Here is a 230,686-nt window from a genome sequence, read left to right as displayed (position 1 = left end):
GCCGGTCGCGCCGGCCAGGGCGAACCTCGACGACGAAGACGAGGATGAGGAGGTGGACGCGCTGTCGGTGACGTTCATCCGCGACTGGCGCGAGGTGCAGGACTACCCGTCGACGCTGGTCGAGTCCCTGGCGGCCGCGCTCGAGGTCAGCGCGAAGTCGGAAGCGACCTGCGAGCGCCTGGAGGCGCTCGCGGAGGCGATGGACGAGGCGGAGCTCGAGACGCTCGACGGCATCAAGCTCGGCGGCTGGCCGCAATGGGTCTCGGAGCCCGAGACGGTCAAGTGCAAGTGCAAGACGGTGATGCAGCCGGTGATTCAGCTCGGCGAGAGCGCGGTGGTGGTCGGTGACGGCGGGTCGACGTGGATCGTCGCCTGCCCGGCGTGCGGCAAGAAGGCGTACTTCTGCCAGCAATGAGGCGGGCGGGAGTCGAACGTGAACATGTCCCGTGGGACATGCAGCGAGGGGCGGCCTCGCGGGCGAGGATGCGACCAGGTCTCGGCGCGCGGGCGGAAGTTTTCTTGAACATGTCCCGTGGGACATGTCACGGCCAGGCTTGCGTGGCGCGAGAATCGGGCGTCGGCGCCTGGCCGCCGCTGGCGCGCTGGACGGCCTCGTGGGCGGTGAAGCTGAAGCGGTCGGCGCCGAGCTCGGCGGTGAAGCCGCTGCGGGCGAGGACGTCGCGCACGGGGCCCTTGAGGTCGGCGACGTAGAGGTCGATGCCGTGGCGGCGCAGCTCGCCGAGGAAGTCGCGCAGGTTGGCCAGCGCCGACACGTCGATGTCGTGGACGCCGCCCGCGTCGATGACGACCGCGCGCGCCTTCTCGGCGGCGATCCGGCGCCGGATCTCGTCGATCAGGTAGGTCGCGTTGGCGAAGTACAGCGGCGCGTCGAGGCGGATGATGACGACCCCGGGGACGGTCTCGGCGTCGGGGAAGCGGAGGACGTTGCGGTAGACCTGGGTGCCGGGCAGGCGGCCGAGCACGGCGGTGTGCGGGCGCGTGGTCCGCAGCACGAACAGCAGCAGCGAGGCGCCGACGCCGAACGCGAGGCCGAGGCCGACGCCGAGCGCGAGGGTGGTGGCGAAGGTGATCGCCAGCGGCACGAGCTCGCGCGGGCGCGTGCGCCGGAGCTCGCGCACGAACGCGACGTCGACCAGGCGCGCGACCGCGACGACGATGATCGCCGACAGCACCGCGCGCGGCAGGGTGGCGAGCAGCGGGGCGAACAGGACGAGGGTGAGGGCGACGAGCGCGGCCGAGACGACGCCGGCGAGCGGGCTGCGAGCGCCGGCCTGGGCGTTGACCGCGGTACGCGACAGGCCGCCGGCGATCGGGTAGCCGCGCACGAGGCCGGCGGCCATGTTGGCGAAGCCGAGCGCGAGCAGCTCCTGGTCGGGCTCGACGACCTCGCCGCGGCGGGCGACGGCGAGGCCGGACGAGAACGCCTCCATGAACGAGATCAGGGCGATGAGCCCGGCCGCCGGGGCGAGGCCGAGCAGCAGCTCGCGGTCGACTGCGGGCCAGGTCGGCGCGGGCAGGCCCGAGGGCACCGGGCCGAGCAGGGCGAGGCCGCGGGCGTCGAGGGCGAACGCGTAGCCGGCGACCGTGGCGAGGACGACCACGAGCAGCGCCTTGCCGCGGAATTTTCCGAGAGCGACCAGGGCGAGCACGGCGCCGACGCCGAGCGCGACGGTGGGCCCGTGGACGGCGCGCAGCTGCTCGGCGAGCGCGACGAAGAGCGGCCACAGGGCGGCGCTGCTCGGCAGCTTGAGGCCGAGCAAGGGGCCGAGCTGACTGGCGATGATGAGGATCGCCGCGGCCGAGGTGAAGCCGCGCAGGACCGGCAGCGAGAGGAAGTTGACGACGAAGCCGAGGCGCAGGGCGCCGGTGACGGCCTGGAACGCGCCGGCGAGGATGGCCAGGGCGGACGCCGCGGCGACGTAGGTGGCGATGTCGCCGTTCGCCAGCGGGGCGAGAGCGGCCGCGGTGAGCAGCGAGTCGAGGGCGACGGGGCCGACTGCGAGCCGCCGCGAGGTGCCGAGCACCGCGTAGATCAGCGGCGGGGCGAGCGCGGCGTAGAGGCCCGCGATCGGCGGCAGGCCGGCGAGCATGGCGTAGGCCATCGCCTGCGGCACCAGCAACACCGCCGTGGTCGCGCCCGCGAGCAGGTCGGCGGCGAAGTCGGCGCGGCCGTAACCGACGATCCAGCGCAGGAGTGCGCGCGGCTTGGGCTCGAGGGACGACATGCCGACGCGAGCGAGTGTGGCACGTTGTCGCCCCGGCTTCAGCGGCCGCCGACCGCAGCGCCGCAGCGGACGCGGCGATGAACGCGGTCCCGGCGACCGTGGCTGGCGCGGGCGGGACGGACGAGCGTCTCGTCACGCCCGGGCGTGAGGCGGCGCGGGCCGGGAGACACGGGCGAGAGGGGCTGGCGCGAGGGACATGCCGGATGTCCCGAGGGACAGGTCGTCAGGGGCCGCGCCTGCGGGCGCGATGTAGATTTTTATATGTCTCGAAGGACATGCACATCCTGGAGCGCGCCCAAAGGCCTGGCGCGAGGGACAGTTCGCCTGGCGCGAGGGACATGTCGCCTGGCGCGAGGGACAGGTCCTATTGTGCAGCCGCCTGGAGGGCGGCGGCGATGGCGGGCTCCTGGGCGTCCATGGTGGTGAGGAGCGAGTTGCAGGGGACCATGTCGTCGACGGTGATCTGCGACTCGGGCCATTCGCGGAAGCCGACGGTGTCGGAGCGCAGCTGGACCTTGCCGACCCAGGGGACGATCTTGGTCGGTGACGCGCCGGGGCGGGAGATCAGGGCGATGACCAGGCAGCCCTGGCCCTGGCGCGACAGCAAGAGGCCGACCGAGACGCCGGCGCAGCCCTCCTTGGGGCACACGCGCTCGGGCTCGGGACGGAAGTCGATCGGGCGGCCGGGCAGGTGCTTTTCGACGATGCGCCGCATCTGCTGTTGCAGGGCCGAGGCGAGGCTGCGGTTGTCGTCGACGATCTCCCGCGGGATGATGCGCGGCCACAGCACTGTCACGCCGCCTGCGTTGCCGGCCGACTTGGAGACGTTGCGCTCCTCGAGCGTCTCGGGGGCGGGCTGAGGGGCCGGTGTCGGCGTGGGCGAAGGGGCCGGGGCTGCGGTGGCCGGCAGGCCGGGCGCTGCAGAGGGCGGTGGTTGGCTGGGCGGCGCGTCGGTCGTTACGGGCGTGCAAGCGAGCAGGGCTGCGAGCAGGGGGGCGAGGCGCGTGCGCATGCGGCGAGTGTATCAAACGCGGCACGCGCTCGCGCTCGCGCGCGTGAGGCTTCGGCGGGTGCAGGCGGCCCGCGCGGACGGGGTTCCAGCTAGAGTGCGGAGCGATGAGAAGGGTGGCCGGTTTGGTGCTCGCGCTCGCGGGCTGCACGTTCGACGCCACGGGGCTGGGCGAGACGCCGCAGACCGGCGCCGGCGCGGGGCCGACGACCACGGGCTCGACGTCGGAGATGGTGCCGTCGACCGACCCCGGGCCGACGGGCTCGTCGACGAGCGAGGACACGCTCGGCGTGTCGGGCTCGGAGTCGATGACCGACGGCACCGGCGGACCAGGCGGCGATCCGACGTCGATGCCGCCGCTCACGACCACCACCGAGCCCGAAACGACGACCACCGACACCACGCAGCCGATGACCAGCACGACGGCGCCGGAGACGACGGGCTGCCCGCTGGTGATGCTCTACAAGGACAACGACAACGACAACTACGGCGACCCGAACACGCCCATGCTGGTCTGCGAGGGCGAGCAGGGGTGGGTGCCGGACAACAGCGATTGCAATGACATGTCGGCCAACTCACACCCCGGCATCACCGAGATGTGCGACGGGATCGACAACGACTGCGACGGGGTGTTCGACGAGTTCGACGCCGAGAGCAACAGCGACACCTGCGCCGGCTGCAAATTCAGGGTGCGCGAGGGGAGCCTGTATTACTTCTGCAACGAGGAGCTCGACTGGGAGCCGGCCGAGCAGTTCTGCGTGACCCGTGGGCTGCACCTGGTCAAGGACGACGGCGGCGACGAGCGCACCTTCCTGCTGCAGGAGATGGGCAACACCGGACTGTGGTGGACCGGCGGCAACGACCGCATGACCGAGGGCACCTTCAAGTGGGTGTCCGACGACACCAACGTGGCAGGCGACTCGTGGGGCAACAACGAGCCCAACAATCAGGAGTGGTTCCTGTGGGAGAACGCCGACTGCATGCTGCTCGTCGATAGCAACGGCGTGGGCGGCTACCCCGGCGGCGGCACGGGCGGCAAATGGGCCGATCACATGTGCGACGAGGGCTTCAAGTTCATCTGCGAGGGTCCGCTGCCGTGAGCAGCGGCGCGGGGCCGCGACAGACGCAGGCCCTCGCGCTGGCGGCAGCGCTGGCGGCGGCGTGCAGCTTCGACGGCGGCGGGTTCGGGCCCCGCGGGATGATATGACCCAAGAGACAGCCGCGTCGACGACCGGGACGGGCTGATTCTTCGTACGAGCGGCCTGAGCGGTGGACCGCCGGCGTCGTGAGCCGGATGATCTTCGGGACAGGTCGGATCGCCGCGCGAGCGGCAGTTGCCGGGCGTGGACCCCGAATGCTGCGCGGCGGGCGACGGCGAGACGGCGCCCCGGCGCGACGGACGACGCACGAGGTCCGCGCCGGTTCGGCGGCGGCCTTTTCAAGAGTGTCCTTTGAGACATGTCGATCGCGCCGCGCGCAGCGGCCAGCGCACGAGGCCCGCGCAAATTCGGCGGCGAGCATTCTGAAGAGTGTTCTTTGAGACATGTCGATCGCGCCGCGCGCAGCGGCGCGTCCGTGGCCGACTGGCGATAATGAACATGTCTCGAGAGACATGTGATGCGCAGTGCCGCGCGGGGCGAATGTGCGCTGCGCGGAACGGCGCGTGCTTCGGCGATGGCGAGGCGGCCGGGGCTCGGGCATAGAGGGGTCGTGAAGGCTGCGAGTGCGGGGACGGGGCCGAGCCGCTGGGCTCGGCAGGCGGCGACGTTGCTGGCGCAGGTCCGCGACGACGCGCTGCGCGACGACCTGCGGCTGCGCTTCGACGAGCGCGCCGCGATCTGCGAGATCGACGGCGAGCTGTCGCGCACGGAGGCGGAGCGGATCGCGTTCGAGTCGCTGGTCCAGGCGCTCGAGCGCCTGCGCGGCCGCAGCTAGCGGGGCCGCGCTCGGGTGAGCGGGGGATGGTCTTGGGGACAGGTCGAGCGAGTGCGCGGTGACAGTCTCGGGTGAGGGCGCCCGGAAGAGCTGTCCTGCGGGGCACGGCAGCGGCTCGGTGAGCGGACAGCGTCGGCAGCGCGGATGACTGGCGGCTGGCCCGGGATGGAGCGCGTCGCGATGGGGGAGCGCCCGTCGCCGGCGGTAGCGAGGGAGACGAACGAGGGAGCCAGGATCTCGGCTGTCTCAAGAGACATGTGAGTCTGCCCGGGCGGCCGCGGCGGTGGTCAGCCGCGGGAGCACGGGCGAGATTTTTAAAAAGTATGTCCTCGGGGACAGGCGGGGCAACGCACGGGCCCGAGCACGCGTGGCGAGCGACCGCGTCATGGGTCTCACCTTTTTTTTGAAGAATTTCGTCGACCGGCGCGACCTGGTCGCGCGCGCTGCCTCGTCCGGGCGGGAGGCGCGGCGCGTGACGCCGGCTCCTGTTCCACCGAGGTCACCCACATGGCGAATTTCATCCTCCGAATCCTTCCTGCTGTCCTGTTCGTCGCCGCCGCTCCGGCCGGCTGCGACGAGGAGCCCGTCGCGGTCGATCGCAGCGAGACCGCGCCCGTCGTCGAGGCCGCGACCGCGACCGCCGTGCTGGCTCGCGGCGTCACTGATTACACGGTCACACGCGAGGCCGCCGGCGCGCACGTGGTGCTTCGCGGCGCGTCGGAGCTCGGCGACCTGACGACGCAGACGGTGGCGCCCGGGGTGGTCCGCCTGCAGCTGGACTGGCAGGGGCGCGCGCTCGAGTTCGAGGTCGACACCACGCAGGTGCCGGCGCCGCTGACGATCCGGGCCGGCGGGCGCACTGCGGTGGTCCACGCCGAGGGCGCCGACGATCCGGCCGCGCGGGCGCTGTTCGCCGAAGTCCAGGGCGAGTGGGAGCTGGCGCGCGCGGCCTTCGTCGAGCTCGATCTGGCGCCGGGTCTGCTCGCGGAGGTCGAGCAGCAGCTCACCGGCAGCGACGGATTCTTCACCGACGACCTCACGCTCAGCCCGCGGCCCGCCGCGGACAACGGCTGCCCGAACATCTGCCATCAGAACGGGTGCGCGTGGTTCTGGGACCAGTACTGTCACACGACGCCGATCGGCCCCGGGCAGTGTCAGGTGGGGTTCTGCGGTTGCGGTGATTGCTGACGCGAGGGGTCCGCGGGCTTGACCGCGCCGCGGGCCCGCGAGGACCATCGGCGAGCTCGTCCGCGGCGATCGGCATGGAGGACTTCACCCGCACCGACCCGACGCCGGACCCGAGCTGTCTCAGCGAGGACGAGGTCCTGGCGTACTGCAGCGGCGAGGTGTCCGCGGTGGAGCGGCGGCGGGTCGAGGTCCACATCGATCGCTGCGGCGAGTGTCGCGAGCTGGTCGCCGAATTCGTGCGCGGATGGCAGACGCACGGGGCGACGGGGCTCGCGGAGACGGAGCCGCCGGGGCCCGCGGACGAGCCGATCGGGACGGGGCGGATCGGCCGCTACGTGGTGCTGGAGCGCCTCGGCGCGGGCGGCATGGGCGTGGTCTATGCCGCGTACGATCCGCAGCTCGGACGTCGCGTCGCGCTCAAGTCGATCGCGCCGCACATCGCCGCCGATCCGCTGGCGCGCGCGCGGATGCTGCGAGAGGCGCAGGCGATGGCGCTGCTGGCCCACCCCAACGTGGCGGCGATCCACGACGCCGGGGTGCACGACGAGCACGTGTGGTTGGCGATGGAGCTCGTCGACGGCGCGTCGCTGGTGGCTTGGCTGGCGGCGCGGCCTCGCGGGTGGCGCGAGATCGTGGCGATGTTCGCGGCGGCGGGCGAAGGGCTGGCGGCGGCGCACGCGGTGGGGCTGGTCCATCGCGACTTCAAGCCCGACAACGTGCTCGTCGGACGCGACGGACGACCGCGGGTGGTCGACTTCGGGCTGGCGCGCGGAGAGACGGAGGATGGCGCGGTCGCGGCCCACGGGAGCGTGGGCGAGACGACGCTGGCCCGGACGTTGACGCGAGCGGGAGCGACGCCGGGGACGCCGCGCTACATGGCGCCCGAGCAGTGGCTGGGCGAGACCGTCGATGCCCGCAGCGACGCGTTCGCGTTCTGCGTGGCGCTGTGGGAGGCCCTGTACGCCGAGCATCCGTTCCCGACGTCGAGCCTGGCAGTGTTGGCGGAGGCGGTGCTCCACGAGCAAGTCCGGCCGCCACGTGCAGGGACTCGCGTGCCGGCGTTCGTCCACCGGGCGCTGCGTCGCGGGCTGGCGCGCGAGCCGGCGCGGCGCTTCGCTACGATGGCGGAGCTGCTGGCGGCGCTGCGCGACGATCCGTGGCGACGCCAGCTGCGGCGGGGATTGGTGCTGGCGGCGACGGTGGTGCTGGCGTTCGCGTTCGGCTGGCGCGCGGTGGCGCGGGAGCAGGCGACCGAGGCCTGCGCCGCGGCGGCGGGCGAGATCGCGGCGGTGTGGAGCCCGGCTCGCCGCGAGGCGCTGACGCGGGAGATCGCGGTGAATGGGGATGCGCTGACGCAGGCCAGCGCGGCGGCGACTGTGCGGAGAATCGACGCGTACGCAGCGGGATGGTCGAGGTTGCGGCGCGAGGCCTGCACTCTGGCGAGGGTCGACGAGACGATGGACGCCGAGGTCCACGCGCGAGTGCGCGGTTGTCTGGACGAGCAACTGGCGGGCCTGGCGGCGATGCTCGAGGTGCTCGGCACGCGCGTGACGCTGGGCCGCCTCGGCGGCGCGGTGGTGGCGATGCGACCGGCGGCGGCGTGTCGCGAGCCGGGGCAGCTGCGCGAGACGTCGACGGGGCAGGCGGAGGTGGCGGAGATCCGGCGCGCGGTGCTGGGGGTGCGCCTGCTGCTGGTGGCCGGTCGGCTCGATGCGGCGGCGGCGGCGGTGAGCGCCGCAGAGGTAGCGGCGCAAGAGCGGCCGCAGCTGCGCGCGCTGGTGGCGATCGCGGCGGCCGACGTGGCGCTGCACCGCAGTGATTTCGCCACGGCGGAGGCTCGACTGCTCGACGCGCTGCACTTCGCCGGGGCCGCCGGGGCGGACGAGCTGGCGGCCGAGGCGGCGCGCGGGCTGGTCGACGTGGCGGCGGTGAAGCGCGGCGACGTCGCCGGGGGTCGGTTGTGGGCGCGGCAGCTGGAGATGTGGTGGGCGCGTCTCGAGGCGGGGCCTGGCGACGTGCGGCGCGCTGCGATCGACGGGGCTCACGCGCAGCTCGAGCTGGCGGCGGGCGATGAGGCGGCCGCGATCGCGCGGATCCACCAGGCCCTGTCGATCTACGGCCGCGGCTTCGGCGAGCACGACGGGGAGGTGGCGGCGCTGCTGATCGACCTGGCGAATGTGCACGCGCGCCGCGGCTCGCACGCGACGGCGCACGCGGCGTACGTGCGGGCGCTGGCGATCCACGAGCGGCTGCACGGAGCCGGCAGCACGTACGCGGCAGACGTGATTTTTAACTTGGGTTCGCTGGACGAGACGCTCGACGACCACGCGGCCGCGGGGCAGCTATTCCGGCGGGCGCTGGCGACTTACGAGTCGGCGTACGGTCGCGATCACGTCGAGGTCGGCGAGACGTGGGCGCGCGTCGGCCGGACCGAGCTGACGCGCGGAGAATCTTCTGCGGCAGAGCAGAGCTTCGCGCGGGCGCTGGCGATCGCCGAGGTCGACGCGGCCGGACGCAGGGCGCTGCGAGGAGCGGCGCTGGCAGGCCTGGGCGAGGCGCAGCTGGGTCGCGGGGCGCTGACGCAGGCGTTGACGACGCTCGAGGCAGCCGAGGTGGCGCAGGGGCAGGCGGCCCCGGGCGACCTCGATCGCGCGCACCTGCACTTCGCCCTGGCGCGCGCGCTGTGGGCCGCGCAGCGCGAGCTGCCGCGGGCGCTCGAGCTGGGGCGCGCGGCGGTGCAGACGTTCGAGACGAGCGCCGAGGCGGCGCCGAGCTGGCGGGCAGCGGCGTCGCACTGGCTCGCGGGGCGGGTTTTTTAGAGTTTAGAAACGTGGGTTGGTTCGGGTGAGCGCGGCGGAATTGGCGGACGCGCGGGATGATATGTCCGAAAGGACATATCATCCGTGAAGGACGCGGAGGTGTGACATGTCTCGAAGGACATGTCACATCACGAGCGAATGGCGAGGAGCGGCGCGCGGGCTCGCGCGGTCCGCTTATAAAAATTCGTAGGGGCCGGCGCGCACGCCGGTGCGGATGACGAGGGGGCGGTCGGTCCGCGGCGGCTGGGATTTCGGGGGCGGGGTGTTCGTGGGCTTCATGACGGATCCTCCGGCGCCGCGGTGAGAGGGCGGCGTCACCGGGGAGAGGCGGCGGGCGTCGGCGAGTCGCGGCTGCCGGTGTCTTGATTTCCGTGACAAACTGCACGCGCTTGTCCGACGTCCTCACGGCCTCGTTCCTCTCGCGTCTCTCGAGCCCGGCCGAGGTCGTCGATCGTGTCGCAGTGTCCTCCGCGCTGGCGGCCATCGTAGCGGCGGCGCGGCGGCGCTTCTCCGGGGTCGCGCTGGCCGACGAGCAGGTCGGACGGTTCTTGGGCGAGAAGGTCGCGGCGGAGGCCGATCCGCTGGCCGCGCTGGCGCGGCTGAAGGCCGACGAGCTGTGCCTGGTCGCGGCCTGCCTGGCCGGCGACGCGCGGGCGCTGCAGCACTTCGACGCGGCGTATCTGTCGCCGGTGGCCGAGCGGCTGGCACGCGCGGGCCTGGCGGCCGAGGTGGTGGCCGACGCGCGGCAGCGGATCGCCGGCAGCTTGCTGGTGGCCGACGCGAGCGGGACGCTGCGACTCGCCACGTACTCAGGGCGCGGCGACCTGGCCGGGTGGCTGTACGTCGCGGTCGCTCGCGAAGCGCGGCGCCTGGCCGGGCGCGACGCGCGTCACACTCCGGCCGACGACCTCGAGCTGGTCGACGATGGGGTCGGCGGCGACGTCGAGCTGGCTCACCTCAAGGCGACCTACGGCGAGGCGTTCCGCCGCTCGTTCCACGCGGCGCTGGCCGAGCTCGACGAGCAGGCGCGGAACCTCCTGCGCCAGCACCTGCTCGACGGCCTCAGCATCGACCAGATCGCCGGGCTGCAGCGGGTCCACCGGGCCACTGCCGCGCGCCGGCTGGTGCGCGTGCGCGAGGATCTGGCCCAGCGGACGCGCGCGCTGCTGGTGCAGTCGCTGAGGCTGTCGGAGTCGGAGTCGGACAGCGTGCTGCGGCTGGTCCGCAGCCAGATCGATCTCAGCCTCACGCGCGTGCTCGGTCAGGGCGGCGCGGCCGATTAATGGGCGTCAATCACTGAGACGAGACCGCCTGGAGCGCGAGCCGTCGAGGTGTTCTGAGAGACATGCGGCCGCGCGGTGGTCGGCCGCGAGCGGCGACGACAGAGGGTGAGGGCCGGCGAGGTGTCCCGAAGGACATGTGAGCCGTGCAGGTGGCAGCGAGCGCCGACCGCATGAGATCGGAGCGTGCCCGAACAGATGCGATTTCTAAAGAGATTTTCAGGCGGAAGAGACATGCTCTCCGGGCCATGTCCCTTCGAGCAGGTGGATGACCAGGCCGACGTGCGAGAGGGGGCGGCTGAGGTCGTCGGGGTCGGGGTTGGTCTCGTAGTCGAGGAGGACGACCTGGCCCGCGGCGCCGAGGCGGCGCAGCTCGGCGAGCTCGGCCCCGAGGTGGTGGTCCAGGACGTGGCGGTACGTGGGCAGGTAGATCTGCCGGCGGGCCTCGGCGTAGGTCAGCAGGCGCGCCCCTTCGAGGCCGTCGCGGTGGCCGAGGCAGGCGCCCAGGCGCTGCACAGTGCGCTTCAGGCCCTTCATCGTCGTGACGTCGAGCTTGCTCGGGTCGATGTCCTGGGTGGCGAACACCTTGAGCGCCTGCCACACGCCCTCGACCGAGGCGGCGGTGCGCCCGGGGGTGAAGGGCACCGGGATGCCGCCGTGCGGATAGAAGGGGCTAAACCTGACCCAAGGGTCAGGCCCGCGCGAGGTCAGGTCGAGCACGGTGGCGCCGGGGAAGCGCTTGCCGACATGGGCCTGGGCGTGACGGTTGTAGAGGTGGAAGCTCATGGCGCGTGGACGGCGGCCAGGGCGTCGAGGTCGAAGCCGCCGCTGCGACCGCTGCACCATTGGCCGGACGGATCGTACTCGTCGCCGACGTCGATGAGGCGGACGTAGCGGGCCCGCGCGAGACCGACCTCGGCCAGGTCGAAGGCGTCGCCGCCGGCCTCGGCGGGGTCGGTGGGGTCGAGGCCGTTGCCGGTGTTGGCGCGGACCAGCGCGACGCCGGCGCAGCCGCGCAGGAGATCGTCGCCGGCCGGGTCGCAGGCGAAAGCGCGCCAGTCGACGCCGTCGTCGCTGACGAGCACGCGCGCCGGCTCGGCGAAGGTGCCGTCGCCGACGGTGAACGGGTTCTCGAACACGAGCAGGTCGGGGCCGGGCCCGTCGACGACGCCGTCGCCGGCGAAGTGGAGGGTGATCTGGCCGCCGCAGCCGAGCGACAGCACGTCGAGGCCGGCGTTGCCGTTCTCGCCGGCCTCGGGCGGGCCGAGGACGATGTCAGGGAACGACTCCTCGCCCCAGCCGCCGCCCATCGCCACGAACTCGTCGACGCAGTCGGCGAACGGGTCGGATGGCGCTTCGGACATGTCCTCGAGGCAAGCTCCGAGCGCGGGGTGGCGATCGAGGCCGTCGTCCTCGCCGGCGGCCGGGGCGCAGGCGAACGCGAGCAGCAAGGGGACGAGACGGGCGCGGGCGGAGGTGGTCATGGATCGGGGCTGGTGGCCGCAGTGATCGCTGCGCGCAAGGTGCTGTCCAGGGCCCGACCCTGGTGGACCCAGCGGATCCGCCCGTGGGCGTCGACCAGCACCAGGTGCGGATACACGGACAGGCGGAAGGCGCGGGAGATCGCGCCGCGGTCGAGGACGATGCGGAAGGGCAGCTGCTTGTCGTCGCGGTAGCGGGCGGCGATCGCCCGCTGGTCGCCCTCGCGGTCGCAATTGACGCCGACGACCGCGAAGCCGCGCTCGGCGAGCTCGTGGTGGACCGCGACGTACTTGCTCATCTCGTCGCTGCACACGCCGCACCAGCTGGTGAAGAAGACCAGCAGCCGGGCCCCGCCGCGCAGGTCGGCGGTGGTGAAGTCGCCGCCGTCGAGGTCCTCGGCGTGGAACTCGGGCACGGCCTCGCCGACGGCCACGGGCGCGAGGGTCTGCCAGTGCGCGGCCAGATCGGCGGCGTCGCGGCCGGCGCTGGCCAGCGGCAACAGCACGACGAGGGCGCCGACCACGAGCGCGGCGCGGCCGGCCGGCGGCGCGGGCTTGGCTGTCTCTCGGGACAGGCAGACTGTTGGGCGGATCCACAGCGCCAGGCCGGCGGCGAGCACAGCCCCGGCGATCTCGATGCTGTACTTGGGGACAGGTAGCGGGTGGCCGAGGCCGGCGGCGAGGCGCGCCGCGACGACCACGAGCAGCATCGGCAACATGCACAGGGCAGCCCGGTGGGCCCGCAGCGGGCCGAGGATCGCCTCGACGGCGAGGGTGGTGACGAGCCACGGGATCAGGACGGTGAAGCCCGCCAGCAGGGTGGGAAGGGCCGCAAGCCCGGCCATGGCGGCGAAGTCGGCCGCGGCGTCGCCGAGCGCCAGCAGGTGCGCGCCGGCGGCGAACAGGAGGATGAAGAGGAGGCCGTCGCGCGGGCCGTCCTCGGGGGCCAACGAAGCGACGGTGGCGCGCGGGCGGAGCAGCGCGCCGCCCCAGCGCGCGAGCGCGGTGCGGAGACGGGTCATGAGCGGGCGAACCTCGGGGCGGGACGAGTGCGGTGATTCATGAGCGGGCGAGCGAGGGACGATTCGCGGCGGGCGCGGAGCGGAGGTCGGCGACGAGGGCAGGGGACGAGCGCGAGTGATGATTCGCGGCGGGCGCGGAGCGAAGGTCGGCGACGGGGGCAGGGGCCGAGCGCGAGTTGTTCGCGGCGGGTGGAGCGAAGGTCGGCGAGGGCGGGAGCGGAGCGCGAGTGATGATTCGCGGTGGGCGCGGAGCGAAGGCCGGCGACGAGCGCAGGGGCCGGCGCGGTGTGATGATTCGTCGCGGGCGCGAAGGAGAAGTTCATGGCTGGCCGAGCCTCCGGCGGGCGGCGGCCACGAGCGGTCGCGGGAGGCGGCGGGCGTCGGCGACGCGGCGCAGGTCGGCGCGACGCAGGCGCCACAGCAGGCTCATCGCCAGCGGCAGCGGGGTGGCCGGGTCGAGGACGCGAGCGACGCCGGCGGCGTAGGGCGGGACGATGCGCGCGGGCGCGGCCAGGACTGGCGCGGGCGCTTGCTCGCGCGGGGCCGGCAGGTCGTCGTCGTCGGGCGGGTCGGGCGGCAGCGAAGGCGCGGACGCGAGGTCTTCGCCGGCGCGCGAGCGCAGGGCGGCGAGCTGGCGCGCGGCGTGGTCGTCGGACCTGTCGTGAGGGACATGTCCCGAGAGCAATGATCGCAGCAGGCCGCGCAGGCCGGGCACGCGCTCGCGGGCGCCGAGCTCGACGGCCGCGTGGAGGGCGGCGCTCGGGCAGCGCGGGTTGCGGGCGAGCGCCGCGAGGATCGCCGGCGCGGCGAGCAGGCGCGGGTGGGCCAGAGCGATCGCCTCGCAGGCGCGCGGCGGGCCGCAGCGGGCGACGAGCGCGAGGGTGTCGGCGTGGACCTGCGGGTGGCGCACGAGCACCGCGAGCTCGTCGGCGTGTCCGAGCCGCCGCCGGGCCATGAAGTCGAGCGCGGGCGCGGGCAGCAGCGGGTCGGCGAGGGCGGCGAAGATCGTGGGGCCCGGGAGCTCGGCGGCGGTGCGCCCGGCGAGGTCGGCGTGCGGCGGGTGACCGAGCGCCCACAGTTGATAGAGCGTCAGCCAGGTGTCGCTGCCGGGCGCGGGGATCAGGGCGCGGGCCGCCAGCTCGCGCTGCGCCGGGCCGGCGTCGGGGCCGACGAGCTTGTGCAGGCGGGCGCCGAGCCGGGCGTCGCTGAGCGGCGGGTGCAACATGGCGGAAAGGTCAGGTGGGCGGCCGCGGGAAGAACAGTTTCCCGATCGGTAGCTCGACCCCCTCGAACGGCGGGACGCGGGCGACCTCGGTGTCGTCCCAGGTGCCGGCGATCAGCCACTGGCTGTCCTTGAGGACATACGCCTCGAGGGTCCGCTCGGCCGGGTCGATCAGCCAGTAGAAGGGAACACCGTGCTGCGCGTAGAGGCGGGCCTTGACCACCCGGTCGTGGCGGGCGTTGGAGGGAGAGAGGATTTCGCAGATCCAGTCGGGCACGACGTCGATCGGGCGCACGTCTTCGGGGGAGGGCAGCCGCGCGCGTCGCCACCCGGCGACGTCGGGGCGGGTGACGTCGTGGCGCGAGAAGCGGACGTCGACCTCGGGCAAGATCCACCAGCCGTCGGGACCGTCGGTGTCGTCGTCGTAAGGTCCACCGATGAATCGCCCCACGCTGCGCTGCACGCGGCCGTGCTTGGGCAGGCTTCCCGGTTGCGCGACGATCTCGCCGGCGTGGAGCTCCGCGTGCACGTCCTCGGGGAGCTCGAGCAGATCCTCGTAGGTCTTGAGCTTGCGCGCGGCCTCCACGGCTCGAACCGTACCACATGCGGGCAGGGCGGGCCTGCGGGGCGGGCGCCGGGCGTGGCGCACCGCCTGCGCGGGTGTTTGCGTCAGTCGGCGGCCGGGCGGTGGAGGGCGTGGATCAGGCGCAGGCCCTCGAGCACGAGGGCGTCGTCGACGACGTCGATGATGTCGGTCTCGCGGGCGACGTCGGGGGCGAAGCCGCCGGTGGCGACGACCGTGACGGGGTGATCGAGCTCGTCGCGGATCCGTCGGATCACGCCCTCGACCAGGCCGACGTAGCCGTACAAAAGTCCGGACTGCACGGCCATGATCGTGTTGGTGCCGACGACGCGGGCGGGGCGGGCGATGTCGACGCGCGGGAGCTTGGCGGCGCGGGCGAACAGGGCGTCGGCGCTGATGCCGATCCCGGGGGCGATGACCCCGCCGAGGTACTCGGGCGTGGGCGTGACGACGTCGAAGGTCGTGGCGGTGCCGAAGTCGACGACGAGGACGCCGCGCGCCGGCTCGGAAGCGCCCGCGGTGCTACGCGCGCCGTAGCGGCTGTGGGCGGCCACGGCGGCGACGATCCGGTCGGCGCCGACCTCGTGCGGCGGGTCGTAGAGGATCGGCATGCCGGTCGGCAGGCCCGGCTCGACGACCAGCGCGGCGAGCCCCGCGTAGTGCGAGAGGGCTCGCAGGAGCGGCCCGACGACCGGAGGGACCACGCTGGCGACCACGGCGTCGCGGAGGTCGGCGAAGCGCACGCCGACGAGCGCAAGCACGCGCTCGACGGCGACCGCCAGCTCGTCGCGGGTCCAGTTGCGCTGGGTGGCGAGGCGCAGCTCGCATCGCAGCTCGCCCCCCGCGAACACCCCGATGGATGTGTTGGAATTGCCCACGTCGATGGCGAGCAGCATGGCCGGGGCACTCTAACCCCGCAGGCTCGACCTCTGCTACCGTGGCGCCCGTGGACGACGAGCCGAAGGCAGCGCAGGGGCCGCAGCCGCCGCAGCGGCACGAGCCGGGCGTGTCGCCGAACGCGGTCACGCGCGAGGAGAAGCTCGACGACACGATGCACGCCAGCCGGTCGATGATCCTCCGCCGGCTGCCGCTCGACGGCCAGTCGCGCGAGGCGGAGCTGCGGCGCCGGCAGCAGGCCCGCGGCCAGTACCGCCTGGCCCTCAAGACATGGTCGGTGCCGCTGCTGATGATCGGCGCGGTGGTCGTGGTCTTCTACCTGCTGTCGTTCTGGCTCAACGTGCTGTCGTACACCGGCACCGACGAGCTGAGCCTGGTCGACCGCCTGATCCACCAGGACCTCGAGAAGGCGCAGAACACCGTCGGCGGCCTCGGCGAGGTGATGGCCGCGGTCCTCGGCCTGGCGCTGACCGTCTCGAGCATCATCGTGCAGCTGGCGGCGACCCGGTTCACGCCGCACATCACGGTGCTGTTCTTCCGCGCCCGCACCAACATGCTGGTGCTCGGGTTCTTCGTGGTGTCGACGTTGTTCGTGGTGTGGGTGAACTTCTCGCTCGACGGGGCCGACTACGCCGGCCCGCGCTGGGACGTGATGTTCTCCATGCTGCTGATGACGACCAGCCTGCTGCTGCTGTTCCCGTACTTCGCGTACGTGTTCGACTTCCTCGACCCGAACAAGATCATCGGCCGCATCAAGACCAACGGCCTCGACGCCTGCACCACCAAGCTCGGCCGCCAGTCGATCAGCATCGAGCAGCGCCAGCGCTCCGCGGTCGAGGCGGTCGAGCACCTGACCAACATCGGCCTCAACGCGCTGCAGCAGAAGGACAAGAACATCGTCTCGGCGACGATCGACGCGCTGCGCGAGTTCTGCGTCGAGTACGGCGAGATGAAGAACGGCATGGTGCTCGAGTGGTTCAAGATCCCGGACCGCCAGAGCCCCGACTTCGTGTCGCTGTCGCCGGAGGCGATCACCGACCTGCGCCACCGCCGGACCTGGCTCGAGTGGAAGGTGCTGCGCCAGTACCAGATGCTGTTCACCGAGGGGCAGAGCCAGATCAAGGACATCTGCTACCTGCTCGCCATCAACACCCGCCGCCTCGGCGAGGCCGCGTCGGTCTACAACGACCTGCGCGCGCTCGACCTGACGATCAAGTTCTTCAACACGTACCTGCGCGCGACCCTCAACGCGTCGGACATCCGCACCGCGTACAACATCCTCCACCAGTACCGCCAGCTCGGCGAGACGGTGCTCGAGATCGGCAAGCGCTCGAAGCCGACGGTGATCGACCGCGACAAGACGCTGGCCGACCGCGCCATCGAGATCGCGCACCGCATGCGCTACTACTCGGGGGTCGCGTTCCAGCGCAACATGGCGTTCGTGGCCGAGGTGATCGCCCACGACATCGGCACGCTGTGCGAGCGGGCGTTCCAGCTCAGCAGCGAGTGCCACGACGACCTGCTGCGGATCTTCCTCGCCGTCGACGACGCGACCGAGTCGTCCGACAAGGCCAAGGCGCTGCGCGGGGTGCGGAAGGCCCAGATCAAGCTGGCCACCCACTACCTGGTGTACGGCGCGACCTCGCTGGCGCGCCGGATCGCCGACGACATGCGCATGGAAGACCCCCGCCGCCTGCGCTCGATGTGGGTCGAGCTGGCCAACCTCGACACGCCCGAGTTCTGGGAGGTCAACGACCGCGGCTCGAACTTCGACTACCTGACGCCCGACCAGAAGGCGACGCTGCCGAAGTTCTTCCAGTGGTTCGAGGGGCTGCAGACCGACAGCCCGGCGCTCTACGACTCGCACGTGCTGCGCAAGTGAGCAGAGATGACTCTGGGGACATGCCCGAAGGGATATGTCCCGGCGCGCTCATCGGTCTTCCAGCGCGAGCAGGCGCAACGGCACGGCCTCGTCGGCGGTGAGCTCGAAGGTGGCTGAGAAAGAGGTGCCGGCGGCGACGCGGTCCAGGACGTCGGCGCAGGCCTCGGGAGCGCAGGCCACCTCGGTGTCGAGCATGCGCAGGCCCTCGTCGGAGGCGACGAACCAGGCGCTGCCCGCCGCGATGTCGGAGAAGACGAGGGTGTACTGGGTCCCGACGGGGTCTTGCGCCTCGCTGACGATCTCGTCGGCGATCCAGCGCTGATCCGAGCCGTCGGCGTCGGGCTCCTCGACGGGCTCGACGTGATAGCGCAGGCGCGTCTCGACGCCCCAGCGGTGGGTGAAGCCCTCGAAGCCGTGGTAGTTCGTCTCGAACTCGCCGCCGTCCTCGGCATGGCGCTGGCAGAGCATCTCGGCCAGGCCGACACACGGGGAGCGCGTCGAGGCGACTACCACCTCGAGGGACTCCTCGGGGCCACAGGCAGGGGCGAGGGCGGCCAGGGTGAGGGCCAACAGGGAGGTGGAGCGGAGCGCGGTCAGGTGCTTCATGGGCTGCGCCGCGAAGTTGCAACAATCGCACCGCCGCGGACTGCGATGATTTTGGGCCCGGGGCACGAGGACCGCGACATCGATGCCAGACACCCCGGGCGCGCGGCTCGAGGCCAGCGCCCACGGCGCAGGTGCGGCCGGTGCGGCGCGAGACGGGACCCATGGGCCGCGTCGCCGGACGGAGTCTGTCGCGGCGGGTTCGGGCGTGGCAGGCTCGCGCGCGATGCAGCAAGCCCCCCGATCTCTCGCGCTGTTGTTCGGGTCGTTCGCGCTCGCCTGCGGCGAGACGACGAGCCCGCCGATCGTGGCCCGGTCGGAGGCGCAGGAGGCCACGCCCACGCCGCCGCCGCCGCCCGCGAGCCCGCCTGCCAGGGTCGAGGCGAAGGGCGAGGCGAAGGCGGACGCGAAGCAGGACGTCGCGGGCGCGACCGAGGTCGCGGCGCCGGCCGAGCCGGTCCCGCCGCAGCCGGCGGCGCCGCAGGTGCCCGGGCCCGCGTTCTTCGCCGTCGACAAGAAGGGGATCGTGCGGCTCGATCAGGGCAAGTTCACGCCGCTCGCGGACGGGCCCGACAAGCTGATCAAAAACCTCCACGTCGCCGCCGACGGGGCGCTGTGGGTGCTCGGGTTCGAGACGATCTACAAGCTGCCGAGGCTCGACGCCGCCGGCTTCAAGGAGGTCGTGCGCGGTGACTTCCGGGAGACCGGCACGATCGACGACTTCTTCGTGATCGCCGACGACGACCTGTGGGTGGCCGGCTTCGGCGGCGTGTCGCACTGGGACGGCAAGGAGTGGACGCGCGAGGAGAAGGCGGCGATCGGGGCCGGCGACGACACCATCGACGGCCTCGCGGTCGACCGCGACGGCAAGCTGTGGGTCGCGTCGTCGAACCGGATCCACGTCAAGGACGAGGGCGCGTGGAGCACCCTCGACCTGAGCAAGATCAAGGACCCGCTGTTCATGGAGGGCGTCGAGCGGGCGGCCGACGGCACGGTCTACGCGTTGGCCTCGGCGACGCTGATCAGGCTCGGGCCGGGGCCGGCCGACGCGGCGGCGGTCAAGCTCGGCGGTGGCAGCATTCCGTCGTACAGCGACCTGGCTCTCGGGGCAGGTGGCACGATCGCCGCGCGCAACCTGTTCGACCTCGTGCTGTCGACGCCGACGCGCACGAAGGTGTGGCGGAAGAAGGACTACATGTCCGAGGGCGTGCGGGCGCTGGCGGTCGACGCCGGCGGTCGCGTGTGGGTGGGTGGCGAGATCGGGGTGGCCATCCTCGGGCCGGGCGACGCGAAGGTCGAGTGGCGGTCGGGGGCGGTGCAGGAGCTGTCGGGCGAGGTGGTCGGCGTGGCCGTCGCCGGCGCGGGTCCGGCCGAGCTGCCCGCGACCGGACCGGTGCAGACGGGCGGGCTCAAGGGCAAGCTGCTGCGCGGCGGTCAGCCGGTGCCCGGGGTCGAGGTCGAGCTGTGCCCGAGCCCGAGCATGCTGTTCACGAAGTCGCCGTGCGCCGACAGCTCGGTCAAGTTCACCGGCAAGACCGACGACAAGGGCGAGTGGACGTTCGCCGCGGTGCCGCTCGGCGCCTACGGCATCGCCCTCAAGTCCGAGGGCAAGTGGCGGGTCACGATGGGCTCGGACCTCGGGGTCGACATGAGGCCGGGCGAGGTGTTCGACGTCGGCTCCGTCTCGCTCGACAAATAGCGCGAGCGGCGAGACGAAGCGCTGCGGTGCGCGGGCGGCGGCGACGACTCGCCTCGCCTCGCGCTACGCGGCAACGATTCTGCGGAGTTAGCCGCGGCGGTTCGGCCGCCGATTGTATAGACTCGCGGGATTACCGGCATCGACGCCCATGTAGGCGATTGGCGGCACCGCGAGCGGCGGGGGCTCGATTGTGGAGACCCGCACCGGCGGCCGAGCCGCCGTCCGGAGCGCGCCGCGCCGCCTGATAACGCTGTTCTTCGACGAATTTTGGGGGCTTCGCGGGCTTCTGTGGCGCGCGCGCTTCGCCTCTCGCTTGCGCCTCTCCACACCGTTTCGTGGCGGCCGCGGAGGGTCGACGAAATATTCGGACCGTGCGTCCCGGCGGATGGCCGGCGACCGGAGGACCTGCGAGAGATGCTTCGTTTTACCCTGATGCTAGCCACTAGTTTTGCGTTCGCGTTGCCGTTCGCGCTGCCGTTCGCGACGGCGGCGCGGCCGCTGACGAGCGCGGCCCCCGAGGTCGGTTTCTGTTGGGGCGATGATTGCGACGACGGCGACGAGCCGATCGAGATCGACCTCCATCTGTGCGTGGCGGTGCAGATCGGCGAGGAGGAGCACCGCGATTGCGAGGTGCGGAAGGGGCCGGCGTGCCTGGCCGCGTGTACGTTCGACGCGGTCGGCCCGGCGTGCCTGGCGGAGGTGGGCGATCGGGCCACCCCGCGCGAGCTGGCGGCCTGCCAGACCGACAGCGTGGCCGTGTGCCGCAGCCAGTGCGAGGTCGGGGGCGCCGCGTTCTGCGAGCGCGGGCACCCGGGCCTGGGGCTCGGCCATTGCAAGAACGCCGGCAACCCCGGACATCCGGAGTACGAGGAGGACTGCAAGGACGACGACGATCACGACGATCACGACGATCACGACGATCACGATGATTACGATGATGACGACGACTACGACGACACCGACGACCACGATGATGACGACGACGGCGGTGGCGGCGGCGAGGTGGTGTTCGTGGATGTTCTCGCGTGCATCGGCGTCGGCATCGAGGCCGGTTAATCGTCCCGGAGCCGCCGCGCGCACGTGACGGGTCCGCGTCCTGCACGCGGACGAGGGCCCGTCGCGGGCGGCCTCGAGGCCGGTGCGACCTGACGTTCTGGGGAGTACGGACAGGTCGGGGGTCTCGGGGTCCTCCCGGGCGTGTGGCGGAGCGGGGGTCAAACCCCGCGTTTCGGGGCGGATCGTCGCGGCCGCAGGGGCGCTGCGGACGGAGCCAGCCGGGGGCGTCGGAATGACGCCCCCGGCGGCGCCGTCTTCGGCGTCCGACGCCGCGAATGTCGATATTCTGTGACTGCTATGATAAATCGTGAGGCTCTCCACATAACGCGGTTGCGCCTCGGGGTCATCGACGTACGATTCGAGGCGGCGACGGAATGGACACCGTCGCCGCTTCGAAAGGACTTTGAACATGATGCGTAAGATCTTGATGGCCGCCCCGCTCCTCGCGTTCGCCCTCCCGTTCGCGATGCCCTCGGCGAGCGCGGCCCGGCCGCTGGCCACGCCGGCGCCCACGGCCGAGTTCTGCTGGGGCGACAGCTGCGACGACCACGACGACCACGACGACCACGACGAGACGATCGAGCTGATGGTCTGCGTCGCGGTCCAGCTCGCGGTCGACCGCGACTACGAGTGCGAGATCCAGCAGGGCCCGCAGTGCCTGGCGAACTGCACCGCGGAGGCGATGACGCCGCTGTGCCTCAACGAGCTCGGCGACCGCGTGCGCTCGGCGGCCGCGCTGCAGGCCTGTCAGGCCGAGCGCGCGGCGACCTGTCGCAGCCAGTGCGACGGCGACGGCGCGGCGTTCTGCAGCGAGGGGGCGCGCTGGGACGACGGCCACGACGACGACGACGATGACGACGACGGGGGCGGCAGCACGCCGATCTTCATCGACATCGACGTGTGCGTCTGGCTCGACTTCAAGGGTTGAGCGCCGGTGCCCACCGCTCGGGCCGCCGCCGCGCTCGCGCCAGGGAGCGGGCTCCGCGGCGCCCGGACGGCCTTCCAGGACCCCGGGGCGCTCCGCGCTCCGGGTCGTTCGCGCGTCGAGAGAGGGGAGTCGCGGATGTCGAAACGGACATGGCGTAAAAGACAGGTAATAGCGCGACGGGCCGAGGTCCGCCGCGCGGAGCTGCGGGGCGCGGGCGGGCGTCCGCGGCGGGCGCGGGGTCGCACCGGGGGCGACGCGCCCGGCGGGGCGAAGGCGACTGCCCGCGAGCCGAAGACCCGGCGCGGGGCCTGGCGGGGCAGACACGTCCCGATCGACATGTTCGATCCGCGCCGACCGGCGCGCGGCGTCTTGTGGGATGTCCCGAAGGACAGGCAGCGCGACGAGCGGGCCGAGGGCGCATGTCTCGAGGGACAGGTCCCCTCCGCGGACGAGCGCCCCCGGGAGCTGCGCGGGCGGACGCGTCCGGACGCGTGTGAGCGCGCCCGACGGCGGGCGGGCGGGGTTTGTCGGGGGCAGGCATGCTTCGCGGGTGCGGGACCTCGGGTCCTTCGGGAGCACGATCGATCCGGACTCGGAGGCGTCGGACCGGCTCTCGACCGACGCGCCGGACGGCGAAGGCCAGGCCGTCGCGGGCGACGCGGCGAGCCAGAAGTTCGGCCGCTTCCGTCTGCTGCACCTGCTCGGCCAGCTCGATCGGGTGGTCGCGCTGAAGATGGTGCGCGGCGATCGCAACACGGCGGTGATCGGCCGCTTGATCCGCGAGGCGAAGGCGCTGGGGAAGCTGTCGCACCCCGACGTGGTCCAGATCTTCGACGTGAGCACGCTGCGGGGGGCGGTGTTCCTGACGACGGAGTACGTGCGCGGCCGGACGCTGCGCGAGGAGATGGCGGGGCGCCGGCGCGAGGGCGGGTTCGAGGCGAGCGTCGACCTGTTCCTTCAGGCAGGTCGGGGGCCGGCGGCGGTGCACGCGGCGGGGCTGGTGCACCGCGACTTCAAGCCCGACAACGGGATGGTCGGCGACGACGGCCGCGTGCGGGTGATGGACTTCGGGTGGGCGCGGGCGACCGGCGCGCCGGTGCCCGTCCCCGTCGCAGCCGACGAGCCGCGCGGCGAGGTTGAGCGGACCGCGCTGGCGTGGACCCGGTTGGTTCCGGCTTGACGGCGCGGGCGGCCCGCGAGACAGCTACGGCATGACGGACGCACCCCTGCTCGACCTCATGCTCGCCCGCCGCAGCGCCCCCGTGTTGAAGGAGCCGGGCCCGACTCGCGCCGAGCTCGCGCGGATCCTCGGGGCCGCGGGTACGGTGCCCGACCACGGCTCGCTGCGGCCGTTCCGTTTCGTGGTGGTCGAGGGGGAAGGGCGGGCGGCCTTCGGCGACGCGCTGGCCGAGACTGCGGCGGAGCGCCGGCCGGGGATGCCGGCGGCGGGGCTCGAGAAGATCCGCGCCAAGGCGTTCCGCTCGCCGACGCTCATCGCCGTGATCGCCTCGCCGCGCAACGACAAGATCGAGCGCTGGGAGCAGCACGCGACCGCCGCCTGCGCCGGCTATGCGGTGGTCCTCGCCGCCCACGCGCTCGGCGTCGGCGCCAACTGGAAGAGCGTGCCGTTCACCCGGGGCGCGGCGCTGACCCGCGTCCTCGGCCTGAGCGCGGACGAGGAGATGTTCGGGTGGATCCACCTCGGCCGCGCCAGCGACGAGGCCGCCCCGGCCCCGCGCGCTCCGCTGGTCCTGGCCGACTTCGCCAGCGTGCTCGACGGCAGCGGCGCGCGCCGGGCCTTCGACGAGGGGTGACGCCCGACGAGCGACCGCGGGGCCGCCGCGGCGGAGGGCAGAGAGGCTGTCCGAAAGGTCAGGTCGACGACCGCGGCCGAGGACCCCGGGCGCGTCAATCGAGGGGCCAGGGGAGGGCGGCGGCGTCCTGTGCGTCGGCTTCGGTCGCCTCGGCGGGGGTGTCGCCGCGCTCGCCGGCGGCGGTCGCCCGCCACCACGGGTCGACGCGCTCGACCCGAGCGGGCTCGAAGGGTTCGCCGAGGCGAGGCATCGCCAGGTGGACGCCGCGCTGCGGGGCGCGGGCGACGAGCTGCTCCGCGGGGTCGTCCCACGCGTGGGTGGCGAGGCTGAAGGTGCCCCAGTGGACCGGCAAGAACAGGCCGCCGCCGAGCAGCTCGTGGGCCGCGAGGGCGCGCTCGGGGCCGAGGTGGATGTCGCCCCAGCCGGGGTGGAAAGCGCCGACCTCGAGCATGACGAGGTCGAATGGACCGAGGCGGTAGCGAATGTCTTTGTATTCGGTGGTCAGGCCGGTGTCGCCGCTGAAGAACAGCGCGTGCCGGTCGCTGCGCACGGCGAAGCCGGACCACAAGGTGGTATTGCGCGCTCCGAGGCTGCGGCCGGAGAAGTGTTGCGAGGGCGCGGCGGTGACGACGACGTCGCTGCCGGGGATCCGCGCGCTCTCCCACCAATCGAGCTCGGTGATCCGCGACGCCGGGACTCCCCACGCCTCGAGGTGAGCGCCGACACCGAGGCTGGTGACGAACGGCACCGGGGTGCGCACGAGCGCCTGGATCGTGGGGTAGTCGAGGTGATCGTAGTGGTCGTGGGAGATCAGCACGACGTCGACGTCGGCGAGCGCGGCGATCGGCACGGGGACCGGCTGAAAACGCTTCGGTCCGGCGAAGCCGAGCGGCGAGGCCCGCTCGCCCCACACGGGGTCGGTCAAGATCCGCACGCCGCCGATCTCGAGCAGGATCGTCGAGTGACCGAGCCACGTGGCGCGCAGGCCGGTCTCCGGCCGCCGCGACCACGCCGGGCGCGGATCGACGGACGGGAGCGGGGCCTCGGGGACGCGCCGCGGGCCGCACAGCAGCTCGCCCATCCCCGGCATCCCGCCCGTCCGCAGATCGGGCAGCGCGGGGTGCAAATTTTTAAAAGCGTTGCCGTCCCACCGCGGCGAGGCCTTCATCCGCTCGAGCCGGGCCCCCGACGCCTGTTTGCCGAATGTCTTCATGCGGTGCTGCCTTTCACTGTTTGCCGAGGATCGCGTCGAGGGCCCAGCAGCCGCGCACGTGGCCGCGGTTCTGCTGCAGGTGCTCGAGCAATTCCGAATCGCGGCAGCCGGCCGCGCGCAGTTGATCGGCGAGCCGCGGGACGAGCACGAAGTCGTGCTTTTGATAGATCGCGCGGGCGAGTTCGACGATCGCCCCGTTGCGCCACGTCAGCCACGAGGGCGCGATGCGGGCCGGCTTGAACGGGTTGCCGAGGATCTCGCGGATCAGCTCGGCCTGGCCGGCGTCGTCGTGGTCGCGCGCCGAAGCATACCTCGCGCTGTCGAGGCTTCGCGGGTCCGGATCGGTCAGTGAAGCGACGACGATGCCCGCCTGCCGGGCGTTCTTCAGCTCGTCCCCACCGGCGTCCTCCGCCGTCATGCTGTCGAGGGTCGCGGCGAGGCTGTCGCGGAGTCGCTGCGCCGACTCGTGCGCGCGCTGGAGGGCGTCGAGGTCGACGAGATCGTCGGCGAATTCCTCGGCGGTCTCGACGGCCTGCTCGAGGCCGAATCGGGCCAGGTCGCGCCAGCGCAGGCGACAGCAGGCGACGGCCAGCAAACGGAGCTTTCGCGGGCTGAGCGGCTCGCGCAAGTAGCCCCACCAGTGCAGCATGACGAACGGCCGAGATGCCGTGTACCACTGCGTCTCGGTGAACACTGGCGCGCCCTGGCCCTTGCCGAGCACCGCGTCGAGGGCCCAGCAGCCGCGAAAGTGCGGACCCGGCCCGCGCAGGTGGGCCAGCGCGGCGGCGTGGGTGCAGCCGGCGGCGACCAGCAGGTCGGCCAATTCCGGCAGGCGCGCGAAGTCCCGCGCCTCGTAGATCTGGCGCGCGACGGCGAGGACGGCCTCGTCGCGGGTGAGCGCGGCGAGCCGCATCGACGGGTCGGCGAAGATCTCGCGGACCATCGCGGCGGCGTCGCCGGAGTATGCACCGAGCGCGCTAGCGACGGCTTCGACGACGAGGTGGTGGGCGCAGCGGTCGGCGATGAAGTTGGCTCTGGAATCGCCGGCGTCGACGCCGAACAGCTCGGCGAAGACCTCTTCGCGCGCCGCCTCCAACTCGGCGTCGGTGGCCTGGCCGTCGGCGTACCGCTCGGCGATCTCGACGCTGGCGCGACAGGCGTCGAGCACGAGCCCCGACCAGCGCGCGCGGGCACAGGCGCAGGCGAACAGGCGCAGCTTGCGAACGCCGGCGACGCCGCGCAGGCGGTGCAACATGGCGGCGGCGTCCTGGTCCTCGTCCCACGCGGCGTCGGGCATCCCTGCGATATTGGCCGAATCTCCGCGCGAGATCGAGGCGTGTTGCCGTCGACGTGGGGCGGCGGCCGGGTGTCACGGCGCGAGCAGGCCGCGCGCCTCGTCGAGCGCCTGCGGTGGCCGTGAACGCCTGGGGCGCCACCACGAGGTGCTCCCCGAGCCACCGCACGTCGGCGAGCCGACCGGGATCTACCTGTTCGATCGGACAGGCGAGGCGCTGGTTCGGCGGGCCCGCAGCGTGTCGCAGGCGGCGACGCTGCGGTTCGGCACGCGGCTGCTGACGGCCGACCTCGACGCACCGGGGGGGCGCTGCTCGAGCTGCTCGCGCACGACGACCTCGGCGATCGGCGCGGGGTCGAGGCGCTGGCGAGGCGGGCGCCGAGCGGGCTGTCCGAGGCCGAGCGTGATGCTGGCGTCCGTCGATCCGGCCCGCGCGCTGCACCACGCGGACCAGGCGATCGCCCGCGACGGCGCGCCCGAGCTGGTGCGCGAGCGCTTGAGCCGGCACCGCGCCATGGCGGAGCTGACGGCGCGAGACCCCGCGTGGCGGCAGTCGCTGGCGCCGCGATGAGGCCGGGCGCCGGCGGCGGGCCGTGGATCGGGCTGCAGCGGGCCGATGGCGCGGAGCAGAGGTCGGCGAGCAAGTGTCCGGCGGGGAAACGGCCGGGACCGCGGCGAACGGGCCTCCAGACCCTGGTGCGCGATCGCGCATTCCGCGGAAGGACGCTTCCCGCTGGCATCGCGCGGGCGAACTGCATAACTTCGGCCGACGCATGCAGGGTCGACGAGAACCGCACGAGTCGACGCTGTCGGAGACGGCGGAGACCAACTACGACCGCGACTTCACGGCGCCGCAGCGGTTCGCGCCGGCGCTGGTGGTGTTGTGGTCGCACGACGAGCCGGAGCGGGTCGGCGAGGTGGTGGTGTTGCCGCCGACGGCGCGCGGGATGAGCTTCACGCTGGGGCGGGCGGTCGAGAGCTACGAGGATGGTTCGCTGCCGCTGACGCTGCGGCGGCTGCGGCCGTTCTCGAGCGAGGACCGCGGGCCGTTCCAGTCGGCCCGGGTGTCGCGCTGGCAGATCCGGATCACCGTCGAGCAGGGCGACGAGTTGGCGATCGAGGGCATCGGCAAGGGCGAGCTGCGGATCAACGACCAGGCGACCCGCGGGGCCACGGTCGGGCCCGGCGACACGATCGAGGCGGTCGGGCGCTTCGTGCTGCAGGCGACACGGCGGCCGCTCGACTGGCCGCGGACGGGGGGCTGGCCCGATCCGTTCCCGTTCGGCGCGGCCGATCGGTTCGGGCTGGTCGGCGAGTCGCCGGCGGCGTGGCTGCTGCGGCAGCAGATCCTGTTCCTGGCCCAGCGCGACGGGCACGTGCTGGTCGAGGGGCCGAGCGGGGCCGGCAAGGAGCTGGTGGTGCGGGCGATCCACGGCGCCTCGAGCCGCGGGGCGCGGCCGCTGATCGCCCGCAACGCGGCGACGATCCCCGAGCCGCTGATCGACGCCGAGCTGTTCGGCAACCTCAAGGACTATCCGGGCGCCGGGACGCCCGATCGCAGCGGGCTGTTCGGCGACGCCGACCGCTCGTCGCTGTTCCTCGACGAGATCGGCGAGCTGTCGGAGACGCTGCAGGCGAGCCTGCTGCGGGTGATGGACAGCGGCGAGTACCAGCGCCTCGGCGACTCGTCGATGCGCGCGACGGACGTGCGGATCCTGGCCGCCACCAACCGCCAACCCGGCGAGCTCAAGCACGACTTTTTGGCCCGCTTCCTCCACCGCGTGCACGTGCCCGGCTTCGGCGAGCGGCCGGAGGACGTGGTGCTGGTGGCGCGCCACCTGTTGCGCAGCTTCGCGGCGAGCGACCCGACGCTGGCGGAGCGCTTCTTCGTCAAGGGCGAGCCGGCGCTGAGCGCCCGCCTGGTGGTGGCGCTGGCGCACCACCGCTTCACCGCCCACACCCGCGAGCTCACCGAGCTGCTGTGGCGAGCGGTGGCCACCAGCTCGGGCCCGCTGATCGACCTGCCCGCCGACTTCGTGGCCCGCCCTGCGCCGGCGCCGGCGCCGGTCAGCAGCGATTCGACGGACCCGCGCGAGCTGTCGCGCGAGCAGATCGTCGCGGCCCTGGCCCGCGTCGGCGGGGTGCGCGACCGGGCCTGGCGCGAGCTCGGGCTGCGCAGCCGCGACCAGCTCAAGCGGCTGCTGAAGAAGCACGACATCACCTGAAGGGGCGAGCTGTCCGGAGGGGCAGATCAGCCTGCGCGAAGGGACATGTCGCAGCGGGCTCGGCGCGTTGGAGCGATGTGTCCGAAGGGGCAGGTCACCGGGCGGGTGATGTGCCCGGACGGACAGACCGGAGACAGCGCCGATCGAGGCGTTGAGTCAGATGGATGTGTCCGGAGGCGCATGTCGTGGACGGCGCCGCTCGGCCGGCGGGGCAGAGCGGGGTTCCGAAGAGACATGAGAGCGGCGGGGCTCGGCGCCGGGAGAGGTGCGCGGCGGGAGCCGGTGAGGATGTGTCCGAAAAGACATGTCGTCACCGCGGCCGGCGGCGGGGTCGCTGAGGGCGGGCTGCGCTGCGGGGTCGTGCCCGTAGCGGCTGAACTCGTCGGCATGCGCTGTTCGTGAGGACATGTCTTTCAGAACATGCCGCTCGCTCGCCCGCTGGGGCGGTGCGCCACGAGCAAATCGTACCGGCGGCGGGGCCGGCTCGCGCAAGCGCTGCGGTGGTCGGGCGCGGGCTCGGGCGTACGCTTGGGCGCCAGGAGGTTTTTATGTCGAACGTCGTCGGCGGGCTCATGGGATGGACTGCAGTGGCGCTTTTGCTCGCGGGCGGGTGCGCCCCGCCGGAGTCGCAGTCGGGCGAGCCGGGCGGGGTGGACAACGTCGTCGTCGCGGGTCGGCCGATCGAGACCGACGACGGGCTGTACGTGCTCGAGTTCTCGCCGTTCCCGAACAGCAACTTCGCCTGGCCCTCGGCCCCGGGGCACACGCGGATCTCCCTCGACGTCCGCACCGGGCCCGGCTTCGTCGCCGACGACGACGACGCCGCCGTCGACGAGACCGCCAAGGCGGGGATGCCGAGGCTCCCGCTGATGTTGACGTTCGACGCCGCAATCCCGCCGGCCACCGCGAGCGGCAAGGCGTTCTATCCCGAGGCCTGGCCGACCACCTCCGACGGGACGCAGTGGACGCTCAACGTCGCCTTTTCCGGGCCGGGCAAGTGGGTCCTGCCGATCACCGTGGCCGACGGCGCCGGGCACGTCGACCGCGTGCGCGTCACGTTCCTGGTGACCTTGCCCGACGTGGGCCGTCCGCCCAAGGCGCCGCCGGGTGGCTGAGCGGGCGCTCTTCGCCGGCAGAAGGGGACGTGCCCGGCGGCGCAGCGGCTGCTCCGCAGGACATGTCCTTTCGCGCAGGTCGTCGTTCAGAAGTTGGCGTTGTCCGCGCTGACGAGGGCGTTGATCTTGTCGCGGGCGGTGTCGCCGGCGGTCTTGCCGAGCGACACCGTCTCCTCGTAGTTGTCGTTCTTGCCGGTCTGCCACTCGTCGCTGGGGATGAAGTAACCGAGGGCGTCGCCGGTGTTGCCGAGGATCATCTTGTGCGGGGTCTTCATGACCTCCTTGATCGCCAGGCCGTTGCGGGTCAGCGACTCGCCGGGGAAGGCCACGCCCTGGACCTGGGTGCCGAGGCGGAAGTAGGTGCTCTGGGTGGTGACGACCTGCGACAGGCCCATCGATTCGAAGTCGAACTGGAGGATCCCGAGCTGGGCGGCGATCTGGAACAGGAGGTTGTCGACGCCCTGCTCCCACTCGGTGTGCGACCACACCAGCGAGCCCTCGACCGGCTCGGCGGTCTCGACGGCGGCGATGGCGAGGTCGGCGAGCAGCTCGCCGTAGGCCTGGGCGCGGGCGAAGTCGTCGGGGTACTGGCCGTCGGGGACCTTGGGCGTGGCGTCGCCGAGGGCGCCGTTGAACAGGCTGGCGGGCGCGCCGAGGGCCGCCTCGATCTTCTGGACCGAGTAGCCGACGTAGTCGCACGAGATCTCCTTGTTGTCCTCGCCGAGGATGACCGGGTGCGCGGCGAAGTTGACGAGGGTGCCGATCCGGTTGCCCTCGAGGTCCTTGGCGTCGAGGATCGTCATGTCGTCGTCGGTGAAGCCCCAGCCGCGGCGGTTGTTGTTCGGCGCCTTGATCGTGGCGACCGCCAGCGTCGCGGGCACGCGGGCGTCCCACGCGGCCGCCATGCTGTGGGCGATCTCGTCGTTGATGAAGTCGCGGTAGTCGCCGGGCACGCCGCCCCACAGGCCCATGAGGTCGGGGGCCGAGTGGCTGTGGGTGGTGCCGACCAGGACCTGAGCCTCGTCGAGGCCGGTGAGCTCGGCGACCTTCTGCCGCACCGCGCGGGTGTTCTGGTTGCCCATGCCCGGGAGGTCGACGATCGCCATGATGACGCCGCCGCCGTCGCCCTCGATGGCGAAGCTGCGGGCGAAGACCGCGTCATGCACGCCCTGGGCCGGGCCGCGCGTGAACGGGGCCCCGTAGGCGCCCATGTAGACGTTCTGGTCGAGGTGAGCGTCGGTCGGCGAGACGTCGGCCGTGTGGACGCCGATGAGGAAGCCGTCGACCGGGCCCTCGGTGGTGGTGTCGGTGTCGCCGGTGGTGGTGGTGGTGGTGGTGTCGGGCCCGTCGGTGGTGCTGGTGGTCGTCGAGGTGACGGGGCTCGAGGTCGAGGTGGTGTCGGTGTCGCCGGTGGTGGTGGTGGTGGCGGTGGCCGAGGTGGTCGAGGTGGGGGTGGTGGGGTCGACGCTGGTGCTGGTCGGGCCCGGGGTGTCGGTGGTGCCGATCGAGGTCCCGGGGCCGGTCGTGGTCGAATCGTCGGTGCCGCCGGTGCTGCCGACCGGGTCGCTGCCGCCGCAGGCGAGGGAGAAGAAGAGCGGGACGAACAGCAGACGAGGTGTCGACATAGGAGTGGACGGTGACCATAGCGGAAGGCCGCGGGCGCTCGCCAGGGGGCGAGGCGCACGGGCGGCGCGGCAGCGGATGTGCGGACACGCGGGGCCGATCGATCACGCACCGCGAAGGCGGTGGCGAGGCGCGGGGCGGACCGTGCAGCGGCTCACATGCGCGGGCAGGACGGGGGGCCGGAGATGCGATCGGCGCGGGTCGGCGGAGCTTTCGGAGGCGACATTCTTCCAGGGCGCGAGAGATTGGGACGGCCGGCGCGAAGCCGACCGGGTGGCTTGAGGTTGGGACGAGCGGGTGGAAGTGGAGGTCGTCCGAGGTGAGTGGGGTCGAGGGATGAATCGCTCGCCGCGAGCGGCCTGGGTTGGGCGTGGCGATTTCGCCGGGACTTGCGAACGGTTCTTCGCTCGCGTGGGGTCGAGCGCGCGTGTGGAGCCGGGGTCGCCGGGGCGGCGAGCTGTGCCGGCGAACAGAGGCGTCGTCGGCGCGGAGGCGGGCAGCTGCGACGGAATGGCGCGGACCTGCAATCGGATTGCAAAAGCTTCCCGGTTGCATTACGCCTGAAGCATGCGCATCGACGATCGCCGGCCCGACGCCCGCCCCGTGTTCGTGCGGCACCATCACGTCGGCCGGTGCGCGGGGCCGCAGACGCCGGTGGTGCACGGGTTTTCGACCGTGGTGTTTTACGTCGACGGTCGCGCCGAGGTCGAGCAGCGCGGGCGGGTGCGGGTCGCTGCAGGGGACGTGCAGATCGTGCCGGCCGGCGAGGCGCACCGGACGATCTGCGGGGGCGGGGCCGAGGCGTGGGGGGTCGGCTTCGATCCGGTCTACCTGGCCGCCTCGGAGCACGCGGGGTTGCTCGATCCGTTCGAGCGCGTGCGGGCCGGCGCGGCCGCGGTGCTGCCGATCCCCGCGGCGCGGCAGGAGCACCTGCGGCGGGTGATCGCCGAGCTGCGCGAGGAGTCGGCCCAGGCGCCGAACGCCCTGCAGGCGCAGGTGCAGCGCAGCCTGTTGACGCTGGTGCTGGCGGAGGTGGTGCGCGCGGCCCCGGTCGGCGGCGAGCCGTCGCAGGCGCCGCTGGTGGCGCAGGCGCTGCGGTACATCGAGCGCCGCTGTCTGGCGCCGATCTCCCTGCGCGACGTGGCGGCGGCGCTGGACCGTTCACCGGCCTACGTGACGACGGCGCTGCGCGTGGCCACCGGGCGCACCGCGCAGCAGTGGATCGCGGTCGGTCGGCTGGCGGAGGCCCGGCGTCGCCTGCTGACTAGCGACGAGACGGTCGAGACGATCGCGGGGCGGGTCGGCGGGCTCGATCCGACGCACTTCATTCGCATGTTTCGGCGCGAGCACGGCTGCACGCCGGCGGCCTGGCGCGCGGAGCATCGCCGTCCGCGGGCGTGATGGTGCGGCGCGGGCGAACGTCGCGCGAGCGTCGCTGATGCGGCGTCAGTCGCGGCGGCGCGAGCAGCATCCGCGGCGTCACTCGAATCATTGCTGATGCGGCATCAGTCGCGGCGGCGCGAGCCGTATTCGCGGCGGTGGCGGCCGCGTCGCTCGAGCATCGCTGATGCGGCATCACTCGCGGCGGCGCGAGCATCATCGATGCGCTCATGCGTCGAGCTGGCCGGCCAGCGCCAGCTCGATCGTGAGGGCGTGGTTGATCGACGCGCCGGCCTGGTAGCCGGCGGCCGCGGAGAACACGGCGCCTTGCAGGCCGGTGGTGAGGTCGCCTGCAGCGTACACGCCCGGGTGCGAGGTCTGTTTGTGCATGTCGACCTGGACGAAGCCGTGCTCGTCGAGCGCGAGGCCCAGGGCGGTGACGAGCGCGACCTGGTGCTGCTTCGGGCGCACGAAGAGGCCCTCGATGGCGACCCGGGCGCCGTCCGCGAGCTCGACCGCGGTCAACGCGTCGTCGCCGACGAGCCGCTCGAGCTTGCGCGTCTCGATCGCCACGCCGGCGCGGGCCAGGTGGGCGCGGGCCTCGCCGGGGACTGCGAAGGCCGCGTCGGTGAACACCACCAGCTCGCGGGTCCAGCCGCGCAGGAGCAGCGACCACTCGAGCATCGCCGGGCTCGGGCTCAGGTAGCCGAGAGGCCGCTCGCGCAGCTCCCAGCCGTGGCAGTAGGGGCAGAGGTGGACGCTCTTGCCCCACAGGGCGGCGATGCCCGGCAGCGGCGGCAGCTCGTCGACGAGGCCGGTGCACAGCAGGACGCGACGCGCGGTCACGCGGCTGCCGTCGCCGAGGGTGAGGGCGAACGAGTCGGGTCCGCGCGCGGCGATGTCCTGGACCCGGGTGTCGCGCACGACGACGCTCGGGTAGGCGGTCAGCTCGGCGCGGGCGATGCGGCGGAACTCGGCGGGCGAGGTGCCGTCGCGGGTGACGAAGCCCTGGATGTGCGCGGCAGCGGCGTTGCGCGGCTCGCCCGCGTCGCACAAAAGGGTGCGCTTGCGGGCGCGCCCGAGCGCGAGCGCGGCGCTGAGGCCGGCCGGTCCGCCGCCGACGATGACGATGTCGAGATCCATGGACGTGCCTTCCTGCGGGGCGACGGGCGAGGGCCGGGGTGTGCACGCGGCCAGGCCGGTCAGGCCGGCCCATCCGAGCACCGCGCGCCGGGTGAGGCCCGGGCGAGGATTCCGCCGCGTCCGCATGCCAGCAATGTCGGCGCACTCGCGGGACTGCGCCAGGGCGCGGGTTTCTCTGCGATCGTTCGATCTTTCGCCCGACGGCGAGGGCACGTGGTGCAGTGGTGAGCGCTGCTCGTCGTCGCGAGACCAGACCTTCGCGATGCGACGGAGTTGTCGCGTCGGCGCGCTAGATCTTCGCGATACGAGTGTGTCGTTGCGGCGTGCTGCTCGTCGCTGCGTCAGCGGTCGGCGCGGCGCCAGATCTCCACCTTGCCGAACCGGAGGCCGTGGTCGCGGACGTAGCGTTCGGCGAGGAAGCGGCGCAGGGCCGGGAACTCGTGCTTGGGGGCCGTCCCGCCGATGGCGACGAAGGCCGGGGGCGCGGCGGCCAGGTCGCTCAGGAGCTGCTGCGCGGCGGGGCCGTCGGTCAGCACCTTGGCCGGTCCGGCGGGGCTGCGCCAGGTGTCGTCGGGCGTGGTCGTCAGCAGGCCGAGGGTTTTGTAGATGCGACTGGCCGAGAGGCGGCCGCTGTAGGCGTGGACGCCCCACAGGTGCCAGCCCCACACCCAGATAGTGTCGTCGGGGCCGGTGCGCTCGCCGAGCCAGCGGCCGATCGCGCGGGCGCCCTCGTCGTGCGGGCGGGCGCGATCGTCTCGCGTCAGGCGCAGGGCCCAGGCTGCGCGCATCGTCAGCGCCAGGACAAGGGGGGCGACGATCAGGCGCGGCCAGCCGCGGCGCCACAGCGCAGGGGCGCCTGCACCCCACGGGGCCGCGGCGAGCAGGCACAGCGGCGGCAGTACGCCGAGCCAGTAGCCCTTGTAAAAGCGCAGGCCGGTGGCGGCCGCGAGCATGGCGGCCGCCGTCCAGGCGAGCAGGAAGCGCATGGCTCCGGGGACATGTGAGATGTCCTTCGGGGCATGTCCTCGGGGCGCTGAGGCGGAGGATTTCGACATGTCCTTCGGGGCATGTCCTTGGGGAGATAGGGCGGGGGACGCGTCGGCGGGGGCCGATGAGCTGTCCTTCGGGGCATGTCCTCGGGGAGCTGGGGCGGCGGGCGCATCGGCGGGAGCCGATAAGCTGTCTTTAGGGACATGTCCTCGGGGGCGGGATGCCACCGCGAAGGCGGCCAGCGCCAGCGGCAGGGCCAGGAAGTGGACGGCCGCCGCGGCGAACTCCCAGGCCGCGCGCGCCGGGCCGGTGCCGGCGGCGTTGTGGGCGATGTACTCGAAGCCCCACGGGTTCCACACGTAGCCGCCGAGCAGCGCGCCGAGCTGGCCGCGGGCGAGGTAGTGCAGGGCGACAGGGGCGTGCGCGAGGAGGAAGCCGGCGATCACGGCGAGGCCGGCGCGGACGTCGCGGCGCCCGGGCGGGCACGCTGCCCAGAACAGGACCGGCAGCAGGACCACGCCCGAGGGCTGCTTGCACAGCGCGGCCAGGCCGCACATCACCCCGCCGAAGAGCCATGTCCGAAGAGACCTGCTCCGAAGGCCAGGGTCCTCGCGCCAGGTCGCCGCCCGCGCCGCGCACAGCCCGGCGGCCACCGCCGGCAGCTGGGCCCAGGTGACGTAGTTGGCGTCCATGCTGTCGAGGTGGGCGTCGTGAAGGGCGTACAGCGCGGCGGCGACGACGGCCGCGCGCGCGCCCCACAGCCGCCAGGCGAGCGCGGCGAGCACCAGCAGCGAGGCGACTGCGACCAGGTTGGCGGCGATCTGGAACGCGGCGATGTCCCGCCCCTCGGGGCCGGCGAGGAAGGTGGCGAGATAGAAGGTGCCCGGGGCCTTGAGCTCGATCGCGTCGACGTAGGGCAGGCCGCCGGCGCGCAGCAGCATGGCCTCGTAGAGGATCCCGCCGACGTCGTGCGAGGCGAATCCGCCCTCGGTGAAGCCGGGCAGGCGGATCAGGCACGAGACCCCGGCGATCGCGGCGATCGCCAGCGCGGCCCCGACGTGGCGGCGGGCGAGCACGGGCGCCGATGATGCCCGAGTCGCCGGCCCGGCGGTCCTCCGCAGGCTGGCGAGCGATCGCGCGGAAACGCTCGGGTGCGTCTGTTGCCACACGGGGCCGCTGCGCCGCGCCCGCGAGCAGGCACAGGATCGGGCGAGACCGCCGCGAGCGCGAGCAGGAACGACGGCCGCGACACGGCCGAGGTCGGCCGCGCTCGTCGCGGACCGCGAGTTCAAGGTCGGGAGGCGAGGTCGGAGCGGCGAGCTCCTCGGAGGTCGCGCGTCCGCGAGAGGGTTGTACGCCTGCGCCGATCTGCTGCAATGGGGCGCATGTCCTCTCCTCTGAGTCTATTTTTAAATTTTAAAAATGGAGTCGCGCTCGGCCTCGTGGTCGTCCTCGCAGGTTGTCCGCCGCCGGTCGCCAACACGCCGAGCACCGCGAGCGACACCAGCAGCGGCACCACCGACGAGACGCCGAGCAGCACCGGTGAGACGCCGACCAGCACCAGCGAGACGCCGACGCCGACGACCGGCGTCGAGGAGGAATTCGACGGGGTGATCGCCCCGGCGACGCGGACGTATCGCCCGCTCGGCGGGCCGGAGATCGCGGCGGCCAGCGACCCTCTGCTCGACTACGCGGAGCTGGCGATCGTCTCGGTGGGCCAGACCTACGCGGCGGTCTACGCCGAGGCCGCGGCGCGGCTCGAGTTCGCGGGGGTGCCGGAGGCGGTGTATCAGCTGCGCACGCGGCTGCCGGCGCAGGCCGAGCTGCCGGGGCTGCCGGGGCCGCAGCAGGTGACTGTCGCCCAGGCGCGCGTGCTCGACATCTATGCGCAGACCTTCGCCGGCCGGCCCGACGTCGCGTCCACCGACGACGGTGCCACGGCGGTGATCGTGTCGGCCAGCGACATGCTGCCGCTCGGACCGGAGGACCAGTTCGAGCTGTACTCGTACAACACCGACACGCAGCTGCTGGAGTTCCCCAACTTCAACCCGGAGGACATGTCGGGCTCGCCGCAGCCCGACGCGACGGAGATCGGCGAGTGGACGATCGCGTGGCGGCCGGACACCGGGCGCACCGGCTGGCCGCTGGTCGACCCCGGCAAGGGCGACGACCTGTGGCTCGGTCACCTGGTCGCGGGACCGCTGGTGCCGGAGCCGATGGGCGCGGAGCTGCAAGACCCGTGGTCGTTCGCGCAGCGCTACGTGCTGGGCGAGGCGGCCGAGCTGTCGCTGGCGCCGATGAAGGCCGGCGCGGCGACTGCGGTGAGCGGCACGTTCGCGCCGATCGCCAGCGAGGTCGTCAGCCTCGACGTGCGCGCCGGTGAGTTCATGGCGGAGCTGCAGATCTACGACGCCGACCTCAAGTCGGTCGGCTGCTTCATCGCGGCGGTGCTCGAGCCCGGCACCGACCACCCGATCGTCGGCATGACGCCCAACCTCGGCGGGATCAACGTGTACGGCCTCGACGCGCCGGTCGACCCGGAATGCATGGGCGATGAATGCGACACGATGTTCGTCACCCCGGGCGACCGCGTGGTCGACCTCGAGATCGGCAACCCGTACCCGGGTGACGGGACGCCGACGCTGATCGTGCAGTGCTCGCGCTACGTGTTCGTCGCAGATCCGGGCGGCGGCGGGGTGCCCGACTATTTGGCGGCCGACTTGATCGTGCAGGGGCGACTGGCAGACCTGGCCTCGAAGCCGATCGTGCCGAAGCTGGGGCTGGTGCGCGACCTCGCGGTCAACGGGGTCGAGGTCCCGCCCGATGCGTCGCTGGAGAGGGTCGGCGTCAACCCGACGATCAGCTTCACCACGCCGAAGTTCGGCGCGCCCGATGTCTACACGATCACGATCCGCACGCTCGACGACACGGACGGGATCGACGGCCCGGTCCTGCGCCGCTCGCTCGGCAGCATCCGCACCGAATTCACGGAGGTGACGATCCCCGACGGCTTCCTCGAGCCCGGCGGTCACTATTATGTTCAGGTCACCGCGGAGCGCGGCCGCGGCCTCACCGAGGCGCACGCCGATTCGCACGACATCTGGGTGTCGCGGGCGATGACGGGCGTGCTGACGCCGTGACGCGGCTGCGTCGCAGCGATGGCTCGACGCGCCCGCGATCGACGCGCGTCGCGGGGGCTTACCGGGCTGAGCCGTCGCGCGTGCGCGGCGGCGGGCGGGCGCGTACACTCGCGGGCCCGTGAGCCCGAAGGACCCGCTCTCGCTGTTTCATCCGCCGACGCGGCGGTGGTTCGCGGACGCGTTCGGGGCGCCGACTTCGGCGCAGGCGGCGGCGTGGCCGGAGATCGCGGCGGGGCGGTCGACGCTGCTGCTCGCGCCGACCGGCTCGGGCAAGACTCTGGCGGCGTTCCTGGCGGCGATCGACCGCCTGATGTTCGCGCCCGAGCCCGCGCCGGAGCGGCGCTGTCGCGTGATCTACGTGTCGCCGCTCAAGGCGCTGGCGGCCGACGTCGAGCGCAACCTGCAGCGGCCGCTCGCGGGCATCGCCGAGGTCGCGGCGGCGATGGACGCGGCGATCCACCGGCCGACGATCGGGGTGCGCTCGGGCGACACGACCCAGGCCGAGCGCGGGCAGCTGCGCCGGGCCCCGCCCGACATCTACATCACCACGCCGGAGTCGCTGTACCTGCTGCTGACGTCGAGCGCGCGCGACGGGCTGCACGCGGTCGAGTCGGTGATCGTCGACGAGATCCACGCGGTCGCGGCGACCAAGCGCGGGGCCCACCTGTTCCTCACGCTCGAGCGGCTCGAGGCGCTGCGCCGCCGCCACGACCCGGCCGCGCCGCCCCTGCAGCGGATCGGGCTGTCGGCAACGCAGCGGCCGCTCGAGGAGGTGGCGCGCCTGCTCGGCGGCGGGACCACGGACGCCGCCGGCGAGTGGCGGCCGCGGCCGGTGACGATCGCGGCGCCGCCGGGCAAGAAGGCGTGGGAGCTGACGATCGAGGTGCCGGCCGAGGATCCTCCTGAAGGACAGGCCCGAACGGGCATGTCGGAAGGAACAGGGTTGAAGGGACATGCTCCTGAGGGCATGTCCGAGAAGCCAGCCGCGCGGAAGGCGGGGCGGGGCCGCAAGGCGGGGGCGCGCGGCGGCGGGCTGCAGGGCGCGGGCAGGTCGAACTGGTCGTCGATCGTGCCGCGCCTGGTCGAGCGGATCCGGGCCCACCGCTCGACGATGATCTTTTGTAACAACCGCCGCCTGGCCGAGCGGCTGGCGGCGGCCATCAACGACCACGCGCAGGCCGAGATCGCGCTGGCGCACCACGGGGCGGTGGCCCGCGACCGGCGGCAGATCATCGAGGCGCGGCTCAAGGCGGGCGAGCTGCCGGCGATCGTGGCGACGTCGTCGCTCGAGCTGGGGATCGACGTGGGGGCGGTGGAGCTGGTGATCCAGATCGAGTCGCCGCCGTCGGTGTCGGCGGGGATCCAGCGGATCGGCCGCGCGGGCCACCAGGTCGGGGCGGTGTCCCGCGGGGTGTTGGTGCCGAAGTTCCGCGGCGACCTGCTGGCATGCGCGGCCGCGGCCCCGCGGATCGCCGCCGGCGAGGTCGAGCCGATCGCCTACCCGCGCAGCCCGCTCGACGTGCTGGCGCAGCAGGTGGTCGCCAGCGTGGCGATGGACGCGACCACCGTGGAGGCGCTGCACGCCGAGCTCCGCGGGGCGGCGCCGTTCGCCGAGCTGTCCCGAGAGACATTGGAGGGAGTGCTCGACATGCTGTCGGGCCGCTACCCGTCCGACGAGTTCGCGGAGCTGAAGCCGCGCATCACCTGGGACCGCGACTCGGGCAACCTGACGGCGCGCGCCGGCTCGCGCACTCTGGCGGTCGTCAGCGGCGGGACGATCCCCGACCGCGGGCTCTACGGCGTGTTCCTGCAGGGCGAGCCGGGCGCGACGATGCGGCGCGTCGGCGAGCTCGACGAGGAGATGGTGTTCGAGTCGCGGATCGGCGAGGTGTTCCTGCTCGGGGCGTCGTCGTGGCGCATCGAGGACATCACGCCCGACCGGGTGATCGTCAGCCCGGCGCCGGGGCAGCCGGGCAAGATGCCGTTCTGGCGCGGCGACGCGGCCGGCAGACCGGCGGAGTTCGGGCGCGCGATCGGCCAGCTGACGCGCGAGCTGGCGGCCGCGACCCCGGTGGCGGGCCGGCGCAAGCTGACGCGCGAGCACTTCCTCGACGACAAGGCGGCGGACGACCTGCTCGACTACGTGCAGGCGCAACGAGCGGCGACCGGCGAGGTGCCGAGCGACGAGGCGATCGTGGTCGAGCGCTGGCGCGACGACGTCGGCGACTGGCGGGTGTGCGTGCTGTCGCCGTTCGGGGCCCGGGTGCACGCGCCGTGGGCCACCGCCGCGCTGGCCCGCCTGCGCGAGCAGCGGGGCGAGCAGGTCGAGGGGCTGTGGTCCGACGACGGCCTGGTGTTCCGCTTCCCCGACGCCGAGGCGGCGCCGGACATGTCGGGGCTGCTGCTGGGGCCGGAGGTGATCGAGGACCTGGTGGTGCAGCAGCTCGGGCAGACGGCTGTCTTTGCGGCCAGGTTCCGCGAGAACGCCGCGCGGGCGCTGCTGCTGCCGCGGCGCTTCCCCGGGCGGCGGGCGCCGCTGTGGGCCCAGCGCAAGCGCGCGGCCGACCTGCTGAGCGTGGCCGGGCGGTTCGGCTCGTTCCCGATCGTGCTCGAGACGTTCCGCGAGTGCCTGCGCGAGGTGTTCGACCTGCCGGCGCTGCGCGAGCTGCTGCGCCGGGTGCAGACCCGCGAGCTGCGGGTGGTGACGGTCGACAGCGAGCGGCCGTCGCCGTTCGCGGGGTCGCTGCTGTTCGGCTACGTCGGCAACTTCATGTACGAGGGCGACGCGCCGCTGGCCGAGCGCCGGGCCCAGGCGCTGGCGATCGACACCGGCCAGCTGCGCGCGCTGCTCGGCGAGTCGTCGCTGCGCGAGCTGCTCGACGCGGAGGCGATCGCCGAGGTCGAGCAAGGGCTGCAGCGACTGACGCGGCCGGCGACGTCGGCCGACGCGCTGCACGACCTGCTGATCGCGCTCGGCGACCTGTCGCGCCAGGAGATCGCGGAGCGCTGCGCGCCGCCGGAGGCGGCCGGGGAGTGGCTCGGCGAGCTGATCGCGGCGCGGCGGGTCTTCGCGGCGGAGAAGCTGGCCGACGGGACAGGTCGCTTCGCGGCGGTCGAAGACGCGGGGCGGCTGGCCGGGGCGCTCGGGGTGGCGCTGCCGCCGACGATCCCGCCGGCGCTGCGAGCGGCGGTGGCCGACCCGCTGGGCGACCTGGTCCGCCGCTACGCGCGCACGCACGGGCCGTTCACGACCGCGGCAGTGGCGGCGCGGCTGGGCATCGGGACAGGTCCGATCGAGCATGTCCTAAAAAACATGTCGGCGGAGGGGCGGGCGATCGCCGGCGAGTTCACGCCGGGCGGCACGGGGGCGGAGTGGTGCGACCCGGAGGTGCTGCGGCAGATCAAGCGGCGCAGCCTGGCGCGCCTGCGCAAGGCGGTCGAGCCGGCGCCGCAGGCGGCCTACGCCCGGTTCCTGAGCCGCTGGCAGCACCTGCAGCCGCGCTTGCGCGGGCGCGATGCGCTGCTGCAGGTGATAGGCCAGCTGCAAGGGACGCCGCTGCTGGCGTCGGCGCTCGAGACGGAGGTCCTGCCGGCGCGGCTGATCGATTACCGGGTGGGTGACCTCGATGGTTTGTGCGCGGCGGGTGAGATCGGCTGGCTCGGGGTCGAGGCGGTCGGGGCCGGCGACGGCCGGATCGCGCTGTACCTGGCGGACCAGATGGACATGCTCCGAAGGCCAGGTGCCGAGGTGCCCGGGGAGCTGCCGGCGAAGGTCCGCGCGGCCCTGCGCGAGCGCGGGGCGCTGTTCTTCAGCGATCTGGCGCCGCTGGTCGGCGGCTTCGAACCCGACCTGCTGCAGGCGCTGTGGGACATGGTGTGGGCCGGCGAGGTCAGCAACGACACTCTGGTGGCCCTGCGCAAGCTGGTGTTCGGCTCGGCCAGCGACCGCCGCCGCGGGCCGCCGCCGTCGAGCCCGTTCCGCGCCCGCCGCCTGGGGCCGCCGGGGTCGGAGGGCCGCTGGTCGCTGGTCTGGCCGTCGCGACATGTTTTGAAGAGCATGTCCGAAGGGGCAGATGGTGTGAGCGCGTGGGAGACGCGCCGGCGCCACGCGCTCGCGCAGGCGCTGCTCGAGCGGCACGGGATCGTGACGCGCGAGGCGGTGCAGGCGGAGGAGATCGCCGGCGGGTTCTCGGCCGTGTACGAGGTGCTGAAGGCGATGGAGGAGGCGGGCAAGGTCCGCCGCGGCTACTTCGTCGACGGGCTGGGGGCGGCGCAATTCGCAGTACCTGGCGCGGAGGACAGGTTGCGAGCGCTGCGCGACCCGCCGGCCGAGCCCGAGGCGGTGGTGCTGGCCAGCACCGACCCGGCCAACCCGTACGGGGCGGCCCTGCCGTGGCCGGAGCACCCGGGGGTGCGGGTCGGTCGCGCGGCCGGGACGTCGGTGGTGCTGGTCGACGGGACGCTGGCCGCCCACGTCGGCAGGGACGCCCGCAGCCTGGTGCTGTTCGCGCCCGCGGACGAGCCCGAGCGCTCGCGCGTGGCCGAGGCGGCCGCGCGCGCGCTGACGGGGCTGCTGTCGCCTTTGCGACGCACCTTGCTCATCGGCCAGGTCGACGGGACGCCGGCGCAGGAGTCACCGTGGGTGCCGCTGTTCGAACGGGCAGGGTTCGCGGCGACGAGCCAGGGGCTGTTCGCCCGCTGGGCCGGCGGCGATGTCTGATCCGCTGGCCTTTCGGGCATGTCCTCAGGGAGCCAGCCTCCGGATCGTAGGTCCACAGCTCCCAGTCGTCGTCGGGGCCGGGCGGGAGCAGGAGGATGCACTCGTTGCCGTCGCTCTCGCCGATGAGCAGCGTCCGCTCGAGGTCTTCGACGTCGATGTCCCACTCCTCGGGGAGCTCGTCAGGATCGGCGTCGGCGAAGTCGTCCCGATACGCCTCGATGCGTCCGGCGCTGTCGAGGTCGCGGAACCAGCCGACGCGCTGGACGGGGAGGAGCGAACACATGCCGTGGGGAAAGCCGGCCATGCCCAAGAAGCCGTTGCTGGCGCGAAGAAACGCCCTGTAGTCCTCGGGGAACCGGACACCGAGCTCACGCTCGCGCGCTGCGATGTCTTCCTCGCTGGCACCCGCGAAACCCAGCCAGCGCGACGCAGTCCGCGTCTGCGCTTCGGTCGCCTCGCGCTCCGGGTCGCCTCCGGCGGCGGCGAGCCACGTCGCCTCGCGCGCTGCTTCGTCGGTGACGAGGAACAGGCGCTTGCTGAGCGCGCTCAGGAGGATCGGCCAATTGGGGTCGGGCTTCCGCCGTGGTTTTGAAGGAGGTTTGGGGGGCAAGCGGCGGACAAGATCGGCGCCGCGGAAATCGCTGTCAACCGCGGTCGGCCACGGTGTCGCCGAGGCCGTCAGCTGCATGGCAGGGGCGCTCCTCGTGATTGGCACCGATGACGCGTCGCACTTGCCCGGCAGCACGAAGCGCAGGTCGGCGAGGCGCCGCGGAGAGGACGTCAACCGGGCTCTTCCGTGGTCGGTGCTTCGCTCGGGAACAGGTAGCCGACCGGCAGCTCGACGGCCTCGAACGGGGCGATGCGGGCGCGGGCGGTCTCGTCGTAGACGCCGATGCTCTTCCAATGGCCGCCGTCGAGCGCGTAGGCCTCGAGCAGACGCGCGGCGGGGTCGACGAGCCAGTAGTGCGGGACGCCGTGGCGGGCGTAGAGCTGGGATTTGTGCAACCGATCGCGTTTGGTCGACGACGGCGAGAGGACCTCGCAGATCCAGTCGGGGACGACATCGATGGGGAGCGGATCGTACCGACCGTCGAGGCGAGGCCGGAGCCAGCCGATGCCGTCGGCCCGGACGATGTCGTGGGCGGTGAAGCGGACGTCGAGGTCGGCGGTGACGATGTACCAGCCGCCCGGACCGTCGTCGTCGAAGTCGAACGGGCCGCCCAGGAGTCGACCGAGCAGGGTCCGCACATAACAGTGACCAAAGGTCGCGCTCGGCTGGGTGACGAGCTCGCCGCCGAGGACCTCCGTCTTGACGTCGTCGGGAAAGGCGACGAGGTCGGCGTAGGTGGCGGCCGTCACGAAGTGAGGATACCACGGGTGCCCTGGGCGTGTGCCGGCGGGCCGCGGCGATACACTCGCGTGGCGGTATGAGCGAGCAGGACAGGGTGATCGTGATCGGCTCGGGGCTCGGTGGGCTGGCGGCGGCGATCCGGCTGCGCGCGCGCGGGCACGAGGTCCTGGTGCTCGAGGCGATGGACCAGCCGGGCGGACGCGCGGCGGTGTTCGAGCAGGACGGGTTCTCGTTCGACGCCGGGCCGACTGTGGTCACCGCGAGCCATTTGTTCGACGAGCTGTTCGCGCTGGTCGGGCGCGAGCGGCGGGACTACGTGCAGTTCGTGCCGGTCGATCCGTTCTATCGCGTGCTGTTCCCCGACGGCTCGCGCTTCGACTACGTCGGCGACCAGCCGCGGATCCTGGCGCAGATCGAGCAATTTTCGCCCCGCGACGTCGACGGCTACCGCCGGCTGGCGGCCCAGGCGCGGCAGATCTTCGACATCGGCTACACGGAGCTGGTCGACAGGCCCTTCGATCGCTTCACCGACATGCTGAAGATCGTGCCCGACCTGGCGCGGCTCGGCTGCTGGCGCTCGATGTACGAGTGGGTCAGCGCGTCGATCCACGACGAGCGGCTGCGGCAGGTGTTCACGTTCCAGCCGCTGCTCATCGGCGGCAACCCGTTCCGCGCGCCGGCGATCTACGCGCTCATCCACTGGCTCGAGCGCAAGTGGGGCGTCGAGTTCGCGGTCGGCGGGACGACCGCGATCGTCAAGGCGATGGTGCGCCTGCTCGGCGAGCTCGGGGTCGAGGTGCGGGTGAGCGCGCCGGTGGCGGAGATCGAGGTCGAGGGCGGGCGAGCGACTGCGGTGCGCACTGCGGCGGGTGAGCGGATCGCCTGCGCGGCGGTGGTCAGCAACGCCGACCCGGCGACGGTCTACACCAAGCTGGTGGCGCGGCGGCATCGCCGGTGGAACAGCGACTTTTTGATCAGTCGTAAAAAACTGTCGATGGGGCTGTTCGTCGGCTACTTCGGGGCCGACCGCACCTGGCCCGAGCTGGCGCACCACACGATCATCCTCGGGACGCGGTACCGCGAGCTGCTCGAGGACATCTTCGAGCGCAAGGTGCTGGCCGACGACTTCTCGCTGTACCTGCACGCGCCGACGCGGACCGACCCGAACCTCGCGCCGCCCGGCTGCGAGGCGTTCTACGTGCTGTCGCCGGTGCCCAACACGCAGGCCGAGGGGCTCGACTGGGACCAGCTCGGCGAGGCTTATTTCAGCAAGATCGTCGACTTCCTCAGCGAGCAGCACGTGCCGGGTCTGCGCGAGCACATCGTCACCCGCAAGCACGTGACGCCGCGCTACTTCGAGACCGAGCTGCGCTCGTACGGCGGGGCGGCGTTCGGGCCCGAGCCGCGGCTGACTCAGTCGGCCTACTTCCGCTACCACAACGCCTCCGAGGACGTGCGCGGGCTGTACTTCGTCGGCGCAGGCACCCACCCGGGCGCGGGCATGCCGGGGGTGCTGTGCTCGGCCAAGGTGCTCGAGCGGGTGATGCCGGGGCCAGGTCGCAAGGGACATGTCCCTCAGAACATGCGGGGAGCGAGACGTTGAGCTACGACCGAGTTCGGGTGGTGGCCGAGAGCCGGGCGACGCTGGCCCGGCACGCGCGCACGTTCGACCTGGCGGGCTGGTTCCTGCCGGCGGAGCGGCTCGACGAGGCGGCGGTGGTGTACGCGTTCTGCCGCCTGGTCGACGACGTGGTCGACCTGGCGCAGGCGCCGGGTGAGGGGCTGGCGGCGGTCGAGGCGATCGAGGCCGAGCTGGCGGGCACGGCGGAGGCCCGGCCGCTGGTCGCCTGCTACCGCGATCTGCTGGCCGGCTGGGGCGTGCCGCTGCAGGTCGCCCACGAGCTGATCGCCGGCGTGCGCGCCGACGCCGGGCCGGTGGCGCTGCCCGACGACGCGGCGCTGCTGCGCTACTGCTACCAGGTCGCGGGGACCGTCGGTCTGATGATGTGCGGGGTGATCGGCGCCCGCGACCCGCTGGCCAGCCCGTTCGCCCTGGACCTGGGGATCGCCATGCAGCTGACCAACATCGCCCGCGACGTCGCCGAGGACGCCGCGCGCGGCCGGGTCTACCTGCCGGCCAACCGACTCGACTTCGCGGGCACGAGCCCCGAGGCGCTGCTGGCCGGGACGGCCGGACGCGAGGCCGTCGCCGGGGTGGTGCTCGACGTGCTGGCGCTGGCCGAGCGCTACTACGCCAGCGCCGACGCGGGCATGCGGTTCATCCCGTGGCGCACGCGGCTGGCGATCGTGGTGGCGAGTCGGGTCTACCGGGCGATCGGCCTGCGCCTGCGGCGGCGCGGCGGCGACGCGCTGGCGGGGCGCACGATCGTGCCCGCGCTCGAGAAGGCGCTGTGGACCGGGGCGGCGCTGCTGGGATTCCTCCGCGGGGCGATCCGCCCGCGCCAGGAGCCGCACGACCCGCAGCTGCACCGCTTCATCGCCGACCTGCCGGGCGCCGACGGCGGGATCCGCCGGCCTTCCCGGGTGACCCGCGGCGGCCGCGTGCTCGCGCTGGTCCGCGAGGTCTTTTGAGGGTCTGGCATGCATGGCCGAAGGAGCATGTCGCCCGAGACATGTCGTTCACGACATGCGCCGACGGACATGTTAAAAAAGTCATGAGCGAAGGGGAGCGCGCGATGGCGAGTGACGGGGCGATCGAGGGGGTCGTGTTCGACCTCGACGGCACGCTGTACGACAAGCGGCCGGTCGAGCGGTGGGTGCTGACGCGCATGCTGCCGGCGCTGCCGCGGCTGTGGCGCTACACGAAGGTGCGGACCGGGCTGGCGGGGGTCGACTTCGACGACGCCGGGGCGCTGGCGCGCGAGACGCTGCAGCGGCTGGCGAGCGACGACCGCGGGCAGGAGAGCTGGCGCCGGTGGATCTCCGACAGCTACGAGCCGCAGGTGCTGCGGGCGGTCGAGCGGGCCGGGCGGGCCTACCCCGGGGTCGCGGAGGTGCTGCTGCGGCTGCGCGCCGGCGGGCTGCGGCTCGGGCTCGTCAGCGACTACCGCGGCGCCCACGACCGCTTGCGCGCGCTCGGCATCGACCCGGCGCTGTTCCACTTCTCGCTGGTGACCGAGGAGCACGGGGCGATGAAGCCGGCGGCGCGGATGGCGGCGCGGACGCTGGCCGGCATGGGGCTGCCCGGGGAGCGCATGGTCATGGTCGGCGACCGGGCGTTCGCCGATCAACGGTTCGCCGAGACCTGCGGCATGCGCTTCTTCGGCGTGCTGGCCGGCGGCGACCCGCCGGACCCCGCGTGGACGTCGTGGCCGGGGGTGCGCGCGCGGCTTTCCGCGCTGCTGCGCTGAGGGTATGGTCCGGGCATGCGAAGAGCCGTGATCGTCGCGATCGCCGGGGCCCTAGTCGGGTGCAATCGACAGCCCGGCCCGCCCGCAGGACATGACCCGAAGGACATGCCCAAACACGCAGGTGCGGAAGGACATGACCACGAGGCCAAGAAGGAGCGGGCGTTCCACGCGCAGGAGCACGAGGAGCAGGCCCAGGCCTACGAGGACCACCGCGGGCGCGGGCACCACAAGCACCACCGCTTCACCGACGCGGCCGAGTGGACGGCCCAGTTCGACAGCCCCGACCGCGCGGCCTGGCAGAAGCCGGACGAGGTGGTGGCGGCGCTGAAGCTGACGCCGGCGATGACCGTGGCCGACCTCGGCGCGGGCACCGGCTACTTCACGGTGCGCCTGGCCAAGGCGGTGCCCGAGGGGCGGGTGATCGCCAACGACCTCGAGCCCGACATGGTGAAGTGGATCGGCGAGCGCGCGGCCAAGGAGGGGCTCGCCAACGTGACCACCGTCGAGGGCGCCAGCGCCGATCCGAAGCTGCCCGAGGGGCTCGACGTGGCGCTCATGGTCGACACGTACCACCACATCGACGAGCCCTCGCGCTTCTTCGGCAAGGTCCGCGACGCGCTGAAGCCGGGCGGGCTGTTGGTGGTCGTCGATTTCAAGAAAGACGCGCCGGAGGACGCTCCGGGGCCGCCGGCGGCGATGCGCGTCGACGACGCGATCGTGGCGGCGCACCTGCAGAAGCTCGGCTTCTCCCACGAGCGCACCGACCGCGAGCTCTTGCCGTACCAATACCTGGTGTTCATGCGAAAAGCCGGCTGAGGTCTGCTAGCCTGCCGTCATGATGCGGGCGTGGCTGGTCGGTCTGTCTCTGCTGTCTGCTTGTAGCTCGGGGTTCGAGCCGCGCGAGGGGCGGTGGGAGTTCCTCCTCGGCGAGGTGCTCGACGAGGGCTGCGGCGAGATCACCGAGCGGCTGGCGGTCGACTTCATGCTCGAGACCAAGCGGGGCGGTCGGTTCACGGTCGAGCCGGTCGACGGCTCCGGGGCGATCGCGTGCGAGCTCGAGGGCATGGAGTTCGAGTGCCCGGAGCACCTGGTGCAGGTGAGGATCTCCGGGACCGACGCGATCCTCGACGTCAACATGACCGAGGTCGGCAGCTTCACCTCGGAGACCGAGGGCAGCGGGCGGCGCGAGGCCCGGGTGGTGTGCAGGGGCGGGCAGTGCCCGTTGGTCGCCGCGGTGTCGCAGACGACGTTCCCGTGCACTGCGGCGCTCGAGTTCATGGCGGCGCACGCGGAGTGAGAGCGACTGTCCTTTCAGGCATGTCGGAATGGACATGTCTGAAAGGATATGAGCGTTCAGGCGGTCACGCTGGCGGGGCGGCCTCGTCGACGCGGCCGAGGACGTGGACCGCGGCGACGACGGCGGCCGGGCGGAACACCAGGGCGGCGAACGGCACGACGATGATGGCGGCGACGCCGAGGCCGAAGCCGAGGGCGAGCTCGGGGTGGCGCGCGACGAGCTGCAGCTCGCGCCGCCACGGCCGGCTGAGCCGGCGCAGCAGGCCGGAGAACTTGCGCAGCAGCGGGACCTGCCACAGGCGAACGAACCACGGGTCGACCGCGGACGCGGCGGGGTCGGCCGGGGCGGCGGGGTCGACCGTGTGGCCGTTGTCGAGGGCCTCGACGACGATCCAGTGCAGGGCCCAGAAGCCGGCGACTGCCCAGGCGATCCACACGAAGCCGGGGGCGGCGGCGGGCCAGAACGCCTGCACGAGCTCGAACGCGAGCCACACCGGGACGAGGCCGACGCCGAGGAGGATGGCCTGGCGGACGGCGTCGGCGATGGCGGTGCGCAGCTTGGGCGTTTCGGCTGTCCTCGGGGACAGGCCGAGCGGGACGCGGGCGGCGGCGGCCAGGCGCCGGTAGGTCTTGCCGAACAGGAGCACCGGCGCCGGCGCGAGGGTGACGAGGGTGGCGAGGAAGACATCGAGGCGAGCGCCGGCGTCGTCCTCGGCGCCCAGGGCCACGAGGACGCAGAAGCCGGCGAACAGCAGGACCGGCCAGGCAGCGGCGCGCAGCAGGGCCGGCTCGCGCACGACGACGCGCAGGCCGAGCAGCGGCTGAGCGAGGCCCCAGCCGAACAGGGCGAGGCCGCGGCGCGCCGGGAGCGGGCCGGGGGCGAACCAGGTGCGCGGGGCGAGGACCGGCGGGGCAGAGGTGGGGGCGGTCACAGGCGCGAGCGAGACTAGCACGCGCGTGCATGGCGGCGGAGGGCGCAATTGCGGGGGGCGCGGGGGACAGGGAGCGGGAGCGAGCGGGGGACGGCTGGCCTACGGGACAGGTAGTGAAGGGCGGAGCCGTGGAGGCCGAAGGTGGCGGTAGCGACCTCTGTCGCTATGAGTTCCGAGAGACATGTTCGGAGAGACAGATCGTGAGGCCGCGCAGTGATTGCTGGCTCGCGGTGCATGGGCGGGCGTGCGTGGGCGCGCGGGATCTGTCACAGCCTCGCTTCGAGGTCGCGAACTGCGGCGGCGCGCGTGACCTGCAGGTCGCGAGCTCGCGAACAGTGACGCGGGCGCTTGAACCGGCCGCGCTGCTCGCCACACTGGGGGCAATTTCGAGGTCGGGGCCGCTTGTCACACGCATCATCGTCGTTGCTGTCGCGCCTGTTACCGTCGACTTCCGCATCGTCCGCGCGGGGGTACGACCGCGTGGCGTGGGCGTGGCTCGCGGCGGCGCTGGTGACGGTGCTGCTCACCTTCCGCCAGTACGGGGTCACGTGGGACGAGGCGTGGCACCTGGCGTACGGCTCGCGCATCTCGCAGTGGTACAGCTCGGGCTTCACCGACACGGGGGCGCTGACCTACCGGATCAACTACCTCTACGGCGGCGGCTATGACCTGCTCGGAGCGATCTTCCGCGGCATCGCGCGGCCGATGGAGGGTTTTCCGGCGATCCACCTGCTCGGCGGGCTGGTCGGCGTGCTCGGCCTCGTGGGCACGTGGAAGCTCGGGCGAGCGCTCGCGGGCCCGCGCGCGGGGCTGCTGGCGCTGGTGATGTTGACGCTCCACCCGGTGTGGTGGGGCCACATGTTCAATAATCCGAAGGACAGCCCGTTCGCGGTCGCTTACGCGTGGAGCCTTTATTACATGGTGGTGGCGATCGGCGAGCTGCCGCGGCCGTCCCGGGGCACCCTGGCCAAGCTGGCGGTGGCGATCGGCCTGGCGCTGAGCGTGCGGATCGCCGGGCTGATCTTGCTGTGCTTCCTCGCGCTGGTGCTGGGGCTCTTCGTCGCCCACGCGGGCTGGCTGCGGCGCAGCTGGGCGGCGCTGGCGGCCCACGTGCGGCGGGCGCTGGCGATCGGGACCTCGGTGACCGCGGGCGCGTGGGCGGTGATGCTGATCGGCTGGCCCTGGGCGCAGCTGGATCCGCTGACGCGGCCGTTCATCGCCCTGCGGCGCATGAGCAGCTTCGACGCGCACCAGCGCAAGATGCCGTTCGGCGACGCGTACGTGTGGAACTACGACATCGGCTGGGAGTACCTGCCGCACTACTTCGGGTTCCAGACGCCGGAGCTGGTGCTGGTGATGCTGACGATCGGCACGCTGTGGGGCGTGGCCGCGCTGCTGCGCCGCGGCGGCCGGCCCGAGCACGTGCGGCCGGCGCTGGCGCTGCTGCTGCTGGGGATGGCGATCTTCGTGCCGCCGATCTACGCGGTCTACAAGGGCTCGCCGCTGTACGACGGCTATCGCCACTTCCTGTTCGTGGTCCCGCCGATGGTCGCGCTGGCGGCGGTGACGACCGAGGCGCTGATCGTGCGCCTGCGCCGGCGGTGGGCGCGAGCGGCCGCGTGGGCGCTGACGGGGGCGCTGCTGGTCGACCTGCTGGTGCAGTCGGTCCGGCTGCACCCGCACCAGGTGGTCTACTTCAACCGCCTCGTCGGCGGGGTGGCCGGGGCGATCGGCCGTTACGACACCGACTACTACGGCAACACCAACCCCGAGGCGATGCTGGGGCTGCAGCGCTGGCTGTGGGACAACGAGCGCGCGACGTACCTCGACTCGGTGTACTACTTCACCGGCTGTCTCTCGGGCAAGGCGATGCACCTGCACGTGCCGGGCAACTTCCGCTCGTTCAAGTCGCGGCCCGGCGAGCAGTACTCCGACTTCAGCGTCGGCTACCTGCGCGACCACTGTGACACGCGCTTCCCCGACGCGCCGCAGATCTTCGCGGTCGAGCGCGACGGCGGAGTGCTCAACGTGGTGAAGGATCTGCGCGGCCGGCCGGTGTCCCACCGCACCGAGAAGGGCGCGCGACGGCGGCTGCCCGCGCCCAAGGCCGCGCCGAGAGTGAGCGAGAAGGACCAGGAGGTGAGCGGATGATGACCGAGACCGAACGTGCCCTGTCCGTGGCGGAGGCGGCCCACCGGGCCGCGCGCGCGGTGACCGTCGACCCCTCGTGCGAGCCGCGCAGCGCGGCCCACCACCTCGTCGGCGCGTGGGAGGCGCTGGCGCGCGCAGTCTGTCCCGATGGACATGTTCCAGAGGACATCGAAGATGTGGGCGGGTGGCTGCCGGCGCGGTTGCAGGCGGCCGTCGGACCGCGCGCGGTGGCCGAGTTGGGGCGGGCGTTGCCGGCGCTGCAGGCCGAGCGGCGCCGGCCGGCGTGGCAGCCGGAGAGCTTTTTGCTCGGGCGCGGCGAGGTCGAGGCGCACACGTGGCGGCTCGGGCAGCTGATCGCGCTGGCGCGCGGCGAGGCGACGCCGCGGCCGAAGTGGCACCGGCGGGCAGCGATCGCCGCGGCGGCCGCGGTGGTGGTGCTGCTCGCGGTGCGGCCGTGGTGGACGCTGACGCTGCAGCCGTGGCGCGGGACCTACTACGCCCGCTCCGATCACAGCGGGAAGTGGCAGATCCGCTACGACCGCCAGATCGACTTCGACTGGGGCCGCGACGCGCCGATGGAGGACGTGCCGGCCGACCAGTTCTCGGTCCGCTGGGACAGCTGCCTGCACCTCGACGCGCCGACGAAGGCGATCTTCCAGTCGATCTCCGACGACGGCTCGCGGGTGTACGTCGACGGCGACCTGATCGTGCTCAACCGGACCCGCGGCAAGACGCAGTCGCGCGGCGGCGAGGCCCAGCTCGAGGCGGGGGTGCATCACGTCCGCGTCGACTACAGCGAGTTCTCCGGCGACGCGCACGTGCAGGTGCTGGCGAGCTTCGACGCGGACGCCCCGCCGGCGCCGATCCCGGTGTCGATGCTGCACGCGCCGCGCGGACCGGCGAGCGAAGAAGACCCGTGCGAGTGATTTCTCCCATGTAGCCGCAGGGCCGGTGCGGCGAGGATTCGGCGCTCCTGTGCGGCGCGATCGGAGGCTGCCCGCACCGGCAGGCCGTGCGAGTGACCTCGAGGATTCGCGCCGCGGTGCGCCTCTCTCGAAGAGGACGACGGTTCCACGGGGCCGTCGCGGCCTCGGGCGTCGCTCGCTGGTAGCGCCGAGCAAGGCCGTGCGTTCGCGGCTCCGCCTGCGGCGGCGCGCTCGCGGGGAATCCTTCAGAGCATGTCCTCTAGAACATGTTAAAAGGGGAATGTCTTTTTGAGCATGTCCGCGGGGACATGTCTCACAGCGCGGCGGTCAGGGCCTCGTGCAGCTCGGCGTCGGTGAGGTCGAGCGGGTTGCCCTTCATGCTGCTGGCGCGGCGCGAGCGGTCGACGAGGTCGGGCAGGTCGGCGGGGCGCAGGCCGAAAGCGGCGAGCGGGCGGATCTGCAGCGACGCGACCAGGGCGCGCAGGTGCTCGACCGCGTGGTCGAGCGTGGCGGCCGGGTCGCCGGTGACGAGGCGGGCGACCTCGTCGAGGCGGGCCAGGACGGGGCTCGCGGGCTCGCGGGCCCTGAGGGCGCGGCCGTTGATCCGCAGCACCTCGGGCAGCAGGCGGGCGCACACGGCCCCGTGTGGGGCGTCGGGAAAGGCGCCGCCGATCGGGCCGGCGAAGCCGTGCACGGCGCCGAGGGCGGCGTTGGCGAGGGCGAGGCCGCCGAGCAGGCTGGCGAGGGCCATGTCGCTGCGGGCCTCGAGGTCGCGGCCGTCGGCGAAGGCGCGCGGCAGGGCCCGGGCGGCGCGAGCGATGCCGTCGCGGCACAGGGCGTCGGTGATCGGGTTGGCCTTGCGCGACACGAACGGCTCGATCAGCTGGGTCAGCGCGTCGAGGCCGCAGTCGGCGGTGACGGCCGGCGGCAGCGAGAGGGTCAGCGCGGGGTCGACGATCGCGGCGCGCGGCAGCATCTTCGGGCTGCGCAGGCTGACCTTGACCCGCTGCGCCTCGGCCGCGAGCACGGCGTTGCGCGTGACCTCCGAGCCGGTGCCCGCGGTGGTCGGGACGGCGACGAAGGGGACGGGGTCGTGGACCAGCGGGCGGCCGCGGCCGACGACCTCGAGGTAGTCGAGCGGCGGGCCGGGGTTGCGCACGAGGGCGGCGATCGCCTTGCCGGCGTCGAGCGGGCTGCCGCCGCCGATCGCCACCACCACGTCGCAGTCGCACGCGCGCGCGGCCGCGACGCCGCGCTCGGCGTCGGCGACCGTGGGCTCGCCGGCGACGGTGAACACGGTCGCCGCGAGGCCGGCGGCGCGCATGTTCTCGAGGACAGGTTCGACGCGGGCCGGGTCGCGGCCGGTGACGACGAGGGCGCGGCGGCCGTGCTCGGCGACGATCGGGCCGACCTGGGCGGCGGCGCCGACCCCGAAGACGATCCGCGCGGCGGTCGCCAGCTCGAACGGGATCACCACGCGTCGTCCGCCGGGAACACGTTGGCGAAGCGGACGCTGGTGCGCGGGCTGGCCATCATCGGCGCGACCGCGTCGCGCCACTGCTGGTAGTGCGCGGTCTCCTTGTGGCGCGCCGGGGCGGCCTCGTCGCGGTAGACCTCGACGAGGATGAAGCGGGCCAGGTCGCCCTCCTGCTGCAGGACGTCGAATCGGGCGATGCCGGGCTCGCGCACGCTCGCGGACGCATTGGCGACGGTGGCGGCCCGAAACGCCTCGACCTGGTCGGGCACGACGTGGACGTGGACATGGACGACGAGCACGCCCCACCATAGCAGAGGGGTGGGGGGCGGCCTCTGTCCGCGAGGACAGGCGCGCCCGTCAGCGAACCTTCGGGCGGCGGACGATCTCGGCCGAGTTGAGCAGCTCGGGGTCGCGCGGCTTGTCGTTGGCGTCGCGCGGGACCAGGGCGATGTCGTCGGCCAGGCGCATGGCGGCGTCGTTGCAGTGGCCGAACACGGTGTGCTTGCCGTCGAGGTGCGGGGTCGGGTTGAGGGTGATGAAGAACTGGGCGCTGCCGGTGTTGGGGCCGCGGTTGGCCATGCTCAGCACGCCGGGCGCCTCGTGGACCAGCTCCGGATCGATCTCGTCCTCGATCAGGTAGCCGGGGTTGCCGAGGCCGGTGCCGGTCGGGTCGCCGGCCTGGACCATGAAGCCGGGGATCACGCGGTGGAAGGTGGTGTTGTCGTAGTACGGGCGCTTGACCCACGCGTCCGAGGCCTTGTCGTACCAGGGCCGCAGACCGCGGGCGAGGCCGACGAAGTTGGCGATCGTCTTCGGCGTACGCTCGACCTCGAGTTCGCACTCGAGGACGCCGCGCGGGGTCTTGAAGAGGACCCACAGCGCGTCGTCGGGGCGGCCCGGCAGGCCGGCGAGGGCCTCCTCGAGGGTGAACTCGCCGGATTCCGGGTCGCCCTGGGCGATGTTGTAGGCCTTGAGCTGGGCCGGCGAGAGGCCCTCGGGGGCCGGGTCACCCTTCTTGAAGGCGATCTCCGCACCGCCGCCGCCGCCTTCCTCGGCGCCCGCCTCGCCCGGGGCCGACGGGCGGCCTGACTTGCGGGCGGCCTTGGCGGCCTCCATCGCGGCGATCTCCTCCGGCAGCGGGGGCGGCGGGACGAACACGCAGCCGACCAGGAGGGCGGCGAGCAGGCTCCACGGGCGCGGCGAAGGGGCTCTCGGCATGGTTGTGAGGGTCTACACGCGTCGGCACGTCCGCGCACGGTCAAAACTCGGGTGTAATGACCCGTGGGGCCCATGGCCGCGGCGCGCGGGGCGTACAGTGGCAGCCGGTCCTCGCCTTGACAAGGGCCGGGGCTCGGGTCCATAAGCTCCCTCCCCTCCAGGAAACGAAGAGCAAGAGCCGTGGCGAATCATAAGTCGGCAGAGAAGCGCAACCGTCAACGTCTCAAGCGGCGCGAGCGTAACGTGTTCCACCTGTCCACCATGCGCACGTACATGAAGCGGCTGCGCAAGGCCCTCGAAGGTAATGACCTCGAGGGTGCCAAGGAGAACCTGCCGCTCGCGCTGCAGGCGATCGGAAAGGCGGCGAGCAAGGGCGTGATCCACCGCAACACCGCGTCGCGTTACGCGTCGCGCGTGCGCCTCGCGTTCAACAAGAAGAACGCCCCGGCGGCGGCTGCCTGAGCCTTGGCCTCCGCGCCGAGGTGAACCAACACCGCGCGAGTCGAGCGCGCCAGGCCTCATGGCCCGGCGCGCTCCTCGTGTTGGGTCGCGGCGCGGCGATCGGGCCTTGCCCCAGCCGCGGGCATCGGCGACCCTTGCGGCCATGCAGCAAGACGCCCCGCCCGTGGTCCGTACGGTCATCTCCACCCCCGACGCGCCGGCCGCGATCGGCCCGTACAGCCAGGGGATCGTCGTCAGCGGCGGTCGCACGCTCTACACCGCCGGCCAGATCCCGCTCGACCCGCAGACGATGCAGATCGTCGAGGGCGACATCACGGCCCAGACCGAGCGGGTGATGCACAACCTCGCCGCGATCCTCCGCGCCGCCGGCATGGACTTCACCAACGTCGTGCGCTGCGGGATCTTCCTCAAGGACATGAAGGACTTCGCGGCGGTCAACGCAGTCTACGGGCGCCACTTCGGCGACCACCGCCCGGCCCGCTCGACCGTCGCGGTGGCGACGCTGCCGAAGGACGTGCTGGTCGAGATCGACGCCATCGCCGTCGGCTGATGCAGCGACGAACCCAGGCGGCGCTCGCGGGCCTGGTCGTCGCCCTCGCGGCCACCGGCGGGCTGCTCCTGCGCGGCGGCTGCGGGCGCGAAGCGGGCGACCCCGGCGAGGCCGCGGGCGGCCCCGACGAGGCGCCCGGCGAGGCGACCGCGGCCCCGGCCGAGGCCGCCCCGCCCGCGCGCGTCCGCGGCAAGGTGATGGTCGAGGTCGGCGGAGCCCTCGCCGCGCCGCCGGAGGCACCTGACGCGAAGGACCTGGCCGATGGGACCGGTCCTGACGGCTATGACCCTTCGGCCCTGGACAAAGAGCCAGGTGCCGACGGGCCGCCGGTGCCGCTGGCGCCGCCGCGCGAGTGCAAGGCGCGAGCGTGGCGCGGCGGGTTCCTCCTGGCCGAGGCGAGCTGCGACGCCGAGGGAGTGTTCGTGCTCGACCTGGCGCTGCCGGCCGGACCGGCGGCGGCGGTGACGGTCGAGGCGCTGGTGCCCGGCCACCTGCGCGGGGTGCTGACCGCGCCGGCGCAGGCGGGCACCGAGGCGGTGCTGCCGACGCTGGCGCTCGGGCCGGCTTCCTGGCTCAAGGGACAGGTGATCGATCGCCGCGGCCAGCCGGTGACGGGGGTGCGGATCGAGGCGGCGCCGCTGCCGGGCCTCGGCGAGCCGGAGCCGTGGCGCGTCGACAGCGACGCGGCCGGGGCCTTCGTGCTCGACACCGTGCCGACCGGGCCGCTGCGCCTGCGGGCGACCGGGCAAGGCCTGGCGCTGTCGGTGGTCGAGGCGTTCGCGCCGGAGGCCGGGGTGGTGATCGTGGTCGACTCGCTGCAGGACCTGAGCGGCGCGGTGGTCGGCGATCCGGCGCTGGTGAGCCGCGCGCAGGTGCGGCTCGAGGGCTCGTCGCTGTGGCCGCCGCTCGTGCAGCCGGCCGGCAAGGCGGGCGAATTTTTGTTCTCCGACCTGGTCGACGGCGTCTACGGCCTGGTCGCGCAGGTGCGGGCCGAGAAGCCGGGCGAGCAGGAGTACGCCTCGATCCCGCTCGAGAACCTGAGCCCGGGCGGGCACGTCAGCCTGGCGCTGATCGCCGCCCAGCGCGTGCCGGTGCAGGTCGTCAGCCCCGACGGCTCGCCGGTGCCGCGCGCCCGCGTGACCCTCGGCTACGCCAGCGTCGGCCTGCTGCAGCAGATCGCCGAGGCCGACGACGCCGGGATGGCCGACCTCGGCCCGGTGGTGCCCGGGCCGTATGTGGTGCGCGCCGACGCCGACGGCTACCTGCCCTCGGAGTCGGTGGCGGTCGACGTCGGCAAGGAGACGCCGGCGCGGCAGACGTTGACGCTGGTGCGCCCGGGGCGGATCGCCGGCACGGTGATCGACGACGACGGCCGACCTGTCCCCGAGGCCAGCATCGTCGTCGACGCCGACACGCTCTACAGCCCCGGCGAGGCGATGATCCGCGCGCGCACGTTCAGCGCGCTGCAGCGCGGCGGCAGCCTCGGGGTCACGCGCGGCGCGGTCCCGCCGATCCCGCTGGTCGGCGACGACGAGGCCGTCGGCACCTGGGCCGAGACCGACGAGCGCGGCGACTTCTCGCTCGACACGCTGATGCCCGGCCGCTACCGGCTACACGCGGTGCACGGTGACCACGCCGGCTCGGCGACGGTGATCGTCGACCTCAGCCCGGGCGAGCGCGAGGACGGGGTGGTGCTGACGCTCGGCCACGGGGTGCCGCTCGGCGGGCGCGTGCTCGACGGCAACCGCCAGCCGATCGCCGGCGCGCGCATCGAGCTGGCCGACGGCTCGAGGTGACGAGCGACGGCTTCGGCATGTGGAGCGCGGGCCACCGCCGCGGCAAGCAGAAGATCATCATCCGCGCCGCGGGGATGGTGCCGGCGGTGGTCGAGGTCGACCTCGAGGGCCGGCCGACGTCGATCGAGCAGGTCTTGCAACCAGCCGAGGGCGGGCTCGAGGGCCGGGTGCGCGACGGCAACGACCAGCCGATCGCCGGCGTGCGAGTGACGCTGCTGCCGGCGGGCGAGCTCGCGCCGACCGAGGTGACGTACACCGACGCGCGCGGCCTGTTCGAGCTCTCGTGCCTGGTCCCGGGGACAGCCACGCTCGAGCTCGACCACCCGGAGTACGCGCCGGCGAGCAAGCGCGTGAAGATCGACAAGGCCAGCCGCGGCGAGGCGCCGGTCGAGCTCGCGCTGGCGCGCGGCTGGTCGCTCGAGGTCGTCGTGCGTGCGACCGGCAGCGGCGACCCGATCGCCGGGGCGCGCGTGGAGGTCGACGGCCAGGTGTGGGCCGCCGACGAGGCGGGCGAGGTGCGGGCCGCCCGGCTGGCGCGCGAGCGGGTGCGGGTGCGCGTCGAGGCGCCCGGCTGGGTCAACACGTCGACCTCGTTCGCGCGGCCGGCAGGCGGCGCCCCGGGCACGCTGGTGGTCGACCTCGAGGAGGCGGCCGGGCTCGACGGCGAGGTCACCGACGAGCGCGGCGAGCCGGTCGCGGGCGCGCGCCTCTACGTGCGCACGCGCGACGGCAACACCGTGCTCGCCGAGACGACCACCGACACCGAGGGTCGTTGGTCGATCGAGGGGTTGCCCGAGGGCGACGTGACGGTCGAGGCGATCCCACCGCCGGGGCTCGCCGAGTTGCTGGCACCCGTGACTTTACAGACCGACGTCCGCCGCGGCCACGTGACCCGCGAGGTTGACCTGCGCTTCGATCGGCTATGATTCGCGCGCCATGACCATTCGTTCGCCGCGTTACGCGCTGCTGGTGCTCGGTCTCGCTGCCGCCTGCGGAGGCGACCAGAAGAAGCCGGCGGGTCCCGATGCCAAGAGCCCCGAGGTCAAGCCGGTCGCCGAGGCCCCGAAGCCGGCCGAACCGGCCAAGACCGCCGACGCCGCCCCGGCCGGCGACAAGGTCAAGCTCGTCGACGGCCCCGGCGACGACCGCTTCGCCCTCCGCATCACGCCGCCCGCCGACGCCGCCGTCGGCCGTGAGGGCGTGATCACCGTCGCGGCCGTGCCGCAGGGCCCCTGGCACATCAACCTCGACTTCCCGACCAAGCTCGCGCTGTCGGCGCCCGAGGGCGTCACCCTGGCGAAGGCCGACCTGGCCAAGGCCGACGCCGCCAAGCTCGACGAGAAGAGCGCGGAATTCGCCGTGAAGTTCACGCCGACTTCGGCCGGAGACAAGGCGTTCACGGGCGAGTTCAAGTTCGCCGTGTGCCAGGACGAGGCCTGCTCGCCGGTCACCCAGAAGGTCGACTTCAAGGTCGCCGTGAAGTAGCGCGCGCCCCCGCGAACATTGTTCGCGGGGTCGGCCTCGCGCCCCCTGACGCCCCGGCTTTTTGCCGAGCGCGGCGAGCTCGATTACCATGGGGCTTCTCGTCGCGAAGCGGCGACGAACGGAGGCAGCGATGGACGAGCCAGTGAGCGCCAAGACGAGGATCGAGGCGCTGGCGGCCGCGGTCGCCCAGGAGTTCGAGAGCACCCGGCGGGTGCTCAGCTTCGAGGAGTGGTTCGAGCTGCTGTGCGATCAGCCGCACGTCCACGCCCGCAACGCAGCCCAGTACCTGCGCGACTGCTTCGAATTCTACGGCCGTCGGGACGTACGGATCCCCAGCGGCAAGGTCGCGCGCTTCAAGCTGTTCGACTGCGAGTTCGACGGCGGCTCGGGCCGCCTGGTCGGCCAGGAACCGGCTCAGAACGCCTTCTACGAGGCGCTCGACAGCTTCGTCCGGATCGGCCGCGTCAACAAGCTGCTCTTGCTGCACGGGCCCAACGGCTCGGCCAAGACGACCTTCCTCGACGCGGTGATGCGCGCGCTCGAGGACTACTCCGAGACCGACGGCGGGGCGCTGTACCGGTTCTCGTGGGTGTTCCCCAGCAAGAGCTCGAAGAGCGGGGGGATCGGGTTCGGCAGCGGGCCGTGGAGCTCGGGGATCGGCGAGGCGACGTTCGCCAAGCTCGGCGCCGAGGCGATCGACGCCAAGCTGAGCGACGAGAACAAGGACCCGCCGCTCTACCTGATCCCGATGGCGGAGCGGGCGGCGCTGCTGCAGTCGCAGCTGCAGGGGGCCCAGGCCCGTGAGCCGAAGGACGCTCGGCTCGAGCACTTCGTCGTCAGCGAGACGGCGCTGCGCGGCGACCTGTCGCAGCGCAACCGGCGGATCTTCGACGCCCTGCTCAACATCTACCAGGGCGACCTGCGCAAGGTGTACCAGCACGTGCAGGTCGAGCGGCTGTTCCTCAGCCGGCAGTACCGCAGCGGGCTCGTCACCGTCGAGCCGAAGCAGACCGCCGACGCGCGCAGCTTCCCGGTCACCGGCGACCGCGCCTACGCCAGCTTGCCGCCGGCCGTCGGCGGGCAGGTGCTGTTCGCCTGTCAGGGCGACCTGGTCGACGCCAACCGCGGGCTCATCAACTTCAGCGACCTGCTGAAGCGGCCGTACGAGCACTACAAGTACCTGCTGACGGCCACCGAGTCGGGCCAGGTCGCGCTCGAGCACGTGGTGCTGGCGCTCGACGTGGTGTTCGGCGGCTCGGCCAACGACCTCAACCTCCTCGAGTTCCGCGCGCTGCGCTCGGGCGAGTACCAGAGCCTGCGCGGGCGTCTGGAGCTGATCCCGGTGCCGTACCTGCTCGACTACCGGGTCGAGCGCAAGGTCTATCAGGAGCAGGTCGGCGACGTGCTGCGCGGCATCCACATCGCCCCGCACGTGCCGCGGATCCTCGCGCTGTGGGGCGTGATGACGCGGCTGCGCCCGCCCAACGCGGCCGAGTACTCGCCCAAGCTGCAGGCGGTGCTGTCGCGCCTCGGGCCGCTCGACAAGGCCGACCTCTACGCCTACGGCCGCGTGCCCGCCGGCCTCACCAGCGACGAGGCCCGCGAGCTGCTGCTGGCGGTCCCGCAGATGCATCTGGAGCGGTTCCCCCAGGCGGTCGTGCGCGCCGAGGGGGCCGAGCACCTGCTCGGCGACTACGAGGGCAGCTTCGGCGCCTCGGTCCGCGACCTCAAGCGCGTGCTGCTGGCGGCCGCCAGCGAGCCGGGCACCACCTGCGTCACCGTGCCGCGGCTGTTCAAGGAGCTGCGCAAGTTCATGGGCGACGCGCTCAACCACCGCTGGATGCTGCTGCCGAAGGCGGCGAGCGGGTTCCACCTGCTCGACGGCGAGGGCAGCATCACCGCCGCGGCCTGGAACTACTGGCTCAGCGCGTCCGACTGGGAGGTCCGCGAGGCGATGGGCCTGGTCGACGAGGCCCGCTACCTCGAGGTCTTCAAGAAGTACGTGGTCCACGTCAAGCACGCGGTCAAGCGCGAGAAGATGTTCGACCCCGTCACCGGCAACCTGCGCGACCCCGACGAGAAGTTCATGCAGGGCCTCGAGAAGACGATGGACCCGAAGGCGGGCCCGCACTTCCGCACCGACCTGCTGTCGCGGATCGGCGCGTGGGCGCTGAGCCACCCCGACGAGGAGCCGGCCTACGCCGAGATCTTCGCCGACTACTTCTACCGCCTGCGCGACGATTACTATCGCCAGCAGAAGGGCGTGGTGGCCCGCGGGATCCAGCGCATGCTCGAGCTGCTCGCCGACGACCGCCGGGCCGACAACCCGCTCGCTCCGCAAGAGGAGCAGGTGGCCCGCCGGGCGCTCGAGATCCTGCTCGGCGGCCACGACGGCGGGCTCAAGCGCGAGCGCCACACCCGCGAGACGCTGCGCGAGACGCTCGTGCAGCTGTCCAAGGCGCGCTACTGACGGAGCTGCGCGAGCCGCTCGCGCAGCGCCTCGGACGGGCGAGTCACGAGCTGCGCGCGGGTCGTGCGACTCGTCGCAGCGCGCGTAGGACGACGCGGGCCCAGGTCACGAGCTGCGCGAGCAGGTCGTGCAGCGCATCGGGGCGCGCATCGGTGGCGCGGGCTGAGTCACGCGCTGCGCGAGCGGGTCGTGCAGGGCATCGGGGCGCGCATCGTTAGCGCGGGCTGAGTCACGCGCTGCGCGAGCGGGTCGTGCAGCGTATCGGGGCGCGCATCGGGGGACGCGGGGTGAGGTCACGAGCTGCGCGAGCCGCTGATGCAGCTCGGGGCGCGCGACGACGCGGGCCCGAGCCGCTCGTGTCGCGCTTCAGGACGCGCCTCGGACGGCGCGGGCGGAGCAGGCCTCGCCGGCGACGCGAGCGGCTTCCGCGGCCTCCTGGTGCGCCACGCATCGCGCGCCGCACCGCGCGACCTGTCATTGGCGTGCGCGCGGGGTCCGATTTTGCGACGCTTCGACGGATATCGCATATCGCGCGGTAGCGCGCGATACGTCGTAGTGCGCCAGGGTACTACCAATGGTTCTACGGCCGGGCGCTGACGTACTCGGCGGCGGCGGCGGCGGCCGATAAGGCGTCCCACGAGCGGCGCTCCTGCGATACCGGCGGCTGCAGCGCGGAACGTTGACTCCAGCAGAACAGCGTGGCAGCGTGGCCGCTGGCACCCGCGGATGAACGTCCAGCGCTTTTTCAACGAGGACCTGCCGGCGGCCCTCCGCCGTAATCCGGCGGGCGCGGCCGAGATCGGCGGGACCTACCAATTCCGGATCTCCGGCCCCGGCGGCGGCGAATGGTGGGTCGAGGTCACTCGCACCAAAACGGGCGTGTGGGCCGGCTACTGGCCCGGCGCCCAGTGCGAGCTGGCGATCGACAGCGCCGACTTCAAGAGCCTCGTCACCGGCGACCCGAACATCGCCGACGCGCTGGCCACCGCCGGCCGCCTGGTGGTGATGGGCAGCCAGTCGCTGGTCGCCCGCGTCGGCCAGCTGTCGCGCCTGTGATGTCACGACAATGACCGAAAGGTCATGTCGCGCGGGACAGGTCTGAAAGCGCAGGTTGCCGCTCGCTCACCGGGAGGCGTGTAGCCCGCGCGGCGGCAATTCGACCCGCACGGGCTCGGGCTGCGGCTCGCCCGAGCCTTGTCCGCATTGGCCCGTCGAATTGGCGCCCCAGCAGCTCACCTCGCCGCTCCGGTGTAATGCGCAGGTGTAGTCGCCGGCCGCGAGGATCTGCGTCGCGTCTTCGATCTCCGGCACCCGCAGCGCCGTCGGGGCGTACCACGGGTCCTCCGGGAGCTCGGACGACGCCGGCATCGGAGCCGTCGCCTGTCCCAATTGAAACCAACGGTTGTCGCCCCAACAAGAGACGTGCCCGCTCGGGTGCAAGGCACACGCGTGCGACCGTCCGCGCGCGACTTCGACGGCCGGTTCGCCCAGGTCGCATACGGCGGTCGGGGCGGGCGGGCTATCGTCGCGGTGCGAGCATCCTCGCTGACCGCGGTGGTTCGCGCCGTCGCACCACACCTGACCTCGGAGATCGACCTGGCACGACGCGGCGGTCCAGGGGTCCTGCGGCTCCGGCTGTGCGTCGCGGGCGTGCCGTAACCCGGCGGTCGCACCCCAGCAGGCGACGCGATGGTTCGAGCGGCGGGCGCACAGCTCTTGCTCTCCCGTCGTGAATACAGCCACCGCGTCCGTGAGCCCGCCGATCGAGCGCGGCACGGAGCTCCATGTCGGCGGTTCTCCGGGCGCGTTCGCGGCTCCCCAGCAAGCGACGCGGCGATCGGCGAGCAAGGCGCAGACCCGGGTCGGGGTGCCGGCCAGGGCCACCGCGTCGCGGATGCCCTCGATGCGCGAGGGCTCGGCGACCTCGTCGAGATAATCACGATCGAGGAGCTGGTCGTTCGTCGCCGCACCCCAGCACCACACGCCGTCCGACCGGTCGCGCAGGCAAGCGTGCGAACCGCCCACCGCGAGCGCGACTGCGGCGGGTCCGCCCACGGGGGCAGCGACGGCGAAATCGGAGTGTCCGGATTGCAGGGGCCAACACGCCACGCTCCCGGTGACTCCACGGGCGCAGGCGAGGGTCTCACCGGCTTCGATATCGACGGCGGCCTCCGTCAGCGTCACGGCCACCGGCTTCGGCGGCGACCCGCTCGCGCACAGCTCCTGCGCACCGTTCCAGCACGTCACGGCGCCACCCGACGCGCGGCCGCAGAAGTAACGCCCTCCGGCCAGCTCGACGACGTCGGCAGCGACGCGGGTGACGGCGAGCCGCCGAGACGGGCTGCCCAGCGTCCAACAATCCACGGCGCCGCCGCCTCGCAGCGCGCAGAAGGTCGAGCGTTCATCCGCGAGCGGGACGGCCGTGAAGGCGGCGAGCGCGACCGCGTCCTCGACCGGGACGGGAATGGCGTCATGGCTGCCCACCGGGCGCAGCCCCGGTAAAGGCCGTTCGACCAGCGCCAGCAAGACACGCCGCCGTCCATGTCGACGCGGCAGCCGTGACGGCGGTCGAACGCGACCGCCCTGGCCCGGGTGTTCGTGTCGCGGAGCAGCGCCGGCGGATAGACGCCCGCGTGACCGCAGCCGAGGTGATGGTCGCGGTCGATCAGGCAGTGCTGCGTGTCGCCGGCCAGCAGCTCCAGGCGACCCGGCTGTTGCGCTTCCGGCAGCCAATCGGCGCTGGCGAAGGTCTTCCCGCCCCAGCAGTACAACAACCCGTTGGAGTGCGAAGCGCAGGTCCGGTCGCCCCGCGCCGCCAGGACCTGCCTGTCGGACGTCGCGGCGAGCAGCAACCCGGCGAGGAGGCTGGTGACCGACGGCATGCTGCGAAGATAGTCGCGGGGCGGTCCGCTAGCGAGGCTCGCCCGCGACCCGGACGCCTGGTGGGGGCGAAACCACGCGCATCGCCGCTCGGGCGCTCTCGAATCGACCGCCCGGGCTCCCGGCCGCGGCCGGGGCGACGAGGATCATCGATATGAACGATTGTTCATGTCGATTCGGACAGGTTCAAAAGAGCAGGTCCGGTGAGGCGGAAGATGGTCCAGTCCGCCACGGCCCGGGCGCCGAGCGACTCGTAGAAGGCGATCGCGGGGGCGTTCCAGTCGAGCACGGCCCAGTCCATGCGGGCGCAGCCGCGCTCGACGGCGAGCTGGGCCAGGCGCTCGAGCAGCTGCTTGCCGATCCCGCGGCCGCGCGCGCTCGGGTCGACGAACAGGTCCTCGAGGTAGAGGCCGGGGCGGCCGCGCCAGGTCGAGTAGTTGTGGAAGTAGAGGGCGAAGCCGACCACCGCGCCGCCGCCGTCCTCGGCGAGCAGGCACTCGAAGGGCGGGCGCTCGCTGGCGAGCTGGTCGCGCAGCGTGTCGACGGTGACCTCCACGGCGTCCGGTTCGCGCTCGTAGGTGGCGAGGTCGACGATCAGGCGGTGGATGTCGGCGGCGTCGGCGGGACCGGCGGCGCGCAGGCGGGCGGGCATGGCCGCGAGGATACGCCGCGAGCCGGGCGCGCGCGAGCGCTCGGGGGCTAGCGAGGCCGACGGCAGCGCCGGCCGTCGCGCTCGTCGAGGTTCATGTCCGCGGTCGGGCCGGGACGCTTGCGCGGCCCGGCCGAGCTGCGAGGCCGCGTCAGCGGTCGGGCGCCGCTCGCGGGTCGTTCAGAACTGCAGCTGCAGCCCGCCGGCGTTGACGCCGAAGGCGGTGCGCTGCTTGCCCGGCTTCTTGTTGTCGTGCTTGACCAGGCGGCGGGTGAACATCACGGCGGGGACGAGCGCAGCGACGGTGAGGACGCCGAGGATCGGGGCCATGATGCCGGCGGTGCGCCGCTCCTGGCTGCAATCGACCATCGCACCGGCGTCGGACGCGTTGTTGCAGCGATTGAGCATGGCGAGCGGGACGGCCATGCCGACGGTGCCGAGGCCGGCCAGCACCCACGAGGTGCCGGTGCCGGCCTGCAGGAAGCGCTGCTCGGTCTTCCAGTCGCGCTTGTAGTCGGGCGGGACGATATCCGGCTCCTTGCCGGGCGAGATGAGCCCCGGTTGATTCGCGGGCTCCACATTGCGCGCCGCCAGCGGACGCGCGATGGGAGCCTGCGTGGCCGCGACCTGCGCGGGCTCCTTCGCCGCCGCGAGGGTCGAGGTGCAGCAGAGCAGCAAGGTCAGACATGAACGTGCGAGCATGGCGGATCTCCTTGAACCTGGCGCCGCGCCGGTCGGTCGCGACCGAGGCGCGCCAAAGGGTCGGATGGCTTATGACCCGGAGCCACGACTGGCACCAATACAGCGAACTCGAGCTTGAACCGCCCTATCGCCCCAATCGCCGCGACGGCGGCCCGTGGCGGGCGAAACCGGGCTCGCGCCGGTCGCCGCCGCGGCGCGCTCGAATGCTCGCGGTCCGCCGGTCGCGCCGGTCGGCCCCGGTGCGGGGCAGGGGTATGCGCATATGTCCCGAAGTTCCAATGCACGTACAGCCGGACGAGCGGACGCGCGGGCCCTCGGGGCACAGGAGCGAGCGGCCGGTCGGCGATCCGGCAGTCCTCACCGCCGGGCTCGCCAGGGCGGCTCAGCGGGCTCGAGGGCGGGCGCCCGCGTGGAGGCGGTCGCGTGTCGAGGGTGCTCGCGATGCGGACCCGACGGTCCGGGCTCGAAGACATGGCCGAAGGGTCATGTCATGCGAATGTCGGGAGGGGAGCGGAGGTCGCGCGGAAGACGAGCGGCGCTGCCGCGTCTCGCAACGCTCGTGATGCGACGCGTTGCATGCCCAAGCCTGCGACATGGCTGAAAGGTCATGTCGAACGCGGCTGCGAGCGGGGGCGGGGACACGCCTGTAGAGCAGGCCACGCGAGCTCACGGCGCGGAGCTCGTGTAGACCCGGTCTCAGGCGCGAGCGCGGTAGCCCACGGGCACGCGCAGCGGGCCGTAGACGGCCTCGGTCGGCGGGAGCCAGGGGATCGGGCCGTCGGGGTGGAGCTCGCCGAGGCGGGCGGCCAGCATCGGCAGGGTGATCTGCAGCTGCACGCGGGCCAGCGCGGCGCCCAGGCAGTAGTGGATCCCGCCGCCGAAGGTGAGGTGGATGTCGCGCTTGCGGGTGATGTCGAAGCGATCGGCATCAGCGAACACCAGCGCGTCGCGGTTGGCGGAGCCGGTGATCGGGAGGAGGAAGCTGCCGCGCGGGAACACGTGGCCGGCGACCTCGACGTCGGCGGTGGCGATCCGCGGCACCCCGAGCAGCGAGGCCGGCGAGAATCGGACCACCTCCTCGGCGGCGGGCGCTGCCAGCGTCGGGTCCTGGGCGAGCAGGCGCCACTGCTCGGGGTGGGCGAGGAAGGCCGCGAACGCGTGGCCGAGCTGGTTGAGCACGGTGTCGCTGCCGGCCGACATGAACGTGACGATCATCGCCCGCAGCTCGAGGTCGGTGAGGGCGTCGCCGTGGGCCTGGGCCGCCACCAGCTCGCTGAGGAGGTCGTCGAGCGGGTCGCGGCGGCGCAGCGCGATTAGGTCGTCGATGAAGGCGCGCAGCTCGAGCATCGATGCCTCGATCTGGGCCCGGTGGGTGGCGACGCTGAGGCCGAACAACAGGCCGAGGTCGGCGGTCCAGCGGCGCACGCGGGCCTGGGCGTCGGCGGGGATGCCGACGAATGCACACAGCACGCGGCGGGCGAACGGGTCGGCGAACTCGCCCACGAGGTCGCAGCGGTCCTTGGCGACCAGCGCGGCGGTGAGCTCCTCGGCGATGGCGACGATCCGCGGGCGCACTGCCTCGACGCGGCGGACCGTGAAGGCGCGGCTGATCAACCGGCGCAGGCGATCGTGCGCGGCGCCGTCGGTGTTGAGAAGGAAGCCGGACATGATCTCGACCAGCGGGCCGTCGTGGATCCCCTGCATGGCCAAAAAGTCAGGTCCGGGGGTCCGCAGCGTGCGCTGGGCCAGCGTGGCCTGGACCTCGTGGTAGCGCAGGATCGCCGGGCCCAGGGCCGTGTCCGCGCACCAGCTATGCTCGCGCGCGGCCCGGAGCACGCCGTGTGGGTCACGCGAGAACTCGGCCCCGTGGAGGTCGAGGAAGGGACGAACGTCGGAGTTCGCAGTCATCCAGAGTTCGCACGGTACCAGCGTCGCAAGCGGTGTGCCTCACGTTTGTCTCGCGCCGAGTGGAGCCAACTGTCTGCTGTCCGCGGTCGACCGTCCGCGCGGGTCACGACATAGGTCTGTGCAGCGTCGCGGCGCAACTCGGTAGAGGCAGCGGCGTGGCGCTCCAGTTTTTTCCAGCAGCCGCGAGGTGCCGCAGTTAAGAAAAAATGGCGGCTGGAGCTTGTAGCGGCAACTTGTTCAAGGGGGCCCTCGGGCGCGAGGGGCTGGAGCTTGTAGCGGCAACTTGTCGCGAGGCTGGAGCCTGCGGAGGTGATGCGCCGGTCTGGCGTGAAGCTGGAGCTCGCGAGAGGTGACGTCGCGGCATGGGGCGCAGGCGTGGCGCGAGCGTCCAAGAGGTTGATGCGGACGGGAGGCGAGCACCGAGCAGTTCGTCCAGGGTCTTTCCTCGTCGCGGGGAGGAGACTCCGGGACATCCGGACGCGATCACCGAGCCCTTCGCCTTCGCGTCGTCCCTCGTCGGTGCAGGGGTGCCTCGCCGCAGCGGCTCGTCAGCGGAAGTCCGAGGCGCGAGGGGTCGCCTCACGCGGAGGTCGCGGGGTGGAGAGTCTCCTCCAGGAGCCAGAGCGAGGGTGGGGTCGCGGGTGGACAGGCTCGCGGGCGCTCGGGTCGCGTCGGAGTCCGGGCGTCCGAGCGCAGGCTGACGAATGGCGGCGGTGAATCACGACAGCGGGCGCACGCGAGGCGCGCGGGGCAATGTCAGTACATGTCTCGAGAGGCATGTCGTGGGCGAATGTGCGCCCGCGGACGGCCTTGAGCGGGGGCCCGGCATCGGTCACATTGACTGCAGTGAGCTGGGCGATCACGGTCGGCGCAGGGGTCACTGCCGCGGCAGCGGCGCGCTGGTGGTCCCGGGAGCGCCAGCGCGACGCCCGGCTGCGCGAGCTGCAGGCCCTCAGCGAGGGCGACGACCACCCCAGCACCGCGCACCTGAGCCGCGGGCTCGGCGAGCTGGCCCGACAGGCACGCGTGGTCCGTCACGCGCTGGCGACCCCGCTGTCGTACTGGGACAACCCGCTGGCCCCGGAGACGCCGTGGGGCCGGCGGGCCCGCTGCGACGCCTACGACCGCGCGATCGGCGAGTCCCGGCGCGCGCTGTGGGAGTGGCTGCTGCTGTTCCGCCGGCTCGACGAGCGCGAGCGCCTGGTCCTGCTCGGGCTCGGCCTGTCGCCGGCGCCGTTCTACGCGGCGCTGTTCCGCCCCGGGGTGTTCGACCGCAGCGACGACCTGTGGGAAGAGGTGCTGTACCCCGAGGCCCCCGACCTGGCGCACGTGTTCGCCGAGCTGCGGCGGACGATGATCGCGCTGCGGACGTTCGAGGCGACGCTGCTGGCCCGGGTGACCGATCCGTATCGGCGCTGAGGGCTCGGCGGACGCTGCCGGGCGTCGGTGCGGGGTCTGGCCCGAGTCGAAGGAATGGTCAGAGGCGCCGCTGCCGCGCGGTGCCGACCCGTACCGGCGCGGATGGACCGGGCTCAGGGGGCATGTCTGAAGAGACATGCCCTTTAGGACATGTCCTTGAGGGCATGGTGGATCGGGCAGGTAGGCGCGAGTCGGCCGGCGGTCAGACCGGGCCTGCGGGCCGCACGGCTTCGAGGTCGAGGCTGAACAGGTGGCCGTCGACGGTGAACACCCAGCGCTGGCCGCGGCCGTCGAGGTCGCCGATCGTGCCGCCGGCGATGAACACCGGGATCTCGGGGTGGCCGCGCCAGCCGGTGCGTTCGCTGTGGATCTCGAGGGTGTGTTCGAGCGTGGTCGCGCCGCCGAGGGTGAGCCGCGGGGTCGCGCGCAGGCCGAGGCGGACCTGCAGGTCGCCGCCCTCGAGCGCGACTTTCTGGTCGACGGCGGCCTCGGTGCCGACGACTGCGGTGACGAGCGGGGACGACAGCACGTCGCCGCGGTCGTCGAGGGCGTGGTCGTCGGCCTTGACCGGCAGGGCGGGGTCGTCGTAGCGGCGCAGGACCAGGCGGAGCTGGACGACCCGGGGGTTGCGCAGCTCGGGCGAGAACTCCTGGACGGCGACCGGCTCGCCGGCGCCGCCGTGGGCGGACGGGTCGGGGCGGACGAGCGGCGGCGGGGCGAAGTCGACGGTGCGGGTGAGCACGAGCAGCGCACCGGCCGCCAGGGCGACGTAGGCGTGGCGGCCGAGGAAGGCCCGAACGGCGGTCCAGCGCGGAGATCCGGGGCTCACGGGGGCGAGGGAAACACGGGCCGCGCGGGCGGGGCAAATTTCCCGCCACAAAGCCGCCGCGGGCCGCCGTTTGACCCTGCGGGCCCATCTGGAGTACGGATCTCGTCGCCATGACCAGCGAGAGCCAGCCGCCCGTCGACGATGGACCTTCGAACTTCATCCGCGAGCGGATCACCCAGGACGTCGCCCAGGGCCGGCGCGAGGGACGCGTGTGCACCCGCTTCCCGCCCGAGCCCAACGGCTACCTCCACATCGGCCACGCCAAGTCGATCTGCCTCAACTTCGGCATGGCCGCCGAGTTCGGCGGCCGCTGCCACCTCCGCTTCGACGACACCAACCCGGCCACCGAAGACGTCGAGTTCGTCGAGTCGATCCAGGAGGACATCCGCTGGCTCGGCTTCGACTGGGGCGAGCACAAGTACTTCGCGTCGGACTACTTCCAGCGGCTGTACGACTTCGCCGAGGACCTGATCCGCGCCGGCAAGGCGTTCGTCGACAGCCTCACGGCGGAGGAGATCAAGGCCTACCGCGGCAACTTCTACAAGAAGGGCACCGCGAGCCCGTACCGCGACCGCAGCGTCGAGGAGAACCTCGACCTGTTCCGCCGCATGCGCGCCGGCGAGTTCGAGGAGGGCGAGCACGTGCTGCGCGCCAAGATCGACGTCGAGCACGGCAACATCAACATGCGGGACCCGCCGATCTACCGCATCAAGAAGGCGCACCACCACCGCACGGGCGACGCGTGGTGCGTCTACCCGATGTACGACTACGCGCACTGCATCTCCGACGCGCTCGAGCGGATCACCCACTCGCTGTGCACGCTGGAGTTCGAGGACCACCGCCCGCTGTACGACTGGATCCTCGCCCAGCTGACGGTGCCCGGCGACCCGGAGCAGATCGAGTTCGCCAAGCTCAACCTCAGCTACACCCTGCTCGGCAAGCGCAAGCTCAAGCAGATGGTGCTGGAGGGCATCGTGTCGGGCTGGGACGACCCGCGCATGCCGACGCTCGCGGGGCTGCGCCGCCGCGGCTACACGCCGGAGGCGATCCGCAACCTGTGCGAGCGCGTCGGGGTGTCGAAGCGCAACGGCCTGATCGACGTGACGCTGCTCGAGCACGCGCTGCGCGAGCACCTCAACGCGACCAGCCCGCGGGTGATGGGCGTGCTCTACCCGCTGAAGGTGACGCTGACGAACTGGGCCGCGGGCGAGGTCGAGTGGATCGACGCGCCGTACTTCGCCGACGACCCGGCGCGCGGGACCCGGCCGGTGCCGATCGGCCGCGAGCTGTTCATCGAGCGCGAGGACTTCAAGGAGCAGGCGGTCAAGGGCTGGTTCCGCCTGAGCCCGGGCGCCGAGGTGCGGCTGCGCCACGTCGGCATCGTCCGCTGCGACGAGGTGGTGAAGGACGCGCAGGGCGAGATCATCGAGCTGCGCTGCACGCTCGACGCCGCGTCGCGCCCGGGCGGGGCGAACGCGAGTCGCAAGGTCAAGGGCACGATCCACTGGGTCTCGGCCGCGCACGCGCTGCCGGTCGAGGCGCGCCTGTACGACCGCCTGTTCATGACCGAGGACCCGAACGAGGCGCCCGAGGGCAAGACGTTCCTCGACAACCTCAACCCGAAGTCGCTCGAGGTGGTCCAGGGCGCCAAGGTCGAGCCGAGCATGGCCGCGGCGCCCACCGGCACCCGCGTGCAGTTCGAGCGCCTGGCCTACTTCTGCGTCGACCGCGACAGCACCGACGAGCGCCTGGTCGTCAACCGCACGATCGGCCTGCGCGACTCGTGGGCCAAGCTCGAGGCCAAGGGCGGCGGGAAGTGAACCAGGACGACCGCGTCAACCTCGGCAAGGTCGCCCCCGAGCTGTACCGGGCGGTGGTGTCCCTCGACGGGCAGGTGACGCAGCGCGCCAGGGCGGCCGGCCTGGCCGACGGCTTTTCCCACCTGCTGCGCCTGCGCGCGTCGCAGGTCAACCACTGCGCCTTCTGCGTGCGCATGCACACCCGCGACGCACTGGCCGCCGGCGAGTCCAGCGACCGCATCAGCGTGCTGCCGGCCTGGCGCGAGACGCAGTACTTCACCGACAAGGAGCGCGCGGCGCTCGAGCTGACCGAGGCCGTCACCCTGGTCGCTCACGACCAGATCCCCGAGACCGTCTACGCCGAGGCCGCTGCGCTGCTGTCTTCGGAGGAGATCGCCGCGGTCGAGTGGCTGGCGATCCAGATGAGCCTGTGGAACCGGATCGCCATCGCCAGCCGCTACCCGGTCGGGCCGTGAAGCGCGCATGTCCCTCGGGACATGTGATTCGCGGCGGAGCGGGCGGACGCGGCGTTGAGGCGAGCTCGACCGCCGCGGCGTCCGCACCGACCTGTGCCGTGGCCGGGGCGTGAGCGAAGGCCGCGCCCGGCGGGCTCGGGCGCGCCCGAAAGCACGAGCGGGGCCGTGCGCGTGCGCGGCCCCGCGGGGAAGTGCCCTGCGGGACAGCTCGAGCTCCGCGGGACGAACGGAGCGAGCTGTCCCGCAGGACAGGTTGGAAGTTGGCAGGTGTCGCTCAGCGCCGCATCACGAAGGTGACGACGGCGAGGATGAGACCGATGAAAGCCAGGATCTTGGCGATGTAGGCGCTCTCGGCCGCGATGCCACCGAAGCCGAAGACGGCGGCGACGAGGGCGACGATGAAGAAGACGATGGACCAGTAAAGCACGGTGGACCTCCATTCCTCGGGGCCTTGCGGCTCCCTCCGCAACCGTGATCGAGGTGCGAGCAGAGTCAAGCGGTGACGGTGAAATGCCCGCGCGTCCTCCGCCGAAGCGCCCTGGAACGCGATCGCTACGGGGGCGAGTGCCCTGGTCGCGGTGGTTCGATCGCGGCGATTGCCGTTCGATCTGTGGTGATTTCCAGCCCGCGGGCTCGCGCGTACCTGGGGTGCGTACAATGGCGCGCTGGCCAGCGCGGCGACTCGTCACAAGGCTCTGACATGCGACTCATCGACCTGCGCGGCGTCTCTCTGATCGCTCTCCTCTTCTCAGTCGCTCCGGGGTGTATCACCGCCGAGGGGGTGGTCCGCAAAGCGGTACCGGCGACGTTCGACGAGACACTGTCCTTCCTCGAGGACCCCGAGTCGCAGGCGCGGATCCAGAAGCTGCTGCACGACCCGCAGATCCAGGCGGCCAGCAAAGAGCTGACGGCGTCGCTGGTCGGGGGCGCGCTCGACGGGCTCACCGACGAGCAGCGGCAGACCGCGCTGCGCGACATGAGCACGCGCTACCTCGAGGCGATCACCAAGGCGGCGGGCAAGGGCCTGAAGGAGGACATCAGCCCGGCGCTGGCCGCGACGGTGCGCCAGACCCTCGACACCGCGCTGTCGCCGAAGACGCGCCGCGAGGCCAGCGCGATGGTCGACGACCTCACGCGCACGACGGTGACTGCGCTGACGCAGTCGGCCGGCAAGGGCCTGCAGGACGACCTCGGGCCGGCGCTGCGCCACGTGCTCGAGCAGGACGTGGGTCCGGGGCTGAAGAAGGTGGTGCGCGCGGACCTGGCCCCGGCCCTGCGCGAGGCGGTGCGCGACGAGCTCGTGCCGGTGATCGGCATCGTCTCGCGCGAGGCGAGCAAGCAGTTGGTGCTCGGCGCCGCCGACGCGCTGGCCGAGCTCGAGGTGAGGCGCGACCTCGGCCAGCTCGAGGAGTCGATCTGGGGCCGCCTCGACCACATGCTGCACAAGGGCATCCAGATCAGCCAGATCATCGCCTGGGTGCTGGGCCTCGCGCTGGCGGTCGTGATCGGCCTGGTGGTGCGCGGGTCGGTGCTGCGGCGCCGCATCGAAGCCGACCGCGCACGCTCCGAGCGGCTCCTGCTCAGCCTGGTCGACGAGCTCCACCGCGGCTGTGACAAGCCCGACGTCGAGGAGCTGATGTCCCAGATCCGCACCCGCGTGCCGGACCTCGACGACACCCACTTCATGGACGAGCTGGCTCGCCGGGCCTCCGGACCGCGGTTGCGCCGCGACAAGCCGCGTCGCCGGCTGTGAGGCGCCGAGGGGGAGCGGAGAAACGTCGCACAGGGTCCGCTGATTCGCGCCGAATGTGATGGGTGTGACCTGGGCTCCGCGGTCTCGATCCGCGGCGCTCACGGCGCGACCCGTCACACCGGCGCGTCTGCGTGCGCAGGCCGCACCTGGCCGCCAGGTGCCTCGGAACGCCGATTGCGGCCGTTCGAGCGCGATCGCGCGGGCGCGGGGGCGCGCCGGCTCGCGCGATCGCGCCGTTTGGCCATTGCTCGCACGAGGAAATGGATCATTGCATGGACATGTGTCGCGCGGGTCTCTCACCGCGGACCGGAGAAGCGCCCATGGAACCGATCGAAGTCAAACCCCCCTCGCGTCGCGATCGCACCCCGTCCGCGCCGATCTTGCTGCGCCGGCTGGCTCAGGCGGACAGCGAGCTCGAGGTGCCGATCGACGTGGAGGTCGTGACGCCGCCGCCGGCCGACGCGCCGGAGGGCTTCCGTGAGCGCCTGGCGCTGGCGCTCGGGACCACCGACGCGCGCCTGCTCGACGCGGCCGAGCGCGGCTACAAGGGCACCTGGCCGACCGTCCAGGCCTATCTGCTCGAGCGGCTGGCGCTGACCATGGGCCCGAACTTCGCCGAGGCGCTGGCCGGCCGCGAGCCCGACGCGCTACTTCGCACCTATTGCGGGGACGAGCGCCTGGTGTGGTCGATCGCGGTCAGCGACCATCAGGTGATGGTGTTCGAGCTGCCGCGCGAGTCGACCCGGGCCGCCGCCATCGCCGCGCGGCTCTACCCCGACGACCCCGACCTGCTGGTGTGAAGATAGGTCCTTCGGGACAGGTCCGCGCATTATCAAAATTACATCAAGATCTCGCCGCGCGGCTGGAGCAGCGGCGGGAGGTCCTTCTGGCCCAGCATCTCGCGCAGGTCGACCTCGATGGCGCGGGCGATCGCGGTGATCGGCACGTCGTTGGGCCCGCCCTCGAACGGGTTCTCGGTGCTCTCGCCGATCTTGTCCATCGTGTGGAACACCCACGCGACGATCACGCCGGCGGGGATCGTCAGCCACACGAAGCCGTCGCCGAGCTTCGAGAACTCCTGCAGCAGGCCGAGCGGGACCAGGGCGATGAACAGCCACACGAACAGCAGGTTCAAGGTGGCGAACTGGCGCGGGTACGGGAAGTTCTTGATCCGCTCGCACTTGCCCCGGTGGCGTAAAGGATGGTGGGGACGGCGGCGATGACGGCGAAGGCGACGGTCTCGCGCCGGGTCCACAGGATGACGTGCTTGAGGGGATAGTGACGGCCCGCGTGCATCGAGAGGCGTGAAGCCGCGACGGTATCACGGGGCCGGACACTGCAGCCCGGCGACGCGAACGACGACCTCGCCGCTGGCGACGTAGGTGACGCCGGTGATCCCCGAGGGCGCGACTGCGAGGCCGAGCGCCGGCGGAGGGCCGAGCATGGTGCCGTAGACGTCGGTGACTGCGCCGTGCGGCGTGAGGTCGGCGCGGAACCACCGCAGGCGCAGGTCGGAGGCCTGCGCGCTGCAGTCCTGGGCGATCGGAGCGTCGTAGTCGCCGCACTCGGCCCAGGCGACCGCGAGGTTGCCCCACGCGTCGCTGCCGAGGTCGACGAAGGGAGCGTGCATCCGCGGCGCGTCGGCGACGGGCACGATCGCCTGGGGGACGTCGGCGACGTCGAAGGTCTGCAGAGAGACGCGACCGTCAATACCGACACCGCCGAGCACGACTCGCAGATCGGGTGTCACGGTGAGGCCGCTCCACGGGTTGGCGCTGTCGGCGAGGGCGATCCCGCCGGTGACGAGGCCGCTGGTGATCGTCGGCCCGGGAGTGCCCTCGACGTCGAAGCGGCGATAGACGATCGCGCCGGCGGGATCGCCCCAGGCGACCACGAAGGCGCCGTCGGGCCAGGTCGCGACCGTGGGCGGCGTGGGGATGCCGGTGGCGTGCTCGCTGACGATGAACTCGCTCGGCGAGTCGGGGTCGAAGTTGGCGAGCCGGCGGACGAGGATCTGCGAGAGGTTGGGCAGGGCGACGCCGACGTAGGCGAGGGTGAGCCGGCCGGTGTCGTCGAGCGCGATCGCGGGGGACTGCTGGTTGGGGTTCTTGCCGACGAGGGCGTTGAGGCCGGGCTCGGCGACGCCGGCGACGACGCCGCGAACGATGATGTCGCCGTTGTTGGCCGGGGTCTCCCACGCGAGCGCGAGGTCGCCGTTCGGCGCGACCGCGATCACCGGGTCGCGCAGGAGCGGGACCGGCGGGTCGACGAGGTCGAGCGGGGGAGCGACGAGGGTGCCGTCGGCGGCGACTGTCTGGACGTCGAGGCGATCGGCGAGGGCGTTGATCCGCCAGGCCACGGAAAAGGTGCCCGAGGCGTCGACGCCGATCGCCCGCGGGACGTCGTCGCTCTGCTCGGCGCTGGGATCGCTGGCCGCGATCACCGGATCGCCGAGCGGGCCGACGTAGAGCGCACCGTCGCCGCAGGCGGGCTCGTGACAGTCGGGCCGACAGGCACCCGGCTCGCTCGGGTGGTTGTTCGGGCCGTCGTCGCACTCTTCGACGCCGCGCTGGACGACGCCGTCGCCGCAGGTCGCCGGCTGACAGTCGCTGCGGCAGGCGTCGCCGTCGTCGTCGTTGCCGTCGTCGCACTGCTCGCCGGGGTCGAGCTGGCCGTCGCCGCAGACCGGCTCGGGCGCGCTGGTGGTCGAGGTCGAGGCGGTGGTGGTCGGCTCGCCGCCGGTCGGCTCGGCGGTGGTGCTGCCGGTCGTCGAGGTGGTGGTCGAGGTCGTGTGGGTGGCGGGGCCGCTGGTGTGCAGGCCGCCGTCGCTGAAGCAGGCCGCGACGGCCGAGGTCAGCACCAGCGCTCCGATCGCCCGGGACGACATACGCGCGAGTTTAACTCCGGGCCGGCGGCCGTCGCGGGCGGCCCGGCGTGTGCCTCCGCTCGCCCGGCCGGGCCGCACCGGGGGGCGGCGAGGTCGGACGGCCCCGGTTCCGACGAACGGCGGCGAGCGGATCGGCTGCGGCCGGCGGCGCCCGAATCCGTGCGCTTATGTCTCTCGGAGCATGTCTTTGGAGCAATGTCATTCAGGACATTGCACCGGGGACATGTTCAAAAGGACCTTGTCGCCCTGGACGCGGGCCACTGCGGCGGCGCCGGTGGGGGCGACCGCGAGCGACAGCGGGCGGGGCATGCCGTCGCGGGTGGTGACCTCGACGGCGGGTTCGTGCGGGGTCAGGTCGGCGCGGAAGCGACGGAACCAGGAGATCGACGCCAGGTCGGCGCAGGTCGAGGCGTCGTCGCCAGGGGCCCCGCAGGTCGACCAGGCGACCGCGAGGTGGCCCCACGCGTCGCCGGCGAGGTCGACGAACGGGACGTGGAGGGCGGCGACGTCGTCGACCTGGACGCGGAGGCCGGCGACGTCCGCGGCGTCGAAGCGCTGCAGCACGAGGAGGCCGTCGGCGTCGCGGCCGGCGATCACCGCGGCGCCGTCCGGCTGCAGGACCGCGCCGGTCCACGGACGGGCGTTGCCGTTGGTGCCGCCGCCGACGAACAAGCCCGTGCTGACGGGGGGAGCGGCGACCAGGTCGGGGGTGACGCGGCGGTAGACGATCGCGCCGTCGGGGTCGCTCCAGGCCACCACGAAGCTGCCGTCCTCGTGCACCGCGATCGTCGGCGAGCCGACTGCGCCCTCCGGGTGGTCGCTGATCGCCTGCTCGGGCGGGCTGTCCGGGTCGGTGAGCAGCGGGAAGCGGCGCAGGTAGATCTGCTTGCCGCCGCCGGCGCGCCAGGCGGCGATCAGGGCGCCTGCCGGATCGAGGCCCACCGCAGGCGAGGTAGCAATGGCACCGGTGAGCTTGAAGGCGGAGGCAGGCTCGTCGGCAGCGACGCCGCGGGCGAACAGCTGCTGCTCCTCGAGGAGGGTCTGCCACGCGACCGCGTAGTCGCCGTTCGGCGCGACTGCGATCACGGAGTCGCGGGCCTGCAGGAACGGCTGCTCGAGCAGCAGGACGACCTCGCCGAGCGGCAGGCCGGCGGCGTCGACCCGGCGGGCCTGGACCTTGGCGAGGAAGCCGGTGAGGTGCCAGGTGACGACGAAGCTGCCGTCGGCCGCGGCGCCGATCATGCGCGGAGCGTCGTCTCCGCCGTCGATCGCCTCCTCGCCGGTGGGGAGCTCGAGGTCGGGGCCGAGCGGGCCGACGTAGAGGCCGCCGTCGCCGCAGGCGGGCAGCTTGCACGTGGGGCGGCAGGTGTCGGGCGCGATCGGGTGGTTGCCCGCGCCCAGGTCGCAGTCCTCGACGCCGAGCCAGACGACGCCGTCGCCGCAGCTGGCCGCGACGCAGGTGCCGAGGCAGGGGTCGCCGTCGTCGGCGTTGCCGTCGTCGCAGGCCTCGGTGTCGGGGTCGACGATGCCGTCGCCGCACACCGGCGCGGGCTCGCCGGTGGTCGTGGTGGCGGGCGCTTCGGGGCCGGTGGTGTCGGTGGTGGTGGTGCTCGTGGTGGTGGTGGTGCTCGTGCCGGCGTCGTCGGTGGTGAGCGCGGTGGCGCCGGCCGGGTGGTAGCCGCCGTCGCTGAAGCAGGCGGGCGCGAGCGCGACGGCGGCGAGCAGCCAGGCGCAGGGACGCGGGGGCGAGGGGATCGCCGTCGGCCGTGGAGCGCGCGAGGGGATGGCCCCGTCGGGCGCGAGAGGGGGGCGCGACGCGACGCGCGGGGGCGACCCGGCGGGCAGCGGTGCGCGCGGCCGGGCTGCGACGGGACGGGCGCTCATCCCGGGCACTTTACTCCGAGCGCCAGGTCGGCTGGCGCGAGGGTCGCGTGTGGTCGCGCGCATGCGCCGACGCGGGTCGGGTCGCCGCCCACGTCGTCGGGGGACGACAGGGGCATGTCCGAAGAGGCATGGCGCTTCGGACATGCTTGAAAGGACATGCGGTAGCGAACGGGGGAGCGCTCGCCGGCTCGCGGGTGACGGCCGGCCGCGTTACGGGCCGGTAAGCCGCTGCGAGGGCCGCTCGCGCGCGGATGGGAGCACGGGTGGGCGCGGCTCGTCGGCTCGCGGTGACGTGGTGGTCAGCGCTCGCGAGGGGCTGCTCGCGCGTCGCCTCAGCGCGACGGCCGGCCGGCGTTGCGCGGGCGGGCGGCTCAGGAGGCGGCGCCGAGCTGGCCGACGGCGGCCTTGACCTCGTCGTAGTTGGGCTCGACGCCCGGGTTGGGCGCGACCCACGCGTAGCGGACGACGCCCTGGGGATCGATCACGAACACCGAGCGCTTGGCGGCGGTGTAGCCGGGCATGCCGGCGAAGTCGTCGTGGGCGACGCCGTAGGCGCGCACGGCCTCGCGGGCGTAGTCGGACAGCAGCGGGAAATTGAGGCCGTTCTTCTCGGCGAAGGCCTTGTTGGAAAACGGCGCGTCGACCGAGACGCCGAACACGGTCGCATTGAGGCCGTTGAGGGCCGCCAGCGAGTCGCGGAAGGAGCACAGCTCCTTCTCGCAGACGGCGGTGAAGGCGGCCGGGAAGAACGCGAGGACCACGGTCTTGCCGCTCTGGGCGGCGAGGCTGACGCGCTGCTTGGCGTTGTCGAAGAGGTCGAAGTTGGGGGCGGGGCTGCCGACGGCGACGGTCATGGGACGCTCCTTGGAGTGAAGGCTACTACCCGCGGGCGGGGCCGCCCGCAAGGGGCCGGGCGGAACCCGGACGTCGGCGAGCGGGCGCGGACGATGTTGCAGTGATATGCTGGCGGCCATGCTCGCATTCGGGACCGCGGCGCTGCTCTCCGTCCTGTGCGGACTGCCGCTCGGCGCGGGGGCGCCGCGGCCGGTGCCGATCGTCGGCGGCGAGGAGGTGCCGGCCCTGGAGTGGACCTCGGTGGTGGCGATCCTCAGCCAGGAGACGGTCTCGACCGCGAGCCTGTGCACCGGCACGCTGGTGGCCCCGCGGGTGGTGCTGACCGCCGCACACTGCCTGTCGCACGAGCCCAAGCTCAGCGAGATGGCGGTGGTGTTCGGCGACTCGATCTACACCAAGGACGCGCGCCGCGTGGCCGCGGTCGAGCGCTACGGCCTCTACCCCACTGCGTGCGTCGAGGACTGCAAGTCGGACGCGTGGGACTTCGGCTACGTGATCCTGGCCCAGGACGTCTACGGGGTGGAGATCATCCCGCCGCTCACCACGCAAGAAGAGTGGGACGAGACGATGCACGTGGGCGACGAGATCCACGTGGTCGGTTTCGGCACCGTGCGCGACGCCGAGGACGACCCGCTGCAGACCACCGACGACGTCGGCCACAAGCGGATCATGACCACGCCGATCGACACGTTCAGCAAGAGCCGGCGCGAGTTCCGGGCCGGCGGCGAGGGCCAGGACGCGTGCGGCGGCGACTCGGGCGGGCCGGCGTTCGTGCGCCTGTCGAGCGGCGCGTACCGCCTGGCCGGGGTGACGTCCCGCGGGGTGCGCCCGTGCGGCACCGGCGACAGCGTCTACGGGGTGCCGTACCCGATCCTCACCTGGCTGCGCGAAGAGACAGGTGCGGACCTGCTGCCCGCCGAGTGCCCCGACGGTGACTGCGTGGTGATGGCCGAGCCGGCCGAGGGCTGCGCGATCTCGCGCGAGCGGGAGTCGCTGGCGTGGGCGCTGCCGCTGCTGGTGTTCGCGCGGCGCAGGCGGCAGACTCGATCGCCTCGCCGATGAAGCCCGAGCCGTCCCGCGCCGTGGAGAATGCCGCCGAGCGGCGGCGCTTCGAGGAGCAAGTGGCCTGGAAGGAGGTCGACCAACTGCACGCTGCGACGCTGCAGTTCGCCGGCAAGTGCCTCGAGCTGAAGAAGCTGTGCGTGGCCCTGTGCGCGGCGCTGGTGGTGTGGATGGCCGACAAGGACATCCGCTTCATCGAGTGCGCGGTGGTGGCTCTGGCGCTGCTGGCGTTCTTCTGGCTGGCCGACGCGCAGAACTTCTACTACCAGCGCAAGACCCGGCGCGGGATCGCGGCGGCGCTCGGGCGGGCTCGCCTGGCCCGCGGGCTCGGCAATTCGGTGTCGCCGCTCGGGCTCGAGAAGGACGCCGTCGGCTCGGTGCTGTCGAGCCTGCTCAACACGTCGCAGCTGTTCTACTTCCTCGTCGGCGTGGTCGTCCTCGTCGCCCTGGCGCTGACGCACCATGCCTAACCCGCTCCGCCGGTTCGACCGCCGGCGCACGTTCATCAGCTACGCGGTCCGCGACCTGCCGCTGTCGCGCGCGTGCCTCGAGCGCTTGCGGGCCTGCGACGAGTTCGTGTTCCTCGACTATCCGCAGCGCTGGTCGACCTCGGCGCAGCGCACGATCGTCGAGTGGGTGCGCTCGGCCGACCGCGTGCTCTACGTGGCCACGCCGCACAGCCGGCTGTCGCGCTGGGTCCGCTTCGAGGTCGAGGCGGCGCGCCGCTGCGGCGTGCCGGTCGAGCACGTGGCGCTGCTGTGAGCGCGAGCTCGGGGCCTGCGCCCGGCGGCAGGTCGGCGAGGTCGCGCTGGCGTGAGCGCGCCTCGGGACTTGGTCTCAGGATTTGGCGAGGTGGGCCTGGAGGTCGGCGAGGTAGCGCTTCGTCGAGCCCTCCCAGCCGAAGATCGTGGCGGCGAGGAAGCGCAGCGCGGGGTTCGGCACGTCGCCGACCTCGGTGAGGGTGAGGCGCGTGCCGCCGCCCTCGGCGGGGGCGAACTGGAACACCCAGTGGCCGGTGAAGGCGCGGCCGGGGTCGGCTATCTCGTTGACGAGGCGCTCGTTCGCCACGTCCTGGGTGACCTCGAAGGTCGTCGCGCCGTCGTCGCCGATCTCGCGGTAGACCCGGCGGTCGCCCTTGTCAGGCAAGATCTCGACGCGCTTGAGGTCGGAGCGCCAGCTCGGCTGCGACTCGACGTCACGCACCGCCGCGTACACGGCCTCGGGCGCGGCCGGCAGCACCACCGTCTCCATGGCGATGTGCTCCCGCGGCATGTTCGAGCCGCAGGTAACGACGATCACGAACACACCGAGGAGCCAGAGGACGACGCGGAGGGCGCGGCGGGGCATCGCCCTCGCGAATAGCCGCGCGCCGGGCGGCCGTCAAGACGTGGCGTTTGAGACAGGTCGGCCGCGTCAGTTCGGCCGCTTCAGTTAGGCCACATCAGTTGGGTTTCGGCCAGTCGGGCGGCAGCTTGGGCGGCGGCGGACGGATCTGGCTGCTGATGTCGCCGAGGTCGATCTCGACGGCGCCGAGGCCGTCGAGCGCGATCTTGAAGCTCATGCCGGCGTCGCCATCGAACAGGAGGCGGGCGGCGAGCCGCGCCGTGGCCACCAGCGGGACCGGGTCGCCAGCGGTGCTCAGCAGGCTGCGCCCGCTGGTCGCGGTGACGCGGACGGTGCGGGCCGGGCTCGGCGCGCCGGGCTCGATCACGAGGTCGATGCCGCGGTCCTGCCAGGCGATCCATGTCTCTGGGGACAGGTTGATGCGGCCGCCGCTCACGCGCTGGCCGACGCACTCGAACACCGGGAGGCTGCCGCTCGTGCCGTAGCGGACGGTGAGGAGGCCGTCCGGCAGCGTCACGGGCACGAACGACGCGATCAGCGGACGGGGGCTGCGGACGAGGGTCATTCGGGTCGACATCGGCGCATATGGGTGGCGCGACGAGGTCGATCGGATCATGCAGATCCGACGTCGCCGGCGTTATTTCCGGCGGACGGGGCCGGAGGCTCGGATCCGTACGAGCAGCTGGCGCAGCTCGCGAGCAGTGGCGTCGTCGTCAGGCAGCAGCGCGAGCGCGCGGCGGCAGTGCGCCTCGGCCTCGCGCCTGTGACCGCGCACGAGATCGAGCTCGGCAGCGGTGCCCCAGGCGTAGGCGGCGACGGCGGGCGAGACGCCGCCGAGCTCGGCGAGCGCGCGCCCGATCGCGTCGGCGGCGCCGGGCAAGTCGCCGAGGTTCTGGCGCGCGGCCGCGACCCCGACGCGCATGGCGACGGCGTTGTCGCGGGTCTCCGGCAGCGCGGGGCCGGCGGCGACGAGCGCGAGGCCGGCCTCGTAGCCGCGCAGGGCGGCGTGATCGTCTGTCCCGAGGGACAGGTCGCCGCGCAGCTTGGCGAGGGCGATCCGGTCGGACCGACCGGCGGTGGGATCGGCGACGTCGGCGAAGGAGGCGGCGGCGCGCTCGGCGGCGGTGCGGGCGGCTGCGACGTCGCCGCGGGTGTAGTGGACGACTGCGAGGTCGAGCTCGAGGCTGGCGCGCTCGCGCGCGTCGGGGTCGTCGGCGGCGACGGTCAGCGCGGCGCGCAGGTTGGCCTCGGCCTCGGCGTACTGGCCGGCGGCGAGCTGGTAGCGGGCCAGGCTCTGGCGGGTGTCGGCGACTGCGCGCGAGTCGGGGCCTTCGCGGCGGAGCTGCAAGCTCAGCGCCTGGCGGGCCAGATCGACGGCCGGCAGGTGCTGCTCGCGCTGGTGGGCCTGCTCCGCGTGGTGACGCAAGATCCGTGCGGCCAGCGCCTCGTCGAACTGGCCGTGCTGCAGCGCGCGCGCGAGGCGGGCGTGGGCCGCGTCGAGGTCACCGCGGCGCAGCTCGGCCCACGCCGCCGACAGCTGCAGGTCGACCATGCGCGCGCCGCTGGCCTGACCGATCCGGTACAGCGTGCTCTCGGCGTGCGGCAGCAGCAGCAGCGCGTGCTCGGGGTCGGGGTCGCGGGCGGCGTCGACGAACACCAGCCAGCGCCAGGCGTCGGCGACCAGGAAATCGTCGCCGACGGCGCCGGCGTCGCTGGCCGCGGCCTCGAAGCGGCGGCGGGCGCCGGCCTCGTCGCCGACGTGCATGGCGGCCACGCCGAGCGCGAGGTCGGCCCGGGCCTGGCGCCAGCGGTCGCCGACCTGCTCGGCGCGGGCGCGAGCGGGGTACAGCCGCGCGGCCGCGGCCGCCGCGTCGCCCGCGAGCGCGAGCGCGGCGCCCGATTGAAGCTGTTCTTCGAGCCATGTCATTTCCGACAGGTCGAAATGGACAGGCGGCTCGACGGTGAAAGCCAGGCGGCGCGGGTCGACGCAGTCGGAGGCCGGCGGGAGCGCGCGGTCCCACAGGGCCAGGCGGCCGTCCCAGCCGCGCCCGGCGCTGTCCACGACGAGGCCGGCGCCGCCGGAAGGCTCGCGGGCGGGCCCCGCCAGCGCGCCGGCGACCGCGCGCAGCGCTTGCTCGCGCTCGTCGAGGCAGGACCGGGCGCGGGCGCGGGCCGCCTCGTCCCAGCGCGCGCCGGCGCGGCAGGCCTGGGCGCTGGCCTCGGCCCACTTCAGGACATGTTCCGAGAACCATGTCTCGAGGGACATGCCCGAATCGCCAGCCGAGCGCAGGGCCGCGCGCTGCTCGGCCGGCCACACGGCGTCGACGAGGGCGGCCGGGTCGGCGCAGGCGTCGGCGTCGCCGCTGCTCTGGAGGGCCGCCCCGGCGCCGGCGCCGACCACCGCGGCGAGGGCGACGACCGCGAGCGGGCGGCGGCGGCGCGGCTGCAGGCCGGCGGTCAGCTCGGCCAGCAGCTCGTCCATGCTGGGGAAGCGGTCGCCGCGGTCGAGCGCGAGGCCGCGGCGCAGGGCCGCGAGCAGCCACGCCGGCACCGCGCGGGAGTGCGGCGCGGAGCGGCGCCAGTCGGGCAGCTCGCCGTAGAGGGCCTCCCACAGCGCGACGCAGAACGAGTACTGGTCGCTGCGCGCGTCGACGGTCGCGCCGGTGTCGTACAGCTCGGGCGCCATGTAGCGCGGCGTGCCGGCGCGGCTGGTGAGCACGAACTCGGGGCCCGAGGGCTCGTCGCCGTCGACGGTGGCGGCGATGTCGCGGCTGGAGTCGCGCATGCGCGCGAGGCCGAAGTCGATCAGGCGCACGCGGCCCTCGCCGTCGACGAGGATGTTGCTCGGCTTGAAGTCGCGGTGCAGCAGCCCCTGGTGGTGCGCCGCCGCCAGGCCGTGGCCGGCCTGCAGGTACATCTGCACGATCTCCCGCCAGCCGCGCGGCGCCTCCGACAGCCACTTGCGGAGGGTGACGCCCTCCACCAGCTCCATGGCGATGAAGAGGTTCTCGCCCTCCTCGCCGATCTCGTACACGCGGACCACGTTGGGGTGGTCGACCTGGGCCAGGCTCTGGGCCTCGCGGACGATGCGGGCGCGCACGACCTCGTCGAGGCTGCGGGTCGGGATCTTGATGGCCACGCGGCGGGCCAGCTTGTGGCTCCACGCGGCGAACACGACGCCCATGCCGCCCTCGCCGAGTCGGCGCTGCAGCGTGAAGTCGCCGATCTCGTCGCCGGCCGCGGGGCCGCGGACGCGGCGTGCGCCGCCGTTGCCCTCGGCCGCGGCCTCGGTGCTCAGCGCGGACTCGCCGCCGGACTCGGCGGTCGGCTCGGGCTGCGAGCGCGCCGACATCAGGTCGGCGCAGATGGTGCTGGCGTCCCCGTCGATCCCGGGCTGCACGGGCATGGCCCCCATGAGCGACCGCGAGGGGCCCGGCGGATCACCGGGTCACCGTGAGGACCGTGACGATCGTCGGGGCGCGATCGCTCGCGGTGGTGCGGGCGGACAGAGGTCCGCGGCTCGAGGCCGAACGCTTCGAGCTGTCCTCGAGGACAGTTGATTGCGCGCGCGTGCCAGCCGCGCCGCGCGCGGACGTGCTCGCGGATCGGGATGCGCGTCACCTGGGAGATGTCTGAAGCGACGGGGGCGGGACGCGTGGCTCAGCCGTACGCGATGGAGCGCGCGACACGGACGTGGCCGGTCGCATCGTGAAATGTCTGAAGGGACAGGTTCAATCCGCACGCCGAGCCCGTCGCCGGGCGTGCGCCGTGGGCCGCCGCGCGGCGAATGACATGGCCTCGGGGACAGCCGTTGCCGGGGCGAGCCCGCGTCCGACCTAGGGCCGCCACGTCAGCTCTGCCAGCCGGCGCGGGCCGGCTCCGAACAGCGCGTCGACGCGGGCGGACAGGTCGCCGGAGCCGGGGAGGGGGATCGAGGTTTCGACCCAGACGAGGCACGCGTCGCCTGCATCGACGAGGGTGCCCCGGAGCCGCACGCGCAGGACCGATTTCAGCGGCCCGTTGGCGGGCAGGAGCAGCGACCATTGTCCGCTGGTCAGGCGCTGCTCGATGAGGGCGGCGGCCGGCCCGTAGATCGGGTCGCTGCGCATGGCCTTCGCGCGCGCCTCCTCCCACGCGTAGCGCTCTCGATCGGCGCGCTCGACCGCTTCGCGGTGCCAGCGCTGGCGCAGCTTGCCGACCTTGTCGCCGCCGCTCAGCGGGAGCGGGATGCCGTCGACGAGCCGCGGCTTCAGGGCGTCGGGGGAGCCGGGCTCGCCCGTGGGCGCGAGCAGCAGCGCGGCGATGCCGAGATCGCTGAGCCCTTCGTCGAACGGGCCGGTGTACAGCCTGCGCTCGCTCTCGCCGTGCTGGCGGGTGTCGACGCCGGCGGGCGGGCCGAATTGCAGGCGGTCGCCGTCGCTGATGTAGACCAGGTCGACCCGGGTCTGCTGCAGCCTCGGCGACACGAGCTCGCCGGCGAAGCGGACCGGCAGCACGCGAGCGGCCAGCGTGCCCTCGACCGGCACGCCGAGCTCGCGCGCGAGGGCGGGGCGGTCGAACACCTGGAGGTCGAGCGTCACCCCGGCCGCGAGCTCGGACCACATCGCCCGCTCGAGCTCGGCTTGCTCCTTGGCGCTGTCGGCCCGACGACAGGCGCGGTGCCACTCGCCGCGCGCGACCTGCTCGGTGATCGTCGGGGCACAGGCGGAGCTCAGCGCGGCGGCGACGACGAGGCCGGGCAAACTCGGGGCGCGAGCAGGCACGCGGGCGAGTCTACCGCGAGGGGGTCGTGGAGTCCGCGCAGACGGTGAGACCGTGCTCGCCGTCACCTGTTCGGAGTCGCGCGGCGATCGAGGGTGACTCTCGCTCGGACCGGAGGACCGAGGGTCCCCCTCGTACTTTCATGCGGCGGCGGGCGGAAGCCGACGACGGCACACGCGTCGGCCCGGCGATGCGGCGGCCGGCTCAGGTGTGCTCGCGGGTAGAGCTGAAGCGGAGGTCGGGGAAGCGCTCCTCGACCTTGGCCAGGTTCCACTTGTTGGGCGCGAGGTAGGCCAGGTCGCCGTGGCTGTCGTGCGCGAGGTTGCCCTGGTTCTTCTGCTGGAAGCCCTCGAGCATCTTCTGCACCTCGATCCTGCTCTTCGTGGTCGGCTTCGGCGTGATCCAGCGGGCGGTGGTGTACTCGATGCTCTCGTAGTCGGCGTCGACGTCGTACTCGCTCTTGAGGCGGTGCTTCATCACCTCGAGCTGGAGCTGACCGACGGCGCCGACGATGAACAGGCTGCCGACGAGCGGCTTGAACACCTGGATCGCGCCCTCCTCGGCGAGCTGGTGCAGGCCCTTGGCCAGCGCCTTGGCCTTGAGCGGGCTCTTGAGCAGGACGCGGCGGAACAGCTCGGGGGCGAAGCTGGGGATCCCGGTGAAGCGGAGCTGCTCGCCGGCGGTGAAGGTGTCGCCGATCTTGATGGTGCCGTGGTTGGGCAGGCCGATGATGTCGCCGGCGTAGGCGGCCTCGACGATCTCGCGGTCGCGGGCCATGAACATGGTCGCGTTGCCGAGGCCGACCTCGCGGCCGAGGCGGCAGTGATGGGCCCGCATGCCGCGCTCGAACACGCCGGAGCAGACGCGCAGGAAGGCCATGCGGTCGCGGTGGTTCGGGTCCATGTTCGCCTGGATCTTGAACACGAAGCCGGTGAAGGCCTCCTCGGTGGGCTCGACCGTGCGCGTGGGGACGGGCTCGCCGGGCGCGGGCGCGGTCGTGGCGGCGGCGCCGGTGATGGCCTCGCGCGCCAGCGGGCCGGGCGCGAGGCGGATGTAGGCCTCGAGCAGCTCGCGGACGCCGAAGTTGTTCATGGCCGAGCCGAACAGCAGCGGGGTCTGCTTGCCGGCCAGGAAGGCGGCGTGGTCGAGCGGGGCGCTGGCCTCGCCGAGCAGCTCGGCGGCCTGGCGCAGCTCCTCGACCTGGTCGCCGAGCAGCTCGTCGAGCCGCGGGTCGTGCAGACCCTCGACCAGGATGCCCTGCTGGATCTTGTCGTGGCCCTGGGCCTGGAACAGGTGCAGGCGGTTGTGGATCAGGTCGTAGACGCCCTTGAAGCGCTTGCCCATGCCGATCGGCCAGGTCAGCGGGACGCAGGTCATGCCGAGCTTCTTCTCGACGTCGTTCATCAGATCGAGCGGGTCGAGGCACTCGCGGTCGAGCTTGTTGATGAAGGTGACGACCGGGGTGTCGCGCAGGCGGCAGATCTCGATCAGCTTCTCGGTCCGCTCCTCGACGCCCTTGGCGCCGTCGATCACCATCAGCGCGGCGTCGACGGCCGTGAGCACGCGGTAGGTGTCCTCGCCGAAGTCGGCGTGACCTGGCGTATCGAGCAGGTTGACCTGCACCGGCGGCGCGGTGGGCGGCAGCTCGGGGTGCGGGTACTCGAAGCTCATCACCGAGGTGGTGACGGAGATCCCGCGCTCGCGCTCCATCTCCATCCAGTCGGAGGTGGTGGCCCGCCCGGCCTTCTTGGCCCGCACCGCGCCGGCCAGCTGGATCGCCCCCGAGTACAGCAGGAGCTTCTCGGTCAGCGTGGTCTTGCCGGCGTCCGGGTGGCTGATGATCGCAAAGGTCCGACGACGGGCGACTTCGGCGGCTAGCTCGTTCACTGCCCGCGGGGAGGTAGCAGAGGTGACGCATCACCGCCAGCCCCGCAGGGAGCGAGGTCGCGCACGGCGCGCGGGCGCACCGTCACTTCGGCGGCAATGGCGTCATCCACAGGCCCGGCTGCGGGCCGAGGAGGTCCAGCCAGGCGTAGGCGAGCGGGTCCTCGTCGGTGCGCACGGGCCAGGGCGAGTAAACGCGCTCGGCGAGGGTGGTGTAGCTGCGGGTGTCGCGGTCGATGACGACGAGGTCGACCAGGCCGTCGTGGTCGTCCGGGCGCGGGAACTCGACCATGTAGCGGCCGTCGTCGAGCCGGGAGTGGAAGTACGTCATGCGCGGCAGGACCTCGGCGTGCTGGCCGCTGGCGATGTCGTAGCGCCACATGCTGCCGAGCTTGCGCTCGGGGACCCCGAACACGAAGTAGTCGACGCCTTCGCCGTCGTACTCGAAGAAGGCCGGCTCGTCGGCGACAGGGCCGCGGTACCACACGTGCTCGGCGCCGCCGACGGGGTCCCAGAGCGTGAAGGTCACGCGCGCGCCGGGCTCGTGCGTCTGCAAGAGGACGACGCCGTCGTCCCAGCGCTCCCACTTGTCGTGCGCGGGGACCTCGAGCGCGGCGCCGTCGGCGAGGCGGTGCATGGCGACGAGCGTCTCACCGGGCCCGACGAGGGCGGCGAGCCCGGCCTCGGGGTCGAAGCGCCACCGGCCGGCGTTGACCCCGGGGAACTCGGGGTCGCGGCTCCACGAGCGCTGGCAGAAGTCGTTGACTAGCAGTAGTCGCTCGTCGCCCGTGTCGAGGTTGCGGAGATAGATCGGCTCGGCGATGTCGTCGCCCATCTCCTGCCAGATCAGGTACGGCGCGGACGCGTGGAAGTTGCGCGCGGCGTCGAGGAGCGTGGTGGCCTCGCCGGTGCCGCCGTCGAACCGCAGCAGCTCGCCGTCGTCGCGCAGGGCGAGCAGGTCGGGGACGTTCGGGTCGAACAGCGCGACCTCGTCGGCGAGGAACACTGCCGGGTGCTCCGGTGCGCCGTCGTGGGCATAGAGGGCGTGGGTGGAGCCACCGAGGCCGGCGGCGTAGTTGTGACTGTAGCCGGGGGTCTGCTGGCGGGCGAGCACCATGCGGTCGGCCCAGAACCGGGCCCGGTAGTCGCCCGGCGAAAGACCGGCGAGCGCGCGGGGCTCGTCGAGGTCGTCGCGGTCGACGAGGACCTTCTGCGTCAGCTCGTCGAGGTAGTAGGTGACCTCGCCGCTGGGGAGCCGCAGCTTGGTGAGCTGCCGGAGATAGGGCCTCGGGCCCGGGAGCAGCTGCGGCTCGCCGCCGCAAACTTCGACCTGCCAGTGCTGCACCGGTTCGCGCCCGTCGTAGGTGTAGAAGACCAGGCCGTCCAAGGAGCCGGAGATCCGCGGCTCCGCGGCGGTGTCGAAGAGCCAACCGTCCGGCGGCGCGGCCAGGCGCACCGGGCCGGTCAGCGGGCAGAGCGAAGCCGAGTCGTCGGGCTGACAGGCGACGGAGAGGACGAGCCAAGCAACAGCGATGGATGTCCGATAGAACACGGCTGATAAGACATGACCTTCAAGACATGTTCTATGGGACATGTCCTTTTGAGAGCTCACCTGGGCGGGATCGGGGCGGCCCACAGGCCGGGGCCGTCGTCGCCGCCGAGATAGAGGAGGCCCTGGTCGGGGAAGTAACGGAAGTCGTCGACGTCGGCGGCGACGGTGGTGTAGCGCCCGGTGTCGGGGTCGAAGACGACGAGGTCGAAGGGGGAGTACGCGCGCGACGGGAGGGCCGTGAGGTAGCGGCCGTCCTCGAGGACGAGGGTGCTGACGCCGACCCGCGGGATCAGCATCGTGGCCTCGCCGGTGCGGTGGTCGGCGCGCCAGAGCACGCCGGAGAAGCCGCCCTCGTCGATGTCGATGTAGTCGACGGAGTCGTCGGCGACGGCGAACAACTGCAGCGACCCGCCCACGGGGCCGCGGTACCACTCGTGTAGGGCGTCGGTCGCGGGGTCCCAGCGGAGCCACGCGGTCTCGTCGTCGTGGTCACGACTGAGGGCGAAGCCGCGGCCGAGGGTGCCGCGCAGGCGGACGCCGGCGGGCGGCTCGATCGCCACGCCGTCAGCGGTGCGGACGACGGCCACGAGGGCGTGGGCGGGGCCGTAGAGGGCCGCGTAGGCGCCTTCCGCGGCGAACGCCCAGGTGCCGGTGCCGGGCGTGTCCCGGTCGCCGGGGCGGTTCCACGACAGGGCGGTGAAGTCGTTGACCGCGATCTGCCGGTCCTCGCCGGTGTCGAGGTCGCGGAGGAAGATCGGCTCGCTGACGTCGTCGCCGAGCTGCTGCCAGATCAGCCGGCGGGCGGCGTCGCTGACGGTGAAGCGGCGGACCCCGGCGAGCACGAGCTCGGACGCGCCGGTGCCGGGGTCGACGTCGCGCAGGTCGCCGTCGTCGTCGAGCATGAAGAGGCGGTCGCCGGCGCTCTGGAAGGTGACGATCCGGACGCCGAGCTGGACGACGGGCACGTCGGGGTCGCCGTGGTGCAGGTAGATCGCGTACGCCCGGGCGCCGATGCCGGCGACGCCGGTGAGGTTGTTCGGCGCCTCGGGGAGGCTGGAGAAGTACATGCCGAGCGCGCTGGCGCTGGCGATGAACTTCCCGGCAGGCAGGCCGGGCACGGGGCGCGGGGCCTCGAAGCCGGGCACGTCGAGGCGGTCGAGGATGACGTGTCGGTCGCCGTCCTGGGCGTAGAGCAGCCAGCCCTCGTCGGTCTCGAGCCCGGTGAAGCGAGTCATGCGCGCGGTCGCGGGCGTGAACCGCTCCGGCTCGCCGCCGCAGCGGTCGATCATCCAGTACGTCGGCGTGGGATCGGTGCGCGGATCGAAGCGATAGAAGATGTGGTCGCCGAAGGTCTGCAGCGAGAGCCAGCGGTCGAACCCGGGCTGCCAGCCGCGCGGCGGGGCGGCCATGCGAGTGACCTGGTCGAGGGGACAGGTCGCCGCGGGGCCGGCGTCGTCGTCCGGGCCGCAGGCGAGCAGGGCCGCGGCGAGAATAAGATGTTTAAGAGAACATGTTTTCAGGGACATGACCGGATAGACATGTCAGCGCGAGGTCAGGGGCGCGGCCCACAGGCCGGGCTCGTCGCCGCGGCTGTCGAGGTAGAGGACGCCCTGGTCGGGGACATGCACAAAATCGTCGACGCGCTCGGCGATGGTAGTGTAGACGCGAGAGTCGGCGTCGAACACCAGCAGGTCGTAGGTCCACTTGATCTCGGCGCCGGCCTGCACCGGCTCGGCGCGGACTGCGGTGAAGTAGCGGCGGGCGTCGAGCTGGAGGTAGTCGCGGCCGATCCGCGGGGCCCGCTGGGTGAGCTCGCCGGTGCGCAGGTCGACGCGCAGGAGGCTGCCGGTGGTCTCGTCGGTCGGCTCGCCGAGGAAGTACTCGAGCTCGTCGCCGACGCGCGCGCGCGCCTCGACCGTGGCGTCGGCCGGGCCGCGATACCACACGCGTACGTCGCCGCCGTCGGGGCTCCACAGGGCGAGCACGAGGTTGTTCGTGTCGGGCATGACGAGGACGAAGTCGTCGCCGAGCGCGCCGCGCTGCTGGCGGTGCTCGGGGATCGCCAGCGACTCGCCGGTGTCGGTGCGCACCGCGGTGACGAAGGTGTCGTCGGGGCCGACGAGCGCGGCCGCGGCGCTGCCCTCGGTCCAGGTCCAGCGGCCGACGGCGAGGCCGTGGGCGGGCATGCGGTTCCACGAGCGGGCGGCGAAGTCGTTGACCGCGATCTCGCGATCGACGCCGAAGTCGGCGACGGCGAGGCGCGCGCTGGCCTCGAGGTCGCGCAGATAAACGGGCTCGACGTCGTCGTCGCCGATGGCCTGCCAGATCAGGTGCCGGCCGTCGGCGGCGAGGGTGAAGTAGCGGACGCCGGCCTGCAGCGGCTCGCTCTCGCGAGTGAACGGATCGACCTTGCGCAGGGCGCCGTCGTCGTCGAGGACGAACACGGAGCTGCCGTGCTGGGCGAGGCTGACGACGTGGTCGCCGAGGTGCAGCGCGGGCGCGTCTGGGTCGCCGTCGTGGGTGTGGACGACTGCGGAGCCGCCTTCGACGCCGGCGGCCTGCCGCGCGTCGCCGGTGGGGCGATTGACGCTGGCGAACAGGGCGTAGCCGGCCTCGTGCGAGCTGCCGCCGGGGATGTCGTAGCCGGGCAGGCCGCCCACGGGGCGCGGGACGTCGAAGCCGGGCACGTCGAGGCGGTCGAGCACGACGTGGCGGCCCTCGCGGTCGACCGCGTAGACGAGGGTGCCCTCGGCGGTCTCGAGCGCGAAGGGCAGGATGGTGCCGGGGGTGAAGGTGGTGAAGCGCCTGGGCGGGCCGCCGCAGCGGTGGACCAGCCAGTAGCCGGGGTCGGGGTCGCCGGCGTTGTCGAAGCTGTAGAGCAGGCGATCGCCGAGCTGCTTGAACGGGTAGACGCGCGCGGACCCGGGCTGCCAGCCGTCGGGCGGGGCGGCCAGGCGCACCGGCTCGTGCAGGGGGCAGGCCGAGGCGAAGCTCTCCGGCGCGACCGCGTCCTCGCTGCACGCCGCGAGCAGCAGCGACAGGGCGGCGAGGTGAGCGGGTCGAAGAGACATGGCCTTGGGGACAGGTGATTCGGGTTACTTCAGCGGCAGCGGATGCACCCACACGCCCGGGGCGGGGCCCTGCGGGGCGAGGTAGACGAGGCCCTCGTCGGGGACGAGCGCGTAGGCGGTGACGTCGTCGGCGATCGCGGTGTAGAGGCTGTCGCCGGGATCGACGAGCTTGAGGTCGCGCGTGGACTCGGCGGCGAAGGCCGAGCCGGACAGCGGCGGGCCGAGGAGGATCTGGCGGTCGAAGGCGATGAAGTAGCGGCCGTCGGCGAGCTCGAGCGGGTTCCAGGTGGTGCGCACGAGGAGCCGCTCGCGCTCGCCGCTGCCCAGATCGACGCGCCAGAGCGTGCCGGTGGCGGAGTCGCCGGGATCGGCCTGGTAGTACTCGGCCTGGTCGCCGTCGACGCGGCGCAGGGCGACGGTGACCTTCGCGCCGCGGTACCACTCGCGCACGCCGCCGCCGACCGGGTCCCACAGCACCAGGACACGCTCGGCGACGTCCTCGGTGAGGAGGACGATCTGCTCGCCGGCGAAGCCGATGAACCTGAGGTGCTCGGGGATGGCGAAGGTCTCGGCGTCGGTGGTGCGCACGACCTTGGCGAGGACGCGATCCAGGCCCAGCTGCGCGGCGAGGTCGCCGCTGGGGCTGACGCGGAGGGTGCCGAGGTCGCCCTGCTCCGGGTCGCGCAGCCACGACTGCTGCGCGAAGTCGTTGACTGCGATCGGGAGGTCGTCGCCGGTCGCGAAGTCGTGGACGTAGATCGTCTCGGCGAGGTCGTCGCCGAGCTCCTGCCAGGCGATCTTGTTGTGCTGGGCGAGCGGCTGGAAGTGACGGACGCCGGCGAGGAGGAGCTCGCTGTCGCCGGTGCGGACGTCGAGACGGTGCAGCTCGCCGTCGTCGTACAGGACGTGGTACTGCCCGAACTCGCCGGCGACGCCGCGGAACAGGACGAACTCGCCGAGCGCGACGGCGGGGACGTCGGGGTCGCCGTCGTGGCGGTACCAGGTGGTGGTGGCGCCGCCGATGCCGGCCGCGTAGGCGCCGCGCTCGCTGGGGTGTGGCTCGTCGAAGAGTTCGAACGGCGCCGGATTCACGCCCCCGAAGGCACCACCGTCGAGGCTCTCGGGCAGGCCCGGCACGGGCCGCGCCTCGTGATCGTCCGCGCCGTCGAGAGGGCCGAGGATGTACGGCCTGCCGATGGCGTCGTTGGCGTAGACGACGAGCCCGTCGGCGGTGGTGATGGCGTGCGGGTTGTGCAGGCCGGGCGCGAGCGCGGGGTAGGGGGCGAGCTCGCCGGTGCAGCGATCGAAGCGCCAGTAGACGCGGTCGGGGGCGTCGAAGCGGTCGAAGGTGAAGAGGACGTGGTCGCCGAGGACGTGCAGGCCGTACCAGGCCTCGGGGTCGGCGACGAAGCCGGGCGGGGCGGCGACGACGCGCGTCGGCTCGGTGATCGTGCAGGCCTCCGCGAGGGCTTCGGGGGGACCACCGCCGACCGGCTCGCGACACGCGGCGAGCAGCGTGCAGACGGCGGCGATGCTGAGGGTCCCCAAGGACATGGTCGAACGAACAGGTGGCAGAGCGGGCTCGCACGCGGCCCTACAGGTCGGACCTGGAGCAGAGGCGATCGCGGAGCGCGATCGGGGCATGATCGCGGTCGGGCCGACGGGCCAGGCCCCGGCCGCCGGAATGCCTCGCTTCGCCGCAACCGCGGATCGGTCAGGCGCGAGCTCTGGAGCACGGGCCGGCTCGTCGGATGGAGACGCCGCGCGATGCAGGCGAGCCGTACGGGTCGACGGGCGCACACTTCGAGGGTGTCCCGCGAGCGTCCGCAGGGCAAGTGCGCGCGTTCGCCCGGGCCGCCGACAAAGGTGGGGGATGCCCGCAGAAACGACGACGGCCCGCCCCTTGCGGGTGCGGGCCGTGAGGGATTTTCACGGGGGCGGGTCAGCGATCGCGGTCGTTGGCGCCGAGGCCCATCTCGTTGATGTCGACCTTCACCCCGCCCGAGGGCTTGCTCAGCCACGAGCCCACCGACTTGTAGTGGACGCCGAAGGCTGCGCAGGCCGCGAGGAAGATGAAGAGGAAGTAGGCGATCGACGAGGTGTTGCCGATGACGTGGACGTAGCGCAGCTGGAGGTTGATCGGCAGGTTGCTGGCGTCGCTGGCGAGGCCGAACAGCAGGACCAGCAGGCCGAAGCCGATCATCATCAGGCTGTAGATGTTGGTGTGCGTCCAGCGGCCGACCTGGCCGCGATCGTCCTGGCGGAACCGCTCGAGCGCGAAGCGGATGATCGGGTGGGTGATGAGGTACAGCGCGGCGAACATGCCGTCGAACACCTTGAACGGCAGCAGCGCGTAGAAGATCGTGAACTGGATCAGGTGGGCCGTCAGCGCGTAGAGCTGCGTGGGGTGGATCTTCACGCCCTGCAGGTCGGGACGGAAGCGCACCACCTTGGAGTGCGGGCTGGTGTAGGCGACGCCGAACCGGCTGTCGGTCGGGCGGCCCCAGCAGCAGCCGTAGACGTAGCAGCCGAGCCGGCAGATGGCCTCGCCCAGCGGCATGCAGAAGCCGGCGGCGTCGAGCAGGGCGAGCAGGCTGATGTTGGTGAACAGCGAGTAGCCGGCGAACGCCATCATGCCGCCGAAGATGCCGCCGTGCAGCATGTAGCCCGGCTTGAGCAGCGTCTGCAGCGGCTTGCGGAACAGCTCGCGCCACTCGAGCAGGATGCTCGTCAGGCGCGAGACCATGAGGATCGAGGGGATGGCGAAGAACAGGTAGAACGCGGCCGTCTGCGCCGTGTCGGCCCCGACCATGCCCATGTACCAGGTCGCCGTCGACACGCCGACGAGGAACGCGAAGCCGGCGATCATCCCGTAGGTGACGAAGATCCAGTCACCGGCGCGGAACAAGATCGTCTTGTTGTGGAAGTCGCGGAGGAAGGCGAGAAGCCCAGTCCGCGGAGCCTCGAGGTCGATGCTTGCGTGGCGGGTGGTTCCGGACATGGTTCGCGGCAAGGTACCCGCCCGCGCCCTTCGGCTCAAGTCCACGACCGAAGCGCACCTTCGTCGGGGGATCCCCTGAGGGCCAGGATCCACGGTTGGGTTTTATTCCCGCGACGTCGGCCACGTACGGCCCAATTCGTCGCGAAAGCGTCACGTCGTCGCAGAGGCGCGAGTGACCTCGGTCACCGCCTCTGGTTGTTATACGCCTGTCCAAAAAGCCCGATCGGCGCGGCCACGCCCCGGGTCAAAATGGCGCGCCACGAGCTGTCCCCCGGGCCAGGTGAGGCGGCGAGCTCGGCCGGAATCGCCTGTCCTCGGGGACAGGCGATGTGAAGACGAACGAGCATCGAGCTCGGGGCCGTCCACCAGAGCTGTCCTCGGGGACATGTATTTCCGCAGCCGATCGCGGCGGTGCCGTCGCGGGCGCTGCGGCTACTTCGCGGCCGGCGCGGAGTTGGCGGAGGCGCGCTGGGTGACGACCTCGAGCTCGCCGAGGCGGCGCTCGAGGTGCGCGCTGAGGGGCAGGCTGGGGTCGCTGCGGGCGGCCTGGAGCTCGCCCCAGATCTTGCGCGCGTCGGTGAGAAAGGTGATGGCTGCCTCGAGGTCGCCGGTGGCGAAGGTGGCCGAGGCGGCGGCGGCCAGGGCCTCGGCGTGGGCGAGGGTCGAGGGGCCGACGTTGGCGATCGCGTCGTCGTAGAGCTTGCCGGCGGTGATCACCGCCTCGATGGGCTGGTCGGCGGCGAGCAGGATGTCGACCGCGAGCACGCCGTCGTCGAACAGGGCGAGGCTGTCCTTGTGGACAGCCATGGCGCGGCGCACCGACTCGAGCGCCTTGTCGGGCTGGCCGAGGCGGAGCTGCTCGCGCGCGAGGCCGCGGAAGGCGTCGCCGGCGAGCCCGGGCTCGTGCTTGAGGTCGATGGCGGCCAGCGCCTCGAGGTTCTGCCCGCGAGCCTCGGCGTAGCGCTGCTGCGCGCTCAGCAGGGCGCCGTGCAGGATGTGCCAGCGGGCCCGCTCGGCCCCGCTGGCGCCCGGCCCGAGGCGGTCGAGGTCGCGGGCGAGGAGCTGCAGCTGCTTGAGCGCGGCGGGCTGGTCGTCCTGCCGCAGGGCGAGCTCGATGGCGAGGGCGCGCAGGGCGTCACGGCCGGGGTCGGGACCGGCCCCGGGCGCCTCCGCGAGCCGCGGCGCGAGCTCGGCGCGGACGACGTCGACGAGGCCCATCGCCGCCTTCTGCCGCAAGATCGGCAGGTCGCCGATCGCGGTCGGTGCGGAACCCTCGGGATCGAGCACGACGGCCGGCTCGGTGGTGCCGGCGCGGCCGGCGGTCTTGCAGCCGACGAGGCCGGCGGCGAGGAGGAGGACGGTGGCGAGGCGAGCGGGCACGTCGGTAGGTCGGCGGAGGGGCGGGTCGTGCGTCACCTGTAGTAGTACGCGTGGCCGTAGTTGAGACTGTAGCCGACGGTGGCGAGGCGCAAGCTGCCCTGGTCGAGGGTGAAGGGGTAGGTGCGCGTGACTGTGGGGGTGCGCAGGGTCAGCTGTCCGGTCACCGCGCCCTGGCCGGAGATCCGCGAGACCTCGATCGCCAGGGTCTTGCGGACGGTGCGGTAGATCAGCTCCTCGACGTTGGCGGTCTCGGCGACGAGGACGTCGTCGGGGCGGAGGGCGCTCAGGCGGCGGCCGCTGGCGTCGACGACGGCGATGTCGACGTCGCCGGCGCCGGTGAACACGAGGCTGGCGCGCAGGTCGCCGCCGCCGGGGAGGTCCAGGGGCCGCGGCCGCAGCGTGCCGAGGTCGAGGTCGCGCAGGGCCCTGGTGATGTCGGCCGAGCGCGCGGGCGCGGCGGAGAGTGTCTCTCGGGCCATGTCTGTTTGGCCCTGTCCCGAGAGGCAGCGCGCGAGGTCGACGCGGTAGCCGGCGCGCGCGGGGTCGATGCTGACGAGGGCGCGGCGGTGGGCGCAGCTGCGGGCGAGGTCGCCCTTGCTGGCGAAGCCCTGGGCGAGCTGGAGGTGGAGGGCCTTGTCGAACGGCTTGACCTCGGCGGCGGAGGCGTAGGCGCGCGGGGCGGCGGGGTCGGAGCGGGCGGCGAGGAGATCGGCGACGGCCATCAGCGCGGGCGCGTGGTCGGGGTCGGACTCGGCCCAGGCGCGGGCGTAGGTGAAGCTGTCGGTGGCGCCGGCGCGGATGGCCGCCTGGACCAGCTTGCGGTGGGCGGAGCGGCTGGTCGGGTCGGCGTCGACGGCCCGGCGCAGAGCGTCGAGCTTGGCGGTGGTGGCGGCGGTGGGCGCGGTGGCCGGGCTGACCTTCCAGACAGGTGTGGGGTGGCGCGGGCGCGGGCCACGGCCGTAGCCGCTGCCGCTGCCGCTGCCGCCGATGTCGCCGTCCCAGCTCTCGGCGATGTCCGCCTTGGTCTTGGCGGCCTCTTTCTTGGCCGGGGCAGGCGCAGGGGGCGAGGACGGGGCGGTCGTGGCGGCCTTCTCCGCGGGAGGGGCCTCCTCAAGGTCGATCGGCGCCTCGGGCTCGGCGGCCGGGGCGGCCTCGGTCTCGCCGCGGGCGCGGCGGCTCTCGTCGCGCAGCTGCTCGTTCGCCAGGCTGTCGAAGAGGTCGTCCTCGGCGTTCTTGCCCTTGTTGAGGCGAGTGCTGCTCGCGGCGTCGGCCATCGGCGCCGGCGGCGGGGCCGGGTCGGGGGACGGGGCCTCGGCGGGCCGGGCCTCGGCGCCGGCGGCCATGTCCTTGGGGACAGGTTGCACGGGGGCCGGGGCGGTGGTCACCGGCACGCCGCCGGACGGGGCGACGGTGCCCTTGGCGTCGACCGTGCCGGGCTCGATCTTGCCGGTCCAGCCGGTGGTGCGGCCCGACTGACGCACGACGTTGAACTCGCGGTACATGGCGTCGTTCTCGAGCACGAGCAGCGCGGTGTAGCGCGAGAGCACGGTGTACTGGCGCGAGAGCTCGATGATCTCGGAGCGCGCGGCGTGGCCGCGGCCGGCGGTGAGCGCCTCGATCTCCTCGCGCGCCCAGGTGCGCGGGAGGTGGGCCCGGCGCGAGGCGTCGGGGCCCGGGACGGCCTCGAGGTCGACCTGGATCCTGTCCGAAACGACCTGTCCGTCGGGACCGGTGGCCTGGATCGTCAGCGGACCGTGGACGGGCTGGCTGAGCTTGCCGACGAGGGTGATGGTCTCGCCGGGGCGGACGCCGGCGAGCTGCTCGGGGTGGGCGTAGACCATGCCCTGCGGCAGGCTGATGTCGACGTTGCGGGCGACCGGGAGGGCGGCGCGCAGGCCGAGCTCGCGCGCGAGGCCGCGGAGGTCGTCCTTGGCGTCGGCGCGCAGGAGGTCGCCGCCGGTCTTGCGCGCCAGCGCCGACAGGACGGTGAGGTCGGAGCGGGCGCCGAGGGCGACGGCCTGGACGCGCGTGCCGGCCAGCGGGCGCTCGACGTCGCGGAGCAGCTCGTCGGGGGCGAGGGCGCCGGCGCTGGGGCTGCCGTCGCCGAGGTAGACGATGATCCGCTCGGCCTGGCTGGCCTTCGGGTCAGCTGCATCGGTGCCGAGAGCGGTGGCCGCGGCGCGCATCATGCCGCCGATGTCGCTGGCGCCGGCGAGCAGCTGGCCGTCGAGGAAGCGCTCGACCCCGGCGAGGTGGGCGCCCGAGGCGGGGCCGAGGCCGCCGGGGGCGACGTCGCAGGCGGCGTCGCAGGCGAGCACGGTGATGCGGTCATTGGCGCCGAGAGTGGCGGCGGTCGACTGCACGAGGCTGCGCGCGACGGTCCACAGGTCAGGGGTGGTGCTGTGGCTGCGGTCGAGGACGAAGGCGAAGTGGCGCGGGCGGTCGCCGGCCGTGAGCTTCAGGTCTGGCTTGAAGGCCAGCATGAAGTAAGCCTGGCCGTCGCGGTCGAGGTGGGTCTCGGTGTGGACGCGGCGCTCGCCCTCGGGCAGCGGGATGTCGACGCCGAGGTCGTGGACCGGGCGGAACCGCTGCGACTTGGTGGCCAGCTCGACGCGGTCGCCGAGGTCGCGCCGCTGCAGCGCGGCCATCGGCGTGACGAGCTCGCCGCGGGCCGGCAGCTCCGACTTGTCGACCTCGATGGCGAACTCGAAGTTCTCGATCTCGGTGCCGCTGGCGCCGCTGCTGGCCCCGGTCATCGGGTAGCGGTAGCGCAGGTCGTCGCCCACGACTGGCAGCACCTGCGTGTAGCTGAGACGGATCTTGCGCTCGCCGCGGCCGGGGATCGGGAAGATCTTGAGCTTGAAGATGTTGCCGCGCTCCCACTCGAGCAGGGCCGGGTCGCGCGGGATGGTGGCGTCGACGATCTGCTTGAAGATCTGGCGGGCGCGCTCCTTCTCCAGCATCTCGGCGTTCATCCACGTGTTGCCGACCAGCAACTGCAAGCCGGAGATCGAGGCGTCGGCCGGCAGCGGGAAGCGGTACGTGCCCTCGAGCACCTCCGCGGCCTCGTTGTAGAAGGTCTGCTCGATCTCCGTGCGCGCGATCCGGCCGGAGATCGCCACATGAACTTTCTGATCGACGAGCGCGAGCTTGTAGAGCTCGGTCTGGCTGCCGGCGCGGCGGGCGGTCAAGCTGCCGACGCCGGCGGGCACTGCGTCGGCCATGCGCGCGGCGACCTCGAAGGCGCGCGACCAGGCGGTGTCCTCGAGCGGGCGCAGGCTGACCTCGGGCTGGGCCGGCTGCTGCGGGGCGAGCGGGGTGTCGACGTGGGCGCCGGGGCCGAGCGGGACGTCCTGGCCGGCGGTGCGCAGGCGGGCTGACCCATAGACCACGTCGTAGCTGCGGCGGTCGCCGCGGGCGAGGACGCGGGCCTCGCCGGTCGAGACGTCGAAGGTGTCGGCGCCGGCGCGCAGGGCCAGCGGAGGTTGACCGGCGGCGACGATGGCGACGAGCTCGCCGCGGTCGAGGTCGAGGGCGCGGGCGTCGGGCGCGTCGGGGAGGGTGAGGCGGGTGTCCTCGTTGATCCGCAGCACGGTGCCGCCGCTGAGGCGGAGCTCGACGATGGTGCCGCGCGGAACGACGAGGACCTGGCCGGCGCGCAGCTTGGCGCCGGGGCCGAGGAATGTCCCTTCGGGCAGGTCCTCGGTGCGCGCGCCGACCGGACCGGAGAAGTTGGTCAGCTCGGCGACGGCCTCGCCCTTGGGGTCTGCAGGGGCGACGGGGGTACCTCCGGGCCCGACCGGGCCCTCGGTGGCGGCTGGCGCCGGCGGGTTGCAGGCGGTGACGAGCGCGAGGGACAGGGTCGAACAGAGGAGGCGTCGCGCGTGCGGCATGGTGGCTCCGGCGGGGCGGGGAACGTCCCTGGGGTGGGAGTGGTCTCGCCCGGCGCTCGCCCCGAAAACGCGGGGCAGCGGGCCATCCTTACACAGTCGGAAGCGCCGCGGGGGGCCTTCGCGGGGGGCGCACGGCCGGGCGGGCCCGCGCGCGGTCGCCCGCATGTGCGCCGCGTGGATGATCCGCGCCGGATCTCGCCAAGTTATAGCCAGGCGCGGCGATGTTGCTTACTGTTAGCGCCCCATGGCTTCGGCAAGGGAAGTCTTCCTCTCGCACGCGGACAACCCGGCGTACGACCCCACGGTTGCGGAGCTCCGCCGCAGCTTGACCGCGGCCAAGCAGGAGGCGCTCGAGAAGGCGCGCACGGTCGCGCAGGACGAGCTCAAGCTGGTGATGCCGATCCTGTACGAGCGGATCGTGGTGACGACGATCCAGATCGCCGCGCACGTCGGCCTCGGCGTCGGGCTCGCGCTCGAGGCGATCGACGAGACCCGCAGCCACACCTCGCTGTCGCTGTTCTCGCGGGAGATCCGCGAGATGATGACCGAGACCGGCGTGTCGCTGAAGCGCCGCCACTCGAACCGCATCGCCAAGCTGGTCGCCGAGATCGAGGCCCAGCGGCTGGCGTGGCGGCACAACCACGAGTTCCTGTCGTGGCTGGCGTTCCGCCGCGACGACCCGCGCTACCCGCCGCACGACCGGCGCGAGCGGCTCGAGGCGTTCAAGCTGCAGCACCGCCTGCTGACCAGCCGCGACGCGGTGATCGCCAAGCTCGGCGGGCCGCTGGCCGCGGCGCTCGAGGGCCACGACCGCTTCATGCTGGCCAACCGCTGGCGGCTGTCGCCCAACGCCGAGCACTCGGTCGAGCGCTACTCGTGGCCGCTCCTGTCTCTTCAGCCAGGTCCCGTGGTGATGCTGGAGTTCGCCCGCGTCGAGTACGACGCGTTCGTCGACGCCGGCGGCAACAAGGAGCAGGCGCAGGCGCTGCTCAAGAAGATCGCGGCGGCGGTGCGCGACCAGCTGGCGGCGGCGCTCGAGCACCTGCCCGAGGACGCGCGCTCGGGCCTCATCGCCTGAGCCGCGAATCACTCGCGGGCGCAGGCCCGTAGCGAGAGCGACTCGAGGGCAGTGACTCGCGGACGATGGCGAGTCACTCGCGGGTGTCGGGGCAGCCCGGCGGCAGCGACTTGCACGGCTGGCGCGGGGCATCGGCCGGGCAGGCCTCGTCGAGCGCGGCCCAGAACTCCTCGCTGTCGCTCCAGCCGTCCTCGCGGGCGACGTCGCCGAGGCAGAGGTCGATCATCTCGAAGCGGCGCGGCAGCGCGTCCGGCGGGTAGGCGATGGGGTCGGTGCTCTGGCAGTAGCCGGCGCGGCACTCGAACTCGTCCGGCTCGAGGAAGAAGTTGAGCTGCGGGCAGTCGGCGTCGGTCTCGCACACGATCATGCGGCTCCACTCGTCGACGAACTGCCACGCCCCATAGCCGCGAGGGTCGACGCAGGCGCCGTCGATCGAGATGAAGCGCGACCACGAATAGCCGTACCACGCCCGGTCGTCGCCCTCGCAGCTCGGCAGCGGGGCGGAGCCCGAGATCCGCCGCACCTCGCAGCCGGTGTACTGCGAGCAATCCCACCCGAACACGGCGCCGCTCTGATCGGTCAACCGCTCGGGGTTGATCTCCTCGACCGGATCTTCGCCGATGATGCAGGCGGCAGCGAACAGCGGGAGGACCGCGAGACGTCGCATGGCCGCAGCCTAACACGGGCCCGCCGCGGCGCAGGCGAGCGGCGTGTCGGGGACGCGCGGGCGGCCATGAGCGCTGTTCCGGCGGCCCTCAGCCCCGCGGGTCGCGGCAGCCCTCCGGCAGGTCGAGGCACGGGTCGTTGGGCCCGCCGGGGCAGGCTTTTTCGATCGCGGCGGCGAGCTCGGGCGAGGCCTCGTAGGGCTCGTAGCGCGGGATGTCGCCGAGGCAGATCTGCTCCATCGCCCAGCGGTTCGGCAGCTGGTCGAAGGACTCCGCCTGGTCGGAGTTCTTGCAGAAGCCGGCGTTGCACTCGTACGAGTCGTCGCCGAGGATCGGGCACTCGCTGTCGGACTCGCACACGACGAACCGGCCGAGCCGCGGGAAGCTGACCCAGCCCTCCGAGTCGGCGCATACGGCCGACAGCTCGATCAGGTGGCCCCACGAATAGCTGTAGGTGGGCTTGAGCTTCGGGCCGCAATCGTCGACGGGGAGCGGCGGAGAGTCTTCGAGCAGGCTCAGGCGGCAGTGCATGTCGTCGTCGCACTCCCAGCCGAACACCGCGCCGCTCTGGTCGGTGAGGGTGGCGGGCTGGACGGGGGCGCTGTCTTCTTCGCCGCAGGCGGCGAGGAAGGCGAGCGAGAGGACTACCGGGGCCGTTCGCATATGCCGACGGTACCCGGCGCCACTACGGCGCATTCCCGTCACTGCACGCGGTCGAGCCGCTCGATGAACGCGTTGATGTCGATCGGCGGCGGCAACTTGGCGTTGTCGAACTCGTCGCGGGCGAGGACGGCGTGCGAGCGGGCGTGGTCGTACTCGGCCAGGCGGGCGTCCATGGTGGCGGCGAAGAAGTAGCGCAGGCCGCGGCGCATCAGGTCCTTCTCGAGCTCGACGTCGACGAGGAGGGCGTCGCGGCAGACCGTGATGAGGTCGTTCTCGGCCGGGAGGGTGACGTAGGCCTCGAGGTTGTCGAGCGCGAGCTCGAGCTTGTCGGCGACCAGCGGGCCCTCGAGGAGGATCGTCGGGAAGGCCGCCTGGAGCTGGCGGATCGCGGCGCTCTGGCCGTCGGCGGCGAGGGTCATGCGCGTGAGGCCGAGCAGCGACGGCAGATGCGAGCCGTCGAGCTTGCGCGCGGCCTCGTAGAAGCCGCGCGCGGCCTTGAGGTCGCCCTTGTTGCGGGCGACCTCGCCGCGGAGGAACAGCGCCTGAGCCTGCTGGCCGATGTCGCCGAGCTTCTTGTAGTTGGCCTCGGCCTCGGCGGCGTGCTTGTCGGCGGCCGCGAACTCGCGCTGCTCGAGGGCGATGACGGCCAGCATGGTGGCGATCGTCGGCTCGTCGTAGCCGCCCTCGCGGGCGAGCAGCAGGAACGGCTTGGCGGCGGCGCCGGAGTACTCGCCCATCTGCACGCCGGCCCACAGGAACGCGAGGTCGGGGGTGAGGTGGTTCTCGGCGGCGAGGGCCGCGAGGTCGCCCTTGAGGATGCCCTGGGCCATCTCGGCGGCCTCCTTCGAGGGCGGGCAGCGCGACACGTAGGCGGTCGCGCGGGCGCGGGCGATCCGCGCCTGGGTCTGGAGGATCGGCTCCTTGGCGGTGAGCGCGGCGTCGAGGTTGGTCAGCATCGCCTCGACGGCGATGTCGCCGGGGCCGAGCTTGGTGTCCTCGCTGTAGTCGCTCTTGCGCGTGGGCGGGGTCTTGGCGTCGAGGTCGACCAGCCGCCAGGCGACGCCGCGGATGCACACCGTGAAGTAGAGCGCGGCCAGGTCGGCGCGGGCGACGGTGATCCAGTGGCGGCCCTCGCTGTCGGCCAGCGCGGCGAGGGTGTCGTCGGCGGTGCGGGCCTTGCCGTCGCGGAGCAGCTTGCTGGCCTTCTCGAGCGCGGCGACGGTGGTGGGGCCGGCGTGCGAGCGAGCGGCGTCGACCAGCGGCGTCAGCGCGAGCCACTCCTGCCACGACCCCATGGCGACCTGCGCGGCGCCGGGCTCGGGCGCGGCGGACGGGCGGCCCTTGCAAGCTGTCCCGAGAGACAGGCCAAAGGCGAGCGCGACAGCGAGGAGGGAGCGGCGGGGCGGCACGGCTGCGAAGGGTAGCGCGCGGGCGCTCGCGACCTCGGGGCCGGAGGCGTGACGATCTTCACGGATTTGCCGGCTGTAAGCCGCGGGGAGAGGGGGGCGTTCGGGGCGCGAGGCCGGCGAGCGGCCTTGACGAGCCCCCGGCGGCGTTTCGGGGCCTGCGGAGACAGACGATCATGCGACGACCCAGCAGCAAGTCCTTCGGCCTGATGGCGACCCTTCTCCTCGGCGCGGCGGTGTTCGCCTGCGGACCGGGCGTCGCCGAGGCCCACCGGCCGTGGAGCGATTCGGGGCAGCTGGTGGCGCCGCCGTGGGGCCAGGAGGTGTCGCTGTCGCTCGAGAGCGCGTACGGCGGGGCGCTGGCGACCTACCAGCACCGCGGCTCGGTGTTCGTGGCCGGGCAGATGGGCGAGCGCTACAACATCCGCGTCCGCAACAACTCGGGCGAGCGCGTCGAGGCGGTGGTGACGGTCGACGGGCGCGACGTGGTGAGCGGGCAGCTCGGCAACTACAAGACGCAGCGCGGCTACGTATTAGAGCCGTACGGCTCGGTGCTGATCGAGGGCTTCCGCCAGTCGCTCGACAGCGTAGCGGCGTTCCGCTTCACCGACGTCGGCAACAGCTACTCGGGCCGCTGGGGCACGCCGCAGCACGTCGGCGTGATCGGCGTGGCGGTGTTCAAGGAGCACCAGCCGCGCAAGCTGCGGCGCGAGCCGCCGCCGCCGATCGCCACGCGGCCCTACTACGAGCCGTACTACGGCGACTACGACGCCCGCGGGGCCGAGCAGAGCCGCTCGGCGCCTGCGCCCGCGCCCGCGCCGGCCGACGCGCCGGCGGCCAAGAGCGCGGCGGGTCCGCGCGGCGGCTCCGCGCACGCCGAGACGGCCTCCCCGTACGATCCGAGCCCGCGGCTCGGCACGCAGTACGGCGAGACGACCTACAGCTCGGTGCGCGAGGTGACTTTCGAGCGCCGCCACAAGCGCCGGCCCGACGTGATGATGACGGTCTACTACGACAGCACCGAGAACCTGCGCGCCCGCGGGATCATCGTCGACCCGTACTTCTCGCCGTCGCCGCCGCACGACCCGCGGCCGTTCCCGGCCACCAGCGAGCGCCACAACCAGTACGCGCCGCCGCCGCCGGCTCGCCGCTACTGAGCGATCGGACATGCCCTCTCGGGCATGCCCTACAGGACAGGTCTCGAGGGACCTGTCCTTTTTCGCATGTCGTCAGGGCCAGCCGATGAAGTGGCGGCTGAAGAAGCCGAGGCCGGCGCTGGTGGCGTTGGCCAGCAGCGACCACAAGAAGGCGCGCCGCAGCCCGCAGCCGCGCAGCAGCAGGGCCTCGACGACCACCGCGAAGGTCTCGGCGAGGATGAAGTAGATGGTGTAGCGGTGGGCCTCGAGGAACGGCCAGCGGTAGCCGAGGTCCTCGTAGGCGCGCGAGTAGAACACCCCGAAGAATACGAACCACACATAGGGGTGCGTGAGCGCCGAGGCGAGGAAGGCAAGCCCCACCCGCTGCGGCCACGGGAGCGGCGCCACGCGGTCGGGTCCGCCCAGAGCGCGCAGGTAGATCGGCACCTCCACCAGCTGGGTGAAGGCGAAGGACCAGAACCAGCGAGCGACCATCGTGCGCGCAATGTACCAGGTCGGCGGCGGTCACCGGGTAGACAACGCGGTTGTCGCACGCGGTCCCTGCTGTTATGGTCCGCGCGCCGGCCGTCACGGCCGCAGGAGCGAACTGCCCATGAAGCGCCTCTCCATGCCCATCGTGTCCGTCCTGGTCGCGCTCGCCGCGGGTTGCGGGGTCGGCCCGCACGTCGACGACTACAACGAGTCCCTGGTCGCCGCGGCATTGGCCTCCTGCTCGTGCGGCAACGGCGGCTACTCGTCAGAGGAAGAGTGCCGCGAGGAGGCTCCTCCCGACGCCGGCGAGCAGGCCTGCGTCGAGGCGCTGTTCAAGAACGCCGAGGCCAACTACGAGGCGCAGCTCGACTGCCGCACCGCGGTCCAGAACCGCCTCGCCAGCTGCCTCAACGACAAGACCTGCACCGACCTCGCCCGTCTCGGCTGCGCCGGCGAAGCCCTCGAAGACGAGGCCGACTGCCCCGACCTGCCGAACGACATCAACAACGAGCTGCGTCAGTGCCTCGACTGAGGCCGATGCGCCGCACCGAGCTCGCCGCCACCATCGACCACACGCTGCTGCGCGCCACCGCGACCGCGGCGCAGGTCGAACAGCTGTGCCGTGAGGCTCACGAGGGCGGGTTCTTCAGCGTGTGCGTGCAGCCCTCCCGCGTCGCGCTGGCCCGCGCCACGCTGGCGTCGCTGGGCGCGAGCGCGAAGGTCTGCACGGTGATCGGCTTCCCGCTCGGGGCCAACACGCCGGCGATCAAGGCCGCCGAGGCGGCGCAGGCCGTGGCCGATGGGGCCGACGAGCTCGACATGGTGATCGCGCTCGGGGCCCTGCGCGACGGCGACGAGGCGGCTGTCCTCGCGGACATCCAGGGAGTGGTCGGCGCGGCCGGCGGGGAGCACCTCACCAAGGTGATCCTCGAGACCGCGCTGCTGACCCCCGAGGAGATCGACGTCGCGTGCCGCCTCGGCGTGGCCGGCGGGGCCCGCTTCGTGAAGACCTCGACGGGCTTCGGGCCCGGCGGGGCGACGGTCGCGGCGGTGCAGCGGATGCGCGCCGCCGTCGGCCCGGAATTCGGCGTCAAGGCGAGCGGCGGGATCGCCGACGCGGCGGCGGCCCGGGCCATGCTGGCCGCCGGCGCCTCGCGCCTGGGCGCCAGCGCGTCGGTGGCGATCGTCGCCGGCTGGGACGAAGATGTCCCCTTCGACAGGGTCGTCGGGACAGGTCAGGAGCAGACATGACGCAAGGCTACGAGTCCGCCACCAACGTCCGCGACGCGGAGGGCCGCCAGTACCACATCGCTCTCAAGCCCGGCGAGGTGGCCCGCCACGTGATCCTCGTCGGCGACCCCGAGCGCGCCCGCCGGGTCGCCGGCACCTTCGAAAAGGTCGAGCTCGAGCGCTCGAACCGCGAGTACGTGACGATCACCGGCGTCCATCAGGGCCTGCGCGTCAGCGTGATGGGCACCGGCATGGGCGCGGCCAGCACCGAGATCGCGATCGTCGAGCTGTGCCAGTGCGTCGAGCGGCCGGTGATGATCCGCTGCGGCAGCACCGGGGCGCTCCAGCCGGGGATGGGGCTCGGCGACCTGGTGATCTCGCAGGCCGCGCTGCGGCTCGAGAACACCACGCGCTTCTACGTCGAGGACTCGTACCCCGCGGTCGCCGACCCGCAGGCGGTGATGGCCCTGGCGGCCGCCGCCGACGCGATCGGCCAGCGCTGGCACGTCGGCGTGACGGCCACGTCCCCGAGCTTCTACGCCGGCCAGGGCCGCTCGATCATGGGCTTCCCGCCGCGCGAGCCCGACATCGTCGAGCGCCTGGCCCGTCAGGGCGTCAAGAACCTCGAGATGGAGACGGCGTGCCTGCTGACGCTGGCGACCCTGCGCGGGTTCTCGGCCGGGGCGGTGTGCGCGGTCTATGCCACCCGCGCCGACGACGTGTTCATCTCGCCTGCGCAAAAGGACATGGCCGAAAAGGCATGTATCGCCACCGGCCTGGGGGCGCTCCACACGCTCGACGAGATGGAGCGGGCCCGCGGCGCGCGGCCGATCTGGCACCCCGGCCTCGGCCTGAAGCAGTCGGGCTGAGGCGGGCGGCGGGCGGCGCGGGCGCGAGCGGTCGAGAGCCGCGCACCCGCGCCCGCGTCGGCGCGCGAGGCCGCCGATCTCCCGGCGCGCCGACCGACAGGGCGCGATCGCCCGCGCGGCGGGGCCGACGCCGCGCTCGCGCGTAGGCTTGGGCGGATGTCGCCCTGCAGTCCCAGGCGCGCCGTCGCGGCGGAGCTGGTGCTGTCGCTCGGGCTCGTGCTGGTGGCGCTGCACGCCCGCGAGTTCTTTCGCGCCCGGGCGGCGCTGCTGCGGACGGTGTACGAGGACGTGGCGAGCGCGACGCGGGCGGCGGCGGCGGCGGTCGACGGCGATCACCGCGAGTGCATGGCGGTGGTGCGCGGCCTCGTCGCCGACCTCGAGGCGGGGCGACTCGCGCTGGCCGGGGTCGAGCGCCGGCTGGCCCGCGAGACCGCGACGCACCCGCACCTGTTCGGCGTGGTGGTCGTGTTCCCTGGCTCGGATGGCGCGCTGCTGGCCCCGGCCAACCTCCGCGCGGGGCAGGGGCGGAGCTTCGTGCGGCTCGATCGCGTCCTCGACGTCCGCACCACCGACTGGTACGCCGCCGCGCTCGCGCTCGCAGGCGCTGGATGGGGTGGGCCGATTCGCGGCTCCTATACGGGGCACTACATCGCGCTGTACTGCGAGGCCTGGGCGCCGCCCGGCCGCGAGGACGCGCGGGGCCACGTGTGCGCCAGCCTGTCGCTGCACGATCTCGAGGCCCTGCGGCAGTCGTTGCCCGCCGGGCGGTTCGGCTACACCTGGGTGCTGTCGCGCGAGGGCCGATCGCTGTCGCACCCGAAGGTCGACTGGGTGCGCGCGGCCAGGACGCCCGATCAGCTGGCCGAAGAGACAGGTGATGCGCGGCTGCGCGAGGTCGGACGGCGCGCCGCCGACAGCGTGGCGGGCAGCCTGCAGGCCACCGATCCGCTGACCGGGCGCGAGGCGGTGATGATCCAGGCGCCGATCCCGGCCTCGGGCGGGTCGCTGGTCGCGGTGATCCTGCGCGACGACATCGTCGCGGCCGAGCCGTCGCTGCGGCGGCGGCAGCTCGACATCGTCGTCGCGGTGCTGGCGACGCTGACTGCGACTGCGGGGCTGCTGCTGGCGGGAGGTCGACGATGAGCCCGTGGTGGCTCGCGGCCGCGGCGACGCTGCCGTTCGCGGTCGGGGTGGTGTTCGTGTGGCGGCTCGAGCTGGAGGGCGTCGACCCGTCGCACGCGACGCCGGTGTTCGACCCCGACTCGGTCGATCGCTTCGTCGCCGAGCTGACGCAGCGGACCGGCCGGGCGGGGCTGCCACCGCCGATGCGGATCGAGACGGGGATCGAGCTGCAGGCGATCGTGTTCCCGGGACCGCACGACGTGATCCTGACCGGGCACATCTGGCAGCTCTACCCGCCGTCGGCGCCGCGCAAGCTGAAGTGCGGGGTGGTGTTCCCCGACGCGGTCCCGGTCGACGACGACGTGATGCGGCACGCGTGGCGGGTCGACACGCCGCGCGGCGAGGTGATCGGCTGGTACTTCCGCACCACGCTGTACCGCCGGGTCGACTACGCGAAGTTCCCCATCGACGAGCGCCGCGTGGTCCTGCGCATGTGGCACGCCGACCCGACCGAGGACGTGGTGCTGGTGCCGAACTTCTCCGCCTACCACGCGATGTTCCCCGCGCTGCAACCTGGTCTCAGGGACAGGATGCAGGTGCCGGGGTGGACGGTGGAGACCAGCGAGTTCTCGCTGGCGACCACGGAGCGGCGGACCGGCTTCGGGTTGCCCGGCTTCGCCGCCGAGGGCGAGGCGCCGGAGCTCGGCTTCGAGGTCCGGTTGACGCGCAACTTCACCGACGCGTTCGTCTCGAACCTGCTGCCGCTGATGATCGTCGCCACGCTGCTGTTCGGCGTGCTCATGACCGCCAGCCTCGACCGGGAGAAGGCCGAGCACCACGGCTTCACCAGCTCGGCCGCCTACGCGACCAACGCTGCGCTGCTGTTCGTGGCCTTGGTCGGGCACTTGCGGATCCGCGAAGAGGTGTCGACGCCGCAGATCCTCTACCTCGAGTACTTCTACTTCGTGGCGTACTTCATGATCCTCGCGGTGTCCGTGGTGGTCTTCATCACCGCGACACCCGGGCCGCACCCGCGCCTGATCGCCTACCGCGACGTGCTCCTGCCGAAGCTGGCCTACTGGCCCGTCAGCTTCGCGCTGTTCTTCGTCGTCACAGTGCGCGTGTTCTATTGATAGGAGTGGCTCGGCCGCGCAGGTTCCGCGACAGCTATTCGAAAGGCGCCGGCGAGGCCCGCGGACGAGTCTGCGGGGAGAAGTCTGGCCGCAGGCGTCTCGGCTTGCTAGCCTGGATGCCGCCAAATGCGTTGTTCGCGCTTCGGGTTCGTATGTTGCGTCCTCTTCGCGTGCGATCCGCAGATCTCCGATCTGTGCGTCGCGGAGGGTCCGATCAGGCTGGTCCAGAGCGACAATCCGCGCTTCAGCGTCGATTTCGCCGGCGATCACACCTACGTGTCGTTCAAGGGCCAGTGGGTGAGCGACCTCGATCACGCGCTGTACGTCGGCGAGGCCTGCGGGGCCGAGGCGGAGCTCATCGATTTCGGCCTGGCGATGAGCCCGGTGCGCCTTCACCCGGACGAGCCCGAGGCTGAAGATCCGCGGCTCGTATGCTCGCTGTATAACGGCAAGTTCTTCCGCCTCGACCTCGATGGTTCGCGCGGGCCCGAGCTGTTGCTGGAGAACTTCAACTGCTACACCCTGGTCGCCACGCCGTTCGGGCCCGTCGTCGGCGAGGCCAACAACCGCGGCCTGTGGCACCTGCCCGACTTCCCGGCCGACACCGGCGCAGTCGAGCTCCACGACGCGACCGACATCCGCAGCGCGGAGTGGTTCGGCGAGCGCCTGTTTTACGTCGGTGGCGGCGGCATTCGCCGGCGCGACCTCGTCAGCGGGGCGGAGGAGCTGCTCGTGCCCGGCGCCGAAACCTTCATCCACACCGACACGCACCTGCTGTGGCGCGGGGCCATGGATGGCGACGCCGCGCCGATGCACGTGCACGACCTCGCCAGCGGGGAAGACCATTTCGTCGGTTGGTATCACCCGGAGGAGGACGAGCAGGAATGGGACGACCCGGGCCCGGGTTGGCGCTTCGACCTCGACGGTCGCCACGTGCTGCACCTGCCCAACACGCCCGATTCGGCGATCTCGGCCTACGATCTCACCGGCGTGCCGGTCGCGTTCGCCGGCACGGGCGTCCGTCTGGCGCATCCTCCGGGCGGCGGCGTCGTCCTCCAGGACGGGGCGACGATCCGTCACGCGGTCGCCGGCTCCGCCACCGGCACCGTCCTCGCCGTGCCCCCAGGCGCGAGCCTCGACGACCTGCAGGCCTTCGCCGATCACCTCGAGGTCCGCGTCGGCTCCGAGCTGCACGCCGTGCCGCTCGACGGCGGGCCGTCGCAGTTTCTGGTGCGTCACGTCGGCGCGGTGCGCACGCGGGTCGACGACGAGCTCCTGATCACGCTCCTCGATGACGTGCTGGTCCTCGTGCATCAGCCGTCGGGCGAGTCGCGGACCCTCGACCATCAGGTCGAGCGCTTCGAGTACCACCCGGGGCGCGGGGTCTATTACAACCGTTTGAACCCGTTCGGCTCGACCCTCGACGGCGTGTGGCTGTTGGCCGACGATCGCTTGCGTGCGCATTCGCCGACTGAGGAGGGTTCGCCGTGATGCTTCGACGCTGCTTGCTCCCTGCCCTCGCGCTGCTGCTCGCCTGCGGCGACGACTTTGAAACAATTCCGGCCGACTGCACGCGGGCCGAGCCGGTCCAGCTCGTCGCCGGGCCGTACCACCACTACGACCTCCAGCGCGCGCGCGACACGACGTACTTCGCCATGTGGGGCAATGGCACCGAGGCGACCTACGCCGGCTCGGTCTGCGGCGCCGACCCGGTCCTGATCGCCGAGGGCATGCGCATGTTGCCGACCCGGATCGCGCTCGACCCGCTGGACGACGATCCCACGCTCGTCTGCGACGACGACAACGGGGACCACTACCGCGTCGACCTCGGCGGCGAGCGGGCGCCGGAGCTGCTGCTGCCGTACCTCGGCTGCAAGGGGCGACCGACCGAGTACGGCGTGCTGTTCGGCGGCGGCTGGGGTTATCTGCACCTGTTCGCCGACTTCCCCGACCCGTCGTCGGTGACGGAGATCCGCGAGCAGGGTGGTAACGACGCGATGGTCCTCGACGAGTGGGTCGTCTACACCCATGCCAGCGATCTGCACGCCTACGAATTCTCGACCGGCGAGATCATCGACATCCCCGGCAAGGTCCTCGGCATGGCGGGCCGCGGCGACCACGTGATCTGGTACGACTACGAGGACATCGCCACGGTCACGCTCGTCGACCTGCGCAGCAACACCTCGACCGTGCTCGGCAAGTTCGACCGCGATGCCGCCTGGGACGGCGAGCAGTACATCCGCGACTTCCCGTACTGGAGCTGGGGCTTCGATCCGAGCGGACGGTACGTCTATCACTTCTTCCCCGGGCTCCCGCCCGAGGCCTTCGACCTCGACGGTCGCCCGGTCGCGCTGCCGGCTCCCGGGGAGATCCTCGAGCTGTTCGACGACGGGGTCCTCTCGGTCGATCGCGGCGACGGGCAGTTGTACTTCACGCGCCCGGGCGATGCGACGCCGACTGCGCTCGATCTCCGCTTGCAGGGCGACGAGAACGTCTGGAACTTCGAGAGCTTCGCGGATCACGTGGAGGACGTGGTCGACGGCGACCTCGTGCGCGCCGACTTCGACGGCTCCCCCGCGCGCGTGCTCGTCCGCGGGGTCACCGGTCATCCGCGCTGGATCGACGAGCGCGTCCTGGTGACGCAACACGACGACGGCGCGCTCGAGCGCATCGACGCCGAGACCGACGAGCGCACGATCCTCGCCGAGCGCACCGACCACTGGCGGTACGTCAACGGCGGCGTCTACTTCCTGCGGACCGACAGCCCCGACCCCGCGGACGACGGGCTGTGGTACCTGTCCAGCGTGGCGCTCGGCGTGAGCGCTGCCGGGCCTTGAGCCCGGCGCGAGGCGATCACGGCGCGGCGCCGGCGGCGATCATGGCGGCGTCGTAGCTGCCCTCGCAGATCGAGAAGAACTGCGGGGTGCCGAGGGCCTCGGCGACGTTGAGTAGGCGGGTCGGCGGGATGGCAATGACTGTCTCGTCGGTGGGGCTGACGCAGCCGGGGCCGATGCCGAACAGCTCCTGCTGCGCCGGGTCGGGATCGTCGGCGTAGGTCAGGGGGACGTTGCCGGTCTCGAAGCCGACCGGCACGCCGGTGACGGCGAACAGACGCACCGTGGCGCCGCCGGTCTTGCTGGCCTGGATGTCTTGCAAGATCTGGATGTACTTCGACACCGGGTGCAGCACAGCCTGCTCGGGACTGGCGGCGGGCGAGCCGTCGCTGGCGAAGTCCTGGGCCTCGCAGCTCGTGTACGTCGGGCCGGCGCCGATGCACTTCACGCCGGCGTTGAAGCAGACGGCGCTGGTCGGCGCAACTGCGTCGGGATCGTGCCAGAAGGACTTGTTGCTGGAGAAGATCTCGTCGAACTCCGGGTCGTAGCTGCAGTCGGCCTCGTCGGTGACGATGATGATGCGCAGGTCGGCCTCGGGGCGCAAAAAGCCGTAGTTGGTCGCGCTGTCGGGCGAGTTCACCTGGGCCAGGGCCATCGCCATCGCCTGCAGCGGCGACTCGAAGCCGCAGCCGTTGACGCCCTGCGGCAGCGCGCACGCCAGCGCGTCGACCAGGTCGACGGAGATGTTGCGGTCGCTGCCGGTGCGCTCGATCCACGCGCGGGGCTTCGGATCGGGGTCGACGGCGGTGGTCGTGGGCGTGACCGTGAAGTCCGAACCGGCGAACGAGCACTTGTTGGTGCAGGCGGTCGAGAAGTCCTTGTCGTTGAACACGAACGCGCCGTCGGCGGCAGCGTCGATGCAGCTGCGCAGGACGAACTTGCCGCCCTCGGGGGTGGTCTGCGCGGCGGGACAGCGCGGGTTGCCGGTGTCGGTGGTGGTGACGGCGATCCGCAGGTCGACGCCGTCGAGGTCAGAGAGCAGGGCGGGCATGCTCGAGGCGAGCAGGCTTTGGTGCCGCGCCATGCTGCCGGAGTTATCGATGACGAACAGGATGTCGACCGCGTCGGCCGCGGGCGGCTCGCCGGTGGTGCCATCGGTCGCGTCCGTGGTGGCGGTGGGATCGCCGGTCGGATCGATGGCAGTGGTCGCGCTCGGATCGACGCTCGAGTTGCCGGAGCCGCCGCCGGTGGTGGTCTCCTCGTCGGGGGGGCCGCCGGTGAGCGTGACGCCCTTGAGCTCGCAGGCGGCGACGAGGGGGAGGAGCAAGGAAAGGGTGAGGGGTAGGCGTGTCATCGGCCGGGCTATGGCCGCGGCTCGCCCGAATCGTGCGACGATTTGCAGGCCGCGGTCGCTCGCTCGCGCAGCGGTGATTGTGGGTAGTCGGCGAGGAAGGCGTCGGCCTCGCCGCGCGCTTCGTCGCCGCGCCCCAGCAGGCACAGCGCCTCGAGCCGCCGCAGCCGCGCCTCCGGCACCAGCGAGCCGCGCGGGTGCGCAGAGAGGTACTCGTCGGCGCGGCGCAGGGCGGTCGCGCCGTCGCCGTCGCGCACTGCCTGGGCGGCGGCGCGGACCGTGGCGAGCTCGCGCGCCAGGTCGACCTCCGGGCCTGGCTTTTCGGGCATGGACGAAGAGACAGGCCGCTGCACCACGGGGACCGGCGCGGGCGGATCTTCCGAGATGTCCGAAGGGACAGGCCTCGGCGCGACCGCGGCAGTGGGCGGGTCCGCGACCTCGACGATCTGGGGGCGGGCGTCGGGCTGGTGCTGGTAAGGCGCGGCGGCGCCGACGTCGCGTCCGCGGGCCGAGAAGCTGTCGGGCCACACGAGGCGGGCGGCGATCAGCGCGGCGGCGGCGGCGGCGAGCAGGCCGAACGCCCATGTGCGCGCAGACGACGGCCCGGACCGCGCGGGCGCCTCGACGGGGCCGAGCGCGGGCGCGGGCTCGCCGGCTTCGATGCGGCGCAGGAGCTGCTGCCAGTTGTCGGCGGCGCTGCGAGCCGACGGGGCGTGCCGCGCGCGATAGGCGAGCAGGACGTCGCGCGAGTCGTCATCGTGGCTGGCCATGGGTCCTCCGCAGTTCGGGGGCGAAGCGTCGCACCGCGCGATCGAACAGGGCGCGCGCGGCACGAAGTCGCGAGTAGACGGTGTTGGTGTTGGCGCCGGTGGCGGCGGCGATCTCGGGCGCGGTGAGGAACTCGAGCTCGGCGAGGACGAACACCTCGCGCTTGTCGTCGTCGAGGGTGGCGAGGAAGCGCTCGACGAACGCGGCGGCCTCGGCCTGCGCGAGCGCCTGGTCGGGCTCGACCGCGGGCGGCGGATCGGGCACGGCCCGCAGCCTCCGCTCGGCGCGCGCGGTGCCGCGGCGCAGGTCGGCGGCGACGCGGCGGGCGATGCCGTACAGCCAGCTGCGCATCGAGCTGCGGCGGTCGAAGTCGTCCCAGCGGCGATAGACGACCAGGAAGACGTCCTGGACCTTGTCGTCGACGGCCTCGGCGGGGACGCCGAAGTAGCGGAGGATCCGCCACACGAAGTCGTGGTGTTCGCGGAAGACGACGGCGAACTCGGGGGCGACCCCCGACGGACCGGACCGCGCGGCGAGCGGAGGCATGTCGAGCGGGGATTGGCCGCCGGGCTTCCGGTCCGTCACGGAATTCTCAGCTGGACGCCGAGGACGGCGCGGAAGGCGGCAGGATGGGCGCGGAACACCGGTCCGACGCCGTCCAGGACGAACAGCGGGCGCACCACCGGGACCACCGCGTCGACGCCGAGGGTGACCGCGAGCCGCCGCGCGACCGGGACCGCGAGCTCGGGCCCGACCACCACCGCGAACCACGGCTGCGGGCGCGTGCGCGCGGCCTCGACCCCGAAGCCGGCGCCGAGCAGCGCCCCGGCCTCGACGCCGCCGCAGCCGGCCAGCTCGAGCCGCGGCCGCAACCGGGCGACGCCGCAGGCGCGGAGCGTGGCTGTCCACAAGGACAGGCGAGCGCCGGGCGGCTGAGCCGGGTCGGGCCGGGCCTCGCGCGGGACCAGGCCGGCGAAGCCGAGCTCGACGCGGAAGGCGCGGCGCATGACGCCGAGCGCGAGGCCGAGGCCGCCGGTGGGGCCGGACAGGCTGCCCTGGTCGAACACGCCGGCGAGGCGCAGCGAGGCGCGGAAGGGGTCGGGCGGCGTCGCGGGTGCGGGCGGCGGAGCGGGGGCGTCGAGCGCGTCGGCGGCGACCGGGGCGGGCGCTGTGGGCGGGGCGGCGAGCGGGTCGTCGGCGGCGAGCGGAGCGGGCTGGGCGGCGGGGGCCGGGGCGGGCGGATGCCCGGATGTCCGCGGGGTCATGTCCGAAGGAGCAGGTCCTTCGCGCCATGTGCCATCGGGCTCGGGCGGCAGCGCGGGCGGGACGCCGACGGCCAGGCTGGGGTCGACCGCGGTGGCGAAGATCTCGGCGGCCGCGTCGGCCAGCACCTGGCAGCGGCGATCGCGGAGGCTGCGACGGTCGCGGCCGGCGGGGCTCTGCAGCTCGAGGTCGAGGTGGAAGCCGCGGGCCTCGCGAGTGACGACGCCGCTGGCGCGGACGCGCTCTCCCGGGCCCCCGGCGTCCAGCGGCCGACCGAGCAACCTGGAGGTCGCGGCCGCGACGTCTCCGGCCGCGGGGCAGCCCTCGGGGGCCTGCCACTCGAGGTCGAGGCCCGCGGGGGCGAACGCGGCCGCGAGGGCGAGGGCGAGGAGGAGGGCGGGCACCAGGCCGGAGAGTAACGAGTCCCGGGCCCGTCTGCACGGCCCCGGCCGGTGAGCAGGTCCGAGCCGCGGACACTCGCCCGCCGCGGCGCCGGGGATGACATGGCGAAAAAGACAGGTCGCGGGGGCGCGGGCCCGGTCGACAGCGGGGGCGGGCTTCCTCTACTGTGCGGGGATGGCTGATTCGATTCGCTTGTCGCGTATGTGTGCGGCCCTGCTGGCGGTTCCGCTGGTGGGCTGCGGTGACGATGGCTCGGCGGTGACTGCGACGGTGACGGCGACGATGCCGTCGACCTCGCTGCCGACGACGCTGACCTCGGGGGTGAGCGCCAGCGAGGGGACCACGACCGACACCCCGACCACCACCGAGACGTCGAACGGCTCGAACTCGGGGACGCAGAGCACCACCGACGGCACCGACAGCGAGGGGACTGCGACGTCGCCGACCGAGCCGGGGACCGTCAGCGCGACGACGACCGACAGCAGCACGACGATGATGGTCGACACCGTCTCGACCACCGACGACACCACGACCAACACCACCGGCGACCCGCAGTGCCAGCAGCTCGAGTGTTCGGACGACCTGCAGTCGGTCGAGTGTCTCGGCGTGCCGGTCGAGGTGTGCGCGCCCGGCAGCTACTGCGTCGACGGGGCGTGTACGCCGATGACGCCGTGCGAGGCGGCCGAGCTGCTGAAGGGCAGCGAGGGCTGCGACTTCTGGTCGGTCAAGACCGAGCTGATCGCCGAGGCCAGCGGCACCTGCTTCGCCGCCTTCGTCGCCAACACCTGGAACGAGCCGGTCCACATCGAGGTCGAGTACGACGGCCAGCAGCTGCCCGTCGCCAACTTCGCGCGGATCCCCCAGGGCCAGGGCGCCAACATCGTCTATAGCCCCTACGACGCCATGGCCGGCCTGCCGGTCGGCGAGGTGGCGATCCTCTTCCTGTCCCGCGGGCCAGGTAGCTTCCCCAACTGTCCCGTGCCCGGCGGAGGGTTGCCGGTCGAGACCCAGGTGGTCGGGACCGGCCGCGGCAACGCGTTCAACATCCGCACCGACCGGCCGGTCGCGGCCTACCAGATGCTGCCGTACGGCGGCGGCTCGGTGGCGGCGACGTCGGCGACGCTGCTGCTGCCGACCAGCGTCTGGGACACCAACTACATCGCAGTCAACGCCTACCAGAAGAGCGCGGTGGTGTCCGACGGCAACCCGCTGGTGGCGCTCGTGGCCGACGAGGACGGGACCGAGGTGACCATCGACCCGAAGGTCGCGGTGGTCGGCGGCAACGGGGTCCAGGGCGGCCCGGCCGGCACCCCGATCACGTACACGCTCAACCGCGGCGAGACGATCCAGCTGCAGCAGGTGCAGGAGCTGACCGGCTCGGCGGTGGCGGCGAACAAGCGCATCGGCATGTTCGGCGGCGCGAGCTGCCTGAGCGTGCCGACGGGCGCATATGCGTGCGACGGGGCGCACCAGCAGATCCCGCCGGTCAAGGCGCTCGGCAACGAGTACGTGGCGGTCCGCTACCGCAACCGCACCGGGCAGGAGGAGTCGCCGCCGTGGCGCATGGTCGGCATGGTCGACGGGACCCAGCTGACGTGGACGCCGAGCAAGCCGGCCGGCGCGCCCGACACCTTGTCTTTGGGACAGGTCGCCGAGTTCAACTCCAGCGGCGGCTACACGGTCAAGAGCCAGGACGTCGACCACCCGTTCTACCTGGCGGCGTACATGACCGGCGGGGAGAACTTCAACAGCATCGGCGACCCCGAGTGGGTCAACGTCGTGCCGTCGGCCCAGTACCTCGACAAGTACGTGTTCTTCACCGACCCGACCTACTCCGAGACCAACCTCGTGGTGGTCCGCGCGCAGAAGGACGGGGTGTTCGCCGACGTCAACCTGAGCTGCGCCGGCGCGCTGGGCGGCTGGCAGCCGCTCACCGACCAGTATCAGTTCACCCGCGTCGACCTGGTCACCGGCAACTTCCAGGACGTCGGCGGCTGCTCCAACGGGCGCCACGAGATCTCGAGCACCAACCCGTTCGGCGTGACCGTGTGGGGCTGGGGCTCGCCCGCGACCCAGAATTTCGTCACCACGTACGTGTCCTACGCGTACCCGGCCGGCGCGGCGCTCAAGGCGATCAACGACGTCGAGATCTTGCCGCAGTGATTTCGGCGTAATCCCGGAGGCTCACCCGCGCTCGAGGATCTGGCGCGCGCGGGCGATCGCCTCGGGGGTGCCGGCGAGCGCGAGCACGTCGCCGATCGCGAGCGGGGCGTACGGCGCGGGCGAGGTGTCGGGCGTCGATTGGCGGTGGACCGCCATCACCGTCGCGCCCGAGCGCTGGCGCAGCTGCAGCTCGGCGAGGGTGTGACCGATGGCGAAGTCGCCGGGGTCGAGGCGCAGCGGCGCGAGGTCGGGGAAGCCGGGCAGGAGGTCGCGCGCGCCCGGCAGCGACCGGTCCTCGTCCACCTCGTTGCCCTCGTGGCTCTGCTTGGCCAGCATGGCGACGATGAGCTCGGTGCCGGCGCGCACGTGGCCCTGTAGGTTGGCGAGGCTGCGCCAGCCGTCGTAGAGGAGGACCACTGCGATGAGGCCGAGCACGAACAGGATCGTGCTGAGCGGCACGAACGGCTGGGCGATGGCGACCAGCGGGCCGCTGACTGCGAGGCTGAGCGCGACCTCGAGGGCGACGGTGAGGGCGCGGCGCGGCGCGGCGCCGAGGTCGGGGCCGTCGTCGGCGTGGGCCGGCACGACGATGCGCGCCAGGGTGCGCGCGACGGTCCGCAGGTGGCGCAGCACGCCGAGAAAGAACAGGGCGACGACCACCAGCGACAGCGTGACCCACACGACGTCGACGAAGGACGGCGGCAGGTGGAAGCGGTCGGCGAAGAACTTGACCACGTCCCAGTGGATCAGGCTCGAGCCCGCGGCGCTGGCGATGAGCAGCGCCGCGTCGACCACCAGCAGGATCACCGAGCGGCGCACCCGGCTCCACACCGTCACCGTGCGCGGCGACGTGCGGAGCTGCTCGATCCACGACTCGTAGAAGTCGACGAACGTCTGCACCCGGCCGGGCAACCACCGCTGCAGCGCGTCGGCCAGCCGCTCCGAGCGGCGCACCAGCCACGGCGTGCTGATCTGCGTCAGCAGCGACACGCCGACCACCACCGGGAACATGTTGGGCTCCAAGATCCCGGCGGCGATGGCGAAGGCGGCGATGATGAACGAGAACTCGCCGTTCTGGGCGCAGCCGAGGCCAGCGCGCACGGCGTTGGTGAGGCCGTTGCCGGTGAGGAACGCGCCGGTCGACACGCCGACGATCTTGCCGACCACGACCACGGCGGTCAGCGCGAGCACGAGCGGCCACTGGGTGACGATCTCGAGCGGGTCGGACTGCATGCCCACCGACACGAAGAACACCGCGCCGAAGATGTTGCGCAGCGGCTGCACCTGCGGCTCGAGCTTGTGGCCCTCGCCCGACTCCGACACCAGCATGCCGGCCACGAAGGCGCCGAGGGCGATCGAGTAGCCGGCGGCGGCGGCCAGCGAGGTCATGATGAAGCAGACGGCGACGCTGGCGACCAGCAGGGTCTCGGGCCGCTCGTGGGCGGCGGCGCGGCGGATGAAGCGCGGGATCACCAGCAGGCCGAGGGCCAGCAGGGCGAGCAAGAAGGCGATGAGCTGGCCCACGGACCAGGCGAAGTCGCCGGCCGACAGGCCGCTGCCGCCGGCGACCGCGGTCAGCAGCGCGAACACCAGGATCGTGAACATGTCGTCGAACACGAGGATCGCGAACGCGAGGTCGACGAAGTCCGCGCGCTGGCGGTGCTCCTCGAACGCCTTGGCGGCGATCATGGTCGACGAGCTCGAGATGCAGGCGGCGACGAACAGGCTGTCGATCCGGTCCCAGCCGAACAGGCGCGCGCAGCCGAAGCCGAGCGTCATCATCAGCGCGACCTCGAACAGCGCGGTGAGGCCGGCGGCGGGGCCGATGCGGGCGATCTTCCGCAGGTTGAACTCGAGGCCGATGCTGAACATCAGCATGATGACCCCGAACTCCGAGAGGTCGTGGGTCAGCAAGCCGGTGTCGCGGGCGACCTGGATGCCGGGCACGTAGGGGCCGATCAGCACGCCGGCGAGCACGTAACCGAGGACCGGCGGCTGGTTGAGCCGCTGCGACAGCATGCTGGTGACCGTCGCGGTCGCCAGGATGATGCTCAGATCCTGAATGTAATGGACGACGTCGCCGGCCATGAAAGGTGGCGAGGTATAGCGCCGCAAGCCCGGCGAGCGCGCCGCCCGGGGCAAGACGCGGAGCACCGCAGAGCACGGGCCGCCGCACGCGAGGCGGCCCAGCGGGCGCGCAGGCGGCGGACTTCGGGCCGATCTCGCGACGTGGTTGCCTCGCGGCGCAGGCCGCAGGCGCGACCTGCTGAGCCCGCCGGTGACATGGCGCCGTGGGGGCTCGCGCGAACGCGCGAAGGCGCGAGGAGGCTGGCTTTCGCGGGTGAAAGGCGTGGTCTAAAGTCGGCGACCATGACCTCGTCCGCTCGCGCTGTCGTCGTCGCTCTGTTACTCGCCTGTCAGCCCACGTCGCCGGGCGGCGCCACCGGGAGCACGACCGCGGAGACGATGACCGACCCCGTCACCGCGGGGCCGACCACCATGACCACCACCACCGTCGATCCGACGATCGATCCGACGATCGATCCGACGACGGGCCCGACGCTCACCACCACCAGCACCACCGAGCCGCCCGTGCCGGTGTGCGGCGACGGGATCGTGTCCGGCGACGAGGCGTGCGACGACGGCAACCAGGTCGACGACGACTGCTGCACCAACACCTGTACCAAGGGACAGGCCGAGCCGGGGCAGGTGTGTTGGACGGTGATCGTCGAGGGCACCAAGAACGGCGAGGACCTCGCCGGCGGGATCGCGGTGGACGCGGCCGGCGAGATCTACATCGCCGCCAGCGTGGTCGACATGGCGGCCGGGCCCGACGCGCTGATCCAAAAATTCGACCCCGGAGGGCTCAGCCAGTGGACGCAGCAGTACGACGGCGGAGTCAACGCCGCCGACTCGGCGATCCGGCTGGCGGCGGAGCCGAGCGGGTTCATGGTCGCGGTCGGCCGGCAGACGGTCGCGCAGGGGCAGCCGGGGCTGTTCTGGCTGAGCAAGTGTACGCCGACCGGACAGCTGGTGTGGCAGTTCACCGACGACGCGCCGATCGCCGGCGCGGCGGTGGCGATGGCCGGCGACGACCCGGTGGTGGCCGGTAACATCAAGCAGGCCCAAGACACCAACGGCTTCGTGCGCAAGTACGACGAGAACGGCGGCGAGCTGTGGTCGCGCGTCCACGTCGGCGAACATGGCGGGCTCGACAGCCTCAGCGGCGTGACGGTCGACGGCGCGGGCAACGTGTACGCGGTCGGGCGCGAGTCGACGGCCGCGCAGGGGTTCGACATCCTCGTGCTTCAGTACGGGCCCGATGGCGCGCCCGGGTGGACGGACGTCGTCGACGGGGGGACGGGCGGCAACGACTGGGCGCTCGACGTCGCGGTCGACCTCGACGGCGTGGTGTACGTCGCCGGCCGCGTCGAGACGGGCGGGGGCTTCGCCGACGCGTGGCTGCGCAAGTACGAGGCCACCGGGCAGGTGCTGTGGACCGACACCTTCGCGGGCGAGTTCGGCCAGAGCGACGACGCCACCGCGATCGCGGCGGTCGCGGGCGGGGGCTTCGTCGCGGCCGGCGGCACGGCCGTGGGCGAGGACGACGTGGACCTGTGGATCCGCCGCTACGACGCGGACGGCGAGGTGGTGTGGACCGACGTCGTCGCGGGCATGAACGGCGGGGTCGACGGGGCGACCGACGTGGCGTTCACGCCCGACGGCGGGGTGGTCGTGACCGGCACCGTGACGGTGGCGCCCGACCTCAACAGTGACGTATGGGTCCGCAAGTACGGGCCGTGAGGTCGCGCGGACCTGCGCGTGAGGACATGCCCGATCGGGCATGCCCTCACGGACATGTCAGGACTCGGCCGCGTCCTCGTCGATCGTCTCGAGCATGAGCGTCTCGGCGTCGAGGTCCTTGTTGTCGAGCTCGACCTCCTCGTCGACCGGCGTCTGCGCGGGCCAGCGGGGGTCGGGGACGATGAGGGGCCGCTCGGGGGCGGTGATGCGCTCCTCGGCCGAGGTGTCGCGCGGGCCGGTGTAGGCGTGGCTCCGCAGGTCGCGGCGGTCCATGGCGCGCTCGACCTCGTCCTGGACGGTGCCGCGGTCGCGCAGGTGCTCGCTGATCCACGCGTCGCGGCGCGACGGATGGTCGTCCTTGCGGGTGCTGCGGGGCTTGGCCTCGACGCTGTCGTCGGCGAAGCGCTCAGGCTCCGGCGCCGGGGCTGGCGGGCCGATCTGCAGCAGGTTGGTGACGTCGCGGACGCCGGCGATCTGGTACGCGATGTCCTCGATGAGGCGCTTGGTCGCGCGGCGCCGGACGTGGCCGCGCAGGAGCACCTCGCCGCGCTCGACCAGCAGCTCGACGTGGCTGGCGTCGATCTCGTCGTGGGCGGTGAGGATCACGTGCAGGTCGTCGCGGATCGACTCGTCGGAGCGACGGTAGCCGCGCGGGCCGCGTCCGCTGTGGTCCGGCGAGGCCAGCTCGGACTCGAGCTCCTCTCCGGTATAGTCGAGCTCGGCGTACTCCGACTCGTCGACGCGGGTGCCGTCGAGCGTGGCGTACGCGCCGTAGCCCTGATACGAGGCGTCGGCGAGGGGAACTCTGGATTCGGCGAATCCGCCGGGGAACCGCGGCCCCTGGCCGAAATCGCCGGTATGACGGAATCCGTCGTCGATTGGTTGTCTGCGCCGGGTCATCGGATTTCCTCCGCGCTCCAAGTCTTGTGCATGGTCAGGGCGCGGGCAAGCGGCGGCGCTCCCCGCGACGTCAGTCGGCCGGCAGCAGGACGACGTCGACGCGACGCTCGTAGGGCCAATCACTCGGGGCCTCGGGCGCAGCGCTGGCCTCGCCGGCGGAGCGGACGACGATGCTCTCCGGGTCGACGCCCTGCGTGGCGAGGAACTCGCTGACCGACTCGGCGCGCGACATGCCGACCTTGTCGCCGTACTCGTCGCGGCCCGCCGCAGTGTGGCCGCGCAGCTCGACCTTGCGCTCGCGCAGCGGGCCGATCGTGAGGCACTCGGCGACGCGCCGCAGCAGGATGTTGTCCTCGGGCTCCAGCGCGGCCGAGTCGAACTCGAAGTAGGCCTCGGGCGACAGCGGGATCCCGCAGGCAGTGGCGAGCGGGACGTCGATGAACACGCCCGTGATCTCGACCCGCTGCTCGCCCGCAGGCTCGGCCTCGGCAGCGGCCGCCGGCGGCAACGCCTCGCGCTCCTCGGCCTCGGCGATCAGCGCCTCGTCGACGCGCTCGGCGACGTCGCCAGGGTGCTCGACCGGGCGGTCGGCCGAGGTCTTGTGGCAGCCCGCAGCAGACGCGAGGGCAACACAGAGGGACACGTGGACGGCTCTCATGGCCCCGCAGGATTGGCGAGCGCGCGCCGCCGTCAAGCCCGGCGTGCTGAGGCGCGGCGACAGGACGCGCCCGCCCCGACCTGCGCCCGCTCGCCCGCTGCGGCTGCGCGTCGGGCGGCGGAGCGCGGGTGGCCTTGGGGGCATGTCCTTCGAGCCAGATGGCAGTCGTCCGCCCGCTGAGGTCACGTCGGGCGGCGGAGTTCGGATGGCTTTCGGGGCATGTCCTTCGAGGCATGCGAGCGCCGTCAATAGGCGACCCCGAGCGCGCCGGCCTGGCGGCGCAGGGTGTCGGTGACGGTCGAGTCGAAGCCGTCGCCGGCGCCGGCGGCCCGCTCGGCGTCGCGGAGGAAGGCGTCGCGCTGGGCCGAGAGCTCGCGGATCTGCTCGTTCAGGGCGGACCGCTGCTGGCGCATGTCGGCGACGTGCGCGGACTGCTGCGCGGGCGTCATGGTCTGCATGACGTCGGGCAGCTGATCGTTCGGGATGTCGGTCAGCGCCTGGCCGCCGTCGAGCGCGCCGAGCAGGTCCTCGCTGTTCATGCGCCCGATCTTGGCGCTGTAGCTCGCGGCCTCGGCGGCGGCGCTGGCGGTCATGGCCATGCGGTTGCCGAGCTTGACCTGGGCGCTGAGCTTGTCGCCGTGGCTGCCCCAGGTCAGCACGGTGGCCGAGAGCTGGTTGTTCAGCTCCTGCAGGCGGCCGTCGTAGGGGGTGGCGACCGCGACGACGCCGCCGTTCTGGGCGATCTGGCTGTACTCGCCGTTGGTGGCGGCGGCGATCGCCCGCCACGCGGTCTCGGCCTCGGGCGAGGCGCCGCACTGCACGGTGTTGACGAGGATCCCGCGCTGGGCGGCCCGCCTGGCCAGCTCGGCGGTGGTCGGCGAGTCCTGGTAATCGTCGTGCGGCGGGGCGTCGCCGACCAGGAAGACCAGCTTCAGGACCTTGTCGCCGTCGCTCCACTGCATGCGGTCGAGCGCGTCCTCGAGGCCGCGGCCGACGTGCTCGGCATGGTCACCGCCGCCGCCGACCTCGTAGCCGAGCAGCTCGGCGTAGACGGCGTCCATGTCGCTCGAGAAGTCGAACCGCTTCGTGACGTAATCGTCACCGACGTCGCGATAGGCGACGAGGCCGATCCGCAGCTCGGGCCGCGGCTCGCCGGAGGCGAGGCGGTTGGCGATCGCCCAGATCTTCTGCTTCGCGCCCTCGATGAGGCCCGACATGCTGCCGGTGGTGTCGAGGACGAACACCACGTCGATGCGGGGGCGACTGGCCGCGGGTGCCTGCACGGGCGACTGGACGTTCGCGGGGGCCGGCCTGACCTCGTGCGCCTGGACGACCTCGGCGGGGCTGCGGATCGTGGAATGAATGGCCAGAGCGAGGCAGCAGACGGCGATGGCGCTGGCGGCGAAGACTTCCATGGGGCGGTGACGCATGCCTGCACGCTACGCGCGAGGCGGGCAGCTCGCCGCAGGCGGGTGTGGGCTTTTACACAACCTTGACCGGAGCCCGGGCGGGCGCGCGAGCCCCAGACTTTCGCGCGGGCGGTGGAGCGTCGGCGTATCATCCGCGACGACTGCGATGTTCTGGTCGAAGCCCGGCAGGCGGCAGAAGAGCGCGATGGCCTCGGCGATCGGCCGGGAGCAGGAGCAGAGCGTGCGCCGGGTCAACGCGATCCGCTTCGCCGGCGCCAGCGGCCTGCTCGCGCTCTACACGGTGCTCGACCTGCTGCTGCATCAGGCGGAGTGGGGCGCGGGCGGGGTGTGGATCGTGGCCGGCTACTGGGCGGTGGCGGGCCTGCTGTTCGCCGCCGGCCGGCGCCTCGGCGCGCGCGGGTCGCTGCTCGGCGCGGCGATCGCAGCGGTCGACGTGCCGTTCATCTTCGTCCTGCTCTACAGCACGATGGGCACCGGCTCGGCGGCGGGCACGGCCGGGTTCGCGGTCGGGGTGTTCGCGCTGTTCATCATCCTGTCGGCGATCACGCTGCAGCGGCCGCTGGTGATCGCGTGCGCGGTGGTCGGCAGCGCGCTCGAGATCGTGCTGCAGGTGACCGCCGGCGTGACCGTCGGCGCGATGGTGGCGACGGTGCTGCTGCTGTCGCTGGTGGCGGCGACCTGCGCCTACTTGATGGGCCGGTTCCGCTTCCTGATCGAGACGACGGCGCGCGACCAGCTGCGCCTCGATCGCATGGGCCGCTACTTCTCGCCGGCGGTGGCCGAGCTGCTGAGCCAGGCCCGCGAGCAGCAGGCGCTCGGCGAGTCGCGCGAGCTGACGGTGCTGTTCAGCGACATCCGCGGGTTCACGAGCCTGGCCGAGTCGATGCCGAGCGAGGCGGTGGTCCGCCTGCTCAACGATTACCTGACCTGCATGGTCGACGTGATCTTCGCCGCCGGCGGGACGCTCGACAAGTTCATGGGCGACGGGATCATGGCGTACTTCGGCGCGCCCATCGAGCAGGCCGATCACGCCGACCGGGCGATGTGGTGCGCGCTGCACATGCAGGAGGCGCTGCAACGCTTCAACCGCAGCCGCGAGAGCGCGGGGGTGCCGGCGCTGAAGATCGGGGTCGGCCTGCACAGCGGACGCGTGATCGTCGGCGACATCGGCTCGCCGCGCCGCCGCGAGTACACCGCGATCGGCGACGTGGTCAACGTGGCGTCGCGGCTCGAGGCGCTGACGAAGCAACTGGCGAGCCCGATCGTGGTGTCGGAGACGACGCGCTCGCGGATCCGCGGACCGGTGAGCTTCGTGCAAGCGCCGGAGGTGCCGATCCGCGGCCGCAGCGGCCCCCTCACCGTGTTCCTGCCGGTGTTCGACGCGTCCGCCGGCGCGCGCGAGGGGATCTGGCTGCGCGACCACGAGAGCATCGAAGCGCTGGCCCAGGCCGCCGATTCGACGGCGATCGGCGAGACGATCCAGAGCGTGCGCGCGGGGGACTCGAACCCCTGGCTGGCGAAGAAATAGAGCGCGGCGACGACGGGCGCTAGGGCCCGCCCCGGGCCCCAGATCGTGCAACAGGAGCGCCGATTCGTTGGTATGGTGCCGACGATGCTCAAGCTCCGCAGGGCCTTGTTGTGCGCGACCGTCCTCGTCGTGGGATGCGGTGACGAGGCACCTCCGACGCCGGCGCCGGCGGTGCCCGAGGAGTTCGACGATCCGTTCGCGGACGAGGCGAAGGCCGGGGACGCGAAGGCGGAAGAGAAGGCCGAGGCGACCGCGGAGGCCAAGGCCGAGCCGGTGGTCGCGCAGGCCGTGGCCGCGGCGGCGCCGGTCGAGCCGGGCGTCGCGGGTCCGGGCGAGGCGAGCGCGGGGGCGCCGGTCGAGGCGGCGCCGGCGAGCGCGGTGGCGGAGACCAAGCCGGAGGCCAAAGCGGAGGGCGAGAAGGCAGCGACCGCGAAGAAGGTCAAGCCGACGAGCGAGGCGCAACCTGTCCCGAAGGACAAGTCACCGACGCCGGCGGCGCCCGAGCCACCTGTCCCTGCGGACAGCCCGGCGCCGACGCCCGCGGCCCCGCCGACGCCCGCGCCGGTGGCCACGCCGACGCCCGCGCCGGCCCCGGCGGCGCCGGCCCAGCCGGAGCAGAACCGCTTCGCGGGGACGTTCCGCTACGCGGGCGGGGAGGCGCAGCGGCAGCAATTGACCGACGCGATCGAGACGACCGTGTCGCAGCTGAACGCGCTGATCCGCGGCATCGGCCGCAAGCGGCTGACCGCGGCGAACCCGATCCGCGAGCAGATTTCGTTCGTGGTCGAGGGCACCAAGGTGACCGCGACCTTCGCGGCCGGGCGCACGATCTCGGGGACGCTCGGCGGTCCGGCGGTGGCGTGGACCGCCGACGACGGCTCACCGCTGACCGTCGCGTTCTCGATCGTCAAGGGTCGGCTGGTGATGGAGTTCAAGGCCGACGACGGCGGGCGGCGCAGCGTGTTCACGCTCGACGACTCGGGCGACAAGCTGACGATGAGCGTGACGATCACGTCGTCGCGGCTGGACAACCCGCTCAAGTACGCGCTGACCTACAAGCGCAAGTGAGCGCGCCTGCAGGTCCGGCGATCGCCCAGTCGATCGCCGCCCCCACGCGTCACGGCCGCGGCCCCGTCCGGTCGCACGGCGATCGCCGTGGCGAGGGCGCGGCGAGGTCGATAATTTGGCGCGCATGAACACGAAGGGACTGGCGTTCGCGCTCGGGGCATTCGTCGCGCTGGCGGGCTGGGAGGCGCGGGCCGGGCAATTGGTGGTGATGGACGAGACGTGGGTGCACGCGCCCGACCTGGCCGATTCGCACTACCGGGTGACGCCGATGATGGGAGTGCCGGACGACTGGACGAGCCCGGTCGACTGGACGCAGGGCTCGGTGTGGGTCCACCTCGAGGTGCTGACCAAGCCGACGGCGCAGGAGACGAAGTTTCAGGTGTGCTTCGAGGCCAACCCGACCTATGCGTGCACGCTGCAGTCGCCGACGTACACCGAGGTCGGGGTGTACGAGTGGGAGTCGACGTTCGCGCAGTTCTGGTCGCCGCCGAACGAGTTCGTCGACTGGAAGCAGGGCGTCAACAAGTTCGCGTGCATCCTCAAGGACACGATGAACGGCAAGCCGTCGGCCGACAACGTCGGGCCCGAGACCGCGGCGCTGTACATGCCGACCGAGGTCCGCATGGTCATCACATTGGTCGAGCCCGGCAGCACCTACGAGCCGCCGGCGCCGGTCGGCGAGGAGACGACGGGCGGCGAGGAGACGACGACCGGCGAGACGACGGACGCGCCAGGGACCAGCACGGACGACACGGGCGGCGAATCGACGACCGCCGAGGCGACGAGCACGGGGCTGCCTGCGACCACCGCGGAGACGAGCACCGGCGAGCCGGAGACGACCACGAGCACCGGCGGCGAGGCGCCGACGACCGGCGCGGGGACCACCGGCGACGCGGCGAGCACGAGCACGAGCGCAGGCGCGAGCGACGGCGCGAGCACGAGCGACGGCGCGCAGGACGGCAGCGAGGCCGGCTGCGGCTGCCGCGGGGGCGGCGAGGGCCCGGGCGGCGCGGGGCTGCTGCTCGCGGCGCTGGCGTGGCGGCGACGCCGGCGGTGAGGGCGAATGCCGCATGTCCGGAGGGACATGCCCCAAGGCCGGTGTCCGAAGGGACATGCGGCCGCGATTTCAGTGATGTGTCCGAAGGGACATGTGCGAGCGCTCGGTGCAACTGCGCGCGAGATGTCCCGAGGGACATCCGCTGCGCCGCGCTGATTCGTCAGCCCAGGGCGACGCGCAGGTTCTTGGGGCCGCGGACGGTCAGGTTGTCGAGCCAGGCCGGCTGCTCGCGCAGCTCCCAGCGCGGAAATTTCAATAAAGCCTCGAGGGCGAGGCGGGCCTCGAGGCGGCCGAGGGCGGCGCCGATGCAGTAGTGCGGGCCGGTCGAGAAGCCGAGGTGGCGGTTGTCGGCGCGAGCGATGTCGAAGCGGTCCGGCTCGGGGAACTGCGACTCGTCGCGGTTGGCGCCGGCGAACGACAGGAACAGGCGGTCGCCGGCCTTGACCTGCTGGCCGTGCCACTCGAAGTCGACGCGGGCGACCCGGCCCATGCGCGAGACGGGGCACTCGAAGCGCAGGACCTCTTCGATGGCGCTGGTCAAGAGGCCAGGTTCGTCGCGCAGCCGCTGCAGCTGATCGGGGAAGCGCAGCAGGGTGTAGACGGTGTTGGCGATCAGGTTGGTGGTGGTCTCGTGGCCGCCGAACAGCAGCGCGGTGCAGGTCGACAGCAGCTCCTGCTCGCTGAGCACCGAGCCCTGCTCCTCGGCGGCGGCGAGGGCCGAGAGCAGGTCCTGGCGCGGGGTCTGGCGCCGCTCGGTCAGCGCCTTGCGGAAATAATCCTCGAGCTCGAGGATCGCCGCGCGGGCGCTGGCGAGCAGCGCCTGGCTCATCACGGTGGCGCCGAAGAAGCCGGCGATCGCGTCGGAGCAGGCCTTGAGGCGGTGACGATCCTCGGGCGGCAGGCCGAGCATGTCGCCGATCACGAGCACCGGCAGCGGGCCCGCGAGCGCCTCCATCAGCTCGATTTCGCCCGGCTCGATCGCTCCCAGCAGCTCGTCCAGGATCTGCTGGATCCGCGGACGCCACGTCTCGATCAGCCGCGGCGTGAACGCCTGATTGAGCAGGCTGCGCAGGCGCGTGTGGTCCGGCGGGTCGCGCAGCAAGATCCAGTGCGCCAGGTTGCCCGTCACCGGCGCCACCCACTCGCGCACCTCGGGCGGCAGGCGCTTGGCCATCGCCTCGGCGCGGCTGGCCGACAGACGAGCGTCGCGGAAGCCGGCCGCGACGTCGGCGTAGCGCGTGACGATGAACGAGCCTGCGCCCTCGTTGCCGGCGAAGTACAGCGGGGCCTCGCGGCGCAGCCGCGCGAGCACGGGGTAGGGGTCGGCGCGGTTCTCGGGGGCGTACAGGCCGAGCGGATCGTGCATGACCTCCGAGGTTAGCGGAGTTCGCCACGCGCGGGCGGCGACGGGCCGCAGCGGCGGCGCCTTCGCCGAGCGTCGACTCGGACCTTCAGATCGGGCCGAGACAGTGTTCGGGTCCCGGTCGGACGGACAGCTCGCCCTCGGCGATCGCATACTCCTCGGCGCCGAAGGCGTCGTAGGCCAGGACTTCACCGGAGAAGCGGTGATGTGTGACGAGCTCGGAGGTGCCGACTTCCCACGTGAGGACCGAGGTCCCGAGCACGAGCCGCGCGTAATCGGGGGTGCCGAGGTACCTGTCGAGCAGCTGGACCTGGCGTAGATCGTCCTCGAGCCGCAGCTCGGCGGTGTCCCAGGTCGCGCCGCGATCGCGGGTGAAGAGCACCGTCCCGGCGTCGCCGACGATCACGCCGGTCGACCCTCGGGTCGCGTCCGGGTCCAGGCAGGGCCCGAAGTCGATCGACGTCAAGTCGGCCGTCGTGGCCAGCAGGACGGGCTCCCAGACGGCGCCGCCGTCGATCGAGCGCACGAGCGTCCCGCCGTCGCCGACAGCGACAGCGACCTGATCGTCGAGCACCGCGAGGTCGCGCAGCGGTCGAGTCGTGCCGCTGTCGAGGCGCTCCCAGCTCGTGCCTTCGTCCTGCGTCCGCAGAATCGCGCCAGAGTCCCCGACGAGCATGCCGAATCGCGGCCGCGGGCAGGCGAAGCGGACGGCGTGAAAGTCCTCTGCCGCGGGCTCGCCGACGGACGCCTGCCAGGTCTCGCCGAGATCCTCGGACCAGCGAATGGCGCCGCTCCGACCGACCGCGAACCAGCGCGTCGCGCTCGGTGACGTGGGAACGAAGATCCCGGACAGCGCGGCGCCGAGGTCGTCCGCGACCTCGACGAACTCCAGATGCGGCGACGCCGGGAGGGTCCGCTGCACGAACAGCGCGCCGTCGCTGCCGACGGCCAGCGGACCCCGCGCGAGGCGGATCCGCGGGTCCTGCGGCCCCGACTCCCAGAGACCGCAATTTCCGGCGTCACAGCCGACACCGGACCCGAGGGCCGACAGGACGGCGAGGGTCGCCGCGAGTGACCACCGGGTCGTCATGCTGGTCCGGCGCGCGGTGGGTCGCATCGACCGGGGAGCTTCTCACGGTCGGCCGCACACTCCAAGCAGCCCCGGGCGGGGGGCCATGGTCGACTGGCAAAAACGCGCCCGCCGGCGCGGAGGCGCCGGCGGGTCGGTGAATCGGTCTCGTCAGAGATGTCCCGAAGGACAGCTCACTGCGGGAAGATCTGCTGGCAGTAGCCGTCGACGCAGGGGCTGTCGGGCTCGCAGCAGTCGGCGTCGGACTCGCAGGCGTTGCCGGCCTCGGAGCACGGGCCCTTCTCGCCGCAGACCTTGAGCTCGCCCATCTGGACGCAATGACCCGAGCAGCAGTCGATGCCCGACTCGCACACCTTGTTGGGCTCCTCGATGCACGGGTCGGGGGCGAAGTAGGCGTTCTCGGACAGGGCGCAGTCCTCCTGGCCGCGGACGTAGAACGGCGGGTTGGAGGGATCGCCGCCGGCGTTCGGCGGATCGTTGATGGCGGTGATCCACAGCTGCTGGCGGTTGGCGCCGACCAGGGTGTTGCCGTAGTCGCGGCGGGACATGAAGACGACCCAGAAGTAACCGCCGGCGCGCAGCGGGGCGAAGGTCGGGTTGAAGCTCTTGTTGTCGGAGCTGGCCTTCTCGAGGATGACCTGGTCGTTGCCCTCGACGCCGACCAGGTACAGCTTGCCGTTGCCGGTCGAGCGCGAGCCCAGGGTCGGGCGGCCGAACACGATCCACTCGTTGCCGGGCGAGAAGTTCGGGTAGGCCGGACGACCGACGTCGTTGCCCTTGGGCACGATGATCTTCTGGTTGGTGACGGTGATGCCGTCGGGGTTGACGTCGGCGACCACCAGGTCGGCCTGGTTCTGGTCGAAGGTCCAGCCGCCGCCCGGGTAGCCGCAGGTGGCGGCGATCTTCTTGCCGTCGGGCGACCAGGCCGGCTCACCACAGCCGTTCTGCAGCACGTTGGGGTTGAGGATCGCCCCGTTCATGGTGTCGATCACGCGCAGCAGCGAGCTGACCGCGTTGGCCGGGTCGTTGGACTGCAGCAGCTTGGTGCCGTCGTGGTTGAAGGCGCTGAAGGTGCCGCCGAGGCCCGGGGTCGGCTGGATGTTGCCGTAGACGGCCGGCTCCTGCGACACGTCGATGGTGAAGGTCGGGAACGGCGAGCCGTTGTCGCGCACCGCGGCGACGGTGCGGCCGTCGCGGCTGACGGTGTGACAACCCCAGCAACCGCCGGGCTGGAAGAACTCGTTGGCCTGGGCCTCCTGGGGCTTGATGCTGAGCACGCGGCCGTTGGCGTTGCCGCCGCACTGGCCGGGCAGCTCCCAGTAGTAGACGCGGCCCGGGAGGCGCGCCTGGGCCATGCGCCAGGTCTGGTTGACCGACTCGTAGAGGTTGCCGCCGCTCTTGCGCTGCAGCGTGAAGGAGATCGGGTCGCTCTGGGCGCCCTGACCCGACTCGCTGATGGCGATCCACTCGGCGGCGTCGATGAGGTGGCGAGCCGGGGTGTTGGTGGTGAAGTAGATGGTGTAGTCGTAGAACTGCTCGCTGATGTGCAGCTTGTACTGGTCGCCGTTCTGCACGTTGTTCCACTGGACGACGGGCGCGGCGACCTTGAGCGGGAAGACCGTCTCGTTGTACGGGTAGACGATCGTCATCGACGGGTCGGGCCCGACGGGGTTGCCCCACCCGGGCTCGAGGCCGCCGGGGTCGAGCTTCTTGATGATCTTGACCGACACCGAGGTCTCGGCCTGGGCGGCCTGGTAGGTGGCCTTGAGGGTGCCCGTGCCGCCGAGGGTGCCCGTGGGCACGAATTCGGCGTTGAGCTGGATCTCGCCGATCTCGGGCTTGTTGTAGCTCCACGCGACGTCGCCGGTGACGTCGACGCCGTTGTAAGTGGCGGTGTAGGGCTGAGTGACGATCGCGCCGTCGATGATCTCGAGGGTGACGTCCTTGGGGTTGATGTCGAGGGCGCCGTCGCCGGTGTCGGTGCCGGTGTTGGTCTGGGTCGCGGTGGTGTCGGTGACGGTGCCGTCGGTGCTGTCGGTGCCGGGCGAGGTCTCGGTGCCCACGGTGTCGGGCGCAGTCTCGGTGCCGGTGGCGGTGTCGGTGCCGAGAGTGGTGGTCGAGGTGGGCGGGCTGTCAGTGGTGGGGCCGGCGGTGGTGGGGCCGGTGGCTGACGGATCGGTGGCGGTGCTGGTAGGTCCGGCGGTGGTGCCGGGGCCCGAGTCGGTGACGTTGCCGCTCGAGTCGCCGCAGGCGACCACCGGGAGACACAGCAGGAGCGACAGACGAGGTACGACGGTCCGTAACGAATGCATGCCGCTCAAGAGACGCGGATGCCGGCCGGCCGTCAAGCGATGTCGGCTGTTGTTGGGGGCAGGGTGCCGGGTTCGGCTCCGAAACCGCCCGCACGCGCGCGCGACGGCGCGACAGCCGACATTGCTGACGAGCGGATCCCCCTGCATTCGACCGTGCGTCCCCTCGATCGCGGGGCGGGCGCGAAATCATCATACGTCCCGAAGGACATGTCGTCGCGGGAGAAAGCGCGGCCGCCGGCGCGGAGGCGCGCCGGCGGCCGTCGTGGCGTGATATGTCCCGAAGGACATATCATGTCACTGCGGGAAGACCTGCTGGCAGTAGCCGTCGATGCACGGAGTGCCGGGCTCGCAGCAGTCGGCGTCGGACTCGCAGGCGTTGCCGGCCTCGGAGCACGGGCCCTTCTCGCCGCAGACCTTGAGCTCGCCCATCTGGATGCAATGGCCCGAGCAGCAGTCGATGCCCGACTCGCACACCTTGTTCGGCTCCTCGATGCACGGATCGGGGGCGAAGTAGGCGTTCTCGGACAGGGCGCAGTCCTCCTGGCCGCGGACGTAGAACGGCGGGTTGGAGGGATCGCCGCCGGCGTTCGGCGGATCGTTGATGGCGGTGATCCACAGCTGCTGGCGGTTGGCGCCGACGAGGGTGTTGCCGTAGTCGCGGCGGGACATGAAGACGACCCAGAAGTAGCCGCCGGCGCGCAGGGGGGCGAAGGTCGGGTTGAAGCTCTTGTTGTCGGAGCTGGCCTTCTCGAGGGTGACGAGGTCGTTGCCCTCGGTGCCGACGAGGAACAGCTTGCCGCTGCCGGTCGAGCGCGAGCCCTGGGTCGGGCGGCCGAACACGATCCACTCGTTGCCGGGCGAGAAGTTCGGGTAGGCCGGGCGACCGGCCTCGCCGCCCTTGGGGACGATGACCTTCTGGTTGGAGACGGTGATGCCGTCGGGGTTGACGTCGGCGACGACGAGGTTGGCCTGGTTGGCGTCGAAGGTCCAGCCGGCGTCCTCGTAGCCGCAGGTGGCGGCGATCTTGAGGCCGTCGGGCGACCAGGCCGGCTCGCCGCAGCCGGGCTGCAGCACGTTGGGGTTGAGGATCGAGCCGTTCATGGCGTCGATCACCCGCAGCACCGAGTTGATGGCGTCGATCGGGTCGTTGGACTGCAGCAGCTTGGTGCCGTCGTGGTTGAAGGCGCTGAAGGTGCCGCCGAGGCCGGGGCTGGGCTGAATGTTGCCGTAGACGCTCGGCTCCTGCGACACGTCGATGGTGAAGGTCGGGAACGGGATGTTGCCGTTGTCGGCGACCGCGGCGACGGTGCGGCCGTCGCGGCTGACGGTGTGACAGCCCCAGCAGAAGCCGGGCTGGAAGAACTCGTTGGCCTGGGCCTCCTGGGGCTTGATGCTGAGGACGCGGCCGTTGGCGTTGCCGCCGCACTGGCCCGGCAGCTCCCAGTAGTAGACGCGGCCGGGCAGGCGCGCCTGGGCCATGCGCCAGGTCTGCTTGACCGACTCGTAGACGTTGTTGCCGCTCTTGCGCTGCAGCTCGAAGCTGATCGGGTCGCTCTGGGCGCCCTGACCCGACTCGCTGAGGGCGATCCACTCGGCGGCGTCGATGAGGTGGCGAGCCGGGGTGTTGGTGGTGAAGTAGATGGTGTAGTCGTAGAACTGCTCGCTGATGTGCAGCTTGTACTGGTCGCCGTTCTGCACGTTGTTCCACTGGACGACGGGCGCGGCGACCTTGAGCGGGAAGACCGTCTCGTTGTACGGGTAGACGATCGTCATCGACGGGTCGGGCCCGACGGGGTTGCCCCACCCGGGCTCGAGGCCGCCGGGGTCGAGCTTCTTGATGATCTTGACGGAGACGGAGGTCTCGGCCTGGGCGGCCTGGTAGGTGGCCTTGAGGGTGCCGGTGCCGCCGAGGGTGCCCGTGGGCACGAACTCGGCGTTGAGCTGGATCTCGCCGATCTCGGGCTTGTTGTAGCTCCACGCGACGTCGCCGGTGACGTCGACGCCGTTGTAAGTGGCGGTGTAGGGCTGAGTGACGATCGCGCCGTCGATGATCTCGAGGGTGACGTCCTTGGGGTTGATGTCGAGGGCGCCGTCGCCGGTGTCGGTGCCGGTGTTGGTCTGGGTCGCGGTGGTGTCGGTGACGGTGCCGTCGGTGCTGTCGGTGCCGGGCGAGGTCTCGGTGCCCACGGTGTCGGGCGCAGTCTCGGTGCCGGTGGCGGTGTCGGTGCCGAGAGTGGTGGTCGAGGTGGGCGGGCTGTCAGTGGTGGGGCCGGCGGTGGTGGGGCCGGTGGCTGACGGATCGGTGGCGGTGCTGGTAGGTCCGGCGGTGGTGCCGGGGCCCGAGTCGGTGACGTTGCCGCTCGAGTCGCCGCAGGCGACCACCGGGAGACACAGCAGGAGCGACAGACGAGGTACGACGGTCCGTAATGAATGCATGTCGCCCAAGAGACGCGGGCGTGCGCCGCTCGTCAAGGGGGCTTGCGGCTGACGGGCGATGCAGGACACGTGTACGCGCGACGGACGATATTGATAGAGTGTGCAGCGAGAGGATCTACCCATGCGACTGGCCCCCATCATCCCCGTGTTGCTGCTGTGTGTCGTCGGTTGTGACAAGTCGAGCACCGCGAGCGCGCCGCCGCCGTCGTCCGCGGTCACCGAGTTCCATGTGTCGATCTTCAACGCCTGCGGCAACGACGTCACCGTCGAGGTCGGTGCCGCGGCGGGCAGCGGGCGCAAGGTCCTCCTGCTCAACGCTGCGCGCGAGACGATCACCGGCGGCGCGGAACAGCTCTTCCTGCTCGGCAAGGACGGCGAGCTGCTGGCGACGTACCAGCCGATCCAGGGCAAGCAGAAGGCCCAGGTGACGAGCGACTGCACGGCGATCGAGCGCGTCGACTGAAGGCCGCCGCACCTTGTGGGCCGCACGGGGCGCGGATATGCTCGCGGGCATGCTCCGCCCGTCGCTCGTCCTCGCCGCAGTGCTCGCCGTGTCCGCCTGCTCCACCGCGCCGGCCGGCGCGCTCGAGGTCCAGACCGCGTCGCGCTCGGAGAAGCTGCCGGCCGCTCGCCTGGCCGAGCTGCCGCAGACGGAGGTCGCGGTCGGGGACAAGCGCTACGCCGGCCCGCGCCTGCGCGAGGCGCTGCTGGCGGCAGGCGTGCCGGCCGGGGTCGACGTCGAGGTGGTCGCCGCCGACGGCTACAAGCAGACGGTGAACGCGGCCACGGTGGGGCGCGACGACGTGATCGTCGCCCTCGGGCTGCCGCCCGGCGAGGGGCCGCTGCGGCTGGTGGTGCCCGACTCGCCGGGGCTGTCGGTCCGGCAGGTGATCGCGCTGCGGGCGGCGCCGGCGGCGGCACCCTGAGCGAAGAGACATGTTTCAAGGGACAGGGGCGAAGGGACATGGTTGAAGAGACACGTGTGCTGCCGGCCGAGTGGGCGCCGCAGGCCGGGGTGATGCTGACGTGGCCGCACGCGGACAGCGACTGGGGCCCGACGCTGCGCCAGGTCGAGCCGGTGTTCGTCGAGATCGCGCGGCAGATCGCGCTGCGCGAGGTGGCGGTGATCGCGTGCCACGACGCGGCGCTGGCCGCCCACGTGCGCGAGTTGCTGCGCCGCGCCGGGGTCGACGACGCGCGCGCGCTGCTGCACGCGGCGCCCAGCGACGACACCTGGGCCCGCGACCACGGGCCGCTGACCGTGATGGTCGACGGGGCGCCGCGGGTCCTCGACTTCGTGTTCAACGGCTGGGGCGGCAAGTTCGCGGCGAGCCGGGACGACGTGATCCCGCAGCGCCTGCACGCGCTCGGGGCCTTCGCCGCCGCGCCGCTCGAGATCGTGCCGCTGGTGCTCGAGGGCGGCAGCGTCGAGTCGGACGGCGAGGGCACGATCCTCACGACCGAGCGCTGCCTGCTGTCCGACCACCGCAGCGGGCTCGACGCGCCGGCGATCGAGGCGGCGCTGCGCCGCCACCTCGGCGCGAATCGGGTGCTGTGGCTGCGCCGCGGCTGGCTCGAGGGCGACGACACCGACGGCCACATCGACACCCTGGCCCGCTTCTGCGACGCCCGCACGATCGCGTACCAGAGCTGCACCGACACCGCCGACTCGCACTGGGAGGAGCTGCAGGCGATGGCCGCCGAGCTGGCCGCGCTGCGCACCCTGAGCGGCGAACCCTACGAGCTGGTGCCGCTGCCGTGGCCGCGCCCGCGCTTCGGCCCCGGCGGGCGCCGCTTGCCCGCGACCTACGCCAACTTCCTGGTGATCGACGGCGCGGTGCTGGTGCCCACGTATGACGACCCGGCCGACACAGAGGCGCTGTCGCGCCTCGCCGGGGTATTTCCGGGACGCGAGGTGGTCGGCGTCGACTGCCTGCAGCTCATCGAGCAGGGCGGCAGCCTGCACTGCCTGACCATGCAACTGCCGCGGCCGCTGTGCCTCGGCCCCGGCACCGCCGGTTGATGTCCTGAAGGACAGGTCGCAGGGCGTCGCGGTAGTCCGGCGGTCGACTGCGCGCGGCCCCGCGGAGCCCCGTCGGACGCGTCGACGGGCGTCGTTTGCCGCGGGCGCGGTTGCACCGATCGACGAGGGTGCTAAGGAGGGCGGCCGTCGCGTCGCTGACACCGACGGCCCAAGGGAGGACGAGATGTCGACGGACGATCGCAACGAGAAGGATGAGGCGCCGCGTGGCCCCGGCAATTGCCCCGACTTGACGACCAATCAGGGGGTCGCCGTCGGCGACGACAACAACTCGCTGAAGGGCGGCGTGCGCGGCCCGACGCTGCTCGAAGACTTCATCCTGCGCGAGAAGATCACCCACTTCGATCACGAGCGGATCCCCGAGCGGGTGGTCCACGCCCGCGGCGAAGGAGCCCACGGCTACTTCGAGGTGACGAACTCGCTGAAGAAGCTGACGACCGCCAAGTTCCTGCGCAAGGTCGGGCAGAAGACGAAGGTGTTCGTCCGCTTCTCGACGGTGGCCGGCTCGCGCGGCTCGACCGACCTGGCCCGCGACGTGCGCGGCTTCGCGGTCAAGTTCTACACCGAGGACGGCATCTTCGACCTCGTCGGCAACAACATCCCGGTCTTCTTCATTCAGGACGCGATCAAGTTCCCCGACGTCATCCACGCGGTGAAGCCGGAGCAGGACAACGAGATCCCGCAGGCGGCGTCGGCCCACGACACGTTCTGGGACTTCGTGTCGCTGACCCCCGAGAGCGCCCACATGTTGCTGTGGGTGATGTCGGATCGGGCGATCCCCCGCAGCCTGCGCATGATCGAGGGCTTCGGCGTCAACACGTTCCGCCTGCTCGACGAGGACGGCAAGGCCCACTTCGTCAAGTTCCACTGGAAGCCGAAGCTCGGCCTCCACTCGGTGGTGTGGGACGAGGCGCAGAAGATCGGCGGCAAGAACCCCGACTACCACCGCCTCGACCTGTGGCAGGCGATCGAGCGCGGCCAGTACCCCGAGTGGGAATTCGCCGTCCAGACCATCCCCGAAGGCGAGGAGGGCCAGTTCCCGTTCGACGTGCTCGACCCGACCAAGGTGTGGCCGGAGCAGCTGGTGCCGCTGCAGAAGGTCGGCCGCATGGTGCTCGACCGCAACCCCGACAACTTCTTCGCCGAGACCGAGCAGGTCGCGTTCTGCCCGTCGCACCTGGTGCCGGGCATCGACTTCTCCGAGGACCCGCTGCTGCAGGGCCGGCTGTTCTCGTACCTCGACACCCAGCTGAGCCGCCTCGGCAGCCCGAACTTCCACGAGCTGCCGATCAACCGCCCGGACAACGCGATCGTCAACAACCAGCGCGACGGGCACATGCGCCACATGGTCAACAAGGGGCCGGTCGCCTACTCGCCGAACTCGCTGGCGAAGGGCTGCCCGTTCCACGCCGGTGCCAAGGGCTTCAACACCCACCCGGCGAAGGTGGAGGGCAAGAAGGTCCGCGAGCGCAGCCCGCGGTTCGGCGACCACTTCGGCCAGGCCGAGCTGTTCTGGCGCAACCAGTCGGAGCCGGAGAAGCAGCACATCGTCGACGCGTTCAGCTTCGAGCTCAGCATGGTCAACACCGTGGCGATCCGGAAGCGGATGGTCGACGTGCTGACCCAGGTCGACGTGCAGCTGGCCGAGCGCGTGGCCGTCAACCTCGGCCTCACCGTCGACGACCCCGCGTCGGCGATGAAGCGCCTCAAGGCCGAGTGGGCCAAGTACGGCGTGACGTCGCCGCCGGGCCTGCGCCAGGACTACGACAAGGTCAAGGCGCCCGAGCTCAGCATGGCCAATACCGTCAAGGACACCGTCCAGACCCGCCAGATCGCGGTGCTGGTGGCCGACGGGGTCGACGGCGCGCAGGTCGACGCGATCAAGGCGGCGCTCACCGCCGGCGGCGCGCTCGTCGAGGTGATCGCGCCGTCGATGGCCCCGGTCAAGCGCAGCGACGGCAAGCAGCTCGCGCCGCAGAAGTCGCTCAAGACCGCGGCGTCGGTGTTCTACGACGCGGTCTACGTGCCCGGCGGAGCCGACAGCGCGGCGGCGCTGAAGAAGGAGGGCGTGGCGCTCCACTTCGTCGCCGAGGCGTTCGCCCACTACAAGCCGCTCGCGGCCACCGGCGACGGCCTCGACGTGCTGCTCGCCAGCGGGATCGTGCCGCCCGGCGGGTCGGAGAGCGACCTGCTCAAAGAGCCAGGTGTGGTCGGCTCGCGCAAGCCGGCCGACGCGCAGCAGGTGGCGCAGCAGTTCGTCAAGGCGATCGCGGCCCACCGCTTCTTCGACCGCAAGAACGTCGGGCGCGTGCCGGCGTGATCGCCCGGCGGACGAGCGCGGCCGCGCTGCGGCTCGCGCTCGCCCGCGTGCCTCCGCGCGCGGAGGCGTCACGAGCCGCTGCGGCGATTGCTCGCAGCGCCCGTGGAACCGCGTGAAACGGCGATTTATCGCGGCCCGGGGCAGGGCGTCGGCTTGCCGGCGCTCGCCGTCCGAGACGCGGGCATAATCCGCCGGCGTATGAACGTCCCCGTCCTGACCTCGCGGATCGACTCGGTCACGGTGTATCGCCAGGGCGCGCTGGTCTGTCGCTCGGCGATCTTGCTGGCGGCGCAGCCGGTGCCGCCGCAGGTCAAGCTGCTCGGGTTGCCGCTCAGCCTCGACGACGGCTCGGTGCGGGTGCGCGTCGAGGGCGAGGGCGGCGAGCTGCCGGTGGCGATGGATCTGCGGATCGCGCTCGACCTGGCGGTGCCCGACCCGGCCCTTCCGCCGCCCGACGACGCCGAGCTCAAGCAAGCCCGCCGCGAGGTCCGCTCGCTGGCCGACCGCCGCGCCCACCTCGAGGCCCAGCGGGCCCGCATCGAGCGGCTGCAGGTGTACGAGCGCCCGGCCAACAAGCGCGGGCAACCGCCGCTGCAGTCGCCGACGAGCGCGAGGTTGGCGCTGATCGAGTTCCAGCAGCAGCAGATCGCGGCGCTCGACGTGCAACTGCAACAGCTCCGCAGCGAGCAGCGCCAGGCCGAGGAGCGTCGCGAGCACCTCGAGGCCCGACGCAAGGCGGCCTCGAAGGCGCGCCAGGCCAAGCCGCACGAGCTGCGCAAGGCGGCGCTCATCAGCCTGCGCGCGCACGAGGTGCCGCTGACGCCGGTGCGCCTGATCTTCGAGTACATGGTGCCCGGCGCCCGCTGGGCCCCGGCCTACGCGGTGAGCCTGACCCGCGACATGGCCCGGGCGACCGTGGCGGTGCGCGCGGTGGTGGCCCAGGACACCGGCGAGGACTGGACCGGCGTGCGCCTCACTCTGGCGACCGCGGACGCCCAGCGATGGGTCGAGCTGCCGGAGATGCAGGCGCTGCGGATCGGTCGCCGGCAACCTCCCGTGCAGCGCCGCGGCTGGCGAGCGCCGCCGGCCGGCGCGGGCGAGCTGTACGCCGACTACGATCGCTTCCTCGCCGGCGGCGGGCCGCGGCAGCGCAAGCCGACGCCCGAGCCGGCCCCGAGCGACGAGTGGACCGACTACGAGGCTTCGGGCGAGATCGACGGCGCGGCCGCCGACATGCCGCGGGCGGTGACGCAGAGCGGGACGGTGAGCCCGAGGGAGTCGGAGGTGCTCCTGTCGTTGCGGCAGCAGCTCGAGCAGGCGCGCAGCCAGGCGCCGCCGCCAGGGGGCCCGCAGCCGGAGAGGCTCGGCGCCGCGCGACCGACGGCGCCGCCGATGCGCTCGGCCCCGCCGCCCGCGCCGCCGCCGCCGCCGTCGGCCGCAGCGCCGCAGGCCATGACCTTCGCGGCCGAGCGCAAGAGCAGCGGCTTCGGCGGGGCGCTGGCGGGCGCGGTCGGCAGCCTGTTCGGCGGGCCCGAGGGCGGGGGAGGCGGGGCGCCGCGCGGCGGTCTGGCCCACCCCGAGGCGGAGCCCGAGCACGAGGCGGCGCCGGAGCAGCTGGCCTACGGCGACCTGCGCATGCCTGGCCCCGAGGCCAGCCGGCGCGGCGTGCTGACGCTGTCGCACCGGCGCGAGCGCTACCTCGAGATGTTGTGGGTGCGCGAGGTGACGCGCGAGATCGACGTCGTCTCGCTGATCGACGGCGCGGTGACGCGGGCGCAGCAGGCGGGCGGCCGCGGGCTGCCGCCGCGCCACCGGTTCGCCGAGTCGTGGTTCGGCTTCGACTACGTGTACGCCGCCGAGACGCCGATCGACATCCCGTCCGACGGCGACTACCACTCGATCCCGCTGCTCAAGCAGCAGACGCCGATCCAGCTCGGCTACGTGGTGGTGCCGCGCGAGAGCACCGACGTGTACCGCTTCGTCAAGCTGAAGAACCCGCTCGACGCGCCGCTGCTGCCTGGCCCGGCGGACATCTACGTCGGCGGCGACTACTTGCTGTCGGCCGACCTCAAGGTCGCCCCGCCGCGCGGCGAGGTGCAGATCGGCCTCGGCGTCGAGCAGGCGATCAAGGTCTCGCGCAACACCCACTACAAGGAAGAGGCGGCCGGCCTGATGGGCGGCTCGCTGTCGCTGCGCCACGACATCGAGGTCGAGGTCGCCAACCGCTCGGCGCGGCCGGTCGACGTCGAGGTGCAGGAGCGGCTGCCGAGCCTGCGCGAGCGCGAGGACGAGATCCAGGTCGACGTCGGCGCGGTCGAGCCGGCCTGGGCGCCGTTCGAGCCCGAGCACTACGAGCTCAAGGGCGGCTACCGCTGGCGCGTGCAGGTGCCGGCCGGCCAGCAGAAGAAGCTCAGCGCGACCTACGTGGTCCGGATCTCCGCGAAGAAGGAACTGGTCGGCGGCAACCGCCGGGAGTGAGTCATGTCCGAGCCCACCGTCATCGACAAGCACGAGCCCGCCATCCCGTCGATCGCCCCGGTCGAGTTCAAGGCCCCGATCGTCGAGGTCACCGTCCTCGAGGACCGCGCCCACGTCGTCCGCCGCGCCTCGCTCGAGCTGCGGGCCGGCCTCACGCGCCTGCGGATCGCCGGCGTCGCCCCGGTCATGGCCGACAAGACCCTGTGCGCGGCGATCGTCCCGCACGGCCAGAAGGCCGGCGACGGCGCGCGCGAGCGCGTCAGCGACGTGCGGGTCCGCCGCTCGAAGCTGGTGCTCGGCGACGACAAGCCCGAGCGCGCGCGCGAGCTGCAGCGCGAGCGTGAGCGCCTGTCCCAAAGGCTAGCCGAGCTGCAGGCCGCGCGCGAGCTGGCGCAGCGCCACGAGACCGCGCTGTCCGGGGTCGGCGAGGTCACCATCCAGGACATCGGCGTCGACGTCTGCTACGGCCAGGACGAGCCGGCGAAGTGGGCCGAGGCGCTCGAGCGGGTGGCCGCGCGCGAGGGTGAGGCCCGGCAGAAGCGGCAGGGGCTCGACTTCGAGATCACCGAGGTCGAGCACGAGATCAAGCGGCTGAACCAGCGCATCGGCGCGACCTCGCAGGTCAGCGACGCGATAGCGGCCGAGGTCGTGGTCGAGGTGTGGGTCGGGGCCGCCGGCGTCTACGGCGTGCAGGTCGACTACGTGGTGCCGGGCGCGTGCTGGCGGCCGTATCACCGCGCGCAGCTGGTCGAGCTGGTCAAGGGCGCCGACCCGGTGCTGCACTTCAGCAGCGAGGGCTGCGTGTGGCAGAACACCGGCGAGGACTGGAGCGACGTCCAGCTGATCTTCTCGACCGAGCGGCCGTCGCTCGGCACCGAGCCGCCGCAGCTCGGCAGCGACGTGCTGTTCGTCCAGCGCAAGAGCGAGGTCATCGTTGTCGAGGCGCGCGAGCAGGAGGTGCAGACCACCGGGCTCGGCGCGGCGCCGAAGCAGCGCTCGCAGGACCTGCCCGGCATCGACGACGGCGGCGAGGTGCTGACCCTGCGCGCGGCGGCCCGCGCCAGCGTGCCGAGCGACGGCCGGCCGTACCGCGTGCCGCTGATGAGCGGCACGCTCAAGACCACCAGCGAGCACGTGCTGATGGCTGAGCTCGCCGAAGCGGTGGTCTTGAAGACCACCCACGTCAACGACCGCCTGCATCAACCCATCCTCGCCGGCCCGGTCGACCTGATCAAAAACGGCGGGTTCGTCGGTCGCACCAGCGTGCTGTTCATCGCGCCGCACGAGAACTTCGCCATCGGCTGGGGTCCGGACGGGGCCGTGCGGGTGCAGCGGACGGTGACGCAGGCGCGCGAGGAGCGGGCGATGCTGTCGGGCTGGACGTCGCAGATCCACAAGATCGAGGTCAAGCTCAGCAACCTCGGCCCCGAGCCGCGCACGGTGCAGGTCAGCGAAAGGGTGCCGGTGTCGGAGCTCGAGAAGGTGAAGATCGAGGTCGACGCGGCGACGACCAGCGATCGGGCGCGACCCGACAGCAACGGGATGGTGCGCTGGAAGGTCGAACTGCCGGGTTACGGGCGCGCAAGCCTCAGCCTCGGCTACGTCGTCCGCAAGCACGGCGACGTCGTCGGCATCTGAGACCTCCGCGACGTCGGACCGCGGGTGTAGGTCCGGGAGGTGCGTAGCGCCCAGCGCGCCTGCAGTCACCTGTTCTTGCAGACAGGTGGTCGCGGTGGAGCCGCCGATGCGTCACACGGACGTCGCCTGTTCCAAGGGCCCGGCGTCCGGTTTTCCCATTGCGCAGGGGTGTAAACCCGGAGGCTCGAGACCGCGCGTGGACTCACTTTTACTGGACGGCGGCGCGAGACCCTTCTTATGCTGGCTACGGCGCTCCAGGGCCGTGTCGTGGGCGGCCCCCGTCGGGTCTGCCTCGACTTTGTTCCCCCCGATTGAAGGTTCAAACATCATGCGTTTCGTCCGTCTGCCGAAGTCTCAACCCCTCTGCCGGAGTCTCAAGGTCGTGACGGCCCTTACGGCGGCGCTGATGCCGTCGCTCGCGGACGCGGCCCCGTGGGCCCTCGACCCGCAGGTGCAGCTCCCGGACTCCGGCCTGGTGACGCAGAAGCTCGAGCTGGTCGACGTCAACAACGACGGCTTCGTCGACATCGCGTTCGCCAACAGCTCCGGCGCCGAGTTCGGCAACGATCAGAACGCGCAGCTCAACCAGCTGCTGATCAGCGACGGCGGGGCCGGCTTCACCGAGCAGGGCGGGGTGTTCGAGGACCCGGACAACGCCTACGTGATCAAGGCCGGCGACCTCGACAACGACGGCGACGCCGACCTCGTGGTCGGCGTCAACTTCCAGGGCCAGAGCTACGCCCTCATCAACGAGGGCAACGGCGAGTTCACGCGCCAGGACATCGCCGCGAGCGCCAACAAGAGCACCGGCGACCTCGAGCTGGGCGACGTCGACGGGGACGGCGACCTCGACATCGTCGCCACCGACTGGGGTAACAGCAAGCCGTTCGGCGACCCGGTCGACCAGGGCGCCTCGCTGCACCTGTGGCTCGGCAACGGCGACGGCACCTTCGACAACGGCGACACCAACCTGCCGATGGGCATGGCCACCTGGGCCGCCTACTCGTTCGACATCGAGCTCGTCGACCTCGACAACGACTACGCGCTCGACGTGCTGGTCTCGAGCCGCGGCGTCGGCTTCGGCTTCGGCCTGCAGAACGACGGCACCGGCATCTTTACCAAGCTGACGGTGCCGGCGCTCGAGGTCAACATCGCCAAGCAGGTCAACGCCGCGTTCACGCCGACCGACCTCAACGGCGACGGCTGGATCGACGTCATCACGCTGCAGGACGGCGTCGGTCAGGGCGGCAACTGCGTCGAGATCATGGGCGTGCAGTACTGCGCCAAGCGCAACTCGATCCTGATCAACAACGGGACGGGCAACTACGCCACCGACAACCCGGGCGGCTTCTGGGCGATCGTCAACAACCCGGCCAAGCTCGACTTCGACGCCGCGACCCTCGACTTCAACAACGACGGGCGCCCCGACTTCGTGGCCACCGGCGTGCGCCTGGGCCCGAACGACAAGAACTCGCGCCTGTTCCTCAACAAGAACGGCATGACTGTCGAGCCGGCGTCGGTCCCGCTCGACGCGGCGTTCCCGATCGTGCCCGAGCTGGCGCAGACGTTCGGCCTGCAGTTCGCCGACTTCAACCACGACCGGCGCGAGGACGTCGCGCTGGCCTCGCGCGACGCGGCGCTGCCGAACTTCGTGCTGTTCGGCCGCGAGGACCCGACCGACGGCGTCGCGGTCGACACCCGGGAGCCGCGGATCTACGACGACGGCTTCGCCGCCAAGCTCGGCACCCTGCTGTTCTTCGGTCAGGACGCCGGCATCGAGGCGCGCGTCGACGACTACAAGACGCCGGTCCGCTGGCACGACTTCATGATCGACACCAACCTCGCCGGGCTCAACCTGACCGGCGACGGCGCGACGCTGACGGCGCACAACCGCCGCCTGCCGTACATGGAGTTCGCGCTCGGCCTCGCCGACCCGCAAGAGCTGGTCACGATGGCCGACGACGACCCGAAGAAGTTCATCGCCCCGTCGATCTGGTTCGGTGAGGCGCTGTGGCGCGTGAACTTCGTCGTGCCCTACGCCGGCAGCAAGACCGACACGCTGACCTGGCAGTACTGCGCGATCGATGCCGCCGAGAATCGGGTCTGTGTCGGTCCGTTCTCGGTCGAGCTGCAGGTCGACCCGGAGGACTGCGGCGACGGCGTGGTGCAGGAGTGGGAGACCTGCGACTCCGACTCGGAGACCTGCATCCTGTGCGAGGAGACCTGCGGCAACGGGACGTGCGACGACAACGAGACGCCCATCAACTGCCCGGACGACTGCGGCCCGAACCCGTGCGACAACGACGGCGCCTGCGAGCCGCCGGAGAACGCGGAGAACTGCCCGGACGACTGCGACTACGACGGCGTGTGCGGCGACGACATCTGCCAGAACCCGCCGGAGACCCCGGAGAACTGCCCGGACGACTGCGGCCCGTGCGACAACGACGGCGCCTGCGAGCCGCCGGAAGACGCGATGAACTGCCCGGACGACTGCGACTACGACGGGATCTGCGGCGACGACATCTGCCAGAACCCGCCCGAGAACGGCTCGAATTGCCCCGAGGACTGCGGCGGCGATCCGACCGAGGGCAGCTGCGGCAACGGCGTGTGCGACCCGAGCGAGACGGTCACGTCCTGCCCCGAGGACTGCGCCGTGTGCGGTGACGGCATCTGCACCGACCCGCCGGAGAACGCCGAAAACTGCCCGGCGGACTGCAACGGCGCGTCGGCCAGCGACGGCGAGTGCCCGGACACCGCGGGCGGCGTCGACGGCCAGTGCCAGCTCGACGACGACGGCTGCGGCTGCGTGGCCGAGCCGAAGGACGGCACGCGCGGCCTGTGGGCGTCGCTGCTGCTGTTCGGCGTGTTCGGCGTGCGTCGCTTCCGCAAGCGCGCGTAGTGCCGGCCCGTGACCGGGGCCGAGGGTCCGGCGGCTCGTCCGCCACCTTCGGCCCCGTTCGATTTTTGACCTGTCTTTGGCTGACGAAGTAATCCCCTCGCTTGAAAGTGAAACGCCATGTTCGACGCTCGCATTAGGTCCATCTCCTGTCCTCGTCCGGGTCGCGTGCTCCAGGCAGTCACGGCCTTGTCGACGGCGCTGCTGCCGGCGCTGGCCGGCGCGGCCCCGTGGGCGCTCGACAACAACGTCCAGCTGTCGGACTCCGGGTACATCAGCCAGAAGGTCGAGCTGGTCGACGTCAACGGCGACGGCTTCGTCGACCTCGTGTTCGCCAACAGCTCGGGCAATGACACCGGCAGCGACCAGAACGCGCAGCCGAACCAGCTCTTCATCAACAACGGCGGCACCGGCTTCACCGAGCAGGGCGGCGTGTTCGACGACAAGGACAACGCCTACTCGATCAAGACCGGCGACGTCGACCGCGACGGCGACGCGGACCTCGTGGTCGGCGTCAACTACACCGGCCAGAGCTACGTCCTCATCAACGAGGGCAACAACGCCTTCACCCGCCAGGACATCGGCCCCAGCCTCAACAAGAGCATCGGCGACCTCGAGCTCGGCGACGTCGACGGCGACGGCGACCTCGACATCGTCGCCACCGACTGGGGCTCGAGCCAGCCCTACGGCGACCCGGTCGACCAGGGCGCGTTGCTGCGCCTGTGGCTCGGCAACGGCGACGGCACCTTCGAGGACGGCGCCGCCAACCTGCCGATGGGCATGGAGAGCTGGGCCGTGTGGTCGTTCGACCTCGAGCTGGCCGACATCGACAACGACTACGCGCTCGACGTGCTGGTCGCGACCCGCGGCGTCGGCTGGGCGATCGTGCTCAAGAACGACGGCGACGGCAACTTCACCCACCTGCCGATCGCCGCGCTCGAGAGCAACATCGCCAAGCAGGTCAACACGGCGTTCACGCCGATGGACTTCACCGGCGACGGCTTCATCGACGTCGTCACGCTGCAGGACGGCGTCGGCCAGATGGGCAACTGCGTCGACATCATGGGCACGAACTACTGCGCCAAGCGCAACTCGGTGATCATCAACGACGGCAGCGGCGACTTCGCCGACAACCCGAACAACTTCTGGGAGATCCTCCACAACCCGCCGAAGCTCGACTTCGACGCCGCGACGCTCGACTTCGACAACAACGGCACGCCCGACTTCGTGACCACCGGCCTGCGCCTCGGGCCGAACGACAAGAACTCGCGGGTGTTCCTCAACGACGGCAGCAAGTTCACGCCGGCCTCGGTGCCGATGGACGCGGCGTTCCCGGTGGTGCCCGAGCTGGCGCATACGTTCGGCCTGATGCTCGCCGACTTCAACCACGACGGCCGGGAGGACGTCGCGCTGGCCTCGCGCGACGCGGCGCAGCCGAACTTCGTGCTGTTCGGCCGCGACGACCCGGCCGACGGCGTGCCCGTCGACACCACGCCGCCGCGGATCTACGACGACAACATCAAGGACAAGCTCGGCGCGCTGCTGTTCTTCGGCAAGCAGGCCGGCTTCGAGGCCCGCGTCAACGACTACAAGACGCCGAGCCACTGGCACGATTACCTGTTCGACACGACCCTGGGCGACCTCAACCTGACCGGCGACGGCGCGACGCTGACGGCCCACGGCCGCCGCCTGCCGTACATGGAGTTCGCGCTCGGCCTCGCCGACCCGCAAGAGCTGGTCACGATGGCCGACAACGACCCGAAGAAGTACATCGCCCCGTCGCTCTGGTTCGGCGAGGCGCTGTGGCGGGTCGGCTTCACCGTGCCCTACAACGGCAGCAAGACCGACACTCTGACCTGGCAGTACTGCGCGATCGATGCCGCGACGAACCGCACCTGCGTCGGCCCGTTCACGGTCGAGCTGCAGGTCGACCCGGACGACTGCGGCGACGGCGTGGTGCAGGAGTGGGAGACCTGCGACGACGATTCGGCCACGTGCGTGCAGTGCGAGAACACCTGCGGCAACGGCACGTGCGACGAGCCGGGCGAGAACAACATGAATTGCCCGGAGGACTGCCCGTGCAACGGGGTGTGCGACCCCGACGAGGTCTGCCCCGAGGACTGCCCGGGCACGGAGAGCGACTCCGGGTCGGAGTGCGGCGACGGCACCTGCGACGTCGGCGAGGTCTGCCCGGAGGACTGCGGCGACACCAGCGGCATGTGCGACGGCATCTGCGAGCCGACGGGCGGCGAGACCTGCCCCGAGGACTGCGGCGTGTGCGGCGACGACGTGTGCGATCCGGGCGAGGAGACGACCTGCCCCGAGGACTGCGGCGAGACCGCCACCGCCACCGACGGCCAGTGCCCCGACGGCGGCGCCCCGGGCGCGGACGGTCAGTGCCAGCTCGACGACGACGGCTGCGGCTGCGTCGCCGACGGCGGCGGCACCCGCGGCCTGTGGGGCTCGCTGCTGCTGCTCGGCGTGTTCGGCGTCCGTCGCTCGCGCAAGCGCGCGTGAGCGGACGCCCGCAGGGCCCCCGGGGCTCCGGCGCGCCCGCGCCGGGGCCCTTCGTGCGCCCGCGGGCCGGTGCCATGAATGCACGAAGGGACATGTCGCGGACGACATGTCCCTTCGGACCTGACCGGAGCGCCAGGCGCTACTTGCTCGTCAGCGGCAGCGACCGGTACTTGTGGCTGATCGTGATGTGCTCGGCCTTGGTGACGGTGCGCTTGCCGTCGGCGACGCGGGCGATCTGGGTCACGTCGTCGAAGCCGTCGGGCAGGCGGACGACGATGTTGACGACGTCGCTGTCGGGCTGCGGCCGGACCTCAGCGGCGTGGACGGCGAGCTGCTCGCCGCCGGCGAAGAACTCGACGTTCTGCACGGCGCTGAGGTTGGCCTCGTCGACCGCGCCGGGAGTGGTGACCCACGACTCGGTGCCGTCGGGGTAGACCATGCCGAGGAGGATCGCGCCGTCGTCCTCGGGCGCGGGGGCGCCGGACATGTCCCACGAGCTGAGCTGCTGGATGGTCGGATAGACCTTGTTCCACCCGAACGTCGAGGCCCACACCGGGTGGCAGTAGGTCATGTAGTCCTTGTGCACGGTCGGGTGGTAGAGCTTGAAGTTGACGACGCCGAAGCCCCACTCGCCGATGTCGCCGCCCGGGATCGGATAGGTGTTGTCGGTCCCGGCCTCGCCGCTGCACGCGATGTGGTAGCGGCCCTGCGAGTGGCCGACCTCGTGGACGAAGGTCTCGGCCGCGTACTCGGGGTTGCCCGGCAGCGACAGGCCCGAGGAGATCCGCTTCCACGCGTCGCTCTGGCTGGCGCCGCTGGGGATGTCGATCGCCTGGCCGCCGGCGCCGCCGAGGCCGCCCGAGCACACGTCGACGTAGCCGAAGTAGTACTGCTCCGGCGGCGCGCCGTCCTGCTGGCGCAGGTCGACCATGAACTGGTTGAGCTGGCCGAAGTGCGTCAGCTCGCCCTGCCAATCGATCGGCTCGTGCATCGTGATCTCGAGCTTCTCGATCGGGTTCATCATGAACATGTAGTTCTCGAACCGCTTCATCTGCTCCGCCGACGTGTCCGGCGTCGTTTTACATTCGCCGAAGTTGTAGTTGTACGGAACGATGGTGACCTTCATGATCTGGTAGCTGTCCTCGACGCCGATGAAGGCGTTGCCGGACAGCGGCAGGTTGGGCGGGTTCTTGCCCGGCTGCGTGGCCGGATCGATCTGCGCCCAGCCCTTCTCGGTCTCCCACAGCTCGATGCGGTACTTGAGCCCGGGGATGACCTCGGCCGGCATCATGCCCCAGTAGAAGCTCTTCTCGAGGTTGCCGACGAACGACTCGCCCTCGACCACCGCCTTGCTCTTCAGCACCTTCTCGCCCTCGGGGTAGCCCGAGATGATGAGCCGCGCCTCGATCTCGCGCGGCACCCAGTCCTCGGGCAGCTTCTTCCAGAAGGCGCGGACCAGAGTGAGCCGGTTCTGCAGCAGGTACGAGGTGCGGTCGGCCCCGCCGACGCCCGCGCCGTCGCGGCCGATCGCCACGCCGATGCCCTGGTTGGCCTCGACCCACTCGAGCTCGATGCCGCCGACCGCCCGCACCGGCACGAACGGCTCCGGCTCGGCGGTGGTCGTGCCGACGCTCTCCGAACCGCCCTCGGTGAGCCCGCCCTCGGGATCTTCGTCGGTCACGTTGACGTTGGAGGCCGCGTCGACCGCGGCGGTGGCTCCGGTGTCGTCGCCGCACGCAGGGGCGAGCACGAGCGCGAGGGCTGCGGAGATCGAGAGCTGGGGGCGCGTCATACGGACACGCTATCCGGCGCGCGCGGGCCCGACAAGCGCGGCGAACCGTCGCGGTGCTAGGGCCTATGAAGACCCCGAGGCGAGACGACCCGCCGAGTGCGCTCAGCGCCGTCGCAGCCGCGGCAACCGGGCCAGGATGACGGTGAGTCCCAGCACAGCGCAGAGGGCCACGGCCGGCACGGCGATGCGCAGCAGCGCGGCCGGATCGCACGCGGGACCGGCGACGACGCAGACGAGGAACACGAGCGCGACCCCTGCCTCGCCGCCGCCGAAGCAGCGCGCGGCGAAGCGCTGGCCCTGTCGCAGCCAGAACATCAGCCCCGCGAGGGTGAGCGCGCCGAGCACGAGCCCGCCGGCGACCGCCCCCGTGCGGCCGAGCGCCGCGGTGAGGCCGGGCAGCACTTGGGCGGCGCCGAACTGGTCGCGCACCGGCGCCTGCATGCCCGCCAGCAGCAATTCGGCCGGGTGCGGCGTGTAGAGCGAGTAGCCGGGATTGCCGGCCGGACGCAGATCGCGGTGAAGCGGAATTAACACCGAGCCCTCGGGGCGCGGCGGCGGCACGCGAGTGGGCGCCCGGACCTCGGCGGCGAAGCGGTGGCTCGGCGGCACCAGGCGCGGGACCCCATGGTCGGGATGGGTCGTGGCCAGCTCGCCGAACGCGATCGCGGGGTCGGCGCTGGCGAAGCGCAGGCGGCCGAACGCGAGGCGGCTCTGCACCGGCACGCGCAGGTCGAGCTGCGGATCGTCGCGGTGAGGCAACACGGCGAGCGTGGCGCCGGCGAGCAGATCCCACGGCGGGACCTCGAGCTCGCCGAGGCGATTGACGAACCCGATTTCCAGACCGCGGGCGGGCGGGTCGAGGCGGAGGTGGACGCGCTCGTCGAGCGTCAGCGAGGCCCCCGGCGCGCCGGCGAAGGCGAGCGGCGGGGCCTCGGTCGCGCCGCCAGGGTCGAGGTACGGGCCGGCGTAGTTGAGGGTGATGAGCTCGCGCAGGGACGGGTCGGCCGGGGCGTCGTCGGGGCGCGGCTCTTCGTAGAGGAGGTGACGGGTCTGGTTGCTGCCGAGGGTGACCGTGGCGCGGACGCTGGCCGTGAAGTGATAGTCGCGCAGCGGCACGTACGGGCCGTCGAGGCCGCGGGCTCGCATGAGCTGGAACAGGTTGATGTTGGGGTCGCGCGGGCGCAGCTTGTAGAACTCGCCGACGCGGGTCGTCACGTGCTCGCGGGTGCAGGCGACGTGGACGTCGAAGCCGGGGTTGCCGGCGCGCGCCGGGTCCCTGTCGCGCAGGATGACGGCGTCGACGTCGGCCGCGACGGCGTAGGCCGGCACCACCACCATGTTGTCGTCGGTGATGACCTCGCCGGCCCGGTGCCCGCGCGGGCTGGCGCGCAGCACGACTTCGTAGCGCTTGCCCGGCTCGAGGCCGAGGCCCTCCGCGAGCACGACGGTCTGGCCGTAGTCGCTCGGCTGCAGGCCGACCCCGAGGTGCTGCTCGAGCGCGACCGCGCCGGCCGGGGCGCCGGGCAGCGGGCTCGGCTCGGTGGAGAACATCGGCGCGCGCGGGTCCCCGCCCGCGAGCACGAGCAGGCCGGCGAGGGTGGCCGCCGCGGCCGTCAGCGGGGCGACGGCCACCACCCGCTCAGCAGGTTCGGCGGGGTCGCCACTCGCGGCGCCGCCCGTGCCGGGGCCCGCGGCGAAGCTGCTCCAAAGGACAGCCTGGCCCGCGGCCACCAGCGCGCCGGCCAGCGCGGCCTCGCCGGTCCATGCCTCTCGGACCATGGTTGAAAGGCCAGCCGCGAGCGCGCCCGGGGCGGTCAGCAGGGCGGCCAGCGCCAGGGTGGCCCAGGCGATCAGGGCGAAGCCGGCGAGCAGGCCGACGCCATCGAGGTCGTCACCGCCGGGGCGACGGCGAGCGGCCAGCGCGAGCGCCAGCACGATCGCGGCGAGCAGCGGGCCGGCCGCCCACGGGGCCAGGCCAAGGCCGTCGCGCAGGACCTCGCCGCCTTGCTGGGCGAGCAGCAGGCCGCCGGCGGCGAGGGCGGCGGCCAGGCCTGCGCAAGCGGACAGGAATCTCCAGACATGTCCGAAGCGACCTGAACTTTCGGACACGTCCGTGTGACGATCGGCGAGGTCGGGACCGAGGCGCGCCTCGGCCCAGTGGAGGCCGGCGCCGAGCAGGCCGGCGAGCCACCACCAGGCGAGCGCGCCGGGGCCGCCGACCGCGAGCGCGAACGCGGCCCCGACGACCGCGCCGAGGCCGGCGCCGGCCCACAAGCGGAGCCGCGCGCGGCTGGGACGGAACGCTTGCGCCAGACCGCGGAGCTGCGGCGCGCCGCCGAGGACGGCGACCAGCAGGCCGGCGGACGCGAAGACGGCGACGAGGAGCGCGAGCAGGCCGGAGGTGGGATCGAACATGCGTCAGTGCCGAGGAGATCGGAGGCGCACAGGAATCGAACCTGCCCAGGGCGCTCCTCGCACCCCACACCGGTGTTGAAGACCGGGGGCCGCACCAGCGAGCCGAGCGCCTCCGCGAGCGAGGATAGCGGAAGCGCTCCGGCGAGGGAACGGCGCGCGGCTCACATCTCGGGCTCGCCGGCGATGCCGCACACCTGGCGGCAGCCGGTCTCGTCGAAGAACGCCTCGCTGCGGCCCTGGAACACGTACTGCGAGGTCACGCCGTTGCTGTCGAACACGCCGAACGGCAGCGGCGTGTAGCGGAAGGTGTCGTTGTACGCCTCCGGGCTGTACTCTTCGAGCTGGACCCGGACCCCGTTCTTCGGCGGCACCACGCCCGCGGCGATGTCCTCCTCGCTCGGCTCCGGCGGCGCCGGCTGGCCCTTGGGCACGAACTCGGTCCAGAGCATCTCCGTCTCGTCGTACTCGTACTCGAAGCAGCGGCAGTAGTAGCCGCCCTGCTCCGCGGTGAGGTCGCACTGGCTCGCCTTCACGCCCTGCTCGCCCATCGAGTCGTTGCACGCCGCGGTGGCCACGATCTTCGCCTCCTTGTCGAAGAAGATCATGTACTTCTCCTGGCGCAGGCCGGAGCCGAAGTCGCCGATGACGTCGCCGTCCTCGAGCGCGAACAGCGAGAGCACCCAGGTGCCTTGCTCGTCGAACAGCGGGATCGGTTCTTCCTTGCACCCGCCGGCGAGGACCGGGAGTGCGCAGGTGGTCGCTACGAGCGCGCGGATGAGAGCAGTCTTGTGCATCGGGCTGTGTCCTCGGGGGCGCCACGCTACCACAAGCGTCATCGCCGCGCGCGCTCCGCTGCTCGCGTGGCGGTCCGCACGGCGGGCCCCGCCGACTCGGGGGAGCTGTCGTTGACAGCGACCACGCAGGTGTTTAGCTTCTCGCGCGCGGTGCCCGCAAAACGCGATTATTATGAGGTTCTCGGGGTCGAAAAAACGGCCCCCGCGCCCGACATCAAGCGCGCCTATCGCAAGGCGGCGATGCAGTGGCATCCCGACCGCAACCCCGGCAATCCCGAGGCCGAGGAGAAGTTCAAGGAGGCGGCCGAGGCGTTCGAGGTCTTGAGCGACGACGACAAGCGTCGGCTCTACGATCAATACGGGCACGAGGGCCCGTCGCGCGCCGGCTTCTCCGGCTTCCAGGGCACCGACGAGATCTTCAGCCGCTTCAGCGACCTGTTCGGCGACCTGTTCGGCAACCTCGGGTTCAGCGGCCGCCGCGACGGCCCGCAGCGCGGCGGAGACCTCAAGACCCGCGTGGTCATCCCGTTCGCCGAGGCGGTGTCCGGCGTCGAGCGCGAGCTCACGGTCCAGCGCCGCGAGGCCTGCGAGGACTGCAACGGCAGCGGCGCGGCCCCCGGCACCAAGCCGCAGACCTGCAGTCAGTGCGGCGGCCACGGTCAGGTGATCCACCGCCAGGGCTTCTTCACCATCCAGACCACCTGCCCGCGCTGCCAGGGCCAGGGGCAGATGATCACCTCGCCGTGCAAGACCTGCTCGGGCACCGGCGCGGTCCAGCGCGAGGCGACCCTCAAGGTCAACATCCCCGCCGGCGTCGACGACGGCCAGACCTTGCGGATCCCCGGCCGCGGCATGGCCGGCGCCAAGGGCGGCCCGGCCGGCAACCTCTACGTCGAGGTCGCAGTCCAGCCCGACGAGCGGTTCCAGCGCGACGAGTACGACGTCCACTCGAAGGTCACCGTCTCGATGGTCCAGGCGGCGCTCGGCTGCACCGTCAAGGCCGCGACCCTGTCCGGCGACATCGACCTCGAGCTCGAGGCCGGCACCCAGCCGAACCACGTCGTCTCCCGCAAGGGCAAGGGCGTGCCGGTGATCGGCGGCCGCGGCTTCGGCGACCACCACATCCACATCGAGGTCACCGTGCCGACCAAGCTGTCGGGCGACCAGGAGGACCTCCTGCGCGAGCTCGCCGAGCTCGGCGGCGAGTCGGTCGCCGAGCCGAAGAAGGGCTTCTTCAGCAGCCTGCGCCGCCGCAAGCGCGGCGGCTGCTGAGCCCGCTGCCCGGCGAGCGAAGGGGCATGTCCGTTCGGGCATGCCCCTTCGTGCATGTCCCGGAGAGCATGCCCGAAAGGGCAGGTCCTAAGCGCCCTGTCCGAGCAGACAGACGACAGCCCGCTCGCGGACCACGCCCTCGCGCAGGACGCGGGCGTAGAGGCGGCTCCAGCCGGGGTGCAGCTTGGCGGAGATCCGCTTGAACTCGCCGCCCTTGAACGAGCCGGCGACGGTGTTGCAGGGCGGGGCGGGGCCGGTGATCTCGAGGAGCACGTCGTCGCCGACGGCCAGGCGGTCGCCGGCGCCGACGCGGTCCCAGTCGAGGCCCGCGATCGTGAGGTTCTCGCCGGTGGTGCCGGGGGCGATCGGGTGACCCTCGGCGGCCAGCGCCTCGATGCGCTCGAGCGCGAACAGGCAGACCGCGCGGTCAGGGCCGCCGTGGTGCCTGAGGTCGAGCTGGCGGTCGCCCGCGACCCCGCTGCTGGTCACGAGCGCGAGGCCGACGGCGTACTTCGGCACCCCGCCCGCGGGGTTGACGTGGACGCCGACGACGACGCCGCGCTCGTCCGAGGCCGTGGCCATCGTCGCCTCACTTGGGGTCGCCGCAGCGCTGCAGCGCCTCCATCGACTCGGCCGCCAGGGCGCAGCGGACCTCGGCGGAGGTGCCCTCGCTCAGGCACTTGGCCTGGAGCTCCTTCGCCATGTCCTTGGCCAGCTGCGTGGTCTTGGCGGCCTCGGCCGCGCCCGCTCCGCCGCTCATCAGCTTCTCGAAGTGAGCCGCGAACTGGGCGCACTCGGCCTCCGTCGCCTTGCCGTTGGAACATGCCCCGAAGAGCAGGACGAAGGACGCGCAGGCGGGGAGGATGACGTGTCGCATGAAGGGTCCTCGAAGCTGGCTTACGGGCGAAGGTAGACGAAGTCGAGGCGCGGAGGCGCTCTGCCCGCTGTGCGGCCGAGGAGGTCGCCCTAGCCGGCGTTCATGAACGGATAGCGGAAGTCGCGGAGCGGCGCGAAGGTCTCCTTGATCGTCCGCGGGGAGATCCACCGCACCAGGTTGAGCATGCTGCCGGCCTTGTCGTTGGTGCCGCTGGCCTTGCTGCCGCCGAACGGCTGCTGGCCCACCACTGCGCCGGTCGGCTTGTCGTTGATGTAGAAGTTGCCGGCCGCGTGGCGCAGCGTGCGGGTGGCGTCGACGATCGCCTGCCGGTTCTCGGCGAAGATGGCGCCGGTCAGCGCGTACTCGCTGCCGCGCTCGCACAGCGCGAGGGTCTCCTCGAAGCGCGCCTGCGGGTAGATGTGGATCGTCAGCACCGGCCCGAACAGCTCCTCCTTCATCGTCCGGTACTCCGGCTCGACCCCGGCGATGACCGTCGGGCGGATGAAGAAGCCGGTCTTGTCGTCGCTCTCGCCGCCGATGACCTCGCCAACGCGCCCGCCCTGGCGGCTGCGCGCCTCCTCGATCGCCTCGCGCAGCTTGGCGTAGGCGCGGGCGTCGATCACCGCGCCCATGAAGTTGGTGAAGTCGCTGACGTCGCCGACCTTGATGCTGGCGATGCCGTCGCCGAGGATCTCCCGCACCTGCGGCCACAGGTTGTCGGGGATGTAGGCCCGCGAGGCGGCCGAGCACTTCTGGCCCTGGTACTCGAAGGCGCCGCGCAGCAGGTTGTGCGCCAGCGACTGCACGTCCGCGCTCGGGTGGGCGAACACGAAGTCCTTGCCACCTGTCTCTCCGACCAGGCGCGGGTAGCTGACGTAGTTGTCGATGTTGTTGCCGATCGACCGCCACATCTGCTTGAACACCGGGGTCGAGCCGGTGAAGTGGACGCCGGCCAGGTCGCGGTGGGCCAGCACTTGCTCGCCGATGGCGGCGGGCGAGCCGGGCACGAAGTTGATGACCCCCGGCGGCAGGCCGGCCGCCTGCAGCAGCTCCATGATCACCGAGCCCGACAGCACCGCGGTCGAGGCCGGCTTCCACACCACGGTGTTGCCGCACAGCGCCGGCGCCGTCGGCAGGTTGCCGGCGATCGAGGTGAAGTTGAACGGCGTCACGGCGAACACGAAGCCGTCGAGCGGGCGGTACTCGACGCGGTTCCACGTGCCCGGCGACGAGATCGGCTGCTCGCCGTAGAGCTGCGTCAGGTAGTGGACATTGAAGTGGAAGAAGTCGATGAGCTCGCAGGCGGCGTCGATCTCGGCCTGGTGCGCGGTCTTCGACTGGTTCAGCATCGTCGCCGCGTTGAGCCGGTCGCGGAACGGCCCGCGCAGCAGGGCCGCCGCCCGCAGGAAGATCGCCGCTCGCTGGTCCCACGGCATCGCCGCCCACTCGCCGCGGGCCGCCTGTGCCGCGGCGATGGCGTCGCCGACCTCGCGGGTCCCGGCCTGGTGGAACCCGCCGAGCTCGGCCTTCCGCTGGTGGGGGCAGACGATGGGGCTGATGTTCCCGGTCCGCACCGCCTTGCCGCCGATCCACAGCGGCAGGTCGAACTTCTTATTGGCGAGCTCGGCGTAGGTGGCCTTGAGCGAAGCCCGTTCCGGCGTGTCGGGCGCGTACGTGCGCACGGCTTCGTTGACGGGGTCGGGGACGCGGAACAGGCCAAACGACATCAGGGCGGTCTCCAGGCTGGCGCAAGCATGCACGGAATCCCGGCCGTCGGCGACGGTCGCGGTGGCTCCAGGCATGGCGGCCCAGGCGGGCGCGAAGGCTATCAGGCTCCGGGCCCGCTGACAGCGGCCTGCGTGCGCGGGCTCGCACACGCCGGGGGTCGGCGTCGGCGACGGCGGAGCCCGAGGAGGGCGAGGCCGGCGAGGCCGGCGGGGCCGCTGGCGGCCAGGTCGCAGCCGCGGCGGGTGGCGGGCGCCGGGGCGTCCAGGGCCGGCGGCGGGCCCGGGGGCTCGATCCGGGGCGGTTCGCGGCTCTGCGTCTCGGGCGAAGCCGGAGCGGGGGGCGGCGTGCCGGCGCCGAGCGCCGCGAGATCTTCGTCGGCGGTGCCCATCTGGCGGGTGCGTGAGCACATCGTGTCGCCGAGATCGCCCTCGGCGGTGCGGTGGGCGTAGACCAGGTAATTTTTGCCGAGCACGAAGCTGCGGCCGCACGCGGCGCTGCTCGAGCGGGTCACGATCGACGTCGACGCCGGCAGGTCGCCCTTGAACACCCGCTGGACGGCGAGCACGTAGCGGACCATGCCGGTGCCGTCGGAGGTCTGGACGTTCTCCACGCGGCCCTCGAACACGGCCTCGGCCTGGTCGCGTGCGGCCGTGGGCGCGGGAGGCGGCATGCAGCTGCAGGCCTGCACCTCGTGAGGAACCGCCCACACTGCGACCGCGATGAGGCTCACGGCGAGGAGGATTGGGCGTTGCCGGTGCAAGTCCCGCAAGCTAACCACGCACCGGCGCGCCCGGCAAGCGGCGTGCCGGCCTCGGGGCCTTGTGGCGCTTGGCGATCGTCGCCGATCGGAGCGCGGCCCTGAACGAGGTTATTTGCGAGGAAGCCAGCGATGTTGACGGTATCTGAGATCACCAAGGCGTACGGCGGGAAGGTGCTGTTCGACGACGTCACGACGTCGTTCGAGCCCGGTCACCGCTACGGTCTGACGGGGGCGAACGGCGCCGGCAAGTCGACCTTCATGAAGATCCTGGCCGGCGAGCTCGACCCCGACAAGGGCGGGGTGTGGAAGCCGCCGCGGACGCGCCTGTCCGTCCTCCACCAGGACCACTTCCGCTTCGAGGGCTGCCGGATCCGCGACGTCGTCATCATGGGCAACCGCCGCCTGTGGGACGCCATGGAGGAGAAGGACAAGCTGCTCGCCGGCGGCGACATGAGCGACGAGGTCGGCATGCGCCTCGGCGAGCTCGAGATGGTCATCAGCGAGGAGGACGGCTACGGCGCCGAGACCGAGGCCGAGCGGCTGCTCGAGGGCCTCGGCATCCCGGCCGCCGAGCACGAGCTGCCGTTGTCGACCTTGACCGGCGGCATGCGCCTGCGCGTGCTGCTGGCCCAGGCGCTGTTCGGCAACCCCGACATCCTGCTGCTCGACGAGCCGACCAACCACCTCGACCTCGAGTCGATCCACTGGCTGACGAACTTCCTGCTCGAGTACAAGGGCGTGCTGGTCGTCATCTCGCACGATCGCCACTTCCTCAACGAGGTCTGCACCCACACCGCCGACGTCGACTACGAGAACATCATCACGTACACCGGCGGCTACGACGACATGCTGCGGCAGAAGATCCAGTACCGGATCTCGGCCGAGAAGAACAACCAGAGCAAGCAGAAGCGGATCTCCGAGCTCAAGGAGTTCATCCAGCGGTTCGGCGCCAACGCCAAGAAGGCCAGCCAGGCGCAGTCGCGGCGGCGGGCGATCGCCAAGATCGAGCTGGTCGACCTCAAGCGCAGCAACATCCAGCGGCCGTTCATCCGCTTCGACCAGAAGGCCCCGAGCGGCAAGCTGGCGCTGTCGGTCGACCGCCTGTGGAAGTCGTTCGACGGCAAGCCTGTCCTCAAGGACATCACCTTCAACGCCACCCGCGGCGAGAAGATCGCGGTCGTCGGGCCCAACGGCATCGGCAAGACCACCCTGCTCAAGTGCATCGCCGGCACCTACGAGCCCGACCGCGGCAAGCTCACGCTCGGCCACGAGGTCGTGCTCGGCTACCTGCCGCAGGACCACGAGGACGGGCTCGGCAACGTCGAGAACCGGACCGCGTTCCAGTGGCTGTACCAGTGGGACCCGAAGTCGACGGTCGAGGAGATCCGCGGCCTGCTCGGGCGCATGCTGTTCCCCTCGGAGGACGCCGACAAGCCGGTCAAGGCGCTCAGCGGCGGTGAGACGGTGCGGCTCCTGCTGGCCAAGATGACGCTGATCAAGCCGAGCCTGCTGCTGCTCGACGAGCCGACCAACCACCTCGACCTCGAGTCGATCCGCGCCCTCACCGAGGCGATGCAGAAGTACGAGGGCACGCTCATCTTCGTGTCCCACGACCACGCCATGGTCTCAGAGGTCGCCACCCAGGTGCTCGAGCTCAAGGGCGACAAGGGCTACGACCTGTTCCCCGGCAACTACGACGAGTTCCTCGACAAGACCGGCAAGACCTCGTCCCGCTGAGTCCATCGTCCTTCAGACATGTCCTGACGGGCATGTCCGAAAGGCCCTGTCCTGAGGGCTCTGTCCGCGAGGGCAGGGCCCTCAGAACATCTTCTTGGCGGCGTTGATCTTCTCGACGTACTTCTTGCTGCCCTCGGGCACGCCGCGCTTGCCGGCCTTGCGCCACTTGAGCACGTGCCCGGGCCCGCCGTGGTAGGCGGCCAGCCCGAGGTCGGTGTTGCCGTCGAACTTGCGGATCATGCGGGCCAGGTAGAGGCTGCCGGCGCGCACGTTGAAGCCGGGGTCGAGCGGGCGCGAGCGCTCGCCGAGGCTGCTGGCGAGCTCGCGCGCGGTCGACGGCATCAGCTGCATCAGGCCCTGCGTGCCGCCAGGGCCGCGGGCCCGGGCGTTGAACTTGCTCTCGACCCAGATCACCGCGTTGATGAGGCGCGGGTCGAGCTTGTTGTTCTTCGCCGCCGACTGCACGTGCGGCTGCACCGCTGCGATCTCCTTGCGCTGCCCCGAAGGCCAGCGTTCGCAGGCGTCGCCCCCGCCGCTGCCCTGCGGGTCCAGCGACGCTTCCACGGGAGATCGCGCAGGCTCCACGCGTGAGGTCGCACAGCCGGGAGCCCCGAGGGCGACCCCCAGCAACGTCCAAACAACGGTCCATCGCGCATGGCGGAGGCCCCGGAGGGCTCGCGGCGCGGTCGAAGGCTGTAGGGTAGTCATGGGTGTGAAATATCCTACATTGTCCGGGGAGGACCCAGAGTTTAGCGAAAAATCGAGGCGGGCGTGCATCTCGCCACGCGTGCTCGAAGGGAATGTTCGTATGATGGGTTCTCGTAGCTCGCCAGGCGCGCGGGCAGGAGCGGAGACATGGCTTTGAAGGCAGACGCACTTCTCCTCCTCTGCGGCGTGACGGCCGGGCTGCCGGCGGTCGCCGCGGCCGCCGACGGCGAGCGGTACGACCCCTACGCGAAGATGGCCACCGGCGCGCATCGCTACGACATGCGCGAGGTGTTGCAGTCGCGTGGCAAGTTCGTGGCCGAACCGGTCGAGCAGCCGGACCTGTCGCAGCTCGACTCGTTGCCCCTGAGCGCGCGCGCGTCAGAGCCGCAGGTGCCCGGGCAGCTGCCCGAGGGGTGGGTGCAGATCGGCGAGGTCGTGCAGCGGCGCGAGATCGCCGAGGGCCGCAAGCAGATCGACCCGAAGCCGCTGCCGGCCTGGGAGGACATCGAGGGCAACCAGTACCCGCGCAAGGGCACGGTGTTCCTCAACTTCAACGGCGGCATGCTCAAGGCCGGCGACGACAACTCGGCCGAGAACAAGTCGACGCTGGCTCGCCACAACCACCCGTACCCGGTGTTCAACGGCTCGGAGGCGACCGCGCTGACCCTGATCCAGGCGGTCCAGCAGGACCTCGAGACGCTCGGCGTCCGCGTCCTCTATCTCAACCGCCCGAGCAAGACCGTGCCGTACACGATGGCGATGGTCGGCGGCTCGTGGTCCGACACCAACATCGGCGACCCGGCCGGCGGCGTCGCCCCGGGCACCGACTGCGAGGACCGTGACCAGCGCAACGTGGTCTACGCGTTCGACAGCAGCTCGGCGACGATCAGCCAGGAGATCGCCCACGCGTGGGGCCTCGACCACACGCTCGGCAGCGATCGGATCATGAGCTACCAGGCGGGCAACAACAAGCACTTCGGCGACAACTGCCAGGCGTTGTGCGAGGAGCAGTGTCAGGGCCCCGGCACCATCGGCTGCCGGCTGATCCACGAGGTCTACTGCGGCGAGGACAGCGAGCAGCAGAACGACCTCGCGGAGCTCAACAAGATCTTCGGCACCCCCGAGGACGACACCGAGCCGCCCACGGTCAACATCCTGCCCGACGGCGACGTGATCGAGCTGGAGGTCGGCGCCGACATCGAGGTCAAGGCCGACATCCACGACAACTACGGCGGCGTCGGCTGGCGCATCAAGGTCAGTCGCGACGGCAAGGTCGCGCTCGACGAGGTCGACTACGAGAAGGTCGGCGCCTGGTACTTCGCCAACCTCGAGGCCGGCACCTACGAGGTCGTGCTCGAGGCCGAGGACCACGCCGAGCACGTGGTCCAGGACAAGCTGACGATCTTCGTCGGCACGCCGGCGCCGCCCACCGGCAGCGGGGGCGACAGCGAGGGCGACAGCGAGGGCGAGGGCACCACCGCCGGCGGCGACTCCGACGCCACCGGGGGATCTGCCAGCGACGGCAGCACCTCCGAAGTAGGTCCGGGGGCCGACGACAAGGGCGGGTGCGAGTGCCGCAGCACCGATCAGGGGGCGGGCAGCGCGCTCGGCCTGCCGCTCCTCGGCTTGTGGCTGGCCCATCGGGCCCGCCGGCGCCGTCGGGCCTGAAGCAGCAGGCGGCCCGTGCGCGGATGCGCGCGTGACCTCCACCGCGCCCCTGCGGCTTGACCGGCCCGGGCGGCCACGCATATAAGCCTGTTCCCTCGCGCCCGGCGAGGGTCTCGAAGAACGATCCGGGCGGTCGCAGCCACCATCTGGCTGCCGCGTGGGCGGGCGGATCGCCCCAGAGAATGCGAGCGCTTCGTGTCTGAGAACCAGCAAGCCATCATTCGTACCGGCGGGCGGCAGTTCCGCGTCAGCACCGGTTCCGTGCTCCGCGTCGAGAAGCTCCCGGTGGAAGCCGGCGCCACGATCGACTTCGAGGTGCTGCTCGTCGGCCAGGGCGACGCCGTGAAGATCGGCAAGCCGCTGGTCGCCGGCGCCAAGGTCGAGGCCAAGGTCGTGAGCCACGGGCGCGGGCCCAAGCTCATCGTCTACAAGTTCCGCAAGCGCACCAACTACCGCAAGAAGCAGGGCCACCGGCAGGCCTACACCGAGGTCAAGATCACCTCGATCACCGGCTGAACCGCGCCGCTGGAGAACGACGATGGCACACAAAAAAGGTCAAGGTTCGATCAAGAACGGCCGCGACTCGAACGCGCAGAACCGCGGCGTGAAGCGGTTCGGCGGCGAGGTCGTGCGCGCCGGCAACATCCTGGTCCGGCAGGCGGGCAGCAGCTTCCACGCTGGCCCGAACGTCGGCACGGGCAAGGACTACACCCTGTTCGCGCTGGTCGACGGCACGGTCCGCTTCTACAAGCGGGGCCACGAGCGCAAGGCGTTCATCGCCATCGACCCGCTCGCGGCCCAGGCAGACACTGCCGCCGCTGCGGAGTGAGCGATGCGCTTCATCGACCAGGTCCGGATCGTCGTCCGCGCAGGACGAGGCGGCGACGGGCTGGTCGGCTGGCGCCGTGAGAAGTTCGTGCCCGACGGCGGTCCCGCGGGCGGTGACGGCGGCAAGGGCGGCGATGTCGTCTTTGTCGCCGACGATCATTTGACGACGCTGCTGGACCTGAAATTCCGCCAGCACTTCGCGGCCGAGAGCGGGCGCCCCGGCGGCCCCAACAAGATGACGGGCCGCTCGGGCAACGATCTCCGGATCCGCGTGCCCGTCGGCACGACGGTGTTCTTCGAGGCGCTGGCCGGCGAGCCCGGCGAGCGTCCGCCGTGGCTGGCCGACAGCCTCGACGAGGAGCTCGACCAGGTCGGCGCGATCACCTGGACCGACGACGGCACCGACGACATCCCGGAGCCGGTGCGGGTCCAGAAGTCGGGGCCGATCCGCCGCGCGCAGGCCGAGAAGGAGCGGCGCGACACGGAGCTCGAGCCCGGGGCGCAGCTCGGCGACCTGACTTTCCACGGCCAGGAGCTGGTGGTGGCCCACGGCGGCCTCGGCGGCCGCGGCAACGTGCACTTCCGCAGCTCGACCAACCGCGCGCCCGACTTCGCCGAGCCCGGCGTCGGCGGCGACGCGTACTGGCTGCGGCTCGAGCTCAAGCTGCTGGCCGACGTCGGCATCGTCGGCTTCCCCAACGTCGGCAAGTCGACCTTCATCCGCGCGATCAGCCGCGCCCGCCCGAAGGTCGCCGACTACCCGTTCACCACCCTGGTGCCGCAGCTCGGCGTGGTCGCCCTGGCCGGCGAGCGCTCCCTGGTGGTCGCCGACGTGCCGGGGCTGATCCACGGCGCCAGCGAGGGTCGCGGCCTCGGCCTCGACTTCCTGCGCCACCTCGAGCGCACGCGCGTGCTTCTGCACCTGCTCTCGCCCGACCCGACGCCCGGCCGCGACCCGATGGCCGACCTCAAGGCGCTCGAGAAGGAGCTCACGCAGTATGGCCCGATGTTCGAGGGCCGGCCGCGGGTGGTCGCGCTCAACAAGATCGACACGCCGGAGGGCCAGGAGGCGATGGGTCCGCTGCGCAAGCTGCTGCGGGCCCAGGGCATCCCGCTGTTCCCGGTCTCGGCGCGCACCGGCGAGGGCGTGCCGGAGCTGCTCGAGGCGCTGTGGCGCCGCGTCGATATGGTCCGTCGCGGCGCAGCGTCGGGCCCGCTGCCGCAGGGCTAGCGGCTGCACGCCAGGGCATGCTCGCAGGAGCATGTCCTCGCGCGCATGACGAAAGGGGCATGTCCTGGCGGACATGCCCCTTCGTGCATACGACCGAGGTCGCTCAGCCGCGGGTCGCCTTGTCGCGGGTGTCGTAGACCTGGACGTTGTTGGGCTTGATGCGGCCGGTGGCGTAGAGAAGGCGCGCGTTGGCGGTGCGGAGGTCGATGCGCGAGTTGACGATCCGGAGGATCGCGGTCAGCTGGTCGGCCTCGGCGTCGATGATGTCGTTGGTGGTGGCGGAGCCGACGGCGAACAGCTCGGTGGCGACGCGATAGGCCTCGACCGCGGACTCGAGCGTGCGGGCGCTGAGCTCGATGTCGGCGATCGCCTTGTTGCGGGCGAGGTAGGCCTGGGTCACCTCCATGGCGATCCCGCGGCGCATGACCTCGATCTGGGCCATGAGCTCGCGCTTGTTGGCCTTGTACTCGCGGATCTCGGCGCGCGTGCGCAGGGCCGAGTTGAGCGAGTAGGTCAGCTGGGCGCCGACCGACCACGACCCGCGCCACACCGGCGCCAGCGGGAAGAAGCGCTGGTTCGGGTTGGCGTAGGTGGCCTCGGCGAACGCGTCGAGGCGCGGGAAGTAGCCGGCGCGGGTCGCCTTGATGCCGTAGTCGACCGCGCCGATGCTCTTCTCCATCGACTTGAGCTCGAGCCGCTTGTCGTGGGCCTCGCGGATCATGGCGTCGAGGTTGCCGAGGTCGGCCATGTCGGGCGGCAGGTCGATGACGTCCTCGCCGGGCGAGAAGTCGAGGTCCTGGTCGTTGAGCATGATCGCCAGGCCCTGCTCCGCGGTCGTGCGGAACACCCGGGCGTCGTTGATCGCTTGCTCGATCTGCGCGATCTGGGCGGTCAGGCGCATCACCTCCGCCTTGGTCGCGCTGCCGGCGTTGAACAGGTTCTCGACGTCGAGCGCGCGCGCCTTGACGCGGCGCAGCGAGTCCTCGACGGCGACCACCGAGGCGACCGTGCGCAGCCAGTTGTAGTAGGCGAGGCGGGCGTCGGTCTCGACCTTGATGCGCTCCGCGTCGCGGGCGAGGGCGACGGCGTCGCGGCGGGTCTCGGAGCCGCGCTTGGCCGGCACCAGCGACAGGATGTAGTCCGAGATCGGGACCGACAGCTGGGCCTGCAGCGAGTACGAGTTGAGCGGGATCTGGATCTTGAACGGCGGCGCGACCACCAGCGTGAGCGGCTGGCCGGTGTTCGGGTCGACCGTGCACATCTGGGGCGAGCCCATGGCGCACGGGCCGATGCCGATCGGGATCGGGTCGCCGCCGGGTTCGGGGCCGGTCGCGGCGCCGACGCTGTAGCCGCCGCCGAAGTTGATCGCGGCCTTGGACAGGCGGGTGTAGCCGGCCTTGCCCGAGAGCTGCGGCAGGAAGGCGATCATCGTCTGATCGAGCTTGGCCGCCGCGGCCTGGATCTGGGCCTCCTTGGCGGCGACCGAGGGCGACTCGGCGACCGCCTGCACCGCGACCTTGTCGGCAGTGAGGCCGCCGGACTTGGGCGCGAGCGCCTCGGCGAGCGGGCCCTCGCGGAGGTACGCGGTGGCATCGAAGGGGGCAGCATCGGCGGAGGCGGGCGGAGCTTGCCGGGTGGGCGGCGGCGGCGGGCCCAGGGGGGCCGGAGCCGTCAGCGCCAGGGCGACAGACCAAACGAGGGACATGGTGGGAGCGTCCTGTGCGAAAGAACCTGTTCTAAAGAACCTGTTCGAAGGGGAAGGTACCCCGGCCGCTCACTCCGGCGGCTTGGTGACGCGGCGGAGGCGGGGGAACACGACCTCGCGCTCGATCTCGAAGTCGTCGGACGGCGGCCGCGGGGCCTCGGCGACGAGCACCGGCATGACCAGGTCGGGGGGCGGGGCCTGGGCCGGGGTGACGGCCGCGGCGTGGGCCTGGGCCGGGGTCGGGATGGGGTCGTCGAGGGTCTCGGCCGGCTTGCTGGCGTCGACGCCGAAGAACTTGAAGCTGATCCAGCGCATCGACCGGCTGGTGACCATGCGGTCGAACAGCAGGTAGACGACGGGGACGACGACGAGGGTGAGGACGGTGGAGGTGATCATGCCGCCGATGACGATGACGGCCATCGGCGCGCGGGTCTCGCCGCCCTCGCCGAGGGCCAGGGCGACGGGGATCATGCCGAAGATGGTGGCCGCGGCGGTCATGACGATCGGGCGCAGGCGGATGGTGCCGGCCTGGACCAGCGCCTCGGTGATGACTGCCCCCTTCTCGCGCTCGCTGTTGGCGAAGTCGACCAGCAAGATCGCCGTCTTGGTGACGAGGCCCATCAGCATGATGAGGCCGATGAACGAGAAGATGTTGAGCGACATCCCGGCGAGGTAGATGCCGCCGAACGCGCCGACGACCGACAGCGGCAGCGAGACCATGATCGTGATCGGCTGGATCAGGCTGTCGAACTGGGCCGCGAGGATCATGTAGACGAGGATGATCGCCAGGGCGAGGGCGAAGATCATCGACTCGAACGACTCCTGCATGACCTCGGCGTCGCCCATGAAGCTGGTCTGCAGCTTCGACGGCACGACCCGCTTGGCGGCGTCGGTGACGATCTGCTGGGCCTCGCCGAGGGTGACGTCGTTGAGCGCCGCCAGCACCAGCACCTGGCGCAGGCGGTTCTGGCGCTCGATCTCGCTGGGGCCCTCGCCGCGCTCGACGCGGACCACCGCCGACAGGTCGACCAGGCGACCCGAGGCCGAGCGGACCTTGATGTTGCCGAGCGACTCGAAGCTCGAGCGCAGCGACTCGGGCATGTAGAGGATGACGTCGTAGATCTCCGAGCCCTCCTTGAGGTCGGAGATCGGGTCGCCGGCCATCAGCGAGCGCACGGTGCGGGCGATCGAGGCGATCGGCACGCTGAGGTCGGCAGCCTTGTTGCGGTCGACCGCGATCGCGACCTCGGGCTTGCCGCCGCGGTACGAGGTGTCGAGGTCGACGAACTTGCCGGTCTCGGCGAGCTGGCCCTTGAGCGCCTCGGCGGCGGCGACGACCTCGTTCAGGTCGGTGCCGCGGATCGAGAACTGGATCGGCTGGCTGCGGAAGCCGCCGTCGTTGCCGAACGGGTCGAGTTGGTCGACGGTGAACATCGCGCCCTCGACGTTGGCGAGGCGCTCGCGGGTCCACTTCATCGCGTCCTGCTGCGAGAAGCCGCGCTGCTTGGGCCGCTCGAGGGTGACGGTGATGCGCGCGCGGTTGACCTGGCCGACCGCGCCGCCGCCGATGGTGGTGAACGTGTCCTTGATCTGCGGCAGGTTGGCGCGCAGGTCGGCGGCCACGGCCTCGGACGTCTCGATGGTCGCCTCGAGCGCGGTGCCGGTCGGCAGCTCGACGTTGACGGCGAACTGCGACTGGTCCTCGGGCGGGAGGAACTCGGCGGGCACGCGGGTGACGAGGGCGCACGAGCCGAACAGCGACAGCAGAGCGATGAGGACGGTGGTCCACGGCCAGCGCAGCGACCAGCGCAGGACGCCGGCGTAGCCGCGCTCGACGGCGCCGAACATCTTGTTGAACAGGCGGGCGAACAGGCCGGGGGCGTGGCCGTGCTGCTGCCGCATGATGCGCGACGACAGCATCGGCGTCAGCGTGAACGACACCAGCATCGACAGCAGCACGGCCGCCGAGACGGTGAGGCCGAACTGGAAGAAGAAGCGGCCGATGATGCCCTTCATGTAGGCGACCGGCACGAACACCGCGACGATCGACAGGGTGGTGGCGATGACCGCGAGGCCGATCTCGCTGGTCGCGTCGAGGGCGGCGCGCATGCGCGGCTTGCCCATCTCGAGGTGGCGGTAGATGTTCTCGATCACCACGATCGCGTCGTCGACGAGGATGCCGATCGACAGCGACAGCGCCAGCATGGAGATGTTGTTGAACGAGAACCCCATGTACTGCATGAACGCGAACGTCGCCACGATGCTGGTCGGGATCGCCAGCGCGGCGATGAAGGTCGCGCGGATGTCGTGCAGGAACACGAGGATGATGACGATGGTGAGGATCGCGCCGAGGATGAGGTCGAACTTGACGTCACCGATGGCGTGCTCGACGAACACCGAGTTGTCGGTCGGCACGGCGGCGGTGATGCCCCGCCGCTCGAGGTCGGGCCGCATCTCGTCCAGCACCTCGCGCACCTGCTCGGCGAGGGACACGACGTTGGCGCCGGACTGCTTCTTGACGACCAGGGCGAGCGCCGAGTTGCCGTTGAGGAACGAGGCCGAGCGGGCGTCCTCGACGTCGTCGAGGACCTCGGCGACGTCGCGGATCCGGACCACCGCGCCGGGCGGGCCGGGGATCAGGATGTCGGCGATCTCGGCGGCGCTCTTGACCTCGCCGCGGGTCTTCAGCGTCAGCTCGCTGGTGCCGGTCTTGATGAAGCCGGCCGGCAGCTCGAGGCTCTGCGCCCGCACTGCGTTGGCGACGTCGTCGGCGGTGAGGCCGAAGCCGGTCATGCGCGCCGGGTCGACGAGGACCTTGATCTCGCGCTCGCGGCCGCCGATGAGGTCGACGTTGCCGACGCCCGAGATCTGCTGGAGGCGCTGCTTGACCTCGTCCTTGGCGATCCGCGTCATCTCGGCCATCGGCACGTCGCCGGCCAGCGCGATCGAGAGGATCGGCGCGGCGCCGACGTCGAACTTCTGCACCACCGGCGGGTCGATGCCCTGCGGCAGGTCGCGCTCGATCGCGGAGATCTTGTCGCGCACGTCCTGCAGCGCCTGGACGCCGTCGACCTCGAGCTCGAACTCCATCACCACCTGAGTGACGGCCTCGAGGTTGCGCGAGGTCATGCGCTTGACGCCGCTGATCGACTGCAGCGCCTCCTCGATCGGGTCGGCGACCTTGGTCTCCATCGTCTCCGGGTCGGCGCCCGGGTAGACGACGGTCGCGGTGACGACCGGGAATTCGACGTTCGGGAACAGCTCGACGCCGATGCGCGGCAAGCTGAAGAAGCCGAACACCATCAGCGCGGCGATCAGCATCGTCGCGAAGATGGAGCGGCGGATCGAGACTTCGGCGAGCAGCATGGCGGGACCTCAGTGGGTGCCGGCAGACGGCGGCGGGGGGTCGCTCGGGGCTTTCTTGCTCGGGTTCGCCTTGGCCACCTCGGCCTTGGCGTCGGGCGCGGCCTTGGCGTCGGCCTCGGGCGCCGAGCCCTCGGCGCCGGGCAGCACCGAGGCGAGCGGCGGGCGCAGCTCGATCTCGACGTACATGCCGGGGCGCAGCGCCCCGTCCTTGTTCTCGACGTCGGTGACGATCTCGATCGTTCGCGTGGCGGCGTCGACGGTCGGCTGGACGCGCACGACCTTGGCCTCGCGCGAGACGCCGAGCGCGGAGAAGTGGGCTGTGACCTGATCGCCGACGTGGACGAGCCGCAGCGCGGCCTCGGGGATCCGCGCCCTGACCTCGAGGACAGATTGGTCCTGGATCACGACGACGATGGTCGGCGGCATCATCGTCACGGTCTCGCCGACGTCCTTGAACTTGTGGGCGACGAGGCCGTCGATCGGCGAGACGACGGCCGAGTCGGCGGTGCCGCGGCGGGCCATCGACAGCGCGACCGAGGCCTGGTTGACCCCGTTCTCGGCGCTGTTGAAGGCCGACTCGGCCCGCTCGAGCACGGCCGCGGCGACGGTGCCCTTGGCGGCCAATTGCTGCTGTCGCTCGAGCTCGCGCTTGGCGTTGTCGCGGGCGATCTGGGCGCCCTGCAGGCCGGTCTCGGCCTGGCTGACGCCGAGCCGGGTCGAGCGGGCGTCGAGGCGGAACAGCACCTGGCCCTTCTTGACCATCTGCCCCTCCTCGACGTCGACCGAGGCGAGGGTGCCGCTCATGCGCGGGCCGAGCTCGGCCTCCTGCTTGGGCAGCGCGGTGCCGACGTAGCGCTCGATCGAGAGGTCGCGCGCGCCGGCCTTGACGCCCGGCTGCGGCCCGGGACCCTTGTTGCTCGGGACCGGGATCGTCGGCGCGGTGCCCTGCGCCGGCAGGGCGGGCTTCTCGGCCTCTTTGCTGTCGCAGGCGGCGACGAGGAGACCGGCGAGGACGAGGGGGACGATGGTGAGGCGTGCGGTCATGGGGCTTTGGCGCCGTGGAGGAAGAAGTCGATCAGGGGGTCGGCTTGCGTGCGGAGGCCGGGGGGACAGCCGGTTCGCACCCAGGAGAAGATCGTCGCGTCGGTCAGGCCGCTGAGGAGCACCGCCAGGCGCTCGATCGAGAGGTCGCTGCGCAGCAGGCCGCGCTCGACCGCGTCGCGCAAGGTGGCCTGGCTGAGCGCGAAGTAGCGGGCGTGGTTCTCGTCGATCAGCGCCTGCTCGATGCGCTTCTGGGCCCAGTCGAAGCCGCCGCCGATCGAGACGTAGAGCAGGAACAGCGCGCCGTGCTCCTCGAGGAAGTCGAACGCCTCGCGCGTGGAGGCCCGCATGCGCTCGATCGGGTCCGCGAGCTGCTGGTGGACCAGGATCCGCTGGTACACCAGCTCGTGCGTCCGCTGCAGGATCGAGCGGAACACCTCTTCCTTGTTCTTGAAGTAGTTGTAGACGGTGCCCGCGGCCACGCCCGCTTCAGCGGCGATGTCGGCCATCTTCGCGTCCTGGAATCCGAGCCGCCCGAACACCCGCGTGGCCGCGTCGAGGATCGCCTCGCGGTACGCAGCGCGCGTCTCCGTCCGTACCACCTCGCGGACTCGCGCACCACGCGTTTTGCGCGGCACATCGTCTCCGCCATCGACCCTGCGCGACACCGGGGGTTCATTGGCGTGAACGGAGATTCATGTCAAGGTGAGATCAGTATCGCTCGCGAAACAGGCCGACTTTCGCTGGTTTGGCGATTGGCACAAAAACTTCGCGCCAGGCCGCTGCGGGAGCGAGCTCTGGCGCGGGTTCACGGACTTGAATCGAAGTTCAGGTCGTACGTGGGAGCGGCGGGGCCTTCTGCGGCCGCAGATCTCCGAGCGCGTCGCGCAGCGACTTGGGCACGTCGATCCCGGTGGCCGCCTTGATCTGCTCCGAGGCGTCGACGAGGTGGGCGGCGAGCGGCTGTCCTTCGGTACCTGTCCCCTTGGGCAGGATCGTCAGGCGGTCGATCTTGAGCTCGCCGATCGTGCCGGCCAGGCTGTGGAACAGCGGGACCAGCTTCTGCATCAGCAGCACGTCGCGGGCCGCGGCGCCGCCCTTGTTGTAGGTGGCGGCGATCTGCGACAGCACCTGGGCGGTGGCGCGGCCCTGCTCGATGATCCGCGCGGCGTGGCCCTTGGCGTCCTCCTCGGACTTGCGCCGGGCGGCGTCGGCGGGCGCGAGGATGTCGGCCTGCAGCTGGCGGCGGACCTGCTCGATGCGCGCGTCCTGCATGCCGACCTCGGCGCGGGCCTGGGCGATGAGGGCCTCGACCTCGCCCTGCTGCTGGGCGATGAGCGCTGCGCGGCGGGTCTGGGCGTCGGCGATCCGGCGCTCGTTCTCCTTGAGGGCGATCTGGGTGTGCGCCTCGAGGGTGGTGAGCTCGGCGTTGCGGGTGTTGGTCCACCGCTGCTCGGTGGCCTGGGCCTGGCTGACGGCCTCGGCGATCAGGGCGTCGCGCCGGATCGCGGCGGCCCGCTGGCGGCCCATGGCGTCGAGGTAGCCGACCTCGTCGCTGACGTTCTGGATCTTCAAGGTGTCGAGCACGAGCCCGAGCTTGTTGAGGTCGTGCTCGGCCTCGGCGGCCAGGCGCTGGGCGAAGGTCTCCTTGTCGGTGTTGACCTGCTCCGGCGTCATGGTCGCCAGCACGCCGCGCAGGTTGCCCTCGAGGGTCTCGCGCGCGGTCTTCATGATCGAGTCGCGCGAGCGGCCGAGGAACCGCTCGACGGTGTTGTTGAGCAGCGGCTCCTCGCCCGGCACCTTGATGTTGGCGACGCCCTGGATGTTGAGCGGGATGCCGCCGCGCGAGTAGGCGTTCTTGACCTGGACCTCGATGATCATGTTCGTCAGGTCCATGCGGTCGACCGTCTCGAACAGCGGGGTGCGGATCGCCCGGCCGCCGCGGATGATCTTGTAGCCGAACAGCTTGCCGTCGGCGGTCTCGCGCTGGCGGCCGCTGAAGATCAGCACCTCGTTCGGCTGGCAGACGTACAGGACGTTCTTGATGATCAGCAGCAGCGCGACGAAGGCGATCGCGGCGACCCCGATCAGGGCCATCAATACTTCCATGTTCACTGGGCACCTGTCTTTCCGGCCAGGATCGCGGGCACGTCGACGCCGGTGGTCTCGCGCAGGGCGCTGAGCACCGAGGCGACCGCGCGCGGGTAAGAGGCGGCGTAGCTGGCGAGCGCGCTGCCGTCGCCCGGGTCGAGCGCGGCGACCTCGCGGACCTTGAGGTTCTGGATCGGGGCGAGCACGGCAGACAGCAGCTCTTCGAGGTGCTGGATGACGTAGATCTCGCGCGCCTGCGGGCCCATGGTCTGCCACGCCTCGCTGGTGAGGCGCAGGACCTCGGCCACCGCGGCGCCGTTCTCGATCGTCGGCGCGGCGTCGCCCTTGGCCAGGAGCAGCCGCGCGGCCCGGTCGACCTCGGCCGGGATGATGACCTCGGCCATCAGGCGCTTCTGCTCGAGCTCGCTGCGCACGGTCTGCAGCTCCTGCTCGGCGGCGGCGCGCGCGGTCTTGGCGGCGGCCTCGGCCTCGCGCTCGACCGCAGAGGCGCGGCCCTCGAGCTCGGCGCGGATCTTGGCCAGCTCGTTGCGCTTGACCAGGATCGCCGTCTCGGCCGCAGCCTTGGCCACCTCGGCGCGCTGGTTGGCCTGGGCCTGGGCCTCGGAGATCTCCTGCTGCGCCTGGCTCTCGGCCTTCTCGGCGTCGCGCAGGACGGCGGCGATCTGCGGCCGGCCCAGCGAGTCGAGGTAGCCGGTCTCGTCGGCCACGTGCTGGATCTTGAGGGTGTCGAGCTGCAGGCCGAGCTTGTCGAGGTCGTCCTGGGCGCTCTTGGCCAGGTTGTTGGCGAACTCGAGCCGGTCGTGGTTGACCGCCTCGGGGGTCATCTGCGCCAGCACCTCGCGCAGCGCGCCCTCGAGGGTCTGGCGCGCGACCTGCTGGATCTCCTGACTGGAGCGGCCGAGGAAGCGCTCGATCGCGTTGCGGATCAGCCGCGGGTCGGGGCTGATCTTGACGTTGGCGATCGCGTGGATCTTGAGCGGGATGTTGCCGGACGAGTAGGCGTTCTGCACGTAGACGTCGATCGACATCGCCGACATGTCGAGGCGGTCGATCACCTCGAGCACGGGGATCCGCCAGGCGCGGCCCTTGCCGCAGCCGTGGTACTCGGGCGCCTGACCGACGACGCCGCGGCCGAGGATCACCAGCGGGCCGAGGTCGACGCCGTCCTTCACGCGCTTGCGGCCGGTGAAGATCAGCGCCTCGTTCGGGTGACAGAGGTAGAGGAAATTCTTGACCAGCATCAGCAGGAGCAGCACGCCGAGGCCGATGCTGAGGGCGCCGACGATCGCCAGGCCGGCGACGTTTTGGGTCAGCGCTTCGAAGGTGGATTCCATAGCTGGCGCAGACGCCAGGTACGTGACGGGCGGGTTCACTCGATCCTCCGGTGGCAGGTTGGCCGCGGTCAGACGCCCGGGGCGCGGGCGACGACGGCGGTGGTGTCGTTCATGGCGATGACGAGGGCCTCTTCGCCGGAGGAGAAGCCGCGCTCCTCCTCGGTGGTGGCCAGGACGTCGACGGTGGTGCCCTTGAGCGTGAGCCGCACCTTGCCGAGGTCGCCGGCGCCGAAGCCGACCATCACGCGGCCGCTGCGGCCGATGTAGTCGGCGGCGCTGGCGGCCGTGCTGGTCTCGCTGTGCGAGAGGCTGCGGAACACCGCCACGGTGCCCTGGCCGGTCAAAAGGCCCATGGCGACCGCGGCGACGAGGGCGAAGGTCGGGCTGTCGACGAGGTCGAGGCCGTCGAGCACGAGGCCCGTGAGGCCGAAGAAGGCGAGGAAGAACATCCAGAAGCGCAGCGACAGGAAGGCGGTGAACAGCCCGGCCAGCGTGCCGTGGCTGTCGTCGACGCCGTGGTCGAAGTGCTCGGCCTGGGTGCCCGCGTCGCCGTCGCCGCCGCCGTCCTTGTCGCCGACGAGGATCGAGCCGAGGAGGAGGACGCCGCCGAGCCCGAACGCGAACAGGTAGAGGTAGATCAGCATCGCCTGAGGGGGCCTAACATTATGCCACGTCGACCGGCCTCGTGCGCGCCAGAAGCGCTCAGCCGGCCCCAGGGGCGCGACTTTCCGCAAAGAACGATGTACGCGCGGGGCCCGTCGACGGTTACGCTGCTGATCTGTCAGCATCTTCGCTGGAGCCATATGGCCGCCGACGACTACCGACTTTTGCAGCGCTCTTTTTTCGCCCGTGACGCGCTCGACGTGGCGCGCGATCTGCTGGGCAAGCTGCTGCGACGCGACGGCGTGATCGTGCGGATCACCGAGGTCGAGGCCTATCGCCACCCGAACGACAGCGCGAACCACTGCCGCTTCGGCCTGACCGAGCGCAACGCGGCGATGTGGGGCCCGCCGGGCCGCGCGTACGTGTACCTCTGCTACGGGATCCACAACATGCTCAACCTCTCGACCAACGAAGAGGGCGAGGGGGCGGCGGTGCTGATCCGCTCGGCCGAGCCGGTGCTGGGGCTGACGGAGATCCAGCGCCGCCGCGGCGCCACGACGACGGGACCGACGCTTCTGACCGGGCCGGGCAAGGTCGGGCAGGCGCTGCAGCTCGACACGTCGTGGTCGCACCATCCGGTCACCGAGCCCGGCGGGCTCGAGGCGCTCGACGCCCCGGCGGTCGGCGAGATCCTCGCCGGGCCGCGCGTCGGCATCGACTTCGCCGCCCCGGCCGACCGCGACGCCCCGTGGCGCCTGGCCGTGGCCGGGACGAAGTGGGTCAGCGCGCCGAAGGGCCTCCGCCCGGTGTAGCATCCCCGCCATGCCGTCCGTGTTCACCCGGATCATCAACGGCGAGCTGCCCGGTCGCTTCATCTACCAGGACGACCGCTGCGCCGCATTCCTGTCGATCGCGCCGCTGCGCCCCGGCCACACGCTGGTGGTGCCGAAGCAGGAGGTCGACCACTGGCTCGACCTCGAGGCCGACCTCGCCGCGCACCTGACGACGGTGGCGCAGGCGATCGGCCGCGGGCAGATGCTGGCGTTCGCGCCGGCCCGCGTCGGGCTGATGATCGCCGGGCTCGAGGTGCCGCACGTGCACCTCCACGTGGTCCCGATCGACGGGCCGCACGACCTCGACTTCGCCAACGCCGACCACCGCGCCAGCCCGGCCGCGCTCGACGAGGCGGCCGACAAGCTGCGCCAGGCGCTCGCCAAGCTGGCGCCCGAGGGCGCGGGCGAATGGTGTCTCTGAGGACATGTCACGAAGGACAGACGCGATGACGCACGACCCGCTGAACCTGCTGCAACGCCCGCGGCGCAACCGCAAGCACCCCGCCATCCGCGCGTTCGTGCGCGAGACGACGCTGGGCCCCGAGCACTTCATCTACCCGCTGTTCATCCACGCCGGCGACGACGACGTGCCGATCGCGTCGATGCCGGGGTGCGCCCGCCTGTCGCGCAAGGGGTTGCTGGCCGAGGTCGAGGCCGCGCGCGCGGTCGGGGTCAACATCATCGCTTTGTTCCCGGCGGTGGCCGAGGCGCTCAAGACGTCCGACGGCCGCGAGGCGTGGAACCCGAACGGCCTCATCCCGGCGACGATCAAGGCGCTGAAGGACCGCTGGCCCGACCTGGTGATCGTCACCGACGTCGCGCTCGACCCGTACAACAGCGACGGCCACGACGGGATCGTCGCGCCCGACGGGCGGATCTTGAACGACGAGACGGTCGAGGCGCTGTGCAACCAGGCGCTGTGCCAGGCCCGCGCCGGGGCCGACATCGTCGCGCCGTCGGACATGATGGACGGCCGCGTGCAAGCGCTGCGCGAGGCGCTCGACGGCGAGGGCTTCACCGACGCGTCGATCCTCGCCTACACGGCCAAGTACGCCTCGGCGTTCTACGGGCCGTTCCGCGACGCGCTCGACTCGGCGCCCAAGAGCGGCGACAAGAAGACCTACCAGATGGACCCCGCCAACGCCCGCGAGGCGCTGCGCGAGGCCGAGCTCGACGAGGTCGAGGGCGCCGACATCCTGATGGTCAAGCCGGCCGGGCCGTACCTCGACATCCTCGCGGCGCTGCGTCGCGCGAGCAACCTGCCGCTCGCGGCCTACCAGGTCAGCGGCGAGTACGCGATGCTCAAGGCGGCCAGCGAGCGCGGCTGGCTCGACGAGAAGCGGGTGGTGCTCGAAAGCCTGCTCGGCATCCGCCGCGCCGGCGCCGACGTGATCTTCACCTACTTCGCCCGCCAGGCGGCGGAGTGGCTGACGGGCGCGAGGAAGTAGGGCGATGGCCGCGCGGCTCGAGTTCTGGTTCGACTTCTCGTGCCCGTTCGCCTACGTGGCGTCGACCCAGGTCGAGCAGCTGGCCCAAAGGACAGGCGCCGAGCTCGACCTGCGGCCGATGCTGCTCGGCGGGGTGTTCAAGGCCCGCGGCACGCCGCAGAACCTGGCGGCGACCCTGAACCCGGCCAAGGCCCGTCACAACCTCGACGACATCCGCCGCCAGGCCCAGCGCGCCGGGGTGCCGCTGCGCATGCCGCAGAACCACCCGATGCGCACGGTCGAGGCGCTGCGCTGCGTGCTGGCGGCGGAGCTTTCGCTGCCGCTGATCCATCGGATCTACCGCGCCTACTGGGACGAGAACGCCGACATCGCCGAGCGCGCGGTGCTGTCGCGGGCGCTCGCGGACGTCGGGCTCGATGCGGCGGCGATCCTCGCCCGCGCCGAGTCGCCGGAGATCAAGGACGAGCTGCGCCGCCGCACCGACGAGGCGGTCGCGCGGGGGGTGTTCGGCGTGCCGACCTACTTCGTCGGCGAGCAGATGTTCTGGGGTCAGGACCGCGCCGACATGGTCGAGGCGGCGCTCGGCGGGGCGCCCTCGCAGCCGGCGCTGTCGCCCGCGGCGCCGGTCGACTTCTACTTCGACTACAGCAGCCCGTTCGCCTACCTGGCGATCATGCGCGCGGGCGAGCTGGGCCCGCAGGTGCGCTGGCGGCCGATCTTGCTCGGCGGGTTGTTCCGCACCCTCGGCACGCCCGACGTGCCGCTGTTCGTGCAGAGCCCGGAGAAGCGGCGCCACACGATGCAGGACCTCGACCGCCAGGCGGCGCGCGCGGGGCTGCCGTTCCACTTCCCGGCGCGCTTCCCGGTCCGCACGGTGCTGCCGCTGCGCGTGACGCTGGCCGCCGGCTCGCCGCCGCCGCTGGTGCGCGCGCTGGCGACTGCGGTGTGGGCGGAGGACCGCGACATCAGCGACCCCACAGTGGTTGCAGCGATCGCCGATGCCGTCGGGCTCGACGGGGCGGCGCTGGTGGCCGCAGCGGAGACGCCGGAGCTCAAGCAGGCGCTGGTGACGAGCACGAGCGAGGCCGAGGCGGCCGGGGTGTTCGGGGTGCCGACCTTCGTGGTGCAGACCCGCGAGCGCGGGCCGCAGCTCTACTGGGGCGCCGACCGCCTGACCCTGGCGGCCGCGGCGGCCGGCGGCGACGTCTCGGCGATGTGATCTTCGGACATGCCCCGAGGAGCATGTCCTGGAGGACATGCTCCTTCGAACATGCTGCGAACCGCTACAGGTGGGCGTAGCGGTCGGTGGCGCGGCGCAGGCTGAGGGCGATGCCGGGCTCGAAGGCGGAGTGGCCGGCGTCGGGGACGATCACCAGCTCCGAGCGGGGCAGCCGCTTGTGCAGGTGCCACGCGTTCTCGAGCGGGCAGATCACGTCGTAGCGGCCGTGCACGATCGTCGTCGGGATGTGCTCGATCTTCGGCGCCTCGTCGAGCAGCTGGGTCTCGTGCGCGAGGAAGCCCTTGTTGACGAAGTAGTGGCACTCGATGCGCGAGAAGGCGAGGGTGAAGTCGGTGTTGTCGCAGTGCATCTCGACGTCGGGGTCGGGGTGCAGGGTGGCGACGCGGCTCTCCCACAGGCTCCACGCGCGCGCGGCCTCGACGCGGACGCGCGGGTCGTTCGAGGTGAGGCGGCGGTAGTAGGCGGCGATCAGGTCGGCGCGCTCGGCCTCGGGGATCGGGGCGACGAAGGCCTCCCAGGCGTCGGGGAACAGGGTGCGGGTGCCGCGGCCGTAGAACCAGTCGGACTCGCGGCGGGTGAACATGAAGATCCCGCGCAGCACCAGCTCGGTGACGCGGTGCGGGTGGGCCTCGGCGTAGGCGACCCCGAGGGTGCTGCCCCACGAGCCGCCGAACACCTGCCAGCGGTCGACGCCGAGGTGCTCGCGCAGGCGCTCGATGTCGTCGACGAGGTCCCAGGTGGTGTTGTCGTCGAGCGAGGCGAACGGCTCGCTCTGGCCGCAGCCGCGCTGGTCGAACAGGATGATGCGGTAGCGCGCCGGGTCGAAGAAGCGCCGGTGCTTGGGGTCGGTGCCGCCGCCGGGCCCGCCGTGCAGGAACACCACCGGCTTGCCGGCGCGGTTGCCCGACTGCTCGAAGTAGAGGTCGTGCCCGCCGGGGACCTGCAGCCGGCCGAAGTGGAACGGGTCGATCGGCGGGTACAGGGCCGACAGCGGGTCCTGGCGGTGCGGGGCGGAGTGAGCTGGTCGAACGGTCATGGCGAAAAGCTCAGGTTCTCGGGGACAGGTCAGGTGCCCGCGGCGAAGCGGTCGGTGGCGGACACGAGCTCGTGGAGGATCCCGGGCTCGAAGGCGGAGTGGCCGGCGTCGTCGACGATCCGCAGGTCGGCCTCGGGCCAGGCGCGGTGCAGGTCCCAGGCGCTCTGTGGCGGGCAGACGACGTCGTAGCGGCCCTGGACGATGACCGTGGGGATGTTGCGGATCCGCGGGACGTTCTCGACCAGCTGGTTGTCGCGCTCGAGGAAGCCGCGGTGGACGAAGTAGTGGGCCTCGATGCGGGCGAACGCGAGGCTGAACTCGTCCTCGCCGGCGCGCTCGATCTGCTCGGAGTTGACGCGCAGGTAGCTGGTGCTGGCCTCCCACACGCTCCACGCCCGCGCGGCTTCGAGGCGCACGGCCGCGTCGTCGCTGGTGAGCCGCTTGTGGTAGGCCTTCATCAGGTCGCCGCGCTCGGCCGCCGGGATCGGGGCGAGGAACCGCTCCCACGCGTCGGGGAACAGGGCGCTGGCGCCGTCCTGGTAGAACCACCGCAGCTCGCTGCGGCGCAGGAGGAAGATCCCCCGCAGCACCATCTCGGTGACCCGCCGCGGGTGCTTCTGCGCGTAGGCGAGGGCGAGGGTGCTGCCCCACGAGCCGCCGAACACCAGCCAGCGCTGGACGTTGAGGTGCTCGCGCACGCGCTCGATGTCGGCGACGAGATCCCAGGTGGTGTTGTCCTGCAGCTCGGCGTGCGGGGTGCTCTTGCCGCAGCCGCGCTGGTCGAACAGGACGATCCGGTAGCGCTCGGGGTCGAAGAAGCGCCGCTGGTCGGGCACCGTGCCGCCGCCCGGTCCGCCGTGGAGGAACACCGCCGGCTTGCCGTCGGGGTTGCCCGACTCCTCGAAGTACACGCGGTGCAGCCCGCTGACCTGCAAGGAGCCGGCGTTGTAGGGCTCGATCTCCGGGTAGAGCGTGCGCCTGCGTGGAGGGGCCATCGGCGCGAGCTTGGCAAAGCGCGATCAAGGCGTCCATAGGCGCCGCGTGCGGCCGCTCCGCAGGATTTGTGGCGGCCGTGGCGGGCAAAACCGCGCGGCGGCCGAAGACGCGCCTCCGGCGGGGTCCGGCGGGCGACCGGACGAGTAAGAGGGGAATGACTCGCGGCGTTAGCATCGACCTCGCAGGAGATCCCTCGCACGTGTTTAGGCTCGCCTCGTCCGCCCTCGTCGCCCTCCTCCTCATCGGGTGCGCCCACGGGCGCAATCCTTACGCCGCCACCGAGAGCTCGCTCGGGCTCGACCGCGTGGTGCTCTACCGCAACGGGATCGGCTACTTCGAGCGCCGCGGCGAGGTCAAGGGCGACGCCCTGGTGATCAAGGTCCGCAAGGACCAGGTCAACGACCTGCTGAAGAGCCTGACGGTGATCGACCGCAAGAACGGTCAGGCGGTCAGCGTGTCGATGCCGCTCGACCCGGAGTCGTGGGCCAATGCTGCCCTTTCGACCCTGGCCCCTGGGCAAGGTAGTTTGGCGCAGGTGCTCGACGCGCTGCGCGGCACCTACGTGACGCTGAAGACGACGCAGGGCAAGCTGCGCGGGCGCATCGTCCTGGTCGAGGCGATCGTCGACGAGCCCGACCCGACGCCGCCGCCGTCGTCGGAGCGGGTGCCGGCGCCGCAGGGCGGGGCGCGCGACTACAAGGTCTCGCTGATGGACGGCAAGCAGCTGCAGGTGGTGCGGCTGTCGAAGGTGCGCGGGGTGACGCTGCAGGACGGCGACCTCGCGCTGCAGTTCCACCGCACGCTCGACGCGACCGCGGGCGAGGGGATGTTCCAGCAGGTGGCGGTGGAGATCCGCCTGGCCGGGGCGAACAGCCACGACCTGGTGGTCAGCTACGTGGTGGCGGCGCCGATGTGGAAGCCGACCTACCGCGTGGTCCTGCCCGAGCCGGGCGAGAAGGGGCCGGCGCTGCTGCAGGCGTGGGCGGTGGTCGACAACACCAGCGGCGAGGATTGGGGCAAGGTGTCGATGAGCCTGACGTCGGGCGCGCCGATCGCCTTCCGCTACGACCTGCACACGCCGCGCACGGTCTCGCGCTCGGACCTCACCGAGGCCGGGGTGCAGAAGCGGGCCGCGGTGGCGATGGGCGAGACGTCGTACCAGTCGGGCGGCGACCGCGACCGCGACGCGATCCCCGACTCGCTCGACCAGTGCCCCGACAGCCCCGAGACGTTCAACGGCTACACCGACGAGGACGGCTGCCCCGACGCCGCCGGGATCGCGGCGGGTCAGGCCGCGCCAACTCCTTCGCCGGCGCCCGACTACAACCGGACGGAGGCCGAGAAGAAGTCGGCCAGGCGGCCGATGGCGAAGCCGGCCGCGGCCTCGAAGGGCGGCGGCGGCAGCAGTGCGGACCGCAGCTACGACTTGGAGGACGAGAGCTACGGCGGCGAGATGGCCAAGGCCGAGGAGGCGGCCGCGGCCCCGCCGGCGATGGACCTCGAGTCGCTGCGCCGCAGCACGCAGGCGAGCGCGCGGGCCAAGAGCGTCAGCGGCCTGACGCGCTTCGACCTGAACGCGCGCGTGACTGTGCCCGACGGCAGCTCGACGATGGTGGCGATCGTCAACCAGGACGTGGCGGCCGAGCAGACGTTCCTGTTCCGCCCCGGCGGCGCCGGCACCGGCTACGAGCAGAACCCGTACCGCGTGGTCCGCTTCAAGAACACCACGCCGTTCGTGCTCGAGCCGGGGCCGATCGCGATCTACGCCGGCGGCAGCTTCGTCGGCGAGGGCCTGTCGGAGGCGGTCGGGACGCAGACGAGCACGACGATCCCGTTCGCGGTCGAGCCGTCGCTGATGGTGTCGTCGCAGGCGCAGTACACCGGCGAGGACATGCGCATCATCAAGATCGTGCGCGGGGTGCTCGAGGTCGAGAACTTCCAGCGGGTGGCGACGACCTGGACGGTGAAGGGCCAACCTGACCCGAAGGGCTACTCGGTGCTGATCCGCCACCCGAAGCAGGGCGGGGCCTACGCGCTCAAGTCGAAGATCGAGGGTCTCGAGGAGCTGCCCGACGCCTACCTCGTGCCGGTCAAGGTCACCGGCAACGCGATCGAGGGCAAGGTCGACATCGTCGAGCAGACGCCGTCGAAGGCGGTCATCACGATCTGGGACGGCCGCGTGCCGCAGCTGCTCGACGCGCTGCTGCGCCTGCCGAACCTCGACGCGAACGCCCGCAAGAAGATCGAGCCGCTGGTCCGCCTGCGCCAGGAGATCGGCCGCATCGACACCGAGGTCGAGGGGCTCGCGCGCCAGCAGGCCGAGCTCGACCAGCGCGCCAGCGAGACGCGGCAGAACCTCGAGGCGATCAAGAAGGACGGGGCGGCCGGCGATCTGCGCAGCAAGTTGAACAAGCGCCTCGACGAATTCACGCGCGACGCCGACAAGCTCGGGCGCACGATCGTCGAGCTGCAGTCGAAGCGGCTCGAGAAGAAGATCGAGCTCGAGGACTCGCTGCAGAGCATCGACCTCTCGGCACCGACGCCGTGACGATCCGCTCCGACGGCTTGACGCGAATTGACGGGTCTGCAGGGGTGAAGAAAACTGCACCTCGCCAGCGGACGCCGTCCGGTGCGCGTCTGCGCCGGTCCCAAGTGGGATACGCACGGACTTGCCGCCGCCCCGCTGGCCGTGCGACGCTGGTGCTGATGTCCCGGAACCCCGAGGGCTTTCGGTGAGCGATCACGACGCAGGCGCGTCTGGCGCGATTCCGAACATGGATCCGAGGCCAGGTCCCAAGGGCCAGGTCCTGTCGACCTCGCAGCACGCCCGCTCGATGCGGGCGGTGCCGAAGATCGTCGAGACCGCGATCGTGGAGTGGGAGCCCCCGGCCACGTTCGACGAGTACAAGCTGGTCCGCCTGCTCGGCAAGGGCAGCATGGGCCGCGTCTACCTGGCCCACGACACGGTGCTCGACCGCTCGGTGGCGGTGAAGTTCGTCGGCCACGTCGCGCCCGACGCCGACGACCGCGAGCGCTTCCAGGTCGAGGGTCGGGCGGTCGCCCGCATCCAGCACCCCAACGTGGTGACGATCTACCGCGTCGGTCAGCTCGAGGGTCACCCGTACCTCATCACCGAGTACATCCGCGGCAAGAGCCTCAACGAGATCCAGGTCCCGCTGCCGTCGCGCAAGGTGCTCGAGCTGGCGATCGGCCTGTGCCGCGGCCTGGCGGCGGCGCACCGCCACGGCGTGCTCCACCGCGACATCAAGCTCGCCAACGCGATACTGGCCGAGACCGGCGAGATCAAGCTGCTCGACTTCAGCCTGGCCAAGCTGATGGACCCGGCCTCGCTCGACCCGGTGCGGCCCGAGCCGCCCAAGGAAGAGGCGATCGAGGCCGCGTCGTCGGTGGTGATGCGCAGCAGCGACGGCGGCCGCATCGACCGCGCCGCCGAGACGATCAAGCTGCGCGACGCCAGCGCGAGCGCGGCGCTGCCCCGCCTCCACGACGAGTCGGGGGCCGGGCGCTCGAGCGCGGGGCTGTCGGCGGCGGCGCTGTCGGCCGCCGACATCCCGGTCACCGCCGAGTCGCTGACGCAGGCCGGCACGCTGCTCGGCACGCCGCACTACATGGCGCCCGAGCTGTGGCGCGCCGAGCCGGCGTCGCGGCGCTCCGACGTCTACGCGCTCGGCGTGCTGATGTACATCCTCGCCTCCGGCCGCCCGCCGACCGAGGCGAGCACGCCGCTCGAGCTGGCCGAGCGCCTGCAAGAGCACGAGCCGCGGCCGCTGCTCGAGCGAGCGCCGCGCTGCGACCCACGCCTGGCCGGGCTCATCGACCGCTGCCTACGGCGCGATCCGTTCATGCGCTTCGGCTCGGCCGACGACCTGCTGGCCGCGCTCGAGTCGCTGCAGCCGAGCGGGCGCGAGCTGGTGATCCCCGAGGGCAACCCGTATCGCGGCCTGCAGGCGTTCGAGTCGAAGCACCGCGCGGTGTTCTTCGGCCGCGGCGTCGAGATCCGCGCGGTCCTCGAGCGCCTCCGCGCCGACGCGCTGGTGGTCGTCGCCGGCGACTCGGGCGTCGGCAAGTCGTCGCTGGTCAAGGCCGGCGTGGTGCCGATGGTCGAGGAGGGCAACCTCGACCACCACCGCCAGTGGGCCTCGGCGGCGATGACCCCGGGCCGCTACCCGCTGCAGACGCTGATCTCGACGCTGGCTGTCCTCTTCGACATGTCCGAAGAGACACTGGCCGCGCTGATCGCCGAGAGCCCGGGCGAGCTGGTCCGGGCGCTGCGCAAGCAGCTCGGCGAGGCGCGCGGGCGGCTGCTGGTGATCGACCAGTTCGAGGAGCTGGTGACCCTGAGCGCCACGCAGGAGGTGGCGGTCGTCGGCCCGCTGCTAGCGCGGCTGGCGGCCGGGCAACCCGGGCTACGGGTGATGGCGACGGTGCGCGGCGACTTCCTGACCCGCGTGGTCCAGGTGCCCGGCATCGGCGACGAGCTGTCGCGGGCGATCTACATCCTGCGCCCGCTGTCACCCGAGGGCGCGCGCGAGGCGATCGTCGGCCCGGCGAAGGTCAAGGGCGTGCGCTTCGAGCCGTCGACGCTGGTCGACGAGCTGGTCGAGGCCGGCGCGCGCGGCAGCCTGCCGCTGCTTCAGTTCGCGCTGGCCGAGCTGTGGGAGATCCGCGACCAGGCGACGAACGTGATCTCGCCGGCCGATCTGCGGAAGGTCGGCGGCGTGACCGGAGCGCTGGCGCGGCACGGCGACGCGGTCCTGGCCGAGCTGATCCCGGCCCAGCGCGCGGCGGCGCGGCGGATCTTGATGCGCCTCGTGACCGTCGACGACACCCGCGCGGTGCGGACCGAAGACGAGCTGACCGCGGACTCGCCCGCGGCCGCCGAGGCGCTCAAGGCCCTGGTGCGCGCGCGCCTGGTGGTGGCGCGCGAGGTCAACGACGACGCGGTCTTCGAGATCGCCCACGAGGCGCTGCTCGGCGGCTGGTCGACGCTCAGCACCTGGCTCGAGGAGGAGCGCGACGGCCGGGCGGTGCGGCACCGCCTCGAGCTCGCGGTCGCCGAGTGGGAGCGGCTCGGCCGCGGTCGCGACGCGCTGTGGAGCGGCGCGCCGCTGCAAGAAGTGATGGCGCTCGACCCGGCGTCGCTGCGGCCGAAGGAGCGCGACTTCATCGCCGCGTGCAAGACCGCGGCGGCGCGGGTGCGGGCGCTGCGACGCGGGGCGATCGTGCTGCTGCCGGCGGTGGCGATCTCGATGTACGGGGCGATGTGGCTCAAGGGCCAGCGCGACCTCCGGCTCAAGGTCGACGCGCAGGTCACCGCTGCCGAGCAGGAGCGGACGGTCGCCGGCAAGGCGCGGGCCGACGCCGAGGAGCTGCGCACGCAGGCGCTGGCGGCCTACGAAGCCGGCAAGCAGGCCCACGCCGACGGGCTGTGGACCCGCTACGAGGCGGCGCTGCCGGAGGCGGAGCTGCGGCTGGCCCGCTCGGCGCAGAAGCTCGAGACGGCGCTGAGCCTCGACGGCCGGCGCGACGACATCCGCGACAAGCTCGGCGAGGTGCTGCTGGAGCGCGCGCTGCTGGCCGAGCAGGCCGGTCACGGCGAGTTCGTGATCCAGGACCTGCTCGAGCGCCTGAAGCTCTACGACGAGGACGGGGCGGGCATCGAGCGGTGGAACGCGCCGGCGCAGTTCGCCGTGACGAGCCAGCCGCCGGGGGCGCGGGTGCAGCTCGAGCGCTACGACGAGAAGCACGCGCGCATCGGCGAGACGGAGGACCTCGGGACCACGCCGGTGGCGACGCGGCCGCTCGATCGCGGGTCGTATCGCCTGCGCTTCGAGCTCGCCGGCCACGCGCCGGTCGTCCTGCCGATAGCCCTGGCGCGCGAGGAGGTCGCGGACTTCTCGGTCGTGCTGCCGCCGGTCGACACGCTCCCCGCCGGCTTCGTCTACGTGCCCGCCGGGCGCTTCCTCTACGGCACCGGCGACATCGCCGACCTGCGCGTGACGGCCAACGCGGAGCCGCTGCACCGCGTGGAGACCGGGGCCTACGTGATCGGCCGCCACGAGGTGACCTGGGCCGACTACATCGAGTTCCTGTCGGCGCTGCCGGCCGGCGAGCGGGCGGCGATCCTGGCCAGCAACGCCGCCCGCGTGCTCTCCGACAGCGCCCGCCTCACCGAGCTGCCGCAGGGCGGCTGGCAGCTCGATCTCCATCAGTCGGTCCGGGTCTATACAGTGCGGACCGGCGAGCCCCTGGTCTACGAGGGCAGGACGCAGCGGGCCCGCGTCGAATGGGAACGTCTGCCAGTGACGGGAATCGGGGTCGAGGAAGCGACAGCGTATTTCGCCTGGCTCAATGCCTCGGGGCGCGTCCCAGGCGCCCGCTTCTGCAATGAGCACGAATGGGAGCGTGCAGCCCGCGGGGCCGACAATCGCAGATTCTCCATCGGCGAACACCTCGAGGTCACGCAAGCGAATATCGACAGGACGTACGGCCTCGTCGGGCCGGCGTACGGCCCCGACCCGGTCGGCTCGTATCCCCAGTCCGTGAGCCCCTACGGCCTCTACGACACGATCGGCAACGCGTACGAATTGACGGTGTCGCCTTACGACCACAAGCGATTGAATGCGCGCGGCGGTGCATTCTACTATAACGAGTTCGCCGCCCGGGTCACCAACCGCTTCGAGGTAGCTACGAGTTTCCGCCACAGCACGGTCGGGTTGCGCGTATGTGCGACATGGCCGCTGACGCGCTCCTAAAAAAGCGCGCGCTCGGACAGATGTCCTTTCATGTGTCCGCCGGCTGTGCTACAGTCGGGGGAATCGATGGGGGTGGTTATGGCCGTGCGTAATGTGGCGCTTGTCGTGTCGCTGCTGGGCTTCAGCGCAGGGTGCTACGTGGGGTCGGATGCACCCGCCGATGTCGTCTCGACCCGCGACGAGGAGTTCAACTCCCTCGTCCTGAACGGCCCGGTGCTGCAGGGCCCGGTGCTGCAGGGGCCGGTGCTGCAAGGCATCATCATGGGGCCCGTGCTGCAAGGCCCGGTGCTGCAGGGCAACGTGCTCGAGGGCCCGCTTCAGCAAGGGCCGGTGCTGAACGGCGTGAACCTGAACGGACCGGTGCTGCAGGGGCCGGTGCTGCAGGGGCCGGTGCTGCAAGGCACGGAGTTCAGCGCCAAGGTCTTCAAGAACGGCAAGAAGCAGTGGGCGAAGGGCAAGGACTTCATCGGCTCCACGTGGGAGCTGACCGTCGGCCAGGTCATCGACGGCGAGGAGGTCTTCGAGGATTACGTCCTCCGCATCGACGACATGACCAAGTCGCCGGGGCAGGACGACGTGTACCTGTACGACGTGGTGCACCGCGCGAAGGGCTCGAACCAGTGGAAGCCGCTGTGCCAGGACGGGCAGGGCGGGCTGGTGCCGGCGATCCCGGTGGCCAACTACTGGAACCTCGAGACCGGCGACCGCGTCGACGACCCCAACGTGTTCGTGTGGGCCTGTACGAACGCCGTCATCGCCAAGTGCGTGCTGTGGGGCTACCGCCCGTGGGCCACGACGAAGCGCTGCAAGGACTGGGAGAAGGGCAAGCACTGCAAGACGATCTCGCTCGCCGATCACCACCAGGCGTGCACGCGCATGGCTCGCGCCGACTACTGCGGCAACGGTGAGCCGTGGACGGTCAACGGCACGGCGATCGACATCTGGGACCACCTGTCGCCGCAGGTCGAGGCCCGCGCGACCAACTGGTTCATCGAGGCCGAGTGGAACCCGGACGGCGCCTACTGCCTCCGCGACATCCGCCACCAGGAGTACAAGGAGCAGGGCCTGTACCCCAAGTGCTTCCTCGACAAGAAGGGCAAGATCAAGAAGGCCCCCAGCGACTGCGGCTCGCTCGAGGATCACCGCGCGTTGCTCGTCAGCGCCTTCGACAAGTACGGCGAGGGCCTGCCGGACAGCAACAACGACGACGACGACGATGACGACGACGACGGCGGCGGCTGGGGCGGGCACGGCCATGGCCACGGTCACGGTCACGGTCACGGCGGTCACTGAGCGCTCGCGCTAGCGCGGCCCGCTTTACATCGCCCGGCGGCTGTGGTGCCGTCGGGCGATGCGCGACGTCCCCGAGCTGCCGGCGTGGTTGGCCGCCCTCTTGCCGCTGCGCCGGCGCGCGAGCGTGCTGGCCGATGGCAGCCAGATCCACCGCATCGACCACGGCGAGCCCGAGGCGCCGGTGGTGCTGCTGCTCCACGGCAACCCGACGTGGAGCTTCCTGTGGCGCGACGTGATCGCCCGCCTGCCGGGGCTGCGCTGCGTGGCGCCCGACCTGCTCGGTTTCGGCCTGTCGAGCCGGATCGCGCTGCACGAGCACAGCGTCGAGCGCCACGTCGACGCGCTGGCGGAGCTGGTGGAGGCGCTGGGGCTGCGCCGCTTCGTGCTGGTCGGGCAGGACTGGGGCGGCGCGCTGGGGCCGGTGCTGGCGGCGCGGATGCCCGAGCGCGTGGCCGGCGTGGTGCTCGGCAACACGTCGGTGGTGCTGCCGCCGCGCCCGCGCGGGACATGGTTCCACCGGTTCGCGCGGACGCCCGTGGTCAGCGACCTGGCGTTCCGCGGCCTCGGCTTCCCGCAGAACGCGCTGTGGGTGGCCCAGGGCGATCGTAGATCGATCCGCGGCCCGGTGGCCCGGGCCTATCGCTGGCCGCTGCGGCGCCTGTCCGATCGGTCAGGCCCGCTCGCGCTCGCGCGGATGGTGCCGGGCAGCCTGGAGCACCCGAGCATCGCGCCGCTGCGCCGCGGAGAGGCGTGGCTGCGCGAGTTCGTGGCCGCCGGGGGCCCGCTGGCGCTGGTGTGGGGCGAGCGCGACCCGATCCTCGGCCGGGCGCTGGCTCGCCACGAGCGGGCGTTTCCGACAGCGAGCGTGACGCGCACGCCGGCCGGGCATTTTTTGCAGGAAGAGGTGCCTGAAGCGCTGGCGACGGCGATCCGCGAGGTGGCAAGTCGCGCGGGTCTGCGCTGACGGTCAACTGCGTTTTTTACAAAGAAAATGGGGGCAGGACGGTGCGCTCGAGAGGGCTGGTGGCGGCGAACAGCGCCTCGCGAACTGCGCAGGCGTGCGCGGCGGGTGCAAATATTGTGACCGCGAGCACGCTCCTGCAGCCGTTGTGCACAGTCGTCGCGGCGCGGGTCGGGCGCATGGAGGGCTGCCCCTTCGGACATGCCTTGAAGGACAGCGAACGAGCGCCGGGCGGTTTGGCAGTTGCGGCGCGGTGGGCTCGCGGGACCACGGGCTCGAGGGCTGGCCGGTGGGGTGGGCCGGCGGGAGGGTTGGGGGCTCGGGCGGAGGCCGAGGGCGACAGGCCTCTCGGATGTCCCTCAGGACATGCTCCGGAGCGCATGTCCTGGAGAGCAGCCGCTACGCGTCGATGTGGCGGTGGACGGGGATGACGCGGGTGAAGCGGCGGTCGAGGCCGTCGGCGTCGGGGACGTAGCAGGGGGCGAAGTGGTCGAACAGGGCCTCGACCTCGGCGCGGACCGGCAGCTCCGGGTCCGGGTCGCCGACGGCGACGTAGGCGGCAAAAAAATCGTCGGCGTCGCGGGCCAGCGGGGTGCCGATCGCGGCCATGATCCGGAGGACCGCGCCGCGCTGCTCGGGGGGCAGCTGCGCGGGGTCGCCGAAGCGCAGGCCGGCGACGGCGTGCAGCGCCTGGGCGACGTTGGCGGCGATGTCGGCCTCGGGCAGGGCGTAGAACGAGGCCATGAGGTCGGCCTCGTCGCACCACACGAACAGGATGTGCGGCGGCAGGGCCAGCAGCTCCTGCGGGTCGCGGGCGACGAAGCTGCTCATGTCGAACTCGAGCGCGTGGGCGACCGGGCGGATGGCCTCGCCGATCGCGGCGTGCAGCGCGGCGTAACCATCGGGGTCGCGGCGCGCGACGGCTCGCGCCGGAAAGGCCTGCTGGGAGAGCGCCTCGAGCTGCGCGAGCGTCAGCGGCACCCGTGAAGGATAGCGCGGCCGCGGCCGCATCGGGCGGGCGAGAGCGCTCGGTGAGGCCAGGATCGACAGACGCGGACGGGGTGACGGGGCTCGCTGGGGCCGCTTGTGCCCAGGGCGCGGCGGGGCGAGCGGAAGCTGTCCGGAAGGTCATGTGGCGCGTCGGCGCCGCCCGGACGAGGGCCTGTCCGAAGGGGCATGTGCGAGAGGCGCCGGTGCGCGCGGCGGCGGACGAGGCTGGCAGCGTGACATGTCCGAATGGTCATGTTCGGGAAGCGTCAGTGCGTGAGGGCGCGAGCTGCGGGCGAGGTTCGTAGCAGGGCCTGTCCGAACGGTCATGTGCGTGAAGCGCCGGTGCGGCGGGGCGCGAGCTGCGGGCGAGGATTGCAGCAAGGCTGTCCGAACGGTCATGTGCAGGAGGCGCCGGTGCGCGCGGCGGACGAGGCTCGCAGCAAGGCCTGTCCGAACGGTCATGTGCGAAATGCGCCGGTGTGCGCGGCGGACGAGGCTCGCAGCAAGGCCTGTCCGAACGGTCATATGCGTGAAGCGCCGCTGGGGGAGGGCGCGAGCTGCGGGCGAGGATTGCAGCAAGGCCTGTCCGAACGGTCATGTGCAGGAGGCGCCGGTGCGCGCGGCGGACGAGGCTCGCAGCAAGGCCTGTCCGAACGGTCATGTGCGTGGAGCGCCGGTGCGGGAGGGCGCGAGTTGCGGGCGAGGATTGCAGCAAGGCCTGTCCGAACGGTCATGTTCAGGAGGCGCCGATGGGCGATGGCGCGAGCGGCGGCGGACGAGGCTCGCAGCCGGAACTGTCCGAATAGTCATGTTCGGGAAGTGCCGATGCGGGAGGGCGCGAGCTGCGGACGAGGCTCGCAGCCCGATCTGCCCGAACAGCCATGTTCAAGAGGCGCCGGTGCGCCAGAGCGCGAGCGGCGGACGAAGCTCGAAGCAGAACCCGTCCGGACGGCCATATTAGGGAGGCGTCGGTGCGCGAGGGCGCGGACTGCGGTGGACGAGGCTCGCAACAGGGCCTGTCCGAACGGTCATGTGCAGGGTCATGCCGGAAGCTCGTCGGCGAGGGCGTCGGGGGCGCTGCGGCCGAGGTCGGCGAGGGCGGCCAGAGCGGCGCCGCAACCCTGATAAAACGCCTCCTCGAACAGCGGCAGGCCGGCGACGTCGGCGGCGCACGGGCGCAGGCGGCCGAGCGGGGCGCGGGCGCGGGCGAGCGACTCGCCGAACAGCAGGCCGGGGACGGGGCGGATCATGGCGTGGCCCCAGCGGGTGACGGCGATCCTGGAGATCTCGCTGGCGATGCCGGGATGCATGGCCGCGAGTGCGGCGACGACGTGGTCGGACCAGGTGGAAAGCTCGCCGGCGAGGAGGCGCTGGCGCTGGGCTGCGAGCTCGGCGGGGCCGTCGCCGCAGAGCGGCTCGTAGTAGGTGAGGACTGCGCCGGGGCGGCGCGCGTCGGCGGACTCGCCGTGGGTGGCGACGACGTAGCCGAGGCTGGGGCCGGCGAGCGGGACGTTGTCCCACGCGAGGCGGGCGCCGATGCCTCGTGGGGCGGTGCGCACGTCGACGCTGGCGACCAGCCACGGGGCGTAGGTCAGCGCGCCGGCGGGCAGCGGGTCGGCGCCGACGAGCAGGCGGCCGAGGACGAACCGCGGCGCGGCCCACAAGATCGCCCTGGCGTGCACGCGCAGGCGCCGGCCGTCGCCGGGGCGATGGACGCGGAGCTCGCCGGCGTGCGGGTCGACTGCGACGACCGCGGCGCCGCGGTGGAGGCGATCGCCGAGGTCGGCGCGCTCCAGCATGCCGCGGACGAGCCGCGCGTTGCCTTCGGGCCAGGTGAGGAGGAAGCCGCCGCGGGTCTCCTCGAGGCCGCGGGCGAGGAAGTGGTGCAGGCCGGCGAAGGCCGAGGTCTGGGCGAGGGTGCAGCCGTAGTCGTCGCGGCAAGCGTAGTCGAGGGCCCAGCGCAGGCGCTCGCTGACGAGGCCGAGGTCGTCGAGGTAGGCGGCGAACGAGACTGCGTCGAGGTGGCGCAGCTCGGAGCTGCTGCGGGCGACGGGGATGGCGAACAGGGGCCGACCGTCGGCGCCGCGCCGGCCGTCGAGGTCGCGCAGGTGGGCGTGCCAGCGGGCCCATTGGGCGGCTTCGTCGGCGGTCTCGCCGGCCGCGGGATAGAGGCCCTCGTACCAGCGGCCGCGGCCGAAGTGGCGCTCGAGCGGGGCGGCGGCGATCGCCGAGGGCGCGTACTCGGGGCGGCCGCGGGCGTCGCGGCCGAGGATGACGCCGAGCTCTTCGAGCAGGCGCTCGAGCGCAGGACAGCCGGGCGGCGGGGTCGGCAAGTAGTGGGCGCCGAGCGGGTGACGCGAGCGCGGCAGCTCGCCGCCGCGCGCGGTGCCGCCGACGTCGTCCTCGAGTTCGAACAGGTGCACGTCGGTGAGGCCGGCCCGCCGCAGGCGCCAGGCGGCGGCGCTGCCGGCCGCGCCGCCGCCGACGATCGCGACCTCGGTGCGGATGGTCTCGTGGACAGGTCCTTCGCGCCATGTCCCTTCGCGCAGGTGATGCCCGCGCTCGGGGTCGGGGCCGACGAACTCGACCGCCGGGGGCGGCGGCCGGCCCGGGCCACAGGCGGCGGACGCGACGGTGCCGGCGGTGGCGCCGAGGAAGTCGCGCCGCTTCACCCGGGGGCTCCGCGACGGCGAGGGCGGGCGTGTCTTGGGAGACACGGCAGCGCGCACTGCCCGAGCGCGAGCTGGCTCGAGCAGCGCCGGTTTCGAGCGGGGGCGCCGCTCATGCTCGCAAGAGCATGCCCAGAAGGACATGTCCCATGGCCGAGGCCGCGCCCGGCCTCGGACCCGTACCACCAGCCTCGGGGGCCCCGATGGGCGCGGGCCCGAGGACATGCGGAGCGGGGGGCAGGTCGGCGTCCGGGAGCCGGCCGCGGGCGCGGAGCGGCCGAGATGCTCGCGGAATCATGTCCCTTCGGACATGTCCTTGCGTACGGCGAGAGTGCGGCCGCAGACCCGCGAGTCGATCGGGCGACCGTAGGGACATGTCTCTCGCAACATGCTCTCGAGGTCATGTCACCCGCGGCCTCCGCGGCCGGGCAGGGCGCGCAGGTCCTCTTCGTAATAGTGGACCAGCAGCTGGTCGTTGAGGCGGTTGACGTCGACCTCGGGCGGCTGCTGGTCGCGCGGGAACACGAACAGGGTCGGCAGGAGGGCGTCGTCGAGGAAGCGCAGCGGGACGTCGGCGAGCCGGGTCGGCTCGGGGCGCGGGGCCGGGGACACGAGGACGAAGCCCCAGTCGCCGAACGACGGCACGTGGGCGTGGTAGGGGCGCGGGTGCAGCTCGGCGGCGGCGAGGGTCTTGACCACGCACCAGAACGAGCGCGGCGCCAGGTACGGCGAGGTCGCCTGGATCACCCCGACCCCGGCGGGCGAGAGGGCGCGGCGCAGCAGGCGGTAGAACGAGCCGGTGTAGAGCTTGCCGAGCGAGAAGTTGTTGGGGTCGGGCAGGTCGACGACTGCGACGTCGTAGACCTCGCTGTTCGTTCGGACATGTTCTTCGAGCCAGCGCATGGCGTCGGCGTTGTGGACGTGGACGCGCGGGTCGGACAGGCTGCCGTGGTTGATGCGGACCAGCAGGGGGTCGCGGCCGAACAGGCGGGTCATGCCGGGGTCGAGGTCGACGAGGTCGATGCGCTCGAGGCCGGGGTACTTGAGCAGCTCGCGCACGGCCAGGCCGTCGCCGCCGCCGAGCACGAGGGCGCGGCGCGGGGCCACGCCGGCGAGCGCGGGGTGGACCAGCGCCTCGTGGTAGCGGTGCTCGTCGCTGCTGGCGAACTGCAGGTTGCCGTCGATGTAGAGGCGGATGTCGTCGCCGCTGCGGGTGATCGACAGGCGCTGGTAGGCGGTCTTCTCGGAGAAGATGACGGGCGCGTCGTAGAGCTCGCGCTCGGCCAGGCGCTCGAGCCGGCCGCCGAACACGAGGCCGACCGCGAGGCCGAGGCAGACCAGCGCGGCCTGGACGAGGACCGCGCGCGGGCGCGGCAGGTGGGCCTGGAACACCCGCGCGCAGGCCAGCGCGATCGCGGCGTTGAACAGGCCGCACAGCAGGCTGGTGCGCACCAGGCCGAGGTGGGGCAGGAGCGCCAGCGGGAACAGCAGGCTGGCCAGCAGGGCGCCGACGTAGTCGAACGCGAGCACCCGCGCGACCGTGTCCTTCAGCTCCTGGCCGTCGCCGACGATCCGCATGAGCAGCGGGATCTCGAGCCCGACCATGGTGCCGACGATCACCAGGATCGAGAACAGCAGCGGGCGCACGCTGGCGAGGTAGGCGTAGCCGTAGAACAGCGCTACCGCCGACAGGCCGCCGACGACCGCGATCACCAGCTGGACGGCGATGAAGCGGGCGTGCAGGTCCTTGACCACGAACTTGCTCAGCCACGAGCCGAGGCCCATCGCGCTGAGGTAGACGCCGATGACGAGGCTCCACTGGGTGACGCTGTCGCCCAGCAGGTAGCTCGCCATGGTCGCGGCGATCAGCTCGTAGACGAGGCCGCAGGTGGCGACCACCAGCACCGAGGCGAGCAGCAGGCGGGTCCCGGGCGCGGCCGACATGTCACTTGCCGCCGTGGTAGCCGCCGCCCAGCCAGACGAAGGCGGCGCGCCCGCGCACGGTGCCGTCGGGGTCGCGCTCGACCTTGCCGCGCTCCGGGGTGCCGGCCAGCAAGAAGCCCGAGCGGGCCCCGAACAGCAGGAGCAACAGGGCGGCGACGGAGCAGATCCAGTAGGTAGTGCGGAACATGTTTCTTAAAAAAATGGATCGGTGTTCAGCGAGGGCCGAGCGACGCGGGGCGGCGCGACGCTTTTAGATGTCCTTTAAGACATGTTGTAAAAAACATGGTCATGAGGTCACGTCGGGTGGTCGCTGTTGGCCCAGCGCTTGCGCTCGCGGCGGCGGCCGAGCAGCCAGGCGAGCAGCGGGAAGCCGAGGATGATCGGGACGGGCAGGATGGCGTAGCGGCTGAGGAACACGTCCTCGCGCACGCGGATCGCCCAGGTGTCGGGGCTGCGCACGCCGAACGGGCCGAAGGTGCCGAGGCGGAGGCCGAGCGGGTCGTTCTCGGCCAGCGCGCTGGTGTCGCGCTCGGGGGTGACCTGCAGCAGGTAGCGGCCGCCGGCGACGCGGCCGAGGACGTGGTCGACCTGGCGATCGCCCTCGGACCACGACTCGCCGTCCTCGAAGCCGCTGTAGCTGCTGGCCTCCATGCCGAGGCCGATCGCCTCCTCGCCGTCGAGCGGGATCAGCACGACCTCGGCGAACGCCCACGAGTTGTCGAGCGGGTAGGCGGTGAAGGAGATCTCGACGGTCGTCGACGCGCCCGGCTCGCCGATCGTGACCTCCTGCGACAGGACGCTGTCGAACCGCAGGTCGGTGGCCTGGAACACCTCGCGCTCGCTCGCGCTGCCGGAGACGTGCTGGACCGCGAAGTACCAAACAACCAAAAAAACCAGGCACGACAGCCACAGCGAGCGCGCCTGCTCGCGCCAGCGGTTGGGCGCGAGCATGCCGACGCCCTTCTGTTTGGGCGGCTTGCCGGGGCGATCGAAGGCGCGCCAGACCTCGGCGGCGTCGAGGTGGCGCATGGCAGTGCGGGTCAGCTCGACGCCGTCGCTGGCGGCGACCTCCTCGATCGAGATGCCGTGCGGCGGGGCGACGAAGTCGTCGATGTGGGCGGCGTCGCCGACCTGGACCTGCCACGGGAACTCGCCCTCGGCGTAGGTGACGTAGGCGTCGGCGCCGGAGAAGTGGCGGTAGCTGCGGCCGCGGTGGACGATCGCGTGGCGCTTGCCGGGCACGATCTTCGGCGCGCCAGGAATGACCTGTCCCAAAGACCAGTGGCCGTCGCCCGTCGAGTGGGCCAGGTAACGATAGCCGCGGTAGGGGTTGTAGAGGAGGAACTCCTGCCACGGCCAGCCGGGGACGGTGCGCCAGCAGATGCCGACGATCTCCCAGGTGGCGCCGTCCAGGCGGCCGCGGGCGTGCAGCGGCAGCACCGACTCCTGGTGGGCGCGCGCGGCCCGGTGGATCAGCGCCAGCGCGCCGCTGTCCTCGGGCCGCAGGAGGCTGCCGCAGGCGGGGCAGACGACGCGCTGGATGGCCCCGAAGCCGCGCAGGGCGATAGGTCCGCCGCAGGCGAGGCACTGCACGGCCTCGGTGCGGGCCTCGTCGCGGAACAGCCGCGGCGGGGTCGCCTCGGCGGGGCGCGGACGGGTGACTTCAGAGGTCGCCTCAGTCACGCCAGCCCTCGAATCTGCGCAGGCGGTCGAGGCCGAGCTCGGCCAGCTCCACGGCCCGGCCGAGGTAGACGTCGGGGCGCGTGCGGTAGGGGTCGACGCCGTAGTCGAGGCTGACGAACTGGTCGTCCGGGCCGGCGAGGTCGAGGCTGAAGAAGGTCAGGCCGGGCTCGGCGACGAACGGCAGCACGCCCTCGGCGCCCTGGTAGCGGGCGGCCCGCTTGTCGACGACCATGTGCTCGCCGCCCTGAACTTCGTGCCATGTCCCGATGGCCATGTTGTAAAAGCCAGGCAGCTCGGGGCCGTCGGCGACGGGGGTGGTGACGGCGTAGTTGCCCTGAAAGTCGGCCAGCCAGCCGACGCCGTCGGAGAACTGCAAATACCACTCGCTCCAGGCGCCGCGGGCGTAGCGGAGCTGCAGGCGGCCGACGATCTCGAAGCCGCGGCCGGCGAAGCTGCCCTTGCCGCCGAGGAGCAGCGGGCTGCCGTCGTCGACCACCGCGGAGATCTTTCCCAGGAGGCGCAGGTCGACGCCGGTGCGCACGACGGTGCTGCCGCAGTGCTCGCACACCAGCGAGACGGCGGTGCCGCGGAACGGCGCAGGAGCGCCGCACTGCGGGCACGACACCTGGCGCTCGCGCTCCATTCGCCGGGAATGGTGCCACTTCCGCGGACGCGGCACCATGGCCGGAATCGGCGCTCGCGGCCGCGCGAGGCGGGCGGTGCAGCGAGCAGGCGGAAGGTGTGGGGCGGCGGCGGCTCCGGCAGGGGGGAGGCGCGCCCGGCTCGCGTTCTTCGCCAGCCCCCGCCCGACCGGGCTTCATGGATCTGATATGTCCGAATGGACATGTTTTATAGAACATGTCAATTGGGGCATGTTCGTCGGGCCGGTCGCGGCGGTGCGGGTGCTCGCCCGGAGCCGGGCGGGGTCCGCATGCGCGGGTTTCTTCGCCCAGGGGCGAAAATGCGCTAGCGTCGGTGCGATGGCGTTGCCTGGCCGATCCCGGATCTTCGTGCTCGCGGTGGTGTTGCCGGCGTGTCCCCCGGCCGACAGCGGGACCGCGAGCGAACCGCAGACCACCTCGTCCACGACCGCGCCGACCACGGGGCCGACGAGCACCGAGACGGGCCCGACGAGCGGGAGCACCGGCACCGAGACGACCACCGCGGGGCCCGAGGCCAAGCGCTGCCAGTCGCAGTGCGACAACGACCGCGACTGCCGGATCGGCGGCGGCGACCTCGGGTTCCGCTGCATCGACGGCCTGTGCCTGTTCCCGCCGTGTACCAGCGACGCGCAGTGCCTGGCCGAGCTGTCGGGCTGGAAGACGCCGTGCGCCGGGCCGGGCGACTGCGCGGCCCAGGAGGCGTGCGTGCTGGTGGCGGACGCGGGCCGCTGCGCGCTGACCCCCGGGACGTTCGCCTGCGCCGACTTCGGGCTGGTCGAGCAGACGCTCTCGCCGTTCGCGGGCGGGCGCGACGTGACGGTGTGTGGCCAGGCGGCCGCGACGTGCGAGGCGGGGGCGTGTCAGAGCCCGTGCGCAGGGGACGAGGCCTGTCTGCCCCAGACGGGACATCCGGTGTGCGACGTGCCGTCAGGCCAGTGCGTGTGCCAGATCGATCAGGACTGCCTCGATTCGAACCTGCCGGGCTACGTGCAGTGCATCGCCGGCCGCTGCGGCTGCGCGGTCGACAGCGATTGCGCGGGCGGACAGAACGTGGACACTTGCTACGCCGGGGCGTGCGGCTGCGCGGCCGACTCGACCTGCACGATGACGGTGTTCGATGGCGCGTCGCTGAGCTGTCAGTAGGTTCGATCGAGGGGCCCGGGCAGGCCCTGCGGAACTCGCGCGACGAGCTATTTCGCGGTAGGCTCCGCGCCATGTCGACGCACGAGCCAGCCATCGCCATCGTCGGCCCCGGCAACGTCGGGTCCGCCATCGCCCGCCGACTGGTCGCTGCGGGCTTCAAAAAGGTGAGCTTCGGGGTCCGCTCGGGTTCGAAGATCGCCGAGGCGCTGGCCGAGCTGGACGGCAAGGTCACGGCCTCGCTGGCGCCCGAGGCGGCGGCCGCGGCCGACATCGTGTTCCTGGCGGTGCCGGGCGGGGTCGCGGTGCAGGCGGCCCACGGCCTCGGCGACCTCCGCGGCAAGATCGTGGTCGACTGCAACAACCCGCTGACGTGGTCCCAGGGCCCGGTGTGGTCGCCGCCGCCGGAGGGCTCGATCACCGCGGCGCTGCAGGCCGCGCTGCCGGGGGCCCGCGTGCTCAAGGCGTTCAACACCTTCGGCGCCGAGTTCCACGCCGATCCGAAGCTCGGCGACACGGTGGTCGACGTGCCGATCGCCGGCGACGACGCCGAGGCCAAGGCGACCCTGTCGGCGCTGATCCAGCGGGCCGGCTTCCACCCGATCGACGCCGGCCCGCTGCGCAACGCGGCGGCGCTCGAGAACATGGCGGTGCTGTGGATCCACCTCGCGCTGGTCGGCGGGCAGGGGCGCGAGGTCGCGTTCAAGCTGCTGCGTCGCGGATGACCGATCGCGCATGTCCTTCGAGCCAGATCCTTCGGTACCTGTCCCCGAGACCAGGGCGGCGTTCACCCGCCTGCGCAACTTCTTGGCCGGCCGGCTGGTCGGGGCGACCCGCGACGCGGCGCTGCTCGACGAGGTGCTGCGCTGCGTGTTCTGCCGGACGCTGACGGTGCGCAGCGGCGCGGCCGCGCCGGACGAGGCGGGCGCGCTGCTGCGGTTCTACAAGGAGCAGCTGGCGCGCCTCAAGGCGCTGCTCCCCGACGTGTTCGCCGCCGACGCGCAGCTCGGGCTCGACGCGGCGACGCTGCTCGAGGTCGACCGCGAGCTGCGCACGCTCGACCTCGATGACCCGCGCTGCGACCCGATCGGCGACGCTTACGAGGTGTTCACGGCGGCGGCGACCCGCGGGGTCGAGGGCCAGTTCTTCACCCCGCAGACGGCGGTGCGCATGCTGGTCGACCTGGTCGACCCGAAGCCCGGCGAGCGGGTGATCGACCCGGCCTGCGGCGCGGGCGGGTTCCTCAGCCACACCGCGCGGCGATTGGTGGCGCGCGGGGTGGCGCCGGCCGAGGTGGCGCGCAGCGTGGTCGGCATCGACAAGGACCGCTACCTCGCCGGGCTGGCGCGCGCGCACGTCGGCCTGGTCACGATGGCGCCGGCGCGGGTGTACTGCGGCGACGCGCTGGCCTGGCAGGCCGAGGACGGCGGGCCGATCGCGTGCGAGCAGGGCGGCTTCGACGTCGTGCTCGCCAACCCGCCGTTCGGCGCCAAGATCGTCGCCGCCTCGACCGAGGTCCAGCAGACCTTCGCGCTCGGCCACGTGTGGCGCCGCGGCGCCGACGACCGCTGGCAGCGCACGCCCCGGCTGCAGCGCGGGGTCGCGCCGCAGGTGCTGTTCGTCGAGCGCCTGCTCGCGCTGGCCCGCCCCGGCGGCCGCGTCGGCCTGGTCCTGCCCGAGAGCCTGATCTCCGGCAAGTCGTATCGACATGTCGTTCAGTACATGTTCGAACAGGCAGATCTGCGCGCGGTCATCGGCATGCCCGAGGAGCTGTTCAAGACGTCGGGCAAGGGCGGCACGCACACCAAGGTGTGCCTGATGCTGCTGACCCGCCGCGAGCCGGCGCCGATGAGCGAGCGGCCGGCGATCTTCATGGCCGAGGCGGCGTGGTGCGGCAAGGACAGCCGCGGCCGCAGCATCGACCGCGACGAGCTGCCGGAGATCGGCGACCGCTTCCGCCAGCACGCGGCCGGCAGCCTCGAGGCGGGCAGCCGCCTCGGCCACGCGGTCGCGCCCGAGGCGGTGCGCGGCAACGTGCTGGCCCCGCGCTACTACGACCCGCGGGTCGCGTCCATCCTCAGCGGCCTGCAGCGCAGCCACGAGCTGGTGACGGTCCAGCAACTGGTCGACGACGGGATCCTCGGCATCACCAGCGGGCACGAGGTCGGCAAGCTGGCCTACGGCGGCGGCGACGTGCCGTTCGTCCGCACCTCCGACCTGTCGAACTGGGAGCTCAAGCTCGACCCCAAGCACTGCGTCGGCGAGGCGGTCTACGAGGCGCTGCGCGCCAAGCAGGACGTGCGCGCCGGCGACATCCTGATGGTCCGCGACGGCACGTACTTGATCGGCACCTGCGCGTTCATCACCGAGCACGACACCCGCATCGTGTTCCAGAGCCACCTGCTGAAGCTGCGCGTGCACCGGCCCGAGCTGCTGTCGCCGTACCTGCTGCTGGCGGTGCTCGGCTCCGATCCGGTGCGCAAGCAGATCGAGGCCAAGCGGTTCACCCAGGACATCATCGACTCGCTCGGCGACCGCGTCGGCGAGCTGGTGCTGCCGCTGCCGCGCGACCCGGCCCAGCGGGCCCGCATCGCGGCGATGGTCGAGGCGTCGATCCGCGAGCGCGTGGCCAGCCGCGAGCGCGCGCGGGCGGCCTGCCTCGAGGTCGCCCGCGTCGACTAGCCGAACAGGACGCCGCGCATCGAGATCGAGCCGAGGTCGAAGCCGGGGTTGAAGAACCGCGGGGTCTCGGCCTCGCTCGCGGCGCCGACGGCGTAGAGCAGCGGGAGGTAGTGTTCGAGGCTGGGGTGGTTCTGCCGCCCGAGCGCGGTCTCGGGGGCGCGCGCGAGGAAGTCGTGGTCGCGCTGCTCGATGGCCTGGGCCACGTCGGCGTCGAAGCGCAGGGCCCACTCCTGCAGCGAGGTGTCGCCGCGCTGCGCGAGCTGCATGGTCGCGCGCAGGTTGTGCGTGAAGTTGCCGCTGCCGAGGATCAGGACGCCCTCTTCGCGCAACGGCGCGAGCGCGCGACCGATCGCCAGGTGCTCGGCCGGCAGCCGCTGCTGGTCGATGCTGAGCTGCAGCACCGGCACGTCGGCGCGCGGGTACATGTGATGCAGGACCGTCCAGGTGCCGTGGTCCAGGCCCCAGTCACCGCGCGGGGCGGCCTTCACCGAGCTCAGGAGCTCGCAGACCCGGCGCGCGACGTCGTCGCTGCCGCGGGCGGGGTACTCGAACTCGAACAGCTGGCGGGGGAAGTTGCCGAAGTCGTGAATCGTCGGTGGGTCGCCGCCGGCCGTCACGAAGGTGCCGCGGGTGTACCAGTGGGCCGAGACGGCGAGGATCGCCCGTGGCGTCGGCAACGCCGTCCCGAGATCGTTGAACGTCCGCGTCCAAGCATTGTCGAGGATGACGTTCATCGGCGAGCCGTGGCCGACGAACAGGACGGGCGTGGTGGGCATGCCAGGGTCCGGTATGTTACCCCGCGCGCGCCCGGACAAGCCCGTCCGGAGCAACGCACTGTTGCGCTCCCGCCGACAATCGCCCGGGCCTCGACGCAAGGGTGAAGCTCGGGCTAGCGTCGCCCCAGATGCGTGCGCCAGAGGGCTGCCCCCGCGTCGCTGGGTCCGGCGCGGTCGTCGTACCGTTCGTCCGTGACGGCGAGCCGGCCTGGCTGCGCAACCACGAACCCGCCGCCGAGCTGGTGTGCTTCGATCCGGACAGCCAGCGGCTGTGTGAATTCAGCGGCAGCGACGGCGACGCGCCGCGCGTGCGGGTGAGGATCGTCCCCGAGGTCGGCCTCGCCGACCCGTCCGACCTGCACGGCAGCGGCCTCGCGCAAGAGGCGGAGATCTTGGCCGGAGAGCCCGGGAGCCCGTTGTGGCTGCGGATCTGCGAGCCCCTGGGGCGCTCGACCCGGCTCATGCCGCTGTCCGGCCAGCGGCGCATGCCGTGGGCGCTCGGTCGCACGGTCACCGGCTACGCGCTCGCCGACGGGGTGGTGCTCGCGCTCGAGACCGAGAGCTGGCGCAGCGCGTCGCAGCTGGTGATCGCCCACCCGAGCGGGCGCGTCGAGCGGCGCCCGCTGGCCGAGACCGGCACGATCCGCGGCGGGTGGTTGTTCGGCGCGATCGCCGAGGCCACGGTGCTGCGGATGTTCGCCCGCCGCGTCAGCGCCGCGGGCTTCGGTCCTCGCGTCGACCTCGGCCTCGTGCCGGCGACGTCGCCGGGTGTCTACCCGTGTCACTTCCACCTCCGCACCGCCGGCGAGGCGTCGTTTTTGGCGATCGAGATCTCCCACGGCCCCGAGGCGCCGCAGGTGGCGACCACGTTCTTCCGCGCCGGCCGCTGGTCGCCGCTCGCGCTGCACACCCTCGACAGCCTCGACGCGCGGGTGGCGTGCACGCGCGGCGTGGGCCGCGTGCTGTGGAAGGACGACAACATGTTCTCGGGGACAGGTTCGCGCGACATCGTGGCCCTGACCGCCTGGCCCGAGGGCACGGTGCGCGTCGAACGGCACCCGCCGCTGCCGGCCAGCGACTACCTCGACTTCGAGGTGCTGCCGCTCGGCGATCGCGTGCTCGCGCTGTCGCTCGAGGAGTCGGGCCTGAGCGCGCGCCTGGCCCCGCTGGCCGAGCTCGGCCGGACCCCGGACCTGGCCCTGCTCGAGCTGCCGGACGGCCTGTGGTCGTTCACGGCCCACGCGCGGGGCGAGCACGCGATCGTGGTGCTGCGCGAGTCGGAGACCCGCTGCGAGTTCGCGGTGCGCATCGCGGCCGACGGGGCGGTGCGCCCGGTGACGCCGTTCGGCTGAGTGATTTTTTTACGCGCGACCGATGAGTCCTGCCGGCGGTCGCGGTCTGTGTTGCCATGACCGCTGCTTCGTCCGCCCCGTCCACGATCCCCGCCGAATTCCCGGTGCGCCTGCTGGCGCGCGGCCTCGATGTCCTGGTCCTCGCCGCCGTCGACGTCGGCCTCGGCCAGGTCATGGGCTACGGCTTCGACTGGCTGCTCGTCGGCTCGGCGTTCGTGTTCCTCTACTTCAGCCTGCTCGACGCCTGGGTCGGCGCGACGCCCGGCAAGCTGGCGCTGGGGCTGCGCGTGCTCGGCCCCGACGGCGGGCGGCCGACGCTGCGGCAGTCGCTGCGGCGCGAGGCGTTTACTTTGCTCGGATCGATCCCCTTCATCGGCCCGCTGCTGGCGCTCGCGGCCTGGGTCGTGATCGCCAGGACGATCCGCAGGAGCCCGCTGCGGCAAGGCGACCACGACGCGTTCGCCGGCGGGACGCGCGTGATCCGGCTGCAGGCGGGATGAGTCCGCGCGTCGCGGCGAAGATCGGTCGATGACTCGGGGGCTCGGCGGCCATGGTGCCGACATGGCGCCCATCTCGGTCCCGATCCCTCCGCCCTCCCGACCGGCTCCAGACCTCTTGCGGTCTCTCGCGCGGGCGCGTCGAGCTGCCGGCAGTTCGCTTCGGTGAGTGGCAGGCGACTTGCAGCGGCGCGAGCGGTCCGCGTGGGTGTGGCGGTGGGCTCGCACGTGGCCACACCTGTTCGCTCGCTCGCTTTGTGATCGCGGGCGCGATCGGAACAACGGCCGAGTGTCACTGGTTGGATCGACATGCCCGACGTTCCATCACCGTATGTGTATGCTGCGTTGCTAGCGACCTTTTCCTTCGCAGGGACCGCCCGCGCCGAGCTGCCCGCGCCCGCCGATTTCTCGGTGTCGTATTATGTGACCGACGAGAGCGGCGAGATCGTGCGACCGATGGTCGAGCGCGACCTCAGGTACGCGACCAACCGCGCCCGCTGCCAGTGCGGCCAGCGGATCGGCGTCCAGATCCAGGCAAAGGACGGCGCCGACCTCGACTTCAGCGCCAAGATCCAGGCCTTCATCGGCGCCGTGTGCTCCACCGCCGAGACCGCGATGGCCGGCCAATTTCGCCGCTGCGGCGTGCTCGCCGACGTGCTGGCGGCGAACTTCGTGCAAGGCGTGACGAGCGCGTTTCACCCGGCGTTCCTGGCCTCCGGCCTCGATCCCTCGTCACCGACCCGAGACGTCCTCGGGGCCGAGACGATGCTCAGCGGCGCCTGCGGCGACTACGTCGAGGGCGAGACCAGCGTCTGGATGTGCGACCCGGCCGGGAACAGCACCGCCGCGTGCCAGGCCGACGAGTTCTTCTATGGGCCCGACAGCGCGCTCTCCCAGCTGTCCGGCGTCCCCACGATCGCGTACGACTTCATGCCGCCGCTTCTCGAGGTTTCGACCCTGTCCGTCGAGCCAGGTGACGGCGGCGTCACGCTCCACTGGGAGCTGCCGAGCAGCGGCGACATCGCGGGCTTCCGCGTGCTGTGCGAGGAGGCGGCGACGGGTGCGTCGCCGGGCCTCGACTTCCCGACGCCCGAGCTCGGCGAGGTGCCGGACAACAACCACTACTTCACGGCCGGCAACCTGTGCGGCGACGCGCCGTTCTCGACCGTCAAGACGGCCCCCGAGGAGGTGGCCGACCCGGGCACTTGCGGCAACGGCGTGGTCGAGGCCGGCGAGGCCTGCGACGACGGCGACGACAACGGCCCCGAGGGGCTGTGCGACGAGGCCTGCGAGCTGCGCGTCAGCCCGAGCCTGCACGCCCTCGACTGGGACCACGTGTGCAGCGACCACATCACGTTCAACACCAAGGGCATGGCCATCCACGGGCTCGAGAACGGCAAGACCTACAACTTCGTCCTCGTCTCCTACGACCTGTTCGGCAACCCGCGCGTGCATGACCAGGTCGTCACCGCCACCCCCGACGGCAGCCTGCCCGGCCCCGACGGTGGCCTCGAAGGGATCGGAGGGGAGGGCTGCGCCTGCGCCGCGGACGAGTCGGGCGGGGCGGGCGTCCTGGCCCTGTCCCTCGCCGCGCTCCTCGGGCTGGCCCGCCGGCGTCGCCGCTGAGGTGTCCCGCGGGACAGGCCGGCCGCGGCCGCCTGCGCGACCAAAACGAAGAACCCCTCCGGCGATGCGCTGGAGGGGTTCTTTTGGGCTCCGACAGTAGGACTTGAACCTACGACCCGCGGATTAACAGTCCGCTGCTCTACCGACTGAGCTATGTCGGAATGACCCGGACTTGGGGGCCCGGGGCGAGCGTGTGTACTCGATCCCTCGGGACGGCGTCAAGCCGCATCGCCGGCGAGGCTGTGAGCTCGAACACGAGCACGGGGCCGGGTCCCGGCCGACCCCCCGGGACCCTCGATCGAGCCCCGCGGGGCGGCTGGGGCGCCTCCACGGGGTCGAGCACGTTCTTTTCGAAGGGGGCTTGACACTCCATGGGGCTCGTATATTCTCCGCCTCCCCTCGTCACGGCGCGGGAACAAAACCTGAACCAACCGGCAGAGACCCGTCCTCGGACGTTGTTCTGCACGATCTGCGGGAGTAGCTCAGTTGGTAGAGCACGACCTTGCCAAGGTCGGGGTCGCGAGTTCGAGTCTCGTCTCCCGCTCAGAAAATCGAAGCCCTGTCACCGCCGGTGACGGGGCTTCGTGCTTTGGGTCCGACGCCGGTCTGCGGTCCGCTGCGCCGGCGGCCGAGGCCCGGGAGCCCCGCAGCGGGCCGGCGTCCCGTGGTCCGGCGCACGCGCGGGAATAGAAGGCGGCTTGCGCAGTTTGCAAAACCCGCCTAACGTTTCGCCGCGCTCCGTGCCTGCCCTGTTCTCCAGCTTCTTGCGCTGTCTCCTGGTGCTCAGCCTGTGGCTGGGCGCGGGCGTGGCTGCATCGAGCGCGGAGGCCGCGGTTGGGGGCACGCCCGATCTGCGGAGCGACATCCACCTGCGCCTGGTCGAGCTGCTCGGCGTCGCGGAGTTCTGCGGCGACGAGGACGACCCCGACGCCGAGGTGTTGTGCGGCGGCGATCTCCTCGCCGACCTGGTCGTCGACCCGTCGGTCCTCAAGTTGTCGCGCGGCTCGTGCTCGCGTCTGCTCGAGGTGCTGTTCAAGCGGGCCGTGTGCGACCCGACCGACGAGACCTGCGGCAAGCTCCAGCCCGGCGGCTTGCCGGCGCGGCCACCACCCGACTTGCTTGGGCCCGGTTCGAGCGCCGCCGTCGCCGCGCTCCTGCGCGACGAGTGGTCGCCGCAGCGCATGGCGCTCGCGTCGGCCCGGCCGCGGGACGACCCGCCCCTCCTGTCCCGGACGACCCGTCCCGAAGCACCCCCGCCTCGCGTCTCGCCCGCGTAGTCCGCTCGGGCCGGCCGGAGGCATTGGGTCGCGCTCGAGAGGCTGCAGGTGCCTCGTGCACCTGCGCGCGGGAGCCGGCGCTGCGCGCCTCGGCGGCGCCCTCCGGGTGTTCGAGACGGTCCTCTCATGCGTGTCCCTCATCTCTGGCTCGGCCAGGTCGTGTTCGGCCTGACGCTGAGCAACGCAGCCTGCGAGTGCTCCCCGAGCGCTCCTGAATCGCCAGCCGCGCCGGTCGCCACCTCGTCGGTGCGCTACCGCGTCGACCTCGACCCTGACGAGCACGCGCTCGGCGGCGCCGAGCCGCTGGTCACGGTCGTGGTCTTCTCCGACTACGCCTGTCCGCCGTGCGCGCGCACCTGGAAGGTCCTCGAGCACCTCCTCGAGGACTACCGCGACGACCTGCGGGTGGTGTTCCGCAGCCAGACCTTGCCGGGCTTCGCCGACGGCGAGCGGGCCGCCGAGGCCGCGCTGGCCGCCGGCGCGCAGGGCCAGTTCTGGCCGATGCACCGCCGGCTCTACGACACGATGCAGTTCGACCGCGCGGCGCTCAAGCAGAGCGCCGAGGCGCTCGGGCTCGACGTGCCGCGCTTCCTCGACGACCTCGACGCCGGCGTCTACTCGGGCACGCGGATCCGCCATCGCCGCCAGGCGGTGGAGCTCGGGATCTACTTCAGCCCCGTGGCGCTGGTGAACGGGCGCCCGGTGATCGGCTTCCGCGACGAGGCGGCCTGGCATGCGCTGATCGACGAGGAGATCCTCGCCGCCCAGGCCCGCCTGCGCGCGGGCACCCCGCGCGCCGACCTCTACGCCGCAGTCATGGAAGGCGCAGTGATCGCCCCGCTCGAGGTCGACGACGCCACTGCGCAGCAGCGGCGGATCCTCGCCGAGCGGTTCAAGGCCGCCGAGGCGCCGCCCCCGCAGCGCGCCGAGGCGGGCAAGCGCTACGCCGTCGACGCCGGCGCCGCGCCCACGCTGGGGCCCGCCGACGCGCCGGTGCTGCTGGTCGCGTTCATGGACTTCGAGTGCCCGTTCTGTCGCAAGGCCGCGACCGAGGGCATCGCCGAGCTGCGGCGGCGCTACCCCAACGACGTCCGGATCGCCTACCGCCAGCTGCCGCTGCCGATCCACTCGGCCGCCGACAGCGCTGCGCGGGCGGTGGTCGCGGCCGACAAGCAGAACCGCTTCTGGGACTTCGCCGAGAAGCTGTTCGCCGCCCCGCGGCTCGGTCGTCGCACCTACGCGGCGATCGCCCGCGAGCTCGGCCTCGACGAGGCCCGCTTCCTCGCCGACCTCGACAGCGCCGAGGTCGCCCAGGTCGTCCGCGACGACCTCGTATATGCCCGCAGGCTCGGGCTCGACGCCACCCCGGCGATCTTCGTCAACGGCCGCTACGTCGACGGCTTTCGCGGCGCCGAGGCGCTCGCCGCCGACGTCGAGGCCGAGCTCGCGCACGCGCAGGAGCGGATCGCCGCCGGCGCCGCCCGCGAAACCGTGGTGCGCACGATCCTCGACGGCGAGGCGATCCCTCCCAACGAGTTCCCCAGCGCCGATCTCCCGCAGTGAAGAATTCCTGATGTCCTTGCGGACATGATTTTCGTGACATGTTCTTTCAACCACCCACCAAACTACAGACACAGAGCCCCATGAAACGCATCAGCCTCCCCGTGTTCCTGGTCTCGGCGCTCGCCCTGGCCGCTTCTCCTCTCACTGGTTGCACCGGCAACCGCGGCGGCAAGAAGGAAGAAGCCGCCGCCGCCGGTCCGGCCGCCGCGGGCGGCGGGCTGGTCACGATGGACCAGGTCGACGACTCGCTCACCAGCAAGATCACGGGCGAGCGGTTCCGGGTCACTTACAACGACAAGGACCAGGTCAAGGGCGCCACCGACCCGCTGGTCACGATCGTCGAGTTCAGCGACTTCCAGTGCCCGTTCTGCTCGAAGTTCACCGACATGCTGAACGAGCTGATCAAGGACCCCGCGTACGCCAACGACGTGCGCGTGGTGTTCAAGCAGTACCCGCTGCCGATGCACAAGGACGCGGCGATGGGCTCCGAGGCCGCGCTGGCCGCCGGTGAGCAGGGCAAGTTCTGGGAGATGCACGACATCCTCTTCAAGAACCAGAAGGCGATGACGCGCGCCGACGTCGAGAAGTACGCCGAGGAGCTGAAGCTCGACATGGCCAAGTTCAAGGCCACGCTCGACGCCAAGACCTTCCAGGCGCAGGTCAACGAGGACATGGCGCTCGGCAAGAAGTTCGGCGTGCGCGGCACCCCGAGCTTCTTCATCAACGGCAAGTGGCAGCGCGGCGCGCCGCGGACGATCGACGGCCTGAAGAAGCTGGTCGACGAGGAGAAGGCCGCGGCCGAGCAGCTGATCAAGGACGGCAGCAAGCGCAGCGAGGTGTACGCGCGCATCATGAAGGCCGCCAAGGACGAGCGGAAGGAGCCGCCGCCGGAGAACAAGCCGAAGGTCGGCGAGCCCGACCCGGCCGCCAACTACGCGGTGCCGGTCGACGGCCGCCCGGCGTTCGGCCCGGCCGACGCGCTGGTCACCGTCATCGAGTTCAGCGACTTCCAGTGCCCGTTCTGCAACCGCGTCACGCCGACGCTCAAGCAGATCAAGGAGAAGTACCCCAACGACGTGCGCGTGGTGTTCCGCCAGCTCCCGCTCGGCTTCCACGACCGCGCCCGCCCGGCCGCCAAGGCCTCGCTGGCCGCCGCGCAGCAGGGCAAGTTCTGGGAGATGCACGACCTCCTGTTCGCCAACCAGAAGGCGCTCACCGACGCCGACTTCGAGGGCTACGCGCGCCAGATCGCCGGCCTCAACTTCGACCAGTGGAAGAAGGACCTGGCCGACCCGAAGCTCGAGCAGATGATCAAGGAGGACGAGCAGACGGCGCAGAAGTTCGGCTCGAACGGCACGCCGGCGTTCTACGTCAACGGCCGCCACCTCTCGGGCGCGCAGCCGTTCGAGGCGTTCCAGAAGCTGATCGACGAGGAGAAGGTCAAGGCCGAGAAGTTCCTGGCCGAGAAGAAGCCGGCCAAGGACAAGCTGTACGAGGAGATGATCAAGGGCTTCGAGACCGAGCTGAAGGTCCCGCCGCCGCCGCCGCCGGCCGACTTCAAGCGCCGCGAGGTGGCCACCAAGAACCTGGCCGGCAAGGGCAACCTCAAGAACCCGAAGATCACGGTCGTCGAGTGCTCGGACTTCGACTGCCCGTTCTGCAAGCGCGGCGCCGACACCGTGGCGCAGATCGTCAAGGAGTACGGCGACAAGGTCGCGGTCTACTTCCGCAACTACCCGCTGCCGATGCACAAGATGGCCGAGCCGGCCCACCGCGCCGGCATCGCCGCGCAGAACCAGGGCAAGTTCTGGGAGATGCACGACCTGCTGTTCGCCGACAAGACCAAGCGCAGCGACGAGGACTTCAAGGCCTACGCGCAGCAGCTCGGGCTCGACCTGGTCAAGTTCGAGCGCGACTACAACGACGCGGCGACCGCCCAGCGGGTCAAGGACGACATGGCGGAGTGCGGCAAGATGGAGGTCCGCGGCGCGCCCGGCTTCCTCATCAACGGCCGCCTGATGAGCGGCGCCCAGCCGATCGACCGCTTCAAGGCGGTGTTCGAGGAGGAGCTGAACGGCGGCTTCGAGGCGACGCAGAAGAAGGAGAAGGAGGCCGCGGCCAAGGGCGGCGCGCCGGCCAAGGCGCCGGCCCCGACGCCGGCGCCGGCTCCGGCCCCGGCCAAGTGAGCCTGGTCTCCGGGCCAGGCATCGCCTGGTCCTGACCCGCCCGGCCCCGTGCGCGACGGGGCCGGGCGTCCCCGACCGGTTTGCATCGCGCGCTACTATTCGGTACCCACGAGGTCGACCATGTCCGACGCCACGACGCCTGCTCCCAACCCCCCCAAGCGGAATCCCGCCTCGATCCTGGTCGCGGTCCTCGGGTTCGCGGCGACCATCGGGGTCGGCTTCTACGCCGGGCAGTGGGTCCGCGATCGCTTCTTCGTGCCCTCGGCCAAGCTCGAGCAGGGCGACCGCTACCGCGCCGAGCTCCGCGGCGACGAGCCGCAGTTCGGTCCGAACGACGCCCTCGTCACGGTGATCGAGTACTCCGACTTCCAGTGCCCGTTCTGCGCCAAGGTCACCGACCCGCTGAAGGACGCGATGGGCGCCTACGAGGGCGACGTGCGCCTGATCTTCAAGCACTACCCGCTGCCGGGCCACAACGCGGCGCCGCCCGCGGCCCAGGCGTCGTGGGCCGCGCATCAGCAGGGCAAGTTCTGGGAGATGCACGACCTCCTGTTCGAGAACCAGAAGAAGCTCGACGACAAGAGCCTCGAGGGCTACGCGCAGCAGCTCGGCCTCGACGTCGCCAAGTTCAACGCCGACCGCAACAGCGACGCCGCCAAGGCCGCGGTCGACAGCGACTACGTCTCCGGCGGCAAGGCCGGCGCGACCGGCACCCCTTACTTCCTGGTCAACGGCCGGCCCTACTCGGGCTCGCTGCCGGCCAAGCAGTGGCGCGAGATCTTCGAGTACGAGCGCGAGCAGGCCCGCCAGATCGAGAGCCAGGGCACCCCGCGCGCCGAGGTCTACGGCGCGATGATGAAGGACGCCAAGGCCCAGCGCGGCGGCGGCGGCCCCGGCAAGGCCCCGAGCCAGCGCGACGACGGCCCCGACCCGAGCAAGACCTACCGCGTCCCGCTCGACGCCCGCCCGCAGTTCGGCCCCGACGACGCGCTCGTCACCATCGTCGAGTTCAGCGACTTCCAGTGCCCGTTCTGCAAGCGCGTCAACGCCTCGCTGGCCGACGTCAAGCAGAACTACCCCAACGACGTGCGCATCGTGTTCCGTCAGCGCCCGCTGGCGATGCACCCGCAGGCGCGCGTCGGCGCCCGGGCGATGCTGGCGGCCCACCGCCAGGGCAAGGCCTGGGAGATGCACGACCGCCTGTTCCAGAGCCCTTCGGACATGTCCGAAGAGGCAGTCAAGAACCACGCCAAGGAGCTCGGGCTCGACGTGCCGATGTTCGAGCTCGACCTCGCCGCCGCCGAGACCGAGCAGATGGTCAAGGACGACGAGGCGGTGGCCAACCGCCTGAAGAGCGGCGGCACCCCGTCGTTCTTCATCAACGGCCGGTTCCTGTCCGGCGCCCAGCCCTACGACGCCTTCAAGGCCCTGATCGAGGAGGAGAAGGCCAAGGCGCAGAAGCTGGTCGACGAGGGCACGCCGCGGGGCCAGGTCTACGAGAAGATCATGGCCGGCGCCGAGGAGAAGCCGGGCAAGTGACGGACGCGCGGCCCCCGGCGGGCGAGCCCGCGGGCTCGCGAGCCCCTGTCCTCGAGGACAGGGAAGAAGGTCGCGGCCTGTTAGGTCCGCTCGCCTACGTGGTGTTCATAGCGATCGGCTCGCTGTGGATGTTCTGGTTCGCCGCCTCGCTCGGCCCGGCCACCAAGGCCCAGGCGGAGGCGGCCTGCCGGGCGCTCGAGCCCGAGCTGCGCAGCGGCCCGGCGCCCGAGTTCTCGCTGCAGGACCGCGCCGGCCAGACGGTCGACCTGGCCGACCTGCGCGGCAAGTTCGTGGTCGTCAACTTCTGGGCCACGTGGTGCGAGCCGTGCATCCGCGAGTGGCCGCAGCTCGACCGCCTGGCCGAGCGCCTGGCGGACCGCGACGACGTCGTGATCCTGGCGATCAGCGTCGACCAGGACCAGAGCCTGGTCGCGCCGTTCCTCGCCCGCATGGGCCTCGAGCAGACCGGCGTGCGCGTGCTGTGGGACCCGACCGGCAAGCTGCACACCGCCTACGGCAGCGAGAAGCTGCCCGACACCTACTTCGTCGGCGCCGACGGCCAGCTGGTCCACGCGTACATCAACGTGCGCGACTGGGGCCGCCCGGCGGCCCATCACTGCGTCGAGTCGATGCTGGCGCGCTGAGCCGCGACCGGCCGGCGCCGCATCGATCGGGGCGAATCACTCGCGCGGTCGAGTTGCGCTGCGCCGCGCTTCGACCGTCACGGCAGGGTCGCGAGCTGATCGATCGACTGCTTCAGCGTCGGGCGCAGGCACTCGAGGCAGTCCTTGTTCTTGAACGCCCCGCAGCCCTTGCGCGACGTCTTGTTCAGCCGCTGCAGGGCCGGCAGACCGCGCTTGTCGTTGGCCTCGGCGATCCGCTTGACCGCGGCGCGCTTGGCCTCGCAGCTGTCGGCCTTGGCGAGCAGGGCCAGGCCGTGCAGCCACAGCGGCACGTCGACCTCGGGCTCGTAGGCGAGGACCGCCTCGGCGGCCTTCGACTGCTCCTTGGCCTCGCCGAGCAGGCTCGTGGCCGGCTCGCGCAGGCCGGCCGGCAGCTCGCCGAGGTCGGGCTTGCTGGCGGAAGGGACATGTTCCGAAGGACCTGCCCCTTGAGACTTGTCGTCGCTCGCGCCCTTGCCGGCGGCCGGCACGAACTCGGCCGGGCGCTCGCCGCTCTCCGGGGCCTCGGACGGCGCCTCGTCGTCGGGCTGGCGCATCGCCCACAGCACGACGATGAGCAGCGCCGCGCCGACGAACACCGCGATGAAGCCGGTCAGTCCGCCCTTGCTCGCCGGGGCGGCGGGCGGCGGCAGGGTGGGGGTCGGGCTCGGCGGCGGCAGGGTCGACACCGCCACCTGGCTGACGCTGCGGCCGAGCGCGCGCAGGGCGTCGCGGACCTCGCGGGCCGTCTGCGGGCGCTGCTTGGCCTCGCGCGCGAGCAGCTGTTGGATGATGCGTTCGAACTCGACCGGCAGGTCGACGACCTCGCCCGCCAGCGGCGGCGGAGGTTGAGTCAGCTGGCGGGTCAGCAGGTCGCTCATCTCGCCGCCGTCCCACAGCGCGCGGCCGGCCAGGCACTCCCACAGGATCACGCCGAGCGCGTAGAGGTCGGTGCGGTGGTCGGTGGGCTCGCCCATCGCCTGCTCCGGGGCCATGTAGCCGGGCGTGCCCATCACGGTGCCGAGGCGGGTCAGCGGGGTGGTGCCCTGGCTGTGGTCGGCGACGCGGGCGATGCCGAAGTCGAGCACCTTGACGACCTCGCCGTCCTCGCGCGCCTCGAGCAGGATGTTGTCGGGCTTGAGGTCGCGGTGGACGATGCCGGCCGCGTGGGCTGTGGTGAGCGCGTCGGCGATCTGGGCCCCGATGTCGCAGACGGCCTGCCAGCGCATGCGGCCGCGGTTGATGATGTCGGTCAGCGACGAGCCGCGCACCAGCTGCGTCACCAGGTACGCGCCGCCCCCGGGCAAGGGCCCGAAGTCGATCGCGCTCGCCACGTTGGGGTGCTCGATCTGCGCCGTCGCCATCGCCTCGCGGCGGAACCGCTCGGCGATCTCCTCGTTGCCCGTGTACTCGGCGTGGATCATCTTCACCGCGACCAGCTTGCGCAGGTTGAGGTGCTCCGCGGTGAACACCGCGCCCATGCCGCCCTCGCCGAGGAGGTCGCGCAGGTGGTAGCGGCCGTCGAGGGTGTGGCCGATCCACGCGGTCGGTGGGGCGTCGGGGGTGGGTAGCGGCGAGGCTGCGGCGGAGGTCACGGCGGCGGCGGCATTATAGGCGGTTTGCCCGGTCGCGTGCGCGCCGGCTGCAGTGCGGACGGCGCCTCGCTATACTGTCCGGCGGGCGCCTCGCCCCTGGAATCCGGCCATGCCGCGCTGTCCCAGCCGCGCGTCCTGGTCGTCCTGCTCGCCCTGGTCGCCCTCGCGGAGGTCATATGTCCGAAAGTACAGCTCGGAGCGCAGCCCTGGTCCTCGCCGTCCTCGCGGTCGCGTGCGGCAAGCCGGTCGACCCGTCCGGCAAAGAGGACGCCACCTTCACCAAGGCGTCGATGGCCGGCGCCCCGGCGCCGACCGGCGAGGACCGCCCCTTGTCCGCCGACCTCGCGGTCGAGCCGGTGTCGATGCTGGTGAGCTTCAACCGGCTGAAGACGGCCGACAAGCTGCAGGAGGCGCTGAACAAGAAGCCGGGGCAGTTCAGCCACATCGACCTCGACAAGGACGCCACCCCCGACCTGCTTACCGTCGCCGACCGGGCGACGAAGGACGGCCACGCGTTCGAGATCCGCGTGCGCCCCGCGACCGGCGAGTTCGTGGTGGCGACGATGCTGTTCGACCCGGAGTGGAGCTACCTCGGGCATTACGACGGCGTCATGGGCGGCGCGGCCTCGACGACGGCCCGCCCCCTGCCGGCCGCGCCGCAGCCCGGAGCCCCGCCGGTCGCGCCGCCGGTGGTAGCGACCCCGCCGGCGGTGGTGCCCTCGGCGGCCCCGACCCAGGTCGCGGCTCCGGTCGCACCGGCCCCCGGCGCGCCCGCGATCGCCGAGGCGCCCGCGCCTGCGCCCGGGGTCGGAGCGGTGCAGGCGGTCCCGGCTGGGAGCGCGCAGCCGGTGACGCCGACGAAGCCGTGAGCGACGGCGGCGGCGAGCGCTCGCCGAGAACATGCCCGAGAGACCCTGTCTCTCGGGTCATGTCCTGAGATGCAGGCCCAGGTCGTGGCAGGCGCGCCGAGGCCCAGGAGCGGCGGCCGAGCGCACCGGCTCGCATGCCGGAGCGGGCATGTTCAGGTCGGGCCCCGAGATGCAGCCAGGCCGTGCGGCGGCCGGCTGCACCGGCTCGCATGTCTCTCCGGGCGTGTCTTTTGAAAAGATGCCCGGACAGCCATGTTCGCTCACCGCCGGCGGCGGCGCAGCGCCAGCAGGCCGAGGCCGGCGACGCCGAGCAGGGCCGCGCCGTTCTGCGGCGGGTCGCTGGTGCAGCCGCAGCCGGCGTCGTCGTCGCCGGTGCTGCCGGCGGTGCCGGTGGCGGCGTCGCTGCGGGGCCAGCCGTGCGACTTGTTCCACTCCTCGATCTTGGTGTTGATCGCGGCGGTGTTGTTGACGAGGTGCATCGGCTTGCCCTTGAGGGCGACCTGGCTGATCTCCTCGGCCCACCACATCTCGCCGATGAAGTCGGGCCACGGGCCGCCGTCGGGCACGAAGATCTCGCGGCCGTCGGGGAGGGTGACGACGCTGTTGCCGTCGCACAGGTTGTAGTTGCCGGCGACGCGGACGTTGTCGACGTCGTCGAGGTCGGGGTTGATGTGGAAGGTCGGGTCCGCGATCATCTCGTTGGGCGAGATGACGGTGTACATGCGGGTGAGGTAGGGGTAGGTGTCGAGCAGGTCCTGCGCGTGCAGGCCGGGGGCGATGATGCGTTCGACCAGCGCGGCCGAGAAGGCGCTGCCGTCGCCCCACTTCATGACGTCGATCTGGTCGAGGTAGGCGGCGAGGTTGCCGTAGAACTCCTCGGGGGCCAGGCCGTCGGGCGCCGGCAGGTACTCGCCCAGCAAGCCCTCGATCAGCGGGTGGTTGTAGAAGCAGAAGCCCGGCTCGTAGCAGTTCGTCAGGCCCTGGTCGTTGAGGTAATTGATGACCTGCTCGGGCGCGAGGCCGACGAACAGCGCCTCGTTCCAGTTCGGGTTGTAGACGTTGAAGGTGAACGGCGCGGTGATGCTGGTCGCGCCGGCGTACTCGGTGACGAAGGCGAGGCCGTCGGCCTCCAGCTCGTCGACCGCCTTGCTGATGACGTCCTTGTAGTTGGCGGCGAGGCCGAACCAGTCGATCTTGAGCGGGTTGACGAGGACGTGGCGGTAGTTGGTCGGCGCGGCGCGGCCGTTCGCCAGCAGGAACACGCGGATGTCCATGTCCTGGACCGACGAGAAGCGGGTCAACCGCAGCGGGAAGCAGTTCTCGTCGGACGGGTAGCGCAGCACGATCGGGTGCACGTCACCCTCGTCGGCCCCGCCGGCCAGCTTGAGCGCGACGATCACCTGGCCCTCGTCGAGGTACTGCTGGAAGGCGTCGTCGGCGCCGTCGATCCACAGGAAATCGTTGTCGATCAGCCACTGCTTGATCGGCGCGACCGTCTTGTCCTGCAGGACGACGATCTCGAACGCGCCGGCGGTGGTCTTGAGAAGGACCGGGTCCTCGCCGGGGGCGCCGCTGGTCGCCTCGCCGGTGCTGCCGCTGTCGAAGCCGCCGTCGGTGCCGCCGTTGGGCGAGGTGAGGCCGCCCGAGATGCTGTCGTCGCCGCACTGCTCGAAGCTCTGGTTGAGGCCATACTGCGGCACGGAGGCCTGCAGGAGCGCGTCGAACAGCGGCTGCGAGCCGACCTCGAACTCGGGGATCTGGGCGATCGGGATCAGCCACGCGAACTTCTGCGCGTTGGTGTCGGGGTCGATGCTGATCTGGATGTGGACCTCGACCTCGCCGGGGTTGAGGACGAACAGCACGTTCTCGCCGTCCTGATTGACCGGCATCGGCCCGGGCACGCCGCCGTCGCAGCCGTTGACCCCACAGGCCTCGGCGGGCCGTGACTGCGCGAGGGTGAAGGCCGCACACGCGGCGGCCGCGAGCGACGAGGCGCGCTTCCACATAAGCTTAGTCGACATCGTTAGGTCTCCAGGCCGGCAGGGTCGCACAGGTCGCGTCACCGCGCCACAACGCCGCGCGCCTGCTCCAGGCAGAGGTCCGCGCGACGGCCCGGTGCATGTCTTTTAAGACATGTCGATACGGGCATGTCGCCGCCGGGCCCCGGCCGCGAGCGGTGTTCCGTGGCGACCGCGGGGCTTCAGCGCGGACGCAGGCCGGCGAGCAGGCGCTCGGCGGTGGCGCGCAGCGGGTCGTCGGGCGCGAGGGAGGCGACCGCGGGGGCGGCCAGGGCCCGCACGCGCTCGCGGTCGCCGCGGGCGGCGAGGGCCTCGGCCAGGGCGAGGCGCAGCGAGGTGACGTCGCGGGCGGAGACCTCGGCCGCCTCGGCGTCGCGCACTGCGGCCTCGAGCGTGGCGACTGCGCGGTCCGGCCGGCGGGCCCGCAGGAGGCACGAGCCGAGCTGCCCGCGGGCCATGATCGCGGCGACGCTGCCCGGGCCCTCGCTCGCGGCCAGCCGGTCGGCCCCGTCCTGGACCCGCTGCAGCCCCTCGTGGACCTGGTCGGCGGCGATCAGCGCCTCGCCGAACGCGAGGTCGAGGGTCGGGAGGTCGAGGTAGTCGGCGCCGAACTTGGCGACCAGCAGCGCGCGGCTCCTGGTGAACGCCGCCAGGGCCTCCTGGTGGCGCCCGAGGGCCGACAGCGACATGCCGGCCGCGCTCCAGGTGATCGCCACGAACTCGTGCTCCGGCCCGAGAGTGCCCAGGAACACCGCGCGCGCCCGCTCGAGCTCGGCCAGGGCCTGGTCGTGCTCGCCGCGGTCCGCGAGCACCTCGGCGAGGTTGACCCGCTTGATCGCCACGTCGGCGTGGTCGTCCCCGAGCAAGGCGCTGTCGATCGCCAGGGCCTCGCTCGCGTAGGTGTGGGCGCGATCGAGGGCGCCGCGCTGCAGCAGCAGCGAGACCGTGTTGACGAGGATCCGCGCGACCGTGGTGCTGTGGTCGCCGTGGCGGGCGCGGGCGCGGGCGAGCAGGTCCTCGTAGATCGCCAGGGCCTCGTCTTCGCGGCCGAGCCGCTCGAGCACCGACGCGATCTGCTCGTCGGCCAGCATCGTCCCGGGGTTGTCGGGCCCGAACTCCGCCAGCTTGATCGCCCGCGCCTTCTGATACTCGGCCAGCGCGCGCTCGAGGTGACCTTGCCTTTCGGCCAGGTTGGCGAGGGTGTAGAGGACGTTCGAGGTCAGCGGGTGGCCGACGCCGAGCAGGCGCTCGAAGTCGGCGAGCACGGCCTGCAGGGTGCTCTCGGCCAGCTCGCCGCCGTCGGTCTGGACCAGGTGGGTGGCCCGGTTGAGGCGGACCCGCAGGCGCTGGATCTCGCTGACGTCGGGCGAGTCGAGCAGCGCGAGCGCGGCGTCGTAGTGGGCGGTCGCTTTGTCGCTCATCGACAGGCGCTGGTAGGCGTAGGCGACCGTGCTGTGGAACAGCACCGCCAGGCGCGGGGTCTCGCGCGCGCGCGCCAGCGCGACCTCGGCGGTGCGGATGAGCGTCGCGGTCACGTCCGGCGAGGCGCCGCGGACGCTGTGCTGCCAGATCGAGGCCAACCAGGCGTCGACCAGCAGGTCGTCGCGGCCGGCGACCGCGGCGGCGGTGGTGGCCTCAGCCAGATGAGTCGTCGCGTTCTCGTGCTGGCCGAGCTCGATCTCGAGGCGCGACACCAGCAGCGCGGTCTCGGCCAGCGCCGGGGCGAAGCCGATCGCCGCCGCGGCGGCGCGGCTGGCCTCGGCGACCACCAGCGCCTCCTTGTCGCGGCCGGCGGCGCGCATCGCCACCGCGCTGGTGCGGCCCTGCTCGGCGGCGGCCAGGCGCGCGCGCGCGTCGGGGTCGGTCGGCAGCGGCACGGCGGCGCCGAGGCGCTCGCGGTCGGAGCAGGGCGCCAGCGGCTCGAGGTTGTCGACGAGGTCGAGCGCGCGCTGCGACGAGCCCGGGTCGAGCGCGAGCAGCTGGTCGACGACCGCGCCGAGGCCGGCGAGCCGGCGGTCGAGGCAGGCGGCGCGCAGGTCGAGCATCGGCTCGCTCTGGTCGCCGACGACCCGCGTCGCCTCGCAGTTGTCGACGGCGACGCGCGTCCACGCCTCGGCGTAGTCGGTCAGCGCCGCGTCGACGCTGCCGGCCAGAGCGGCCGCGTAGGGCTTGCCGGAGGCCAGCAGGGCCGCGTGGACCTCGGCGCGCCGGGCCGCGTCGGCGACCCCGACCACGCGCTCGGGGATCGCTGCGCACGGCTCCTCGCCGCCGAGCGACAGCGAGGCGATGCCGAACCCGCCGGCCAGCGCCGCGGCGATGCCGAGGGCGACGGTGGCGCGTCGCACCTGCCGCGGCCGCACCGTCCGCTCGAGCGCGTGCAGCAGCGCCGGCATGTCGGGCCAGCGGCGCGCCGGGTCGAGCGCGAGGCCGCGGCGCAGGATGGCGAACAACGCCGCGGGCGCCTCGACGTCGCGCGGGGGCGGGCGGATCTGGCCGCTGCGGATGGTCTGCAGCAGCGCATACGGGGTGCGCCCGGCGAACGGTCGCACCCCGGCGAGGCTCTCGTAGAGCGCGACGCAGAAGCTGAACTGGTCGCTCGCCGCGGTCGCCGGCCGGCCCTCGAACTGCTCCGGCGGCATGTAGGCCGGGGTGCCGAGCATCGTCCCGCTGCGCGTCAGCTCGAGGTCGAACGAGCCGCGGGCGACGATCGAGGCCGCGGCGTCGACGACCTCGCTGTCGATGCGCGCCAGGCCGAAGTCGAGCACACGCGCGCGCCCGCGGGCGTCGACGAGGACGTTGCTCGGCTTGAAGTCGCGGTGGACCAGGCCGACCTCGTGGGCGGCGGCCAGGCCCCGACCTGCCTGAAGGAACATGTCGAGGCGGGCCCGCCAGTCGGGCCGCGGGCCCTCGGTCGGGCGGCACCACTGGTCGAGGGTGAGGCCGTCGACCATCTCCATGGCGACGAACAGGAGCCCGTCGCTCTCGCCGACCTCGTGGACGACGACCACGTTGGGGTGGGCGATCCGGGCCATCGCCTGGGCCTCGCGGGCCAGCCGGCGCAGCGCGTGCGGGTCGGCAGTGGCCCCGCGCAGCAGGACCTTGATCGCGACCTTGCGCGCCAGCGCGTCGTCGCGGGCCGCGTAGACCACGCCCATCGCCCCGCTGCCGAGCCGCTCGATCAGGCGGTAGCGGCCGAGGCGCTCGGGCATGCTGCCGATCAGCCGCCGCGCCTCGCTCTCGGCCGGCGACGAGGACGCGGTCTGCTCGTCGACGTCGCCGGCGAGGGTGACCGCGATCGCGGCCGGCGTTTCGCTGTCGGACGTCTCGCTCACGCCGACCTCCGCCCCGGCTGGACCACGATCGGCGGGCCGCGCCGGCGCGGCACCTTGCCGAAGATCGCCGCCGCCGACTTGACCCGCACCGCCTCGCCGACCTCGCGGCACACGCTGCGCAGCACCGGCGGCGCGAGGGCGGCCCCCAGCGCGAAGCCGCCGAGGTGGGAGAACCACGCGAACTGCTGCGCCTCCGAGAAGGCCGCCATCGCCGCCTGGAAGCCGACCCACGCGCCGAGGTAGATCCACGCCGGGATCTTCAGCTGTACGTACACCAGCGGCAGCGTCTGCAGCAGCCGCGCGCGCGGGAAGATCACCAGGTAGGCCCCGCACACCCCGGCAATCGCCCCCGAGGCGCCGATCACCGGCGTGGCCGTCGCGTCGGTCAGGAGCAGCTGCAGCAGGCCGCCGAACAGACCTGCCCCGAAGTACAGGATCAGGAAGCGCCGGCGGCCGAACACGTGCTCGACGTTCTTGCCGAACACGTAGAGGAAGTAGAGGTTGAACAGCAGGTGGAACCAGTCGGCGTGGAAGAAGCCGTGGGTCAGCACCGTGTAGCCGCCGAGCGGCGCGGCGAGCACCTTGCCGGCGACCAGCGCGTACTCGCGGGCGTAGACGAGGCCGAGCACGGAGGCGACGTAGCAGCCGAGGAGGAGGACGCCGAGGCCGAGGACGACCCAGGGGATCCCACGCCGCGGGTTGTCGACCTCGATGGGCAGCTGGGTCAGCACCTGGGCCGCCCACAGCACGCCGCGCTTGGCCAGGGCGACCGCCGGATCTTCCTGGCCGGACGGGGTGGTCGAGCGGGCGAGGGCGTGGCGCTCGTCGCCGTCGAGCCACAGGCCGCGGCAGCGCGGGCAGCGGTCGACCGGGGTCTTGAGCATGCCCGGCAGCAGGTGCTCGTTCATGAAGCCGTGGCCGCGCGGGCACATGCGCCCGGCCGAGCGACCGACCATCGTCTTGAGGAAGGCCGGGTCGACGTCGGCGTCGCCGAGCTGGTCGAGCTCGCCCTGGTCGAGCCACACGCCGAAGCAGATCGGGCATGTATCGAGGGTCAGGTCCCCGGGGACAGGTTCTTCACGGGCGCCGAGCTGACGCCAGCGCCCGTTGCTCGCGCGCCGCAGGTGGACAGCGACCAGCGCGTGCAGGCTGCAGGCCGGACACTGGGCCGACAGCGGGGCGAGGGGCGCCGCCGCGGCAGGCGGAACCTGCGGCCCGGCGTCGCGCGGCAAGTGGGGCGCGAGCAGGTCGGGCGGCCGCAGGCTCGGCGGGCGAGTGGTCGGCGGCAGGTGGGGCGCGAGCAGGTCGGGTGGACCGGCCTGCTGTCCTTTGGGACCTGTCTCGGGAGGCAGGTGAGGCGCGAGCAGGTCGGGCGGACGAGCGGGCCGAGCCGAGGCCGCCGGCCCGAGCCGCATGCCGCTGGCGGAGGCCCCCGGGTCGACGGGGTCTTTCGCAGCTGTCCCATGGGACATGCTCGCGACGACCTGTCCTTTCGAACCTGTCCCTTGCATCACCTGCGACGACGACGCGGCGCCCCCCGCGGCCTCGGCGGACCGCCCGGATCGGGGCCCGGACGGGCCAGGAAGCGAGTGGGCGGGCGACACGGCGGACGCGGAGCCCGCAGCATAGTCGCTCACTGACGGCGCAACCAGGCCAGGATCTGCGGCTCCAGGCCCGGCGCGTCGCCGAGGCCGAGGTCGACGCCGGCGCGGAAGCCGACGTGGCCGCCGGCGACCCACCGCGCGTTGACGTGGCTCGGGAGCTCGCGGAGGTGCGGGGCGACCGTGGCCGCGGGGACCATCGGGTCGCCGGTGGCCGCGACGATCAGGGTCGGGAGCGCGAGCGCGCGCAGCCGCGGGCCGGCGCTCTCGCTGGCGTAGTAGTCGTCGACGCTGCAGAAGCCGTGGCGCGGCACGACCGCCAGGCGGTCCCAGGCGCGGATCGTGGTGACCCCGTGGATGGCCGGCAGCGGCGTGGGCACCGGCCTGCGCGCGGCCACTGCGGCGTAGATCTCGCGCAGGCCGGCCAGCACGTGGGCGCGGTACATGGCGCTGCGCGGCTGGTCGATCGCGGCGCAGCCGGCCGCCAGGTCGAGCGGGGCGCACACGCTGGCGACGGCTCGCACCCGCGGGTCGCTCGGCGCCATCGCCCAGCGCAAGGTCATGTGTCCGCCGAGCGAGAAGCCGATCACGTACACGCGGGCGTAGTCGGCGAGCGCAGGGCTCTGCAGCGCCGCGGTGACGTCGTCGACCAGGCCCGCGTGATAGAAGTCCTCGCCGCTGCGATCGGCGCCGCGGAGCGACAGGCGCAGGCTGTCGAGCCCGGCGGCCGCGGCCGCCCGCGCCGCCTTGATCACGTATGCGCTGTCGATGGCGCCGCCGAGGCCGTGGACGAGGACCACCAGCTCCCGCGCGCCGGGCAGGCGGGCGAGGGCCCCGGTGAGGCGCACCGGGCCGACGCGGCGGTCGTGCAGGGTGGTCGACCACGCCGTCGCCGCCGGCGCCGCGTGGGGCAGCAGGCGATGTCGCAGGTTGGGCCCGATCGTCCAGAGATGTCCGAGCATCGCGACCCGCCGCATAGCACGGGTGTATAGGAGGATCCACACGGGTGCCTCGCGGCGCGCGTCCGAGGGGTGCGACCGCCGGTCGCCGCGCCGTTGACCGCCCCGGCCTCGGCGGCTAGCGTCGCGCCCGTGACAAGCCCTGACCCTTCTGCCCGGCCGCCGCGGCCGGAGACGCAGTGGCGAGGCCCCAGCCTGCGCACCGTGATGATCGGCGTGTTCGCGCTCGGCGGCCTGATGACGTGGCAGATGCACCGCGCCTACGTCCACGGCGAGAAAGTCGTCCAGGCCGCGTTCCCGGTGATGGAAGAGAAGGGCAAGTCGCTCGACGCCGAGGGCTGCATCGACGCCGTGATCGCCTGGCACAAGGAGTGCGACGCGACCGCGGTGATGTGCAACCACGGCGTCAAGCAGGCGATGTACCACTGCCTCAAGAGCCAGGACCGCCAGGAGGGCTGCAAGCAGCTGCCCTCCAGCGAGAGCATGGACGGCAAGTGGGTGTTCCTCACCTGCAAGGAGCGCGGCAGCCAGTGCAAGCGCACCAAGGACTGCGTGTGCGCCGACGCCTATCGCGCCTTCGACAGCTTCTGTCGCACCGACGGAGAGGCGGTCCAGCTGTGAGCCCCGATCCCGCCAGTCCTGAGGAGCATGTCCCTACGGACAGCCCACCGATCCGCCGCAAGCGCCACACGCCGGCGCGCGACCTGTGGGAGCTGACCAAGCCCGGCGTCACCCGCATGTGCGCGCTGACCTCGGCCGGCGCCGCCTGGATGGCGCTGCAGTCGTCCGACGCGCCGTTCCCGGCCGAGACCGCCGCCGACGGTTGGTGCTCGCCGGGCTTCGCCGCCGGGTTCGCCGGCGTGGTCGGGGCCAGCCTCGCGGTCGCGGCCGCCAGCGCGTTCAACATGTGGCTCGAGCGGGCGAGGGACCCGCTGATGCCGCGCACGAAAGACCGCCCGCTGGCCGCGCGGCGCCTGTCCGACGCCACCGGCCTCGGCTTCGCCGCCGCGCTGCTGCTGGCCTCGGTCGTCACTCTCGCGCTGTTCACCAACCCGCTGACCCTGCTGCTCACGCTGTGGGCCACCGTCGGCTACGTGCTGGTGTACACGCCGCTCAAGTACCGCACGCCGCTGGCGCTGCTGATCGGCGCGTTCCCGGGGGCGGCCCCGCCGCTGCTCGGCTGGACCGCGGTGACCGGCCGGCTCGACCTCGGCGGCCTGGCGCTGTTCCTGATCCTGCTCGTGTGGCAGATGCCGCACTTCCTGGCGATCATGCTGTTCCGCCGCCACGAGTACGCGCGCGCCGGCATCCGCTGCGTCTCGGTGGTCCGCGGCGAAAAGGCCGCGCGCGTGCAGGCCTTCTGGTGGTCGGTCGTGCTGCTGCCGATCTCGGTCCTGCCGAGCGTGATCGGCCTCACCGGTCCGCTCTACTGCGCCGTCGCCCTGCTGCTCAGCCTTGGCTTCCTCGGCTGGGCCTGCACCGGGCTGCAGGCCTTCGGCGACCGCGCCAGCGAGCTGCGGTGGGCGCGGCGGTTCTTCTTCGCCTCGCTGATCTACCTGCCGGCGCTGATCGTCGCCCTCGTGCTCGACGTGGTGCTGCGATGAGCGACGGTCCCGAGCAACGCGAGGAGCTGCCTGGCATGGTCGAGGGCGGCTGGCTGCGCCGCAAGTTCATGCAGTACCCGTGGCACTTCGCCACCGTGTTCGGCCTGGTGATCGTCACCGCCATGCGCCCGTGCACCCGCCACGTGCCCGAGCCGCCGCCGGTGCTGTCGCAGCTGCCCGCGTTCTCGTTGGTCGACCAGGACGGCCAGCCGTTCACCGCCGAGTCGCTGCGCGGCAAGGTGTGGGTCGCCGGCCTGATCTTCACCAGCTGCCCGAGCACGTGCCCCAAGATCTCACGGGCCATGCTGAGCCTGCAGGAGCGCTACGTCCAGCACGGCATCGACGACATCAAGCTCGTCAGCTTCTCGGTCGACCCCGAGAACGACACTCCCGCGGTGCTCAAGACCTACGCCGGCCACCTCGGCGCCGACGAGGCCCGCTGGCGCTTCGTCACCGGCCCGCTGGAGGCGATGGAGAAGCTCGTGGTCGGCGGTTTCGCCAGCGCGATGGACAAGACCACCGGTCCGGCGGGCATGATCGACATCGCGCACACCACCAAGCTCGTGCTCGTCGACGGCGACGGCAACATCCGCGGCTACTACGGCAGCGACGACGAGATGGGCCTCGACGAGGTGTTCCACCGCTCGCAGCACGTCCTCCGCGAGATGCGACAGCGGTCTGGCGGCGGCTGCAACCGGTCCCCGTGACGGTGTTCAATTCCGACTCATGACATTGAACATCAAATTCAATACGGCGATTGCGGTCGCTCGATTGCCGGTCCGAGGATTCCTCCTCGCCGCGTCGTGCCTGCTTTGGGCCTGCGAGGCGGGTCCTCCGCCGTTCACCGAGGCGCAGGTGCTGGGCGGCGTCGAGGTTCCGGTGGAGACCCTCAATCACGGGCAGAAGCTCTTCAACCGCTACTGCGCGTCGTGCCACGGCTACGACGGCGGCGGCAAAGGGCCCGCGGCGCGCAACCTCGAGGCGCGAGACTTTCGGGCGGCGCACTTCCTTTATAAGTCGACGCCGGGCGACGAACTGCCGACCGACGGCGACCTCGCCAATACCATCAAGCAGGGCCGGGTCGACAAGGGAATGCCCGCGTGGGGTGGTCTGCGTGACGACGACGTGCGCGCAGTGGTGAGTTACATCAAGACCTTCTCACCGCGTTGGCGCGAGGCCCAGCCGAGTGCGCCCGCACCGACGGCGCCGTGAGCGACGAATCGGCGCCCACCCGGTCCTGCGGCGCAGACACGTGCCGCAGCGCGTATGACCGCCGCAGCGGCACTCGAGAGATCGCGCAGCGGGGCTGTTGTGCCTCCGCACATGTCGCCCGGCGGCGACTCCGACCCGCGATTTGCGAACACCTGTACGCGCTGAGGCGCTGCGTGCTCGACCGTTCCGGACTGAGTCAGGCGGTCGCACGGGTCGTCGGCGCCGAAGCCGTCATTCACGATCCATGCAGACCAGCCGCGAAACTTGCCGGCGCATTCGGGCCCGGGCCCGATCACGAGTGTTGCACTGGCGCCCGCGGTGCTGTTAGGGTGCGCCGCGAAACAAGGGTCCTGGTCGTTTCTCGCTGCTTTCATGTCGCGCCACGAACACGTCCCAGCACGGGGGGTCCCTGCGGCCTCCCTGGACCTTTTAAGAAGAGGGTGATCTGAAGTGCCGGCCATCTTTCCCCGCTGGACCAACAACATCCCGCTCGCCGTCGCTGTGCTCGGCCCCTTCGCGCTCGCCGGCCTCGTTGGCTTCGTCTGGTACTACTTCTCGCCGAAGTACACGGACGTTGGCTACCGCCCGATCCAGCCGGTGCCGTTCAGCCACAAGCTGCACGCTGGCGACATGGGCATGGACTGTCGCTACTGCCACAACACGGTCGAGCGCGCCGCGGTCGCGGCCGTGCCGCCGGCGGCGACGTGCATGAACTGCCACTCGCTGGTGAAGACCGACAGCCCGCGCCTCAAGCTCGTGCGCGACAGCTTCGACAGCGGCGAGACGATCCCGTGGGTGCGCGTCCACCAGCTGCCCGACTTCGCGTTCTTCGACCACCGGCCGCACCTCGCGGCGGGCGTCGGTTGCTCGTCGTGCCACGGTCGCATCGATCAGATGACGATCGTCGAGATGGATCAGCCCTTGTCGATGGGTTGGTGCCTCGACTGTCACCGCAACCCGGAGCCGAACCTGCGGCCCGTCGATCAGATCACGAACATGGCGTGGGACCCCGCCACTGACGGCAAGGCGTACGACGCCGCCAAGGATCCGAAGCGCAAGCGCGACGTCAACCCGCCGGAGCACTGCTCGGGGTGCCACCGCTAACCCGCGGCCAGACAGGTTTTTCGCATGACCAAGTCCACCGACAACCTCAAGGCATACTGGCGCAGCCTCGCGGATCACGACGGCACGCTGGCCCCGCAGCACGACGAGTTCCCGGGCCTCAAGGACGCGAGCGCGCTCGCCAGCGACAGCGGCGCGAACAGCTTCGTGCCGGCGACCTCGCTGGCGCGCCGCAAGTTCATGGGCCTCGTCGGCGCCTCGACGGCGCTGGCCTCGGCCGGGTGCGTGCGCAAGCCGGTCGAGCACATCGTTCCGCTGAGCAAGCGGCCCGAGGACACCATCCCCGGCCAGGCGGTCTACTACGCCACCGCGTACCAGGTCGGCGGCACCGTGCAGGGTCTGCTGGTCGAGTCGCAGGACGGTCGCCCGACCAAGGTCGAGGGCAACCCGCGGCACAGCGGCTCGCTCGGCGCCACCGACTCGTGGGCCCAGGCCAGCGTCATGAGCCTCTACGACCCGGCGCGCTCGCGGACCCCGCTG

General features: G+C 72.0%; 181 protein-coding genes, 3 tRNA genes and 1 pseudogene (2 of these 185 running past the window's edge). 95 read left to right on the top strand and 90 right to left on the bottom strand.

The window, feature by feature from the left end; all coding sequences use genetic code 11:
- On the top strand, nt 1-415 hold the 3' portion of the coding sequence (locus OV090_RS15445; protein ID WP_267704410.1) for a DUF1963 domain-containing protein. Its footprint begins 389 nt before the window's first position; 415 of the gene's 804 nt are visible here — the last part of the coding sequence; the start codon falls outside the window, past its left edge; its stop codon occupies nt 413-415.
- A gap of 127 nt (nt 416-542) precedes the next feature.
- Here the strand turns inward: OV090_RS15445 and sulP are convergent, their stop codons facing one another.
- Both sulP and OV090_RS15435 read right to left on the bottom strand, forming a co-directional pair.
- On the bottom strand, nt 543-2,246 hold the full coding sequence (gene sulP, locus OV090_RS15440; RefSeq protein ID WP_267704409.1) for a sulfate permease: 1,704 nt from the start codon (nt 2,244-2,246) through the stop codon (nt 543-545).
- 364 nt (nt 2,247-2,610) lie between these two features.
- On the bottom strand, nt 2,611-3,258 hold the full coding sequence (locus tag OV090_RS15435) for a hypothetical protein (RefSeq protein ID WP_267704407.1): 648 nt from the start codon (nt 3,256-3,258) through the stop codon (nt 2,611-2,613).
- A 104-nt stretch (nt 3,259-3,362) separates the two neighbouring features.
- Here OV090_RS15435 and OV090_RS15430 point away from each other — a divergent pair, with 104 nt between their 5' ends.
- The 5 genes from OV090_RS15430 (at nt 3,363) to OV090_RS15410 (ending at nt 10,480) form a co-directional block, all read left to right on the top strand.
- Nucleotides 3,363-4,355, top strand: coding sequence for a MopE-related protein (locus tag OV090_RS15430; RefSeq protein ID WP_267704406.1), 993 nt, complete (start codon nt 3,363-3,365; stop codon nt 4,353-4,355).
- Nucleotides 4,356-4,965: 610 nt separating this feature from the next.
- Nucleotides 4,966-5,190, top strand: coding sequence for a hypothetical protein (locus OV090_RS15425; RefSeq protein WP_267704405.1), 225 nt, complete (start codon nt 4,966-4,968; stop codon nt 5,188-5,190).
- A 507-nt stretch (nt 5,191-5,697) separates the two neighbouring features.
- Nucleotides 5,698-6,378, top strand: coding sequence for a hypothetical protein (locus OV090_RS15420; RefSeq protein WP_267704404.1), 681 nt, complete (start codon nt 5,698-5,700; stop codon nt 6,376-6,378).
- 74 nt (nt 6,379-6,452) lie between these two features.
- The gene (locus tag OV090_RS15415; protein WP_267704403.1) at nt 6,453-9,197 is read left to right on the top strand and encodes a protein kinase; all 2,745 of its coding nucleotides are present in this window, start codon (nt 6,453-6,455) and stop codon (nt 9,195-9,197) included.
- A 389-nt stretch (nt 9,198-9,586) separates the two neighbouring features.
- Entirely contained in the window at nt 9,587-10,480 is an 894-nt protein-coding gene (locus OV090_RS15410) for a sigma factor-like helix-turn-helix DNA-binding protein (protein ID WP_267704402.1), read from the top strand.
- A gap of 216 nt (nt 10,481-10,696) precedes the next feature.
- On the opposite strand, the gene OV090_RS15405 is transcribed toward OV090_RS15410, so the two are convergent.
- From OV090_RS15405 to OV090_RS15380, 6 genes are all read right to left on the bottom strand, one after another.
- Nucleotides 10,697-11,263 carry a hypothetical protein gene (locus OV090_RS15405; RefSeq protein WP_267704401.1) on the bottom strand — a complete coding sequence of 189 codons (567 nt, stop codon included), beginning with the start codon at nt 11,261-11,263 and terminating at the stop codon, nt 10,697-10,699.
- Complete coding sequence (locus tag OV090_RS15400) at nt 11,260-11,961, bottom strand: cell surface protein (RefSeq protein ID WP_267704400.1); 702 nt, start codon at nt 11,959-11,961, stop codon at nt 11,260-11,262. Before OV090_RS15400 ends, OV090_RS15405 begins: the two co-directional genes overlap by 4 nt.
- Entirely contained in the window at nt 11,958-12,980 is a 1,023-nt protein-coding gene (locus OV090_RS15395) for a TlpA disulfide reductase family protein (RefSeq protein ID WP_267704399.1), read from the bottom strand. Before OV090_RS15395 ends, OV090_RS15400 begins: the two co-directional genes overlap by 4 nt.
- A gap of 319 nt (nt 12,981-13,299) precedes the next feature.
- The gene (locus OV090_RS15390; protein WP_267704398.1) at nt 13,300-14,205 is read right to left on the bottom strand and encodes a hypothetical protein; all 906 of its coding nucleotides are present in this window, start codon (nt 14,203-14,205) and stop codon (nt 13,300-13,302) included.
- Between the two features lie 10 nt (nt 14,206-14,215).
- On the bottom strand, nt 14,216-14,788 hold the full coding sequence (locus OV090_RS15385; protein ID WP_267704397.1) for a Uma2 family endonuclease: 573 nt from the start codon (nt 14,786-14,788) through the stop codon (nt 14,216-14,218).
- An 83-nt stretch (nt 14,789-14,871) separates the two neighbouring features.
- Nucleotides 14,872-15,681 (bottom strand): type III pantothenate kinase, encoded by an 810-nt coding sequence (locus OV090_RS15380; RefSeq protein WP_267704396.1) that lies wholly within the window; start codon nt 15,679-15,681, stop codon nt 14,872-14,874.
- A gap of 50 nt (nt 15,682-15,731) precedes the next feature.
- Between OV090_RS15380 and OV090_RS15375 the strand changes: the two genes are divergently transcribed.
- Complete coding sequence (locus OV090_RS15375) at nt 15,732-17,564, top strand: DUF2254 family protein (RefSeq protein WP_267704395.1); 1,833 nt, start codon at nt 15,732-15,734, stop codon at nt 17,562-17,564.
- A gap of 48 nt (nt 17,565-17,612) precedes the next feature.
- On the opposite strand, the gene OV090_RS15370 is transcribed toward OV090_RS15375, so the two are convergent.
- Nucleotides 17,613-18,170 (bottom strand): DUF4377 domain-containing protein, encoded by a 558-nt coding sequence (locus OV090_RS15370; protein WP_267704394.1) that lies wholly within the window; start codon nt 18,168-18,170, stop codon nt 17,613-17,615.
- A gap of 223 nt (nt 18,171-18,393) precedes the next feature.
- Between OV090_RS15370 and OV090_RS15365 the strand changes: the two genes are divergently transcribed.
- From OV090_RS15365 to OV090_RS15345, 5 genes are all read left to right on the top strand, one after another.
- On the top strand, nt 18,394-19,866 hold the full coding sequence (locus tag OV090_RS15365) for a hypothetical protein (RefSeq protein ID WP_267704393.1): 1,473 nt from the start codon (nt 18,394-18,396) through the stop codon (nt 19,864-19,866).
- A 414-nt stretch (nt 19,867-20,280) separates the two neighbouring features.
- Nucleotides 20,281-20,922: a hypothetical protein gene (locus tag OV090_RS15360; RefSeq protein ID WP_267704392.1), complete on the top strand. Its 642-nt coding sequence runs from the start codon at nt 20,281-20,283 to the stop codon at nt 20,920-20,922.
- Between the two features lie 409 nt (nt 20,923-21,331).
- Entirely contained in the window at nt 21,332-21,850 is a 519-nt protein-coding gene (locus OV090_RS15355) for a hypothetical protein (protein ID WP_267704391.1), read from the top strand.
- Nucleotides 21,851-22,400: 550 nt separating this feature from the next.
- Complete coding sequence (locus OV090_RS15350) at nt 22,401-23,030, top strand: protein kinase (RefSeq protein ID WP_267704390.1); 630 nt, start codon at nt 22,401-22,403, stop codon at nt 23,028-23,030.
- A gap of 31 nt (nt 23,031-23,061) precedes the next feature.
- Nucleotides 23,062-23,664: a nitroreductase gene (locus OV090_RS15345; protein ID WP_267704389.1), complete on the top strand. Its 603-nt coding sequence runs from the start codon at nt 23,062-23,064 to the stop codon at nt 23,662-23,664.
- Between the two features lie 94 nt (nt 23,665-23,758).
- Here the strand turns inward: OV090_RS15345 and OV090_RS15340 are convergent, their stop codons facing one another.
- Both OV090_RS15340 and OV090_RS15335 read right to left on the bottom strand, forming a co-directional pair.
- Complete coding sequence (locus OV090_RS15340; RefSeq protein WP_267704388.1) at nt 23,759-24,877, bottom strand: MBL fold metallo-hydrolase; 1,119 nt, start codon at nt 24,875-24,877, stop codon at nt 23,759-23,761.
- Nucleotides 24,878-24,890: 13 nt separating this feature from the next.
- Complete coding sequence (locus OV090_RS15335) at nt 24,891-26,174, bottom strand: hypothetical protein (protein WP_267704387.1); 1,284 nt, start codon at nt 26,172-26,174, stop codon at nt 24,891-24,893.
- A 145-nt stretch (nt 26,175-26,319) separates the two neighbouring features.
- On the opposite strand from OV090_RS15335, the gene OV090_RS15330 reads away from it, so the two are divergent.
- The 3 genes from OV090_RS15330 (at nt 26,320) to OV090_RS15320 (ending at nt 29,511) form a co-directional block, all read left to right on the top strand.
- A complete protein-coding gene (locus OV090_RS15330) occupies nt 26,320-26,742 on the top strand; it encodes a hypothetical protein (RefSeq protein WP_267704385.1) in 423 nt (140 codons plus the stop codon).
- A 202-nt stretch (nt 26,743-26,944) separates the two neighbouring features.
- Complete coding sequence (locus tag OV090_RS15325; RefSeq protein ID WP_267704382.1) at nt 26,945-28,396, top strand: sigma 54-interacting transcriptional regulator; 1,452 nt, start codon at nt 26,945-26,947, stop codon at nt 28,394-28,396.
- Between the two features lie 548 nt (nt 28,397-28,944).
- The gene (locus OV090_RS15320; RefSeq protein ID WP_267704381.1) at nt 28,945-29,511 is read left to right on the top strand and encodes a hypothetical protein; all 567 of its coding nucleotides are present in this window, start codon (nt 28,945-28,947) and stop codon (nt 29,509-29,511) included.
- An 86-nt stretch (nt 29,512-29,597) separates the two neighbouring features.
- Here the strand turns inward: OV090_RS15320 and OV090_RS15315 are convergent, their stop codons facing one another.
- Entirely contained in the window at nt 29,598-31,136 is a 1,539-nt protein-coding gene (locus OV090_RS15315) for a hypothetical protein (protein ID WP_267704380.1), read from the bottom strand.
- A 565-nt stretch (nt 31,137-31,701) separates the two neighbouring features.
- Between OV090_RS15315 and OV090_RS15310 the strand changes: the two genes are divergently transcribed.
- Complete coding sequence (locus OV090_RS15310; RefSeq protein ID WP_267704379.1) at nt 31,702-32,535, top strand: AraC family transcriptional regulator; 834 nt, start codon at nt 31,702-31,704, stop codon at nt 32,533-32,535.
- A 207-nt stretch (nt 32,536-32,742) separates the two neighbouring features.
- On the opposite strand, the gene OV090_RS15305 is transcribed toward OV090_RS15310, so the two are convergent.
- Both OV090_RS15305 and OV090_RS15300 read right to left on the bottom strand, forming a co-directional pair.
- Nucleotides 32,743-33,657, bottom strand: coding sequence for an NAD(P)/FAD-dependent oxidoreductase (locus tag OV090_RS15305; protein WP_267704378.1), 915 nt, complete (start codon nt 33,655-33,657; stop codon nt 32,743-32,745).
- Nucleotides 33,658-33,998: 341 nt separating this feature from the next.
- Nucleotides 33,999-35,723, bottom strand: a complete 1,725-nt coding sequence (locus OV090_RS15300) for a glycosyltransferase family 39 protein (protein WP_267704377.1) — start codon at nt 35,721-35,723, stop codon at nt 33,999-34,001.
- Between the two features lie 309 nt (nt 35,724-36,032).
- Here OV090_RS15300 and OV090_RS15295 point away from each other — a divergent pair, with 309 nt between their 5' ends.
- Together OV090_RS15295 and OV090_RS50665 are read left to right on the top strand one after the other, a co-directional pair.
- Nucleotides 36,033-37,787 carry a hypothetical protein gene (locus tag OV090_RS15295; RefSeq protein WP_267704376.1) on the top strand — a complete coding sequence of 585 codons (1,755 nt, stop codon included), beginning with the start codon at nt 36,033-36,035 and terminating at the stop codon, nt 37,785-37,787.
- A 118-nt stretch (nt 37,788-37,905) separates the two neighbouring features.
- Nucleotides 37,906-42,507: a DEAD/DEAH box helicase gene (locus OV090_RS50665; RefSeq protein ID WP_267704375.1), complete on the top strand. Its 4,602-nt coding sequence runs from the start codon at nt 37,906-37,908 to the stop codon at nt 42,505-42,507.
- Nucleotides 42,508-42,619: 112 nt separating this feature from the next.
- Here the strand turns inward: OV090_RS50665 and OV090_RS15285 are convergent.
- Together OV090_RS15285 and OV090_RS15280 are read right to left on the bottom strand one after the other, a co-directional pair.
- Nucleotides 42,620-43,195 (bottom strand): annotated as a pseudogene (locus OV090_RS15285) (SMI1/KNR4 family protein); the annotation flags it as partial.
- Between the two features lie 92 nt (nt 43,196-43,287).
- Entirely contained in the window at nt 43,288-43,866 is a 579-nt protein-coding gene (locus tag OV090_RS15280; RefSeq protein ID WP_267704374.1) for a Uma2 family endonuclease, read from the bottom strand.
- 68 nt (nt 43,867-43,934) lie between these two features.
- On the opposite strand from OV090_RS15280, the gene OV090_RS15275 reads away from it, so the two are divergent.
- The 5 genes from OV090_RS15275 to OV090_RS15255 all read left to right on the top strand — a co-directional run bounded on the left by OV090_RS15275 (nt 43,935) and on the right by OV090_RS15255 (nt 48,526).
- Complete coding sequence (locus OV090_RS15275) at nt 43,935-45,461, top strand: phytoene desaturase (protein ID WP_267704373.1); 1,527 nt, start codon at nt 43,935-43,937, stop codon at nt 45,459-45,461.
- The gene (locus OV090_RS15270; protein ID WP_267704372.1) at nt 45,458-46,450 is read left to right on the top strand and encodes a phytoene/squalene synthase family protein; all 993 of its coding nucleotides are present in this window, start codon (nt 45,458-45,460) and stop codon (nt 46,448-46,450) included. The genes OV090_RS15275 and OV090_RS15270 overlap by 4 nt, the downstream gene beginning before the upstream one ends.
- Nucleotides 46,451-46,491: 41 nt before the next feature.
- A complete protein-coding gene (locus tag OV090_RS15265) occupies nt 46,492-47,229 on the top strand; it encodes an HAD family hydrolase (protein ID WP_267704370.1) in 738 nt (245 codons plus the stop codon).
- A gap of 105 nt (nt 47,230-47,334) precedes the next feature.
- On the top strand, nt 47,335-48,045 hold the full coding sequence (locus tag OV090_RS15260; protein WP_267704368.1) for a class I SAM-dependent methyltransferase: 711 nt from the start codon (nt 47,335-47,337) through the stop codon (nt 48,043-48,045).
- Nucleotides 48,046-48,064: 19 nt separating this feature from the next.
- Nucleotides 48,065-48,526, top strand: coding sequence for a hypothetical protein (locus tag OV090_RS15255; protein ID WP_267704366.1), 462 nt, complete (start codon nt 48,065-48,067; stop codon nt 48,524-48,526).
- Between the two features lie 64 nt (nt 48,527-48,590).
- On the opposite strand, the gene OV090_RS15250 is transcribed toward OV090_RS15255, so the two are convergent.
- On the bottom strand, nt 48,591-49,457 hold the full coding sequence (locus tag OV090_RS15250; RefSeq protein ID WP_267704365.1) for a hypothetical protein: 867 nt from the start codon (nt 49,455-49,457) through the stop codon (nt 48,591-48,593).
- A 480-nt stretch (nt 49,458-49,937) separates the two neighbouring features.
- Here OV090_RS15250 and OV090_RS15245 point away from each other — a divergent pair, with 480 nt between their 5' ends.
- Together OV090_RS15245 and OV090_RS15240 are read left to right on the top strand one after the other, a co-directional pair.
- Nucleotides 49,938-51,608, top strand: a complete 1,671-nt coding sequence (locus OV090_RS15245) for a glycosyltransferase family 39 protein (protein WP_267704363.1) — start codon at nt 49,938-49,940, stop codon at nt 51,606-51,608.
- Entirely contained in the window at nt 51,605-52,534 is a 930-nt protein-coding gene (locus OV090_RS15240; protein WP_267704362.1) for a PA14 domain-containing protein, read from the top strand. The genes OV090_RS15245 and OV090_RS15240 overlap by 4 nt, the downstream gene beginning before the upstream one ends.
- 313 nt (nt 52,535-52,847) lie before the next feature.
- Here the strand turns inward: OV090_RS15240 and OV090_RS15235 are convergent, their stop codons facing one another.
- The 3 genes from OV090_RS15235 to OV090_RS15225 are packed head-to-tail and all read right to left on the bottom strand — an operon-like array spanning nt 52,848 to nt 55,229.
- A complete protein-coding gene (locus tag OV090_RS15235) occupies nt 52,848-54,011 on the bottom strand; it encodes an iron-containing alcohol dehydrogenase (RefSeq protein WP_267704361.1) in 1,164 nt (387 codons plus the stop codon).
- On the bottom strand, nt 54,005-54,310 hold the full coding sequence (locus OV090_RS15230) for an antibiotic biosynthesis monooxygenase (RefSeq protein WP_267704360.1): 306 nt from the start codon (nt 54,308-54,310) through the stop codon (nt 54,005-54,007). Before OV090_RS15230 ends, OV090_RS15235 begins: the two co-directional genes overlap by 7 nt.
- Before the next feature lie 58 nt (nt 54,311-54,368).
- On the bottom strand, nt 54,369-55,229 hold the full coding sequence (locus tag OV090_RS15225) for a peptidylprolyl isomerase (protein ID WP_267704359.1): 861 nt from the start codon (nt 55,227-55,229) through the stop codon (nt 54,369-54,371).
- A gap of 180 nt (nt 55,230-55,409) precedes the next feature.
- Between OV090_RS15225 and rpsT the strand changes: the two genes are divergently transcribed.
- From rpsT to OV090_RS15190, 7 genes are all read left to right on the top strand, one after another.
- Complete coding sequence (rpsT, locus tag OV090_RS15220; protein ID WP_267704358.1) at nt 55,410-55,691, top strand: 30S ribosomal protein S20; 282 nt, start codon at nt 55,410-55,412, stop codon at nt 55,689-55,691.
- A 142-nt stretch (nt 55,692-55,833) separates the two neighbouring features.
- Complete coding sequence (locus tag OV090_RS15215) at nt 55,834-56,241, top strand: RidA family protein (RefSeq protein WP_267704357.1); 408 nt, start codon at nt 55,834-55,836, stop codon at nt 56,239-56,241.
- Entirely contained in the window at nt 56,241-58,037 is a 1,797-nt protein-coding gene (locus tag OV090_RS15210) for a carboxypeptidase-like regulatory domain-containing protein (protein ID WP_267704356.1), read from the top strand. Before OV090_RS15215 ends, OV090_RS15210 begins: the two co-directional genes overlap by 1 nt.
- Nucleotides 58,034-58,963, top strand: a complete 930-nt coding sequence (locus OV090_RS15205) for a carboxypeptidase-like regulatory domain-containing protein (protein ID WP_267704355.1) — start codon at nt 58,034-58,036, stop codon at nt 58,961-58,963. Before OV090_RS15210 ends, OV090_RS15205 begins: the two co-directional genes overlap by 4 nt.
- 10 nt (nt 58,964-58,973) lie before the next feature.
- A complete protein-coding gene (locus OV090_RS15200; RefSeq protein WP_267704354.1) occupies nt 58,974-59,522 on the top strand; it encodes a hypothetical protein in 549 nt (182 codons plus the stop codon).
- A 130-nt stretch (nt 59,523-59,652) separates the two neighbouring features.
- The gene (locus tag OV090_RS15195) at nt 59,653-61,992 is read left to right on the top strand and encodes a serine protein kinase PrkA (protein WP_267704353.1); all 2,340 of its coding nucleotides are present in this window, start codon (nt 59,653-59,655) and stop codon (nt 61,990-61,992) included.
- Nucleotides 61,993-62,718: 726 nt separating this feature from the next.
- Nucleotides 62,719-63,048 carry an SCP2 sterol-binding domain-containing protein gene (locus OV090_RS15190; RefSeq protein ID WP_267704352.1) on the top strand — a complete coding sequence of 110 codons (330 nt, stop codon included), beginning with the start codon at nt 62,719-62,721 and terminating at the stop codon, nt 63,046-63,048.
- Nucleotides 63,049-63,114: 66 nt separating this feature from the next.
- On the opposite strand, the gene OV090_RS15185 is transcribed toward OV090_RS15190, so the two are convergent.
- From OV090_RS15185 to OV090_RS15165, 5 genes are all read right to left on the bottom strand, one after another.
- A complete protein-coding gene (locus OV090_RS15185) occupies nt 63,115-64,047 on the bottom strand; it encodes a hypothetical protein (RefSeq protein ID WP_267704351.1) in 933 nt (310 codons plus the stop codon).
- A gap of 188 nt (nt 64,048-64,235) precedes the next feature.
- Nucleotides 64,236-64,874: a hypothetical protein gene (locus OV090_RS15180; protein WP_267704350.1), complete on the bottom strand. Its 639-nt coding sequence runs from the start codon at nt 64,872-64,874 to the stop codon at nt 64,236-64,238.
- Nucleotides 64,875-65,038: 164 nt separating this feature from the next.
- Complete coding sequence (locus tag OV090_RS15175) at nt 65,039-65,536, bottom strand: GNAT family N-acetyltransferase (protein WP_267707117.1); 498 nt, start codon at nt 65,534-65,536, stop codon at nt 65,039-65,041.
- A 165-nt stretch (nt 65,537-65,701) separates the two neighbouring features.
- Entirely contained in the window at nt 65,702-66,223 is a 522-nt protein-coding gene (locus OV090_RS15170) for a hypothetical protein (RefSeq protein ID WP_267704349.1), read from the bottom strand.
- Nucleotides 66,224-66,919: 696 nt separating this feature from the next.
- The gene (locus OV090_RS15165; protein WP_267704348.1) at nt 66,920-68,131 is read right to left on the bottom strand and encodes a cytochrome P450; all 1,212 of its coding nucleotides are present in this window, start codon (nt 68,129-68,131) and stop codon (nt 66,920-66,922) included.
- 846 nt (nt 68,132-68,977) lie between these two features.
- Between OV090_RS15165 and OV090_RS15160 the strand changes: the two genes are divergently transcribed.
- Nucleotides 68,978-69,550 (top strand): hypothetical protein, encoded by a 573-nt coding sequence (locus tag OV090_RS15160; RefSeq protein ID WP_267704347.1) that lies wholly within the window; start codon nt 68,978-68,980, stop codon nt 69,548-69,550.
- A gap of 202 nt (nt 69,551-69,752) precedes the next feature.
- Here OV090_RS15160 and OV090_RS15155 read toward each other — a convergent pair whose 3' ends face one another.
- Nucleotides 69,753-70,379: a hypothetical protein gene (locus tag OV090_RS15155; protein WP_267704346.1), complete on the bottom strand. Its 627-nt coding sequence runs from the start codon at nt 70,377-70,379 to the stop codon at nt 69,753-69,755.
- A 110-nt stretch (nt 70,380-70,489) separates the two neighbouring features.
- Between OV090_RS15155 and OV090_RS15150 the strand changes: the two genes are divergently transcribed.
- On the top strand, nt 70,490-72,199 hold the full coding sequence (locus OV090_RS15150; RefSeq protein WP_267704345.1) for a glutamine--tRNA ligase/YqeY domain fusion protein: 1,710 nt from the start codon (nt 70,490-70,492) through the stop codon (nt 72,197-72,199).
- The gene (locus tag OV090_RS15145; RefSeq protein WP_267704344.1) at nt 72,196-72,654 is read left to right on the top strand and encodes a carboxymuconolactone decarboxylase family protein; all 459 of its coding nucleotides are present in this window, start codon (nt 72,196-72,198) and stop codon (nt 72,652-72,654) included. The genes OV090_RS15150 and OV090_RS15145 overlap by 4 nt, the downstream gene beginning before the upstream one ends.
- Nucleotides 72,655-72,928: 274 nt before the next feature.
- Here OV090_RS15145 and OV090_RS15140 read toward each other — a convergent pair whose 3' ends face one another.
- Nucleotides 72,929-73,081: a DUF1328 domain-containing protein gene (locus OV090_RS15140; RefSeq protein ID WP_267704343.1), complete on the bottom strand. Its 153-nt coding sequence runs from the start codon at nt 73,079-73,081 to the stop codon at nt 72,929-72,931.
- Nucleotides 73,082-73,354: 273 nt separating this feature from the next.
- On the opposite strand from OV090_RS15140, the gene OV090_RS15135 reads away from it, so the two are divergent.
- Together OV090_RS15135 and OV090_RS15130 are read left to right on the top strand one after the other, a co-directional pair.
- Nucleotides 73,355-74,407: a hypothetical protein gene (locus tag OV090_RS15135; protein WP_267704342.1), complete on the top strand. Its 1,053-nt coding sequence runs from the start codon at nt 73,355-73,357 to the stop codon at nt 74,405-74,407.
- A 320-nt stretch (nt 74,408-74,727) separates the two neighbouring features.
- A complete protein-coding gene (locus tag OV090_RS15130; protein WP_267704341.1) occupies nt 74,728-75,207 on the top strand; it encodes a hypothetical protein in 480 nt (159 codons plus the stop codon).
- Between the two features lie 38 nt (nt 75,208-75,245).
- On the opposite strand, the gene OV090_RS15125 is transcribed toward OV090_RS15130, so the two are convergent.
- The 4 genes from OV090_RS15125 to OV090_RS15110 all read right to left on the bottom strand — a co-directional run bounded on the left by OV090_RS15125 (nt 75,246) and on the right by OV090_RS15110 (nt 80,032).
- Nucleotides 75,246-75,662, bottom strand: a complete 417-nt coding sequence (locus tag OV090_RS15125; protein ID WP_267704340.1) for a bestrophin family ion channel — start codon at nt 75,660-75,662, stop codon at nt 75,246-75,248.
- A gap of 66 nt (nt 75,663-75,728) precedes the next feature.
- Nucleotides 75,729-77,294: a DUF4215 domain-containing protein gene (locus OV090_RS15120; RefSeq protein WP_267704339.1), complete on the bottom strand. Its 1,566-nt coding sequence runs from the start codon at nt 77,292-77,294 to the stop codon at nt 75,729-75,731.
- Between the two features lie 198 nt (nt 77,295-77,492).
- On the bottom strand, nt 77,493-79,178 hold the full coding sequence (locus OV090_RS15115; protein ID WP_267704338.1) for a hypothetical protein: 1,686 nt from the start codon (nt 79,176-79,178) through the stop codon (nt 77,493-77,495).
- Between the two features lie 371 nt (nt 79,179-79,549).
- Nucleotides 79,550-80,032: a peroxiredoxin gene (locus OV090_RS15110; RefSeq protein WP_267704337.1), complete on the bottom strand. Its 483-nt coding sequence runs from the start codon at nt 80,030-80,032 to the stop codon at nt 79,550-79,552.
- A gap of 118 nt (nt 80,033-80,150) precedes the next feature.
- On the opposite strand from OV090_RS15110, the gene OV090_RS15105 reads away from it, so the two are divergent.
- The 3 genes from OV090_RS15105 to OV090_RS15095 are packed head-to-tail and all read left to right on the top strand — an operon-like array spanning nt 80,151 to nt 81,857.
- Nucleotides 80,151-81,095 (top strand): trypsin-like serine protease, encoded by a 945-nt coding sequence (locus OV090_RS15105; protein WP_267704336.1) that lies wholly within the window; start codon nt 80,151-80,153, stop codon nt 81,093-81,095.
- Nucleotides 81,092-81,565, top strand: a complete 474-nt coding sequence (locus tag OV090_RS15100; RefSeq protein ID WP_267704335.1) for a hypothetical protein — start codon at nt 81,092-81,094, stop codon at nt 81,563-81,565. Before OV090_RS15105 ends, OV090_RS15100 begins: the two co-directional genes overlap by 4 nt.
- Nucleotides 81,558-81,857, top strand: a complete 300-nt coding sequence (locus OV090_RS15095; RefSeq protein ID WP_267704334.1) for a TIR domain-containing protein — start codon at nt 81,558-81,560, stop codon at nt 81,855-81,857. Before OV090_RS15100 ends, OV090_RS15095 begins: the two co-directional genes overlap by 8 nt.
- Before the next feature lie 75 nt (nt 81,858-81,932).
- Here the strand turns inward: OV090_RS15095 and OV090_RS15090 are convergent, their stop codons facing one another.
- The 12 genes from OV090_RS15090 to OV090_RS15035 form a co-directional block, all read right to left on the bottom strand.
- Nucleotides 81,933-82,442 (bottom strand): SRPBCC family protein, encoded by a 510-nt coding sequence (locus OV090_RS15090; RefSeq protein ID WP_267704333.1) that lies wholly within the window; start codon nt 82,440-82,442, stop codon nt 81,933-81,935.
- A gap of 94 nt (nt 82,443-82,536) precedes the next feature.
- Entirely contained in the window at nt 82,537-83,016 is a 480-nt protein-coding gene (locus tag OV090_RS15085; RefSeq protein WP_267704332.1) for a hypothetical protein, read from the bottom strand.
- 60 nt (nt 83,017-83,076) lie between these two features.
- Nucleotides 83,077-85,845 (bottom strand): serine/threonine-protein kinase, encoded by a 2,769-nt coding sequence (locus OV090_RS15080; RefSeq protein WP_267704331.1) that lies wholly within the window; start codon nt 85,843-85,845, stop codon nt 83,077-83,079.
- Nucleotides 85,846-86,275: 430 nt separating this feature from the next.
- Nucleotides 86,276-87,202: a hypothetical protein gene (locus OV090_RS15075; RefSeq protein ID WP_267704330.1), complete on the bottom strand. Its 927-nt coding sequence runs from the start codon at nt 87,200-87,202 to the stop codon at nt 86,276-86,278.
- Between the two features lie 202 nt (nt 87,203-87,404).
- Nucleotides 87,405-89,087: a peptide chain release factor 3 gene (locus OV090_RS15070; protein WP_267704329.1), complete on the bottom strand. Its 1,683-nt coding sequence runs from the start codon at nt 89,085-89,087 to the stop codon at nt 87,405-87,407.
- Between the two features lie 82 nt (nt 89,088-89,169).
- Complete coding sequence (locus OV090_RS15065; protein WP_267704328.1) at nt 89,170-90,636, bottom strand: hypothetical protein; 1,467 nt, start codon at nt 90,634-90,636, stop codon at nt 89,170-89,172.
- 56 nt (nt 90,637-90,692) lie between these two features.
- Nucleotides 90,693-92,162: a hypothetical protein gene (locus OV090_RS15060; RefSeq protein WP_267704327.1), complete on the bottom strand. Its 1,470-nt coding sequence runs from the start codon at nt 92,160-92,162 to the stop codon at nt 90,693-90,695.
- Between the two features lie 15 nt (nt 92,163-92,177).
- Nucleotides 92,178-93,707, bottom strand: coding sequence for a hypothetical protein (locus tag OV090_RS15055; protein ID WP_267704326.1), 1,530 nt, complete (start codon nt 93,705-93,707; stop codon nt 92,178-92,180).
- A gap of 24 nt (nt 93,708-93,731) precedes the next feature.
- Nucleotides 93,732-95,261: a hypothetical protein gene (locus tag OV090_RS15050; protein ID WP_267704325.1), complete on the bottom strand. Its 1,530-nt coding sequence runs from the start codon at nt 95,259-95,261 to the stop codon at nt 93,732-93,734.
- Between the two features lie 388 nt (nt 95,262-95,649).
- Nucleotides 95,650-96,708, bottom strand: a complete 1,059-nt coding sequence (locus OV090_RS15045) for a prolipoprotein diacylglyceryl transferase family protein (protein WP_267704324.1) — start codon at nt 96,706-96,708, stop codon at nt 95,650-95,652.
- 432 nt (nt 96,709-97,140) lie between these two features.
- Nucleotides 97,141-98,088, bottom strand: a complete 948-nt coding sequence (locus OV090_RS15040) for a tetratricopeptide repeat protein (RefSeq protein WP_267704323.1) — start codon at nt 98,086-98,088, stop codon at nt 97,141-97,143.
- A 32-nt stretch (nt 98,089-98,120) separates the two neighbouring features.
- Nucleotides 98,121-101,981, bottom strand: coding sequence for a VIT domain-containing protein (locus OV090_RS15035; protein WP_267704322.1), 3,861 nt, complete (start codon nt 101,979-101,981; stop codon nt 98,121-98,123).
- Nucleotides 101,982-102,225: 244 nt separating this feature from the next.
- Here OV090_RS15035 and OV090_RS15030 point away from each other — a divergent pair, with 244 nt between their 5' ends.
- Entirely contained in the window at nt 102,226-103,059 is an 834-nt protein-coding gene (locus OV090_RS15030; RefSeq protein WP_267704321.1) for a hypothetical protein, read from the top strand.
- 73 nt (nt 103,060-103,132) lie between these two features.
- On the opposite strand, the gene OV090_RS15025 is transcribed toward OV090_RS15030, so the two are convergent.
- The 3 genes from OV090_RS15025 to OV090_RS15015 form a co-directional block, all read right to left on the bottom strand.
- Entirely contained in the window at nt 103,133-103,726 is a 594-nt protein-coding gene (locus OV090_RS15025; RefSeq protein ID WP_267704320.1) for a hypothetical protein, read from the bottom strand.
- 88 nt (nt 103,727-103,814) lie between these two features.
- Nucleotides 103,815-104,387, bottom strand: a complete 573-nt coding sequence (locus OV090_RS15020) for a hypothetical protein (protein ID WP_267704319.1) — start codon at nt 104,385-104,387, stop codon at nt 103,815-103,817.
- Nucleotides 104,388-104,425: 38 nt separating this feature from the next.
- Nucleotides 104,426-105,796, bottom strand: a complete 1,371-nt coding sequence (locus tag OV090_RS15015; RefSeq protein ID WP_267704318.1) for a hypothetical protein — start codon at nt 105,794-105,796, stop codon at nt 104,426-104,428.
- 173 nt (nt 105,797-105,969) lie between these two features.
- On the opposite strand from OV090_RS15015, the gene OV090_RS15010 reads away from it, so the two are divergent.
- Nucleotides 105,970-106,950: a hypothetical protein gene (locus tag OV090_RS15010; protein ID WP_267704317.1), complete on the top strand. Its 981-nt coding sequence runs from the start codon at nt 105,970-105,972 to the stop codon at nt 106,948-106,950.
- A 72-nt stretch (nt 106,951-107,022) separates the two neighbouring features.
- Here OV090_RS15010 and OV090_RS15005 read toward each other — a convergent pair whose 3' ends face one another.
- Nucleotides 107,023-107,424, bottom strand: coding sequence for a hypothetical protein (locus OV090_RS15005; RefSeq protein WP_267704316.1), 402 nt, complete (start codon nt 107,422-107,424; stop codon nt 107,023-107,025).
- A gap of 118 nt (nt 107,425-107,542) precedes the next feature.
- Between OV090_RS15005 and OV090_RS15000 the strand changes: the two genes are divergently transcribed.
- From OV090_RS15000 to OV090_RS14970, 7 genes are all read left to right on the top strand, one after another.
- Nucleotides 107,543-107,953: a hypothetical protein gene (locus OV090_RS15000; RefSeq protein WP_267704315.1), complete on the top strand. Its 411-nt coding sequence runs from the start codon at nt 107,543-107,545 to the stop codon at nt 107,951-107,953.
- 5 nt (nt 107,954-107,958) lie between these two features.
- Nucleotides 107,959-108,672 carry a deoxyribose-phosphate aldolase gene (gene deoC, locus OV090_RS14995; protein WP_267704314.1) on the top strand — a complete coding sequence of 238 codons (714 nt, stop codon included), beginning with the start codon at nt 107,959-107,961 and terminating at the stop codon, nt 108,670-108,672.
- Nucleotides 108,669-109,520: a nucleoside phosphorylase gene (locus OV090_RS14990; RefSeq protein ID WP_267704313.1), complete on the top strand. Its 852-nt coding sequence runs from the start codon at nt 108,669-108,671 to the stop codon at nt 109,518-109,520. The genes deoC and OV090_RS14990 overlap by 4 nt, the downstream gene beginning before the upstream one ends.
- A gap of 156 nt (nt 109,521-109,676) precedes the next feature.
- Nucleotides 109,677-110,663, top strand: a complete 987-nt coding sequence (locus tag OV090_RS14985; RefSeq protein WP_267704312.1) for a hypothetical protein — start codon at nt 109,677-109,679, stop codon at nt 110,661-110,663.
- Nucleotides 110,660-111,775: a hypothetical protein gene (locus tag OV090_RS14980; protein WP_267704311.1), complete on the top strand. Its 1,116-nt coding sequence runs from the start codon at nt 110,660-110,662 to the stop codon at nt 111,773-111,775. Before OV090_RS14985 ends, OV090_RS14980 begins: the two co-directional genes overlap by 4 nt.
- Nucleotides 111,776-111,901: 126 nt before the next feature.
- Complete coding sequence (locus OV090_RS14975; RefSeq protein ID WP_267704310.1) at nt 111,902-113,266, top strand: hypothetical protein; 1,365 nt, start codon at nt 111,902-111,904, stop codon at nt 113,264-113,266.
- Nucleotides 113,263-114,612 (top strand): hypothetical protein, encoded by a 1,350-nt coding sequence (locus OV090_RS14970; protein WP_267704309.1) that lies wholly within the window; start codon nt 113,263-113,265, stop codon nt 114,610-114,612. The genes OV090_RS14975 and OV090_RS14970 overlap by 4 nt, the downstream gene beginning before the upstream one ends.
- A gap of 16 nt (nt 114,613-114,628) precedes the next feature.
- On the opposite strand, the gene OV090_RS14965 is transcribed toward OV090_RS14970, so the two are convergent.
- From OV090_RS14965 to OV090_RS14950, 4 genes are read right to left on the bottom strand one after another with little or no spacing between them, the layout of a single operon-like run.
- Nucleotides 114,629-115,936: a hypothetical protein gene (locus tag OV090_RS14965; RefSeq protein WP_267704308.1), complete on the bottom strand. Its 1,308-nt coding sequence runs from the start codon at nt 115,934-115,936 to the stop codon at nt 114,629-114,631.
- 35 nt (nt 115,937-115,971) lie between these two features.
- The gene (locus OV090_RS14960; RefSeq protein ID WP_267704307.1) at nt 115,972-116,730 is read right to left on the bottom strand and encodes a hypothetical protein; all 759 of its coding nucleotides are present in this window, start codon (nt 116,728-116,730) and stop codon (nt 115,972-115,974) included.
- The gene (locus OV090_RS14955) at nt 116,714-117,313 is read right to left on the bottom strand and encodes a sigma-70 family RNA polymerase sigma factor (protein ID WP_267704306.1); all 600 of its coding nucleotides are present in this window, start codon (nt 117,311-117,313) and stop codon (nt 116,714-116,716) included. Before OV090_RS14955 ends, OV090_RS14960 begins: the two co-directional genes overlap by 17 nt.
- Nucleotides 117,310-118,395, bottom strand: coding sequence for a hypothetical protein (locus OV090_RS14950; protein ID WP_267704305.1), 1,086 nt, complete (start codon nt 118,393-118,395; stop codon nt 117,310-117,312). The genes OV090_RS14955 and OV090_RS14950 overlap by 4 nt, the downstream gene beginning before the upstream one ends.
- A gap of 199 nt (nt 118,396-118,594) precedes the next feature.
- Between OV090_RS14950 and OV090_RS14945 the strand changes: the two genes are divergently transcribed.
- The gene (locus OV090_RS14945) at nt 118,595-120,556 is read left to right on the top strand and encodes an IgGFc-binding protein (protein ID WP_267707115.1); all 1,962 of its coding nucleotides are present in this window, start codon (nt 118,595-118,597) and stop codon (nt 120,554-120,556) included.
- A gap of 21 nt (nt 120,557-120,577) precedes the next feature.
- Here the strand turns inward: OV090_RS14945 and OV090_RS14940 are convergent, their stop codons facing one another.
- On the bottom strand, nt 120,578-122,644 hold the full coding sequence (locus tag OV090_RS14940) for a cation:proton antiporter (protein ID WP_267704304.1): 2,067 nt from the start codon (nt 122,642-122,644) through the stop codon (nt 120,578-120,580).
- Between the two features lie 282 nt (nt 122,645-122,926).
- Here OV090_RS14940 and OV090_RS14935 point away from each other — a divergent pair, with 282 nt between their 5' ends.
- Complete coding sequence (locus OV090_RS14935; RefSeq protein WP_267704303.1) at nt 122,927-124,360, top strand: DUF4215 domain-containing protein; 1,434 nt, start codon at nt 122,927-122,929, stop codon at nt 124,358-124,360.
- A 57-nt stretch (nt 124,361-124,417) separates the two neighbouring features.
- On the opposite strand, the gene OV090_RS14930 is transcribed toward OV090_RS14935, so the two are convergent.
- From OV090_RS14930 to OV090_RS14920, 3 genes are all read right to left on the bottom strand, one after another.
- Nucleotides 124,418-125,260, bottom strand: coding sequence for a BON domain-containing protein (locus tag OV090_RS14930; protein ID WP_267704302.1), 843 nt, complete (start codon nt 125,258-125,260; stop codon nt 124,418-124,420).
- A 70-nt stretch (nt 125,261-125,330) separates the two neighbouring features.
- Nucleotides 125,331-125,903: an OmpA family protein gene (locus OV090_RS14925; RefSeq protein WP_267704301.1), complete on the bottom strand. Its 573-nt coding sequence runs from the start codon at nt 125,901-125,903 to the stop codon at nt 125,331-125,333.
- Between the two features lie 260 nt (nt 125,904-126,163).
- A complete protein-coding gene (locus tag OV090_RS14920; protein ID WP_267704300.1) occupies nt 126,164-127,348 on the bottom strand; it encodes a vWA domain-containing protein in 1,185 nt (394 codons plus the stop codon).
- A 145-nt stretch (nt 127,349-127,493) separates the two neighbouring features.
- Between OV090_RS14920 and OV090_RS14915 the strand changes: the two genes are divergently transcribed.
- The 3 genes from OV090_RS14915 to OV090_RS14905 all read left to right on the top strand — a co-directional run bounded on the left by OV090_RS14915 (nt 127,494) and on the right by OV090_RS14905 (nt 131,001).
- Nucleotides 127,494-128,876, top strand: coding sequence for an adenylate/guanylate cyclase domain-containing protein (locus OV090_RS14915; protein WP_267704299.1), 1,383 nt, complete (start codon nt 127,494-127,496; stop codon nt 128,874-128,876).
- Nucleotides 128,877-128,960: 84 nt separating this feature from the next.
- A complete protein-coding gene (locus tag OV090_RS14910) occupies nt 128,961-129,944 on the top strand; it encodes a hypothetical protein (RefSeq protein WP_267704298.1) in 984 nt (327 codons plus the stop codon).
- Nucleotides 129,945-130,068: 124 nt separating this feature from the next.
- Entirely contained in the window at nt 130,069-131,001 is a 933-nt protein-coding gene (locus tag OV090_RS14905) for an MYXO-CTERM sorting domain-containing protein (protein ID WP_267704297.1), read from the top strand.
- 160 nt (nt 131,002-131,161) lie between these two features.
- On the opposite strand, the gene OV090_RS14900 is transcribed toward OV090_RS14905, so the two are convergent.
- The 4 genes from OV090_RS14900 to OV090_RS14885 form a co-directional block, all read right to left on the bottom strand.
- The gene (locus OV090_RS14900; RefSeq protein WP_267704296.1) at nt 131,162-132,367 is read right to left on the bottom strand and encodes a cytochrome P450; all 1,206 of its coding nucleotides are present in this window, start codon (nt 132,365-132,367) and stop codon (nt 131,162-131,164) included.
- Nucleotides 132,368-132,452: 85 nt separating this feature from the next.
- On the bottom strand, nt 132,453-133,481 hold the full coding sequence (locus tag OV090_RS14895) for a YCF48-related protein (protein ID WP_267704295.1): 1,029 nt from the start codon (nt 133,479-133,481) through the stop codon (nt 132,453-132,455).
- Between the two features lie 146 nt (nt 133,482-133,627).
- Nucleotides 133,628-135,766 carry a hypothetical protein gene (locus OV090_RS14890; protein WP_267704294.1) on the bottom strand — a complete coding sequence of 713 codons (2,139 nt, stop codon included), beginning with the start codon at nt 135,764-135,766 and terminating at the stop codon, nt 133,628-133,630.
- A gap of 294 nt (nt 135,767-136,060) precedes the next feature.
- The gene (locus OV090_RS14885) at nt 136,061-138,202 is read right to left on the bottom strand and encodes a hypothetical protein (protein WP_267704293.1); all 2,142 of its coding nucleotides are present in this window, start codon (nt 138,200-138,202) and stop codon (nt 136,061-136,063) included.
- 121 nt (nt 138,203-138,323) lie between these two features.
- Between OV090_RS14885 and OV090_RS14880 the strand changes: the two genes are divergently transcribed.
- From OV090_RS14880 to OV090_RS14845, 8 genes are all read left to right on the top strand, one after another.
- Complete coding sequence (locus OV090_RS14880; RefSeq protein WP_267704292.1) at nt 138,324-138,665, top strand: hypothetical protein; 342 nt, start codon at nt 138,324-138,326, stop codon at nt 138,663-138,665.
- A 49-nt stretch (nt 138,666-138,714) separates the two neighbouring features.
- Entirely contained in the window at nt 138,715-139,128 is a 414-nt protein-coding gene (locus OV090_RS14875) for a molybdopterin-dependent oxidoreductase (protein WP_267704291.1), read from the top strand.
- 38 nt (nt 139,129-139,166) lie between these two features.
- Nucleotides 139,167-140,225: an agmatine deiminase family protein gene (locus OV090_RS14870; protein ID WP_267704290.1), complete on the top strand. Its 1,059-nt coding sequence runs from the start codon at nt 139,167-139,169 to the stop codon at nt 140,223-140,225.
- A gap of 184 nt (nt 140,226-140,409) precedes the next feature.
- Nucleotides 140,410-142,563, top strand: a complete 2,154-nt coding sequence (locus OV090_RS14865) for a catalase (protein ID WP_267704289.1) — start codon at nt 140,410-140,412, stop codon at nt 142,561-142,563.
- A gap of 198 nt (nt 142,564-142,761) precedes the next feature.
- Nucleotides 142,762-145,041 carry a mucoidy inhibitor MuiA family protein gene (locus OV090_RS14860; protein WP_267704288.1) on the top strand — a complete coding sequence of 760 codons (2,280 nt, stop codon included), beginning with the start codon at nt 142,762-142,764 and terminating at the stop codon, nt 145,039-145,041.
- Nucleotides 145,042-145,044: 3 nt separating this feature from the next.
- Nucleotides 145,045-146,679 carry a mucoidy inhibitor MuiA family protein gene (locus tag OV090_RS14855; protein WP_267704287.1) on the top strand — a complete coding sequence of 545 codons (1,635 nt, stop codon included), beginning with the start codon at nt 145,045-145,047 and terminating at the stop codon, nt 146,677-146,679.
- 382 nt (nt 146,680-147,061) lie between these two features.
- The gene (locus OV090_RS14850) at nt 147,062-149,578 is read left to right on the top strand and encodes a VCBS repeat-containing protein (protein ID WP_267704286.1); all 2,517 of its coding nucleotides are present in this window, start codon (nt 147,062-147,064) and stop codon (nt 149,576-149,578) included.
- Nucleotides 149,579-149,764: 186 nt separating this feature from the next.
- Nucleotides 149,765-152,092, top strand: coding sequence for a VCBS repeat-containing protein (locus tag OV090_RS14845; RefSeq protein WP_267704285.1), 2,328 nt, complete (start codon nt 149,765-149,767; stop codon nt 152,090-152,092).
- A gap of 139 nt (nt 152,093-152,231) precedes the next feature.
- On the opposite strand, the gene OV090_RS14840 is transcribed toward OV090_RS14845, so the two are convergent.
- The 4 genes from OV090_RS14840 to OV090_RS14825 all read right to left on the bottom strand — a co-directional run bounded on the left by OV090_RS14840 (nt 152,232) and on the right by OV090_RS14825 (nt 157,093).
- Nucleotides 152,232-153,884, bottom strand: coding sequence for a hypothetical protein (locus tag OV090_RS14840; protein ID WP_267704284.1), 1,653 nt, complete (start codon nt 153,882-153,884; stop codon nt 152,232-152,234).
- Nucleotides 153,885-153,986: 102 nt separating this feature from the next.
- A complete protein-coding gene (locus OV090_RS14835) occupies nt 153,987-156,299 on the bottom strand; it encodes an alanine:cation symporter family protein (RefSeq protein ID WP_267704283.1) in 2,313 nt (770 codons plus the stop codon).
- 18 nt (nt 156,300-156,317) lie between these two features.
- Nucleotides 156,318-156,413: transfer RNA gene (locus OV090_RS14830), tRNA-Sec, on the bottom strand.
- A 47-nt stretch (nt 156,414-156,460) separates the two neighbouring features.
- Nucleotides 156,461-157,093: a hypothetical protein gene (locus OV090_RS14825; RefSeq protein ID WP_267704282.1), complete on the bottom strand. Its 633-nt coding sequence runs from the start codon at nt 157,091-157,093 to the stop codon at nt 156,461-156,463.
- 150 nt (nt 157,094-157,243) lie between these two features.
- On the opposite strand from OV090_RS14825, the gene dnaJ reads away from it, so the two are divergent.
- A complete protein-coding gene (dnaJ, locus tag OV090_RS14820; protein ID WP_267704281.1) occupies nt 157,244-158,365 on the top strand; it encodes a molecular chaperone DnaJ in 1,122 nt (373 codons plus the stop codon).
- Between the two features lie 87 nt (nt 158,366-158,452).
- Here the strand turns inward: dnaJ and OV090_RS14815 are convergent, their stop codons facing one another.
- The 4 genes from OV090_RS14815 to OV090_RS14800 all read right to left on the bottom strand — a co-directional run bounded on the left by OV090_RS14815 (nt 158,453) and on the right by OV090_RS14800 (nt 161,700).
- Entirely contained in the window at nt 158,453-158,947 is a 495-nt protein-coding gene (locus tag OV090_RS14815) for an MOSC domain-containing protein (RefSeq protein WP_267704280.1), read from the bottom strand.
- 7 nt (nt 158,948-158,954) lie between these two features.
- Nucleotides 158,955-159,242 carry a hypothetical protein gene (locus OV090_RS14810; protein WP_267704279.1) on the bottom strand — a complete coding sequence of 96 codons (288 nt, stop codon included), beginning with the start codon at nt 159,240-159,242 and terminating at the stop codon, nt 158,955-158,957.
- An 89-nt stretch (nt 159,243-159,331) separates the two neighbouring features.
- A complete protein-coding gene (gene pruA, locus OV090_RS14805) occupies nt 159,332-160,969 on the bottom strand; it encodes an L-glutamate gamma-semialdehyde dehydrogenase (RefSeq protein ID WP_267704278.1) in 1,638 nt (545 codons plus the stop codon).
- A gap of 101 nt (nt 160,970-161,070) precedes the next feature.
- Nucleotides 161,071-161,700: a hypothetical protein gene (locus OV090_RS14800; protein WP_267704277.1), complete on the bottom strand. Its 630-nt coding sequence runs from the start codon at nt 161,698-161,700 to the stop codon at nt 161,071-161,073.
- Between the two features lie 159 nt (nt 161,701-161,859).
- Between OV090_RS14800 and OV090_RS14795 the strand changes: the two genes are divergently transcribed.
- Nucleotides 161,860-163,467, top strand: a complete 1,608-nt coding sequence (locus OV090_RS14795; protein ID WP_267704276.1) for an ATP-binding cassette domain-containing protein — start codon at nt 161,860-161,862, stop codon at nt 163,465-163,467.
- A gap of 81 nt (nt 163,468-163,548) precedes the next feature.
- Here the strand turns inward: OV090_RS14795 and OV090_RS14790 are convergent, their stop codons facing one another.
- Nucleotides 163,549-164,031 carry a lytic transglycosylase domain-containing protein gene (locus OV090_RS14790; protein WP_267704275.1) on the bottom strand — a complete coding sequence of 161 codons (483 nt, stop codon included), beginning with the start codon at nt 164,029-164,031 and terminating at the stop codon, nt 163,549-163,551.
- A gap of 291 nt (nt 164,032-164,322) precedes the next feature.
- On the opposite strand from OV090_RS14790, the gene OV090_RS14785 reads away from it, so the two are divergent.
- From OV090_RS14785 to cgtA, 4 genes are all read left to right on the top strand, one after another.
- Nucleotides 164,323-165,843, top strand: a complete 1,521-nt coding sequence (locus tag OV090_RS14785; protein ID WP_267704274.1) for an MYXO-CTERM sorting domain-containing protein — start codon at nt 164,323-164,325, stop codon at nt 165,841-165,843.
- Nucleotides 165,844-166,038: 195 nt separating this feature from the next.
- On the top strand, nt 166,039-166,359 hold the full coding sequence (gene rplU / locus OV090_RS14780; RefSeq protein WP_267704273.1) for a 50S ribosomal protein L21: 321 nt from the start codon (nt 166,039-166,041) through the stop codon (nt 166,357-166,359).
- A 22-nt stretch (nt 166,360-166,381) separates the two neighbouring features.
- The gene (gene rpmA / locus OV090_RS14775) at nt 166,382-166,672 is read left to right on the top strand and encodes a 50S ribosomal protein L27 (protein WP_267704272.1); all 291 of its coding nucleotides are present in this window, start codon (nt 166,382-166,384) and stop codon (nt 166,670-166,672) included.
- A gap of 3 nt (nt 166,673-166,675) precedes the next feature.
- The gene (gene cgtA / locus OV090_RS14770; protein WP_267704271.1) at nt 166,676-167,902 is read left to right on the top strand and encodes an Obg family GTPase CgtA; all 1,227 of its coding nucleotides are present in this window, start codon (nt 166,676-166,678) and stop codon (nt 167,900-167,902) included.
- A gap of 103 nt (nt 167,903-168,005) precedes the next feature.
- Here the strand turns inward: cgtA and OV090_RS14765 are convergent, their stop codons facing one another.
- The 7 genes from OV090_RS14765 to OV090_RS14735 all read right to left on the bottom strand — a co-directional run bounded on the left by OV090_RS14765 (nt 168,006) and on the right by OV090_RS14735 (nt 178,104).
- Nucleotides 168,006-169,607 (bottom strand): TolC family protein, encoded by a 1,602-nt coding sequence (locus tag OV090_RS14765; protein WP_267704270.1) that lies wholly within the window; start codon nt 169,605-169,607, stop codon nt 168,006-168,008.
- Between the two features lie 69 nt (nt 169,608-169,676).
- Nucleotides 169,677-172,973: an efflux RND transporter permease subunit gene (locus tag OV090_RS14760; RefSeq protein WP_267704269.1), complete on the bottom strand. Its 3,297-nt coding sequence runs from the start codon at nt 172,971-172,973 to the stop codon at nt 169,677-169,679.
- Nucleotides 172,974-172,982: 9 nt separating this feature from the next.
- Nucleotides 172,983-174,017, bottom strand: coding sequence for an efflux RND transporter periplasmic adaptor subunit (locus tag OV090_RS14755; RefSeq protein ID WP_267704268.1), 1,035 nt, complete (start codon nt 174,015-174,017; stop codon nt 172,983-172,985).
- Nucleotides 174,014-174,616, bottom strand: a complete 603-nt coding sequence (locus OV090_RS14750; RefSeq protein ID WP_267704267.1) for a TetR/AcrR family transcriptional regulator — start codon at nt 174,614-174,616, stop codon at nt 174,014-174,016. Before OV090_RS14750 ends, OV090_RS14755 begins: the two co-directional genes overlap by 4 nt.
- Before the next feature lie 226 nt (nt 174,617-174,842).
- Complete coding sequence (locus tag OV090_RS14745; protein WP_267707113.1) at nt 174,843-176,123, bottom strand: flotillin family protein; 1,281 nt, start codon at nt 176,121-176,123, stop codon at nt 174,843-174,845.
- 2 nt (nt 176,124-176,125) lie between these two features.
- On the bottom strand, nt 176,126-177,460 hold the full coding sequence (locus OV090_RS14740) for a flotillin family protein (RefSeq protein WP_267704266.1): 1,335 nt from the start codon (nt 177,458-177,460) through the stop codon (nt 176,126-176,128).
- Nucleotides 177,461-177,528: 68 nt separating this feature from the next.
- Nucleotides 177,529-178,104 (bottom strand): hypothetical protein, encoded by a 576-nt coding sequence (locus OV090_RS14735; protein ID WP_267704265.1) that lies wholly within the window; start codon nt 178,102-178,104, stop codon nt 177,529-177,531.
- A gap of 159 nt (nt 178,105-178,263) precedes the next feature.
- On the opposite strand from OV090_RS14735, the gene OV090_RS14730 reads away from it, so the two are divergent.
- From OV090_RS14730 to OV090_RS14715, 4 genes are read left to right on the top strand one after another with little or no spacing between them, the layout of a single operon-like run.
- Nucleotides 178,264-178,875 (top strand): DNA-3-methyladenine glycosylase, encoded by a 612-nt coding sequence (locus tag OV090_RS14730; protein ID WP_346660363.1) that lies wholly within the window; start codon nt 178,264-178,266, stop codon nt 178,873-178,875.
- A 10-nt stretch (nt 178,876-178,885) separates the two neighbouring features.
- Nucleotides 178,886-179,317 (top strand): HIT family protein, encoded by a 432-nt coding sequence (locus tag OV090_RS14725; protein ID WP_267704263.1) that lies wholly within the window; start codon nt 178,886-178,888, stop codon nt 179,315-179,317.
- A 4-nt stretch (nt 179,318-179,321) separates the two neighbouring features.
- Nucleotides 179,322-180,344 carry a porphobilinogen synthase gene (gene hemB, locus OV090_RS14720; protein WP_267704262.1) on the top strand — a complete coding sequence of 341 codons (1,023 nt, stop codon included), beginning with the start codon at nt 179,322-179,324 and terminating at the stop codon, nt 180,342-180,344.
- A 4-nt stretch (nt 180,345-180,348) separates the two neighbouring features.
- A complete protein-coding gene (locus tag OV090_RS14715) occupies nt 180,349-181,563 on the top strand; it encodes a 2-hydroxychromene-2-carboxylate isomerase (protein WP_267704261.1) in 1,215 nt (404 codons plus the stop codon).
- Between the two features lie 64 nt (nt 181,564-181,627).
- On the opposite strand, the gene pip (OV090_RS14710) is transcribed toward OV090_RS14715, so the two are convergent.
- Entirely contained in the window at nt 181,628-182,620 is a 993-nt protein-coding gene (pip, locus tag OV090_RS14710; RefSeq protein WP_267704260.1) for a prolyl aminopeptidase, read from the bottom strand.
- Between the two features lie 29 nt (nt 182,621-182,649).
- Entirely contained in the window at nt 182,650-183,615 is a 966-nt protein-coding gene (pip, locus tag OV090_RS14705) for a prolyl aminopeptidase (RefSeq protein WP_267704259.1), read from the bottom strand.
- 155 nt (nt 183,616-183,770) lie between these two features.
- Here pip (OV090_RS14705) and OV090_RS14700 point away from each other — a divergent pair, with 155 nt between their 5' ends.
- The 4 genes from OV090_RS14700 to OV090_RS14685 all read left to right on the top strand — a co-directional run bounded on the left by OV090_RS14700 (nt 183,771) and on the right by OV090_RS14685 (nt 192,649).
- Nucleotides 183,771-186,164 (top strand): DUF4139 domain-containing protein, encoded by a 2,394-nt coding sequence (locus tag OV090_RS14700; protein WP_267704258.1) that lies wholly within the window; start codon nt 183,771-183,773, stop codon nt 186,162-186,164.
- A gap of 226 nt (nt 186,165-186,390) precedes the next feature.
- The gene (locus tag OV090_RS14695) at nt 186,391-190,392 is read left to right on the top strand and encodes a protein kinase (protein ID WP_276604441.1); all 4,002 of its coding nucleotides are present in this window, start codon (nt 186,391-186,393) and stop codon (nt 190,390-190,392) included.
- Between the two features lie 105 nt (nt 190,393-190,497).
- Nucleotides 190,498-191,685: an ADYC domain-containing protein gene (locus OV090_RS14690; protein ID WP_267704257.1), complete on the top strand. Its 1,188-nt coding sequence runs from the start codon at nt 190,498-190,500 to the stop codon at nt 191,683-191,685.
- 58 nt (nt 191,686-191,743) lie between these two features.
- Complete coding sequence (locus OV090_RS14685; protein WP_267704256.1) at nt 191,744-192,649, top strand: alpha/beta fold hydrolase; 906 nt, start codon at nt 191,744-191,746, stop codon at nt 192,647-192,649.
- Between the two features lie 396 nt (nt 192,650-193,045).
- Here OV090_RS14685 and OV090_RS14680 read toward each other — a convergent pair whose 3' ends face one another.
- The 6 genes from OV090_RS14680 to OV090_RS14655 form a co-directional block, all read right to left on the bottom strand.
- Complete coding sequence (locus OV090_RS14680) at nt 193,046-193,627, bottom strand: hypothetical protein (protein ID WP_267704255.1); 582 nt, start codon at nt 193,625-193,627, stop codon at nt 193,046-193,048.
- Nucleotides 193,628-194,676: 1,049 nt separating this feature from the next.
- Complete coding sequence (locus OV090_RS14675; RefSeq protein WP_267704254.1) at nt 194,677-196,308, bottom strand: NAD(P)/FAD-dependent oxidoreductase; 1,632 nt, start codon at nt 196,306-196,308, stop codon at nt 194,677-194,679.
- A 402-nt stretch (nt 196,309-196,710) separates the two neighbouring features.
- Nucleotides 196,711-198,249, bottom strand: a complete 1,539-nt coding sequence (locus OV090_RS14670; protein WP_267704253.1) for a polyamine aminopropyltransferase — start codon at nt 198,247-198,249, stop codon at nt 196,711-196,713.
- A gap of 1 nt (nt 198,250) precedes the next feature.
- On the bottom strand, nt 198,251-198,436 hold the full coding sequence (locus OV090_RS14665) for a hypothetical protein (RefSeq protein WP_267704252.1): 186 nt from the start codon (nt 198,434-198,436) through the stop codon (nt 198,251-198,253).
- A gap of 107 nt (nt 198,437-198,543) precedes the next feature.
- Nucleotides 198,544-199,932: a DUF4178 domain-containing protein gene (locus OV090_RS14660; RefSeq protein WP_267704251.1), complete on the bottom strand. Its 1,389-nt coding sequence runs from the start codon at nt 199,930-199,932 to the stop codon at nt 198,544-198,546.
- A complete protein-coding gene (locus OV090_RS14655; RefSeq protein WP_267704250.1) occupies nt 199,925-200,575 on the bottom strand; it encodes a DUF4178 domain-containing protein in 651 nt (216 codons plus the stop codon). The genes OV090_RS14660 and OV090_RS14655 overlap by 8 nt, the downstream gene beginning before the upstream one ends.
- Before the next feature lie 337 nt (nt 200,576-200,912).
- Between OV090_RS14655 and OV090_RS14650 the strand changes: the two genes are divergently transcribed.
- The 3 genes from OV090_RS14650 (at nt 200,913) to OV090_RS14640 (ending at nt 204,416) form a co-directional block, all read left to right on the top strand.
- Complete coding sequence (locus OV090_RS14650) at nt 200,913-201,737, top strand: hypothetical protein (RefSeq protein ID WP_267704249.1); 825 nt, start codon at nt 200,913-200,915, stop codon at nt 201,735-201,737.
- A gap of 71 nt (nt 201,738-201,808) precedes the next feature.
- Entirely contained in the window at nt 201,809-202,459 is a 651-nt protein-coding gene (locus OV090_RS14645) for an NAD(P)-binding domain-containing protein (protein ID WP_267704248.1), read from the top strand.
- A gap of 10 nt (nt 202,460-202,469) precedes the next feature.
- The gene (locus OV090_RS14640) at nt 202,470-204,416 is read left to right on the top strand and encodes an N-6 DNA methylase (RefSeq protein WP_267704247.1); all 1,947 of its coding nucleotides are present in this window, start codon (nt 202,470-202,472) and stop codon (nt 204,414-204,416) included.
- Here the strand turns inward: OV090_RS14640 and ygiD are convergent.
- Complete coding sequence (gene ygiD, locus OV090_RS14635; protein ID WP_267704246.1) at nt 204,413-205,192, bottom strand: 4,5-DOPA dioxygenase extradiol; 780 nt, start codon at nt 205,190-205,192, stop codon at nt 204,413-204,415. The genes OV090_RS14640 and ygiD overlap by 4 nt on opposite strands.
- Before the next feature lie 128 nt (nt 205,193-205,320).
- On the opposite strand from ygiD, the gene OV090_RS14630 reads away from it, so the two are divergent.
- The 3 genes from OV090_RS14630 (at nt 205,321) to OV090_RS14620 (ending at nt 208,667) form a co-directional block, all read left to right on the top strand.
- A complete protein-coding gene (locus OV090_RS14630) occupies nt 205,321-206,544 on the top strand; it encodes a hypothetical protein (RefSeq protein ID WP_267704245.1) in 1,224 nt (407 codons plus the stop codon).
- A gap of 56 nt (nt 206,545-206,600) precedes the next feature.
- Nucleotides 206,601-207,044 (top strand): RDD family protein, encoded by a 444-nt coding sequence (locus tag OV090_RS14625; protein WP_267704244.1) that lies wholly within the window; start codon nt 206,601-206,603, stop codon nt 207,042-207,044.
- Between the two features lie 342 nt (nt 207,045-207,386).
- Nucleotides 207,387-208,667: an MYXO-CTERM sorting domain-containing protein gene (locus OV090_RS14620; RefSeq protein WP_267704243.1), complete on the top strand. Its 1,281-nt coding sequence runs from the start codon at nt 207,387-207,389 to the stop codon at nt 208,665-208,667.
- An 88-nt stretch (nt 208,668-208,755) separates the two neighbouring features.
- Here the strand turns inward: OV090_RS14620 and OV090_RS14615 are convergent.
- Nucleotides 208,756-208,828: transfer RNA gene (locus tag OV090_RS14615), tRNA-Asn, on the bottom strand.
- Nucleotides 208,829-209,138: 310 nt separating this feature from the next.
- On the opposite strand from OV090_RS14615, the gene OV090_RS14610 reads away from it, so the two are divergent.
- The 6 genes from OV090_RS14610 to OV090_RS14585 all read left to right on the top strand — a co-directional run bounded on the left by OV090_RS14610 (nt 209,139) and on the right by OV090_RS14585 (nt 215,876).
- Nucleotides 209,139-209,211, top strand: a tRNA-Gly gene (locus OV090_RS14610).
- Nucleotides 209,212-209,407: 196 nt separating this feature from the next.
- On the top strand, nt 209,408-209,944 hold the full coding sequence (locus tag OV090_RS14605) for a hypothetical protein (protein ID WP_267704242.1): 537 nt from the start codon (nt 209,408-209,410) through the stop codon (nt 209,942-209,944).
- A gap of 126 nt (nt 209,945-210,070) precedes the next feature.
- Nucleotides 210,071-211,507 carry a thioredoxin domain-containing protein gene (locus OV090_RS14600; protein ID WP_267704241.1) on the top strand — a complete coding sequence of 479 codons (1,437 nt, stop codon included), beginning with the start codon at nt 210,071-210,073 and terminating at the stop codon, nt 211,505-211,507.
- 80 nt (nt 211,508-211,587) lie between these two features.
- Nucleotides 211,588-213,693 carry a thioredoxin domain-containing protein gene (locus OV090_RS14595; RefSeq protein ID WP_267704240.1) on the top strand — a complete coding sequence of 702 codons (2,106 nt, stop codon included), beginning with the start codon at nt 211,588-211,590 and terminating at the stop codon, nt 213,691-213,693.
- Nucleotides 213,694-213,813: 120 nt separating this feature from the next.
- The gene (locus OV090_RS14590) at nt 213,814-215,232 is read left to right on the top strand and encodes a thioredoxin domain-containing protein (RefSeq protein WP_267704239.1); all 1,419 of its coding nucleotides are present in this window, start codon (nt 213,814-213,816) and stop codon (nt 215,230-215,232) included.
- A complete protein-coding gene (locus tag OV090_RS14585) occupies nt 215,229-215,876 on the top strand; it encodes a TlpA disulfide reductase family protein (RefSeq protein ID WP_267704238.1) in 648 nt (215 codons plus the stop codon). Before OV090_RS14590 ends, OV090_RS14585 begins: the two co-directional genes overlap by 4 nt.
- Nucleotides 215,877-215,953: 77 nt before the next feature.
- On the opposite strand, the gene OV090_RS14580 is transcribed toward OV090_RS14585, so the two are convergent.
- Nucleotides 215,954-217,489, bottom strand: coding sequence for a serine/threonine-protein kinase (locus OV090_RS14580; RefSeq protein ID WP_267704237.1), 1,536 nt, complete (start codon nt 217,487-217,489; stop codon nt 215,954-215,956).
- A 176-nt stretch (nt 217,490-217,665) separates the two neighbouring features.
- Here OV090_RS14580 and OV090_RS14575 point away from each other — a divergent pair, with 176 nt between their 5' ends.
- Nucleotides 217,666-218,358, top strand: a complete 693-nt coding sequence (locus OV090_RS14575; protein ID WP_267704236.1) for a hypothetical protein — start codon at nt 217,666-217,668, stop codon at nt 218,356-218,358.
- Between the two features lie 260 nt (nt 218,359-218,618).
- Here OV090_RS14575 and OV090_RS14570 read toward each other — a convergent pair whose 3' ends face one another.
- From OV090_RS14570 to OV090_RS14555, 4 genes are all read right to left on the bottom strand, one after another.
- The gene (locus OV090_RS14570) at nt 218,619-220,379 is read right to left on the bottom strand and encodes a DUF2330 domain-containing protein (protein ID WP_267704235.1); all 1,761 of its coding nucleotides are present in this window, start codon (nt 220,377-220,379) and stop codon (nt 218,619-218,621) included.
- 179 nt (nt 220,380-220,558) lie between these two features.
- Complete coding sequence (locus tag OV090_RS14565) at nt 220,559-223,708, bottom strand: serine/threonine-protein kinase (protein WP_267704234.1); 3,150 nt, start codon at nt 223,706-223,708, stop codon at nt 220,559-220,561.
- Nucleotides 223,705-225,180: a rhomboid family intramembrane serine protease gene (locus tag OV090_RS14560; protein ID WP_267704233.1), complete on the bottom strand. Its 1,476-nt coding sequence runs from the start codon at nt 225,178-225,180 to the stop codon at nt 223,705-223,707. Before OV090_RS14560 ends, OV090_RS14565 begins: the two co-directional genes overlap by 4 nt.
- 161 nt (nt 225,181-225,341) lie before the next feature.
- Entirely contained in the window at nt 225,342-226,271 is a 930-nt protein-coding gene (locus OV090_RS14555; protein ID WP_267704232.1) for an alpha/beta fold hydrolase, read from the bottom strand.
- 129 nt (nt 226,272-226,400) lie between these two features.
- On the opposite strand from OV090_RS14555, the gene OV090_RS14550 reads away from it, so the two are divergent.
- The 6 genes from OV090_RS14550 to OV090_RS14525 all read left to right on the top strand — a co-directional run.
- Nucleotides 226,401-226,889, top strand: a complete 489-nt coding sequence (locus tag OV090_RS14550) for a hypothetical protein (protein ID WP_267704231.1) — start codon at nt 226,401-226,403, stop codon at nt 226,887-226,889.
- Nucleotides 226,886-227,872: a heme o synthase gene (cyoE, locus tag OV090_RS14545; protein ID WP_267704230.1), complete on the top strand. Its 987-nt coding sequence runs from the start codon at nt 226,886-226,888 to the stop codon at nt 227,870-227,872. Before OV090_RS14550 ends, cyoE begins: the two co-directional genes overlap by 4 nt.
- On the top strand, nt 227,869-228,579 hold the full coding sequence (locus OV090_RS14540; protein WP_267704229.1) for an SCO family protein: 711 nt from the start codon (nt 227,869-227,871) through the stop codon (nt 228,577-228,579). The genes cyoE and OV090_RS14540 overlap by 4 nt, the downstream gene beginning before the upstream one ends.
- 19 nt (nt 228,580-228,598) lie before the next feature.
- A complete protein-coding gene (locus OV090_RS14535) occupies nt 228,599-229,084 on the top strand; it encodes a cytochrome c (RefSeq protein WP_267704228.1) in 486 nt (161 codons plus the stop codon).
- Nucleotides 229,085-229,534: 450 nt separating this feature from the next.
- A complete protein-coding gene (locus OV090_RS50660; RefSeq protein ID WP_267704227.1) occupies nt 229,535-230,188 on the top strand; it encodes a cytochrome c3 family protein in 654 nt (217 codons plus the stop codon).
- Between the two features lie 24 nt (nt 230,189-230,212).
- Nucleotides 230,213-230,686, top strand: partial view of a 4Fe-4S dicluster domain-containing protein gene (locus OV090_RS14525; protein WP_267704226.1) — the 5' portion only. The gene runs 2,796 nt beyond the window's last position; only the first 474 of its 3,270 coding nucleotides appear in the window; the start codon lies at nt 230,213-230,215; the stop codon falls past the right edge of the window.

This window comes from Nannocystis sp. RBIL2 (assembly GCF_026626745.1).
In the GTDB taxonomy this organism is placed as follows: domain Bacteria; phylum Myxococcota_A; class Polyangia; order Nannocystales; family Nannocystaceae; genus Nannocystis.
This window is presented reverse-complemented; position numbering and strand designations above follow the sequence as displayed.

Coding starts and splice junctions, on each gene's coding strand:
- sulP (WP_267704409.1), bottom strand. CDS start 2,246: ATGTCGTCCCTCGAGCCCAAGCCGCGCGCACTCCTGCGCTGGATCGTC.
- OV090_RS15435 (WP_267704407.1), bottom strand. CDS start 3,258: ATGCGCACGCGCCTCGCCCCCCTGCTCGCAGCCCTGCTCGCTTGCACG.
- OV090_RS15430 (WP_267704406.1), top strand. CDS start 3,363: ATGAGAAGGGTGGCCGGTTTGGTGCTCGCGCTCGCGGGCTGCACGTTC.
- OV090_RS15420 (WP_267704404.1), top strand. CDS start 5,698: ATGGCGAATTTCATCCTCCGAATCCTTCCTGCTGTCCTGTTCGTCGCC.
- OV090_RS15415 (WP_267704403.1), top strand. CDS start 6,453: ATGGAGGACTTCACCCGCACCGACCCGACGCCGGACCCGAGCTGTCTC.
- OV090_RS15405 (WP_267704401.1), bottom strand. CDS start 11,263: ATGAGCTTCCACCTCTACAACCGTCACGCCCAGGCCCATGTCGGCAAG.
- OV090_RS15400 (WP_267704400.1), bottom strand. CDS start 11,961: ATGACCACCTCCGCCCGCGCCCGTCTCGTCCCCTTGCTGCTCGCGTTC.
- OV090_RS15395 (WP_267704399.1), bottom strand. CDS start 12,980: ATGACCCGTCTCCGCACCGCGCTCGCGCGCTGGGGCGGCGCGCTGCTC.
- OV090_RS15390 (WP_267704398.1), bottom strand. CDS start 14,205: ATGTTGCACCCGCCGCTCAGCGACGCCCGGCTCGGCGCCCGCCTGCAC.
- OV090_RS15380 (WP_267704396.1), bottom strand. CDS start 15,681: ATGCTGCTCGCCATCGACGTGGGCAATTCCAACACATCCATCGGGGTG.
- OV090_RS15370 (WP_267704394.1), bottom strand. CDS start 18,170: ATGAAGCACCTGACCGCGCTCCGCTCCACCTCCCTGTTGGCCCTCACC.
- OV090_RS15365 (WP_267704393.1), top strand. CDS start 18,394: ATGCAGCAAGCCCCCCGATCTCTCGCGCTGTTGTTCGGGTCGTTCGCG.
- OV090_RS15360 (WP_267704392.1), top strand. CDS start 20,281: ATGCTTCGTTTTACCCTGATGCTAGCCACTAGTTTTGCGTTCGCGTTG.
- OV090_RS15355 (WP_267704391.1), top strand. CDS start 21,332: ATGATGCGTAAGATCTTGATGGCCGCCCCGCTCCTCGCGTTCGCCCTC.
- OV090_RS15345 (WP_267704389.1), top strand. CDS start 23,062: ATGACGGACGCACCCCTGCTCGACCTCATGCTCGCCCGCCGCAGCGCC.
- OV090_RS15340 (WP_267704388.1), bottom strand. CDS start 24,877: ATGAAGACATTCGGCAAACAGGCGTCGGGGGCCCGGCTCGAGCGGATG.
- OV090_RS15335 (WP_267704387.1), bottom strand. CDS start 26,174: ATGCCCGACGCCGCGTGGGACGAGGACCAGGACGCCGCCGCCATGTTG.
- OV090_RS15325 (WP_267704382.1), top strand. CDS start 26,945: ATGCAGGGTCGACGAGAACCGCACGAGTCGACGCTGTCGGAGACGGCG.
- OV090_RS15320 (WP_267704381.1), top strand. CDS start 28,945: ATGTCGAACGTCGTCGGCGGGCTCATGGGATGGACTGCAGTGGCGCTT.
- OV090_RS15315 (WP_267704380.1), bottom strand. CDS start 31,136: ATGTCGACACCTCGTCTGCTGTTCGTCCCGCTCTTCTTCTCCCTCGCC.
- OV090_RS15310 (WP_267704379.1), top strand. CDS start 31,702: ATGCGCATCGACGATCGCCGGCCCGACGCCCGCCCCGTGTTCGTGCGG.
- OV090_RS15305 (WP_267704378.1), bottom strand. CDS start 33,657: ATGGATCTCGACATCGTCATCGTCGGCGGCGGACCGGCCGGCCTCAGC.
- OV090_RS15295 (WP_267704376.1), top strand. CDS start 36,033: ATGTCCTCTCCTCTGAGTCTATTTTTAAATTTTAAAAATGGAGTCGCG.
- OV090_RS15275 (WP_267704373.1), top strand. CDS start 43,935: ATGAGCGAGCAGGACAGGGTGATCGTGATCGGCTCGGGGCTCGGTGGG.
- OV090_RS15265 (WP_267704370.1), top strand. CDS start 46,492: ATGTCGTTCACGACATGCGCCGACGGACATGTTAAAAAAGTCATGAGC.
- OV090_RS15260 (WP_267704368.1), top strand. CDS start 47,335: ATGCCCAAACACGCAGGTGCGGAAGGACATGACCACGAGGCCAAGAAG.
- OV090_RS15255 (WP_267704366.1), top strand. CDS start 48,065: ATGATGCGGGCGTGGCTGGTCGGTCTGTCTCTGCTGTCTGCTTGTAGC.
- OV090_RS15240 (WP_267704362.1), top strand. CDS start 51,605: ATGATGACCGAGACCGAACGTGCCCTGTCCGTGGCGGAGGCGGCCCAC.
- OV090_RS15225 (WP_267704359.1), bottom strand. CDS start 55,229: ATGCCGAGAGCCCCTTCGCCGCGCCCGTGGAGCCTGCTCGCCGCCCTC.
- OV090_RS15215 (WP_267704357.1), top strand. CDS start 55,834: ATGCAGCAAGACGCCCCGCCCGTGGTCCGTACGGTCATCTCCACCCCC.
- OV090_RS15210 (WP_267704356.1), top strand. CDS start 56,241: ATGCAGCGACGAACCCAGGCGGCGCTCGCGGGCCTGGTCGTCGCCCTC.
- OV090_RS15200 (WP_267704354.1), top strand. CDS start 58,974: ATGACCATTCGTTCGCCGCGTTACGCGCTGCTGGTGCTCGGTCTCGCT.
- OV090_RS15195 (WP_267704353.1), top strand. CDS start 59,653: ATGGACGAGCCAGTGAGCGCCAAGACGAGGATCGAGGCGCTGGCGGCC.
- OV090_RS15190 (WP_267704352.1), top strand. CDS start 62,719: ATGAACGTCCAGCGCTTTTTCAACGAGGACCTGCCGGCGGCCCTCCGC.
- OV090_RS15180 (WP_267704350.1), bottom strand. CDS start 64,874: ATGCCGTCGGTCACCAGCCTCCTCGCCGGGTTGCTGCTCGCCGCGACG.
- OV090_RS15170 (WP_267704349.1), bottom strand. CDS start 66,223: ATGCTCGCACGTTCATGTCTGACCTTGCTGCTCTGCTGCACCTCGACC.
- OV090_RS15165 (WP_267704348.1), bottom strand. CDS start 68,131: ATGACTGCGAACTCCGACGTTCGTCCCTTCCTCGACCTCCACGGGGCC.
- OV090_RS15150 (WP_267704345.1), top strand. CDS start 70,490: ATGACCAGCGAGAGCCAGCCGCCCGTCGACGATGGACCTTCGAACTTC.
- OV090_RS15135 (WP_267704342.1), top strand. CDS start 73,355: ATGCGACTCATCGACCTGCGCGGCGTCTCTCTGATCGCTCTCCTCTTC.
- OV090_RS15130 (WP_267704341.1), top strand. CDS start 74,728: ATGGAACCGATCGAAGTCAAACCCCCCTCGCGTCGCGATCGCACCCCG.
- OV090_RS15120 (WP_267704339.1), bottom strand. CDS start 77,294: ATGTCGTCCCGGGCGATCGGAGCGCTGGTGCTGACCTCGGCCGTCGCG.
- OV090_RS15115 (WP_267704338.1), bottom strand. CDS start 79,178: ATGAGCGCCCGTCCCGTCGCAGCCCGGCCGCGCGCACCGCTGCCCGCC.
- OV090_RS15110 (WP_267704337.1), bottom strand. CDS start 80,032: ATGACCGTCGCCGTCGGCAGCCCCGCCCCCAACTTCGACCTCTTCGAC.
- OV090_RS15105 (WP_267704336.1), top strand. CDS start 80,151: ATGCTCGCATTCGGGACCGCGGCGCTGCTCTCCGTCCTGTGCGGACTG.
- OV090_RS15100 (WP_267704335.1), top strand. CDS start 81,092: ATGAAGCCCGAGCCGTCCCGCGCCGTGGAGAATGCCGCCGAGCGGCGG.
- OV090_RS15095 (WP_267704334.1), top strand. CDS start 81,558: ATGCCTAACCCGCTCCGCCGGTTCGACCGCCGGCGCACGTTCATCAGC.
- OV090_RS15090 (WP_267704333.1), bottom strand. CDS start 82,442: ATGCCCCGCCGCGCCCTCCGCGTCGTCCTCTGGCTCCTCGGTGTGTTC.
- OV090_RS15085 (WP_267704332.1), bottom strand. CDS start 83,016: ATGTCGACCCGAATGACCCTCGTCCGCAGCCCCCGTCCGCTGATCGCG.
- OV090_RS15080 (WP_267704331.1), bottom strand. CDS start 85,845: ATGCCCGTGCAGCCCGGGATCGACGGGGACGCCAGCACCATCTGCGCC.
- OV090_RS15060 (WP_267704327.1), bottom strand. CDS start 92,162: ATGTCCCTGAAAACATGTTCTCTTAAACATCTTATTCTCGCCGCGGCC.
- OV090_RS15055 (WP_267704326.1), bottom strand. CDS start 93,707: ATGTCTCTTCGACCCGCTCACCTCGCCGCCCTGTCGCTGCTGCTCGCG.
- OV090_RS15050 (WP_267704325.1), bottom strand. CDS start 95,261: ATGTCCTTGGGGACCCTCAGCATCGCCGCCGTCTGCACGCTGCTCGCC.
- OV090_RS15045 (WP_267704324.1), bottom strand. CDS start 96,708: ATGTCCGGAACCACCCGCCACGCAAGCATCGACCTCGAGGCTCCGCGG.
- OV090_RS15035 (WP_267704322.1), bottom strand. CDS start 101,981: ATGCCGCACGCGCGACGCCTCCTCTGTTCGACCCTGTCCCTCGCGCTC.
- OV090_RS15030 (WP_267704321.1), top strand. CDS start 102,226: ATGGCTTCGGCAAGGGAAGTCTTCCTCTCGCACGCGGACAACCCGGCG.
- OV090_RS15025 (WP_267704320.1), bottom strand. CDS start 103,726: ATGCGACGTCTCGCGGTCCTCCCGCTGTTCGCTGCCGCCTGCATCATC.
- OV090_RS15020 (WP_267704319.1), bottom strand. CDS start 104,387: ATGCGAACGGCCCCGGTAGTCCTCTCGCTCGCCTTCCTCGCCGCCTGC.
- OV090_RS15010 (WP_267704317.1), top strand. CDS start 105,970: ATGCGACGACCCAGCAGCAAGTCCTTCGGCCTGATGGCGACCCTTCTC.
- OV090_RS15005 (WP_267704316.1), bottom strand. CDS start 107,424: ATGGTCGCTCGCTGGTTCTGGTCCTTCGCCTTCACCCAGCTGGTGGAG.
- OV090_RS15000 (WP_267704315.1), top strand. CDS start 107,543: ATGAAGCGCCTCTCCATGCCCATCGTGTCCGTCCTGGTCGCGCTCGCC.
- deoC (WP_267704314.1), top strand. CDS start 107,959: ATGCGCCGCACCGAGCTCGCCGCCACCATCGACCACACGCTGCTGCGC.
- OV090_RS14990 (WP_267704313.1), top strand. CDS start 108,669: ATGACGCAAGGCTACGAGTCCGCCACCAACGTCCGCGACGCGGAGGGC.
- OV090_RS14985 (WP_267704312.1), top strand. CDS start 109,677: ATGTCGCCCTGCAGTCCCAGGCGCGCCGTCGCGGCGGAGCTGGTGCTG.
- OV090_RS14980 (WP_267704311.1), top strand. CDS start 110,660: ATGAGCCCGTGGTGGCTCGCGGCCGCGGCGACGCTGCCGTTCGCGGTC.
- OV090_RS14975 (WP_267704310.1), top strand. CDS start 111,902: ATGCGTTGTTCGCGCTTCGGGTTCGTATGTTGCGTCCTCTTCGCGTGC.
- OV090_RS14960 (WP_267704307.1), bottom strand. CDS start 116,730: ATGGCCAGCCACGATGACGACTCGCGCGACGTCCTGCTCGCCTATCGC.
- OV090_RS14945 (WP_267707115.1), top strand. CDS start 118,595: ATGTGTGCGGCCCTGCTGGCGGTTCCGCTGGTGGGCTGCGGTGACGAT.
- OV090_RS14940 (WP_267704304.1), bottom strand. CDS start 122,644: ATGGCCGGCGACGTCGTCCATTACATTCAGGATCTGAGCATCATCCTG.
- OV090_RS14935 (WP_267704303.1), top strand. CDS start 122,927: ATGACCTCGTCCGCTCGCGCTGTCGTCGTCGCTCTGTTACTCGCCTGT.
- OV090_RS14930 (WP_267704302.1), bottom strand. CDS start 125,260: ATGACCCGGCGCAGACAACCAATCGACGACGGATTCCGTCATACCGGC.
- OV090_RS14920 (WP_267704300.1), bottom strand. CDS start 127,348: ATGCGTCACCGCCCCATGGAAGTCTTCGCCGCCAGCGCCATCGCCGTC.
- OV090_RS14915 (WP_267704299.1), top strand. CDS start 127,494: ATGTTCTGGTCGAAGCCCGGCAGGCGGCAGAAGAGCGCGATGGCCTCG.
- OV090_RS14910 (WP_267704298.1), top strand. CDS start 128,961: ATGCTCAAGCTCCGCAGGGCCTTGTTGTGCGCGACCGTCCTCGTCGTG.
- OV090_RS14905 (WP_267704297.1), top strand. CDS start 130,069: ATGAACACGAAGGGACTGGCGTTCGCGCTCGGGGCATTCGTCGCGCTG.
- OV090_RS14900 (WP_267704296.1), bottom strand. CDS start 132,367: ATGCACGATCCGCTCGGCCTGTACGCCCCCGAGAACCGCGCCGACCCC.
- OV090_RS14895 (WP_267704295.1), bottom strand. CDS start 133,481: ATGCGACCCACCGCGCGCCGGACCAGCATGACGACCCGGTGGTCACTC.
- OV090_RS14890 (WP_267704294.1), bottom strand. CDS start 135,766: ATGCATTCGTTACGGACCGTCGTACCTCGTCTGTCGCTCCTGCTGTGT.
- OV090_RS14885 (WP_267704293.1), bottom strand. CDS start 138,202: ATGCATTCATTACGGACCGTCGTACCTCGTCTGTCGCTCCTGCTGTGT.
- OV090_RS14880 (WP_267704292.1), top strand. CDS start 138,324: ATGCGACTGGCCCCCATCATCCCCGTGTTGCTGCTGTGTGTCGTCGGT.
- OV090_RS14875 (WP_267704291.1), top strand. CDS start 138,715: ATGCTCCGCCCGTCGCTCGTCCTCGCCGCAGTGCTCGCCGTGTCCGCC.
- OV090_RS14870 (WP_267704290.1), top strand. CDS start 139,167: ATGGTTGAAGAGACACGTGTGCTGCCGGCCGAGTGGGCGCCGCAGGCC.
- OV090_RS14865 (WP_267704289.1), top strand. CDS start 140,410: ATGTCGACGGACGATCGCAACGAGAAGGATGAGGCGCCGCGTGGCCCC.
- OV090_RS14860 (WP_267704288.1), top strand. CDS start 142,762: ATGAACGTCCCCGTCCTGACCTCGCGGATCGACTCGGTCACGGTGTAT.
- OV090_RS14855 (WP_267704287.1), top strand. CDS start 145,045: ATGTCCGAGCCCACCGTCATCGACAAGCACGAGCCCGCCATCCCGTCG.
- OV090_RS14840 (WP_267704284.1), bottom strand. CDS start 153,884: ATGACGCGCCCCCAGCTCTCGATCTCCGCAGCCCTCGCGCTCGTGCTC.
- OV090_RS14835 (WP_267704283.1), bottom strand. CDS start 156,299: ATGTTCGATCCCACCTCCGGCCTGCTCGCGCTCCTCGTCGCCGTCTTC.
- OV090_RS14825 (WP_267704282.1), bottom strand. CDS start 157,093: ATGCACAAGACTGCTCTCATCCGCGCGCTCGTAGCGACCACCTGCGCA.
- OV090_RS14815 (WP_267704280.1), bottom strand. CDS start 158,947: ATGGCCACGGCCTCGGACGAGCGCGGCGTCGTCGTCGGCGTCCACGTC.
- OV090_RS14810 (WP_267704279.1), bottom strand. CDS start 159,242: ATGCGACACGTCATCCTCCCCGCCTGCGCGTCCTTCGTCCTGCTCTTC.
- pruA (WP_267704278.1), bottom strand. CDS start 160,969: ATGTCGTTTGGCCTGTTCCGCGTCCCCGACCCCGTCAACGAAGCCGTG.
- OV090_RS14795 (WP_267704276.1), top strand. CDS start 161,860: ATGTTGACGGTATCTGAGATCACCAAGGCGTACGGCGGGAAGGTGCTG.
- OV090_RS14785 (WP_267704274.1), top strand. CDS start 164,323: ATGGCTTTGAAGGCAGACGCACTTCTCCTCCTCTGCGGCGTGACGGCC.
- rpmA (WP_267704272.1), top strand. CDS start 166,382: ATGGCACACAAAAAAGGTCAAGGTTCGATCAAGAACGGCCGCGACTCG.
- cgtA (WP_267704271.1), top strand. CDS start 166,676: ATGCGCTTCATCGACCAGGTCCGGATCGTCGTCCGCGCAGGACGAGGC.
- OV090_RS14765 (WP_267704270.1), bottom strand. CDS start 169,607: ATGTCCCTCGTTTGGTCTGTCGCCCTGGCGCTGACGGCTCCGGCCCCC.
- OV090_RS14760 (WP_267704269.1), bottom strand. CDS start 172,973: ATGCTGCTCGCCGAAGTCTCGATCCGCCGCTCCATCTTCGCGACGATG.
- OV090_RS14755 (WP_267704268.1), bottom strand. CDS start 174,017: ATGACCGCACGCCTCACCATCGTCCCCCTCGTCCTCGCCGGTCTCCTC.
- OV090_RS14745 (WP_267707113.1), bottom strand. CDS start 176,123: ATGGAAGTATTGATGGCCCTGATCGGGGTCGCCGCGATCGCCTTCGTC.
- OV090_RS14740 (WP_267704266.1), bottom strand. CDS start 177,460: ATGGAATCCACCTTCGAAGCGCTGACCCAAAACGTCGCCGGCCTGGCG.
- OV090_RS14735 (WP_267704265.1), bottom strand. CDS start 178,104: ATGCTGATCTACCTCTACCTGTTCGCGTTCGGGCTCGGCGGCGTCCTC.
- OV090_RS14730 (WP_346660363.1), top strand. CDS start 178,264: ATGGCCGCCGACGACTACCGACTTTTGCAGCGCTCTTTTTTCGCCCGT.
- OV090_RS14725 (WP_267704263.1), top strand. CDS start 178,886: ATGCCGTCCGTGTTCACCCGGATCATCAACGGCGAGCTGCCCGGTCGC.
- hemB (WP_267704262.1), top strand. CDS start 179,322: ATGTCACGAAGGACAGACGCGATGACGCACGACCCGCTGAACCTGCTG.
- OV090_RS14715 (WP_267704261.1), top strand. CDS start 180,349: ATGGCCGCGCGGCTCGAGTTCTGGTTCGACTTCTCGTGCCCGTTCGCC.
- pip (WP_267704260.1), bottom strand. CDS start 182,620: ATGACCGTTCGACCAGCTCACTCCGCCCCGCACCGCCAGGACCCGCTG.
- pip (WP_267704259.1), bottom strand. CDS start 183,615: ATGGCCCCTCCACGCAGGCGCACGCTCTACCCGGAGATCGAGCCCTAC.
- OV090_RS14700 (WP_267704258.1), top strand. CDS start 183,771: ATGACTCGCGGCGTTAGCATCGACCTCGCAGGAGATCCCTCGCACGTG.
- OV090_RS14695 (WP_276604441.1), top strand. CDS start 186,391: ATGGATCCGAGGCCAGGTCCCAAGGGCCAGGTCCTGTCGACCTCGCAG.
- OV090_RS14685 (WP_267704256.1), top strand. CDS start 191,744: ATGCGCGACGTCCCCGAGCTGCCGGCGTGGTTGGCCGCCCTCTTGCCG.
- OV090_RS14670 (WP_267704253.1), bottom strand. CDS start 198,249: ATGTCGGCCGCGCCCGGGACCCGCCTGCTGCTCGCCTCGGTGCTGGTG.
- OV090_RS14665 (WP_267704252.1), bottom strand. CDS start 198,436: ATGTTCCGCACTACCTACTGGATCTGCTCCGTCGCCGCCCTGTTGCTC.
- OV090_RS14655 (WP_267704250.1), bottom strand. CDS start 200,575: ATGGAGCGCGAGCGCCAGGTGTCGTGCCCGCAGTGCGGCGCTCCTGCG.
- OV090_RS14650 (WP_267704249.1), top strand. CDS start 200,913: ATGGCGTTGCCTGGCCGATCCCGGATCTTCGTGCTCGCGGTGGTGTTG.
- OV090_RS14645 (WP_267704248.1), top strand. CDS start 201,809: ATGTCGACGCACGAGCCAGCCATCGCCATCGTCGGCCCCGGCAACGTC.
- OV090_RS14640 (WP_267704247.1), top strand. CDS start 202,470: ATGTCCTTCGAGCCAGATCCTTCGGTACCTGTCCCCGAGACCAGGGCG.
- ygiD (WP_267704246.1), bottom strand. CDS start 205,192: ATGCCCACCACGCCCGTCCTGTTCGTCGGCCACGGCTCGCCGATGAAC.
- OV090_RS14630 (WP_267704245.1), top strand. CDS start 205,321: ATGCGTGCGCCAGAGGGCTGCCCCCGCGTCGCTGGGTCCGGCGCGGTC.
- OV090_RS14625 (WP_267704244.1), top strand. CDS start 206,601: ATGACCGCTGCTTCGTCCGCCCCGTCCACGATCCCCGCCGAATTCCCG.
- OV090_RS14600 (WP_267704241.1), top strand. CDS start 210,071: ATGCGTGTCCCTCATCTCTGGCTCGGCCAGGTCGTGTTCGGCCTGACG.
- OV090_RS14595 (WP_267704240.1), top strand. CDS start 211,588: ATGAAACGCATCAGCCTCCCCGTGTTCCTGGTCTCGGCGCTCGCCCTG.
- OV090_RS14590 (WP_267704239.1), top strand. CDS start 213,814: ATGTCCGACGCCACGACGCCTGCTCCCAACCCCCCCAAGCGGAATCCC.
- OV090_RS14575 (WP_267704236.1), top strand. CDS start 217,666: ATGTCCGAAAGTACAGCTCGGAGCGCAGCCCTGGTCCTCGCCGTCCTC.
- OV090_RS14570 (WP_267704235.1), bottom strand. CDS start 220,379: ATGTCGACTAAGCTTATGTGGAAGCGCGCCTCGTCGCTCGCGGCCGCC.
- OV090_RS14560 (WP_267704233.1), bottom strand. CDS start 225,180: ATGTCCCATGGGACAGCTGCGAAAGACCCCGTCGACCCGGGGGCCTCC.
- OV090_RS14555 (WP_267704232.1), bottom strand. CDS start 226,271: ATGCTCGGACATCTCTGGACGATCGGGCCCAACCTGCGACATCGCCTG.
- OV090_RS14540 (WP_267704229.1), top strand. CDS start 227,869: ATGAGCGACGGTCCCGAGCAACGCGAGGAGCTGCCTGGCATGGTCGAG.
- OV090_RS14535 (WP_267704228.1), top strand. CDS start 228,599: ATGACATTGAACATCAAATTCAATACGGCGATTGCGGTCGCTCGATTG.